This is a genomic window from Pseudomonas sp. D1-36, from assembly GCF_051132205.1.
In the GTDB taxonomy this organism is placed as follows: domain Bacteria; phylum Pseudomonadota; class Gammaproteobacteria; order Pseudomonadales; family Pseudomonadaceae; genus Aquipseudomonas.
Genome location: NZ_CP071674.1, coordinates 4,416,850 through 4,642,328 on the forward strand (window position 1 = coordinate 4,416,850; position 225,479 = coordinate 4,642,328).

Below are 225,479 nucleotides of genomic sequence, written 5' to 3' on the forward strand. Positions count from 1 at the left end.
GATTCCAGTGCAATGGGCGGACTCTGCCCTGCTTCAGGCACGCGACCACGCAAGGCGCCTCGAAGAGCCCTTGGTGGAGCTGATCGAACAATGCCTGGCCCAAGACCCACGTCCGGCGTATCAGGTTCCTACAGCTGAACGGGAATACGGTGCGCGGTTCTGGGATCTGGACGTGCGCTGGCATTACCCGGAGCCGGGGGTGATTCGGGTGTTGGAAGTCGTTCCTACGGCTGGATAAAACCCGGACACGAAAAAGCCCGCGCGGCCTTCATCAGACGGCGCGGGCTTTTTATGGTCTGTCAGTTGGACCAAGTCGCTGCCATCGCGAGCAAGCTCGCTCCCACAACTGATTTGCAGCGACCACCAAAGTTGTGGTCATACATATCCAGTGTGGGAGCGAGCCTGCTCGCGATGGCGGTCGGTCAGCCACCGCAAACGCCGAAGCTTACTTCTCTACAAACGCGCGCTCGATCAGGTAATCACCCGGCTCGCGCATACGCGGCGAAACGGTCAGGCCGAAGCTGTTGAGCACTTCGCTGGTTTCGTCGAGCATGCTTGGGCTGCCGCACAGCATCGCGCGGTCGTCTTGCGGGTTGATCGGCGGCAGGCCGATGTCGCGGAACAACTTGCCGCTGCGCATCAGGTCGGTCAGGCGACCTTCGTTCTCGAACGGCTCGCGGGTCACGGTGGGGTAGTAGATCAGCTTTTCGCGTAGCGCTTCACCGAAGAACTCGTTCTGTGGCAGGTGCTCGGTGATGAATTCGCGATAGGCGACTTCATTGACGTAACGCACGCCGTGGCACAGGATCACTTTTTCGAAACGCTCGTAGGTTTCCGGATCCTGGATGACGCTCATGAAAGGCGCCAGGCCAGTACCGGTGCTGAGCAGGTACAAATGCTTGCCAGGCTTGAGGTCGTCCAGCACCAGCGTGCCGGTGGGCTTCTTGCTGATGATGATCTCGTCGCCTTCCTTCAAGTGCTGCAACTGGGAAGTCAGCGGACCATCAGGGACCTTGATGCTGAAGAATTCCAGATGCTCTTCCCAGTTCGGGCTGGCAATCGAGTAAGCGCGCATAAGCGGGCGGCCGTTGGGCTGCTGCAGGCCGATCATCACGAACTGACCGTTCTCGAAGCGCAGGCCCGGATCGCGGGTGCACTTGAAGCTGAACAGAGTGTCGTTCCAGTGATGAACACTGAGGACACGCTCGTGGTTCATGTTGCTCATGTACGGGGGACTCCTGGAAATGATGCCTGCGCCGGTAATCTGCGCAATTGCATCGCATTCTAATGGCGGCGACAATATCTGTTAAATGGATTATTAAGATAAGGGTTATCGGTTATATCGATATGCGATTTACTCTACGGCAACTTCAAGTCTTCGTCGCTGTCGCCCAGCAGGAAAGCGTGTCCCGTGCCGCGGGCTTGCTCAATCTGTCGCAGTCGGCCGCCAGCACTTCCATCACTGAATTGGAGCGTCAATCCAGCTGCCAACTGTTCGACCGCGCCGGCAAGCGCCTGAGCCTCAACGCCTTGGGTAAGCAATTGCTGCCCCAGGCCGTGGCATTGCTGGACCAGGCCAAAGAGATCGAAGACCTACTCAACGGCAAGTCCGGCTTCGGTTCGCTGGCGGTCGGGGCCACGCTGACCATCGGCAATTACCTGGCGACGCTGCTGATCGGCGGATTCATGCAGCGCCATCCGGAAAGCCAGGTGAAGCTGCACGTGCAAAACACTGCCAATATCGTGCACCAGGTCGCCCATTACGAAATTGATCTGGGTCTAATCGAAGGCGATTGCAGCCATCCGGACATTGAGGTGCAGAGCTGGGTCGAGGATGAATTGGTGGTGTTCTGCGCGCCCCAGCATCCACTGGCCAAGCGTGGTCAGGCGACCATGGAGGAATTGACCCATGAAGCGTGGATTTTGCGGGAGCAGGGTTCAGGTACGCGGCTGACCTTCGATCAGGCCATGCGCCACCACCGCAGCGCGCTGAACATTCGCCTGGAATTGGAACACACCGAAGCGATCAAGCGAGCAGTGGAATCGGGCCTGGGCATTGGCTGCATTTCGCGCCTGGCCTTACGTGATGCTTTCCGTCGCGGCAGCCTCGTGGCCGTGGAAACCCCGGACATGGACCTGGCGCGGCAGTTTTATTTCATCTGGCACAAACAGAAGTACCAGACCTCAGCCATGCGTGAATTCCTCGACCTCTGCCGGGCCTTCACCGCTGGGGTCCAGCGCAGCGACGAGATCGTCCTGCCTGCCATCGCTTGAATCAGAGCAGCACCAGGCCCCAGACCAGGGCAATCATCGTCAGGGCGACAAGTTGGGCCGCGCTGCCCATGTCCTTGGCGTTTTTCGACAAGGGGTGCAGCTCAAGGGAAATACGGTCGATTGCCGCCTCTACCGCCGAGTTGAGCAACTCCACGATCAAGGCCAGCAGGCACACCGCTATCAACAGCGCCTGCTCCACGCGACTCACGTTCAGGAAAAACGACAACGGAATCAGGATGACGTTAAGCAGGACCAGTTGACGGAACGCCGCTTCGCCGACGAAAGCTGCACGCAGCCCGTCCAGGGAATAGCCGGAGGCATTGAGGATGCGTTTCAGGCCGGTTTGGCCTTTGAAAGGAGACATAGAGTGGGCAACTGATCGATAGGAGTGGAGAAGCTACTGTAATTGCAGTCAAAAAAGCGTGAATTCAGGCGCTACGACTGCGGCGAAATTGACTCAAGTTGTTGCAACAACAAGGCAGCCTGGGTCCGGGTGCGCACATTCAATTTACGAAAGATCGCCGTAACATGAGCCTTGATGGTGGCCTCTGACACATTCAGTTCGTAAGCGATCTGCTTGTTCAACAGACCTTCACAAACCATGGTCAGCACTCTGAACTGCTGGGGCGTCAGGCTCGCGAGCCCTTCGCTGGCCGCCTTGGCCTCGTCGGACACGCTCACCGCCTCGAACGCCTGCGGCGGCCAGGATACATCACCGCTGAGGACGGCCTTAACCGCCCGTTGAATCATTTCGAGGGAGCTGGATTTGGGGATGAACCCGCTGGCACCAAATTCGCGGGCCTTGACCATCACCGAAGCTTCTTCCTGGGCTGAGACCATCACCACGGGAATCTGCGGATACTGCCCACGCAACAGGACCAGCCCTGAAAAACCATACGCGCCGGGCATGTTCAGATCCAGCAGCACCAGGTCCCAATCAGCCTTTTCCGCCAATCGGGCTTCCAGCTCCGCGATGCTGGCCACCTCCGTCAACCGGACATCCGAACCAAGGCCCAGGGTCACCGCCTGATGCAACGCGCTGCGAAAGAGCGGGTGGTCATCGGCAATCAGGATTTCGTATGTGGCCATTTTTCAAATGATCCTGTTTTTTTAAGGCAGGCCCGATGCATTCGCGCCTCGCCATGCAACTCAAGATAACGCCATTCAGCGTTATCCACAGGGGCACGTTCAACGCCAATCACAGCGTCTTAAACTCCGGCCGCACCCTGGTCGGCGCCAAGCATGCCCAGCGAAACCGGGGTGGTCAAGCTGCACGGCCACCGCTGCACCCAGTATGGGCCACTATTAGGCCAACGCCGCCTGAGCCGAGCGGACAAAGGGCAGCAGTTCGGCATGGGCCGGAGTCGACACGTTCACTTCCTGCTGACGCTTGGCACCCAGGTAATGCTGGCTGAACACATCGAAATAGGCGTCCAGGGCCGACGCCGCGTCGCTATCGCCCGCCAGCTCAAGGCACAGCGCCGCGACCTCGGCGGTGCACAGGTGCTCACTGCGTGTGGAGCGCCGCAAGCGATAGCGCGACAGCCTGTCGGGCAGCAGGCTCAAGATGGGCAGCCGGTCAAAGTAAGGACTTTTACGGAACATCTTGCGCGCTTCCGTCCAAGTGGCATCCAGCAAGATGAACAAGGGACGCTTGCCCCGAGCCAGATCAACCGTGTGGGTTACCCGGGAGGGTTCGACATACTCACCTGGAAATACCAGGTACGGTTGCCATTGTGGATCGTTCAACAAAGCCAGGAGTTGCTCATCGACATCAGTGCGCGACCAGATGAAGGCATGGTTATCCCGTACCACATCGGCGATCAGCCAGCCCGTGTTGCTCGGCTTGAAGACTTCCTTATTGGTCATGATCAGGCAGACGCCGGAACGGGTCTCGACGCTCGGACGCCAGGCACACAAGCAATGGCTCTCGATCACTCGACAGGCGCCACAACGGGGCGCGCGCCACCCTCGGGCCTGGAGCGGCTTGATGCCTTCATCGGCGCGTTGGTCGCGCAAGCGGGCTACGGCGTTGGAAGCACAGCTCATCGCGGGCAACGCCCGCAGACAGGAAAACTTGACACGAACCACACTCGCAAGGGCAATGAAGACCGGCAGTCTACCAGAGCGCGCAAACCTGTACCGTCTACCCGGGCTTCCCTATAATCGCCGCCACTGAACGCACAGTCACGTGACCGGTCGAACCACCAGTTACTGAACCAGGAGAGTTTCATGCTGCGCCTTATCGTTCCAACCGTTGCCGTTCTGCTGGCGACGTCCATCAGCGCTCAGGCTGCGTCGCTGAAAGAACTCGAACTGAACAAGATGCTGCAGAACGTTGCCAAGCAAAGCAGTGTCGGCACGCCGCGCGCGATCAACGAAGACATTCTTGACCAGGGCTACACCGTCGAAGGCACCGAGCTGATCAACCATCTCAGCGTCCAAAGCAGCCATGCGCAAAAAATGCGCGCGGATCCCAAGGCGGTTTATTTCCAGCTGGGCTCCACGGTGTGCACCAATCCAGGGTTCCGCAAACTGATGGCCAAGGGCGCGACCATGCGCTACGAGTTCACCGAAGTGAAGACCAACCGTCCGGTCGCCAGCGAACGTTTCCAGGAATCGGATTGCCCGAAACCGGCCAAGACCAAGAAATAATCAACCCGCGCGCGCGCGCCGCTGCTCTTCGTCGGCGCGCAGTTCCGCCACCAGCGCCTGCAAATAGCGTGAGCGCCATTCCCGACCTTCCAGCCGACGGCAACATTCCTCTTCCAGGCTTACCCGATTGGCTTGAGCCGCTTCCAACAACATCAAATACAACTGCCCTTCGAGCTCCAGCGTTACCCTGGTCATTTCTCCCGCCTCCCTGCCCATCAATGCAGCATTTCATCGCGCGGACGTCCAGCCCTGGACGTCGAACTACGTTGGCACGCCTTTAATGGAGTAAATCAGAGCGGTACGCACCCAGCCGGTGAGCTGACGAGCGGTACGGGCCGAGGTCATACTGAACCCATCGCGAGCGACCGATGAGCGTAGGACTACGGGGAAATGTTGCAAACGTTCACATTCGAGCGCCATGATCTGGACAGCGAAGTTCACCGCCAGAGGCTAGATTCAACGTATCGTTTTTACTGGGCAGAAAGAGGCTGCCCTCGCCAATAAGCGATGTTCAACCGTTTTTCATCCAAGGGAAACAGCAGGACCCGTTGGATGGCTTGGCCGCCTTGCTACAGATTACGTCGAGCCAGGTTTACGCCCGGGCACGCGCCCGGACTCACAACGGCACAGGAAGTGTCGTGGCCCTGATGAATCTCTCGTCAGGACCGGGGTCCTGTTCAGAAGGAGAAGCTGAATGCCTTACAAACCGAATGACCTGCTCAGCCGTCATTTTGAGAGCCATGGCCACGACCTCACCCGCAAGGTCGAAGAGCAACTCAACCTGGTATCGCCCAACAGCCCCAACCTCCCCATCTACCGCGACATGATCCTGACCGTGCTGCGCATGGCCCAGGAAGATCACAACCGCTGGAATGCCAAGATCACGCTTCAGGCCCTTCGGGAACTGGAACATGCGTTTCGAACGCTGGAACAATTCAAAGGGCGCCGCAAGGTTACGGTCTTCGGCTCGGCCCGAACGCCCATCGAACACCCTTTGTATGGCTTGGCACGGGAGCTGGGAGCGGCGCTGGCTCGGTCAGACATGATGGTGATCACCGGCGCAGGCGGCGGGATCATGGCCGCGGCCCATGAAGGCGCGGGCCGCGAGCACAGCCTGGGATTCAACATCACCCTGCCCTTCGAGCAGCATGCGAACCCGACCGTCGAAGGGACGCAGAACCTGTTGCCGTTCCATTTCTTCTTCACTCGCAAGCTTTTTTTCGTCAAGGAAGCCGATGCCTTGGTGCTGTGCCCCGGCGGTTTCGGCACTCTTGACGAAGCATTGGAGGTCCTGACTCTGGTGCAGACGGGCAAAAGCCCATTGGTACCGGTGGTATTGCTGGACGTGCCCGGAGGCAAGTTCTGGCAGAGCGCCCTGGACTTTATCCGCGAACAATTGGAGGAAAACCGCTACATCCTGCCGACCGACATGAAGTTGATGCGCCTGGTGTACTGCGCCGAGGACGCTGTGGGGGAAATCAACCAGTTCTACCGTAACTTCCATTCCAGCCGCTGGCTCAAGCATCAGTTCGTGATCCGCATGAATCACGAACTCAGTGAACAAGCACTGCAACAAATGCAGGCCGAGTTCGCCGACCTGTGCCTGAATGACTGTTTCCATCAGCACGCTTACAACGGCGAAGAACCCGAGGAAGCGCCCTTCAGTCATCTGACGCGATTGGCATTTACGTTCAACGCCCGTGACCACGGTCGCTTAAGGGAATTGGTGGACTACATCAACCTGCCGGAAAACTGGGCCCAACCCACCGCCAAGGCCCACCCCCTGACTTGGGAGCCGATCAAGGTAACGTGAGCCCATAAAAAAACGGCCCGCTATCGACATAGCGGGCCGTTTTTAGTCGTCCATGCTGCGACCACTGAACAAGCGGTTGATCATTTCCATGGAATAGCCTCGATACGCCAGGAAACGCCCTTGCTTGGCACGCTCCCGAATGTCGATAGGCAAATGTCCCGAAAACTTGCGGCGCCAGGTCTCGGCTAACTGTTGCTGCCAATCGATACCGCTCTCGCGCAAGGCTGATTCGATATCCGCTCGTTGCAACCCGCGTTGGCCAAGCTCTTCACGAATGCGCATTGGACCGTAGCCGGAGCGGGCGCGATAAGAGACGAAGCTCTCGAGGTACCGCGCTTCCGATAACAGCCCCTCTTCCGTCAAACGGTCAAGAGCGGCGTCGATCAACTCATCATGAGCCCCGCGTTGACGCAGTTTACGCGTCAGCTCCACACGACCGTGCTCGCGCCTGGCGAGCAGGTCCATCGCAGCTCGCCGCACCGCGACGAGGGTATCGAGTACGGCGGTCATCGGATCAATCAGATATCAGCGTCGGCCAGGTCGTCGGCAGTCTCGCGGTTGGCCACGGCTTTGACGTCCGCCACCGGGCTCAACAGCTTGTCACGCAGTTGCTTCTCGAGGGCTGCCGCGACTTCCGGGTTGTCCGCCAGGAATTTGGCCGAGTTGGCCTTGCCCTGACCGATCTTGGTGCCGTTGTAGGCATACCAGGCGCCCGACTTCTCGACGAAACCGTGCAGCACACCCAGATCGATCATTTCGCCGTTGAGGTAGATACCCTTGCCGTACAGGATCTGGAACTCAGCCTGACGGAACGGCGATGCCACCTTGTTCTTCACAACCTTGACGCGGGTTTCGCTGCCGACAACCTCATCACCTTCTTTCACCGCGCCAGTACGACGGATGTCCAGGCGAACCGAGGCGTAGAACTTCAACGCGTTACCACCGGTGGTGGTTTCAGGGCTGCCGAACATCACGCCGATCTTCATGCGGATCTGGTTGATGAAGATCACCAGGCAGTTGGCGTTCTTGATGTTACCGGTGATCTTGCGCAAGGCCTGGGACATCAGGCGAGCCTGCAGACCCACGTGCGTGTCGCCCATCTCACCTTCGATTTCCGCTTTCGGTACCAGGGCCGCCACGGAGTCGACGATGATCACGTCAACTGCGTTGGAGCGCACCAGCATGTCGGTGATCTCCAAGGCCTGCTCGCCGGTGTCCGGTTGGGAGACCAGCAGGTCATCGACGTTGACGCCCAGCTTGCCGGCATATTCCGGGTCCAAGGCGTGTTCGGCGTCGACGAAGGCGCAGGTAGCGCCCGCTTTTTGAGCCTGGGCGATCACGGACAGCGTCAGCGTGGTCTTACCGGAAGATTCGGGACCGTAGATTTCAACAATACGACCTTTTGGCAAGCCGCCGATGCCAAGCGCGATGTCCAGGCCCAGGGAGCCGGTGGAGATGGAGGGAATAGCCTGGCGGTCCTGATCGCCCATACGCATTACGGCACCCTTGCCGAATTGACGTTCGATCTGACCCAAGGCCGCAGCCAAGGCTTTCTTCTTGTTGTCGTCCATTAAAGTCCTCACGTAATCAATAAGGCCTGACGGCCAACACCTGTATAAGTAGCCAGTATTATTCCACAGCGATCGGGGATCGCCTACCCCTGATTTGAGATTTCTGCGGCGGCATGTTGTAACAGCCCGTCTAGCGCGGCCTTCACCGTTTGTCGGCGGACCTCGTCGCGGTTGCCAGGTAAGAATTTCTGCTCGCTGTACACCGCCTCGCCAACACCCCAGGCAAGCCACACCGTGCCCACCGGCTTGCTCGGCGAGCCCCCGTCCGGCCCGGCCACGCCGCTGACCGCCACGGCAAACCGCGCCAGGCTTTTCTGCTGGGCGCCGCGCACCATGGCCTCCACCACCTCGCGACTGACCGCGCCGACTTTGTCGAACAGCTCTGCGGGAACACCCAACTGCTGGGTTTTCTGGCGATTGGAATACGTGACAAAACCGGCCTCGAACCAGGCCGAGCTCCCCGGAATCCGAGTGATTGCCTCGGCGATCCCCCCGCCGGTGCAAGACTCGGCCGTGGTGACATGGGCATTTAGCACCTGCAAGCGCCTACCCAATTCAGCGGCCAGTTCAGTGATGTCGTCCACGCTGCTCTCCTGATTCGACGCAATGGGCCCTACCGTACACGAGCAATCGCCGCTTGCAAGACTCGGCGGATTACCGGCCCAGCGCCCTGACATACGCCTGGCAGGCCTGCAAGGCAATCAGTCCACGGTCGCCCGCGTCGGTGATGGCGATAATTCGTTGAGCATGCGCCGGGTCAAGTCGGGCGCGTGAGGCGCCATGATCCACGCCGCCGGTGCCGGTGGTGGCAGGCACTGTACAACCGGCGGCGACATCGTCGGCGTCGAGGAGGACTGACAGCCGGACATTGGCAGTAGCAAGGCGATCGCGCAGGCGATCCTGATCACGTTGGGCATCGCTCAGGGCTCGGTAATGGGTTTGTTCGCTGGTGGAGAGTTGTTGTTCCAGGGCGAGGCGTTTCTGTGTTTCCTTATGCTGGGAAGCCGCAGCTGCCGCGGTCATCTGCTTTAAGGTCTCGGCCTGCGCCCGCGCTTGCTCGGCCAAGACCCTGCCGTAACGCCAATCCTGGACCTTCCATGCCATGCTGGTCGCCAGCAGTAAAAGCCCCAATACTGTGATGGGAAAGAACCTCAACAGCGCCGGATTCATCCCAACACCTGCAACGCCCGCCCATGCAAGGCCCGCCGCTGCGCCGCGCCATTCTGGCCGCCATTGATCCGCTGCGTGATGGCGTCGAATCGACCAGCATCAGCGAGAGAATTAAGCCCATGCGACGCCCAGAACCACGCAGCCGAAAGCGCGGCCCATCGCGGCAGCTCCAGCAATGCAGGCTGCTCCATCAGATCCAGACTCAAGGCTTTACCGCAGGCCTGGTAATTAGCCCGCCCGGTGATCTGGATCAGACCTCGCCCACGGTATTTTTGCCCGTCGCCATCGGCTTCGGGGGAGTTGCCCAGGCACGAAGCCAATCGGCCAGTGTCATACTTTGATAAATAAACATCGTTGCCTAGCTCCCGTACGTGCCGCAGCTGGCCGGACTCGTGCCCCACCTGCGCAATGAATGCGGCGGCACGCTTGGGGCCGATGATCTGGTAAAGCTCCATGGCAGTGCCTAGGAGAGGTGCAAAAACGCCGGCATTGTCGCCGGCGTTTGGGAGGATACGCAGTAGTTGGGCTGGGGTGATGAACATGGCGCTCTCTTTAACGCGAATGAATACAACAACGATCATTGACTAACGGAATGGAATGAATGAGCAGGCGAAGTAGTTTTGAGAAATCGCTCATTACGGAGTCATCGTTTACACCGTTTGAAAACATGAGCTTTAGCGAATGTAGGAATGTAAAAAGTGGACCGGTTTTCATCATCGCCTCGGGCAACTCAGCGAAGGGCTTTCCGCTGGAGGAGTTTTCAGCCGTACCCATGATTACCATGAACGGCGCTATATCCATGTTCAGCCAAGCGCATACAAAACCCTTTTTTTACATCTGCTCCGATACCCACTTCCCGCTCCAGCAGCCCGATCTTTTTGCAACCGCTATGCGGCTCAGTGAGAACGTTGCCTTATGGGAGGACCAGTTCGACATCGTCCAAGCTAAGCCAAGCGGGCGAGCCTTCGGCTTGAAAAAAGCTCCCAGGGCCTCGATCTGCTCTACGTTATTCAACCCGCAGAAGTCTCTCGTCAGGTACAGATCTCTTTTTAGCAAGCGAAGCAAAGACATCGGCTTCAGCAAAAATATGACCCTCGGTTGCTTCGATGCCAGGACGGTGATGTATTTGGCCTTACAGGTCGCCTACCATCTGGGCTTCAATAGGGTTTTCCTTGTAGGTTTCGACTTGGACCAAGCGGCCGGCCGATTCTATGAAACGGTCGAAAGCAAACGCTCGCCCTGCGGGTTGGATCAGCATTACAAGACTCGCATCCTGCCTTCTCTAAAACTGATGTCCAAGCAGATCATTGATGATGATTTTCAGGTGTATAACTTGTCCGCGACCTCAAGGGTGCCGGCAGATATCATCAAAAAAATCAGTCTCGACGACGCACGGCGAATGCTACGTAACTGAATGATGGCCCCTCCAAGCCCCGGTCACGCTCTTGCATCCAGGCAAGTCGCCTCAACGCTGCAGCGGTAGCTTTTCTCCCGGCTACCGCTGGCGGTGACCTTGTCGATCGACCAGCGACCGCGCATGAAATCGGGCCAGGAAGGATCGAGCAGCACGATGCCCTCGGCGGACAGCGCCGGGTTACCCGGGCATTCGATCGTCACCTTGAGGGCCTCGCGCAGCATCCGGCGCACCTCGCCTTCGCCGGCGGCGCGGGCCTCTTCTGCGCTCTGGAAGCGCTGGCGCAGGGTCTTGAACGGCGCGATGCCGCTCTCCTCGACCCGCAGCTTGCCCGCCGCCGCATCCCACCAACAGGTCTTGCAACCCTCGTACTTCGCCCGCGCGGTTTCATCCAGCTTGGCCGAAATGAAAGCGTGGTCGCCCGGGCGATTGTTCGTCGTCACCGACAGCCTTATCTCGGGCAGGACCTTGCCCGACAACGACTTCGCCTGACCGCGCCGGGCCAGCACATACAACTCGTTGACTGGTTTGGCCACAGCGTCATAACGATGGGCCAGGCGGGTCAGCAAGCCCATGTCGGTTTCGTTGGTTTGGTCAATGTGCTCGATTTTAATCAGCGAAAGCTCCGGCGCCACACGGGGCGAGAACCCGTGCCTGGACGTCAGCTCCCGAAACAACGCCCCCAGGGTCGTCGGGCCATGGCTGATGGATCGGCGCTGCTTGAAGCCCGTCTGGTCAGCCGCGCTGAACGGCGCCGCCATGGCCACCAGAACGAGTTGCAGAGGAAACAGCAACGGCGTGCGCCGAGTGATGACAAACTCGCCTTTGTCCACCAGCCCCGATTCAAGATAACCGACCCGCAGGCCGATTTTCCCGCCCAGGCTTGGCAACCCTTCGAGTCCGTCCAGGCTGATGGTGAGCGTCAATTGATCGGACTCGATCCCCGCCGCGTCGACGTGGCTCCAACCGAGCAGGCGTTCGTTGAGCAGCGCGGCGTTCGCACCATAAATTTCCACCGCAGGCGTGAAACCCAATGACATGTCGCCTCCTTAATCCCAGGCCGAAACCGGAGGGATCGCCACGGGCTTGAGATCCACTTCCGGCAGGACAATCCATACGCCCGCCGGCAATACCGGGCCCCATTGCGCCAACCCCGGATTTAGCAGCCAGAGCGCCTCCTCAACGAGGTCGTCACAGCGCTCAAGCTCGCGGTACAGCAACAGATTCACCGAATCACCGGCGATACTTCGAACCCTACGCATTGGCGAACTCCGTCAAATCAATCACCCAACCGACCACCATCGCCGTGCCATCGTCGATGACCTCGGTCTGGGTCTCCGACACCTTGTTGATCTGCCACAGCCCCCAGTTGCGACCGATGCCATCGACCAATGGCAAAGGGATGCGCAAGGCTTGCAGCGCTCGCAATTCATCGAGGCGATCCATGGCGGTCGCGTACATCGATTTGCCGGTGATCGTCAGCCCTTGCAAGCCTTGCCCGACCTGACTGGACCTGGGTTTGCTGGTGAGGATGTCGATGTTTTTCCAGCCACCGTCCGAGGTGCGAACCAGCGAGTGATAAGCGAAGTTGCGGGAGAGGCCGAAAATGAAATTGCCCAACGCCATTTGTTGACGCATCACGTACCTCCGTCCGTCAGGGCCGCGTCACTGCGCATGGCGAGTGGGTTGGGCATGAGTTGGAATTGGCTGCTGATTTGTTGCACCACCAGGTTCGCCAATTGGGCGGCACTGGCCTGATCCTGGCCGTTGATGTAGATGTTTGCGGTCAGGGTGTTTTGCTGGGTGGTTGCCTGGGTGCCGTGCAGGTCTTTGCTGACCTGCTCTGGGGCGGCGAGCCTGTCGGCGGGCGTGGCGAGTTTGTCACCCAGCCAGGACCCCGCCTCCCTGCCCATCGAGCTTCCCGTCAGGCCGCCAACAAGCGCGCCGATCGCTCCACCGAGGACGGTGCCGATGCCCGGACCGAAAAAGGTGCCAATCGCAGCGCCTGCCGACGCGCCCGCCCAGCCGCCGCCAGCGGCCCCCAGGCCCTCTCCGATCATTCCGCCGTCCCCATTGATCGCGCCCTCGACGACCTCAGCGGCGGCACCTAAAACCATCGCTTTGGGCATTAAACGAGTCACCGTACGCAATGAACTGGTCACGCCTTGCAGGGAGCGGCCGCCGCTCACACCACCCTCGGCCTTCGCAGCGCTCGTCGGCTCCAAAATTCGCTTGGCAGCTCGACTGCCCAATTCATCCGTGAGGGCCTTGAGCAACGCCCCCACCAGCGGCTTGATCGCCGCGCCGACCAGCACAATGGCGGCGGCGGCTTTAGGTGAGGTTTCGGCCAACTCGCTCATGTCATCGTTCAACGACCCGAGCCATTGCAGCGAGCTGTCCACAACGGGTGTCACGGCATTGCCAGCGGCCGCCGACAAACGCTCATTGCTGGCATTGAAGACGTTCCACCGACCTTGCTGGGTGTTCGACAACGCCAACGCATCCTGCCGCACCGAGCCCTTGTCACCCAATAGCGACGTGGCGTAGTGGGCCGGGTCTTTCACCTGCCAGAACGCTGCGTTCACATCGTCAAGCTTCTGCGCCATGCGTAGCACCGCTTGGTCGCCCACGCCAAACAGCGAAGCGGCGAGGTTCGGGCGCTGGTCCACCGGCTGCGCATTCAAGGCCGCCAATACCGACATCACCGTACCGGGCGCTGCGTCTTTGTCACGCAGCCCACTCGCCACTTCCTCAGGGTCAAGCCGCAACTGCTTCCAGGCTGCCTGCTCGGTCGCGGAGGCCTGATTGCCCTTGCCCAAAGCCTTCGCGAAGCTATCCAGCGCGGCGCCGGCTTCAGCTTGTTGCGAACCGGTGTTGAGCAACGCCGCCGTCAACGCTGCGGCTTGCGCTGGTTGCAAACCCGCCGAGGTCGCGGCCGCACCGTCACGCTGCAACACGGTACCGATCTCACTGGCTTTCGCACCGCCGGGGAGCTTGCCGAGGTGGTTGGTTGCATCCGCCAGGTCAAACGCTTTTTCAGCGCTGAGTTTCATGGCGGTGCGCCAGCCGAGCAGCATCTCGGCGGCTTCCATGGCCGGCATCTTGAATGTGGATGCCGTCACGCCTGCATCACTGGCAAAGCGCAACAGTGCCAATTGCCGGTCCGAGGCATTGGGCAGATCGCTGCTGATTCCCGCCCTGGCCGCCAGGCTTTCCATCCTCACGACATCAACCGCCGTGGTCCCGCCCGCCGCCACTAATGGCGCGCTGGCGATGCGCTGGGTGGGCTCAGCCATCTCGGCAATCTGGCGAGGGCTGAATTGGGTGGCCAGCTTCAGATCGGCAATGGCTGAATCCATCGCTATCGCGGGTTTCAGCAGTTCTGGTGGCTCAATACCGCCGGCCGGCTGACCCTTCGGTTCCTTGGCTGTCTCGCCCTTGGCGCCGGTTCCCATTGCCTGGGAAAACAATCGCTGCGCCGAAACCTTGACGGTCAGCGACTCGATTGCCGTGGTCAGTCGGCCGAGCTTGAGCCCAAGGTTTTCCATCGCGAGGCTCAGTCCTGGCAGCCGATCCCCAGCGGAGATGATCACACTGCTCGCAGGGTTCGTATTTGAGGCCGCCAACCCACTCTCGTTGAAGGCTGCGTATCTGAGCGAATATCTATCGTCCGCCATCCCGCTCTACTCCTGTTTCACGCCAAGGCGAGTGATCGCGATGTCGTATCGGCGCAAGGCCTTGCCGGCGTCCCACTCCAGGATTTCCGCTTCACTTACCGAGTAAATGAGCGGCACCACATCGAGGATCACTTCGATGTCGCGCTCCGAAAGAAGTCCGCCGGTTTGTTTAAAAAATCGTCGATGCGCACCTGAAGTTGCGTCCAGTCAGGCACAGTCAGCGAGGCCAGATCGGGCAGCATCAGGCCGGTGCAATGGGCCGTGATGAACTCGGCGCGTTCCTTGGCCGTCTTCAGTTTCTTCATCGCCTTGGTGGCCCGCAGAACCGGCATTTCCAGGGTTAATGAGGTCAGGCTGCGGCCCGCGACGTCGAGTGGTTGCAGCAGCGGCACCTGGTCAGGATCGGCCTGTGGGTCATCCAGGAAATACGACGCCGGGCGCGTGGACATTTCGTGCACGTACTGGGCAATGCTCACGTAATCCGGACGCTTGAGCTGATCGAGTTCCTTGCCCGACAGGCCGGTGGCCAATTTGGCCAATTCGAAGAATTGCTCGTCTTCGTCATCGCCGGCACGGGCCAAGGCGTCTTTTTGCGCGGCGTAGTACAGCGGCCTGAGTTGCAGTTGCTCGAGCTGCGAACCGTCGTCATCGGTGATCGGCGATAACAGCTCAAGGGTTGGAGGCATCCAGGACATAAAATCAATTCCTTGAAAAATCGGGGATCCCCTGTGGGAGCGAGCTTGCTCGCGATGGCGACGTTCATTCAATATCAAGGTGTCTGACACTCCGCTATCGCGAGCAAGCTCGCTCCCACAGGGATTGCATCTAGCCGGCTGGCAACTGCTTAAGGCAGCAACACCGCACGACGCGCATCGCCAAGAATGTCGACGCCGTTGAGCACGAACTTCTGGGTGCGCACGTCGATGTCGATCACTGGGATGCCGTTTTCCAGGCGGCTGTAGGTGCGGCAGGACAGCTCCAGGGTGGTGGTGGGCGTCTCGTTCATTTTCAGGGCGGCTTCGTCGAGGGATTTCAACTTGCCGCCCACAGTGTGGTAGGTGAACCAGGTATTGCCGTCCTGATCCTGGCCCGCCTCGCGCACGTTCAGCAGGATGTCGTCTCCGACGCTCACGCCCAGCGCCAGCATGATTTCCGGGCCGACACCTTGCAGCACCAGTTTGGCTGTCAGCGCTTTGCCGCTCTTGGCCATTTCCTCGCCGATGAAGCGTCCGCCGCGCATTTCTTCCATTTCGAATTCAATTTTCGGCGGCGTGAATTCTTCCACGGTCGCCGACAACGGCAGGCCCTGCAGGGTGGCCGCAATGGCCTGTCTTACGCGGTTGGTAAACATTAGAGAACGTCCTCCAGAAACTGCTCGATGATTTCATCGCGGGCATTGAGTTGATAAATCATGTGTTCATTCGGCGCATAGCGGCCGTAGTCGATGACTACGTACCAGGTGCCGTTCTTGTACTTCTCGACGCTGTTCAGTTCCGGGTGCAGGTACACGCTGCCGCCAGGAATGGTTTCGTCGGCCACCAGGGTTTGCAGCCAGTCGTTGATGCGCTTGACCTCCTGGTCCATGAACGACTTGGTCAGGTTCTTGGCCATGGCTTTCTGGCCGGCCTTCACCAGCTTGCGGCTGATGGCGTCTTCCAGGCCGACGTAGCTGATGAACTTGCCGGTGATGGAACGGTTGCCCAGCAAAGAGAAGCCGCCGAGGATGGTGCGGGCGTAATAGCTGACGCCGTAGCGGTTGAGCAGATCGCCTTCGGTGGAGGTGTCGAGGATGTTGTATTCGACGGTGCGGGAAACGTCCTCGGCGAAGGTCACCTGATTGCCCGGACTCTCCCACTGCTTGACCTTGGCAAGTGCGGCGATGGCCAGGCTCGACGGGGCCAAGAAGACGTTTTTCTTCGCCGCCTTGGAGTACACCGCCGGCATGTTGTGCACCACCAGGCAACGGTCGAAACCGAGGTCGGCGCCGCCCAATTCCTGGCTGTAGGTCACTTGATCAGCGACCGAGGCGTCCTTGCCATCCAGCACCACACGGGCCTTGATGCGCTTGCCGAACGAAGCGAACTCGCCGGCCACGGCCTTGGTGCCGGTGAAGCCCGGCGCGCCGATGATCGTCAGGTCTTCGGCCACGCCACTCAACGCGGCCAGGCCCAACTTGCGCCCGGTCTGCGCCTCGATGCCGCCGATTACATTGTTCTGCGTGTCGGCCAGTGTCGCGCCCTCTTCGACGATGACCACGTACACCGGCACCTTGACCACTTTGAGGATCTGGTACACCGCGTGGAACAACGTCCCGGCCTCGGCACCGCTCGGGTCGAGCTGGGCTTGGGTGGTAAAACTGTTGATGCGAAACGGGGTATTTTTTGGAATCAGCGGGTTGGCATTCGGCGCGGTGCCGACCAGCCCGATGACGTTGTCCCCCAGGCCACCCATGGCCTCGGGAGATTCGGTGGCATTGACGGTGATGCCGTTGTGCTCGAAGTTCAAAACCTCAGCCATGGTTATTCAGCCTTTTTGGTGGTGGCCTTTTTGGCCGGGGTGGTTGTGGTGGCTTGCGTGTCAGAAGCCGGCTCCTGCGAATTCAGGACGCTGGTCAGTTCGAGGCGACCGGCACTGCGCAACGCGCTGGCCTGAACATCCAACAAATCCAACGTCTGGCCGACGCTCGACCAGTGCCCACCGCCGGTAGGAAATGGCAGCAGCACGGTGTATTGCTTACGAACGGGCATCTACGGTCTCTCCAGATGCGAAAAACACAAAAGCCCCATGGCGGGGCTTAGTGCAGGCGAAAAAAAACCGCTCTCGCGGTCGTGGATTACTTGATGAAATCTGGCAGCACGGGCCAGAGCAGGCTGGACGGCTCCACATCCGTTTCGGGGATGTCTCGCAAGGCCTGGCGATAAGCCTTGATATCGGCGAGCTGGGTTTCTGTTGCGGGGAAGTCTGGTAATTGGGTGAAATCCGTGTCTCGCAACAGTTGATTACGACGCGTGCGAATGGCAGCCCATTCGATTTCAGGCGACGGTACGGCAAGTGGAATTTCGGGTATGTCATTGTTGGACAGATCAGACATGTTCGTTCCTTAGCTGAAAATAACGGTTTCGGCCAGCGACAATCTGGTGACCAAATCCCCAAGATTGAACAACCGACCATTGCCCACGCGCATGGTGTCAATGCGCACGGTGGTGTAATAAATGTTTGGAATCAGAATTCGCATGACGATATTGCCGTTAGTATCGACATAGATAGAAGGGGTCATGTTTCCAAAAGTCGAAGCGTTTTGCAGAACCCGAGTGGGCTGATAGCAATACCCCACCAACGTTTCGTCGATTATTTTTGCTGTGCCGTAGCTGTAACCCTTGATGTTGAACCAGAACATCTCCGAGTGAACATTGATGTTCAATGGCACTTTGAAATGCATATAGACATTCGCGCTGGCACCCAGGTTCGTCGATACAAAATCACCTTGAGCCGTGGCGCCATAGACACCACCAGTCCCATAGACATGTCCCTGCAGCACATTGCGACGAATCGTACCGAGCGCGCTTGGATCCCCTTCTACATCCTTCTGACTTCGCCACTCGTTGAACTGCGTCAGCGCCGTGGCCATGGTCGTGTTGATACTGCCGATTTTCCCATTGACCACCGAGGTCAAATTATTGGCCGCTGATACCAGCGACGCGATAGTGGTTTCCAGACTCACATTCAGATTCCTTGTGCTATTTGATTATTTGGCTTCGAGCGCCATTACCCGAAGCATCAGGCCAACGTGCCGCGCCATGTTGTCGATATTAGCGGTAGCCAACGTGGCGATTTCTTCACTCAATAGAATGTTCAGGTTGTCGGACCCGACCACCACCGTGACGCTTTGCGCCGGCAATGGTGAAATATCCAGCGTGAACTTTTGCAAGACTCGCGCTGCAGCGGCTTTGTAGGTCAGCAGCTTCCCAGCCACCGAATACACCGCCAACAACGTGCCCGTGGAAAGATAAAAACCGAACTCGCCAATCTCATATTCATCCGCCCCCTCAAACAAAGCGGCCATTCGCAACTGCCCTGTATCCAGGTCTTCGTAATCCACGATTGGCACACGCTGTCGCTCATTGCGAAGCGCCGTTTCCGATCCGTTGGGATCGTAGCGGGCGGTGCCAACTCCAATGTGAGTGATCTCACCTTTCAAGCCTTGGTTCTTTGCCTGCAGCACTTCGGCCAGGCCGGCGGAAGTGAAACGAACCAAGCGCGTAATGTCTTCTGTCATGGCTGCGCCCTGAGGTCGTAATCGTTAATGGTGTAGGGTTGGAAAAAGCTGGTGCTGATAAGTCGTGCATCAAGATCAAGTGCTGGCAGCGCCCCCCACAGAAACAGCTCTGCTTCGCTCAATGCTCCATGGGGAGCTGACGCGAGCGCCAGACTGCCCCTCGTTTGATGTACAAGCGTGATAGTGGCCTGGTCGCGCTCGCTCTTGGCGGCATTGATGCGCCGTATCAAGCGATTGTGGTCGCCGCTGGACCAGCTCTGGCCGATGATCGCTTGCACATCAAAGGTGTAGGGATGTGTAGGAGGTTGCTGCTCATACCAGGCGACAACATGGGGTATAAACCCCATGGACTCGACGGCATGACTCAGGGCTCGACGCGTACCAGCCTGACGCTGGATCTGCCAGGACAACGAAACGGTCAAGCGCTTTTCCAGGTCGTCGGCTCCTGTGTCCCATTCACTGACCCCACGATCCGCCCCCAAATACGGCAGGAACGCCAAAGGCGTGGCCGCCGGGTTCATCAACTCGGGAAACGGCGGATCGATGCGCTCCAGCAATTGGGCAAACCCAAGATCCAGCGCCCGCTCCAGCGGTGAACTGTTGACCGGCAGCAGGCTCGGTCGAGATGTGTCGTCGCTCATAACGTATCCACCTCGACCTCGACGCCCGTGCAGTACGGCGCCTGGAAAGCCGTCGTCACGATCGGCGCAAGCGGTTCGAGAATCTGCAGTTGAACCGCGCCGGCGCTGTGCAGCGTGTAGTCAATCCAGCTCGGGTCCACCCGACCTTCCAGGCGATGGCAGGCCTCGGCGTATTCCTGCAGTTGCCGCTGTGCAGCAACCTGGGTCAGGCCCGAGTCAGGGCCGGGATTGATCTTCGCCACGACGCGGATCTTGTAGTTCTTGATCTGCGCGGGTTGGACGATGACCAGGTCGGTTTCCGGTCGTACATCCGGTCGGGCGAAGTGCTCGCGAACGCCGTCGAGCAACGCTTCGGATGGCGTTCCATCGCCGTCTCGGGACAGCACCGTGACCGTGACTTCGCCGGGCGCGGTGCGGCGTCCGTTGCCGTCCTTGATCTGGGCGGCGTAGCTGTCCGGGTCGAAGGTGTACGTGACCGTCACCACACCCGCCGAAGCGCTTTCAACCTTCACGACGGGGCGTTGCCCCAGGGTGAAAATTTCCCGTCGATATTGCATGCGCGAGCCAGCCGCCGGGGCATGGGGCGCCAGGTAGTAGCGCAGCCGCGCATCGTCATCGCTCTCGTAGACCGGGGGAACGGGCGGGAATGCCGCCGGATCGCCCGGGTCGAGCAACTGGCGTTCAAGACCCATGTCCGCGAGGCGAGCATCGAGGTTGGTGCCGGTGGCCCACCACGCCAGCATCTGCTTGATGCGGGCGTTGTATTTGCGTTCGTGGGTTTGCAGCCGGACACAGAACGCCTCGAGGGCCAGGGTCAGCAGTTCGCTTTCGTTTTCGAGGCTGTCCACCAGTTTTGCGGCGCTTGCGGGAGAGCGTGCCGCGACATACTCCACCACGAAGGTCTTGAATTCTGCGAGCAGATCCTCGAATGCCTCGACGGTGACGATGGCCGGTTCGGCCAGTTGGTTCTGGCCGGGTATCAACATGCTCATGCCACCACCTCGAAAGTCTGTTTGCGGTTTCTCCAGGTGCCGGCGAAACGCAGCAGCAATCCCGCACCGTGCCGGCTGGCAACGATGACCTGCGGCTCGAAATCATCGATACCGTTGTGCGGGTTGTAGAACGCTTGGGCCGCATGGCTCTGGGCGAGGATCAGCAGGTCGTCACCAAGGTTCTGCCCCAGCAACTGCGTGAGTGCGCAGCCATACAACGGACGCTTCTGACGAGTGCCCAACGGCGTGGTCAAGGCACGGGTAGCGCGCTGCACGAACTGCAGCCAGTCGTCGACCGTGGCGCCGGTATTTCGATCGATTCCAATCATGGGGAAATCTCTTATGCGGTACTGATGACGCGTCCCTGGTGATCCACCACCGGGCCGCTCAGGTGCACACCCGACGCGTCGAGGCGAATGCCAACAGCGCCCAGTTGCAACTCGATGGTTTGCGGCGTCATCACCAAACTGGATGGGCCAATGTTCAACCGGAGGGATTCGCGGGAACCGCTGAATGCCGCCGGACCGTTGTTCCAATGCAGGACATGGCTGGCGTGGTCGTAGCCGTTTTCCGCGCCGTCCTGATAGAGGCGACGCGTCAGCGAAGCCTGGGTCGAGACGGGCGGAAACTGACCACCGTTAAGGCCGAACAGCGCCACCGCTTGGCCACCGCCGTCGCCGCCGCCATGGTTGAGCAACAGGCACTGCTCGCCCACGGACGGAATCCGCGACTCGCTCTGGGCACCGGCGCTCGGGTTGAAGAAGCGGATCGCCGGTGTCAGCAGCCCGCCATGGCTGACCTTGCAGGTATTGGTGGCGGCATCGACTTCCTGACACACACCGATGCGACAGAAACTTTCCGCACGCCGATGCAGGTCTTCGAGCTCGGTTTCCATTTGCGCCAGACGCTCGATGATCGGCCCCAGATGCATCCGCAACAGCGCATCAAACATGGTTCAACCCTCGAGTGCTGTGTATTGATCTGGGTCGTCGATGCTCGAGACTTCCCAGGTTCGCGCGAATTTCGGAATGCCCAACGGGTCATCCAGCAGCGTTGGCCCCAGGTACAGGGCCTGGCTGAAAGAAAGGGTCCAGGCGGTGTATTGCCGCGCCGGATGGATGAATGTAGACGGGAGGCCATCGAGCTCCGTCGGCAGGTCGCATTGATCACCGGACAGCCCCCAGCGGTTATCCATGACCAATTGCTTCAGCTCTGCGGCCAAATCGCAGGCGTCCCATCCCGGAACGGCCATGACCACCTGCAAAGACACCGTCAGCACATGGGCAATACGCCCGTCGTTGGCGCGAAGGCCGGACGCATCGCGCTCAATGGCGATCAGCACCCAAGGTTGGTCGTCGGTGCCGTCGAATTCTTGGGGGCTGCCGATCTTCAAGGCGGGATAAGTGGCGCGCAGCGTCTGGGCAATGGCGAAGAACAGCTGCGACGGTTTTTCGAGGACGGCAGGCATCGAGGCCTCCTTTTTTACGGCGGCACGAAGAACGCCAGTGAGGGATCAATGTGGATCGGAACGGGAATCACGCGGCGGCAGTTCACTCACGCCCATCCGTTTGGCGGCCCAGCGTTCGTAAAGCCCTATGGCCACGTCCGCCCCGGCCATTGCGGTAAGGCAACCGAAGGCACCAGCGGCCCAGATCGACAGGCCCATGGCGTACAACAGCATGATCGCCGAGACGCCACAGACCATGCAGGCACCGGAACGCAGCGCCAGGCGCCGCAGCAGCGACCAGCCACGGGCGCCTTCCTTATCGGCACGCCACATCTCGCCAGTCACCCCGCCCACCAGGGCGAGCACGATGACCAGCCAGATCGGCATGTCCAGCAACGCTTGTTGCTCGTTTGTCATGTCTCGTTTCCTGGGGTGATTAAGATTGGGCGGGGAAGTTGTTTGAAGTGGAATGAGATGTGGATCGGTGCAACCCATTAAGTTGCTAGAAACGGGGTTCAAACATTTGTCGGGTTATTTGAAAGCTGACATCACTTTGTAATCAGCATGTCCACACTGGTCGCATCGCAAGAGTTGTTAGCCTTTCTATCGATGGCCAGATAAAGCGAAGACGCCGGCGTGACGGCGACGTTGTTCAACATGAACGTGGTACTGCCTCCGTTTGCCAGGCTCCCGGACTGAAGCACCGTGTCGCCCAGGTTGAGCGACCAGCCGACACCGTCCCCGCAAGCGTTATGCAGGTCATTGACCCGGCCCAGTACGTTGATATTGCCGGTGACGGGACTGGCCCAGCGGAAGATGCTCTGGCTGTTGGTACCGGGATGCGTGGCGACATCGCCCTGCTTGAACACGAAGCTGGTGCCCGAGCCGGTGAAGGTGAAGCTTTCATTTGGAATGGAGATCCAAGCGCCCGTCACATCGTCGCGCCAGCATGTCGTTGGCTTGCCACTACAGACCCCGGCCTGAAATGTCGGAAAGAGCGTGTAGTTGGCCGAGGCATTCACGCCCGATTTGTTTTGCATGAACGACCACGGCGAACCGGCCGGTGCGGCTTCGGTCATCAGGTACATGTCCCGGGCCAGGTTCCACGACAGGGCCGTATCAGCCCAACTGTTCAGGGATACGAAGGACGACAAAAACACAGTTGTTAGTAGGGCTTTTTTGAGCAGTTTCATTTTTCTTACCTCGATGATGTCATTGAGTACGGCGTGCAGGGTCTATTCCGCACACTGTTCCCTCGACGGCGTTCACTCGAAGCTCAACGGCCTTCACATGATTCAACGTCCCGCATCGGGAACACTTGATCTGGAGTTCGGTGTTCTCGCCCATCCGGGCCAGAAGTTTTTTACAGTGACCGCATCTGAAATCCTTCAGCATCGAAAGCCCTCCCATTGGCGGCGGTTTGAAGTGCCTCGCGGCAGAGGCATTCCAAAAAGCCCGGTTACCCAGGCTTTTCAGTAATGCGCTTGATCTTTCGGCGCGACTGGCGCGGTACGGATCCATTCAAATTGTTTTTCCGGCCGCGGTCCCTGCCCGCCGGATAACTGCTTCTGGTGCTTTACGCTGCACACCCGGGCCAGTTGCCAACCCTCTGAACCGTTAAGGCCGGTTCATCGCTGCCTGTGGGTAGAACTAAAGAGCTTTGTTGCCAGCCGCTTTGTCGAGCGGCTTGGACACAGAATATGCATGGATGCATATACAGTCAATGCGTAAATGCATTTATTTATGCATGACAAATGCATCAACGCATGAAGCCCGCAGAAACACTGAGGGTTGCCAGTTTTCAGGAGGCGAAAAAAAACCCGCGCGGCGGCGGGTTTTATCTGACAGCGGAGGGGTTAACGGGCGTACATGCCCCACCAGAAGACGTGACCGAGGATGACGATCTGCTCGTCCTGCATTTCCTGGAACGTGTAGTCCTCATCCGGATGTTCATCGCGGTTGAAGCTGCGCAGACGAATGCCAGTGGGCAAGCGGTATAGCTGTTTCACCCGCAGTTGGCCGTTGTGGTTGATGGCGTAGAGGTCACCGTCGACAATGTCGCCGATCCCGCATTTGCCCGCGTTCACCCCAACCGTGGCGCCGTCACGCAGCACCGGCAACATGCTGTTGCCGCGTACCGTCACACACTTGGCCTGGTCGAACTGCACGCCGTTGTGGCGCAGGCTGCGCTTGCCGAAGCGCAGGCTGGAGCGCTCGCTTTCCTCGATGACGAATCTTCCTGATCCAGCAGCCAATTCAACCTCACGCAGAAAAGGAACGGACACCTCGTCTTCCTCGACGGGTGTGTCATCGTCCCACAGGCTTATGTCCTTGAGTTCGGAATGCGGCTCGTCGCGGCGGGCATTGCCGGCGGGCACAACGTCCGCGCGCCCGCGCAACTGGTCGGTGCTCACGGCAAAATATTCGGCGATCTTCGAGATGTGTTTATCCGAAGGGTCGACGATCTTGCCGCTGAGGATCCGCGAGAGGGTGGACTGAGGCACGCCGGTACGCCGGTGAAGCTCCGTGGGGGAGATCCCGTGCTGATCGAGCAATACTCTTAATACAGTAGAAACGTTGCGTTTTTGCATAACGCGCATAATGCTTGTTCTTTTGGCGGAAGACAAATGCTGATTTGCATAAATATGCAATTCCAGCGTCGCGCATTTCTTGTGGCGAGGGAGCTTGCTCCCGCTTGAGTGCGAAGCGCTCACAAGAAGGGTCTGCTGCGCAGCCCAGCGGGAGCAAGCTCCCTCGCCACGGAATTCGTCCTACAAGCCCTTGGGAAAAGGCTTCAAAGGCGTCCTTCAAATGTGCGACCCAAGGCTACGTTTCCTTGCGCCTCTGCCTACAACTACGCCAGAATCCGCCGGCTTGTGCGCCTTGGGGGCCACCGGTACTTTTGATCCTGTCACTGCCCATCAGTGATCGGGTTTAGTAGCCCGGTATTTCCAAGATGTACATCGCTCCATCCAGTCAGGTATTCCCATTCCTGTATTCGATGGTAGCTGTGCGCAGGGCGCCCTCGGGTGCGCCGGTTTCTTGGATCCCCGGTCTACTAACCTGCGTACAGCTGCCACCCACTTCGTTTAGTAGCGAATCGGTGATGGCTCCCACTTCGAGGATCCAAGCATCATGAGCAAGAACACTCCAAATCCCCCAGACGATCACATCTCCCGCACCCAATCGGCCAACGCCAAGAAACTCGACGACGCGGCCACCCGCGCCCTGAACTACTACCTCAAGCCGAAAACCGACAAAGAAACCTCAGAATCACTCGATACGCTCTATGTCATAGCTCCCAACATCGACGCCGAATGCCTGCTCGCCAACCTCAGCGAAACCCTGGCCTCGGCCAACGCCATGGTCAGCGACCTGGCATTCGACCTGAAGGGCTCGCGGCGGAATATCCTGCTGGGGGTTCAACAGATGATCGAGCTGAGCCAGTTGCTGGCGAACCGGGCGTTGGATGTGGTTGAGGTGAGGTAAACAGGTCCCATTAAGCAGAAACATAAATGGCCGTATGTATAGCCATAGTGTTCACTTAAGAAAACGAAGAGCTTGTTGGGGGAGTTCGCTCCGCTGGGCTTGGGAGCCCTCCTTTTTTGTGTGCACTCCGCACTCAAGCAGAAGCAGGCTCCCTCGCCACCGCTTCACCGATTTCCATCATGGACAGCACTGGACACCAATAGGTTGCTTGAGTCCGGCAAACACAGGAATATTAAAAAGGATTAGATTAATGACGGAGGATGCCAACACTCGCAATCAGGAAGTGGCTTTAGCAGATCGAACCGTTTATGAAGACGCATTGCGCTTCGCTCGATCCAATAAAAAAGCAATCGCAAAACGACTTACAGATAAGGAGCTTTATCCACCAGAAGAAGCGCCGGTATCAGTTTTCATGGCGGGTTCCCCTGGCGCAGGTAAAACCGAGGCCTCAATAGCTTTGGTGAATCTCTTTGCGGATACCGCCATTCTACGGATAGATGCTGATGAGCTGCGAAGTGAGTTTCCAGCTTATACGGGAACAAATTCGTGGCTTTTTCAGGGTGGGGTTTCGATTCTGGTCGACAAAATCCTCGATTTCGCATTGGATCAAAGGCAATCGTTTATCCTTGACGGGACGTTTTCCAACATAGATGTTGCAAGACGGAACGTCGACCGCTCATTGAAAAAAGGCCGATTCATACAAATTTTGTATGTCTATCAATCACCTGTGCTTGCCTGGGGGTTTGTCAACGCTCGTGAGGCGGCCGAGGGTAGGAGGATTCACAAAGAGCATTTCATCCAGCAATACTTCGCAGCACGTGACGTCGTGAACGCGCTTAAGCTAGAGTATCAAGGTGATGTCCATGTAGATCTGTTGCTCAAACATATCGACAATTCGGGACGACTTTACAAGGCTGGTGTCGATAAGATTGACTACCATATCCCTGAGCAACACACGCGGGCGGACCTAGAGGCCATGCTCGGAGCACCATCAGGAGGGCACCTATGATTTCGATCAAGCTTGGCTTGTCCAAAGGAACCAAGAGCACCTTCGCCGATTTTATTCGTAACGCGAAATCGGACCAAAAGAAGCGTGTTTATAGCGAGGTTTTGACGGAGGCTACCAAGCAGCAAAACCTAGTCATGATGCAGGCCGAGGCGAAACGAGCCTGATGTCAAGACTGGAACGAAGCCCGACCATGTGTCGGGCTTTTTGTTGCCTGGTTTCATACCTCAGGCATATTTCCGCGCCGCATCTAGAAGCGATATCGGAAGGAAGAAGCCCAGCTTCACCAACATCGAAGCACTCATCCCTGGGTAGCACCAGACCGCCCATGTTAACCTTGCGCCCATCGCGGAAAAGCCGGGCCGATGCCCCTCCTTTTGCCTACACCTTTCAACGAGCTTTGCCTGACCCCAATGAATACCGCCGTGAACGACCTGTCCTCCCACACGCCGATGATGCAGCAATACTGGCGCCTGAAGAACCAGCACCCCGATCAGCTGATGTTCTATCGCATGGGCGACTTCTACGAGATCTTCTACGAAGATGCGAAGAAAGCCGCCAAGCTGCTGGACATCACCCTGACGGCGCGTGGGCAATCGGCGGGCATGGCGATTCCGATGTGTGGGATTCCTTACCACGCAGCGGAAGGTTATCTGGCGAAGCTGGTCAAACTCGGCGAGTCCGTGGTGATTTGCGAGCAAGTCGGCGACCCGGCCACCAGCAAAGGGCCGGTGGAACGCCAGGTCGTGCGGATCATCACCCCGGGCACGGTCAGTGACGAAGCCTTGCTGGACGAGCGTCGGGACAACCTGATTGCTGCAGTCCTGGGCGACGAGCGCCTGTTCGGTCTGGCGGTGCTGGACATCACCAGCGGCAATTTCTCGGTGCTGGAAATCAAGGGCTGGGAAAATCTGTTGGCGGAGCTGGAACGGGTCAACCCGGTGGAGCTGTTGATTCCCGACGACTGGCCCAAAGACCTGCCGGCGGAAAAACGCCGTGGCGTACGTCGTCGGGCACCGTGGGACTTCGAGCGCGATTCGGCGTTGAAAAGTCTTTGCCAACAGTTCGCCACGCAAGACCTCAAGGGCTTTGGTTGCGAAAACCTGACCCTGGCCATCGGCGCTGCCGGTTGCCTGCTGGCCTACGCCAAGGAAACCCAGCGCACCGCCCTGCCCCACTTGCGCAGCCTGCGTCACGAACGCCTGGATGACACGGTGGTGCTGGACGGCGCGAGTCGACGCAACCTGGAGCTGGACACCAACCTGGCCGGCGGACGCGACAACACCTTGCAGTCGGTGGTCGATCGCTGCCAGACCGCCATGGGCAGCCGCCTGTTGACCCGCTGGTTGAACCGTCCGCTGCGGGACCTGACGGTACTGACAGCGCGCCAGTCTTCCATTACTTGCCTGCTGGACCGTTATCGCTTCGAGCAGTTGCAACCGCAGCTCAAGGAAATCGGCGACATCGAGCGGATCCTCGCCCGTATCGGCCTGCGCAACGCCCGTCCCCGTGACTTGGCGCGCCTGCGCGACGCCCTCGGCGCGCTGCCGGAACTGCAAGTGGCGATGACCGACCTCGAAGCACCGCACCTGCAACAACTGGCGCGCATCACCAGCACCTACCCGGAACTGGCCGCGCTGTTGGAAAAAGCAATTATCGACAATCCGCCGGCGGTGATCCGTGACGGTGGCGTGCTGAAAACCGGCTACGACGCCGAGCTCGACGAACTGCAATCGCTGAGCGAGAACGCCGGCCAGTTCCTGATCGACCTCGAAGCCCGGGAAAAAGCCCGTACGGGCCTCGCCAACCTCAAGGTCGGCTACAACCGCATCCACGGCTACTTCATCGAACTGCCGAGCAAGCAGGCCGAGCAAGCCCCGGCCGATTACATTCGCCGCCAGACCCTCAAGGGCGCCGAGCGTTTCATCACTCCGGAGCTCAAGGCGTTCGAAGACAAGGCGCTGTCGGCCAAGAGCCGCGCCCTCGCCCGGGAAAAAATGCTCTACGAAGCCCTGCTCGAAGACTTGATCAGCCAGCTCCCGCCGCTGCAGGACACCGCCGCCGCCCTGGCTGAACTGGACGTGTTGAGCAACCTGGCCGAACGCGCGTTGAACCTGGACCTGAACTGCCCGCGCTTCGTCAGCGAACCGTGCATGCGCATCAGCCAGGGTCGTCACCCGGTGGTCGAGCAAGTACTGACCACGCCGTTCGTGGCCAACGACCTGAGCCTGGACGACAATACCCGCATGTTGGTGATCACCGGCCCGAACATGGGCGGTAAGTCCACCTACATGCGCCAGACGGCGTTGATCGTGCTGCTGGCCCACATCGGCAGCTTCGTGCCGGCGGCCAGCTGCGAACTTTCCCTGGTGGACCGCATCTTCACCCGGATCGGCTCCAGCGATGACCTGGCGGGTGGGCGTTCGACGTTCATGGTGGAAATGAGCGAAACCGCTAACATCCTGCACAACGCCACCGAACGCAGCCTGGTGCTGATGGACGAAGTCGGCCGGGGCACCAGCACCTTCGACGGCCTGTCCCTGGCCTGGGCTGCCGCTGAACGCCTGGCTCAACTGCGCGCCTACACGCTGTTCGCCACGCACTACTTCGAATTGACCGTACTGCCGGAAAGCCAACCGCTGGTAGCAAACGTCCACCTCAACGCCACCGAGCACAACGAACGCATCGTCTTCCTGCATCACGTGTTGCCCGGCCCAGCCAGCCAGAGCTACGGGTTGGCGGTGGCGCAGCTAGCCGGCGTGCCGAGCGATGTCATCACCCGCGCCCGCGAGCACCTGAGCCGCCTGGAAACCACCAGCCTGCCCCACGAAGTACCCCGCCCGACCAAAGGCAAACCGGCCGCGCCGCAGCAAAGCGACCTGTTCGCCAGCCTGCCCCATCCGGTGCTGGATGAACTGGCCAAGGTTGACCTGGACGACCTGACGCCACGCCGTGCACTCGAATTGCTTTATACATTGAAGACACGGATCTAACGCACAGGCTTTCAAGCTGTTAGAATCTCGCGCGGTTTGGGATGCTGCTGCCTATTAGCCTGGGTTTGCAGACTATCGCTCCCGAACCCCGCGACCCCTACCGTGAAGGGGCTTCGCCGCAGCCGCCTGAGGAGAGAATTAGAAATGACCTTCGTCGTCACCGACAACTGCATCAAGTGCAAGTACACCGACTGCGTAGAAGTGTGTCCGGTGGACTGCTTTTACGAAGGCCCGAATTTCCTGGTCATTCACCCGGACGAGTGCATCGACTGCGCCCTGTGTGAACCGGAATGCCCGGCGAATGCCATTTTCTCGGAAGACGAAGTGCCAGCTGGCATGGAGAACTTCATCGAGCTGAACGCTGAACTGGCGGATGTCTGGCCGAACATCACCGAGAAGAAAGACGCCCTGCCGGACGCTGAAGAGTGGGATAGACTCATTAACAAGACGGTCAAGGATAACAAGCTCGAACACTTGGAACGCTAATTACCCATCGTTCGCTGAAAAGGCCCCTTGTGGGCCTTTTTGCTGCCTGGAGCCAAATTGCAGGCAAAAAAAAGGGGCGGTTTGACCCGCCCACATTTTTTCCCTAATCCCTTTAATCCTATTCATCGTCCTGATGAATCGCATCCTGCGATATCCTTTCTTTCCCATCATCCTTGACAGGTGTGTCTGTCCGTCGACACAGGACTGATATTAGTGTTTTCCCATTTCCGTGCAATGGCCCGCAGGCGCCTTCCTGCCCCCTGTAACAGTCCGTTCACAGAAACTTATATTATTGAAAAACAATAAGTTAACCATTTTTCACCGCCTTCGTTAGTCATCTGTCCCATTGAAGGAAAACCGAACGCTTACGTAACAGTAGGCAAAGGCTTACAAACTGAAACTACAAAATGGGTAGGACTGGAAAATCAGATGGCCCAGAAAACGCAAAAGCCCCGAACCAGTCGGGGCTTTCTCTGCTGCGCTTGGTGAGTGTTATTGAAACAACGATTCGCTCGACAGGCCATTTTTCTCCAGGATCTCCCGGAGGCGCTTGAGGCCTTCGACCTGGATCTGCCTCACCCGCTCCCGAGTCAAACCAATCTCCAGGCCGACATCTTCCAGCGTGCTGCTTTCATGGCCGCGCAAGCCGAAGCGGCGAATCACCACTTCCCGTTGCTTGTCCGTAAGCTCCGAGAGCCACTGGTCGATGCTCTGGGACAAATCGTCATCCTGGAGCAACTCGCATGGATCGGTGGGACGGTCATCGGTCAGGGTATCGAGCAGCGTCTTGTCAGAGTCCGGCCCCAGGGAAACGTCCACCGACGAAACCCGCTCATTGAGCCCAAGCATGCGCTTGACCTCACCCACAGGTTTTTCCAGCAGGTTGGCGATTTCTTCAGGTGAAGGTTCGTGGTCCAGCTTTTGGGTCAGTTCACGGGCAGCCCGCAGATAGACATTCAACTCCTTGACCACATGGATCGGCAGCCGAATGGTCCGGGTCTGGTTCATGATCGCCCGTTCGATGGTCTGGCGGATCCACCAGGTCGCGTAGGTCGAGAAACGGAAGCCGCGCTCGGGGTCGAATTTCTCGACAGCGCGAATCAGCCCCAGGTTTCCCTCTTCGATCAGGTCCAGCAGCGAAAGCCCACGATTGACATAACGTCGGGCGATTTTCACCACCAGGCGCAGGTTGCTTTCAATCATGCGTTTTCGACCGGCCGGGTCGCCACGTTGCGACAGGCGCGCAAAATGAACTTCTTCCTCGGGGGAGAGCAGCGGCGAGAAACCGATTTCGTTGAGGTACAGCTGAGTGGCGTCCAGCGCCCGGGTGTAGTCAATGTACTTATGTTGTTTAAGTGAAGCGGAGTGTTTGGATTTGGCACGAACGGAAGGTGGAGTCGCCCCTTCATCATTCGACATCGAATCCATAGCGATGCCGGTCTCCATAAGGAGAACCTCATCGTCGATGTCAAACTCCGGCACTTCTTTACTGAGAGCCATTGTTATAGTCCTTTGGTGAGTTCGACCTCAAGCTCGAGCGACGCCTTTATCCTTGGCAACGCTGGAGCCTGTTCCCTCTACGTGACGGAACAGGCTGACAACCGAATCAACGACGTGGCAGGAATTGCAGCGGATCTACAGGTTTACCTTGTCGGCGAATCTCAAAATGCAGCTTCACCCGGTCTGTACCCGTTGATCCCATCTCGGCAATTGTCTGTCCGACCTTGACCTGCTGCCCCTCCCGAACCAACAGCCTGCGGTTGTGACCGTAGGCACTGACGTAGGTATCGCTGTGTTTGATGATCACGAGTTCGCCGTAGCCCCTCAAACCACTCCCGGCGTACACAACCGTGCCATCAGACGCGGCTAAAACAGGCTGTCCCAAATCCCCGGCGATATCAATTCCTTTATTCAAACTACCGTTTGAAGAGAATTTTCCAATGAGAACGCCATTAGAAGGCCATCCCCAGCCAGTCGGGGCGGGGCCTGCAGGAGGCATCGGAGCAGGGGCCGGCTTGTTCGCGACGGACGGTACAGCCGCCGGCGCGGGACCCGCCGGACGACGGATAACCGTGGTTTTGCTCGAGGAAGAAGGTGTGGAACCGGACTGGGTGACGACCGCCGTAGGCGTTGAACCGCTGCGCCCGTCAAAGCGAATTGTCTGACCTGGGTGGATCGTATAAGGCGCAGGAATGTTGTTCCGGGCCGCGAGGGCTTTGTAGTCCCAGCCGTAGCGAAAAGCGATGGAAAACAGCGTATCGCCACGCCGGACTACATACTGGCCGGTCGTGACCGTTGGCCGTTGCGGTGTCGCATTGTTGCGATCGACCACTCGGACGTTACCCGAAGGCGTGCTGGAACAACCGACCAGCAAGGTACCCAAGAGAAGGCCAGTCACCAGGCGCTTTAAGCTCGTGATACCCATACGCTGCGCAATGACTGTGAGACTCACCCGCCGCTCCCTTTGTGGTGGCTGAAGAAATTCGAAACTGCCTGTCCAGGCAGACATGTTGCCCTATGGCTCGCCGACATTGCGCGTCTATAAAGGAAGCGCAATGGCCGCCCGCACACGTTTGCTCGACGCTGTTTAACGTTATCTGGCAAACCGAAGCCCGGCGAACGGGTGCTGCCGTAAGACACAGTCCGTGTCCTGGAATTCAGCATCCGATCACAAATGCTCAGGCCAACGGTCCGTTGAGCAACGGTACGAAACGCACCGCCCCAAGGACGTGTCGTGAAAAACCGTGCTCTTCGCGCACAATCAACATCAGCTGCTGGACTTCACCCGCACCGACCGGAATGACCAGGCGCCCGCCCGGAGCAAGCTGATCCAACAAGGCCTGGGGGACGTCTGTGGCCACCGCCGTGACAATGATGCCGTTATAAGGCGCCAACGCTGGCCAGCCTTCCCAACCGTCTCCCCAGCGAAATACCACGTTGCGCAGATTCAATTCCACGAGACGTTCCTTGGCGCGATCTTGCAGCACCTTGATCCGCTCCACGGAAAACACACGTTCCACCAACTGCGACAACACGGCGGTCTGATAGCCCGAACCCGTGCCGATCTCCAGCACCTTGTCCAGCGGCCCAGCCTCCAGCAGCAGCTCGCTCATGCGGGCCACCATATAAGGCTGGGAAATGGTCTGGTTATGGCCGATCGGCAACGCCGTGTCTTCATAGGCGCGATGGGCCAGCGCCTCATCGACGAACAGGTGACGCGGCGTGCGACGAATCACCTCCAGCACCTGGGCATTCGACAGCCCTTCTTCGTAAAGCCGCTGGATCAACCGTTCCCGGGTGCGCTGGGAGGTCATGCCAATTCCCCGGCGCAGCATATCGTCTTGTTCACGTGACATCAGTGCAGCCCCTCCAGCCAGCCTTCGAGATGCCTGAAGGCATCGTTGAAGGTTCGATCCAGCTGCAACGGCGTGATCGAGACGTAGCCCTGCATGACCGCATGGAAGTCCGTGCCAGGCCCGCCATCTTCGGCGTCGCCGGCGGCCGCGATCCAGTAGCCGGCCTTGCCGCGCGGATCGACGACATGCATCGGTTTGGCCGCGCGGGCACGATGGCCCAGGCGAGTGAGCTGGATGCCACGGATATGGTCTAGCGGCAAATTCGGGATGTTCACGTTCAGCACCGTGCGCGGCGGCAGGTCCAGTTCGCCGTGGGCCTCCACCAGCTTGCGGGCGAAGTAGGCGGCGGTAGGCAAGTTGTCGACCTGCCGTGAAACAAACGAAAAGGCAAAAGAGGTGTGGTTCAGGAAACGACCTTCCAGGGCCGCGGCAACCGTACCCGAATACAGCACATCGTCCCCCAGGTTTGCCCCCAGGTTAATACCTGAGACCACCATATCCGGCTCGCGCTCCAACAGGCCGTTCAGGCCCAGGTGCACGCAATCGGTCGGCGTACCGTTGAGGCTGATGAAACCATTGTCCAGGTAGCAAGGGTGCAACGGACGATCGATCGTCAGCGAACTGCTGGCGCCGCTTTTGTCCTGGTCCGGGGCGATCACCACGCACTCGGCAAAATCCGCCAGCGCAGCATAAAGCGCGGCAAGACCGGGTGCTGTCACCCCGTCGTCGTTAGAAATCAGAATACGCATGGGTTGTCCGTCTGCCCTGCAGGCACCAGATCGACGAGTTCGCGCACCAAGACAGTGGCGAAACATCCGGCCGGCAGGACGAATTCCAATTGCAGAATGTCCAGCGAGGGATAATGCCACGACAGCCCGCCAATGGGCAGCCGCAGGATGCGACGTTCGTGACTCATCCCCGCGTTTATCAACCAGTCGCGCAGGTCCGCCTCGCTCTGGGCGACGGCCTGCTCTAATTCAAAGACCACGCCAGCGGCGGGTGAAGGGCCTTCGCCCCATTGGGGACCGGTCGGGTGCAGATCGAGAATCGCCAGGCGCGGATCGCTGCATTCAGCCTCCCCGGCCGGGAAAAAACTGCGGCTGTCGGTGAAAGCCAGCAGATCGCCCACCTGGGCGTGTTGCCAGGTACCGTCGGCCACTCTGGCCGCCAGCACTTTGTTGAAGAGAAAACTGCGGGCCGTCGACAGCAGGCGCGAACGCACGTTGCGCTGTTCCGGCAAGGCTTTGCGCGCCGCCCATGCACGAGCATCGACAACATTGCCACCTTCGTGGCCGAAGCGCTGGGCGCCGAAATAGTTAGGGATGCCCTGGCGAACAATTTGTTGCAGGCGTGCCTCGATCGCCGCTTTGTCGCCTGTGAACTGGGTCAGGCGCAAGGTAAAACCGTTGGCCGAGTGCGCACCGCGCTGCAGCTTGCGCCTGTGGCGGGCGGTCTTGAGGATTTTCAGGGTGTCGTTTTCGGCGGCCGCCAGGTCCGGGTCGGCCTTGCCTGGCAATTGCACGCTGAACCACTGACGAGTCAGTGCCTGGCGATCCTTGAGTCCGGCGTAGCTGACCGTGCGCAGCGGCACGCCGGCGGCCTTGGCGATACGCCGGGCAGCCTCCTCGGTGTTCAATCCGCGTTTTTCCACCCAGATCCACAAGTGCTCGCCATCGCCGGTCAACGGAATGTCGAGCACTTCATCGACCTGGAAATCCTCCGCCGTGGCTTTCAGTACCGCGCTGCCCAACGACTCGCCATAGGCCCGTGGCCCCAGTAGTTCAAGTTCGGTCATGAGCGCAACAACAAGGCAACGGAATGGACGGCTATGCCTTCTTCACGACCGACGAAGCCCAGCTTCTCGGTGGTGGTGGCCTTCACGTTCACCTGGTCCAGGTCTACCTGGAGATCTTCGGCAATCCGCTGGCGCATCGCTTCGATGTGCGGCGCCATCTTTGGCGCCTGGGCAACGATGGTGTTGTCGACGTTGCCCACTTTCCAGCCCTTGGCATGGATCAAGGAAACCACGTGACGTAGCAGCACACGGCTGTCGGCGCCCTTGAATTGCGGGTCGGTGTCAGGGAAATGCTTGCCGATATCGCCCAGGGCGGCAGCGCCGAGCAAGGCATCGCTCAAGGCGTGCAGCAACACGTCACCATCAGAATGCGCAAGCAGCCCGAAGCCGTGTGCGATCCGCACGCCGCCCAGAGTAATGAAGTCGCCTTCAGCAAAACGGTGAACATCGTAGCCGTGGCCAATACGCATAAAAAAACGCCCCGATTTTTGTCAGGGCGTGATTCTACCTGCATTAGCCGTTCAGGGCGCGTGCATGATGTTGCAAGTGTTCATCGATGAAGCTGGCAATGAAGAAGTAGCTGTGGTCATAGCCGGGTTGCAGCCGCAGTTCCAACGGGTGATCGGCCGCCTTGGCCGCCTGTTGCAAGGCTTCGGGCTTGAGCTGGTTGGCGAGGAAATCATCGCGATCACCCTGGTCCACCAACAGCGGCAGCTTTTCTCCCGCTTCGGCGATCAACGCGCAGGCATCCCATTCGCGCCATTTCGAACGGTCTTCCCCAAGGTAGCGGGCGAACGCTTTCTGTCCCCACGGGCAATCCATCGGATTGTTGATCGGAGAAAAGGCCGACACCGAACGGTAACGCCCGGGGTTGCGCAAGGCGCAGACCAGCGCGCCATGACCGCCCATGGAATGACCGCTGATGCCACGCTTATCCGAAGCCGGGAAATGCGCTTCTACCAACGCCGGCAATTCCTGCACGACATAGTCATGCATCCGATAGTGTCGCGCCCAAGGATCCTGCGTGGCGTTCAGATAGAACCCTGCCCCCAGGCCGAAGTCCCACGCACCGTCCGGATCACCGGGCACTTCGGCGCCACGGGGGCTGGTGTCCGGCGCGACGATGATCAAGCCCAACTCGGCGGCCATGCGCTGGGCACCGGCCTTTTGCATGAAATTTTCGTCCGTGCAGGTCAAACCGGACAACCAGTACAACACCGGCAACTTACCGCCCTGCTCCGCTTGCGGCGGCAGATACACGGCGAAGACCATGTCGCAACCCAGCACTTCGGAACGGTGCCGGTAACGCTTGTGCCAGCCGCCGAAGCTCTTCTGGCAGGAAATGTTTTCCAGGCTCATGACCGACCTCAGAAATGAATAACGGTACGGATGCTCTTGCCTTCATGCATCAAGTCGAATGCCTTGTTGATGTCCTCCAGGCCCATGGTGTGAGTGATGAAGGTATCCAGCGGGATCTCGCCCTTTTCAGCCATGTCCACGTAGCTCGGCAGTTCGCTGCGACCGCGCACGCCGCCAAACGCCGAACCGCGCCAGACGCGTCCGGTTACCAGTTGGAACGGACGGGTGGCGATCTCCTGGCCGGCCCCGGCCACGCCGATGATCACCGATTCGCCCCAACCTTTATGGCAGCATTCCAGGGCGGCACGCATCAACTGCACATTGCCGATGCACTCGAAGGAAAAGTCCACGCCGCCGTCTGTCATGTCGACAATGACTTCCTGGATCGGACGGTCGAAATCTTTCGGGTTGACGCAATCGGTGGCGCCCAGCTGCTTGGCGATTTCGAACTTGGCCGGGTTGATGTCGATGGCGATGATGCGCGCGGCCTTGGCCTTCACGGCACCGATCACGGCCGAAAGCCCGATACCGCCCAGGCCGAAGATCGCCACGGTGTCACCCGGCTTGACCTTGGCGGTGTTCAACACGGCGCCGATGCCGGTGGTAACGCCGCAACCCAGCAGGCAGACCTTTTCCAGGGGCGCATCTTTCTGGATCTTCGCTACGGAGATTTCCGGCAGCACGGTGTATTCAGAGAACGTCGACGTACCCATGTAGTGGAAAATCGACTCGCCCTTGTAGGAAAAGCGCGAAGTACCGTCCGGCATCAGGCCTTTGCCCTGGGTGGCGCGGATGGCCTGGCAGAGGTTGGTCTTGCCCGACTTACAGAATTTGCACTGGCCGCACTCCGGGGTGTACAGCGGGATCACATGGTCACCCACCGCCACCGATGTCACACCCTCGCCGATGGCTTCGACAATGGCGCCGCCTTCATGGCCAAGAATCGAGGGGAAGATCCCTTCCGGGTCAGCGCCGGACAGCGTGTAGGCATCGGTGTGACAAACGCCCGAAGCCACCACGCGCAACAGCACTTCGCCCGCCTTGGGCATGGCCACGTCGACTTCAACGATTTCCAGGGGTTTCTTGGCCTCGAAGGCAACGGCAGCGCGTGACTTGATCATCCGGATACTCCAGCAAAATAAAACGAGACAGGGAGTGTAATCCTATGCCGGAAACTGAATAATCCAGCCGAAAGCAAAACATTATTGCCATATAGGGATAATCAGCCATGTCAGACAACCGCTGGGAAGGCATCGATGAGTTCGTGGCTGTGGCCGAATGCAGCCAGTTCACCGCCGCAGCCGAACGTCTCGGTGTGTCGTCTTCCCATATCAGTCGACAAATCGTACGGCTTGAGGAGCGCCTGCAGACACGCTTGCTTTATCGAAGTACCCGTCGGGTAACGCTGACCGAAGCCGGGCAGACCTTCTTGCAGCATTGCCAGCGCTTGCAGGATGGGCGCGAGGAAGCATTGCGGGCCGTCGGTGATCTTGCCAGCGAACCCAAGGGCATGCTGCGCCTGACCTGTGCCGTTGCCTACGGTGAACGGTTCATCGTGCCATTGGTGACGCGGTTCATGGGGATCTATCCACAGTTACGGGTGGACATCGAGCTGAGCAATCGCGCGCTGGACCTGGTGCATGAAGGCCTGGACCTGGCGATTCGCCTCGGCCGCTTGCAGGACTCACGGCTGGTAGCCACGCGCCTGGCACCGCGGCGGATGTACCTTTGCGCTTCGCCGTCCTACCTGGAACGTTATGGTCGGCCCCATAGCTTGTCGGAACTGAGCCGCCACAACTGCCTGATCGGCAGCTCCGACATCTGGCAACTGGAGCAGAACGGCCGGGAATTTTCCCAGCGGGTGCAGGGAAACTGGCGCTGCAACAGCGGGCAAGCGGTGCTGGACGCTGCGTTGCAAGGCGTGGGGTTGTGCCAGTTGCCGGATTATTACGTGCTGGAGCATCTGCACAGCGGTGCGTTGATTTCGTTGCTGGAAGCCCATCAGCCCCCAAACACGGCGGTGTGGGCGCTTTATCCGCAGCAGCGACATCTGTCGCCGAAGGTGCGCAAGTTGGTGGATTACTTGAAGGAAGGGTTGGCTGAGCGGCCGGAGTATCGGGGGTAACGCTGGTTTTATATTGCCTGATCGATTGCTATCGCGAGCAGGCTCGCTCCCACAGTGGATCTTCAGCGGATACAAACTTTGCGTACAGACAACATCCCTTGTGGGAGCGAGCCTGCTCGCGATGGCGATCCTGAAGACGCCTCCATTGCTCGCTTAACGCCGATTCGCCCACCGCTGGCGCAACCACTCAAGGTCTTCCGGCCGGGTGACCTTGATGTTATCCGCCCGCCCCTCAATCAGCCGAGGCGCTTGCCCCGCCCACTCCATGGCGGACGCTTCATCGGTTATCACGGCATCGGCCACCAGGCTGTCGGCCAGGGCCCGGTGCAAGGCGCCAAGACGGAACATCTGCGGTGTATAGGCTTGCCAGATCACGCTGCGATCGACGGTCTCCAGCACGCGGCCATGCTTGTCGGCGCGCTTGAGGGTGTCGCGAGCCGGGACGGCCAGCAGGCCACCGACCGGATCGTTCGCCAGCTCATGGAGCAACGTATCCAGGTCGACCCGGGCAAGATTGGGACGCGCAGCGTCGTGAACCAACACCCAATCGAAATCGTCGGCGCCCTGTTCGTGTAAGTGCAGCAATGCATTGAGGACCGAATCCGAACGCTGCTCGCCGCCGTCCACCCGCTGGATACGGGGATCGCTGGCGCAGGCCAGGGTCGGCCAATAGGGATCGTCGTGAGCAATGCTGACCACCACGCCCTTGACGGTCGGGTGATCGAGGAAACAGCCGAGGCTGTGTTCAAGAATTGTGCGTGCGCCCAGTTGAAGGTATTGCTTGGGTCGGTCCGCGGCCATGCGAGCACCAACGCCCGCGGCAGGAATCACGGCCCAGAAGGCCGGTGGACGAATGCTCATTGGGCCAACTGGTAGAGGGTTTCGCCCTCCTTGACCATGCCCAGTTCATGGCGAGCCCGTTCTTCGACGGTCTCCATGCCTTTCTTCAGTTCCATCACTTCGGCGTCCATCACCCGATTGCGCTCCAGCAATGCCTCGTTTTCGGCGTGCTGGTCGGCAATCTGCTGATTCAGCTCGGCCACTTGCGCCAGGCTGCCATTGCCCACCCACAGGCGGTACTGCAGGCCGGCCAGCAACAGGAGCAAGACGAGAAACAACCAATTGGGACTGCGCATCGAATATCAGGTATCCAGTGAAAAAAGACCGCCATGCCAAACTTTGAAGCGTCTGATAGCACGAAGCCTGGAAGATCCAGGCTTGTGCTTGATAAGGCATCAGATTAGAGGCAAAACCACCGCGTTGGTAATTGTTGCGACGCAATCCGCTGTCTTTTTACCATTTACCGCTTAACCGCGAAACTCGGCGCGACCGTTGTACTTGGCCTTGCCGTTCAACTGCTCTTCGATGCGCAGCAGTTGGTTGTACTTGGAAACGCGGTCAGAGCGGCACAGCGAACCGGTCTTGATCTGGCCCGCCGCGGTGCCCACGGCCAGGTCGGCAATGGTCGAGTCTTCGGTCTCACCGGAGCGGTGGGAGATCACGGCGGTGTAGCCGGCAGCCTTGGCCATCTGGATGGCTTCCAGGGTTTCGGTCAGGGTGCCGATCTGGTTGAACTTGATCAGGATAGAGTTGGCGATCTTCTTGTCGATGCCTTCTTTCAGGATCTTGGTGTTGGTCACGAACAGGTCGTCGCCCACCAGCTGGGTTTTCTCGCCGATCTTGTCGGTGAGGATTTTCCAGCCAGCCCAGTCGGACTCGTCCAGGCCGTCTTCGATGGAAATGATCGGATAGCGCTCGGTCAGGCCCTTGAGGTAGTCGGCGAACCCTTCGGCGGTGAACACCTGGCCTTCGCCGGACAGGTTGTACTTGCCGTCTTCGAAGAACTCACTGGCCGCGCAGTCCAGGGCCAGGGTCACGTCGGTGCCCAGCTTGTAGCCAGCGTTGGCCACGGCTTCGGAGATCACTTTCAGGGCGTCTTCGTTGGACGCCAGGTTCGGTGCGAAACCGCCTTCGTCACCCACGGCGGTGCTCAGGCCACGGGCCTTCAGCACAGCCTTGAGGTGATGGAAAATCTCGGTGCCCATGCGCAGGCCTTCGGAGAAGGACTTGGCGCCAACCGGCTGCACCATGAATTCCTGGATGTCGACGTTGTTATCGGCATGTTCGCCGCCGTTGATGATGTTCATCATTGGCACCGGCATCGAGTACACGCCTGGCGTACCGTTGAGGTTGGCAATGTGGGCGTACAAAGGCAGGTCCTGGTCCTGAGCGGCGGCTTTGGCGGCGGCCAGGGACACTGCGAGGATCGCGTTGGCGCCCAGAGTGGCTTTGTTTTCGGTGCCGTCGAGCTTGATCATGGCCTGGTCGAGGGCCTTCTGGTCGGCAGGGTCCTTGCCCAGCAACAGTTCGCGGATCGGACCGTTGATGTTGGCGACGGCTTTCAGCACGCCCTTGCCCAGGTAACGGCTCTTGTCGCCATCACGCAGCTCCAGCGCTTCGCGCGAGCCAGTGGAAGCACCGGACGGCGCGCAGGCGCTGCCGATGATGCCGTTGTCGAGAAGCACGTCCGCTTCGACAGTGGGGTTGCCACGGGAGTCGAGAACTTCACGACCTTTGATGTCGACGATTTTTGCCATTGTTGTAAACACTCCAAAGTTGACGAAAACGACGCAGCGAGAAGAAAACTTTTACGGTCGGCGGGTGTAGAGCAGCGGGCAGGCTCGCCGACGACAACGCCCGGCCCGCAGGCCAGAGCGTTGATCGAGCAGTACTTTACCGGAGAAAACCGCGTTACGCGGTTTCTATCGTCGGAAAACCCTTGACCAGCTCATCCAGCGACTTGAGCTGAGACAGGAAAGGTTCCAGCTTGTTCAAGCGCAAGGCACAAGGGCCGTCGCACTTGGCATTGTCGGGATCAGGGTGGGCTTCAAGGAACAGGCCAGCCAGAGACTGGCTCATGCCGGCCTTGGCCAGGTCGGTCACCTGGGCGCGACGACCGCCGGCGGAATCGGAGCGACCGCCGGGCATTTGCAGCGCGTGGGTCACGTCGAAGAACACCGGGTACTCGAACTGCTTCATGATGCCGAAGCCGAGCATGTCCACGACAAGGTTGTTGTAGCCGAAGCTCGAACCACGCTCGCAGAGGATCAATTGGTCATTCCCGGCCTCTTCACATTTGCTCAGGATGTGTTTCATTTCCTGGGGCGCGAGAAACTGGGCTTTCTTGATATTGATCACCGCGCCGGTCTTGGCCATCGCGACCACCAGGTCGGTCTGGCGCGACAGAAAGGCCGGCAACTGGATGATGTCGCAGACTTCGGCGACGACCGCGGCCTGGGCCGGCTCGTGGACGTCGGTGATGATCGGCACGCCGAACGCTTGCTTGATGTCCTGGAAGATCCGCATGCCTTCTTCCAGGCCGGGGCCTCGGTAGGAGGTGACCGACGAACGGTTGGCCTTGTCGAAGCTGGCCTTGAAGACGTAAGGGATACCCAGCTTCTGGGTCACCTTCACGTATTCTTCGCAGACCTGCATCGCCATGTCGCGGCTTTCCAGCACGTTCATGCCACCAAACAGCACCATGGGCTTGTCGTTGGCAATCTCGATGTCGCCGACGCGGATGATCTTCTGGGCCATCGTCTTATGCCTTTTTCTGGTGTTGAGCCAAAGCGGCTTTCACGAAACCGCTGAACAGCGGGTGACCGTCGCGCGGTGTCGAAGTGAACTCCGGGTGGAACTGGCAGGCCACGAACCATGGATGGTCGGCAGCTTCGACCACTTCGACCAGCGCGCCGTCACCGGAACGACCGGAGATCTTCAGGCCGGCTTCGATCAGTTGAGGCAGCAGGTTGTTATTCACTTCGTAGCGGTGGCGATGGCGCTCGACGATGACATCCTTGGCGTAGCAGTCGTGCACCTTGGAGCCGGCTTCGAGCAGGCATTCCTGTGCGCCGAGGCGCATGGTGCCGCCCAGGTCGGAGCTTTCGGTACGCACTTCGACGGCACCGGTGGCGTCTTCCCACTCGGTGATCAGGCCCACGACCGGGTGGCCACTGGCGCGATCGAATTCGGTGGAGTTGGCGTCTTTCCAGCCCATCACGTTACGTGCAAACTCGATGACCGCCACTTGCATCCCGAGGCAGATGCCCAGGTACGGCACCTTGTTTTCACGAGCGTATTGCACCGCGGTGATCTTGCCTTCCACGCCGCGCAGGCCAAAGCCGCCCGGCACGAGGATCGCATCGGCGCCTTCGAGCAGGCCGGTGCCCTGGTTCTCGATGTCTTCGGAGTCGATGTAGCGCAGGTTGACCTTGGTGCGGTTGCTGATGCCGGCATGACTCATCGCCTCGATCAGCGACTTGTAGGCGTCCAGCAGCTCCATGTACTTGCCGACCATGGCGATGGTGACTTCGTGTTCCGGGTTGAGCTTGGCATCGACCACGGCCTCCCACTCAGACAGGTCCGCGCTGGCGCATTGCAGGCCGAAGCGCTCGACGACGAAATCATCGAGGCCCTGGGAGTGCAGGATGCCCGGGATCTTGTAGATGGTGTCGGCGTCTTCCAGGCCGATGACCGCGCGTTCTTCCACGTTGGTGAACTGGGCGATCTTGCGACGCGAGGACATATCGATCGGGTGATCGGAGCGGCATACCAGCACGTCCGGCTGCAAGCCGATGGAACGCAGTTCCTTGACCGAGTGCTGGGTTGGCTTGGTCTTGGTTTCGCCGGCCGTGGCGATGTACGGCACCAGCGTCAGGTGCATCAGCATCGCGCGCTTGGCACCGATTTCGAAACGCAACTGGCGGATGGCTTCGAGGAACGGCTGGGACTCGATGTCGCCCACGGTACCGCCGATCTCTACCATCGCCACGTCCGCGTCGCCGGCGCCCTTGATGATGCGGCGCTTGATTTCGTCGGTGATGTGCGGGATGACCTGGATGGTCGCGCCCAGGTAGTCACCACGGCGTTCCTTGCGCAGCACGTGCTCATAGACACGGCCGGTGGTGAAGTTGTTGTTCTGGGTCATGGTCGTGCGGATGAACCGCTCGTAGTGGCCCAGGTCCAGGTCGGTCTCGGCGCCGTCATGGGTAACGAACACTTCACCGTGCTGGAACGGGCTCATGGTGCCCGGGTCGACGTTGATGTACGGGTCCAGCTTGAGCATGGTGACCTTAAGTCCCCGCGCCTCCAGGATGGCCGCCAATGAAGCCGAGGCAATGCCTTTCCCCAATGAAGAAACAACACCGCCCGTGACGAATATGTAGCGCGTCATGAAAAACCCTAGAAGTCTGCGTTAAAGCGGTCCGAGCCGCCGGGGAAAGCGAAGGAAGGCCGAAGCCCCCGATCACCTGCATTAATCACAGTGCACCTTTCAAAAAAACCGCCGCGTCGGGACAGACCGGAGGTGAAATCACCGGTACGTTGCTCGCTACACATTTTTTGGAATCGCCCAGCAAAGACTGCTTGGTAATCGGCAACTCCTGCAATTCAGGCGAATCCACAGAAGTTGTATCAAGAAGGGAGCGTAGTCTACCGGAAAGCCCCTTTCAGCTCAAACCCAGATCTTGCCTTTCATGGCTGCCAAATGAGTTGCCAACGGTCACTGGCGTCTCGATCGAACCCCTTCAGATTGGCCAACCCCAGCAATTGCTCGCCCCGGTACAGGAGCGGCAAACGGCCACGGACGAACGCCGGCACGCTGTTTTCGTTGAGCAAACGCTTGAGGTCCCGGTGCCCACGACCCGGCAATTCCATGACTTCGCCGCCCCGGCGATAGCGAACGCAAAGCGGTCCCGGGGGGGCTTCGCCGCGCAAGCTCACCCGGCCATTGCCCGGCAAGGCCAAAGGCTGATCCACGCAAGGCCATTCAACGGGGCTTGAGACTGGCTGCAGCCAGTGGTCGGATAACCACCAGATGCGTCCGCCGGTCCGGTGTATTTCCCCATCGGCCAGTCGCCAGACAGGATGGCCATCGTCCCTGGCATCACGCAACGAGTCCCAGCCAACCCAATGGTCACTGTCGGGAAGCCGCGTGACGGGCGCCAGCCAATGACTCAACGCATTGCGTTGCCGGGCGGGGGACAGGGCCCGAAAAGATGTCATTTCAAGGGACCGCAGCCCGAGCCAATCGAAGGCATTCGGCGTGAGGGCGCGCGCCAGGTCGATCTGCGCCAGCTCGTCCAGCAAGCCTTGCGCCTCGCTCAGGTGCGCGGCGCTGCGGGCCAGGGTCAGCGACGCCTGGGGCCACTGCTCGGCCAAGACTGGAAAGACCCGCTGCCGCAGAAAATTGCGGGCGTAACGATGATCGTCATTGGAGGGATCTTCGACCCAGCTCAAGCCATGCCGGCTGGCATAGGCTTCCAGTTCCGCCCGGGAGACATCGAGCAATGGTCGCAGCAAAAGCCCCTGCCCCAAGGGCCGCCGCCTCGGCATTGCCGACAAGCCCCGCGCCCCGGCCCCGCGCAGCAAACGAAACAACAGGGTTTCGGCCTGGTCATCCCGGTGTTGGGCCGTGAGCAGCACTTCGTTGTTCTGCGTCGCCGCGATGAAAGCCCTGTAACGCGCATCCCGGGCAGCGCGCTCGACACTGGCGCCGGGCCGGACCTCAACGCTGATCACTTGCAGCGGTACCCCAAGGGCCTCGCAGACCCGGCGACAATGTTCCGGCCACGCCTCGGCCACGGCCTGGAGGCCATGGTGGACATGGATGGCGCCGAGGGGCGGCAGGACCTGGCTTTTTGCCAGGGAAACGAGCAGGTGCAGCAGGACGGTGGAGTCGAGGCCACCGGAGAAGGCGATGCGCCAGGTGGACGCGTTGCGCCAGTCAGATAACTGAGCGAGAAGCCGGGTGGGCAGATCCGTGTTTGAGTTCATAGGAGTCAGCCTAGGGCATAAACAACTGTGGGAGCGAGCTTGCTTGCGATGGCGGTGTCTCAGTCAACTCAGGAGTTGAATGTTAAATCGCTATCGCGAGCAGGCTCGCTCCCACAAGGTATTGCAATCAGATCAGAGACCGTAGCTCATCAAGCGCTCATAGCGACGGGCCAGCAGCGCCTCGTTGTCGAAGGTTTTGAGCATCGACAACTGCGAGCTCAGTTCAGCGCGAATCAGCGCCGCTGCTGCGGCCGGATCGCGATGGGCGCCGCCCACTGGCTCGTTGATCACTTTATCAACGATGCCCAGGCCCTTGAGGCGCTCGGCGGTGATGCCCATGGCTTCGGCGGCATCCGGTGCCTTCTCGGCGGTTTTCCAGAGGATCGAAGCGCAACCTTCCGGCGAAATCACCGCGTAGGTGGAATATTGCAGCATGTTCAATTGGTCGCAGACACCGATGGCCAACGCACCGCCAGAACCGCCTTCGCCGATCACGGTGGCGATGATCGGGGTCTTCAGGCGCGCCATCACGCGCAGGTTCCAGGCGATCGCTTCGCTCTGGTTGCGCTCTTCAGCGTCGATGCCCGGATAGGCGCCTGGGGTGTCGATGAAGGTCAGGATCGGCATCTTGAAGCGCTCGGCCATTTCCATCAGGCGGCAAGCCTTGCGGTAGCCTTCCGGACGCGGCATGCCGAAGTTGCGACGCACCTTCTCGCGCACTTCACGACCCTTCTGGTGACCGATCACCATCACTGGCTGGTCGTCCAGGCGGGCGACACCACCGACAATCGCGGCGTCGTCGGAGAAATGACGGTCGCCGTGAAGCTCATCGAACTCGGTGAAGATGTGTTCAATGTAGTCCAGGGTGTAGGGACGACGCGGATGACGCGCCAGACGCGCGATCTGCCAACTGGTCAGCTTGCCGAAGATGTCTTCGGTCAGCGTGCGGCTCTTGTCCTGCAGCCGAGAGATTTCATCGCCGATATTCAGCGAATTGTCGTTACCGACCAAGCGCAACTCTTCGATCTTGGCTTGCAGGTCGGCGATCGGCTGTTCGAAATCTAGAAAATTCGGGTTCATAGGCGTCCGTCTTGGGTCGACGTCCAAGAGAGCTTGGGCCGGCCGGTTGTCTATTCGCGCCCTACCTTAAGGGAGAGGCGCGTTCAGGTCGAGATTAAAAATTCGAGTCGAGGTCAGGGGCGCTCCGGGTGCGGGAGTGGCCCCTGGCCGTCAACGGTATTGGAGGAAGACGTTGTCTTTGCCGAACTGGTCACGCAAGGCTTGAATCAACGCATCCGCCGGGTCGATCCGCCACCCCTCGCCAAACTGCAGCACGGCCTTGGCGTCGGGGCGCACGTACTCCATGGTAATCGGGCAAGCACCGCGATGACGCTTGAACAATTCACCCAACCAGCGTAGCTGATCGCCCTTCAGATCCTGGGTCTGCAACTTCAGGCGCAGGCTCTCGGCCAGGTTGGTGCGGGCATCCTCCATGCTCATTACGCGTTTGACCCGCAACCGCAGGCCGCCGGAAAAGTCATCATTGCTGACCTCCCCTTCCACCACGACCATCGCATCCGTCTGCAGCAACGACTGCGCCGAATGGAACGCGTCGGCAAACAATGACGCTTCGATACGCCCAGAGCGGTCGTCGAGGGTGATGAAGCCCATCTTGTCGCCCTTTTTGTTTTTCATTACCCGCAGGGCGATGATCATGCCGGCGACCGTTTGCGTGTCGCGTGCCGGCTTCAGGTCGATGATGCGCTGACGGGCGAAGCGGCGGATCTCGCCTTCGTATTCATCGATCGGGTGACCGGTGAGGTACAGACCCAAGGTGTCTTTCTCGCCCTTGAGGCGCTCCTTGAGGGTCAGCTCCTTGGCCTTGCGATGATTGGCATACACATCGGCGTCTTCCTCGACGAACAACCCGCCAAACAGGTCGGCGTGGCCGCTGTCGTGGGTGCGGGCCGTCTGTTCGGCGGCCTTGATCGCTTCTTCCATCGCCGCCAGCAACACCGCGCGGTTGCGGTCGATGTTGGCCTGGTAGGCCTTGGGCTCGTCATGGAAGTACGGGCCCAAACGGTCCAGGGCGCCACTGCGGATCAGCCCGTCGAGGGTACGCTTGTTGATACGTTTGAGGTCGACCCGGGCGCAGAAATCGAACAGGTCCTTGAAGGGCCCGTCCTGGCGCGCTTCGGTGATCGCCTCCACCGGGCCTTCGCCCACGCCCTTGATCGCGCCGAGGCCGTAGATGATGCGGCCTTCGTCGTTCACCGTGAACTTGAACTCCGAAGCGTTCACGTCCGGCGCGTCGAGGCGCAGCTTCATGGTCCGCACTTCTTCGATCAAGGTCACGACCTTGTCGGTGTTGTGCATATCCGCCGAGAGCACCGCCGCCATGAACGGCGCCGGGTAGTGTGCTTTCAACCATGCCGTCTGGTACGACACCAGGCCATAGGCGGCGGAGTGGGATTTGTTGAAGCCATAGCCGGCGAATTTTTCCACCAGGTCGAAGATGTTGCCCGCCAGGTCCGCATCGATGCCGTTGTTTGCACAACCTTCGATGAAACCGCCGCGTTGTTTGGCCATCTCCTCGGGCTTTTTCTTACCCATCGCTCGACGCAGCATATCCGCGCCGCCGAGGGTGTAGCCGGCCATCACCTGGGCAATCTGCATCACCTGTTCCTGATACAGGATGATGCCGTAGGTCGGTGCCAGTACTGGCTTGAGGCCCTCGTACTGGTAGTCGGGGTGCGGATAGGCCAGCTCGGCGCGCCCGTGCTTACGGTTGATGAAGTCGTCCACCATGCCCGATTGCAGCGGGCCCGGACGGAACAGGGCCACCAGTGCGATCAAGTCTTCCAGGCAGTCGGGCTTGAGCTTCTTGATCAGCTCCTTCATGCCTCGGGATTCAAGCTGGAACACCGCCGTGGTTTCAGCTTTCTGCAACAGGCTGTAGGTCGGCTTGTCGTCAAGCGGAATGAAGGCAATGTCCAGCGGCTCTTCGCCGACCTTGGCCCGGTCGCGGTTGATGGTCTTGAGCGCCCAGTCGATGATGGTCAGGGTCCGCAGGCCAAGGAAGTCGAACTTCACCAGGCCCGCCGCCTCGACGTCGTCCTTGTCGAACTGGGTGACCAGGCCGTCGCCCTCTTCATCGCAATAGATCGGCGAGAAGTCGGTCAGCTTGGTCGGCGCGATCACCACGCCACCGGCGTGCTTGCCGACGTTACGCACCACGCCTTCGAGCTTGCGGGCCATCTCCCAGATTTCCGCGGCCTCTTCGTCGACCTTGATGAAGTCCCGCAGGATTTCTTCCTGCTCGTAGGCTTTTTCCAGGGTCATGCCGACTTCGAAGGGGATCATCTTCGACAGGCGATCCGCCAGGCCGTAGGACTTGCCCTGCACCCGCGCCACGTCGCGCACCACAGCCTTGGCGGCCATGGAACCGAAAGTGATGATCTGGCTCACTGCGTTGCGGCCGTATTTTTCGGCCACGTAGTCGATCACCCGGTCGCGACCGTCCATGCAGAAGTCGACGTCGAAGTCGGGCATGGAAACCCGTTCCGGGTTGAGGAAACGTTCGAACAGCAGGTCATATTCCAGCGGGTCGAGGTCGGTGATCTTCTGCACGTAGGCCACCAGCGACCCGGCGCCCGACCCCCGGCCAGGGCCTACCGGCACGCCGTTGCTCTTGGCCCACTGGATGAAGTCCATCACAATCAGGAAGTAACCGGGGAACCCCATCTGGATGATGATATCCAGTTCGAAATTCAACCGATCGACATAGACCTGGCGCTTGGCTTCGTAATCTTCGGTGGTGTCCTTGGGCAAAAGGACGCTCAGCCGTTCTTCGAGGCCGTCGAACGAGACCTTGCGGAAATATTCATCGATGGTCATGCCATCGGGAATCGGGAAGTTGGGCAAAAAGTGCTTGCCCAGCTTCACTTCGATGTTGCAGCGCTTGGCGATCTCGACGGTGTTTTCCAGCGCTTCGGGCAGGTCGCTGAACAACTCGGCCATTTCCTCGGCGCTCTTGAGGTACTGCTGGTCGCTGTAGTTCTTCGGCCGACGCGGGTCGTCGAGGGCGCGGCCCTCGCCGATGCAGACGCGGGTCTCGTGGGCCTCGAAATCTTCTTGCTTGATAAACCGCACGTCGTTGGTCGCCACCAGCGGCGCACCGAGCTTGTCGGCCAGGGCCACGGCGGCGTGCAGGTGCTCTTCGTCATTGGGACGGCTGGTGCGCTGCACTTCGATGTAGAAGCGATCCGGGAACACCGCCATCCAGTCGCGAGCGAGCTGCTCGGCTTCTTCGGTATTGCCGCTGAGCAGGGCCAGGCCGATCTCGCCCTCCTTGGCCGCCGACAGCATGATCAACCCTTCGCTGGCCTCGGCCACCCATTCGCGCTCGATGATGATCGAGCCGTTGCGCTGGCCGTCGATAAAGCCGCGGGAAATCAGCTCGGTGAGGTTGCGGTAGCCCACGGCATTCATCACCAGCAGGCTGATACGGCTCAGCGGCGCATCCGGGTCCTTGCTCGCCAGCCACAGGTCGGCGCCGCAGATCGGCTTGATCCCGGCGCCCATGGCGTTCTTGTAGAACTTGACCAGCGAGCACATGTTGTTCTGGTCGGTAACCGCCACGGCAGGCATGTTCATGCCCACCAGGGTCTTGACCAGGGGCTTGATCCGCACCAGACCGTCGACCAGGGAATATTCAGTGTGCAGGCGTAGATGAACGAATGAAGCCGGCATAGTGATCCTGCGTTAAGTCATGAAAACAACAAGGCCCGGATTGTACCGGGCCTTGGGTAAAACATCAGCCATGTGTATCCCGTCAGGCAAATGCGCACACTACTTTTGTGGCGAGGGGATTTATCCCCGCTGGGCTGCGAAGCGGCCCCAAAAGCCCATCAGGCAACGGGTTGTCAGCTAAAGGACCGCTTCGCGCTCCAGCGGGGATAAATCCCCTCGCCACAAATCCACATTCGCCTTTATGTAATGGGAGCCTGATTACTCACGATCAGCCCAACACGCGCTTCATAAGCCAGCCGAACCGGCGCAAACGAACGCCTGTGGATCGGCGTCGGCCCAAGGCGTGCCAGGGCTTCCAGATGCACCGGGGTCGGATAACCCTTGTGGCTGCCAATCCCGTAGCCGGGGTAGATCAATTCGAACGCGGCCATTTCCCGGTCGCGGCTGACCTTGGCCAGGATCGAGGCGGCTGCGATGGCCGGAACCTTGCCGTCGCCCTGGATGACCGCCTCGGCGCGCATCGACAGTTTCGGACAGCGATTGCCGTCGATCATCGCCAGCTTCGGCGTGACATGCAGCCCGTGCACCGCACGCTGCATGGCGAGCATGGTGGCGTGCAGGATATTGAGTTCATCGATTTCTTCGACTTCGGCCCGGGCGATGCACCAACTCAAGGCTTTCTCACAGATTTCGTCATAAAGCTTTTCGCGACGGGCCTCGGTGAGTTTCTTCGAGTCATCGAGACCCAGAATCGGCCGTGTCGGATCGAGAATCACCGCCGCCGTGACCACCGCGCCGCACAACGGGCCGCGTCCTACTTCATCGACACCGGCGACAAGCTGTTCCACCTCGGCGACCAGGTTGAAATCCAGGCCCATCTGCAGCTTTACGTTGCTCATTGTTTCTTGCCGATCAGGGTCAATACAGCCTCCGCAGCCTGGTTGGACGCATCGCGTCGCAAGGTGCGGTGGATTTCGTCAAAGCCCCGGGTCTGTTCCTCGCCGCCGTCGATCAGGGGCAACAGCGTATTGGCCAGCGACTCGGCGGTTGCGTCGCCCTGAAGCAGCTCCGGTACCAGCAAGCGCTGGGCCAGAAGATTCGGCAAGGAAACGTAAGGGCTCTTGACCATGCGCTTGAGAATCCAGAACGTCAGCGGCGCCAAACGATACGCGACCACCATTGGGCGTTTGTATAACAACGCCTCAAGGGTAGCAGTGCCAGAGGCAATCAACACGGCATCGCAGGCGGCCAGCGCTTGGTGGGACTGACCGTCGAGCAGCATCACCGGCAAATCGCGCCCGGCCAGCAAGGCTTCAAGCTGGCCGCGCCGCTGCGGGCTGGCACAAGGAAGGACAAACCTGACATCGGGACGCATCGTCCGCATCCGTTCGGCGGCGTCGAAGAACAACCCGCCCAGGCGACTGACCTCGCCGCCCCGGCTGCCAGGCATCAACGCCACCAGCGGCCCTTCCGGCAGGCCCAATGCCTGGCGAGCCGCCGCGCGGTCTGCCTCCAGGGGAATGGTATCGGCCAGGGTGTGCCCGACGAACCGCACCGGCACGCCTTTTTCTTCGTAGAAGCGCGCTTCGAATGGCAGCAGCGTGAGCATCAGGTCGCAGCCTTCGCGAATCTTCAGCACCCGCTTCTGCCGCCAGGCCCAGACGGACGGGCTGACGTAATGCACGGTCTTGATGCCAGCCTGGCGCAACTTGAGCTCGATATTGAGGGTGAAGTCCGGCGCGTCGATGCCGATGAAGACGTCCGGTTTCTCCTCGATCAGCGTCTGGATCAGTTTCTTGCGACGGGCCAGTAACTCGCGCAAGCGCCCGAGCACCTCCACCAGGCCCATGACCGACAGCCGCTCCATGGGAAAGTAGGACTCCAGGCCTTCGGCCTGCATCAACGGGCCGCCGACACCGATGAATTCGACCGCGGGATGCTGCGCCTTGAGCGCGCGCATCAAGCCGGCACCCAGGATGTCACCGGAAGCCTCTCCCGCTACCAGCGCAATACGCAGATTGGCCATGATCAGCGGGTGATGCCGCGGGTCGAAGACTGGATGGAGTCGCGGAATGTCGCGACCTCCGGGAACTGCACTGACGCTTCGGCCAGTTCGGCGAGCGCCTGGTCGACCGTCAGGCCCTGGCGGTAGACGACCTTGTAGGCGCGGCGCAAGGCCGTGATCGCCTCTTCGCTGAAACCACGACGACGCATGCCTTCGAAGTTCATGCTGCGGGCTTCGGCCGGGTTACCGAACACCGTGACATAGGCCGGGACATCCTTGCCGATGGCGGTGCCCATGCCGGAGAAACTGTGGGCACCGATATGGCAATACTGGTGGACCAGGGTGAAACCGGACAGGATCGCCCAGTCATCCACATGCACATGGCCGGCCAACGCGGTGTTGTTGACCAGGATGCAATGGTTGCCAATGATGCTGTCGTGACCGATATGGGCATAGGCCATGATCAGGTTGTGATCGCCCAGCGTCGTTTCGGAACGGTCCTGGACGGTGCCACGGTGGATCGTCACGCCTTCGCGAATCACATTGTGATCGCCGATCACCAGGCGGGTTTCTTCACCTTTGTACTTGAGATCGGGCGTGTCCTCGCCTACCGATGAAAACTGGTAGATGCGATTGTGCCGGCCGATCCGGGTCGGCCCCTTGAGAATTACGTGGGGACCGATCACCGTGCCCTCGCCGATTTCCACACCTGCGCCGATGATTGACCAAGGGCCAACCTCGACATCGGCGGCCAGCACGGCCGACGGATCGATGATTGCGCGAGGGTCAATCAAACTCATAGCTTGCGTTCCGCGCAGATGATTTCAGCGGAGCAGACCGGCTTGCCGTCGACCGAAGCCTGGCATTCGAATTTCCAGATCTGGCGCTTGCAACTGATGAACTTGGCCTCGAGGATCAATTGATCGCCCGGGGTCACCGGCTGGCGGAAACGCAGCTTGTCGGAGCCGACGAAGTAATACAGCGTGCCATCGGCAGGCTTCACGTCGAGCATTTTGAAACCAAGGATCCCGGCAGCCTGAGCCATCGCTTCGATGATCAACACGCCCGGCATGATTGGATGCGCTGGGAAGTGGCCATTGAAGAACGGTTCGTTGATGCTGACATTCTTGTAGGCGCGAATGCGCTTGCCTTCAACATCCAGGTCCACGACCCGATCCACCAGCAGGAACGGGTAACGGTGAGGCAGGTATTCGCGAATCTCGTTGATGTCCATCATTTCGGGGGGAAGCCTATGTAAAGATTGGGAGCGCACGATTGACGCGCACCCCGCTAGCAAATCAAGGAGGCCAGGGCCTAGCGGCTGTGCACACCTGATATGGAAATGGTATCAGCCATCTGATGAAGCATTACCGCCAGGGGTCACGTCCCCTACACGCTTTTCCACCTGCTTGAGGCGCCGCGCGATGTCGTCGAGCTGGCGGATACGCGCCGCGCTCTTTCGCCACTCGGCAGCCGGTTGCATGGCTGTGCCGGAAGAATAGGCACCCGGCTCGGTAATCGAGTGGGTCACCATGGTCATCCCGGTCAGGAAAACGTTGTCACAAATATCGATATGGCCCACCAGGCCCACGCCGCCGGCGAGCATGCAGTGCTTGCCGATTTTGGTGCTGCCGGAAATGCCGACACAAGCCGCCATGGCGGTGTGATCACCGACCTGGACGTTGTGGGCGATCTGGATCTGGTTATCGAGCTTGACGCCATTGCCGATGACCGTATCGGCCAGCGCGCCACGGTCTATGGCCGTATTGACGCCTATCTCCACGTCGTCGCCAACGCTCACGCCGCCAATCTGGGCGATCTTTTGCCAGACGCCCTTCTCATTGGCGAAACCGAACCCTTCACCGCCCAGCACCGCGCCGGACTGGATCACCACCCGTTTGCCGATGCGTACATCGTGGTAGAGGGTGACCCGCGGAGCCAGCCAACCGCCCTCGCCGATCTCGCTGCGCGCACCGATGAAGCAATGGGCGCCCAGCGTCACGCCGGCGCCAATCCGGGCCGCGCTTTCGATGACGACGAAGGGACCGATACTGGCCGAGGGATCGACGACGGCATCCGACGCGATCACCGCGCTGGGATGAATGCCTGCCGCCGACTTGGGTTTGGGATCGAACAGATGGGAAATTCGCGCGTACGCCAGGTACGGATCGGCCACGATCAGCGCATCGCCGACAAACCCTTCGGCATCGCCAGCCTTGAGCAATAACGCGGCAGCCCGGCTGTCAGCCAGGTATTTGCGGTACTGGGGATTTGCCAGGAAGCTCAACTGAGCTGGGCCAGCCTCTTGCAAAGTGGCTAGCCCAGTGATGACCTTTTCCGGGTCGCCACGCAGGGTGGCGCCGAGGAACTCAGCCAATTGGCCGAGCTTGATAGTCGCTGTCATGGATTACTTCAGCTGGTTCATGCGCTCGATGACCTGGCGCGTGATGTCGTATTGAGGTTTGACATCGATCACTGCGCCCCGCTCGAACACCAGGTCGAAACCACCTTTCTTGATGACTTCTTCCACGGCGCTGTCGAGTTTCGGCTTGAGCTGCTTGAGCATTTCACGGTCGGCCACGGCTTTCGCTTCGTTCAGTTCCTTGGACTGGAACTGGAAGTCACGAGCCTTCTGCTTGAATTCAAGCTCCAGGCGTTCGCGCTCGCCCTGGGCCATCTTGTCGCCACCGGCCACCAGACGGTCCTGAATGCCTTTGGCGCTGCTTTCCAGGCCTTTGAGCTTGGTCAGTTGCGGGCCAAATTTCTTCTCGGCGTCTACGGCGTATTTCTTCGCCGCGTCGGACTCCAGCAAGGCCATCTGATAGTTCAGCACGGCGATTTTCATGTCGGCAAAAGCCGGGCCTGCGACCAGCACGGTCGCCAGGAGAACCAATTGAGTCAACTTACGCACGATGTACTCCTACAAAATCCGTTGTCGTTATCTTGGGTCAGACGCTTAGAACGTCTGGCCGAGGGAGAATTGGAACACTTGGGTTTCAGCGTCGTCCGGTTTCTTGATCGGCATCGCCAATGCGAAGCTCAACGGGCCCAGCGCGGTGACCCAGGTCACGCCCACACCGACGGAGCTGGCCAGGTTGCTGAGGCTGATGTCGTTGCACTTGGTATTGGAACTCGTACCGTTAGCGTTGGTGGTGTCATCACAACTGGAGTCGAATACGTTACCCACGTCCCAGAATACCGAGGTACGCAGGGAGCGCTGATCCTTGACGAACGGCATCGGGAACAGGATTTCCGCGCCGCCCTGGATGAGCACGTTGCCACCGAACGGCAGCGGATCCTGGTCCGGATCGCGGATGGTCCCCGGGTTGGTGCCACGGCTCGGCGTACTGCGCGGGCCCAAGGTGCTGTCCTTGAAACCACGGACCGAGTTGAAACCACCGGCGTAGTAGTTCTCATAGAACGGCAGGCCATCGGTCGAACCGTAGCCATCGCCATAACCCAGCTCGGTGTGCAGGCGCATGGTGTAGTTGTCGGTCAACGGCTGGAACAACTGGCCACGGTAATCGAGCTTGAAGAACGACAGGTCACTGCCAGGGGTGGTGGTTTCCAGCACCAGGCTCTGGGACCGACCGCGCGTCGCCAGCACGCCCTTGTTCAAGGTCGATTCGGACCAGCCGACAGACGCCTTGAAGTTCAGGTAGTTATCGCCTTCCTTCTCGACGAAATCGAAAATCTCGTCAACGGTGTAGCGACCGGTGTTGATCTTGTCCTGCTGCGCGGTGAGGCCGAAGGTAAGGCGCGAAGTCTCGCTGATTGGGTAACCAACGTTCACACCCGCACCCAGGCTGTCCACGGCGTAGCTGGAGATGTCAGCATCGAGCTCGTCGTAGTCGGTGGTGCGATAGAAGGCGTTGTAGCCCAGGCTCACGCCGTCGGCGGTCCAGTAGGGGTCCACGTAGCCGAAGTTGTAGCGGGTCTGGTACTCGCTTCGGGTCAGGCCGAGGCTGACCTTGTTACCGGTGCCCAGGAAGTTGTTCTGGGTGATCGACCCACCCAGGATCAGGCCCGCGCTCTGGGCGAAACCGACGCTGGCGGTGATCGAGCCGGAAGCTTGTTCTTCAACGCTGTAGTTCACATCCACCTGGTCATCGACGCCCGGTACGGCCGGGGTCTCGACGTTGACTTCCTTGAAGAAGCCCAGGCGTTCCAGACGGGTCTTGGACTGGTCGATCAGGTAGGTCGACGCCCAACCGCCTTCCATCTGGCGCATTTCACGACGCAGCACTTCATCTTCGGATTTGGTGTTGCCACGGAAGTTGATGCGGTTGACGTAGGCACGCTTGCCCGGATCCACGGCGAAGGTGATGTCGACGGTATGGTCTTCATCGTGCGGCTGCGGCACGCCGTTGACGTTGGCGAAGGTATAACCCTCGTTACCCAGGCGACGGGTGATCAGCTCGGACGTGGTGGTCATCAGCTTGCGCGAGAACACCTGGCCCTTCTGCACGAGCAAGAGTGATTTCACCTGGTCTTCAGGGACTTTCAGGTCACCACTGAGCTTGACGTCACGAACGGTGTACTTCTCGCCTTCGTTGACGTTGACGGTGATGTAGACGTGCTTCTTGTCCGGGGTAATGGACACCTGGGTCGAAGCGATATCCATGTTGATGTAGCCACGGTCCAGGTAGTAGGAACGCAGGCGCTCCAGGTCACCGGAAAGTTTTTCACGGGCGTACTTGTCGTCGTTCTTGAAGAACGACAGCCAGTTGGTGGTCTTGAGCTCGAACAGGTCGATCAGGTCTTCATCCGGGAAAACCGTGTTGCCCACCACGTTGATGTGCTGGATGGCCGCCACGGTGCCTTCGTTGATGTTGACCTTCAGGCCGACGCGGTTGCGTGGCTGCGGCACCACTTCGGTGTCGACTGTGGCCGAATAGCGACCCTGGGCGACGTACTGGCGCTGCAGCTCGTTACGCACACCTTCGAGAGTGGCGCGCTGGAAGATCTCGCCTTCGGCCAGGCCGGATTGCTTGAGGCCTTTCATCAGGTCCTCAGTGGAAATCGCCTTGTTGCCCTCGATCTCGATACTGGCGACCGAAGGGCGCTCGACGACCGTGATGACCAGGACATTGCCGTCGCGGCCCAGCTGGATATCTTGAAAGAAGCCGGTCTTGAACAACGCACGAGTGGATTCCACCAGGCGCCGATCATCCGCCTGCTCGCCGACGTTCAGCGGCAAGGCACCAAAGACGCTACCTGCGGAAACCCGCTGGAGGCCGTTGACGCGAATATCAGAGATAGTGAAGGACTCGGCGTGAACTTCGGCGATCATCAATACGGTGAGAACCGCAGTTAGCAGCAGACGTTTCATGAAGTCCTTTCTTATTCCAACTGGCAATAAACAAACTGCCGCAAAATGCGGCAGATTCGCAATTCAGCGAAGCGTTACAGACGACCCAGATCGTTGACCAAGGCAAGCAACATCACCCCGACCACCAAGCTGATACCGATCTGTATCCCCCAACCTTGCACCCGATCCGACAAGGGACGACCACGCGCCCACTCGATCAGATAAAACAGCAGATGCCCCCCATCCAGTACCGGGATGGGCAGCAAATTCAGAACCCCCAGGCTAATGCTCAGATAAGCAAGGAAATTCAGGAAATCAGCGACGCCCGACTGGGCAGAAGCGCCCGCCACTTTAGCAATGGTTATCGGTCCACTCAAGTTTTTTACCGAGAGCTCGCCGAACAACATTTTCTTCAGCGAGTCGAGGGTCAGGACACTCATGGTCCAAGTACGCCGCGCGCCCTCGCCAATTGCCGCGACAGGGCCGAAGCTGACCTCTCGAACCATCTCCGGTGGCCAGTCGACCGCCTTGACCCCGGCCCCCAGGTAACCCGTCGGCGCTTTGGCTTCGCCACGGGCGGCCAACGTCACGGGAACATCAATCGTGGCGCCGTCGCGCTCCACGCTCAGCAATATTTTGGCATCAGGACGGACACGAACCGAGTCGACCACCTGTTGCCAGTCGCTGACCGCCCGCCCGTCGAACGCGAGCAAACGGTCACCGGTCCTCAGGCCCGCGGCATGTGCCGGGCCTTTCGGGTCGAGTTCGGCGAGGACAGGCGCCAGCGCGGGACGCCATGGACGGATCCCGAGGGAGCGGATCGGATCAGGCTCGTCGGCACCTTTGAGCCAATTATCGAGTACCAGCTCCCGGGGCGAGTCCGCGGTGGATCCCTCCTCGCGAACGATCATCTGCAGGGAACCGCTCTCACCCAGGCGACGCACCAATTGCAGATTGACGGCGGCCCAGCCTGATGTTGGCTCGCCATCGATGGCCACGATTTCCTGGCCCGCGCCCAACCCGGCGCGCGCCGCAACGCTCCCCGCCTCGACCGCGCCAATGACAGGGCGCACCTGCTCGCTGCCCAGCATGGCCAGCGCCCAAAAAAACACCAGGGCCAGCAGGAAGTTGGCGATCGGCCCCGCCGCCACGATGGCGATGCGCTGACGAACGGTCTTGCGATTGAAGGATTGGTCGAGCTGGTCGAGAGGAACTTCACCCTCGCGCTCGTCGAGCATCTTCACGTAGCCGCCCAGGGGGATGGCCGCGACAACGAATTCAGTGCCCTGCTTGTCGTGCCAGCGTAGCAGGGGCATGCCGAAGCCGACGGAAAAACGCAGGACCTTGACGCCACAGCGACGCGCGACCCAGAAATGGCCGAATTCGTGAAAAGTGACCAGCACACCCAGCGCAACCAGGGTGCCGACGATCATATAGAGCGCGCTCATCTGTTTTCTCCACAATCCTGCCCAGGACAACCCTGGCTAACGTACCGCAGCCTCAACGCCCGTGGCGGCTCAACCACTGGCCCGCCAACTGGCGAGCCCTGGCATCCACGGTAAATACCGCGTCGAGGTCATCGAGGGAGACCACGGCCTCGAGGTTCAAGACTTCCTCGATGATACTCGCGATCTCGAGGTAACGGACACGCCCATCGAGAAACGCTGCAACCGCCACTTCGTTAGCGGCATTAAGCATGGCCGGCGCGCTGTCGCCCACCTCTGCCGCCTGCCGCGCCAGGCGCAGGCAGGGAAAGCGCTGTTCATCGGGCGCCTGGAAATCCAGGCGCGCGATCGCGAACAGGTCCAGCGGCGCCACTCCCGAATCAATCCGCTCCGGCCAGGCCAACGCGTTGGCGATCGGCGTGCGCATGTCCGGGTTGCCCAACTGGGCCAGCACCGAACCATCGATGTAGTCGACGAGGGAGTGGATCACGCTTTGCGGGTGGATCACCACTTCTACCTGCGACGGCTTGGCGTCGAACAGCCAGCAGGCCTCGATCAACTCCAACCCTTTGTTCATCATGCTGGCTGAATCCACGGATATCTTGCGCCCCATGGACCAGTTCGGATGAGCGCAGGCCTGCTCGGGTGAAACATGCACCAATTCTTCCAGCGGTGTCTGCCGGAACGGACCACCGGACGCCGTCAGAAGAATCCTCCGGACGCCCACTGCCTCCAAGCCACGGGAAAAGTCCTGCGGCATGCATTGGAAAATCGCGTTGTGTTCGCTGTCGATCGGCAACAGTACCGAGCCGCTTTTGCGCACCGCTTGCATGAACAGCGCGCCAGACATCACCAGCGCCTCTTTATTGGCCAGCAGAATTTTCTTGCCAGCCTCCACCGCCGCCAAGGTCGGGCGCAGCCCCGCCGCACCCACGATCGCCGCCATCACGGCGTCGACTTCCGGATCGGAGGCCACCTGGCAAAGACCCTCTTCCCCCACAAGCACCCGGGTTTGTAGCCCCGCGGCCCGCAGGTCGTCTTGCAGCGCGCTCGCCACGCCAGCCTCGGGCACTACGGCAAACCGTGGCGCGTGGCGAATGCACAGCGCCAGCAACTCGCTCAAGCGCGTGAAACCACTGAGGGCGAACACCTGGTAGCGCTCAGGGTGCCGGCCAATGACGTCCAGCGTGCTGAGGCCGATCGAACCCGTAGCGCCCAGCACAGTGATCTGCTGTGCACGACTCACGACGCGGCCATCCAGAGCAGAACGGCGAAGACAGGAATCGCGGCAGTCAGGCTGTCGATACGATCCAGTACGCCGCCGTGACCCGGCAGCAGGTTACTGCTGTCCTTGATCCCGGACTGGCGCTTGAACATGCTTTCGGTCAAGTCGCCGACCACCGAGACAAACACGATGAGGGCCGCGCCGAACAACCCCATCAACAGTTGCGCGACGGTCCAGTCTCGCACGAAGCCGACCACCGCCGTGATGACCAGGCTCAAGGCAAGGCCGCCATAGACGCCTTCCCAGCTCTTGCCAGGACTGACCTTTGGCGCCAGCTTGCGCTTGCCGAAGGCACGGCCAGAAAAATAGGCTCCGACATCGGCGCCCCACACCAGCACCATCACCGCCATGATCTGCCAGTTGCCCAGAGGCCCCTGCTTGATCCAGATCAGCCCTTGCCAGGCCGGCAACAGGATCAGCAGCCCTATCACCAGCTTGGTCGCGGCATTGGACCAATGGTGCGTGGTACGCGGATAGGTCAAGACCAGGAACGTCGCGGTTGCCCACCAGAGCACCGCCGCTCCCAGTACCCAGGGCGCGATACCAGGCACCACATACATGATGAACAACATGGCCGCTACCGCCGCCGCGTAGGTCACGCGCGCCGATTGAGCGGCAAAACCCGCCAGCCGCGCCCATTCCCAAGCGCCCAACGTCACGACCAGGCCGATGAACAGGGCGAAGCCCGCACCTTCCAATAGGAAAAAACCACCCAACGCGATGGGCAACAGGATCAAGGCTGTGATGATTCGTTGTTTTAGCATTAAACCCGGGCTCCAGCTTCGATCTGCTCGCTCGTTTTACCGAAACGACGCTGACGGGAAGCGAAATCGGCCAACGCGGTGCGCATGGCTTCGTGTTTGAAGTCCGGCCAGAACAGGTCGGAGAAGTACAGCTCGGCGTAAGCCAGCTGCCACAGCAGGAAATTGCTGATGCGGTGTTCGCCACCGGTGCGGATGCACAAGTCCGGCAGCGGCAGGTCGCCGGTCGCCAGGCACGTTTGCAACAGGTCGGCAGTGATGTCCTCTGGCCGCAAATGACCGGCCTGAACCTCCCGCGCCAGCCGCTGGGCGGCCTGGGCAATATCCCATTGGCCGCCATAATTGGCGGCGATTTGCAGGACAAACCGATCGGCGCCAGCCGTGGCTGACTCAGCCTCGCGCATTGCCGCCTGCAGCTCAGGATGAAAACGTGAACGATCGCCGATGATCCGCAAGCTGATCTTGTTTTCGTCCAGGCGCTTGGCTTCACGTCGCAAGGCCTTGAGGAACAGGTCCATCAAGGCACTGACCTCATCGGCCGGACGCTGCCAGTTCTCGCTGGAGAAGGCGAACAGGGTGAGCACCTCGACGCCGGCCTCGGCACACACCTCGATGACTGCACGGACCGCATCAACCCCGGCTTTATGCCCGGCGACGCCGGGCATAAAGCGTTTCTTGGCCCAGCGGTTATTGCCGTCCATGATGATCGCCACGTGGCGCGGCACCGCGAACGGCACGGCCTGCTTGGTCTTATCCATTAAAACGAGACCCTTATACGGCCATCAGGTCTTTTTCTTTCTCGTCCGTGGCCTTGGTGATCTGGGCCTCGGATTCTTTGGTCAGCTTATCGATATCAGCGATGGCACGACGCTCTTCGTCTTCACTGATTTCCTTATCCTTGACCAGCTTCTTCAGCTCACCCAACGCGTCACGACGGATGTTGCGCACGGCAACACGCGCGTCTTCCGCAGCGCTACGGGCCTGTTTGGTAAAGCCTTTGCGCGTTTCCTCGGTGAGAGCCGGCATCGGGATCAGCAGCAGCTCACCCAGGTTAGTTGGGTTGAGGTTCAGACCGGCGCTCTGGATCGCCTTGTCTACAGCAGCGAGCATGTTGCGCTCAAAAGCCACGACCTGCAGGGTGCGCGAATCTTTCACGGTGACGTTGGCAACGCTGCTCAGCGGTGTGTCAGTGCCGTAGTAAGGCACCATGACGCTGCCGAGGATGCTCGGGTGAGCCTTGCCGGTACGAATCTGACCGAATGCGTGGCTCAGGGAGTCCAAGGATTTCTTCATGCGCTCTTCAGCGTCTTTCTTGATTTCGTTGATCATTGCTTGCCTTCCTCGATCAGTGTTCCTTCGGCGCCGCCATGGACGATATTCAGCAGGGCACCGGGTTTGTTCATGTTGAAAACGCGCAGCGGCATCTTGTGGTCGCGGCACAGGCAGATAGCTGTCAGATCCATTACACCCAGCTTGCGATCCAGCACTTCATCGTAGGTCAGATGATCGAACTTCTCGGCATGCGGGTCTTTGAACGGGTCAGCGGTGTACACGCCATCTACCTTGGTTGCCTTGAGCACGACATCGGCATCGATTTCGATCGCTCGCAGGCACGCGGCCGAATCCGTGGTGAAGAACGGATTACCGGTACCGGCGGCAAAGATCACCACTTCCTTGGAGTTGAGGTGGCGCATGGCCTTGCGGCGATCGTAGTGATCGGTCACGCCAACCATGGAAATGGCCGACATCACGATGGCCGAGATATTGGCACGCTCCAGCGCGTCGCGCATAGCCAGAGCGTTCATCACAGTGGCCAGCATGCCCATGTGGTCGCCCGTGACCCGATCCATGCCCGCCGCGCTCAGCGCAGCACCACGGAACAGGTTGCCACCGCCGATGACCAGGCCGACCTGTACGCCGATCCCGACCAACTGGCCAACTTCCAGGGCCATGCGGTCCAGCACTTTCGGATCGATCCCGAACTCTTCCGAGCCCATCAGGGCCTCGCCGCTAAGCTTGAGTAGAATGCGTTTATAGCGAGCCTGATAACCACTGCCCTGCTGAGCCATTGCGAATCTCTCCTGCGGCGTATTTTCTCAAAAAATTCTTAACGGGCTGTTTGCAGCCTCGTTCACTCTAGCTTGACGCTGACACAGCGCCATCGGAACACGGCTTTGTAAGCCAGTTCCGACAGGAAACCAATATAAATCGGCATCCTCATCCAAAAAGAGGCTGCGCGCGTGAGCGGGCAGCCTCTTCTGGGCGACAGTCGTTGAACCGTCTTATTGCTTGCTGGCAGCAGCTACCTGGGCAGCAACTTCTTCAGCGAAGTTGTCGACCGGCTTCTCGATGCCTTCGCCTACTTTGAAGTAGGTGAACGAAACGATTTCAGCGCCGGCTTTCTTAGCAAGGTCGCCGACCTTGATTTCCGGGTTCTTGACGAACGCCTGCTCAACCAGGCTGGCTTCGGCCAGGAATTTGGAAATACGGCCGCTGACCATTTTTTCAGCGATTTCAGCAGGCTTGCCTTTCAGCTTCTCTTCGTTCAGCTGCAGGAAAACACCCTTCTCGCGCTCGATCGCTTCAGCCGAAACGTCCGAAGGCAGCAGGAACTCAGGGTTGGTTGCAGCCACGTGCATGGCGATGTCTTTCGCCAGCTCGGTATCGCCGCCCTTCAGGACAACTGCAACACCGATCTTGTTGCCGTGCAGGTAGGTACCAACCACATCACCTTCAACGCGAACCAGGCGACGGATGTTGACGTTTTCGCCGGTCTTGCCAACCAGGACCAGGCGGGCTTCTTCCTGAGCTTCGATCAGCGGAGCTGCGTCGGTCAGTTTGTCAGCGAAAGCTTTTTCGACGCTGGCAGCGACGAATGCCTTGAAGTCATCCTGCAGAGCCAGGAAGTCGGTCTGGGAGTTGACTTCCAGCAGAACGGCGGCTTTACCGTCGTCCTTGATGGCGATGGCGCCTTCAGCGGCAACGTTGCCAGCTTTCTTGGCAGCCTTGATGGCGCCCGAAGCGCGCATGTCATCAATGGCTTTCTCGATGTCGCCGCCAGCCTTGGTCAAGGCTTTCTTGCAATCCATCATGCCTTCGCCGGTACGCTCGCGCAGTTCTTTGACCAACGCTGCAGTAATCTCTGCCATTTCAAAATCCTCTTGGATAGGTTTTCAACCATTCCACCCGACCGAACGGGCGATCAATTCTTCCTGGAAAAACCACTGTTTATAGATCGCTGCAGGTTACAAACAGGTAGCTGCGCTTGCGACAAGTGGTTTTCGAGGTGGCAAAAAGGGGGCCAAGCCCCCTTTTTGCTTACTGAGTCAACGCCAGGGCGTCAATTACTCAGCGGCTGCCGCCGGAGCTTCTTCAGCGAAGACTTCGGTGCCGCCATTAACGTTGTTGCGACCACGGATAACAGCGTCAGCCATCGAACCCATGTACAGCTGGATGGCGCGGATGGCGTCATCGTTGCCTGGGATGATGTAGTCAACGCCTTCCGGGCTGCTGTTGGTATCGACAACGCCGATGACCGGGATACCCAGCTTGTTGGCTTCGGTGATCGCGATGCGCTCGTGGTCAACGTCGATCACGAACAGTGCGTCAGGCAGACCGCCCATGTCCTTGATACCGCCCAGGGAGCGGTCCAGCTTCTCAAGATCGCGAGTGCGCATCAGCGCTTCTTTCTTGGTCAGCTTGGCGAAAGTACCGTCTTCGGACTGGACTTCAAGGTCACGCAGACGCTTGATGGAAGCGCGGATGGTCTTGAAGTTGGTCAGCATGCCGCCCAACCAGCGGTGATCGACGTACGGCGAACCGCAACGTGCTGCTTCTTCAGCAACGATCTTGCCGGCGGAACGCTTGGTGCCGACGAACAGAATCTTGTTTTTGCCCTGGGCCAGGCGCTCTACGAAGGTCAGTGCTTCGTTGAACATCGGCAGGGTTTTTTCAAGGTTGATGATGTGGATCTTGTTGCGCGCGCCGAAAATGTACTTGCCCATTTTCGGGTTCCAGTAACGGGTCTGGTGGCCGAAGTGCACACCGGCCTTCAGCATATCGCGCATGTTGACTTGGGACATGATAGTTCCTTGATAAGTCGGGTTTGGCCTCCACGTATCCCAATGACCAACCAGCGGCGGTGAAAGCCGAAGGCACCCAGGTCATCGTGTCGACACGTGTGTGGATTTAAGCTTACGGGGTCATCCCCGGAAAGCGGCGCATTTTATACCACAGCAAGGGCGAAAACGGAACACGGATTCTGAAATCCCGGTGAAGCCCCCTTCCCACAGCCCTTTCATGGGCCATGGATGCACACCCCTATAGAGAGAAGCGATGCATGTGGACGGGGATTTGCGCTGATCGTCTGTTAGAATCGCCTCTTTCAGGGCCGCATGGATCATCATCCGCCGCCCATTTCGTTTTGAACAGCGCCGTCGGGCGCAGAGAGAGCCTGTATGACCGTTACCCTCAAGACTCCCGAGGACATCGCTAAAATGCGTGTCGCCGGCAAACTCGCCGCCGAAGTGCTGGAAATGATCGCCGACTACGTCAAGCCGGGCGTTACCACTGAAGAGCTGGACCGCATCTGCCACGACTATATCGTCAACGAGCAGAAAGCCATCCCTGCCCCGCTCAACTATAAAGGCTTTCCGAAGTCGATCTGTACCTCGATCAACCATGTGGTCTGCCATGGCATCCCCAATGAGAAACCATTGAAGGACGGCGATACCCTGAACATCGACGTCACTGTCATCAAGGATGGCTACCATGGCGATACCAGCCGGATGTTCCATGTCGGCAACGTACCGGAGTGGGCCGAACGCCTGTCCAAGGTCACCCAGGAATGCATGTACATGGCCATCGAACTGGTGAAACCGGGCTGCCGCCTGGGCGACATCGGCGAAGTGATCCAGAAGCACGCGCAGAAGAACGGTTTCTCGGTGGTGCGCGAGTTCTGCGGCCACGGCATCGGCAAGGTGTTCCATGAAGAACCGCAAATCCTGCATTACGGCCGCGCCGGCACCGGCATGGAACTGCAGGCGGGCATGACCTTCACCATCGAGCCGATGATCAACCAGGGCCGCGCCGACACCAAGGTACTGGGCGACGGCTGGACCGCCATCACCAAGGACCGCAAGTTGTCGGCCCAATGGGAGCACACGCTGCTCGTCACCGAGACCGGCTACGAAATCTTTACCCTGCGCAGCGATGACACCATCGCGCGTGTTTCCGCCTGACCCGTACCCAGCCTATAGATATAGATAGAAAGGAAAGTCATTCGATGCCGCAGGTGGACCCCGAACTCTTCGACCGCGGCCAGTTCCAGGCTGAACTGGCCCTGAAGGCAAGCCCCATTTCGGCGTTCAAGAAGGCGATCCGCCAGGCCCACGAAGTGCTCGACCAGCGCTTTCGCAGTGGCCGCGATATCCGCCGGTTGATCGAAGACCGCGCCTGGTTCGTCGACAACATCCTGCAAAAGGCCTGGGACCAGTTCAACTGGAGCGAGGATGCCGACATCGCGCTGGTGGCGGTGGGCGGCTACGGGCGTGGCGAACTGCACCCCTATTCCGACATTGATCTGCTGATCCTTTTGGATAGCGCGGACCACGAGATTTTCCGCGATTCCATCGAGCGCTTCCTGACGCTGCTGTGGGACATTGGCCTGGAAGTCGGCCAAAGCGTGCGTTCTGTGCAGGAATGCGCCGACGAGGCCCGCGCCGACCTGACGGTGATCACCAACCTGATGGAAAGCCGCACCATCGCCGGCCCCGAGCGCCTGCGCCAGCGCATGCTGGATGTGACCAGCACCGCGCACATGTGGCCCAGCAAAGACTTTTTCCTGGCCAAGCATGCCGAGCAGAAGGCCCGGCACCACAAGTACAACGACACCGAATACAACCTGGAGCCCAACGTCAAGGGCTCGCCCGGCGGGCTGCGTGACATCCAGACGATCCTGTGGGTCGCCCGCCGTCAGTACGGCACGCTGAACCTGCGAGCCCTGGCCGGCGAAGGTTTCCTGGTGGAAAGCGAGAACGCCTTGCTGGCATCGTCCCAGGAATTCTTATGGAAGGTCCGCTACGCCCTGCACATGCTCGCTGGACGCTCCGAGGACCGCTTGCTGTTCGATCATCAGCGCTCCATTGCCGGCCTGCTGGGTTTCGAAGGACAGGATGCCAAGCAATCCATCGAAAACTTCATGCAGCAGTACTACCGTGTCGTGATGAGCATCGCCCAGCTCAGCGAACTGATCATCCAGCACTTCGAAGAGGTCATCCTCGCCCCCGAGGACGAGGAGCCGCCGCAGCCGATCAACTCGCGCTTCCAACTGCACGACGGCTACATCGAAGCGCGCAATGCCAATGTGTTCCGCCGCACCCCGTTCGCCATGCTCGAGGTTTTCGTGCTCATGGCCCAGCAACCGGAAATCAAGGGCGTGCGCGCCGATACCATTCGCCTGCTGCGGGAAAACCGGCATCTGATCGACGATGATTTCCGCCACGATATCCGCAACACCAGCCTGTTCATCGAACTGTTCAAGTGCAAGATCGGCGTGCACCGCAACCTGCGACGCATGAACCGCTACGGGATCCTGGGGCGCTACCTGCCGGAATTCGGCTACATCGTCGGGCAGATGCAACACGACCTGTTCCACATCTACACGGTCGACGCCCACACCCTGAACCTGATCAAGCATCTGCGTAAGCTGCAGTACACCCAGGTGTCGGAGAAATTTCCGCTGGCCAGCAAGCTCATGGCCAAGCTGCCCAAGCCCGAGCTGATCTACATGGCGGGGCTGTATCACGACATCGGCAAGGGCCGCCAGGGCGACCATTCCGAGATTGGCGCGGTGGATGCCGAGGCTTTTTGCCAGCGGCACCAACTGCCAACTTGGGACAGCCGGCTGATCGTCTGGCTGGTGCAGAACCACCTGGTGATGTCCACCACCGCCCAGCGCAAGGACCTGTCCGACCCGCAGGTGATCCATGACTTCGCCCAGGCCGTTGGCGACGAAACCCGCCTGGATTACCTCTACGTGCTGACCGTTGCCGACATCAACGCCACCAACCCGACCCTGTGGAATTCCTGGCGCGCCAGCCTGTTGCGCCAGCTCTACACCGAGACCAAGCGCGCCTTGCGCCGTGGCCTGGAAAACCCCGTGGACCGCGAAGAGCAGATCCGCCGCACCCAAAGCGCGGCCCTGGATATCCTGGTGCGCGGGGGCACTGATCCGGACGACGTCGAGCAGCTCTGGTCGCAATTGGGTGATGATTATTTCCTGCGCCATACCGCCGGCGACGTGGCCTGGCACAGCGACGCGATCCTGCAGCAACCGGCCGATGGCGGGCCGCTGGTGTTGATCAAGGAAACCACCCAGCGCGAGTTCGAGGGCGGCACGCAGATCTTCATCTATGCGCCGGACCAGCACGACTTCTTCGCGGTGACGGTGGCGGCGATGGACCAGCTCAATCTCAACATCCATGACGCTCGGGTCATTACGTCCACCAGCCAGTTCACCCTCGACACCTATATCGTGCTCGACACTGACGGCGACTCTATTGGCGACAACCCGGCGCGGGTCAAGCAGATTCGCGACGGACTCACCGACGCCCTACGCAACCCGGCGGACTACCCGACCATCATCCAGCGACGCGTGCCCCGCCAGCTCAAGCATTTTGCCTTTGCACCACAAGTGACGATCCACAACGACGCCCAGCGTCAGGTCACGGTGTTGGAGCTCAGCGCACCGGATCGCCCGGGCCTGCTGGCGCGAGTCGGCCATATTTTCCTGGAATTCGACCTGTCGCTGCAGAACGCCAAGATCGCCACGCTCGGCGAGCGGGTGGAAGACGTTTTCTTCATCACCGACGCCCACAACCAGCCGTTGTCCGATCCGCAGCTTTGCAGCCGCTTGCAGGAAGCGATCGTCCAGCACTTGAGCGTCAACCAGGAACCCGATGCTCACCTGACTCGCATTAGCATCTGAACGAACACCACTCCCTGTGGGAGCGCGCTTGCTCGCGATGGCCGCGGAACATCCAAGCCGATGTTGCCTGATCCACCGCTGTCGCGAGCAAGCTCGCTCCCACAAAGGATCGCGCCCACATTGAACGAGGCCCCCGATGAACAACGCTTTGAACCAGCTCCAGCCGTACCCGTTCGAAAAACTCCGCGCCCTGCTCGGCAGCGTCACGCCGAACCCGGACAAGCGCCCGATCGCGTTGTCCATCGGCGAGCCCAAGCATCGCTCGCCAAGCTTCGTGGCCGAGGCGCTGGCCAGCAATCTGGAAAAAATGGCGGTGTACCCGACCACACTCGGCATCCCGGAACTGCGTGAAGCCATCACCGGCTGGTGCGAGCGCCGCTTCAACGTGCCGAACGGCTGGCTCGACCCGGCGCGCCACGTGCTGCCGGTCAATGGCACCCGCGAAGCCCTGTTCGCCTTCACCCAGACCGTGGTCAACCGTGGCGACAACGCCTTGGTGGTGAGCCCGAATCCGTTCTACCAGATCTACGAAGGCGCGGCGTTCCTGGCCGGGGCCAAGCCGCATTACCTGCCGTGCCTGGACACGAACGGTTTCAATCCGGATTTCGATGCCGTCTCGCCAGACGTCTGGAAACGTTGCCAGATCCTGTTCCTGTGCTCCCCCGGCAACCCGACTGGCGCGCTGATCCCGGTGGATGTGCTGAAGAAACTCATCGCCCTGGCGGATGAATATGACTTCGTTATCGCCTCGGACGAGTGCTACAGCGAACTCTACTTCGACGAACAAACCCCACCGCCAGGCCTACTCACCGCCTGCGTCGAACTGGGCCGCAAGGACTTCAAGCGTTGCGTGGTGTTCCACAGCCTCTCCAAGCGCTCCAACCTGCCCGGCCTGCGCTCCGGTTTCGTGGGCGGCGACGCCGATATCCTCAAGGGCTTTTTGCTGTACCGCACCTATCATGGCTGCGCGATGCCGGTTCAGACCCAACTGGCGAGCATCGCCGCGTGGAACGACGAAGAGCACGTGCGAGCCAACCGCGCCCTGTACCGGGAAAAATTCGACGCCGTGCTGGAAATCCTCAGTCCGGTGCTGGACGTACAACGCCCCGATGGCAGCTTCTACCTGTGGCCGAACGTAGCGGGCGATGATGCCGCCTTCTGCCGCGACTTGTTCGAACAGGAACACGTAACCGTCGTGCCAGGCTCGTACCTGTCCCGCGATGTGGACGGCGTCAACCCAGGCGCCGGCCGCGTGCGCATGGCCCTGGTTGCGCCATTGGCCGAATGCGTGGAAGCGGCGGAGCGGATCCGAGCGTTTATCCAGCGCCGGGGTTGATGGCTGTATCGCGCTGAAGCGGACCGCTGTTGTGGCGAGGGAGCTTGCTCCCGCTGGGCTGCGTAGCAGCCCAAAGCAGTCAACTCAATCTGCCTGACATACCGCGCTGCCCGGTTTCAGGGCCGCTTCGCGCTGGAGCGCCAGCCCGGCCCAGCGGGAGCAAGCTCCCTCGCCACAGGGGTTTGATGTAGACCTCATATTTGTTGACACCACATACGCTGTGGGAGCGAGCCTGCTCGCGAAGAGGCCGGCACTTATTACATCAAGTCCGAAGCCCTACCCGATCCAGGCACTTGTTCGCCAACAACATCCCCAACTCAATCATCTGCGCCACCCCCAACGCTACATGCCGTCGCGAGCCGTCCAGGTCAAACGTCAGGTTGCTGAGTACTGCATAGGCCGAGGCCAGGAGATGCCCGCAATCGCAGGATTCTGTAGACATTGACAGTAGCAACCGGACTTGTGAAATGCACCTATTTCGGTACACTCCCATTCATGGTTGATATTGCCCCCATACTGAACGTACGTTTCTTCCGCACCGACGCCGGGAATGAGCCTGTTCGCGAATGGCTGACTGATCTGCCTCGCGAGCATAGACGGATGATCGGGACTGACATCAAAACCGTTCAGATTGGTTGGCCTATAGGTATGCCGGTGGTTCGCAAGCTGGACACTGGGCTATGGGAGGTCAGGATTGACCTTGGAGATACCATCGCCCGCGTTCTCTTCACTGTGGTGGGCTCTGACATGGTTCTGCTCCACGCTTTCATAAAGAAAAGTCAAAAAACGCCAACCACCGACATGGCAACCGCCAAGCAACGCAAAGCAAGACTATGAGGCACAGCAAATGAACAAACACATCGGATCTGATTTTGACGACTTCCTCGCCGAGCAAGGTATCGCCGAAGAAGTTTCCGCAGCTGCGCTCAAACGCGTTATTGCCTGGCAGATTGCCGAAGCAATGAAGCTTCAGAAAGTGACCAAAAAGGCCTTGGCACAGCGGATGCACACCAGTCGCACTGCTGTTGATCGTGCGCTGGATCAGAACGATGCGGGGATGACGCTGGCAACACTTGCCAGCGCAGCGCGTGCGTTGGGTCAGAGGGTGGAAGTACGGCTGGTGCCTGAGCAGGAAGAAACCCACGCATAACAGCTGTTGTGGCGAGGGAGCTTGCTCCCGCTGGGCTGCGTAGCAGCCCCAAAGCAGTCAACTCAATCTGCCTGACATACCGCGCTGCCCGGTTTCAGGGCTGCTTCGCGCTGGAGCGCCAGCCCGGCCCAGCGGGAGCAAGCTCCCTCGCCACAGGGGTTTGATGTAGACCTCATATTTGTTGACACCACATACCCTGTGGGAGCGAGCCTGCTCGCGATGAGGCCGGCACTTATTACATCAAGTCCGAAGCTCTACCCGATCTAGGCACTTGTTCGCCAACAACATCCCCAACTCAATCATCTGCGCCACCCCCAACGCTACATGCCGTCGCGAGCCGTCCTGATCGAAGGCAAGATCATTGAGCATCGCATTGGCCGAAGCCAGGGTTTCGCTGAGGTTGGCCAGCAACACTTCGGTGTCGATACCGTCAGCCACCGTGAATAACTGCACTGAGGGCTTGGGCTCTGACTTGCTGTCGTCATCAGGCTTGAGATATTGATCCAGCACACGGTCAGCTGCTTCTTGCAGTTTTTCGGGGGCGTAATCGCCGTAGGGGAAAGTGGAGGCTGGCTTTGGAGGATTAGGCGTATCTTTGATCATGTTATTGCTCCTAGAGAATTGGGAGCCGCCACCGAGTCTTCTCACGGACCGGAGGGTGGCAGCCGTACGCGGGGTGAGAATCCGAGTCCCTAGAAGCCCGGCCATGCCGAAGCATGCCCGCGCACAGCCGCCATAACATAATGCGCAGACGAAAAGCGCCTGCACTTTATATGGTCGACGCCTGCGCGCCTAGAGGAGTTCGGATTCTCACGTCCGGTCGCTGAACTGGCAGCAACACCCAGAGGCTAGAGCCCTCGCTTCCGACGGACAACCTTAAAAACTTGTCGGAAACTTCGGTGCGTCTGACAGACCACAAGCGCTTGCTCAGACAAGAAAAGAAATAAAACGCACCTCATCGAAGCAAGCCCTTGATTTTACGGGTTTAACACCGCAAAAAAACTCATGCAGCCTGTTTCAAGAATCAAGCTCGCTTGAATTCGCTGATATCAGTAGCCATGATCGCCCCCGTCACCGGCGAACGCTGGCAGGAGTCTGGGTCCCTCTCCGGGTTGACCCAGCCACGCAGAAGGGGCAGAGCAAGCTCAACTGCGTGTCGATTGAAGCCGCCTTCGGGCGGCTTTGCTTTTTATGAGGTCTGGCTAGCTGCACATGCCGCCTTGCTTGTCTATGCCGAGCCCGACGAAGTGATCGCCGTGGGCAGAAAGAATTTCGCCACCTCACCGGCATCGATTCGTGCAGCAAGCGTTCCGTCGATATGGACAGCGACATAGCAGTCGCGCCCCAGGAACCCCGTGTCTCAAGTCACGACTACGGTTCCGTATGTCTCTTTCGGCTTTGAGGAGAAAGCAAGGATCAGTCTTTCGGAACCGGCTTCGCTTCGCCTGGAGAAACTGGCGACGTAGAACACCCCGCCAGCAAAGCAATAGCTACCGCGCCTACGAACAATCTCATGGCGTCCCCTGTGGAAGATGGGCCCAAGATATCGGAAACAGAGTGCCCGGCAGAACTGCAAGCTGTTGCTTGTGAATGCTTGCAAAAGTCCCACCACGGGACTACATTCTCACCCATGAGAATTATCGCCATCAGTCACCTGAAAGCCTTCTGGGAGAAATACCCAGATTCCGAACAGCAGCTTAAGGCTTGGCTTGACGATGCCAAAAAAGCCACTTGGACCAACCCTAACGACATCAAGGCGCAATACGGTAACGCAAGCATTCTCAAGAGTCGCCGCGTGGTATTCAACATCAAGGGTAACGACTACCGCCTGGTGGTCGCCATTGCCTACCGCTTCGGCGCTGTGTACATCAAGTTTGTCGGCACTCATCGTCGGTACGATGAGATCGACGTAAACACCGTGGAAATGGAGTAATCACCATGAACATTCGCCCAATCCGCACCGATGACGAATACCGGATAGCTCTCAAAGAGATCTCTCCCCTGTTTGAGAATGAGCCTGAACCTGGCACCCCGGAAGGCGATGCTTTCGAAGTCATGATCACTCTGATCGAGGCCTACGAAACCAAGAACTTCCCGGTTGATCTGCCTGACCCAATTGAAGCCATCAAGTTTCGCATGGAGCAATCCGGACTCACCGCGGCCGATCTGGCTCCCGCTATCGGAAAAACGAACCGCGTATACGAGGTGCTCAACCGTAAACGCTCGTTAACTCTGCCCATGATCTGGAAGCTTCACGATATGTTCGGCATTCCAGCAGAAAGCCTGATAAAGCCAGTAAAAGCTGCCTGATACTAGCCCGGGCAGTCCGGGCTTTTTTATGTCTTCCAGAAACGACAAGCCCACATCTGCGGGCTTTGTCGTTAGGGTAAGGATCAGAAAATGGATGTGATCTCGATGGTCGCAAATTGTTGATCTTCTGGATCCCTCTCGGCGTTGACCCAGCCAGGCAGACGGGTCGGAATAAGCTTAACTGCAATGCCAGCTACACATATCCGGCAACAGCTTGCAGTTGAAGTGCCATATTGACCGCCTAACATCAGCTTGGCCGTTACACCTATGTCGCAGCCCTGCCCTGTGGAATGAGCCTGTGGGAGCAAAGCTTGCTCGCGATGAACGATGACACAGTGTTGCAGTTGAACCGTGTCGCCTGTATCGCGAGCAAGCTTTGCTCCCACAAGCTCGCTCCCACAGGTTTTGGTGTACATCAACCTGGGCCGCCGCGAAACCGTCCGGTCATGGCATAATCCTTCACCTTTTATTTCCGGCACCTGCAAAGGGGGCAGTTCCTTGACCGATTCAAGCAAAACGTTGCACCTTTTCGGCATCAAAGCCTGTGACACGATGAAAAAGGCGCGCACCTGGCTCGATGATCACGCTGTGCATTACGATTTTCATGACTACAAGACCGCCGGCATCGACCGTGAGCACCTGACTCAATGGTGCGACGAGCATGGCTGGCAAGTGGTGTTGAACCGCGCCGGTACGACCTTTCGCAAACTCGACGACGAACGCAAAGCCGATCTCGACCAGACGAAAGCCATCGAACTGATGCTCGCCCAACCCTCGATGATCAAGCGCCCGGTGCTCGACCTCGGTGACCGTACCCTGATTGGCTTCAAGCCAGATATCTACGCGGCAGAAATCAAGTAAGCCTGCCCAGTCCATTTTGTAGAGGTAATTTCATGTCCACTACCCTGTTCAGCCTGGCCTTCGGCGTCGGCACCCAAAATCGTGAAGGCGCCTGGCTGGAAGTGTTCTACGCACAGCCATTACTCAACCCGTCGGCCGAGATCGTGGCAGCCGTCGCGCCGATCCTTGGCTACAGCGAAGGCAACCAGGCCATCACTTTCACCACCGCTCAGGCCTCGCAACTGGCCGAGGCACTTCGCAGCGTCGACGCCGCGCAAGCCAAGCTGTTGACTCGCCTGGCTGAAAGCCACAAGCCGCTGGTCGCCACCCTGTTGGCCGAGGATGCCCAGCTGAGCTCCACCCCTGAGGCTTACCTGAAGCTGCACCTGTTGTCCCATCGTCTGGTCAAGCCTCACGGCCTGAACCTGGCCGGTATCTTCCCGCTGCTGCCAAACGTGGCATGGACCAGCCAGGGCGCGATCGACCTGGCCGAACTGGCCGAGCACCAGCTCGAAGCCCGCTTGCGTGGCGAGTTGCTGGAAGTGTTCTCGGTGGATAAATTCCCGAAAATGACCGACTACGTGGTCCCGGCCGGCGTGCGTATCGCCGACGCCGCGCGCCTGCGCCTGGGCGCCTATGTGGGCGAAGGCACCACGGTCATGCACGAAGGTTTCGTCAATTTCAACGCCGGCACCGAAGGCCCGGGCATGATCGAAGGCCGTGTTTCGGCGGGCGTGTTCGTCGGCAAGGGCTCGGACCTGGGTGGCGGCTGCTCGACCATGGGTACTCTCTCGGGCGGCGGCAACATTGTGATCAAGGTCGGCGAAGGCTGCCTGATCGGCGCCAACGCCGGCATCGGTATCCCGCTGGGCGACCGCAACACCGTGGAGTCGGGCCTGTACGTGACCGCCGGCACCAAAGTCGCCCTGCTGGATGAGAACAACCAGCTGGTCAAAGTGGTCAAGGCCCGCGATCTGGCTGGCCAGCCGGACCTGTTGTTCCGCCGTAACTCCGAGACCGGCGCGGTGGAATGCAAGACCCACAAGTCGGCCATCGAGCTCAACGAAGCATTGCACGCGCACAACTAAGCTTCACACCATCACCTGTGGGAGCAGATTTGCTCCCACAGGGTCCGGCGTAACTCCAGCAGGGCCCGCAAGCATGTTGATTCAATCCCCCTGGCGTGCCGATTTCCCGGCCATCGCCGCCCTGCAACGGCAAGGCCAGACCTACCTGGACAACGCCGCCACCACGCAAAAACCCCAAGCTTTGCTCGACGCTCTGGCGCATTACTACGCCAACGGCGCGGCCAACGTGCACCGGGCGCAACATCTGCCCGGAGCCCTGGCCACCCAGGCATTCGAAGACAGTCGCCTCAAGGTCTCACAATGGCTCAACGCGGGTGACTGCGGGCAAATCGTATTCACCCACGGCGCCACTTCGGCGTTGAACCTGCTCGCCTACGGGCTGGAACACCTGTTCAACCCAGGCGATGAAATTGTCGTCAGCGCCCTGGAGCATCACGCCAACCTGTTGCCCTGGCAGCAACTGGCCGAGCGCCGCGCGTTGACACTGGTGGTACTGCCACTGGACGCCGACGGCGTTATCGACAGCGCTGCGGCCGCCGAGCTTATCGGTCCTCGCACGCGCCTGTTGGCGGTGAGCCAATTGTCCAACGTGCTTGGCACTTGGCAGCCGTTGCCGGCATTGCTGGCGATGGCCAAGGCGCAGGGTGCGCTGACGGTCATCGATGGCGCCCAAGGCGTCGTCCATGGTCGTCATGATGTGGAGACCTTGGGCTGCGACTTCTATGTGTTTTCCAGTCACAAGCTGTACGGCCCGGAAGGCTTGGGCGTGCTGTTTGGCCGCACCGCAGCGCTTGGCCAACTGCGTCACTGGCAGTTTGGCGGCGAAATGGTGCAGCAGGCCGATTACCACAGCGCCACCTTCCGCCCGGCGCCACTGGGTTTCGAAGCCGGGACGCCGCCTATCGCCAGTGTGATCGGCCTGGGAGCGACCCTCGATTACCTGTCCGGCCTCGACGGGCAGGCGGTCATCGATCATGAAACTGCCCTGCATGACTATCTGCTTCACGGCCTGCAGGCGCGCAACGGCGTGCGCCTGGTGGGCGAGCCGCAACTGGCCCTCGTCAGTTTTGTGGTCGACGGCATCCACAATGCCGACCTGGCGCACCTGCTGACCGAGCAAGGCATCGCCGTGCGCGCCGGGCATCACTGCGCAATGCCGCTGTTCAGGCATCTGAAGCTGTCCGGGGCGATTCGGGTGTCGCTGGCGCTGTACAACGACTCCGCCGATCTCGAACGTTTTTTCGAGGCCCTGGACCAGGCCTTGGAGATGCTGCGATGAACCTGCCTGCCGATGCGGTCGCCGCGCTGCAAGTTTTTCAGGACGCCTCCGGTTGGGAACAGCGGGCCCGCCTGCTGATGCAATGGGGCGATCGCCTGGCGCCATTGAGCGATGCAGACAAGTGCGACGCCAACCTTGTCCACGGCTGTGAGAGCCAGGTGTGGTTGGTGGGGCAGTTGCGCGATGGCCACTGGCAGTTCTCCGCCAACAGCGATGCGAGATTGATCCGTGGCTTGGTGGCGTTGTTGCTCGCGCGGGTCAATGGCTTATCCGCTGACGAGTTACAGCAGGTTGATTTGCCGGATTGGTTCAATCAGTTGGGGTTATCGCGGCAGCTATCGCCGTCGCGCAGCAATGGATTGAATGCGGTGTTGAAGCGCATGCGCGAACTGACGCAATAACCTGTGGCGAGGGAGCTTGCTCCCGCTTGAGCGCGAAGCGCTCACATTAATGGGTCTGCTGCGCAGCCCAGCGGGAGCAAGCTCCCTCGCCACAGGTCATCACTCCCTTAGTCAACTGCGCTGCATCACTCCCCGGGTTTGACCCTGTCCGCCGGCCGCCGCACGCCCGCGACAATCTTATCCACAGCCTTGGTCGCCGCGACCATGCCGAACGTCGCCGTGACCATCATCACCGCGCCGAACCCGCCGGCGCAGTCGAGCTTGACGCCGTCTCCGACAAAACTCTTCTGCAAGCAAATGCTGCCATCCGGTTTCGGGTAGCGCAGTTGTTCGGTGGAGAACACGCACGGCACGCTGTAGTGGCGGGTCACGGTGCGGGAGAAGCCGTAGTCGCGGCGCAAGGTCGAGCGCACCTTGGAGGCCAGCGGGTCATTGAAGGTGCGGTTCAAGTCACAGACCTGGATCAGCGTCGGGTCGATCTGCCCGCCCGCGCCGCCGGTGGTGATGATCTGGATCTTGCGGCGCTTGCACCAGGCGATGAGCGCGGCCTTGGCATTGACGCTGTCGATGCAGTCGATCACGCAGTCGATGTTCGGCGTGATGTACTCGGCCATGGTGTCGCGGGTGACGAAGTCCGCGACTGCATGCACGGTGCAATCGGGGTTGATGCCGCGCAGCCGCTCGGCCATCACCTCGACCTTGGGCTTGCCGACGGTGCTATCCAGGGCGTGTAGTTGGCGGTTTGCGTTGCTGACGCAGACGTCGTCCAAGTCGAACAGCGAAATCTCGCCCACGCCACAACGGGCAATGGCTTCCGCCGCCCAGGATCCGACGCCGCCAACACCGACAATTGCCACATGGGCCGCCCGCAGGCGCTCCAGGCCTTCGATGCCATACAAACGGGCGATGCCGGCAAACCGTGGATCTTCTGTACTCATGACCGTTACCCCAAAAACCGGCGCGCATTATAGGGCTTTGCCGTGGCAATTCGAGCTGTTCGCGAATTGAATCCCACCAATTTCCCCTTGCTCGCGATGGCGTCAATCCAGTCAATAGAGTATCGACTGATCCACCGCCATCGCGAGCAGGCTCGCTCCCACAGGATTTGTGTTCCAACCGACCAGCACCAGGGGCCCATGAGAGTCGTTTTGCTATAAGATAACCGCCATTTTGCGCGAGCCAGCCTGCTCCCGCACTAGCCTTGCGTCCACATTATTCCCGGAGCTTCCATGACGGCCCACGCCGACCTTTCGCCAACCCTGCAACTCGCCATCGACCTGATCCGCCGTCCGTCCGTGACGCCGTTGGATGCCGATTGCCAGAAAATCATGATGCAGCGCCTGGGCGACGCCGGTTTTAAGCTGGAGCCGATGCGCATCGAGGATGTGGATAACTTCTGGGCCAGCCATGGCAAGCAGGACGGCCCGGTGCTGTGCTTCGCCGGCCACACCGATGTGGTGCCGACCGGTCCGGTGCAGGCGTGGCAGCTCGACCCGTTCAATGCGGTCATCGACGAACACGGCATGCTCTGCGGCCGCGGCGCGGCGGACATGAAAGGCAGCCTGGCGGCGATGGTTGTGGCGGCCGAGCGGTTTGTCGCCGACTACCCGGACCACAAGGGCTCGCTGACTTTCCTGATCACCAGCGATGAAGAAGGCCCGGCCCACCACGGCACCAAAGCCGTGGTCGAACGCCTCAAGGCCCGCCAGGAGCGCCTGGACTGGTGCATCGTCGGCGAGCCGTCGAGTACCACGCTGGTGGGCGATGTGGTCAAGAACGGCCGTCGCGGCTCCCTCGGCGCGAAACTCACCGTACGCGGCAAACAGGGTCACGTGGCTTATCCACACCTGGCGAAGAACCCGATCCACCTGGCCGCGCCGGCCCTGGCCGAACTCGCCGCCGAGCACTGGGACCATGGCAACGATTTCTTCCCACCGACCAGCTTCCAGATCTCCAACCTGAACTCTGGCACCGGCGCGACCAACGTGATCCCCGGCGATCTGGAAGCGGTGTTCAACTTCCGCTTCTCCACTGAATCCACCGTCGAGGGCCTGCAACAGCGCGTCGCCGATATCCTCGACAAGCATCAGCTGGACTGGCACATCGACTGGGCTTTGTCCGGCCTGCCATTCCTCACCGAGCCGGGTGCCCTGCTGGACGCCGTGTCGTCGAGCATCAAGGACGTGACAGGCCGCGAGACGAAAGCTTCCACCAGCGGCGGCACGTCCGACGGTCGCTTCATCGCCACCATGGGCACGCAAGTGGTGGAGCTGGGGCCGGTCAACGCGACTATCCACCAGGTCAACGAACGCGTGTTGGCGGCCGATCTCGACGTCCTCACCGAGATCTACTACAAGACGCTGATCAAGTTGCTCGCCTGATGCTCGCCTGTCCGATCTGCAGTGAACCGCTGAACGCGGTGGACAACGGCGTGGTGTGCCCCGCCGGGCATCGGTTCGACCGTGCGCGGCAGGGTTACCTGAACCTGTTGCCGGTGCAGCACAAGAACAGCCGCGACCCCGGCGACAACCAGGCGATGGTCGAAGCTCGCCGCGACTTTCTCAATGCCGGGCACTACGCCCCGGTCGCCCGGCGCCTGGCCGAATTGGCCGCTGAACGGGCACCTGGGCGTTGGCTCGACATCGGTTGTGGTGAGGGCTACTACACCGCGCAAATCGCCGATGCCCTGCCCAACGCCGATGGCTATGCCCTCGACATCTCCCGCGAAGCGGTCAAGCGCGCCTGCAAGCGCAACCCGCGGCTTACCTGGTTGATCGCCAGCATGGCCCGGGTGCCGCTGGCGGATGGCTGCTGCCAGTTCCTCGCGAGTGTGTTCAGCCCGTTGGATTGGCAAGAGGCCAAGCGCTTGCTCAGCCCCGGCGGCGGCCTGATGAAAGTCGGCCCTACCGCCGGCCACCTGATGGAATTGCGCGAGCGCCTGTACGACGAAGTGCGCGAGTACACGGACGACAAGCACCTGGCCTTGGTGCCGCCCGGCATGGCGCTGGATCACAGCGAAACCCTGGAATTCAAGCTGACGCTCGACAGCGGCCAGGACCGCGCCAATCTGCTGGCGATGACGCCCCACGGCTGGCGCGCCAGCGCCGAGCGCCGCGCCAACGTGATCGAACAGGCCGAGCCGTTCGAAGTCACGGTGTCGATGCGCTACGATTATTTCATTGTTCAATAATTAACCTTTGGCCCCTGGCAATCGCTTGGGGCCAGCTAAATCCGCGAATGGATTTTTCAAGACCACAGTGAGGACATCCATGCGCCAACCCGATATCGAGATTTACCTGAAGGACGCCGACGTTGACCACAAGGCCATCGCCCACTGGCTAGGCGAGGCCCTGGGCCCATGCAGCGACTGGGTACAGAAAGGCCAGACCTACAAGTGCAAGGCTGGCCACATTCCGGTGACCTGGCTGCCCAAGGCCGTAGGAAAATGGAACAGCCTCTATCTGGAAAGTGACCAGACCCCGTGGGAAGACGACATTGCCTGCGCCCGCGCCGCCTTCGCCGCGCTGAACGTCGAAGTGCGCTGCGCGCCCGGCTCCTGGGTGGAAGAAGAAGGGGAAGAATCGGCGGACCGCTGGATCCGCATCAGCGCCGATGGGGAAGAAGAGATTACCTGGAAAACGGCGTGATTTAGCGCCCAGCGCTGATCTAATGTGGGAGCGAGCCTGCTCGCGAAAGCGGTGTGACAGTTAATGAGTCATTGTCTGATACACAGCTTTCGCGAGCAGGCTCGCTCCCACAGGGTTTTGTGTTGCCGGTGAATGCGGCTTACAACCCCACCACATCCTCAGCCTGCAGGCCCTTCTGGCCTTCCACGACCGCGTACTCGACCTGCTGGCCTTCGGTCAGTGAGCGGTGGCCCTCGCCACGGATCGCGCGGTAATGCACGAACACATCCGCTCCGCCCTCGCGCTGGATAAAGCCGTAGCCCTTGGCGTCGTTGAACCACTTCACACTGCCGGTTTCGCGTGTTGCCATGATGCTCACTCCTGTTTTCTTATTGTTAAGTCGGCTTTTCCCGCCCGATTGAAAAGGCAAAGCCGTACGAACCTAAGCCACCGTCCGAACGTCCATGGGGAAGCCCCGGGCAGTAACCGGCCGAGTATATGACACCCGGAAAAACTCTCAACTGACTTTACTTCGGTGCTTTTTTGCCGATTTTCGACGAATCCGGCACACTGGCGCCCGCTCCATCCCATTCACTCATGCAGAAGCCGTATGACCCGCTCCCCGTTCCGCCGTCTTGTGTTTGGCACCTTGCGCCGACTTTTATATCTCTGGGTTCGCTCCGAGACGATCAATCAGTCGTCCTTTACCCTCAACCTCGACCGCAGTCGCCCCGTGTTCTACGTCCTGCAAGACCCTTCGCTGACCGACCTGGCGGTGCTCGACACCGAATGCACCAAGGCCGGCCTGCCGCGCCCGGTACTGCCGGTCTCGGTGGGCAACCTGCTGGAGCCGGCGGCATTTTTCTACCTGACGCCGGCACCGGACTGGCTCGGGCGCCAGGATAAACGCGGTGCGCCGCCCACCCTGACGCGGCTGGTCGACGTGCTGACCCACAACGCCGCCGAGGACGCGCAGATCATTCCGGTCAGCGTGTTCTGGGGCCAATCGCCCGACAGCGAATCCAGCCCGTGGAAACTGTTGTTCGCCGACAGTTGGGCGGTCACCGGACGCCTGCGCCGATTGCTGAGCATCATGATCCTGGGGCGCAAGACCCGCGTGCAGTTCTCCGCCCCGATCCATCTGCGCGAACTGATCGAGCACGATAAAGGCCACGAACGCACCGTGCGCATGGCCCAGCGGATCCTGCGGGTACACTTTCGCAACTTGAAAGCGGCGGTCATCGGTCCCGACATCTCCCACCGACGCCATCTGGTCAAGGGTCTGTTGAACCAGCCGCTGGTCAAGCAGGCCATCGCCGAAGAAGCCGAGCGGGAGAAGATCTCGCCGGAGAAAGCCAAAGCCCAGGCCCTGCGCTACGGCAACGAGATCGCCTCGGACTACACCTACACGGCCATCCGCTTCCTGGAAGTGGTGCTGAGCTGGTTCTGGAACAAGATCTACGACGGCATCAAGGTCAACCACATCGAAGGCGTGCAAAACGTTGCCCAAGGCCATGAAGTCATTTATGTCCCCTGCCACCGCAGTCATATCGACTACCTGCTGCTGTCGTACCTGCTGTTTCGCAATGGCCTGACGCCACCGCACATCGCCGCCGGCATCAACCTGAACATGCCGGTGATCGGCAGCCTGCTGCGCCGCGGCGGGGCGTTTTTCATGCGCCGCACGTTCAAGGGCAACCCGCTCTATACCGCCGTGTTCAACGAATACCTGCATACGCTGTTCACCAAGGGGTTCCCGGTGGAGTACTTCGTCGAAGGCGGCCGTTCGCGCACCGGGCGCATGCTGCAACCCAAGACCGGCATGCTCGCCATTACCCTACGCAGCTTCTTGCGCTCGTCACGCATGCCCATCGTCTTCGTGCCGGTGTACATCGGTTATGAGCGGGTCCTGGAAGGCCGTACCTACCTGGGCGAACTGCGCGGCGCGAGCAAGAAGAAGGAGTCGATCTTCGACATCTTCAAGGTCATCGGCGCCCTCAAGCAACGCTTCGGCCAAGTGGCGGTGAACTTCGGCGAGCCGATCAAGCTGGCGGAATTCCTCGACGGCGAGCAACCTGGCTGGCGCCAGCAGGAGCTGGGCCCGCAATTCAAGCCGGCCTGGCTCAACGCGACCACCAACCGCCTCGGCGAACGCGTGGCGCGGCACCTGAACGAGGCCGCCGCTATCAACCCGGTCAACCTTGTCGCCCTGGCATTGCTGTCCACCAGCCGACTGGCTCTCGACGACCAGGCCATGGCCCGCGTGCTGGACTTGTACCTCGCGCTGCTGCGCAAAGTGCCCTATTCGCCCCACACCACCTTGCCTGAGGGCGACGGCCGGGCGTTGATCGAGCATGTCAAAGGCATGGACCTGCTGTCGGAACAGAGCGATGCCTTGGGCAAGATTCTGTATCTGGATGAACAGAACGCGGTGTTGATGACCTACTACCGCAACAACGTGCTGCACATCTTCGCCCTTCCGGCGCTGCTGGCGAGCTTCTTCCAGAGCAGCTCGCGCATGAGCCGCGAACAGATCCTGCGTTATACACGGGCCCTGTATCCGTACCTGCAATCGGAGCTGTTCATTCGTTGGTCGCTGGAAGAACTGGACGATGTGGTCGACCAGTGGCTTGAAGCGTTCGTCGAACAGGGCCTGCTGCGCTTCGAGAAAGACCTGTACTTGCGTCCCGTTCCAAGTTCTCGAAACTTTGTGCTGCTGACCTTGCTATCGAAGAGCATCGCCCAGACCTTGCAGCGCTTCTACATGACCGTTTCGCTGCTGCTCAACAGCGGGCAGAACAGCATCAGCGCCGAAGAACTGGAAGACCTCTGCACAGTCATGGCCCAGCGGCTGTCGATCCTGCACGGACTCAACGCGCCGGAGTTCTTCGACAAGAGCCTGTTCCGCCACTTCATCCAGACGATGCTCGACCTCGACGTACTGCGCCGTGATGAAGCGGGCAAGCTAAGCTATCACGAGCTGCTCGGCGAATTGGCCGAAGGCGCGGCCAAGCGTGTGTTGCCGGCGGAGATTCGCTTGTCGATCCGCCAGGTGGCGTTGCATCGCAGTGAAGACGCCATGGCTCCGGACACGCCAGTCACCCAGGATTGATTCTGTCACAGGCCCCAGGATTTCACTGGGGCCCCCAATATGGAAATGTCCCCATGAAAAAGCTTCTTCTCGTCGCTGCTGCCACGTTGCTCAGCGCCTGCTCCAGCACGCCGCTGGCCAGCAAGAACAGCCTCGACGGCGAGGTGTTCTACCTGCAACGCATCGCCTTACCGCCCACTGCTACCTTGACCGTGAGCCTGCAAGACGTCTCCCTCGCCGACGCGCCAGCCGTGACGGTCGATGAGCAGCGGGGCCCCGTCAAAGGCCAAGTCCCATTACCATTCAAGCTCAGTTATGATCCGGCGCAGGTCAAGCCCGGCCACCGTTATGCCGTGAGCGCCCGCATCGAAGTCGACGGCCAGTTGATGTTCATCAGCACTGAACAACACACCGTGCAGCTCGATGGCAAAGATCCGCAGCCGTTGAAGATTCGCGTCAACGCTGCACGCTGATTCCTGTTCCACTCTTCAAGGAAGCTGCCATGCTCCGCTTTACCCTTCGTTTCACCGGCCTGTGCGCCGGCCTGTTGATCTGCGCCAATGCCATGGCCCTGTCCCTCGGCGACCTTTCCCAGAAAGACGCCACGGGTGGTCTCAAGGATGCCCTGACCCAGGGCGCCCAGGTGGCGGTCAAGCAGCTGGGCACCCCAGGCGGGTTCAGCAACAACCCGGACGTCAAGATTGAATTGCCAGGCAAGCTCGGCAAAGTCGCCAGCAAGATGAAAGCCTTCGGCATGGGCGACCAGGTGGATCAGCTGGAAACCAGCATGAACCAGGCGGCCGAAGCCGCGGTGGTGCAGGCCCAGCCGATCCTGGTCGACGCCGTGAAGAACATGAGCGTGAGCGACGCCAAGGGCATATTGAGCGGCGGCAACGATTCGGCCACCCAGTACCTGAACAAGAGCAGCCGCGAGCAGATTCGCGCCAAGTTCCTGCCCATCGTCAAGCAAGCCACCGACAAGGTCGGCCTGGCCCAGCAATACAACGCCTTTGCCGGCCAAGCCGCGACACTGGGAGTGGTCGATGCCAAGAGCGCCAATGTCGAGAACTATGTGACTGAACAGGCGCTGGATGGTTTGTTCGAGATGATCGCAAAACAGGAAGCCACCATTCGCCAGAATCCGGCGGCTGCGGCGACCAGTTTGGCGAAGAAGGTTTTTGGCACTCTCTAAGCCAAGCGCAAAAACACTGTGGGAGCGAGCCTGCTCGCGATATCGGTATCAGCCATAACATCTCTGTTGGCTGTAGCACCGCAATCGCGAGCAGGCTCGCTCCCACATTTGATTTTCAGTGCTATCAGACTCGGTTCAAGTCTTCTTGACCCTGAACCACGCCGCATACAACGCCGGCAGGAACAGCAGCGTCAATGCCGTTGCCACGATCAATCCCCCCATGATCGCCACCGCCATCGGGCCGAAGAACAGGCTGCGTGACAGCGGGATCATTGCCAGCACCGCCGCCAGCGCGGTGAGCACGATCGGGCGGAACCGTCGCACCGTCGCTTCGATGATCGCCTGCCACGGGGCAAGCCCGGCCTTGATATCCTGTTCGATCTGATCCACCAGGATCACCGAGTTGCGCATGATCATGCCGGACAAGGCGATGGTGCCAAGCATTGCAACGAAACCGAACGGCTGGCGGAACACCAACAGGAACAGCGTCACGCCGATCAACCCCAGCGGCGCGGTGAGGAAGACCATGGCAGTGCGAGAGAAGCTGCGCAGTTGCAGCATCAACAAGGTCAGCACCACCACGATGAACAACGGCACACCGGCGTTCACCGATTTCTGGCCTCGGGCCGAGTCCTCTACCGTGCCACCCACCTCAAGCAGATAACCATCCGGAAGTTCCGCCTGGATCGGATCCAGGGTCGGGAAAATCTGCTGCACCAGGGTCGCTGGCTGTTCTTTGCCGTAGATATCGGCCCGAACGGTCACGCTCGGCAGGCGGTTGCGGTGCCAGATCACGCCCTCTTCAAAGCCATACTCCAGCGTGGCGATCTGCGACAGGGCAACGGTCGTGCCGTTGTCGGTCGGCACCGCCAGGCTTGGCAACAGCGACAGCTCCGTGCGCTCATGCACCGTGCCGCGCAGCAGAATCTCGATCAACTCGTTGTCTTCACGGTACTGGCTGACGCTGGATCCGGTGAGGGAGCTTCGCAAGAAGCTCGACAGATTCGCGGTGGTCACCCCCAAGGCTCGCGCACGGTCCTGGTCGATGTTCAGATAGACCACTTTGCTGGGCTCTTCCCAGTCCAGATGCACATTGGCAACGTAGGGGTTTTCCCGGACTTTTGTCGCCACTTTCCTCGCCAGGGCCCGCACCTCCTCGATGTGCTCGCCTGTCACGCGAAACTGCACCGGGTAGCCCACCGGCGGACCGTTCTCCAGGCGCGTCACCCGCGAGCGCAAGGTTGGGAACTGCTCGTTCAGGGTGGTGATCAGCCAACTGCGCAACGGCTCGCGGTCTTCGATGGTCTTGGCCAACACCACGAATTGGGCGAAGCTCGGCGCCGGCAGTTGTTGATCCAGGGGCAGATAGAAACGCGGTGAACCGGTGCCGACATAAGCGACGTAGTTGTCGATACCGGCGTGGTCCTTGAGCAACGCTTCCAGGCGCTTGACCTGCTCGGCGGTGTTGACCAACGAAGCGCCTTCGGCCAATTTCAAATCGACCATCAGCTCCAGGCGCCCCGACGCCGGGAAAAACTGCTGCGGGACAAAACGGAACAACACGACTGAGCCCAGGAACAGCAGCACGGTCAACGCGATGACGGTCTTGCGCCGACGCACGCACCACTCCACCAATCGCCGTACACGCTGGTAGAACGGCGTACCGTAGGGATCGGGCTGGCCGTCCACCGTGCCATGCTTGGCCGCATGAATCTTCGCCAGGTCCGGCAGGAGTTTTTCCCCCAGGTACGGCACGAATACCACGGCAGCCACCCAGGAAGCCAACAGTGCGAGGGTCACCACCTGGAAAATCGAACGGGTGTACTCGCCGGTGCCCGATTGGGCGGTGGCGATCGGCAGGAAGCCCGCCGCGGTGATCAAAGTCCCGGTGAGCATCGGAAACGCCGTACTGGTCCAGGCGTAGCTGGCCGCCCTGATCCGGTCGAAGCCTTGCTCCATCTTGATCGCCATCATCTCCACGGCGATGATCGCGTCGTCCACCAGCAGCCCCAGGGCCAAGACCAGCGCGCCGAGGGAGATTTTGTGCAAGCCGATCCCCAGGTAGTACATCGCGGCGAAGGTCATCGCCAACACCAGCGGAATCGCCAGCGCCACCACCATCCCGGTACGCAGCCCCAGGGAGAAAAAGCTCACCAGCAACACGATGGTCAGCGCTTCCACCAGCACCTGGACGAACTCGCCGACACCGGTCTTCACCGCCGCGGGCTGGTCGGAAACCTTGCGCAATTGCATACCCGCCGGCAGCGTGTTCTGGATGCGGGCAAACTCGACTTCCAGGGCCTTGCCCAACACAAGGATGTCACCGCCCTCCTTCATCGCCACGGCCAGGCCGATGGCATCTTCGCCCATGAACCGCATGCGCGGCGCGGGTGGATCGTTGAAGCCGCGACGCACGTCTGCTACATCGCCGATGCGGAAGGTGCGGTCGGCCACGCGGATCGGAAAGTCACGGATCTCTTCCACGGTCTGGAAATTCCCGGAAACCCGTAGCTGCAATCGCTCGCTGGCGGTCTCGAAGAATCCGGCCGTAGACACCGCGTTCTGCGCTTCCAGGGCTTGCTGGACCGCCGCCAGCGGCAGGCCGAGGGTCGCCAGTTTCACGTTCGACAGTTCGACCCAGATTTTCTCGTCCTGCAGGCCGAGCAATTCGACCTTGCCCACATCCTTGACCCGCTGCAGCTGGATCTGGATGCGGTCGGCATAATCCTTGAGCACGCCATAATCGAAGCCGTCACCGGTGAGTGCGTAGATATTGCCAAACGTGGTGCCGAACTCATCGTTGAAGAACGGCCCCTGGATACCCGGCGGCAAGGTATGCCGGATATCGCTGATTTTCTTGCGGATCTGATACCACAGCTCGGGAATCTGCTTGGAATGCAAGGAGTCGCGAGCCATGAACGTCACCTGGGATTCGCCCGGGCGGGAGAACGAGACGATCTTTTCGTAATCGCCGGTTTCCATCAGCTTCTTTTCGATGCGCTCGGTGACTTGGCGCGACACTTCCTCAGCCGTGGCGCCTGGCCAGATCGTGCGAATGACCATGGCCTTGAAGGTGAACGGCGGGTCTTCGCTCTGGCCAAGCTTGGTGTAGGAAAGCGCCCCGACGATTGCGAGCAACAGCATCAGGAACAGTACGATCTGGCGGTTCCGCAACGCCCATTCGGAAAGATTGAAGCCCATCGGGGGTTACTCCTTGGCCGCCAGGTTGACTACGCGGTTGGAGCGATCCACCGGCCGCACCTGCTGGCCGTCCAGGAGCACATGCACGCCAGCGGCCACCACCCAGTCATTGGCACCCAGGCCTTCAAGCACCGGCACGTTGTTTTCGCCAAAGGCACCGACACGCACCGGGACTTTCTTGAGGGTGTTGTCGGGGTTGACCACCCAGACATAAGTCGCGCCGTTCTCGGCGGTGAGGGCCGACAGCGGCACTGACAGGGGGACCTTTTCGGCATTCTGGATAAACACCCGGGCGCTCTGGCCCAGTTCCGCCGGGACGCTGCCGGCGGTGAAGGCGACACGAGCGGCGAAGGTGCGGGATCTGGGATCGGCGGCCGGCGAGAGTTCGCGGATACGTCCGCTAAAGCGCTGATCAGGTTGGCTCCACAGCTCGACCGAAACCGGCTGGCCAATCTTGAACCGACCGAAACTCTGCTCCGGCAGGCTGATCAGCACCTCGCGTTCACCGTCGGTGGCCAGGGTGAAGACGGTTTGACCGGCCGACACGACCTGACCCACTTCCACCGAACGCCGGGCCACGACGCCATCCTGGGGCGCACGCAAAATCGAATAGCTGGCCTGGTTGCTGGCAACGTCGAATTCAGCCTTGATCTGCTTGACCCGCGCGGCCCCGGAGCGAAAGAGATTTTCGGCGTTGTCGTATTGGGAGCGGCTGACCATCTGCCGCTCCATCAAGGTCTTGTAGCGGTCACGCTCGGCACGCACCAGGCTCAGGTTGGCCTCGGCGGCAGCGACCTGGGCCCGGCTCGCCTCGAGTTGCAGACGCACGTCTTCGGGATCGAGTTCAGCCAAGGGTTGATTGGCCTTGACCCGCTGCCCCTCCTCCACCAGCCGTCGGCTGACTTTGCCACCGATGCGAAAGGCCAGGTCCGGCTCGAATCGCGCCCGCACTTCGCCAGGATAACTGTCCATCGCCTGGGCCGAGGGCTCGGGCTTTACCACCATGGCCGGGCGGACGGTGACGGCCACCGGCTCCTCGTGGCCACACGCAGACAATAAAAAAGCCAGGCTGACTGGCACGGCGAGGGGCAGGACATAGCGGAACATGGTGGATGACCTTTCGCTAATGATGCTTGGAATAATTATACTGGCGGGTATGTTATTAATAGCAAACTCACCAGTCCAGTATTAAAGCGAAGAATGTCGAACAATCCTCCCCCTCCCAGCGGCCCTGGTCGTCCGAAGGATCTGGCCAAACGCCAGGCCATTCTCGATGCGGCCAAAAATCTCTTCCTGAGCCTGGGTTACGCCAGTACCAGCATGGATGCGGTGGCGACCGAGGCCGGCGTATCGAAGCTGACGGTCTACAGCCACTTCAACGATAAGGAAACGCTGTTTTCCGCCGCGGTGATCGCCAAGTGCGAGGAGCAAGTGCCGCCGCTGTTCTTCGAATGGGTCGAAGGCGTCCCGATCGAACACGTGTTGTTGAACATCGCCCGAGGCTTCAATCAACTGATCAACAGCGACGAGTCGGTGAATCTGCATCGGCTGATGGTCGCCCTGGGTAGTCAGGATCCGAAGCTCTCGACGATTTTCTACGAGGCCGGCCCGCAACGCATGCTCTGCGGCATGGAGCGGTTATTGAGCAAGGTCAACCAGAGCGGCGCCTTGAGCATCGACAAACCGCGAAATGCCGCCGAGCATTTTTTCTGCCTGATCAAGGGGGCGGCCAACTTCAGGTTGCTGTACGGCTGCGACGGACCGCAAGACGCCGAGGCGGCCGAGGCTCATGTGCAGGAAGTGGTGGGGTTGTTCATGCGGGCCTATCGGCCCTAGTTCCCAAGCGCCATCACCTGGGGGCTTCATTCGCGAGCAGGCTCGCTCCCACAAGGGATCGTGGTGTTCCGTGTGGGAGCGAGCCCGCTCGCGAACGGGGGCGCCTCGTTTTCAAGCCTTGAGCGCCTTCTTGGGATAGATATCGTACCGACTGGACTTGCCCTCGAGCCCATGGCTCGGCTTCGGCCCTTCGATGCAAGGCGCCTTGCGCGGGCGCTTGACCACCACCCGGTGGGTCGCCAGCGCCAGCGCCGCGGCCAGCAGCGCCGGTGCGTCATTGTCATCGCCCACCAAAGGTCGGAACAGGCGCATTTCCTTTTTCACCAGGGCGGTTTTCTCTCGATGGGGAAACATCGGGTCCAGGTAGATCACCTGGGGCGGCTCGCCTTCCCAATGGCGCATCACCTCGATGGAGTTGCCCTTGAGCAAACGCATGCGCGCCACGATCGGCGCCACGTCGAAATCTTCCGCGCCACGGGCCAGGCCATCTTCCAGCAGTGCACCGATCAGCGGCTGGCGCTCGATCAGGCTCATTTCGCAGCCCAGGCTCGCCAGCACAAACGCGTCCTTGCCCAACCCGGCCGTGGCGTCGAGTACCCGCGGACGCACACCTTGGGCGACACCGACCGCCTTGGCGATCATCTGACCGCTGCCACCGCCGTACAAGCGCCGATGGGCCGCGCCACCCTCGACGAAATCCACCCGCACCGGTCCCGGCGCGTCCGGACCCAATTGCTGCAATTGCAATCCCTGCTCGCCGACCTGCAAGGCAAACTCGCCATCGTCCACTTGCAAAGGCAGGCCAAGCCGCTCTGCCCATTGTTCGGCCTGGGGCTGGAACGCCGGAATCAAGGCCTCGACATGGATGCGGCAGGCCGCGGGTTGCTCAATCATGAAAACACGCTCGAAAAAATTAAGGATCGGCAAAACCAGCCGATAACAACGGTGAACGGCATTTTGCCAGAGCTGAGCGTCGACCGAGAAAAATGTCAGACATTCAATCCACATCGATAGGCGTTATCTCCCCTTACGGCGATTACAGCCTGCGTAACACCCAAGCGCTGAGCGGCGTCAGTCACCTGTGGCAGGATTTTTTTGCCCGGGCCCTGGCCGATCAACTGGGTGAAAACGCACCGGCGCCTGGCAGCTACCAGCCCGTCGCCCTCGATGAAGCGGTTGAACCGACCCTTGGCGCCGAGCTGCTGGAGCACATCGTCAGCCAGCGCACCTGCGACGTGAAGGAAACCCAGGTCAAGCCGCCAGAGCCGTTGTTCCTGCCGATTGCCGAGTTCGAACTGGATTTGCTGGACAAACCGTTCCCACCGTTCCCGCCCGAAGAAATCGTTGCCCAGCAAAAGCAGCAAACCTTCGAGAGCAACTGGGTTCGCCCGATCGTCCTCACAGCCGGCCAGCCACAGTCGGAACCGGGCCCGGCGCCGCACCCGCGTCCATTGCACCTGCCGATCGCCGAGTTCGAACTCGACTTGCTGGATAAACCGTTCCCTCCGTTCCCGGAAGAGGAATTGGTGGCGCAGCAGAAGCAACTCGATTTCGATACCCGTTGGGCACGTCCGATCGTTTTGCAGAACCTTCGTATCGCCGCCTGATTCTTACCGACAGATCCACCACGGCCCTACATCCAGATGGAAGTGGTTGCGGTGCGCCGCGTTGTAGTCCGGACTCAACACCACACTGAACATCTCACAGGCGCCATCTCGCACCTGCCGCAGGAACTGCGCATCGGTGTTGTCTTTCGGCCAGTCCCTGAGCACGCTGATCGCTTTCCCATTGGCCAGGCGAAACCCGGCAATATCGAGCGCGCTGGCGGTGGCGTGCTGGCTGCGCGCCCCGCTCTCACGGCCGTACATGTTGCGACAGGCAAAGCTGCCCAGATGATCGACCCGCGTGACTTTCTGCCCATAGGCCGCCGTTGCCGCCGGCTGCAGCGCATGGCGCTCGAACAACGCGAAAGCCACGGCCAGCGGGCAACTGGCCAGGAAGCTGCTGCTCAGCGCCACCTCGCCGCCCTGCACTCGCAACACATTGGTCAACGGACAGGTGGTGTTGGCGCCGCTGTCCGCCTGGCGAGAGGTCCGAAGCCCTGACGTAGCGAGCGCTTGGTCGCACAGTTGTGGGTCGTTGCGCAGGGCCATCAGCTTGTAGCGGGTCAGCATGTTCGGCGGGGCGCTGACGTCCAGCGGCGCCCAGGGATTCCATTGCGGCGGCACCGACAACCAGCCGCGCCATACGCCAAGCACTGCGGCGCCGACGATCAGCAGCACCACCATCAAACCTTTGAAAAACCGCACGACAACGCCCCGGGCATCAGCCCTTGAATAATTGATTGGCCTGCTTGAATGGCATCGAGCGACGGGTGAAGGTGAACGTGCCTTGCTCCTGGATTTCCTGCGCGGCGCGGAAGAACTCGCCATAGGCCGCCAGCGCCAACGCCGAGCCGACACTGATGCGCTTGACGCCCAGTTCGCTCAACTGCGCCACGGTAAGGTCCAGGGCGCCGGACATCAGCACATTGACCGGTTTGGGCGCCACCGCTTGTACCACCGCGAGGACCTGTTCAGCGCTGCTCAATCCTGGCGCGTACAACACGTCGGCGCCTGCGTCGGCGAACGCCTTGAGGCGTCGGATCGTGTCGTCCAGGTCGGGTTTGCCGTGCAGGAAATTTTCCGCGCGGGCGGTGAGCATGAACGGGAACGGCAGGCTGCGCACCGCCTCGGCCGCGGCCTTGACCCGCGCCACTGCTTGATCGAAACGATAGATCGGGCTGTCTTCGCGCCCGGTGGCGTCCTCGATGGAGCCCCCCACCGCCCCGGCCTCTGCCGCACGCAGCAGGCTGGCCGCGCATGCGTCGGGCGCATCGGCAAAGCCGTTTTCCAGGTCGACCGCAACTGGCAGATCCGTGGCCGCCACAATCGCTCGCACGTTGGCCAGGGTGTCATCCAGGCCCAGCGCACCATCGGGCCGCGCCAGGGAAAAAGCGTGGCCGGCACTGGTGGTCGCCAAGGCTTCGAAGCCAAGGCTGGCGAGCATCTTCGCCGATCCGGCATCCCACGGATTGGGAATTACAAAGGCCCCTTCGCGTTCATGCAGGGCCTTGAACGCCTGGGCTCGCCGGGTTTGTGCATCCATCAGAGTCGCTCCTGAGCAATGGGAGGGTTTGCCTTAGAGCAAACCCAGTTGCTCGGCGGCGGGTTCTCTATATAGCTCAGGCAGGGCCGGCAAGCCAGGCAAACGGTTCATCAAGCGGCTGTGAAAACGCATCGCGAGCTTTGCCGCCAGAAGGTTGTCGGCGGTATGCAGGAACATGTACGGGGTGCGCCCTTCTTCGATCCACTCGGCGATTTTCTCCACCCAGGGCGTCAGGAACGGCTCGTTGGCTTCCACCACTGGATGGCCGACGAAGCGCACCTGCGGGCATTGAGTGAAAGCCGCTGGCCGCGTTGGCACCCGAGGCTTCTTGTATTGCGCATGGATCACTGAGGGATCGGTCGAGGCGCAGCTGAACAAGCCCCGTGGATCGAGACAGATGCGTTCCACGCCGCGATCGAGCAACAGGCGATTGAGCCGGCGCTCGGCATCGCCCTTGGCAAAAAACTCGTCGTGACGGACCTCGACCGCCAACGGGCTCGGGAACGCGTCGATAAACGCCGCCAGCTCCTGCATCCGATTGGGCGTGAAGGCCTTGGACAGCTGCAGCCAAAACGGCGAGACGCGCTCGCCCAGCGGGCTGAGCAGTTGAACGAAGGTTTCAGTGGCGGTCAGGTGTTCACGCAAGTCGCCGCCATGGCTGATGTCGCCCGGGATCTTGGCCGTGAAACGAAAATGCTCGGGCATGATTTCCGCCCAGCGCTGGACAGTGGCCGCAGACGGGCTCGCATAGAAGGTCGTGTTGCCTTCCACGGCATTGAAAACCTGGCTATAGAGGTTCAGGAAGTCGGAGCTTTTTGCGTCTTGGGGATAAAGATAATCGCGCCAGGCGTTTTCGCTCCAGGATGGGCAGCCCAGGTAATAAGGCAACCGCATCAGATGTAGAGGTCGAGCCCTAGCACTTCCATATCCCAGTCGACAAAACCGGCAGTGCTCAAATAACTGGCAAGGGCCGTGGCGACACTGCGGCTCATGGCGCGGTGATACAGCATGTCCTGCTGACGGGCGGGGAGATTGCTCAGGCGCTGCGCAGAGGCTTTGGCGGCACGTGCGGCCAGTTGCTCTTCGGACGGAAATTCCAGGTCGCCATCGATATCATCGAAGTTTTCGGGCTCAGCGGATTTACCCGCACGAGGCCGACGCTTGATCGGGTAGGACTGGGATGAAACGCCGTCTATACGCATGACAGAATGCTCGGTATCAATGATGGCAATTTAGCGGCACATTCGTAGCCGCGCAAACGCGCAAGTGATAACTAGAACACAGAAAGCCAAAAAGGTTTAAAAACGGGCCGGAAAAGTGACGACTGGCAATGTGGCGTGTGACTTTTAGTTAGAGAAATGACTTTTCAAGCGCAAATCTGAAATTGGTCGATGCCCTTGTGGCGAGGGAGCTTGCTCCCGCTCGAGTGCGTAGCACTCGCTCGATAGTTGGCTTTCACACCAAGGTCGGGGCCGCTCCGCCCGAAGCGTCGGACCGTCCCAGCGGGAGCAAGCTCCCTCGCCACGAAGGCCGTTCGCTTGAGGTCAGAGCCGCTCGGATTTTGGCGTTGCTACCTTGTCCCGCAGGTAAACCGGCTGGGCATCATCGGCCACAATGGCCTCGCCGCGTTCCCAGGCGAAGCGTGCCAGCGCAAGCAAGTCTTCGGCATGGGGCAACATCGAGGCGTCCTGGCCAACAAGGCTGACACCGATCCGCTCGGCATAACCCCAGCCCGTACCGGCGCCGAACCAATCACCACTCGCCTCAGCCGGCAGCGCCGCCGCCTCGGGTGGCAATACCGCTTCAGGCCCCGCCAGGCGCATCTCGCCGTTGGCTTCGCGATAGCAGCCCCAATACACCTCGTCCATGCGCGCATCGATCGCTGCGGCGACCTGGCGCGCACCGTGTTCGCGCAGGGCGCGCTGGGCCAGCACCGCCAGGTTCGACACCGGCAGCACCGGGCGCTCCAGGGCAAAGGCCAAGCCCTGCACCACGCCGATGGCGATGCGCACACCGGTGAAAGCCCCGGGCCCGCGACCGAAGGCGATTGCATCCACCGCTTGCAAGTTGGTGCCGGCATCGCTGAGCAACTGCTGGATCATCGGCAGCAATTTCTGCGCATGCAAACGCGGGATCACCTCGTAATGGCTCGTGACCTTGCCGTTGTGCAGCAAAGCAACGGAGCAAGCTTCAGTCGCGGTGTCCAGGGCCAGCAAGGTGCTCATTAATGTGTCCGTAAATCAGGTGGGGAAAAAGTGCGCCAGTATAAACAACTACGGCCCGCAAGCGGGCCGTAGTTGTTGCTGCCGATCAGACTTTTCAGCTCAAGGCCGCAAGCACTTTGGCAGTGATGGCCTCAACCGAACCGACGCCTTCGATATGGCTGTATTTCGGCTTGCCGTTGGCAGCCGACAGCTTCTGGTAGAAATCCACCAGCGGCTTGGTCTGGGAGTGGTAGACCGACAAACGATGACGCACGGTTTCTTCGGTATCGTCCTTGCGCTGCACCAGTTCTTCACCCGTCACATCGTCCTTGCCTTCGGCTTTTGGAGGATTGTAGACGGTGTGATAGACACGGCCGGACGGCTCATGAACACGTCGACCGGCGATGCGCTGGACGATTTCTTCGTCCTCGACGGCGATTTCAACGACTGCATCCAGCTCGACGCCGGCGCTCACCAGGGCTTCAGCCTGTGGAATGGTGCGCGGGAAACCATCGAACAGGAAGCCATTGGCGCAGTCAGGTTGAGCGATACGATCCTTGACCAGGGCGATGATCAGGTCATCCGACACCAGGCCGCCGGCATCCATGATGCTCTTGGCCTTGATGCCCAGCTCGGTGCCGGCCTTGACCGCCGCACGCAGCATGTCGCCGGTGGAGATTTGCGGGATACCGAATTTTTCGGTGATGAACTTTGCCTGAGTACCTTTACCGGCCCCGGGAGCTCCCAGCAGAATGACGCGCATCGATGTGCTCCTCAATTTTTTTATGTAAACGCTCGGATTCGCCTCGTGGGGCCAATCTCGGAAAACAGGATCGTGGCCGCCCAAACGGCCAAAGGCTGATCAAGATACACAGCAGGCCCGACCCACACAAGCCGCCGAAAGTCGGAGGAACCCGCGTCGAACGCGACCTTCGTACGAGGTGGCGAGAGTCGCAACCTGACAACAAACTGTCGCCTGGCCGACCTGTCGTTCTCCATAAACGGCTACGCCCGGACGAGCCGGGCGAGTTGTCGCGGGTAACGACCCGACGTCAGCCGGTGTTGCGCAAACCGGCGGCGATCCCGGCTACAGACACCAGCAATGCCTGTTCCACGGGGCTGCCTTGGGCAACGTCCTGCTGCCGCGACCGTGCCAGCAGTTCGGCTTGCAACAGGTGCAAGGGGTCGAGGTAAGTGTTGCGCAGGCGAATGAATTCCAAGGTATCTGGGCTATGTGCCAGTAGCTGCGACTGGCCGGTCAACCCCAGGACCACCGAACAGGCCTGCGACAATAGGTCGCGTAAATGCTCGCCCAACGGCAGCAATGCCGGTTCCACCAGACGCTCATCGTAAGACTGGGCAATATCGGCGTCGGCCTTGGCCAGCACCATCTCCAGCATGTCGATGCGGGTGCGGAAGAACGGCCATTGTTCGCGCATCTGCCCCAGCAATTCACCCTCGCCGCGCTCCAGCGCCTTGCCCAGGGCGGTTTCCCAACCGAGCCAGGCTGGCAGCATCAGGCGGGTCTGGGTCCAGCCGAAGATCCACGGAATCGCCCGCAAGCTCTCGATCCCCCCGGCGCGACGCTTGGCCGGACGGCTGCCCAAGGGCAGACGACCCAACTCCTGCTCCGGCGTGGACTGGCGAAAATACTCGACGAATTGTGGATTTTCCCGCACCACCGCGCGGTAGGCACTGACACCGTCAGCGGCCAATTCGTCCATCAAATGGCGCCATTCTGGCGTGGGCGGCGGCGGTGGCAGCAGGGTCGCTTCCAGCACCGCAGCGAGATAAAGGTTGAGGTTCTGTTCGGCGATGTCCGGCAGGCCGAATTTGAAACGAATCATTTCGCCTTGCTCAGTGGTGCGGAACCGCCCCGCCACCGAACCTGGCGGCTGCGACAGGATCGCCGCGTGCGCCGGGCCACCGCCACGGCCTACCGTACCCCCGCGACCATGAAACAACAGCAGTTCGACTTGCTGCTCGCGGCAGATGTCCACGAGTCGCTCCTGCGCTCGATACTGTGCCCAGGCCGCCGCCGTGGTCCCGGCGTCCTTGGCTGAATCGGAATAGCCGATCATCACCTCCTGGGGTCCATGCAGGCGCGAGCGATAACCCGGCAACGCCAGCAGGCGCTCCATCACCGGCCCAGCGTTGTCCAGGTCGGCGAGGGTTTCGAACAGCGGCACCACCCGCATCGGCCGCAACACGCCGGCTTCCTTGAGCAGCAATTGCACTGCCAGCACATCGGAAGCGGCACCGGCCATCGAGATCACGTAGGAACCCAGGGACGCCGCCGGCGCCGCCGCGACTTCCCGACAGGTCGCCAGGACCTCACCAGTGTCGGCGGACGGTTTGAAATGCGGCGGCAACAACGGACGTCGGTTATTCAGCTCATCCAGCAGAAAACGGATGCGCTGCTCTTCGTCCCAGTCTTCATAGCGTCCAAGCCCGAGGTAATCGGTGATCTCGGTCATGGCCATCGTGTGGCGCGTCGAATCCTGGCGCACATCGAGGCGCACGAGGAACAGCCCGAAGGTCACCGCGCGGCGCAGGCAATCGAGCAGCGGCCCGTCGGCAATCACCCCCATGCCGCACTCGTGCAGGGACTGATAGCACAACTCCAGCGGATCGAGCAGTTCGCGGTTGTCCTGCAACACTTCGGAAGAGGCCGGCGTAGTGGCTTTCAAGGAGGCCTGGGCCCAGTTGCGGGTGGCCCGCAGGCGTTCACGCAATTGCTTGAGTACCGCGCGATAGGGTTCGGCGCTATCACCGGCCTGGGCGCGCAAGGCCTCGCTGGCCTTTTGCATGGAGAGGTCGGCCGCCAGGTGATCGACATCGCGCAGATAAAGGTCCGCCGCCATCCAACGCGCCAGCAACAGCACTTCGCGTGTGACCGCGGCGGTGACGTTCGGGTTGCCATCCCGGTCGCCGCCCATCCAGGAGGCAAAGCGGATCGGCGCGGCTTCCAGCGGCAAGCGCAGCCCGGTGGCGGCGTGCAGGGCCTGGTCGGCCTTGCGCAGGTAATTGGGGATGGCCTGCCACAGCGAATGCTCGATCACCGCAAAGCCCCACTTGGCCTCGTCCACGGGCGTGGGCCGGGTGCGGCGGATTTCTTCGGTGTGCCAGGCTTCGGCGATCAATCTTTGCAAGCGCTCATGGATCTGCGCGCGCTCGGCACTGGTGAGGTCACGGTGATCCTGGGCCGCCAGTTGCGCGGCGATGGCGTCGTATTTCTGGATCAGCGTACGCCGGGCGACTTCCGTGGGGTGGGCGGTGAGGACCAACTCGATATCGAGCCGGCCCAACTGCCGGGCCAGCGATTCGGCGCTGTGGCCTTCGGCGCGCAAGCGTGCCAGCAACTCGGGCAACACTCGCGCTTCAAACGGCGCAGGCTTGGATTCTTCGCGCCGATGAATCAACTGGTATTGCTCAGCGATGTTTGCCAGGTTCAAGAACTGGTTGAACGCTCGCGCGACCGGCAGCAATTCCTCCTCGCTCAACTGATTGAGGCTGGCGCTCAGTTCGGCGTCCATGGAACCACGTCGGTCCGCCTTGGCGCCTTTGCGGATCTGCTCGATCTTGTCGAGAAAGGTGTCCCCGTACTGGTCGCGAATGGTGTTGCCCAGCAATTCGCCGAGCAGGTGGACATCCTCGCGCAGGCGGGCATCGATATCGGTCATCAGCAGTTCTCCAGCAAAAGGTCCGGACAGCTTTGTAGGAGAGAGTGCCGATGCTGATCGTTTATGACAAGCGACGAAGGGACATTAAACCTTGTCGGACAAAGCTAGTCTCAAGATAAGCCACACAACGGCTTGTCACTGTCGCGCCTGCCATAAGCAGGGCTATTGATGAGGTCATCATGAAAATCCGTGAGCTTGCCCAGCATTGGGAAGAAAATGCCAAGGGTCGCCTGACCCAGACCGGCTACACGATTCATCTCGATGTAGAGGCCGCTGCGCGCCTGGCGGCCATCTGCGACATGTACCCCAAGCGTCAGCCCGAAGAACTGCTCGGGGAGCTGATCGGCGCCGCGTTGGAAGAGCTGGAAGCCAGCTTCCCCTACGTCAAGGGATCGCAAGTCGTATCGACCGATGAGGAAGGTGATCCGCTGTATGAAGACGTGGGCCCGACGCCACGTTTTCTCGCGCTGTCACGCCGTCATCTGCGCGAACTTTCCTCCCACAGCGACAAATCCAAACACTGATTGCCGCCCTTTCCAGCGTGCGAAATTCCAGCGCGGAGCCTGTCCCAGTCGCGCTGGAATACCGCTGCCCGCCTTGAAAGTTCAGCTTTTTGGCGCTTGACCAATCAGTCAGTATTTCTTTTGGCGAATGGCCATCCTTGCCTGAACTTTTGAAAAACGCCTCGGGTCACACCGAATAACCATACTGGAACGGCCGTTTAAAAAAACGCGCCCTGGCGCCAGCGCCAAAACAGACGTCACGGCTTCGGTCCCAGCATGGAATGGTGTTTTTTTCAGGAGTTTTCCAATGGAGTTGAAGCCTATGAATACCTGCACTGCCAAACCCTCATCCACTGGCCTGCGCGGCCTGAAGTTGGCTGCCCTGGCTATCGGTAGCAGCTTCATTCTGGCCGGTTGTGCCGGCAACCCACCTTCGGAGCAATACGCGGTCACGCAATCTGCGGTCAACAGCGCCGTCAGCGCTGGCGGCACCGAGTTTGCCGCCGTGGAAATGAAATCGGCCCAGGACAAGCTCAAGCAGGCCGAGATCGCCATGCACGACGAGAATTACGAAGAGGCCAAGCGTCTGGCCGAACAGGCCGAATGGGATGCCCGCGTCGCCGAGCGCAAGGCCCAGGCCGCCAAGGCCGAACAGGCCCTCAAGGATTCCCAGAAAGGGGTTCAGGAACTGCGTCAGGAAGGCATGAACAAGGTCCAGTGACCCGGTTTGAGCCACGACGCACTTCTCATTGATAAAAGGACGACAGACTATGACGCACAAACATTTCATGATGCCCGCCCTGCTTGCCGCCTGCGTAGCCCTGGCCGCTTGCTCCCACGATCCGAACGCGAACCTGGAACAGGCGCGCACCAACTACAACGGCTTGCAGGCCGACCCGGCGGCCACCAAGGTCGCGGCTCTGGAAACCAAGGACGCTGCCGATTTTCTCGCCAAGGCCGACAAGGCCTACATGGATAACGAGGACGAAGCCAAGGTCGACCAACTGGCCTACCTGACCAACCAGCGTGTCGAAGTGGCCAAGCAGACCATTGCCCTGCGCAACGCCGAAGCCGAGCTGAAAAACGCCGGTGACGAACGCGCCCGCGCACTGCTGGAAGCCCGCAACGCGCAGATCAAGCAGTTGCAGGACAGCCTCAACGCCAAGCAGACCGAGCGCGGTACGCTGGTGACCTTCGGCGACGTGCTGTTTGCCACCAACAAGTCGGACCTGCGTACCAGCGGTATGACTAACGTGAGCAAACTGGCGCAGTTCCTCCAGGAAAACCCGGATCGCAAGGTGATCATCGAAGGCTACACCGACAGCACCGGTTCGGACTCCTACAACCAATCGCTGTCCGAACGCCGCGCCAGCTCCGTGCGCACCGCCCTGGTGAAAATGGGCGTCGACCCGGCCCGCATCGTGACTCAGGGCTACGGCAAGGAATTCCCGGTCGCCGACAACACCAGCGTCTCGGGCCGCGCCATGAACCGTCGCGTGGAGGTCACCATCTCCAACGACAACCAGCCCGTCGCCCCGCGTTCGACCATGAGCGCCAACTGATCGGTTGACTGCAACTCAAAAGCCCCGCCTGACTTCAATCAGGCGGGGCTTTTTTATGATCAAATTTATTTGGCTGCACACGATCATTGTGGGAGCGAGCTTGCTCGCGATAGGGGAGTGTCAGGCACTATCAATGCTGCTGAACCACCGCTATCGCGAGCAAGCTCGCTCCCACAGGGGTCTCGCTTAAGGCTGAAGTTTTTGTGGGGTCTCCTGCCCCATGCACCGCACCGCGCGCTTCTTCTCGTTGATCAGCACACCGGTCAGGCCTTTCTGTTCGGTGTCGAACAACACCAGCACGCCCTCGATGCACTGGGCCACTTGCGGCGCCGGCTCCAGGGAAACCTTGTAGTCCTCCCCCGGAACGGTCTTGAGCATGGTGAACTCGTTGAGCAGCAACGCATCCTCGGGCTTGGCGAAATGCAGGTAGCCGTAGTACCAGAGCGCCGCGACGGTGCCGAGGATGCTGCAGATACCTGTGATTATCAGGGGGATGGCGTTACGTTCTTCGCTCATTGCGGATTCTCAGGTGATTCAACGGGTGATTTCGGGTAATTCGGAATTTCGCCCAGGCGGCGCAGGCCGTCAAAGTGCCGGGGGTCGTCGAGGTAGCGCAGCATCACGGTTCGCCAGGTTGGGTCGGCGAAGGTCTGCACATGCCCGCCACGGGTCAGTTGCAGCACCCGTGGCGGCGGCGCAGCTTGATACAAGCGGATGCCGTTGGAAAGGGGCACGATCGGATCGTCGAGGCTGTGGTAGATCAGTTTCGGTACGCCGTTCAATTGCGCGATCGAGCCGATGGCGCTGTCGCCGTCCGGCACCAGCCACGACAGCGGCACCTGGAGTGGCCAGGTCAGCCATGAGGTGCCAAGAGCGAAACGCCCTACATCACGATAACTGGCGGGCACGCCGTCGAGCACCAAGGCCTTGAGCTGCTGCTGGCGCTGCGGGTGCTCGGCCAGGTAATGCACCGCCAGCGCGCCACCGAGACTCTGGCCGAGCAGCACCAACGGCTTGCCCCGCACTTCCGGCGCCTGGTCGAGCCAATTGAACGCGGCGTCGATGTCCTGGTAGATCGCCGGCAGGCTCGGCTCGCCTTCGGAAACGCCATAGCCACGGTAATCGACCATCAAGACTTGATAACCCTGCTCCGGCAACCACCAGCTCCCGCCGAGGTGCCAGGCTAGGTTGCCGCCGTTGCCGTGAAGATGCAGCACTGTGCCCTTGACCTCTACACCCGGCTTCACCGGCAGCCACCAACCCCGCAGCTTCAGCCCATCGGCGGTGGTCAGGGTGACGTCGCGGTAGTCAAGCTTGGCCCGTTCCGGGGTAAACGGCAGGCCGCGTTCGGGGTAGAACAGCAGGGAGCTGCAACCGCTCAGGGCCAGCAGCAGGCAAATGATGCCGAGGGTTCGCATCCGGTGAAGCCTCGCTAAAACTCAGGTTGAAACACGGTCCCCTGTGGGAGCGAGCCTGCTCGCGAAAGCGGTTGAATATTCAACATCAATGTTGACCACAATACCGCTTTCGCGAGCAGGCTCGCTCCCACAAAGGATGGGGTGTTATTCAAAGGATATTGGAATAATCCGCTTCGATCCGGTCCAGGCTCAGGTGGTTCAAGAAGTTGGAGAAGCACATCCAGGCCGACAGCGCGTTCATGTCGCGAAATTGGTCGGGCAGGTACTTGGGCGGTACGACCAGGCCTTCATCCACTAACTGGCGCAACGTGCGCATGTCCTCCAGGGTGGTCTTGCCGCAGAACAGCAACGGCACCTGCTCCAGCTTGCCTTTGCGCACGGCCAGCTGAATATAGTTGTAAACCATGATGAAGCCCTTGAGGTAGGACAAGTCTTTGGTGAACGGCAGTCCGGTCGGCACCGAACCACGGAAAACCCGGCTGGCGTTGCCGTAGCTTTCGGCCATTTCAAAGCCCTGTTCACGGAAGAACTCGTAGACCTGCAGGAAATCGGCGCCCTCTTCCACCATATGAATGGCGCGGGTACGGTTGGTGAGCTTGCGCAAGCGACTCGGGTAGGACGCGAAGGTGATGATCTCCATCAGGATCGCCAGGCCTTCCTGAGTCACTGTCGACGAGGGCGGGCCCTTGGACAGGAAGGTGCAGATCGGCTGGTTCAGCCCGTTGAGGGTGGTGCCGACGTGCACCAGCCCTTCATGGACCTCCAGGGCGCGCACATCGCGCTCGTTGAACATCGCGTCGGTGCGGATCTTGATGTAGTCGGCGCCCGCCGCCGCGTCGGCCACGATCCCGTCGGACTCGAACACGCGGATGGTTTCCTCGGCTTCGCCGAACACCCGGTTGAGGCGATGCTGCAACAGGCTCACGGCTTCCTTGGCGCTGAGGACCTTGGGCTCGTCCTTCAGGTCGCCACGGCCATCGATGTTGTTCAGGTAATCGGACAGCATCAGCCCCAGGTCGGCCAGGGTCGGGTCACCGGCGTGGAAGGCGTCGGACGCCGCGCCATACAGCTCCTGGGAAATCAGCCCGAAGTCCTCGGTGCCGCGCGCTTCGAGCATGCGCACCACCATGCGGTATTCCTTGCACATGCGGCGCATGATCTGGCCAACCGGGTTGAACTGCCCGAGTTGGCGGGTGATGTCGCGCTCGATGTTCTGAAACTCCAGCTTCACTTTGCTGGAATCGAACGACAGCGGTCGGTTGAGATAATAGTCGCGGTCCACGGCGGGCATTTCCTTGCCCTTGGTCTTGAGAAAACCTTTGCGGATGTTCTCGTCCCACTTCACCGCGTCGAGGATTCGAATCGGCGTCTGCGCCAGCACAATGCGATCGGACAAGGTGCGTATCGTCTGCTGGTAATCGTCCACTCGGAACTCCTGTGAAAAAAACGTCCGCTTGTAGCAGTTATTGGGATTTGGCCAGTCGCTGATAGCGCACGGCTTCCGAGAACACGTCGGAATTGGCTGGGTCGTCGAGGTAGCTGAACACCTTGACCATGTCGCTGTCCACCAGCACGCCATCGCCCTCTTCGCTTGGGTTCGGCTGACCACTGAGGAGCTTCTGGCCGATGGCCTGGTTGATCTGTTCCATGTCCAGGTTGTAGACCACCAGTTCCTGTTTGTCGGTCAGTTCGAAACCGGCAATGACGAAATGTCCGCCATAGCGGGCCGGCACCTTGGCCGACAGGTACCAGCGGCTGCCGTGTCGGGAGACCGTCACGGGAATGGCTTCGCGTTCCCGGGGCTTGGCCCTGAAGTAGCTGATGGCCTGGTAGCGGTGCTTGCCGACTTGCGTCAGCTCCAGGTTCAACGGCTCGCCCCAGGCGTTGGTGCTGGTCCATTGGCCGAGCAGGCCCTTGGGCGCGGCTTCGCTGTCGGGCAACGGCGCCTTGAACGACACCAGGCACCCACTGAGCAGCAGCAACGACACGGCCAGAACAACGGCATGCCAGGCTTTCATTGGAACTCCCTATGGCTTCAGCGCTTTGTTTTTTGTGGCGAGGGAGCTTGCTCCCTCGCCACGGGGGACCTGTTGTACCCCAATAAGGGCTACACCGACGCCAGTACCAGGTGCATGTAGCGGGTCAGGATGCCGAGCATGTCTTCTTCAGCGACAGGCTCGGCGCCATTGAGCAAGCCCTGATATTCCATCCGACCGATAATCGCCGTCAACACTTTGGCATCCTGTTGCGGCTCGCGCGAGCCCAACACCTGGAAAAACTGACAGGTGCCATGGAGCAGGATTCGTTGATGAGAACGAACCAGTTCCGCCAGGCGTGGGTTGAGCAGCGCTTCCTGGCGAAAGGCCTGTTCGGCCATCAAATAGTCGCGACGACTCTGCAACTGATGCTGCACATAATCAGCGGTCATCCGCGCAATGTCGTCGGCCAATTGCGAGCGCGACTCGGCGCTGCCGTCCCCGTAGGCGACCATTTCACGCAGCAGCCCCTCGTTGTTGGTCCACAGCTTGGCCATGAACGCCGCGCTGCGCTCCACGTACTGGGCGAAGGTATCGGTGAGCAGGTCGTCGATGTCCTTGAAGTAGTAAGTGGTGGCCGACAGCGGCACGCCCGCTTCGGCGGCCACCGCGCGGTGTCGCACGGCCCGCACGCCATCGCGCACGACGATGCGCATGGCCGCGTCGAGAATGTCCTGGCGGCGCTGTTCACTGCCCTGTCGGCTGGCCTTGCGACCCTGGTACTGAACACTTTCAGCGACAGCAGTGGCGACGCCCGCTGCACCTTCTGGAGCCATTGCACGATTCACGACAGGTGTTTCCTCGCTATTTCAGAAGTAACCAATTGATACGTTTGTACCAGACAGGCAATAAAAAGCCGCCCATCGAGGCGGCTTTTTGATTCAGACCATTACGCTTGGGGCCGCATGTGCGGGAAGAGGATCACATCCCGGATCGACGGCGAGTTGGTCAGCAACATCACCAGGCGATCGATGCCGATGCCTTCACCTGCGGTCGGCGGCATGCCGTACTCCAAGGCGCGGACGAAGTCGGCGTCGTAGTGCATGGCTTCGTCGTCGCCCGCGTCCTTGTCGGCTACCTGGGCCATGAAGCGCTCGGCCTGGTCTTCCGCGTCATTGAGCTCGGAATAGGCGTTGGCGATTTCCCGGCCACCGATGAACAGCTCGAAGCGGTCGGTCACGCTTGGGTCTTCGTCGTTGCGACGGGCCAGCGGCGACACTTCGAACGGGTACTGGGTGATGAAGTGCGGCTGCTCCAGCTTGTGCTCCACCAGCTCTTCGAAAATCATCACCTGCAGCTTGCCCAGGCCTTCGAAGCCGAGCACCTTGGCGCCGGCCTTCTTGGCGATGGCACGGGCCTTGTCGATGTCCTGCAGATCGGCGGCGGTGATCTCAGGGTTGTACTTGAGGATCGAATCGAACACCGACAGGCGCACGAACGGCTCGCCGAAGTGGAACACTTTGTCGCCGTATGGCACATCGGTGCTGCCCAGGACCAACTGCGCCAGTTCGCGGAACAGTTCTTCGGTCAGGTCCATGTTGTCTTCGTAGTCAGCATAGGCCTGGTAGAACTCGAGCATGGTGAACTCGGGGTTGTGCCGGGTCGAAACGCCTTCGTTACGGAAGTTGCGGTTGATCTCGAACACTTTCTCGAAGCCGCCGACCACCAGGCGCTTGAGGTACAGCTCCGGGGCGATACGCAGGAACATTTCCATGTCCAGGGCGTTATGGTGGGTTTCGAACGGCTTGGCCGCCGCGCCGCCAGGGATGGTCTGGAGCATCGGCGTCTCGACTTCCAGGAAGTCACGCTTCATCAGGAAGCTGCGGATGTGGGCGATGACTTGCGAACGCACGCGGAAGGTCTGGCGCACGTCTTCGTTGACGATCAGGTCGACGTAGCGCTGGCGGTAACGTTGCTCGGTGTCGGTCAGGCCGTGGTGCTTGTCCGGCAGCGGGCGCAAGGACTTGGTCAGCAGGCGCACGCTGGTCATTTCGACGTACAGGTCGCCCTTGCCGGAGCGGGCCAGGGTGCCTTCGGCGGCGATGATGTCGCCCAGGTCCCAGGTCTTGACGGCGGCCAGGGTTTCTTCCGGCAGGGTCTTGCGGTTGACGTAGACCTGAATGCGCCCGGTCATGTCCTGGATCACCATGAACGAACCACGGTTGAGCATGATGCGACCGGCAACCTTGACCGCAATCGCCGCCTCGGCCAGCTCTTCCTTGGTCTTGTCTGCGTACTTCTTCTGCAGGACGTCGCAATACGCGTCGCGGCGGAAGTCGTTGGGGAAGGCCTGGCCCTTGGCGCGCTCGGCAGCAAGCTTTTCCTTGCGCAGGGCGATCAGGGAGTTTTCTTCCTGTTGCAGGGCTTGCGGGTCGAGTTCTAGGTCGCTCATGTCTTTAAGGATTCCATCACAGGTTCGTTGCCCCCGGCCCCGGGCCGGAGTTTGCGGGCAGGCCTCGCTTGCGTGCAAGCGTGCCTGCCCACCGCGTGGGTGTCGCGTTACAGCCCTTGCTTGAGGCTGGCGATCAGGTATTCATCGATGTCGCCATCAAGCACTTTGTCGCAGTCGCTGCGTTCGATGCTGGTACGCAAGTCCTTGATCCGCGAGGCGTCGAGCACGTACGAACGGATCTGGTGACCCCAGCCGATGTCGGACTTGGTGTCTTCCAGTGCCTGGGACGCGGCGTTGCGCTTCTGCACTTCCTGCTCGTACAAGCGGGCCCGCAACATCTTCATCGCGGTGTCTTTGTTGGCGTGCTGGGAACGTTCGTTCTGGCAACTCACCACCGTGTTGGTCGGTACGTGGGTAATCCGCACGGCCGAGTCGGTGGTGTTTACGTGCTGGCCACCGGCACCGGAGGAGCGGTAGGTGTCGATGCGCAGGTCGGCCGGGTTGATCTCGATTTCGATGTTGTCATCGATTTCCGGAGAGACGAATACCGCTGAGAACGAGGTGTGGCGCCGGTTGCCGGAGTCGAACGGGCTCTTGCGTACCAGGCGGTGCACGCCGATCTCGGTCCGCAGCCAACCAAAGGCGTATTCGCCCTTGATGTGCACGGTGGCGCCCTTGATCCCGGCGACTTCGCCGGCGGACAGTTCCATGATCGTGGCGTCGAAACCGCGTTTGTCAGCCCAGCGCAGGTACATGCGCAGCAGGATGTTGGCCCAGTCCTGGGCTTCGGTGCCGCCGGAACCGGCCTGGATGTCCAGGTAGGCGTTGTTCATGTCCATCTCGCCGCTGAACATGCGACGGAATTCCAGCTTGGCGAGGTTCTCGTCCAGGCGAGTCAGTTCGGCGACGACATCGCCGACCGCGCCTTCGTCGTTCTCTTCGACAGCCATGTCCAGCAGGTCGCGACAATCGGCCAGGCCGCTGGACAATTCGTCCAGGGTCTCGACGATCTGCGCCAGCGCAGAACGCTCGCGGCCCAGTTCCTGGGCGTAGGAAGGGTTGTTCCAGACATTCGGATCTTCAAGCTCGCGATTGACTTCGGTCAGGCGCTCATGCTTTTGATCGTAGTCAAAGATACCCCCGAATAGTTTCGGAGCGCTCGGACAGGTCCTTGATAGTGTTCAGGATCGGGTTGATTTCCATGGCGGGCAGCACTCGTTGGCGAACTTTTGAAAGCCGGCGAGTATAACGTAATCAAACGCCAGCGGCAGCCCGCCCGGCGGCTTTAGGGGCAATGAGATTCCGCGTACGGCCCCTGTGGCGAGGGAGCTTGCTCCCGCTGGGGCGCGCAGCGCCCCTGAAACCAGTTGGCTCGGTGTGTCAGGTTGACCGAGGGAGCCATTTTAGGGCTGCTGCGCAACCCAGCGCGATCAAGCTCCCTCGCCACGAAAAGCATCTTTCGCCGCAAACCTATTCCACCCCCACCCGATTGCCGGCCGGAAGGTCGGAGGATCAGCAGCGACGGCTGGGACTGATCCCGCAGCAACCCTCCACAGGTATAGTTTCAACTCTTCCAATTACTCTACGAACAGATCAGGCAGTCGCCTGGCGCACCTGCTTTTCCAGTTCCGCCTTCAACCCCGGCTCCAGCTTCAACTGCCGCGCCAGTTCGTCGAGGTAGGACTTTTCCATGAAATTCTCTTCGTCCACCAACATCACACTGGCGATGTACATCTCTGCGGCGATTTCCGGCGTGCTTGCGGCACGTGCCACGTCGGTGGGGTCCAGCGGTTTGTTGAGCTCGGCATGCAGCCAGTGTTGAAGCTCCTGGTCGTTATCGAGCTTGGTGAATTCGCCTTCGATCAACTGCCGCTCGCGGTCATCCACATGGCCGTCAGCCTTGGCCGCCGCGACCAGGGCCTTGAGGATCGCCTGGCTGTGTTGCTCGACTTGCGCCGCCGGCACGCGGTCCAGGGTCTGCGGCTCGGTTTTCGGCGCGTTGCCCTGTTGGGCCTGCCAATTGCCGTAAGCCTTGTAGGCAATCACGCCCAGGGCAGCCAGGCCACCATAAGCCAGCGCCTTGCCACCAAAATTGCGGGCTTTCTTGTTGCCCAGCAGCATGCCCATGGCGCTCGCCGCCAGCGCCCCGCCCCCCGCGCCGGACAGCATGCCGCCCAGGTTGCCGGAGCCGCCGAGCAACCCGCCCAGGCCGCTGGATGGCTTGCCTTGCGAACCGCCGGCCTTGTTCTGCAACATTTCCTGACCGGACTTGAGTAACTGATCGAGCAATCCACGGGTGTTCATTTGCCGCCTCCACGCATTCGGGTTAACCGGATCATAAGGCCCTCAGCCTAGAACGAAAGTGCCCTACTACCCTTGGTCACATTGCTTCGAGATGTTGCCTGGGCAACCAAAGTCTCGCCGGCAACATTCGATAAAAACGATATACACTTCAAGGTCTCGATAAATCCGATCTCAGGATGTGCGTCATGATGACCCTGCGCCAGATCCGTCATTTCATCGCAGTGGCCGAGACCGGCTCGATCTCCGCCGCCGCGCAGACCGCATTCATCTCCCAATCGACCTTGACCCTGGCAATCCAGCAACTGGAAGAGGAAATCGGCGTCAGCCTGTTCAACCGCCACGCGAAAGGCATGACGCTGACCCATCAGGGACACCAGTTCCTGCGCCAGGCCCATCTGATTCTCGCCACGGTCGATAACGCCAAGCGTAGCCTGCAGCAAAGCACCGACCAGGTGGCCGGCCAGATCACCATCGGCGTGACCAGCCTGGTCGCCGGTTACTACCTGGCGGATCTCCTGACCCGTTTCCAGCGCGCCTACCCCAATGTGGCAATCCGGGTTATGGAGGACGAACGTCCCTACATCGAACATCTGCTGGTCAGCGGTGAGATCGATGTCGGCGTGCTGATCCTCTCCAACCTGGAAGACCGCCACGCCCTGCAGACCGAAGTGCTGACCCACTCACCCCATCGCTTGTGGTTGCCGGCGCAGCATCCGCTGCTTGAAAACGACAGCATCCACCTGGCGGATGTCGCCCGGGAACAGCTGATCCAATTGAACGTCGATGAAATGGACCGCAACGCGCAACGCCTGTGGCGCGGCGCCGGCCTGCAACCGCAAATCACCCTCCGCACAGCCTCGACCGAAGCGGTACGCAGCCTGGTGGCGGCCGGCCTGGGTGTTTCGATCCAGCCGGACATGACCTACCGCCCCTGGTCGCTGGAAGGCGACATCATCGAGGCGCGCCCCATCGCCGACCTCAACCAGACGCTGGATGTCGGGCTGGCCTGGCGCCGGGGAACTGCACGCCCGGCCTCGGTCGACCCGTTCCTGGCGGTCGCTCGGGAACAATCCCATGGCGGACGCAAGCCATCGATTTAATCGAACGCAGCGTTGAGTATTTCGAATTTGTAGGCCTTGCGAGTGCGCACTAGTCTTGCTGAATCCTCAAGACTGCTGACAACTCGAGAAATAAAACATGGCTGGCACGCAAACCCCGTTGTGTACCGCGTTGTTGATCAACGGAGAATTGGCGGCCGGCGAGGGTTTTGTCGAGCCGATTCTCAACCCGGCCACGGGTGAAGTGGTTGCGCAAATCGCCGAGGGCAGTATCGAACAGGTCGAAGCCGCGATCCTCGCGGCTCATCACGCCTTCGGCGGCTGGTCACGTACCACGCCGCAACAACGCTCGAACCTGCTGCTGGAAATCGCCAGCGCCATCGAAAAAAATGCCGATCACCTGGCCCGTCTCGAATCCTTGAACTGCGGCAAGCCCTTGCACCTGGCTCGCCAGGATGACTTGAGCGCCACGGTGGATGTGTTCCGTTTCTTCGCCGGCGCGGTGCGCTGCCAGACCGGCCAGCTCAGCGGTGAATACCTGCCGGGCTACACCAGCATGGTGCGCCGCGACCCGATCGGCGTGGTGGCCTCCATCGCGCCGTGGAATTACCCCATCATGATGGCGGCCTGGAAGATCGCCCCGGCCCTGGCCGCTGGCAATACCTTGGTGTTCAAGCCTTCCGAGCACACGCCGCTGTCGATCCTGGCCCTGGCGCCAATACTGGCCGAGATCCTGCCGCCCGGCGTCATCAACATCATCTGCGGTGGCGGCGAAGGCGTCGGTAGCCATCTGGTCAGCCATCCGAAGGTGCGCATGGTCTCGCTGACCGGCGATATCGTCACCGGCCAGAAGATCCTTCAGGCGGCGGCGAAAACCCTCAAGCGCACGCATCTGGAACTGGGTGGCAAGGCCCCGGTGATTGTCTGTGACGACGCCGATCTCCAAGCGGTGATCGAGGGCGTGCGCACCTATGGTTATTACAACGCCGGACAGGATTGCACCGCCGCCTGCCGGATCTACGCCCAGGCCGGTATCCACGACCGGCTGGTGGCGGAACTCGGCGCGGCGGTCGGCAGCCTGCGCTTTGCCGGCAAGCGCGACGCCGACAATGAAATCGGTCCGCTGATCAGCGTGCGCCAGCGCGACCGTGTCGCCAGTTTTGTCGAGCGAGCCCTTGGCCAGCCGCACATCGAACGCATCACCGGTGCGGCGGTGCATTCCGGGGCCGGTTTCTACTATCAGCCGACGCTGCTGGCCGGCTGCAAGCAAAGCGATGAGATCGTCCAACGGGAAGTGTTCGGCCCGGTGGTCACCGTGACCCGCTTCGACGAGCTCAGCCAAGCGGTGGACTGGGCCAACGATTCGGAATATGGCCTGGCCTCCTCGGTATGGACCCAGAACCTGGACAAGGCGATGCAAGTGGCGGCACGGCTGCAATACGGCTGCACCTGGATCAACAGCCATTTCATGCTGGTCAGCGAGATGCCCCACGGCGGCTTGAAACGCTCGGGCTACGGCAAGGATCTGTCCAGCGATTCGCTCCAGGACTACAGCGTGGTGCGCCATATCATGGCCCGGCATGGCCGGGAGCTTTGAGCTGCGAGCTTTCAAGCCCTTCGCTGCCTTGCAGCTTGCGGCTCAAGGCTTGCAGCTAAGCTAAAACAATAACCAGCGACACGTTCTCAAAAAACTGCCCCGACCATAATTAAAGCAAGAGGGATTTCCATGTACGCGCACAAGACCGTATTGCTCAGTGCAATCACCACGGCGCTGCTGACCAGCGTCAGCGTCCAGGCCGCCGAACCGCTCAAGGCCATTGGTGCCGGCGAAGGCCAATTGGATATCGTCGCCTGGCCGGGCTACATCGAACGCGGTGAAAGCGACAAGGCCTATGACTGGGTCACCGGTTTCGAAAAGGAAACCGGCTGCAAGGTCAACGTGAAAACCGCCGCCACGTCCGATGAAATGGTCAGCCTGATGAGCAAGGGCGGCTATGACCTCGTCACTGCTTCGGGCGATGCCTCGTTGCGGCTGATTGCCGGCAAACGCGTGCAGCCGATCAACACCGCGCTGATCGCCAATTGGAAAAACCTCGACCCGCGCCTCAAAGACGCGCCGTGGTATGTGGTCAATCAACAGACCTACGGCACGCCCTACCAGTGGGGCCCAAACGTGTTGATGTACAACACCCAGGTATTCAAGCAGGCACCGACCAGTTGGAGCGTGCTGTTCGAAGCCCAGAACCTGCCCGACGGAAAGCCGAACAAGGGGCGCGTGCAAGCCTACGACGGCCCGATCTACATCGCCGACGCGGCGCTTTATCTCATGACCGCCAAACCTGAACTGGGTATCAAGGACCCGTACCAGCTCGACGAAACCCAGTACAAGGCTGTGCTCCAATTGCTACGGGCCCAGCAACCGTTGATTCACCGCTACTGGCATGACACCACCGTGCAGATGAGCGACTTCAAGAACGAAGGCGTGGTGGCGTCCGGCGCCTGGCCGTATCAGGTCAACGGTTTGATGAACGAGAAACAGCCAATCGCCTCGACCATTCCCAAAGAAGGCGCCACCGGCTGGGCCGACACCACCATGCTGCACGCCGAGGCCAAGCACCCCAACTGCGCCTACAAGTGGATGGATTGGTCGCTGCAACCGAAAGTCCAGGGTGACGTGGCCGCATGGTTCGGCTCCTTGCCTGCCGTGCCCGAGGCGTGCAAAGGCAGCGAACTGCTGGGCGCCGAAGGTTGCAAAACCAACGGCTTCGATCAGTTCGACAAGATCGCTTTCTGGAAAACGCCCCAGGCCGAGGGTGGCAAGTTCGTACCGTACAGCCGCTGGACCCAGGATTACATAGCGATCATGGGTGGGCGTTAACGCACTATCTCCGTGGCGAGGGAGCTTGCTCCCGCTGGATGGCGCAGCCATCCCAAAACCAGCCGATGCGGTGAAACAGGCAAGACCGCATCGGTCGGTTTTGGGCGTGCTTCGCCCGCCAGCGGGAGCAAGCTCCCTCGCCACGGGATTGCATTTCAATATTCATAGCGCCCCGTTTTGTGGAGCCCCGCACCATGACACTTGCAGTCCAGTTCACCCATGTGTCCCGTCAGTTCGGCGATGTGAAGGCCGTCGATCGGGTCTCCATCGACATCCAGGACGGCGAGTTCTTCTCCATGCTGGGCCCTTCCGGCTCCGGCAAGACCACCTGCCTGCGGCTGATCGCAGGCTTCGAGCAACCCAGCGCCGGTTCGATCCGTATCCACGGTGAAGAAGCCGTGGGTCTTGCGCCCTACCAGCGGGACGTGAATACGGTTTTCCAGGACTACGCCCTGTTCCCCCATATGAATGTGCGCGACAACGTGGCCTATGGCTTGAAAGTCAAAGGCGTCGCCAAGGCCGAGCGCATCAAGCGCGCCGACGAAGCCTTGGAGATGGTAGCCCTGGGCGGCTACGGCGAGCGCAAGCCGGTGCAACTTTCCGGCGGCCAGCGCCAGCGTGTCGCCCTGGCCCGTGCGTTGGTCAATCGCCCACGGGTATTGTTGCTGGACGAGCCGCTGGGCGCCCTCGACTTGAAGCTGCGTGAACAGATGCAAGGCGAACTGAAGAAGCTGCAACGGCAGCTGGGCATCACCTTCATTTTCGTTACTCATGACCAGACCGAAGCGTTGTCGATGTCCGATCGCGTGGCGGTGTTCAACAAGGGCCGCATTGAACAGGTCGATACGCCGCGCAACCTGTACATGAAACCGGCCACTACCTTCGTTGCCGAATTCGTCGGCACCTCCAACGTGATCCGCGGCGAACTGGCGCGACAACTGAGCGGTTATCCACAGCCGTTCTCGATTCGTCCGGAACACGTGCGTTTTGCCGAAGGACCGCTGGCGAGTCATGAAATAGAGGTCAATGGCCTGCTCCATGACATCCAGTACCAAGGCAGCGCGACACGCTACGAATTGAAGCTGGAAAACGGCCAGACCCTGAGCCTCAGCCAGGCCAACACCCAGTGGAGCGACAACGGCACCCGGCATCAGGCCGGCCAGCACCTGGCCGTGCGCTGGGCCCGCGAGGCGATGGTTGCCCTGCACGACACCGTCGGCAGCGAGGTCTGAGATGAGCACCCTGGCCATGGCTCAAACAGCGACGCACGGCTCGGCGTTGCGGCGCTTTTCGAATCTGCTGTACCGACGACCGAATCTGTATCTGTCGATGCTGCTGGTGCCTCCGCTGATCTGGTTCGGCGCGATCTACCTGGGTTCGTTGCTGACCCTGCTCTGGCAGGGCTTCTACACTTTCGACGACTTCACCATGGCGGTCACGCCGGACCTGACCCTGGCGAATTTTTCAGCACTGTTTCAGCCATCGAATTTCGACATCATCGCTCGCACCCTGACCATGGCGATTGCCGTGTCCATCGCGAGCGCCCTGGTTGCGTTCCCGATTGCCTATTACATGGCGCGCCACACCAGCGGCAAGACCAAGGCGTTCTTCTACATCGCGGTGATGCTGCCGATGTGGGCCAGCTATATCGTCAAGGCCTATGCCTGGACGCTGTTGCTGGCCAAAGGCGGCGTGGCGCAATGGTTCGTCCAGCACCTGGGCCTGGGGCCGCTGCTGCAATGGGCGCTGGAGATTCCCGGCGTGGGCGGCAGCACGTTGTCCACATCGCACTTGGGGCGCTTCCTGGTGTTCGTCTACATCTGGCTGCCGTTCATGATCCTGCCGATCCAGGCATCCCTGGAACGCCTGCCGCCGTCGCTGCTGCAGGCCTCGGCGGACCTGGGCGCCCGTCCACACCAGACATTCATGCAGGTGATCCTGCCGCTGTCGGTCCCAGGCATCGCGGCCGGCTCGATCTTCACCTTCTCGCTGACCCTGGGGGATTTCATCGTGCCGCAACTGGTGGGCCCGCCGGGCTACTTCGTCGGCAGCATGGTCTACGCCCAGCAAGGCGCCATCGGCAACATGCCCATGGCCGCGGCATTCACGCTGGTGCCCATCGTGCTGATCGCCATCTATCTTTCCATCGTCAAGCGACTGGGGGCTTTCGATGCACTCTGACTCTCGAGCGTCATGGGGCCTGCGCATCGCGGCATGGGGCGGGCTGGTGTTCCTGCACTTCCCGATCCTGATCATCTTCCTTTATGCCTTCAACACCGAAGACGCCGCGTTCAGCTTCCCGCCCAAGGGCCTGACGTTAAAATGGTTTAGCGTGGCCTTTTCGCGCCCGGACGTGCTGGAAGCGATCAAGTTGTCGTTGCAAGTGGCGGCTGTCGCCACGCTGATCGCCATGGTGCTCGGCACCCTGGCCTCGGCGGCGCTGTATCGCCGGGACTTCTTCGGCAAACAAGGCATTTCCCTGATGTTGATCCTGCCGATTGCCCTACCGGGGATCATCACCGGCATTGCGCTGTTGGCGACCTTCAAGAGCCTGGGCATCGAGCCGGGGATGTTCACCATCATCGTCGGCCACGCAACCTTCTGCGTGGTGATCGTCTACAACAACGTCATCGCCCGCCTGCGCCGCACGTCCCATAGTCTGATCGAAGCCTCGATGGACCTGGGCGCCGACGGCTGGCAGACCTTTCGCTACATCGTCCTGCCCAACCTGGGGTCGGCCCTGCTGGCCGGAGGGATGCTGGCGTTTGCCTTGTCGTTCGATGAAATCATCGTCACCACCTTCACCGCCGGCCACGAGCGCACCTTGCCGCTCTGGCTGCTCAACCAGCTCAGCCGCCCTCGCGACGTCCCAGTAACCAATGTGGTGGCGATGCTGGTGATGTTGGTCACGATGTTGCCGATCCTCGGCGCGTATTACCTGACCCGTGGTGGCGAAAGCGTGGCGGGGAGCGGTGGGAAATAGATTCGCCGCCAAGATGATTATCCCCTGTGGGGGCGAGCCTGCTCGCGATGACTGACCAGCGCTCAACACAGATGTCGGCTGCATGGACGCCTTCGCGAGCAGGCTCGCTCCCACAGAAAAGCACTAACGTTCAAGAGGACATGGACATGCAAACCAAACTGCTTATCAACGGCCACCTCGTCAACGGCGAGGGCCCTGGCCAGGCCGTTTTCAATCCGGCCCTGGGCCGGGTGCTGGTGGAAATCAACGAAGCCAGCGAGGCCCAGGTCGATGCCGCGGTCCGCGCTGCCGACAACGCCTTCGAATCCTGGTCGCAGGTGCCGCCCAAGGACCGTTCCCTGTTGCTGCTCAAGCTGGCGGACGCCATCGAGACCCATGGCGAGGAACTGGCGAAACTGGAATCGGATAACTGCGGCAAACCGTTCAACGCCGCGCTGAACGACGAAATCCCGGCAATCGCCGACGTGTTCCGCTTCTTTGCCGGCGCCAGTCGCTGCATGAACGGCTCGGCGGGCGGCGAATACCTGCCGGGCCACACCTCGATGATCCGTCGCGACCCGGTGGGCGTCATCGCGTCCATCGCACCGTGGAATTACCCGTTGATGATGGTTGCCTGGAAAATCGCCCCCGCCCTGGCCGCCGGCAACACGGTGGTGCTCAAGCCGTCGGAGCAGACGCCGCTGACAGCGTTGCGCATGGCGGAATTGGCATCAGAGATATTTCCGGCGGGCGTGCTCAACGTGATCTTCGGCCGCGGGCAAACCGTGGGCAACCCGCTGGTCACCCACCCGAAAGTGCGCATGGTATCCCTCACAGGCTCCATCGCCACTGGCTCGAACATCATTTCCAGTACCGCCGACAGCGTCAAACGCATGCACATGGAGTTGGGCGGCAAGGCCCCGGTGATCATTTTCGATGATGCCGACATCGACGCTGCGGTGGAAGGTATCCGCACCTTCGGCTTCTATAACGCTGGCCAGGATTGCACCGCCGCTTGCCGCATCTACGCCCAGCAAGGCATCTACGACAAGTTTGTCGAGAAACTCGGCGCCGCCGTCGCCAGCATCAAGTACGGTCTGCAGAACGAGCCCGACACCGAGATGGGGCCGCTGATCACTGCCCAGCATCGTGACCGAGTGGCCGCCTTCGTCGAGCGAGCCATCGCCCAGCCCCACATCCGCCTGGTCACCGGGGGCAAGGCGGTAGAAGGCAACGGTTTCTTTTTCGAACCGACAGTGCTGGCCGATGCCCAGCAGGATGACGAAATCGTCCGCCGCGAAGTCTTCGGCCCGGTGGTGTCCGTCACGCCGTTCCTTGATGAAGCGCAAGTGTTGGCCTGGGCCAACGATTCGGACTACGGACTGGCCTCATCGGTATGGACCACCGACATCGGCCGCGCCCATCGCCTCTCGGCGCGGCTGCAATACGGCTGCACCTGGGTGAATACCCACTTCATGCTGGTCAGCGAAATGCCCCATGGCGGTCAGAAACGTTCTGGCTACGGCAAGGACATGTCCATGTATGGGTTGGAGGATTACACGGTGGTGCGGCATGTGATGTTCAAGCACTGATGTAAAGACAACGTTGGCAACACATGCCCATGCCTGCCCCGCGTTCGTCCTGCTAAGGTTTTCGTCGATCGGTGCACGCCGCCGGTTGACGGAGATTCTGGCAGCGCCTAGGGTGTCTACAATGTATACATCCAGGAGATGAACCATGGCCTCGCCCGTTTTGTCCTTTCGTGTCGAGGAAGGTCTGGCCCAGCAATTGGACTTGCTGGCTGCCGCCACCGACCGCGACCGTCAATATCACCTCAAGCGTGCATTGGTTCGATATGTGGAAGCCGAATCGTGGCATCTGCAAGCGATCAGCGAAGGCATGGCGGATGCCGATGCTGGACATCTGACCGACCTGGACGCCGTGAAGGCTAAGTGGGCAAAGCGTGCCGAGCATCGTACTGACCGACAAAGCACAGAGTGACCTCGACTCGATCCATGAATATTACTCCCACGCTATCGGCCCGGACGATGCTGATGAGGTCGTCCTCACGATCCTTGAAACGTTGCAGCAACTGCAGCGTTTTCCTGGCTCGGGTCGTCCCTCACCTGCTCCCGATATCCGAGAGCTGGTGCTGACGCGCTATCCGTTTTTTGCGCCTTACCGACTCTTGCATGGGCAACTGCAGGTCCTGCGAGTATTGCACCAGCGCACCGAGCGCCCCCAGGACTGGTCAGAGCAGTAACGCCGACTAACACGTCCCGACCCAGCCGCCGATCTCCATCGGTATTCAAAACCGCGAAACACTGCGCATCGCATCCAGCAGGTAGCGCATGGCGATCCGGTCGCTTTCCGACAGCTCCCGGTACCGTTCGACCAATCTCAATTCTTCCCGGCTGAGCCGGCGTTTCTTGCGCGCGTTGATCAGGCCCGGGAAGACTCCCAGCATTTCGGTAAGGCCCTGTATTTTCGTCATGACTTGTCCTTCTGTTACGTCGAGTTGACCTGATAGCGCCCGGTGAACCGGTTACATCGTCCTTCACACTCAAGAATAGGGAGGATTCATCGGGTGAAAAGGGAGTTTTAGAGTAATTAGTCAAAAAAACCCAAAATGTTCATAAAAAAGGAAATAACTGTAAGAAATTTTGACCGGGTCACGCTTTCCTGTCTCTCCAAGCTCGCATTTCCCCTATGATTTTGCGCCTCGGTGAACCGATCCAGCTCTCAGGTATCTGTTCTTACGTTCGTCGCGTTTGGCCAAAGGCATGTCCGAACTCCTTTTTCAATCTCTGTTGCCAGGATCGGCTCGGGATTGCTTTGATTAAGGTTGTATTTATGCACCGCAGGAATTTGCTCAAGGCCTCCATGGCCTTCGCCGCCTACACCGGGCTATCGGCGTCGGGACTCATGGCCGCACGCGCCTGGGCCGCTGACCAGACCGCCGACGGCGAAGCCCGTCCCTTCGATTTCAAAGGGCTGAAGGATCAGGCCCGGCGGCTGGCCGAGAGCCGCTACGTCGACACCAAGCAAGTCCTGCCACCGACCCTGGCCCAGATGTCGCCGCTGCAGTTCAATGCCATCCGGTACGACGCCAACCACTCCCTGTGGAATGAGCTGGACGGGCAACTGGACGCGCAGTTCTTCCATGTCGGCATGGGTTTCAAGCAACCGGTTCGCATGTACAGCGTCGACCCGAAGACGCGTATGGCCCGTGAGGTGCATTTCCGCCCGGAGCTGTTCAACTACGAAAAGACCACGGTCAATACCTCGCAATTGACCGGTGACCTGGGCTTCGCGGGTTTCCGGGTGTTCAAGGCACCGGAGCTGGACCGGCACGACATCGTTTCATTCCTGGGGGCCAGCTATTTCCGCGCCGTCGATGCCAGCGGCCAGTACGGGCTGTCGGCCCGGGGCCTGGCCATCGACACCTATGCGAAGAAGCGCGAGGAGTTTCCGGATTTCACCAAGTTCTGGTTCGAAACCCCGGACAAGAACAGCACCCGTTTCGTGGTCTACGCCCTGCTCGACTCGCCCAGCGCCACCGGCGCCTATCGTTTCGATATCGATTGCCAGCCGACCCGGGTCGTCATGGAAATCGATGCGCACATCCATGCCCGTACCGCCATTGAGCAACTGGGCATCGCACCGATGACCAGCATGTTCAGCTGCGGCACGGTCGAGCGGCGCATGTGCGACACCATTCACCCGCAAATCCACGACTCCGACCGGCTGGCCATGTGGCGCGGCAACGGCGAATGGGTCTGCCGCCCGCTGAACAACCCCGCCACCCTGCAATTCAACGCGTTCGCCGACAAGAATCCGAAAGGCTTCGGGCTGGTGCAGACCGACCATGACTTCGACAGCTACCAGGACACCGTGGATTGGTACAGCAAACGTCCGAGCCTGTGGGTCGAGCCTACGACCGCATGGGGAGAAGGCTCAATCGATCTGTTGGAAATTCCTACAACCGGCGAAACCCTGGATAACATCGTCGCGTTCTGGACCCCGAAAAAACCCGTCGCAGCCGGTGATTCGCTGAATTACGGCTACAAGCTCTACTGGAGTGCCTTGCCACCCGTGAGCACCGACCTGGCGCGTGTCGATGCCACCCGCTCCGGCATGGGCGGCTTCATCGAAGGCTGGGCACCCGGCGAGCATTACCCGACCGTCTGGGCGCGGCGCTTTGCAGTGGACTTCACGGGCGGTGGCCTCGACCAGTTGCCACCGGGCACCGGTATCGAACCGGTCGTGACGTGCTCCCACGGCGAGGTCAAGGACTTCAACGTGTTGGTACTGGACGCTATCAAGGGCTACCGCATTACTTTCGACTGGTACCCGACCGACGATCGCGTGGACCCGGTAGAGATGCGGCTCTTCCTGCGTTCCAAGGACCGCACGTTGAGCGAGACCTGGCTGTACCAGTATTTCCCGCCGGCGCCGGATCGGCGTAAGTATCCCTGAACCGACTCTGGACACCCGATAAACAAAAAACGAAAAGCCCCGGCCAATGACCGGGGCTTTTTGTTTCATCGCCAATTCAGTCCCGAAGATCCGACTCATGGATCGGCTGGTCCCGATGCGTCGCCCGCTGGTACTGCGCCGGCCAAGTGGCCTTGCGCCCACCCAAGTCATCATCGGCATGCAAGGCCCAATACGGATCGCGCAACAATTCCCGGGCGAGGAAGATGATATCGGCCTGGCAGGTGCGCAGGATGTGCTCGGCCTGGGCCGGCTCGGTAATCATGCCCACGGTGCCGGTGGCAATCTCCGACTCCTTGCGTACCCGCTCGGCGAAGCGGGTCTGATAACCCGGGCCGGTGGGAATTTCCGCATTCGCGGCGGTTCCGCCCGACGACACGTCAATCAAGTCCACCCCCAACATCCTGAATCGTCGCGCCAGTTCCACGGTTTCGTCCGGGTTCCAACCGTCTTCGACCCAGTCGGTGGCGGAGACGCGAACGAACACCGGTAGTTCTTCTGGCCACACCGCCCTCACCGCTTCAGTCACTTGCAGCACCAGCCGGATACGGTTTTCGAACGATCCGCCGTATTGATCGCGGCGCTGGTTGCTCAAGGGCGACAGGAACTGATGCAGCAGGTAACCGTGGGCCGCATGGACCTCGACCACCTTGAAGCCTGCGGTCAGGGCACGCTTGGCCGCGTCCACGAATGCCTGGATCACGCCAGCGATCTGCCCCTCGTCCAATTGCATCGGCTGGGTGTGTTGTGGGTCGAAGGCGATTGGCGAAGGACCGACCGGCACCCAGCCGCCGTCCTCCGGCTTGACGCTGCCATGCTTGCCCAACCAGGGCCGCCAGGTACTTGCCTTGCGACCTGCGTGCGCCAGCTGGATGCCGGGGACGGCCCCTTGGGCGGTGATGAAACGGGTGATGCGTTGCAGCGCCGGGATTTGCTCATCGTTCCACAACCCAAGGTCCTGGGCGGTGATACGGCCGTCCGCGGTGACTGCGGTGGCTTCGGTGAACACCAGCCCGGCGCCGCCCACGGCGCGACTGCCAAGGTGTACCAGGTGCCAGTCGTTGGCCAGGCCATCGACGCTCGAGTATTGGCACATCGGCGAAACCGCGATGCGATTGGGAAGGGTCAATTGGCGAAGGGTATAGGGTTCCAGCAGCAGACTCATGGGGCACCTCTCGAATCAGTGGGCAGGCTCCAGGGTTCTGTTTGAAAAGTCGACGAGTGACAAAAAGGTACAACACCCGCCCCCGCGGGCAAAAATCCGACAAGACGTCACAAGGGCTATCAAGCAGTGCTTAGAGACTAGTCGACAACTTCGAAGGAGGGAGGGTTCCGATTTTAAAAAACCGACCCTGGGTGGCCAAGCTGTTTGCCTGGGTCTTGTGGCAAGCGAGCTTGCTCCCTCGCCACAGGTTTCGCTTGGGTTCTGCTATCGCGGCTCGATATGGGCGATCATCAGTTGCACCGTTTCCTGGCCACGAAACTCGTTGAGGTCAAGCTTGTAGGCCAGTTCCACCCAGCGCACAGTCGGGTTCGGCCAGATCTCACGGTCGATGCCAAAGGCGATGCCATCGAGCTTCAGCGAGCCGCACTCACTTTTGAGAACAACCTTCAAGTGACGTTCGCCCACCACTCGCTGCTCGACCAACTGGAAAACACCGTGGAACACTGGCTCCGGGAAATGCTGGCCCCACGGTCCCGCATGGCGCAGTGCCCGGGCCAGTTCCAGATGGAATTCCTCGACCGCCAGGGTGCCGTCCGACAGCATTCGTCCAGTCAGGTCCTCCTCACGCAGTTGCCTACGTACTTCAGCGTCGAATGCCTCGGCGAACAACGGAAAATTCGCCTCGGGCAATGTCAGCCCCGCCGCCATGGCGTGGCCGCCGTATTTGCTGATGAGGGTTGGATGCTGTGCCGCAACGACACTCAGGGCATCGCGGATATGGAAGCCCGGCACCGAACGACCGGAGCCCTTCAGAAGACCGTCGCCGGCATCGGCGAAAGCGATGGTCGGACGGAAATAACGCTCCTTCATGCGCGAGGCGAGGATACCGATCACGCCTTGGTGCCATTGCGGGTCGAACAGACACAAGCCGAACGGCATCGACTCCACCGGCAGGTCCTTGAGCTGAGCCAGGGCTTCGCGCTGCATGCCCTGCTCAATGGATTTGCGATCCTGGTTCATGCCGTCCAGCTGGGCCGCCATCTCACGGGCCAGCGATGGGTCGGCGGTCAGCAGGCATTCGATGCCCAGGCTCATGTCGTCCAGGCGTCCCGCCGCATTCAGTCGTGGACCGACGATGAAACCCAGGTCCGTGGAGGTGATGCGCGACGGATCGCGCTTGGCCACTTCCAGGATGGCCTTGATCCCGGGACGCGCGCGGCCAGCGCGAATACGCTCCAGACCCTGGTGAACCAGGATCCGGTTGTTGGCGTCCAGGGGCACCACGTCGGCCACGCTGCCCAGCGCCACCAGGTCCAGCAATTCACCAATGTTCGGCTGGGGCGTGCTGGCATACCAGCCCAGGCCGCGCAGGCGCGCCCGCAGCGCCATCAGTACATAAAAAATCACCCCGACGCCCGCCAAAGCCTTGCTTGGGAATTCGCAGCCCGGCTGGTTCGGGTTGACGATTGCATCGGCCTGCGGCAACTCCAACCCAGGCAAGTGGTGATCGGTAACCAGCACCTTCAGGCCCGCCGCCTTGGCCGCCGCCACGCCTTCCACGCTGGAAATGCCGTTGTCCACGGTGATCAGTAACTGTGGCTCGCGTGTCAGGGCGACTTCGACGATCTCCGGCGTCAAGCCATAGCCGTATTCGAAGCGATTGGGCACCAGGTAATCGACATGAGCCGCGCCCAGCAGCCGCAGGCCCAACACACCCACGGCACTGGCCGTCGCGCCGTCGGCGTCGAAGTCGCCGACAATCAGGATCCGCTGGCGTTGCTCGAGCGCCGCCACCAACAGATCCACCGCCGCATCGATCCCCTTGAGCTGCTGGTAGGGAATCAGGCGCGCCAGGCTTTTGTCCAGCTCAGCCGCCGATTGCACGCCTCGAGCGGCATAGAGGCGAGTCAACAAGGGCGGCAGGTCACCAAGGAACGGCAGGGTGTCGGGGAGTTGGCGGGGTTCTATGCGCATGGGGGACGGACATTTCTCTACTTTTTGGTCCTGGACCGTGGCGAGGGAGCTTGCTCCCGCTGGGCTGCGTAGCGGCCCCCTTGATTGTGGGCGCTGCGCACCCAAGCGGGAGCAAGCTCCCTCGCCACAATGAGTTCACTCAATACTTGTCAATGGCTCAACCACGCTCACCCAGCAACCATTGCAACTGGACTTCATGCTGGCCACGGTCGTCGGTCACGAAAATGGTCCCTTCGCTGATCATCACGTCCCACTTGATGACGCGGGGCATGTCCTTGGCCAGGGTTTCGAGGACTTCCTGGGGCACGGCGGCGATGTTCACGTTTTTCAGGGTCTTCACGGCTGGAATCACCTTGCCCTCCCAGACACGCAGGCTGCCATAGGCCAGCAGGCTGGTGCGCTCGGTACGACGCGAGCACCACGTCAGGCGTTCGGCATCCGGCTGGCCGACTTCGATCCAATGCAGGACACGGTCATCCAGGCTTTTTTCCCACAGGGCAGGTTCATCGACGTCTGACAGGCCACGACCAAACGCCAGCAGCTCGTTGTACCAGAACGCGTACGCCAACAAGCGCACGGTCATGCGTTCCTCGGTTTCCGAAGGATGGCGGGCGATGGTCTGCTTCACGCTCTCATACACACTGCGGTCGAGGTCGGTGAGGTTCAGTTCGAATTTGTAGGTCGTGGACGGCTGGGCCATGAACGGGCTTCTTGATACGAGGAAAGTCGGCAAGTCTAACCGATGAGGCGGCCAATCCACGAATTGCCGACCATCAACCTGCGGCGACGGGCGTTGGCCTATGATAAAACGCTCCATTCGTTCTGCCTTTGTCCTACAGGATTCGTCATGTCGCTTACTGCCAAACCCCTTGCCGGCGTCAAAGTCATTGAACTCGGCACCTTGATCGCCGGCCCTTTCGCCTCGCGGATCTGCGGTGAATTCGGTGCCGAGGTGATCAAGGTCGAATCCCCCGACGGCGGCGATCCGCTGCGCAAATGGCGCAAGCTGTATGAAGGCACGTCCTTGTGGTGGTTCGTCCAGGCACGCAACAAAAAGTCCCTGACTCTGAACCTCAAGCACCCCGAAGGCCTGTCGATCCTGAAACAGCTGATCGGCGAAGCGGACATCCTGATCGAGAATTTTCGCCCGGGCGTGCTGGAAAAGCTCGGTCTGGGCTGGGACGTATTGCACGCGCTGAACCCTAAACTGGTCATGGTGCGGCTCTCCGGTTTCGGCCAGACCGGGCCGATGAAGGATCAACCGGGGTTTGGCGCCGTCGGCGAATCCATGGGCGGCCTGCGCTACATCACCGGTTTCGAGGATCGTCCGCCAGTGCGTACCGGAATTTCAATCGGCGACTCCATTGCCGCACTCTGGGGCGTGATCGGCGCACTGATGGCCTTGCGTCACCGCGAGGTAAATGGCGGGACCGGACAAGTGGTGGACGTGGCGCTGTACGAGGCGATCTTCGCCATGATGGAAAGCATGGTGCCGGAGTTCGATGTGTTCGGCTTCATCCGCGAGCGCACCGGCAATATCATGCCCGGCATCACCCCGTCATCCATCCACACCAGTGCCGACGGCAAGCACGTGCAGATCGGCGCTAACGGTGACGCAATCTTCAAGCGCTTCATGCAGATCATCGGCCGCGACGACCTGGCCAACGACCCGCAACTGGCCGGCAACGATGGACGCGACAGTCGCCGCGACGAGCTGTATGGCGTGATCGATCGCTGGGTCAACTCACTGCCGCTGGAGGCTGTCATCGACCAACTGAACCAGGCCGGAGTACCGGCCAGCCGGATCTTCAGCGCCGAAGACATGTTCAGCGACCCGCAGTTTCTCGCCCGGGAAATGTTCTTGCAGGCCAAGCTGCCGGACGGCAAGGCGTTCAAGATGCCGGGCATCGTACCGAAACTGTCGGACACGCCGGGCACATCCGAATGGGTCGGGCCGGCGCTGGGTGAGCACACGGCACAGGTACTCGGCGAGCTGGGCTACGATGCGCAGCGGATCGCCAAACTGCGGGCCGATGGTGCTATTTGAGATAAGCAGCTAAAGCACGTTGTCAGATCTGTAACTGTGGGAGCGATGCCCCTTGGCGGGATAGAACGAGCCAAGCCCTGAACGCCAGGCAAAAAGAAACCCCGAGAAGTGGGGAGACAACTCGGGGTTAAACGTGACCATTCAAGGTCCGTGCAACAAGCGACAAGCACCGGAGCACAATGCTCGCTCTTGTTGGTAAAAGGTCTGACTCACAGGGACGTAGGAAGGTTCCCTCAAACCGTCGCTCAATTAGGGACAGCCATGGCCTTGTCCCCTGCCAGATTACGCAAAGCCGCGATCACGCAGGGCTCCAGGCGGCCTTCGGCGATCAGTACATCGCGGTGCAGGCCATCGACCACGTCGGTGAGCTGGCGCTTGTCGGCCAGCTGGGCCTGGTTGAACACCCGCTCGACCATGATGGCCCCCGTGGGGTTTTTCAGCGTTACCAGGCATTCACCCTTGGCACCGGAGGGAGTGAGCGTGACCTGATACGGGCTCAAGGCTTCATTCAGCAACAGGCTGATACTTTCCATTCGATCACCCTTCAATAGTCCGAGAAAACAACTGCACATTAAGTGACCGTGGGCCATGGCCTAAAGTTCTGCCAGCGCAACGAACCGACACTTTTGCAGCGTGTTCAACCGAGCATGCGCGCCCAATATGACAGGTTGGCAACAGGCACGGCCATCATCAAGCCAGGAAGCGGTTGCGGCGCCAACGATGCCCAACATCGATCCACCCTCCCAGCAGACCGCGCAACTGACCATCGGCCCCATAGAACGGCACTGACCAGTGATAGATGTCCCGCAAGCCACCGCTGAACATCAGTTGGCGGTCCACAAAACGCGGCTGGCGGGTTTGCAGCTGCTCCATCAACTCGCCGTGCAACAATTCGGCGGTTGCTGCTGGAAACGTCGCGGAATCGGTCAGGCGCGTGCCCAGCAGCTTCTCGAAGCGAGTCTCGAACTGATCCTCATAACTTTTGTTGCACATGATCAGGCGACCTTCCAGGTCGCGAATGAAGATCGGATCGGGAATCGCGTCCATCAGGGCTCGCTGGAACTTCAGTTGGTCATTGAGTACGGCCTCGACCTTGAGCCGTTGATCAATCTGGACCTGCAGGCGTCGGTTCCATAACAGCGACAGCAGGGACAACAGGCCAAACACCCCGAACACGACCACACACCAGTAGCCCCACTGTTTGATGTACAACCAGGAAGACGGTGACGGATGGGGAGCGATGCCTGTCAGCCATTTCGAGCGCAGCGCTCGCATCTCTTCGGCGGGGAACGCTTCCAGCGCCTTGTTCAGGATGCTTAACAATGGCCGAAGGTCTTGGCGCACAGCCAGATAGTCGGGCTCCCACTTGCCTTCGAGATTGCTTCCTACTTGCAGCTGCCCCGCAGGGTACAGGTGCGCGCCGGTTTCATTTTCAATGGTGGCGTAGGCTTCACCGCTTTCCACCAGCGCCCGAGCTTCACCGTACGTCTTGACCGTGCGCAACTCGATGGCTGGATGATTGCGCCTGATCTCCGACTCCAACGCATGCCGTGCCGGCAACACCAGCACCTTGCCTTCGAGTTGCTCCAGCGAACGAAGTGCGGGCTCTGCGTCACGTCCGACGAAGACCCAACCGGAACCTCCGAAGGCATGGCTGAAACTCAAGAACTCCCTGCGCTCGTCATTCATCGCCAGGGTAGTCGTCATGTCGGCCTCGCCTTTTTCCAACAGGGCCATTAATTGATCGGGAGAGAACGACTCCCGATGAACGAATTCAAGTCCGGTCATGTGCTCGATACGCCGGAGAATATCGTCGTTCAGCCCGTTCCATTGCCCACGTTCATTTTTGAACAGGTACAACGGGAACTGCATCGAGGCGACGACGACGCGAGGGTTTTCGCTGATCCACTTCAGCTCCTGGGCATCGAGCGCGATCCGTCCGCTGGATTCGAACGGTGGCTTGCCAGAGGCCGCCAACTGGGCCGCGCCTCCCCATGGCGCCCCAAACAAAAACACCAGGCCCATCATCCAGCTCATCACTGGTTTGCAACGTATAAAGAACAACATCTGCACTTCCTTCGAGATTACCCGCCCGTCCCTCCAAGGGCGGAAACCCGGCCAGTTTGGCATGCAGAAACAAGAAAGCCCGTCAGGAGACGGGCTTCAAAATGTGACAACTTCCAGCTATCAGAGAGGCTTGCCGCGGTTGCCATGCTGGCTGACAAAGGCCTGCACGGCTTTCAAGTCATTGGGCAACACCGTGCAACGCTCGTTTCGCTCAAACAAATCCGAAAGATGTGCAGGCAGTTCAAGCGCTTTTCCTACGCCAGCTTTCTCCACGGCTTCCGGAAACTTGACCGGGTGTGCGGTGCCCAGGACGACCATCGGGGTATCCAGGCTGCGGCGGCACTCGCGTGCAGCTCTCACGCCAATGGCGGTGTGTGGGTCGAGCAGCTCACCGCTCTGCTCGAACACCTCGGCGATGGTTTCGCAGGTCTGTGCGTCATCCACTGCAAGGGAGTCGAACAGCTTGCGGGCTTCGGTCCAGCGCTCGGCTTCGACGCTGAAACCGCCACCCTGGCGGAAGCTGTCCATCAGGCCGGCAATCGCGGCGCCATTGCGACCGTGCAAGTCGAACAACAGGCGCTCGAAGTTCGACGACACCATGATGTCCATCGAAGGTGACAGCGTGGCGTGCAGGGTTTCCTTGACGTACTGGTTACCGCTCATGAAGCGATGCAGGATGTCGTTGCGGTTGGTGGCGACGATCAATTGGTTGATCGGCAGGCCCATGTTGCGCGCCAGGTAACCGGCGAAAATATCGCCGAAGTTGCCGGTAGGCACCGAGAACGCCACCGAACGGGCCGGGCCGCCCAACTGCAGCGCCGCGTGGAAGTAGTAGACGATCTGGGCCATGATCCGCGCCCAGTTGATCGAGTTCACCGCCACCAGCCGGGTGCCCTTGAGGAAGCTCTGGTCGGCGAAACTGGCCTTGACCATTTCCTGGCAGTCATCGAAGTTGCCTTCGATGGCGATGTTGTGGATGTTGTCGCCGAAGATCGTCGTCATCTGCCGACGCTGCACTTCCGAGACGCGGTTGTGCGGGTGCAGGATGAAAATATCGACGTGCTCGCAATGCTTGCAGCCTTCGATCGCGGCCGAGCCGGTGTCGCCGGACGTTGCGCCGACGATCACCACGCGCTCGCCACGCTTTTGCAACACGTAGTCCAACAGGCGGCCGAGCAGCTGCAGGGCGAAATCCTTGAACGCCAGGGTCGGACCGTGGAACAGCTCCATGACCCATTCGTTACCGTTTAGCTGGCGCAACGGTGCGATGGCATTGTGGGAAAAGACCCCATAGGTCTCTTCCAGAATCTTTTTGAAATCGGCGTCCGGAATGCTGCCGGCAACAAACGGGCGCATGACCCGGAAAGCCAGCTCGTGGTACGGCAGGCCGGCCCAGGAGGCAATCTCCTCCTGTGTGAAACGTGGCAGGTTCTCCGGCACATAAAGACCGCCATCCGTGGCCAGGCCGGCCAGCAGGACATCTTCGAAATTCAGGGCCGGTGCCTGGCCGCGGGTGCTGATATAGCGCATAGGGGCAAACCTTCGGTTTGAGCTTCAAGCCTCAAGCTGCACGCTACAAGTGAAAAGCGGTTCGGCTTTTACTTGCAGCTTGCAGCTTATAGCTTGCCGCTAAATTAGTTCAAATGTTCGACGCGGATACGGACCACTGGGCCAACGACCCCCTGGAGCGCTTCCAATGCCGCAATCGCATCGTTGATGCGCTGCTCGACCACGCGATGGGTCAGCAGAATCATCGGCACCAGGCCATCATGTTCCTCGACTTCCTTCTGCATGATCGACTCGATGTTGATGCCGCGCTCCGAAAGAATGCTCGCCACCTGGGCCAATACGCCCGGATGGTCCTTGGCCTGGATACGCAAGTAGTAGGCACTTTCGCAAGCATCGATCGGAAGAATCGGATGGGCCGACAGCGAATCCGGCTGGAAGGCCAGGTGCGGCACACGGTTCTCTGGATCCGAGGTCATCGCGCGAACCACATCCACCAGGTCGGCGATCACCGACGATGCAGTCGGCTCCATGCCCGCGCCAGCCCCGTAGAACAGCGTCGACCCGGAGGCATCACCATTGACCATCACTGCGTTCATCACACCGTTGACGTTGGCGATCAGGCGGTCGGCCGGGATCAGCGTCGGGTGTACGCGCAATTCGATGCCGCTGGCGGTGCTGCGCGCCACGCCCAGGTGTTTAATGCGGTAGCCCAAGGCTTCGGCATAGTTCACGTCAGCGGTGGTCAGCTTGGTGATGCCTTCGGTGTAGGCCTTGTCGAATTGCAGCGGTATACCAAAGGCGATGGAAGCCAGGATCGTCAGCTTGTGCGCCGCGTCGATGCCCTCCACGTCGAAGGTTGGATCCGCCTCGGCATAACCCAGGGCCTGGGCCTCGGTGAGGACGTCCTCGAAGGTGCGACCTTTCTCGCGCATCTCGGTGAGGATGAAGTTGCCGGTGCCGTTGATGATTCCCGCAAGCCAGTTGATACGGTTGGCCGACAGGCCTTCGCGAATCGCCTTGATCACTGGGATGCCACCCGCCACGGCGGCTTCGAACGCCACGATCACGCCTTTCTCTCGTGCCTTGGCGAAGATTTCATTACCGTGAACGGCGATAAGCGCCTTGTTCGCGGTGACCACATGCTTGCCATTCTCGATGGCCTTGAGTACCAGCTCTCGGGCAACGGTATAGCCGCCCATCAGCTCTATTACGATGTCGATCTCAGGGTTCGTGGCCACTTCGAAGACATCGTTGGTAATCGCAATACCGGTCGTCTGGAACTGAGGCTTTGGCGTGCGCATGGCAATTTGTGCCACTTCGATTCCACGCCCGGCACGACGAGCAATTTCCTCGGCGTTGCGCTGAAGTACGTTGAAGGTGCCGCCACCGACGGTACCTAACCCACAGATGCCTACTTTGACCGGATTCACTCTTGACTCCCCATGAAACGGCCGACGCAAGGTCGGCCGTGAAATACAGCCGCGCAGCAACGCGACTTTGTGTTTAACGGCCCGACGAACGTTTTCGCCGAGCCGTGATCTTCAAAAGCGGATCGACGCAGGTCATTTTGCGTCCAAAGCCAGTTTGGCGACTTGCGGCGCCGGCTGATAGCCCGGAATCACCTGGCCGTCTGCCAAAACGATGGCCGGCGTACCGTTGACGCCGATGGACTGGCCGAGGGCGAACTGCTTGGAAACCGGATTCTCGCACTTGGCGGACTTGATCTCCTTGCCATCGACCATCTTGTCCATGGCCGCTTTTTTGTCCTTGGAACACCAGACCGCTTGCAACTGCTCGTCACCCGGCGAGCCCAGGCCCTGGCGCGGGAACGCTACATAACGCACTTCGATGCCGCGCTTGTTGAGCTCGGGCACTTCAGCGTGCAGCTTGTGGCAATAAGGACAGGTGGTGTCGGTGAACACGGTGATGTGCGACTTGGTTTCGCCGACTGCTGGATAGACCACGGTTTCGGCGACCGGGATGCCGTTGATCAACTTCGAAATGCCCTGGCGTTCGGTGATCTCGGTGAGATTGACCGGCTTGCCGTCCTTGAGCGTGAACAGGTTGCCCTGGACGATGTACTGGCCGTCGGCGCTGGCGTACAGCACGCGGCTGCCCTTGAGCTTGACTTCATAGAGCCCGGACATGGGACTGGCAGAGATGGCTTCGATCGGCACTTCGAGCTCGAGGTTGGCCAGGCTCTTGCGGATAGCCTGGTCAGCCGCGTCGTCGGCGATGGCAAAGGTGCTGGCCAACGCAATGGCGGCGGCGGTGAACATCTGGATCAAACGCATGAGGACTCCTGAGGCGAACAAATGGGACGGGAACCAACGACCCGCAGATTCGGGTTCCAGCCGCCCACCGTGCAAACCGGGAAAGCCTACCACATAAGGCTGGCGTGGCCGAATGCCGGTGATGCAAGGCAATGGCGAGCGCTTATCTGTGGGGTTCTTCTTCAGCCGCGGGGATGATGCTTGGCGTGCAGGTCCTGCAACCGCGCCCGAGCCACGTGGGTGTAGATCTGGGTGGTGGACAGGTCGCTATGCCCCAGCAACATCTGTACTACCCGCAGATCAGCGCCATGATTGAGCAGGTGCGTGGCGAAGGCATGGCGCAAGGTGTGGGGGGACAGCGATTTATTGATTCCCGCCACCTTGGCCTGGTGCTTGATGCGGTGCCAGAAAGTCTGGCGAGTCATCTGCTCGCCGCGCAGGCTCGGAAACAGCACATCGCTGGGACGCCCACCCAGCAGGTCATGACGCGCATCGCGCATGTAGCGCTCGACCCAGACGATCGCTTCCTCGCCCATGGGCACCAGGCGTTCCTTGCTGCCCTTGCCCATCACCCGCAGCACGCCCTGGCGCAGGTTCACTTGCTCAAGTGTCAGGCTGATCAGTTCGGTGACCCGCAAACCACAGGCATACAGCACTTCCAGCATCGCTCGGTCGCGCTGGCCGATGGGGTCACTGAGGTCGGGGGCCGCCAGCAATGCTTCCACGTCCGCTTCCGACAGGGATTTTGGCAGCGGACGGCCCAGTTGCGGCATTTCCACGCGCAAGGTCGGGTCCACCGCAATCACTTTTTCCCTCAGCAAATAGCGATAGAAGCCACGCAACCCGGAAAGAAATCTGGCGGTAGAGCGGGGTTTATAGTTCTGCTCCAAACGCCACGCCAGATGGTCGAGGATCAATTCCCTTCCGGCGTTGATCAATTCCAGGTTCTGTTCCTGCAACCAGCCATTGAACAAGGCCAGGTCGCTGCGATAGGCGCCGCGGGTGTTATCGGAGAGCCCCTTCTCCAGCCACAGGGCGTCGAGGAACTGGTCTATCAGTGGATGGTCGATGGCTGGCATAAAGACTCATGAGCTAGCGAAGGCTGCGTCGAATAAAAAACGACGAGTGAAGAGTGCTCAAAGCACAAATCGCAGGCAACAAAAAAGCAGCCCGCAGGCTGCTTTTTTTTGCATCGGAAGCTGGACTTAAGCCAGTTTTTCCTTGATGCGAGCTGCTTTACCCGACAGGTCACGCAGGTAGTACAGCTTGGCTTTACGCACGTCACCGCGACGCTTCACAGCCATGCTGTCGATTTGCGGGCTGTAGGTCTGGAAAGTACGCTCTACGCCAACACCGTTGGAGATTTTACGAACGGTGAATGCACTGTTTACGCCGCGGTTACGCTTGGCGATAACAACGCCTTCGAACGCTTGCAGACGCGAACGGTCGCCTTCCTTCACTTTCACCTGAACGACAATGGTGTCGCCTGGGGCAAAGGTAGGGATCTCTTTGGTCATCTGCTCTGCTTCGAGTGCAAGGATGATTTTGTTAGTCATGCTGTGCTCCTAAGGCAAGTCAACGGACTTACCATCGATACGTTGTTAACTATCGTCCCGCTCGCGGATGTATTCCTCGAGCAGCTTCTTCTCTTCTCCAGAAAGCGAGCGGCTTTCCAGAAGATCGGCGCGTCGTTCATAGGTCCGACCAAGGGACTGCTGTAAACGCCAACGCCGGATGTGCGCGTGGTTGCCACTTAGCAACACGTCGGGAACACGCTGATCCGCATACACCTCCGGTCGGGTGTAGTGCGGGCAATCCAGCAGACCATCCGTAAAGGAATCTTCCTCGGCGGAATCCGCATGCCCTAAAGCTCCAGGCAGCAGTCGTGTAACCGCATCGATCAGGACCATCGCCGGCAGCTCGCCGCCAGACAGTACATAGTCGCCAATCGACCACTCTTCATCGACATGAGCCTCAATGAAACGCTCGTCAATGCCTTCATAACGGCCGGCAATCAGGATCAATGCATCCGAATTCGCCAGCTCGCGTACCGCCGACTGAGTCAGCTGACGGCCTTGGGGCGACAGGTAGATCACCTTCGCACCCTCCCCGGCTGCCATCCTGGCCTGAACCAGCGCATCTTCCAGGGGCTTGATCTTCATCACCATGCCCGGACCACCGCCAAACGGGCGATCGTCCACAGTGTGATGCCGATCCGTGGTGTAGTCTCGCGGATTCCAACAGGTGAGCTGCAACAGCTCCTGTTTCACCGCGCGGCTGGTTATGCCGTATTCGCTGATGGCGGAAAACATCTCGGGAAACAGCGTGATGACTTCAACGCGCAAATTAGCCACGTTTAGAAATCCGCATCCCATTCCACCTTCATCTCGCCTGCTTCAAGGTCGACTGCCAACACGCATTGCTCCGTATAGGGCAACAGGCGTTCGCGATCATCCAGGCTGCCGACGCAAGGCTTGACCACCATGACATCGTTCGAACCGGTCTCGAGCAGATGATCGATCTTCCCGAGCAATTGCCCGAGGTGGTCGATGACCTTCAGACCCACCAGCTGGTACCAGTAGTACTCGCCGTCGGTCAGTTCAGGGAACAGGTTGCGCGGCACGCAGATCTCATAACCGGCCAGAAGACGCGCTTCTTCACGATCATCGAGACCCTTGAGCTTCGCGACCAGGAACTTGTCGTTCCCGCGTCCGCTGACCAGCTCCACCTGTTTCACGCTACCTTCGCGCTTGAGCGTCCAGGTTTTGTAGTCCAACAGGTTCTTGATCGGATCAGTAAAGGAATACACCTTCACTTCGCCGCGAACGCCATGTACAGAGTAGATCTTGCCGACAACGATCAAATCACCGGCATCTTTTGGCGTCGCGTTCATATTGCTCAGGCCGCGGCCTTAGCCGATTCCTTCAACAACTGAGCAACACGCTCAGAAGGCTGTGCACCAACGCTCAGCCAGTAGGCTACGCGCTCTTGGTTCACGGACAGACGAACTTCCTGACCACGGGCAACAGGGTTGAAGAAACCAACCTGTTCCTTGTGGGAACCGTCACGCGGGTTGCGGCTGTCGGTTACGGTCAGGTGGTAAAACGGGCGCTTTTTGGAGCCGCCAAGGGCAAGACGGATTGTTAGCATGTGAACATCGTTCCTGTAGTCGGTGCTGCAAATCTAAATGCACAGCGGGCATAGGTGCCCGAAAGGCCGCATATTCTAAGGAATATCCGGACTTTTGCAAATGACTTTTTCCGGCGCCTGGCGCGGTGCAATCAAGATTTGCCATAGAGCCGTCATGAAAAACGGCGGGTCAGCTCCCGCGTAGCGCGGGTTTGCTGGAAATCCCCGCTTCCGTGCGGGGCAACGCCGACATGACAGCCGGCGCAGATTCTTTACATTTTCGGCATGCCGCCGCCGGGCAACATACCGCCCATGCCGCGCATCATCTTGGCCATCCCGCCCTTGGCGGAGAATTTCTTCATCATCTTCTGCATCTGCTTGTGCTGCTTGATCAAGCGTCCGATGTCCTGCACCTGGGTGCCGGAACCCATGGCGATACGACGCTTGCGCGAACCGCTGATCAGCTCAGGGTCGCGGCGCTCGGCCGGGGTCATGGAGTTGATGATGGCTTCCATCTGCTTGAACTGCTTTTCAGCCGCGCCCTGGGCATTGCCCATCTGCGCCAGGTTCACGCCGCCGATGTTCGGCAGTTTGTCCATGAGGCCGCCGAGGCCGCCCATGTTCTTCATTTGTTGCAGCTGGTCGCGGAAGTCTTCGAGGTCGAAGCCCTTGCCCTTCTTCAGCTTCTTGGCCAGTTTGTCGGCCTTGTCCTTGTCGAGGGTCTGTTCGGCCTGCTCGATCAGGCTGAGCACATCGCCCATGCCGAGGATGCGCGAAGCGATACGCTCAGGGTGGAACGGCTCGAGCGCTTCGCTCTTCTCGCCCATGCCGATGAACTTGATGGGCTTACCGGTGATGGCGCGTACCGACAGCGCGGCACCGCCACGGGCGTCGCCGTCGACCTTGGTCAGGATCACGCCGGTCAGCGGCAGTGCGTCACCGAACGCCTTGGCGGTGTTGGCCGCGTCCTGGCCGGTCATGGCATCGACCACGAAGAGCGTTTCCACGGGGTTGATCGCGGCGTGCAGCGCCTTGATCTCACCCATCATCTCTTCATCGATGTGCAGGCGACCGGCGGTGTCGACGATGACCACGTCGATGAATTTGAGCTTCGCTTCCTTTATAGCCGCCTGGGCGATGTCCACCGGCTTCTGGCTCAGGTCGGACGGAAAGAACGTCACGCCGATATCGCTGGCCAGGGTTTCCAGCTGCTTGATTGCCGCCGGACGGTAGATGTCCGCCGACACCACCATCACCGACTTCTTCTTGCGCTCCTTAAGGAAGCGCGCCAGCTTGCCGGCGGTGGTGGTCTTGCCCGCGCCTTGCAGACCGGCCATCAGCACCACCGCTGGCGGCACGGCGCTGAGGTTCAGGTCTTCGTTGGCGGCGCCCATCAGGCTTTCGAGCTCGGCCTGGACGATCTTCACGAACGCCTGGCCCGGGGTCAGGCTGCGGGACACTTCGGTGCCGACGGCGCGTTCCTTCACCGAATTGACGAAGTCCTTCACCACCGGCAGGGCAACGTCGGCTTCGAGCAACGCCATGCGCACTTCGCGCAAGGTGTCTTTGATGTTGTCTTCGGTCAGTTTCGCCTTGCCGGTGACATGGCGCAGCGTCTGCGAGAGACGGTCGGTTAGGTTTTCAAACATGCGCGATCCTTTCAGGCCCAGATAAGACCGGGATAATGGCGGCCCAGACCGTGAAATATGTGCTCGGCGAGCCTGCGGCGTGGGCAGGTCGCGGATTATAGCGAAGAAGCGTGCGACGTACACCTCGCCGTCGGTTGCGGCGGTCTTTCGTGCGGTAGGGGTTCTATGCCAAACTCAGCGCCTTTCGGGCCTGCCTAACAGGATTTATGCTCCCCTTGTCACCCAGCTTGCTTGCAACCCTCGCCGCCGCTTGTCTTTATGCCGCTGCGACCTTCTATCAGGGCACCCGTCTGGCCTCCGGCGCCAAGGCGAACAAGCGCCTGCTGGTCACGCTCGGCGTGCTGGCGGTGCTCGGCCATGCGGTCAGCCTGTTCACCCACTTGATGACGCCGATCGGCCTGGGCCTGGACTTCTTCAACGCCGCCAGCCTGATCGCCATGGCCGTGATCGCGCTGACGCTGCTGGCCTGCTCGCGCATCCCCGTGGAAAACCTGCTGGTGCTGCTGTTCCCCCTCGGGCTGGCCACGGTGCTGCTGGCGCAATTCGCGCCCTCGGGCACCGTGCAGATCATCGACGAGGAACCGGGCATCCTGGCGCATATCCTGTTGTCGATCCTCGCCTACGGCCTGTTCACCATCGCGGTGTTCCAGGCACTGCTCCTGCTGTTGCAGGACCACCAGCTCAAGCACAAGCACCCCTCCGGTCTGATCCGCAATTTCCCGCCCCTGCAAACCATGGAAAGCCTGCTGTTCGGCTTCCTCTGGGCCGGCTGGACCCTGCTCTCGCTGTCGTTGATCTCCGGCTGGCTGTTCGTCGAGAACCTGTTCGCCCAGCATCTTGTGCACAAGACTCTGCTGGCGTGCCTGGCGTGGGTCGTTTTCAGCGTGCTGCTGTGGGGTCGCAACCGCCTCGGCTGGCGTGGCCACAAAGCCATTCGTTGGACCCTGGCGGGATTCTGCCTGCTGATGCTGGCCTACTTCGGCAGCAAGCTGGTCCGCGAATACATCCTGCATGTCTGACGGACGACGCTGATGGATAGGCTGCCCTTGGGGCCATTGTTTGCGGTAATGGTCGTGCTGATCCTGTGGTCAGCCCTGTTCACGGCCATCGAAGCCGCCCAACAGTATCTGCTCGCCCGACGCAGGGCCTCGCGCTCCGGCGACAAGCCATTGGCGAAGCTCAGCTTTCCCTTGGCCAGCCTGATCCTGTGCAACACCCTCTGTCGCGCCCTCGCCGTGGTCATCGGCACGTGGCTGGCTATTTTCACCTGGCTGGAAAACGGTCCCTGGCTGGCCTGGCTCGGCACCAGCGTGGCCCTGCTGGTTTTCGCCGACTACCTGCCACGCACGCTCGCCACCCGTCATCCCGATGCGGTGCTGGCCCTGGGCAACGGTTTGCTGGGCGTTCCGTTGAAAATCGTTTATCCGGTGGCCTGGCTGCTCAATGGCCTCAGCCAGTTGCTGCTGCGCCCTTTTGCCCGCAAGGCTGGCGCGGTCCAGCAAAGCGACGACGAGCCCCCCGCGACGCCGCGTGCCGAGGAACAGGAACAGACCAGCGGTCGGGTGCATCCGGTTTCCGGTATCCACGCGCTGGACAACATCACCGTCAACGACATCCTCGTCCCTCGCAGCGAGGTGGACGGGATCAATCTCGACGACCCCATCGGCGACATCATCGAGCAGTTGCGCCTGAATCGGCGAACCCGCCTGCCCGTGTTCCACAGCGATATCAACCAGGTCGAAGCAGTCCTCAATACCCGCCAGGTTCGCCATCTACTGGCGGATGCGAGCCTGACCAAGGAAGCACTGCTGGCAGCCTGCCACGAACCGTATTTCGTTCCCGAGAGCACCCCCCTGCAGCTGCAGTTGCTCAACTTCCACAAGCAGCAACGCCGCTTGGGCATGGTGGTGGACGAATATGGCGAAGTCATGGGCATCGTGACCCTGGAGGACATCCTGGAGGAGATTGTCGGCGAGTTCGAAAGCGAGCACAGCCTCGACAATCCCCACGTTCATCCCCAACCCGACGGCCGCTTGATGATCGATGGCGCCGCGTCGATCCGCGAGCTGAACAAGACCCTCGGTTGGCATTTGCCCTGCGACGGCCCCAAGACGCTCAATGGCTTGGTGACCGAAGCACTGGAAACCATCCCGGAAAGCCCGGTGTGCCTGAAGATCGGCCGCTACCGCCTGGAAATCATCGAGACCGTCGACAACCGCGTCAGCCAGGTGCTGGTGTGGCATAACAGTTCGGTGCCGGTAGTTCTCTAATCACCGCACCGTGGCGAGGGAGCTTGCTCCCTCGCTACAAAAGCTCAGCGCATGTTCCAAATTGTGTGCGGGCTCACTTGTTGATTCGTTAGCCTCCTTCCTATACTCAAACCGCTTACCCAGCCCCGCCCGAACCTCGTGCCTACCCTGCACCCAGACGGTTCCGGGCCGTTCACCGGTTCTATTCGCTTCAGCCCTGCGACTGTTCCTACCCGAAACAGCGACAGCGCCCACCCCACATCCCTGGGTGTTTGACCATAATAATTCGCTCCAACGGAGCATATGACTGTCAGGGACAACCGCATGACAACCACTACCTGCAACGAAGCAGTGCCTGTCGAGCCGACCAACTCCGCCACCCGCGTGGCGACCGCGAGCTTCATCGGCACCGCCATCGAGTTCTATGATTTCTACGTCTATGCCACCGCCGCGGCCCTGGTGATCGGACCGGTATTCTTTCCGCAGACCTCAGGCACGGCACAGATGCTGTCGTCCTTTCTGACCTTCGGTATCGCGTTTCTCGCCCGCCCCCTGGGCTCGGCGTTGTTCGGCCACTTCGGCGACCGCATCGGGCGCAAGTCGACACTCGTGGCCTCGCTGCTGCTGATGGGCGTGTGTACCACGCTCATCGGCGTGCTGCCTGGCTACGCCAGCATTGGCGCCTGGGCCCCGATTCTCTTGTGCCTTTTGCGTTTCGGCCAAGGGTTGGGGCTTGGCGGCGAATGGGGCGGCGCGGCCTTGCTGGCCACCGAGAACGCCCCAAAAGGCAAGCGCGCCTGGTTCGGCATGTTCCCGCAACTGGGCCCCTCTATCGGTTTCCTGGCGGCCAACGGATTGTTCCTTACCCTTGCCATGACCCTGGATGACGAGCAGTTCCGCTCATGGGGCTGGCGGATTCCGTTCTTGCTCAGCGCCGTATTGGTGATCGTCGGCCTCTATGTACGTCTCAAGCTCCACGAGACGCCGGTGTTCGCCAACGCCATGGCCCGCCAGGAACGGGTGAAAATCCCGCTGGTGGAGTTGTTCAGCCAGTACTGGGCGCCGACACTGCTTGGCGCGGCCGCGATGGTGGTGTGTTACGCCCTGTTCTACATCTCCACGGTATTTTCCTTGAGCTATGGCGTCGCGACCCTGGGCTATAGCCGCGAGACCTTCCTCGGCCTGCTGTGCTTTGCAGTGTTGTTCATGGCCGCCGCCACGCCGCTGTCGGCCTGGGCAAGCGACCGGTTTGGCCGCAAGCCGGTGCTCATCACCGGCGGCCTGCTGGCGGTGGCCTCGGGCTTCCTCATGGAGCCCCTACTGACTCAAGGCTCCACGGGAAGCGTGGCGCTGTTCCTGTGCATCGAGCTGTTCCTGATGGGCGTGACCTTCGCGCCCATGGGCGCGTTGCTGCCGGAGCTGTTTCCTACGCATGTGCGCTACACCGGCGCGTCGGCGGCCTACAACCTGGGTGGCATTGTCGGCGCTTCTGCGGCACCGTTCTTCGCGCAGAAGCTGGTGGCGATGGGCGGCCTGAGCTACGTCGGCGGTTACGTATCCGCTGCCGCGGTGCTCAGCGTGATCGCGGTGCTGTGCCTGAAGGAAACACGCCATAACGACCTGAACCGCGTAGGCTGAAACGCGTGGCGAGGGGGGCATCCCCTCGCCACGCCAACCTGTCGCCCACCTGAATACCCATCAATGAAATAACCGCTGACAATTGCCCGCCATTGAAACAACCCCCTGCCCGCCCCATCTAAGGTCCATACCCCATTGCGCAGGTGCCCCATGAGCGACCAGCACTCTACTGAAGCGAATAACGAATACACAGAATCCGAGCACATCGAACACACCGTTTCCGGCACCGGCCTGGCCCTGCCCGGCCAGAGCCTGCCGGACAAGGTCTACATCATTCCTATCCACAACCGCCCGTTCTTCCCGGCCCAGGTGCTGCCGGTCATCGTCAACGAAGAGCCGTGGGCCGAAACCCTGGAACTGGTGGCCAAGTCCGAACATCATTCCCTGGCGCTGTTCTTCATGGACTCACCCCAGGAAGACCCGCGCCATTTCGACACTTCGAAGCTGCCGCTCTACGGCACGCTGGTGAAGGTCCACCACGCCAGCCGTGAAGCCGGCAAATTGCAGTTCGTTGCCCAGGGCCTGACCCGCGTGCGCATCCGCACCTGGCTCAAGCACCACCGCCCACCGTACCTGGTGGAAGTCGAATACCCGCACCAGCCGAGCGAGCCGACCGACGAGGTCAAGGCCTATGGCATGGCGCTGATCAACGCGATCAAGGAGCTGCTGCCGCTCAACCCGCTGTATAGCGAAGAGCTGAAAAACTACCTCAACCGCTTCAGCCCCAACGACCCGTCGCCGCTGACCGATTTCGCCGCCGCGCTCACCTCCGCCACCGGCAGCGAATTGCAGGAAGTACTCGATTGCGTGCCGATGCTCAAGCGCATGGAAAAAGTCCTGCCGATGCTGCGCAAGGAAGTCGAGGTCGCGCGGTTGCAGAAAGAAATTTCCGCCGAGGTCAACAGCAAGATCGGCGAACATCAGCGCCAGTTCTTCCTCAAGGAACAACTCAAGGTCATCCAGCAGGAGCTGGGTCTGACCAAGGACGACCGCAGCGCAGACCTGGAACAGTTCGAACAGCGCCTTGAAGGCAAGGTATTACCGGCCCAGGCCGAGAAGCGCATCGAAGAGGAAATGAACAAACTCTCGATCCTGGAAACCGGCTCACCGGAGTACGCCGTCACACGCAATTACCTGGACTGGGCAACATCGGTGCCTTGGGGCGTGTATGGCCAGGACAAGCTCGATCTCAAGCATGCGCGCAAGATTCTCGACCAGCACCACGCCGGGCTGGGCGACATCAAGGAGCGCATCCTGGAATTCCTCGCCGTGGGCGCCTACAAGGGTGAGATCAGCGGTTCCATTGTGTTGCTGGTGGGCCCGCCCGGCGTGGGCAAGACCAGCGTCGGTAAATCCATTGCCGAATCCCTCGGGCGGCCGTTCTATCGCTTCAGCGTCGGCGGCATGCGCGACGAAGCCGAAATCAAGGGTCACCGGCGCACCTACATCGGGGCCCAGCCGGGCAAGCTGGTGCAGGCGCTCAAGGACGTCGAAGTGATGAACCCGGTGATCATGCTCGACGAAATCGACAAGATGGGCCAGAGCTACCAGGGCGACCCAGCGTCCGCGCTGCTGGAAACTCTCGACCCCGAGCAGAATGTCGAATTCCTCGATCATTACCTGGACATGCGCCTGGACCTGTCGAAAGTGCTCTTTGTGTGCACCGCCAACACCCTCGACTCGATCCCCGGCCCGCTGCTGGACCGCATGGAAGTCATTCGCCTGTCGGGCTACATCACCGAAGAGAAGGTTGCCATCGCCAAGCGTCACTTGTGGCCCAAGCAACTGGCCAAGGCCGGCGTGTCCAAGGGCAGCCTGAGCATCAACGATAGCGCCCTGAAGGCCCTGATCGACGGCTACGCCCGTGAAGCCGGGGTACGCCAGTTGGAGAAACAACTGGGCAAACTGGTGCGCAAGGCCGTGATGAAACTGATCGAAGATCCAAAAGCCGTGATCAAGCTCGGGCCCAAGGATCTCGAAGCCTCCCTGGGCAAACCGGTATTTCGCAACGAGCAGGTGCTGTCTGGCGTCGGGGTCATCACCGGCCTGGCCTGGACCAGCATGGGCGGCGCCACGTTGCCGATCGAGGCAACGCGGATCCACACTCTCAATCGCGGCTTCAAGCTCACCGGGCAACTGGGCGAGGTGATGAAGGAGTCTGCGGAGATAGCCCACAGCTACGTCAGCTCCCACCTGAAGCAATTCGGTGGCGATCCGAAGTTCTTTGACGAGGCCTTCGTGCACCTGCACGTACCGGAAGGCGCCACGCCCAAGGACGGCCCGAGTGCCGGCGTGACCATGGCCAGCGCCTTGCTGTCCCTTGCGCGCAACCAGCCGGCGAAGAAAGGCGTGGCCATGACTGGCGAATTGACACTTACCGGCCACGTCCTGCCGATTGGCGGCGTACGCGAAAAGGTCATCGCGGCGCGCCGGCAGAAAATCAATGAGTTGATCCTGCCGGAAGCCAACCGTGGCAACTTCGAGGAGCTGCCGGACTATCTGAAGGAAGGCGTCACGGTGCACTTCGCCAAGCGGTTTGCGGACGTGGTGAAGGTGTTGTTCTGATCGTTCTGCAGTGACTGCATTGGCCTCATCGCTAGCAGGCCCGCTCCCCCGGGGATTTGTGGTGTTCACGGTATGTGATTCGCAACGAACCCTTGTAGGAGCGAGCCTGCTCGCGAAGGCGTCATTTGCACCAGCACATGTCCAGCTGACACACCCAGTAGCATCTTCGGTTATGCTCGCCGTTCGTCGTGAATGCCGGAGCCCTTATGTCCCTCACCCGCCTGCTTGTCCCCGTCAGCCTCGCCTTGCTGAGCGCCTGCGCCACACAGCCGAAACACAATGTGACGGTGGAAAAACAGAGCCAATGCCCGGTGCAGCTCAAAAACGGGCAGAACCTGATCCTGAGTTTGCCGAGCAATCCCACCACCGGCTATCGCTGGAGCATCCAGGATTCGGCCGGCGGTGTTCTCAAAGGCCTCGGCCCAGAGGTTTACCGTAACCCGGAAGACGCCGGCATCGTCGGCGCCGCCGGTGTCTCGACTTGGCGCTTCCAGGCGTTCGACACCGGCACCGGGCGCTTGCGCCTGACTTATCAACAGCCATGGGCACCCGAAGTGCCACCCGTGGAAACGTTTGACTGCGCTATTTCGGTGAAATGACTGTGGGTTGGCTGATCCTCGCGCTGATGGGTGCGGCCACCTTTCTATATGGCCTGAGCGTGCATGCCACGTTGCTGTGCCTGCTGGTCAAGCCGATGCCGGTGCTGGCCCTGCTGGGCTGGCTGCACGACGCGCCGCCGGGCGAATACCGACGCTGGATAAGCCTGGGCCTGATATTTTCAGTGGTGGGCGACGTATTGCTGGCCTGGCCAGGAGATTTGTTTGTATTGGGGCTCGGCGCTTTTTTGTTGGCGCACCTGGCCTATTTGAAAGCCTACCTCAGTGACTGCCGCCGCCCGGCGCTCATGCCGTTGACGATTGCCTTGTTCATTGGCGCCTTGCTGTTGGGAATATTGGTGTCGAACGGCCTCGGGCCGCTGCTGGTGCCGGTGGTCGTCTATGGCTTGGTCATCAGCGCTATGCTCTGGAGGGCCCTGGCGCGCTTGGGGACCGAGGTGCCGAAACGCTCGGCCCTGCTCGCAGCCGTTGGAGCGCTGGGGTTTGTCTTTTCCGACAGCCTGATCGGGATCAACCGGTTCGTGGCGCCGTTCCATGCCGCGCCCTACCTGATCATCATCAGTTACTGGCTGGGACAGTGGGGCATCACCGCATCGGCGTTCCCCCGAAAGCCGCACTAAAGCAGCATTTTTCTGGTTAAAATGCCGGCCTTTTCAACACCCCAGCCGCTGGAACCGCCGTGAGCAAAGAGCCCGATCGCCTATTCGCCCAACCCTTGGCCCAGGTGCCCGACTTCGCCTTCAATGAAGACGTGGTGCGGGTGTTCCCGGACATGATCAAGCGGTCAGTGCCAGGCTACCCGACCATTGTCGAGAACCTCGGCGTGCTCGCGGCGCAATTTGCCCAGCCCAACAGCGTGCTTTATGACCTGGGCTCCTCCCTCGGAGCCGTGACCCAGGCATTGCGCCGCCACGTGCGCACCGAGGGTTGCCGGGTGATTGCGGTGGATAACTCTTCGGCCATGGTCGAGCGCTGCCGCGAATACCTCAACGGCCAGGACTCGATGTTCCAAGAGCTGCTGCCGGTGGAAGTGATCGAAGGTGACATCCTGGCCCTGACGTTTCAACCGGCCTCGGTGGTGGCGTTGAACTTCACCCTGCAATTCATCGCGCCGGACCAGCGCACCGCGCTATTGGGCCGCATTCGCCAATCGTTGCTACCCGGCGGCGCCCTGATCCTTTCGGAGAAGCTGCGCTTCAACGATGCCGAGGAACACGCGTTGCTCACCGACCTGCATGTGGCGTTCAAGCGCGCCAACGGCTACAGCGAACTGGAAATCGCTCAGAAACGCAGCGCCATCGAAAACGTCATGAAGCCCGACAGCCTCGAAGAGCACCGCGAGCGCCTGCTGGCCGCCGGGTTCTCGAAAGTCGTGCCGTGGTTCCAGTGTCTTAACTTTGCCTCGTTGATTGCCCTGCCATGATCGATCTGTCCCCCCTCGCCCGCCATCTGGCCGGCACGCCCCTGGCCGATTGGGCCGCGACGCTGCAAACGCAGCTCGACGTCAAGATGGAAAAGGGCCACGGCGACCTGGAGCGTTGGCAAAGCGCCCTTGATGCGCTGCCGCTCTTGCAGCCCACCACGGTGGATTTGCTGAATGGGCTGACGCTGGACGCCGATTGCTCCGACGAAACCCGCGCCCAAATGCGTACCGCGTTGATGGGCCTTTCGCCTTGGCGCAAAGGTCCGTTCAATCTGTTTGGCGTGCATGTGGATACCGAATGGCGCTCGGATTGGAAATGGTCGCGCGTCGCCCCGCATTTGGATCTCAAGGGCAAGCGGATCCTCGACGTTGGTTGCGGCAACGGATACTACATGTGGCGCATGCTGGGCGCCGGAGCCGACACGGTGATCGGCGTCGACCCGAACTGGCTGTTCTTCTGCCAATTCCAGGCGGTACAGCGCTACCTGTCCCAGCCCAACGCCTGGCACCTGCCGTTCCCCTTCGAGGCCCTGCCGCCAGAGCTCGAAGGCTTCGATACGGTGTTTTCCATGGGCGTGTTCTACCACCGCCGCTCGCCAATCGAGCATCTACTTGCTTTGAAGGATTGCCTGGTCAAGGGCGGCGAACTGGTGCTGGAAACCCTGGTGATCGAGGGCGACGAGCATCAAGTGCTGGTGCCCGAAGATCGCTACGCGCAGATGCGCAACGTGTGGTTCCTGCCATCGGTTCCGGCCTTGGAGCGCTGGCTGCGTCGCGCCGGGTTCAGCGACGTGCGCTGCGTGGACGTGAGCCTGACGACCGTGGAGGAACAGCGCGGCACCGAATGGATGAAATATCAATCCCTAAGTGACTTCCTCGACCCCGCCGACCACAGCAAAACCGTCGAAGGGCTGCCAGCGCCGATGCGGGCGGTGATTGTGGCGCGCAAATAAATCGCCCGACCCCCCTGTGGGAGAGCAACCTACTCACTTAAGGGCTGCCAATCATTGTGGCGAGGGAGCTTGCTCCCGCTCGGCTGCGCAGCAGTCGTAAAAGCTGCCAACCGTTTTTCCTGATGCACTGTGTTGAACGGTTTGGGGCTGCTGCGCAGCCCAGCGGGAGCAAGCTCCCTCGCCACAAGGGTATGTGTTCAACCTTGCGATTTGGCTCTTCGTGTCTTGAAGAACTCACTCAGCACCGTGCTGCACTCCTCAGCCAGCACCCCGCCCTCGAACAGTACCCGATGGTTCAAGAACCCCTGGCTGAAAAACTGCCCCTGACTCTGCACGATTCCGGCCTTGGGCTCCAATGCGCCGTAGACGACCCGGGCGATGCGTGAATGCACGATCAGCCCGGCGCACATGCTGCACGGCTCCAACGTGACATAAAGGGTGCTACCCGGCAGGCGATAGTTGCTCACCGCCTGGGCGGCGGCACGGATGGCGACCATTTCGGCATGGGCGCTGGGGTCGTGGCCGCTGATCGGGCAGTTGAAACCACGCCCGATGATTTCGCCATCCTGCACCAACACCGCGCCCACCGGCACTTCGCCCAAGGCGGCGCCCTGTGCGGCGAGGGCCAGGGCTTCGCGCATGAAATCCTGGTCACGGCTACGATCAATGATCTTGGCGGGACGAATCTGGCGCATCACGCCACCTCGATGGCGGCCATCAGGCCGGTTTCCATGTGGTCGATCACATGGCAGTGGAACATCCATACGCCCGGATTATCCGCCACCAACGCCACCTGCGCCCGCTCGTTCTTGCCCAGCAGGTAGGTGTCGGTGAAGTACGGGATGACCTTGTGCCGGTTCGACGCGATCACTTTGAAGCTCATGCCGTGCAGATGGATCGGATGTTGGTACTGAGTCATGTTCTTCAATTCAAAAATGTAACTCTGGCCTTTTTTCAGCGTAGCGATCGGCCGGTCGGAACAGGTCTTGTCGGTGATGTCCCAGGCCTTGCCGTTGATCTGCCACAGGCTCGGCGGCTTGCCATTGTCGACATTGACCGACACCGAACCGACCCATTCGAAATTGAAGTTGAGCTTCTCGGCATTGGCCAGGTCCGGCTCAGCCACCGGGTTGGGCGGCAATGCCGGCGGCCATGGGGTCGGCGCCTCATTGTTTGGCACCGAACGCAGGGTCCCCAAGCGCACCGGGCCATTGCGCAGCGACAATTCTTCACCGGCCGGCGGAGCCTTGATCGCCAGGCAAATGCGCATGCCTGGCCCCAGCCAGTATTCCTTGCCCAACGGGCGCGGCTCGATGGGGTTGCCATCCAACGCATAGATCTGCGCCTCTACGCCTGGAATGTTGATGCGATAGGTAAGCGTGTTGTCGAGGTTGAGCAAACGCACCCGGGTAATCTGCCCTGCCGGCAGATCGATTACCGCCTGCGGCACGCCGTTGATGGTCGACAACCGTCCAGCCGTACCACCACGCGCAGCCTCGCGGGGAATGCTGAATTCGACGAACTGGCCCTGCTCGTCCACGTGCCAGCTCTTGAGGCTCAGGGTCTGTTCGTATTTGAAACCGGTGGGCTCGCGCTCTTCGACGATCAGCGGCCCCACCAGCCCGCGCCCGAGTTCTTCACTGCTATTGACGTGGGGGTGGTACCAATAGCTGCCGGCGTCCGGCACGCGGAATTTGTAGTCGAAGTACTCACCCGGCAGCACCGGCAGTTGCGAGACATAAGGTACGCCGTCCATCTCCAGCGGCAAACGGATACCGTGCCAGTGAATGGTCGTCGCGACCGGCAAATGGTTGATAAAGCGAACCCGCAACCACTCGCCCTGACGCACCCGCAACTCCGTCCCCGGCGCCGAGGGGCCAAACGCCCAGGCCTGGGTCTTATGCCCGGCCACCAGCTCCACGTCCAAAGGCGCCGCGATCAGCTCGTAGTCGTGACCGGCCTCGGCATCGGCCATTTTCCCCAGCCAGTACCGCGACGCGCCTCCCGCCCCCACACCAACGACAACAAGACCGGCCAGGCCACCGAGTATTTGGCGACGGGTGAAAGACATGAACGCAACTACCTCTGGATCTGCGACGGACCGGTGGGCCCGCAAAAGGCGAATACGATACACCCGCAGATGAGAAACGGTAAGGAAACCAAGATGAAAAAAACGTGTGGGGGCTATCGACTAAGCTTTTCCGACAAGAGGATGAATCAAGCAGCCCCCGAGCAGTCAGCCTTGCAAGCCAGTGATCAGGTGCACCACGCCGTCGTCCAGCGCCATCACCCCCGTCACACCGGCGTCGCTCAACCCGGCCCGATCCATGCGCGCCACATCCCGCAGCTCCACCCGCAGCCGCGTCAAGGCCACGGGCTGATGAGACTTGAGGTTTTCCGCGCCACCCAATGCAGCGATGATGGCCGGTGCCAGCCCGTCCACCGTTGGCGGCTGCTTGGGTTCTTCCGGGACCAGGTCCGGGGTCAAGGCTTTCCAGAAGGCCTGTTGTAGTTTGTCGAACATGTTCAATGCTCCATGGCCAGGGTGGCCGGATTGGCCGCGGATGAATGAGTACGCAGGAGGTCACGAACCTGCTCCGCGCTGTCCTGGCCCAAGGCCTGTTGAGCGAGCGTGCGGCAGTCCTTCAGGTCCCATTCACGCACGCAGGCCTTAATCGCCGGAATCAGCGGCACACTGACCGATAATTCGTCCACGCCCAACCCCAACAAGAGCGGCACCGCCAGGGATTCCGAGGCCAGCGCGCCACATACGCCGACCCATTTGCCATGGGCGCGAGCGGCCTCGGTCGTACGGGCGATCAGGCGCAACACCGAGGGATGCAGGCTGTCGGCCTGGCTGGCCAGGCGAGGATGGTCACGGTCCATCGCCAGGGTGTATTGGGTCAGGTCGTTGGTGCCGATGGAAAAGAAATCCACTTCAGGGGCAAACAGATCGGCCATCAGCGCAGCAGCCGGCACTTCGATCATGATGCCCAGCTTCGGCGCGTGCTCGAGCCGCAACTGACGGACCTCTTCGTCCAGCATCTGCCGCGCCAGGCGCAGCTCCGCCAGTTGCGTAACCATGGGCAACATGATGTGCAGCCGCGCCAGCCGCGAACAGGCGAGAATGGCCCGGAATTGTTCACGCAACAACTGCGGTCGCTCCAGGCACAGGCGAATACCACGCATGCCCAGGAATGGATTGGCTTCATGAGCCATCGGCACATAAGCCAGCGGCTTGTCCCCACCCACGTCCAGGGTGCGAACCACCAGGTTGCGCTCAGGTCCGAGAACCCGGGCGACGGCGCTGTAGAGGGCGGCTTGCTCGTCGTGACCCGGTGGGTGCGCGCGATCCAGGTAGAGCAGTTCGGAGCGCAACAGTCCCACACCTTCGCCCCCTAGGGTCATGGCCTGCTCCACGTCCCGCAGCGACCCGACATTGGCACTGACCTCGATTCGATGACCGTCAAGGGTACGAGCCGCCAGGGCGGACTGTTCCAGGTCACGTTGATGTCGCTGGCGCTGCCGCTCACCCGCGGCCTGGCGCTGCTCGATCAGGGCCTGATCCGGGTTCACGTGCAACTCACCGCTATCAGCGTCCAGCAACACCCGGGTGCCGTTATCCAAGACCAACACGTCTTGCGCCACGCCACACAACGATGGCAAACCCAGCGCACGGGCCAGGATCGCGACATGGCTGGTGGCGCCGCCGCCCACGGTCACAAAACCGGCGATGCGTGAGGTGTCGAGGCTGGCGGTCTGGGAGGGCGTCAATTGCTCGGCCACCAGAATCGCCTGTTCGGGCAGGTTCCAGGCGTTGTCCTGCACGCCCAGGATCAGCTTGAGCACCCGTTGCCCGACGTCGGCCAGGTCCGTTGCGCGCTCGGCCAGTAAGGCACTGCCCAATTGCTGGAATAGCGCAGCACTCGCCTCGGTGGCGGTTTTCCAGGCGAACGCCGCGCTCTTGCCCGCGGCCATCAAGGCTTGGGCCTGCTCCAGCAAGGTGGGGTCTTCGAGCAACTCTTGATGGGCACGAAAAATCTGTGCCTGGACACTGCCCGCTGCCTCGTCCTGCAATGCTTTCAAGGCTTGCGTCGCCTGCTCCAGTGCTTGAACAAGGGCCGCCTGCTCGGCCTCGATGCCGACGCCCGCAGCCTCGATGTCCAACACCTGGGAGGCGATCTGGACCACTTCACCAAACGCCGAGCCGGGCGATGCGCAAACACCCCGCAGCCGGCCAGGCGTCGATGGTTCGACGGCGATGATCGGTTCCAGCGTTAGCGGCGCTCGTACTGTTTCGCCGCACCCTGACAGCAGCAATTGCTCCAGCGCTTCGATGGCCTGCCCAGCCTGGGCACCGGCGGCGCTGATCTGCACACTGTCGCCCTTGGCCGTCTGCAACGCCATGATCGCCACCAGGGATTTGGCGTTGGCGCTGGCTTGCTGCTTATGGAGCTGAATATGCGCATCGAATCCCTTGGCCGCTTGGGCAAACGCCGCGGCGGGACGGGCATGCAGGCCGCTTTCATTGGGCACGACCAGCGGCCGGGAAAACAGCACCGTCCCCGGCTGCGCCTCATCGATCGCCCCTTGCTCACCCGGGCGCACCTGCAACAACGGCACGCCACTCTCGACGCAAGTAGCCTCGTCCACGAGCAGGCTGAAGGGTTCGCCACTGACCACCAGCATCAGCGTCAACAGACTGCGCGCGTGCAAGGCGATGTAGTCGGCATCGAAATCGATCAGCGGCTGACCGGCCTCGACCCGTTGCCCCATGGTCACCCGCGAGGTGAACCCCTTGCCCGCCAGGTTGACCGTGTCCAGGCCGATATGCATCAGCACCTGGACACCATTGTCAGCGGTGATACTCACCGCATGGGCGCTGTCCTGGAGCGTGCCGATGACACCGGACAGCGGAGCGCAAAGGGTTTGCGAGGTCGGATCGATACAAATGCCATCCCCCACCACACGGCTGGAGAAAACCGGATCCGGCACGTTGTCCAAAGGCATCAAGACCCCGGACAGCGGTGCGAGCAATTGCAAGGATTGCGTTGTGTTCATGACTTCACCTGCTGCTGTCTGTTCTTTTTCGCATCTCGGGCACGCAGATCAGCGACCCGCGCCTGCACGGGTCACTTCCACCAGTATTCGACCTGCAGGCCCACGTTGGAACCATGTCGCGCCCCACCAAACGCACCGGTGTCGGACAGCGCCGAACCGGCCGCCAGCTCATTGGCTGCTCGCTGGGCCGCCGCGTTCCAACTGGCGTAGGTGTAATAGAGCCGTATTTCCGGGCGCGCCCAGAATTCCGGGCCCTTGGGCGACCAGGTGGGAGCAAAGGTGAATTTGCTCAGCTTGCGTGTGCCATCGTTGGCCTGCACCTGGTCATGGCCCAGTTCGGCCACCAGCTTGAACTGATCGGTGATGGCGTACGCCGGGCGAACCCCCAGTGACAGCCAGTCCTGGTCGGTGCCGTCGGGGCGTATGTTCTTCTCGTACACCGCCTGCACCTGCCCGCCGAAACGCGGCGTGACCTGCCAATCGAAAAACTCCACCAGACGATAGCGCTTGTTGCTGTCGTCCAGCCCCGTGTCGCCGGTATAACCCAGCCCAGTTCCGGGCCCCTCGCCGTATTGCAAGGCCAATTTATTCTTGCCGCCCAGGAAGTCCTGCTGCACGTGCTGGGCGGTCAGGGCCCAACCGCGGTGGGCGTCGCGACGGTTCGCCCGATCGATGAAGCTCAGGCCAAATTCCAACTCGCCGCCAGGGTTGGTCCTGAAACCGGCGACGTTGAAGTCGTGCCGGTTGACCGGGTCTTTCTGGTAGAGGTTGTCCTTGCGCGAGAAGGCGTAACTGTATTTCAACCCGCCGATCAACACGTCCTCGATCCCGCCACCGGTGGCGCTCTGGTTCCAGTAGTAAAAATCCGAAATATGGATGTCGTTGCGTTTGTAATACCGCCGCCCGGCCCACAACGATCCGCCGTTCAGGCTGGGCATGTTCGACCATTGGGCATACATCTGCGGCATGCGCGCCGCGCCGTTTTCACCCTGGAAGGTCGGCGCGAGGTCGTAGCGGTTGTACAGCGAAGCCATGCCGTCCACGCTCAACACCGAGCCATCGTCGAGGGTGAACAAGTCCTGGCGCAGCTCCAACTCCCCGTACTGCTCGCACTCGTTGCCCAACCGATATTTAGTCTGCGCCCCAGGCAGTTGGAAACAGGATTGGGAACGGCCATTGGTCGCGCTGCCGACGCCACTGCGCAAATAACCGGAAAACTCCAGCGCCTGGACCGGGAACGGCAGCGCCAGGCAGATACAGGACGCGGCAAGGCCACGGTTTATTATTGTTTTCATACGCCTCTCCATTGTTTCTTATTGTTTTTTGCTCCGTGACTTCCCCCCTTGTTTGCCGTTTGGCCGACGACAAGGGGCTCACGATGCGTCTGGCGCAACGTGTTCGCTTTCAGGCATTGCCTGGGTCAGAGGAAGTTTTTTATTCAGTCGCTCAGGTGCAGCACGAACGACTCGTAGGGCCGCAGGCGCAGCCGTTGGTATCGGTGTTCACCCGCTTCGTAGTTGCCAATCACCCAGCGCTGTGTCGTCTCTTGGGTGAGGATCCCTTCGGGCAGCTCCACCTCGCAGTTGCCCCCATAAAAATGGCTGACCACCAGCAGACGCTCTCCCTGCCCTTCGCGCAGGTACACCCACACGTGCGGATGTTCGGGCAAAAGCAGGCGATAGACGCCGTCCTGGATCAAGGCTTCGCTGCGGCGCAGGGCGATCAGCTCGCGGTAGAAATGCAGCACCGAGGTCGCGTCTTCTCGTTGTTGCTCGACATTGATGAAAGCGGCGTTGGCAGGCACGCCAATCCAGGGTTCGACCCGACTGAAGCCCGCGTGCGGCCCGGCACTCCATTGCATCGGCGTGCGTCCGTTGTCTCGGGACTTCTGCATGATTGGCGCCATGGCCTCGGCTTCGGGAACTCCGGCGTTGCGCTTGAGGCGATAGATGTTCAGGGTTTCCACATCGCGGTATTGCTCGATGTGATCGAAATCCGGATTGGTCATGCCCAGCTCCTCGCCCTGGTACACGAACGGCGTGCCTTGGAGAAAATGCAACGCCGTGGCGAGCATCTTCGCCGAAGGCACGCGGTACTCACCGTCATCACCGAACCGCGACACCACCCGCGGCTGGTCATGGTTACACCAGAACAGCGCATTCCAACCGCCACCGGCCTGCATGCCGCTCTGCCAGTCGGACAGGATGCGTTTGAGCTCGAGAAAATCGAAGTCGGCCCGTACCCACTTTTGCAGGTTCGGATAATCCACCTTCAGGTGATGGAAATTGAAGGTCATCGACAGTTCCCGGGAGGCCGGGCACGAATAACGGACACAGTGCTCGAGGCTGGTGGACGACATCTCGCCAACATTGATCAGGTCGAAACCCTCGAAGACTTCCCGGTGCATTTCCTGCAAGTAGCGGTGAACGTTGGGACCGTCGGTATAGAAACGTCGACCGTCGGTGTGGTCGTCAGGAAAGTCGGCTGGCTTGGAGATCAGGTTGATCACATCGAGACGGAAGCCTCCCACGCCCTTGTCCCGCCAGAAACGCATCATCTTGAACACTTCGGCGCGGACCTGGGGGTTATCCCAGTTCAGGTCGGCCTGGGTATGGTCGAACAGGTGCAGGTAATATTGGCCGGTCTGGGCTTCGTACTCCCAGGCCGACCCACCGAACTTGGACTCCCAGGTGTTCGGCTGGTCCCGCCAGATATAGAAATCGCGGTACGGGTTATCGAGGCTGCTGCGGGCGGCCTGGAACCAGGGGTGCTCGATGGACGTGTGATTGACCACGATGTCGAGCATCAGCTTGATACCGCGCTTGCGCGCCTCGGCGATTAATAACTCGCAGTCGGCCATGGTGCCGTAGCTGGGGTCGATGGCGTAGTAGTCACTGATGTCGTACCCATTGTCCCGTTGCGGCGAACGCAGGAACGGCGTCAGCCACAGGTAGTCCACACCCAGCCAATGCAAATAGTCGAGCTTGTCCACCACCCCCAGCAAATCACCGGTGGCCTGGCCGCCATGGCTGTAGAAACTCTTGGGGTAGATCTGGTAGATCACCGAGCGTTGCCAGTCTTGCATGTGCAAATCCTTCAGTCTGTTTGGTACTGGCCTTGCGGGCCTCATCGTGCAAGCACCCGGTGTCAGGCCACCCGATACCCCGGCCGAACGATCTTCATGCTCAAGGCGCAGGTCAGGGCAAAGGGCACGCTCATGGCGATGACCATGCCGACCACGAACATCGGTATGTAGTCCGGCACGATGGAAATGAACCCCGGCAGGCCTCCCACGCCAATCGCCGAGGCCTTGATCTTGTTCAGCGACAGGAAAATGCAGCCCAGGGCCGAGCCGGCCAGGGCGCAATAGAAGGGAAATTTGTAGCGCAGGTTGACCCCGAACATCGCCGGTTCGGTGATGCCGAAATAAGCGGAAATCGCCGAGGTCGACGCCATGCTCTTGTCCCGCGCATTGCGGGTCATGTAGAACACTGCCAGCGCCGCGCTGCCCTGGGCCAGGTTGGACATGACGATCATCGGCCAGATGAAGGTGCCGCCCTGGGTCGAGATCAATTGCAGGTCCACCGCCAGGAACATGTGGTGCATGCCGGTCACCACCAGCGGCGCATAGAGCAGGCCGAAAATCGCCCCGCCAATCACCGGCGCCAGGTCGAACAGCGCCACCATGCCTTCGGTGATCAGGATGCCCAGGTGCCGGGTGACCGGACCGATGATGGCGAGGGCCAGCACCCCGGTGATCACAATGGTGGTAATGGGGATCACCAGCAATTGGATGGCGTTGGGCACCCTGGCCCGCAACCATCGCTCGATCACGCTCATGACATAGGCCGCCAACAGGATCGGGAGAATCTGGCCCTGGTAGCCGACTTTCTCGATCCGGAACCAGCCGAAGATATCGAAATACGGCAGGCTCTGGCCTTCCAGCCCCGCTACCGCCTTGCCGTAGTTCCAGGCGTTGAGCAGGTCTGGGTGGACAAGCATCAGACCCAGCACGATGCCGAGGATCTCACTGCCGCCGAAACGCTTGGCCGCCGACCAGCCCACCAAGGCCGGGAGAAAGACGAAGGAGGTATTGGCCATCAGGTTGATCAGGCTCCAGACGCCGTCCAGGTTCGGATAGGCATCGAGCAACGTTTGCCCGGCAATGAACATGCCCTTGGCGCCCAGCAGGTTGTTGACACCCATCAGCAGGCCGGCGATCACCAGGGCGGGCAGGATAGGCATGAACACATCGGACAGCACCCGCACCAGGCGCTGCATCCCGTTGCCCTTCTGCGCGCCCTGGCGCTTGACGTCGGCGATGGTCGCGGCGGCCAGGCCCGTCAGCTCGCGCAGGGCGGCGTAGACCTTTTCCACCTCGCCCGGGCCAATGACCACCTGGAACAGGCCACCGGTGAAAAACGAGCCCTTGACCAGGTCGATCTGGTTCAGCGTGGCACTGTCCACCCGCGCCGCGTCATTCAGGGACAGGCGCAGGCGCGTCACGCAATGGGCGGCCTGCTCGATATTGTCGACGCCACCCAAGCTGTGCAGCAGCTCGCTGGCGATTCTGGAGTAATCGTGGCTCATGCTTTTTTCTTCCGCGTCATTCTTGTTATTGAGAGTCGACAGCACGTGGAAGAGAAAGTACTCGTCTGTACGAGTTAAATCAACAACTCGTACAGACGAGTTATGTTTTTGTTTATGATGAGCCCAGAAACGTCCTACGCTCATGTCGTCAAACGGTGACAGCCGGATGGACAAATCCCCCACTTGGCCCGTAAGGTTCCGCCCCGGTGAACAGCGCGGTACAGAGCCCTCTCCATGAGCAAATACAACCAGATCTACAACGATCTGCTGACCAGCATTACCACCGAACGCCTGGAGCGAGGCGCCCGCCTGCCCTCCGAAACCGAACTGATGGACAGCTATCAGGCCAGTCGTGGCACGGTGCGCAAGGCCATCGAACAGCTCCAGGAGCGCGGCTTCGCCCAGAAGATCCATGGCAAGGGCACCTTCGTGCTATCGACCCAGCCGATCGAATTCCAGCTCGGCGGCATCGTCAGTTTCCAGGAGACCTACCCGCGCCTGGGCAACGATGTCAGTACCAAAGTGGTCGAGTTCAGTCAGTTACCCTTGGAAGGAGCGCTGCTCGAGCACATCAAGGCCCCCGTCGGCAGCCAGATCACCCGCATCAAGCGGGTCCGGCGAATCGACGGCAAGCGCGTGATCCTGGACATCAACCACTTCGTCAGCGACGTGATCCCCGGCCTGACCCGCGACATCGCCGTGCAGTCGATCTACGCCTTCATCGAACAGACCCTGCAACTGCAGATCGCCTACGCCCAGCGCACCATCGAAGCGGTCCGCTGCGGCAAGGACGACCAGCAACACCTGGACCTCGAAGGCCAGAGCCATGTCATCGTGGTGAGTAACCAGACCTTTCTCCAGGACGGTCGGCAGTTCGAGTACACCGAATCGCGGCATACGCTGGATAAGTTTTATTTTTCGGATGTGGCGCGGCGGTGAGGTCGGCGATGGCCGTCCGAGCGACAGATAGGGCATCATTCAGTTGTGTCAGGTTGCTCCTGCGCGCTTGGATTGGGGGCGCTTCGCACCCCAGCGGGAGCAAGCTCCCTCGCCACGGTTTGTGTTTGGCGGGCAATGACGCGAGCCTTTCAAGTCTCATCACGTCAGTGACAAAGTGCTGATCCCGCAATAGAGGGATCTGGAAGCCGACCGCGTGCTGGCGCGGACCGACTACAAGGAGGTGCCGAACCCCAAAACGCCAAAAGCCCGCAATTAAGCGGGCTTCAGGGTGTTGCTTGCTAGAGGCTACCGGTCAGCGCCGGCGCCCCATCACTCCCACTCAATCGTCGCCGGCGGCTTGCTCGACACGTCATACGTCACGCGAGAGATGCCTTCGATTTCATTGATGATCCGCCCGGAAACGGTTTCCAGCAGCTCGTACGGCAGGTGTGCCCAGCGAGCGGTCATGAAGTCGATGGTTTCCACGGCGCGCAGGGCCACGACCCAGGCGTAGCGACGGCCATCGCCGACCACGCCGACCGATTTCACCGGTTGGAACACCACGAATGCCTGGCTGACCTTGTGGTACCAGTCGGCCTTGCGCAGTTCTTCGATGAAGATGTGGTCGGCGCGACGCAGCAGGTCGGCGTATTCCTTCTTCACTTCGCCGAGGATCCGCACGCCCAGGCCCGGGCCCGGGAATGGGTGGCGGTAGACCATGTCATACGGCAAGCCCAGTTCCAGGCCGAGGCGACGCACTTCGTCCTTGAACAGTTCGCGCAGTGGTTCGACCAGCTTCAGGTTCATCTCTTCCGGCAAGCCACCAACGTTGTGGTGGGACTTGATCACGTGGGCCTTGCCGCTCTTGGCGCCGGCCGACTCGATCACGTCAGGGTAGATGGTGCCCTGGGCGAGGTACTTGATGTTGTCCAGCTTGCAGGATTCGGCATCGAACACGTCGATGAAGGTACGGCCGATGATCTTGCGTTTCTTCTCCGGGTCGGACTCGCCGGCCAGGTTGTTCAAGAACTGCTCTTCGGCATTGGCGCGAATCACCTTGACGCCCATGTTCTCGGCGAACATGGCCATCACTTGCTCGCCTTCGTGCAGGCGCAGCAGGCCGTTGTCGACGAAGACGCACGTCAGCTGGTCGCCGATGGCCTTGTGCAGCAGTGCGGCAACCACCGAGGAATCAACGCCGCCAGACAAGCCCAGCAATACGTTGTCGGTGCCGACCTGGGCGCGGACCTGGGCGATGGCGTCTTCAGCGATTTTCGACGGAGTCCACAAGGCTTCGCATTCGCAGATGTCGAGGATGAAGCGCGACAGAATGCGGCCGCCCTGCTTGGTGTGGGTCACTTCCGGGTGGAACTGCACGCCGTAGTAGCGACGCTCGTCGCTGAACATGCCAGCGATCGGGCAGCTCGGGGTGCTGGCCAGGATGTGGAAGTCTTCAGGCATCTTGGTGACTTTGTCACCATGGCTCATCCACACGTCGAGGCCGAACAGGCCGTCGGCGTCGATATGATCCTCGATGCCGTCCAGCAGGCGGCTCTTGCCGACCACGTCGACGCGAGCGTAACCGAACTCACGCAGGTCGGAACCCTCGACCTTGCCGCCCAGCTGTTCAGCCATGGTCTGCATGCCGTAGCAGATGCCGAACACCGGTACCCCCAGGTCGAACACCGCTTGCGGGCAACGCGGGCTGTTGGCTTCGTGCACGGACTCGGGGCCGCCGGCGAGGATGACGCCTTTCGGAGCGAATTCGCGAATCGCTTCGTCATCCATGTCGAACGGATGCAGTTCGCAGTACACGCCGATCTCACGCACGCGGCGGGCAATCAGCTGGGTGTACTGGGAACCGAAGTCGAGGATCAGGATGCGGTGAGCGTGAATGTCGAGGGCCATGACTCATTCTCATGTAGTGAATCAGAAACAACTCGGGGCTGAATGAACAGCCCCGGTGATTAACGTTTTGCTGGAAGCCTTAACCTACGCGGTAGTTCGGCGCTTCCTTGGTGATCTGCACGTCGTGTACATGGGACTCGGCCATGCCGGCGCCAGTGATGCGCACGAATTCCGGCTTAGTGCGCATCTCTTCGATGTCAGCGCTGCCGGTGTAGCCCATCGAGGAACGCAGGCCGCCCATCAGTTGATGGATGATGGCGCTCAGGGTGCCCTTATACGGCACGCGACCTTCGATGCCTTCCGGCACCAGCTTCTCGGCACCCGCGGAGGAGTCCTGGAAGTAACGGTCGGACGAACCCTGGGCCTGGGACATGGCGCCCAGCGAACCCATGCCGCGATAAGCCTTGTAGCTACGGCCCTGGAACAGTTCGATCTCGCCCGGCGCTTCTTCGGTACCGGCGAACATCGAACCCATCATCACGCAGTAGGCACCGGCGACGATGGCCTTGGATAGGTCACCGGAGAAACGGATACCGCCGTCGGCGATCAACGGCACGCCGGTGCCTTCAAGGGCAGCGGCGACGTTGGCGATGGCACTGATCTGCGGCACGCCGACACCGGCGACGATACGGGTAGTACAGATCGAGCCTGGGCCGATACCGACCTTGACCGCGTCGGCGCCCGCTTCGGCCAGGGCCTTGGCGGCAGCGCCGGTGGCGATGTTGCCGCCGATCACCTGTACGTCGGGGAAGTTCTGCTTGACCCAGCGCACGCGGTCGATAACGCCTTTGGAGTGACCGTGGGCGGTGTCGACCACCACCACGTCAACGCCAGCGTTGACCAGGGCGGCGACGCGGTCACCAGTGTCCTTGCCGGTGCCGACGGCGGCGCCGACGCGCAGACGACCCTGGTCGTCCTTGCTGGCCAGCGGGTAGGCCTTGGCTTTTTCGATGTCGTTGACGGTCATCATGCCCTTGAGGGCGAATTTGTCATCGACGATCAACACGCGCTCGATGCGGTGCTTGTGCAGCAATTCGCGGACGTCGTCCTTGCTGGTGCCTTCCTTGACCGTGACCAGGCGCTCTTTAGGCGTCATCACCTGGCGAACAGAGGCGTCCAGGCGGCTTTCGAAGCGCACGTCACGGGAAGTAACGATGCCGACGAGGTCGCCATCGTGCAGCACCGGAACGCCGGAGATGTTGTGCATGCGGGTCAGTTCGAACAGATCCCGGACCGTGGCGTCAGCCTCGATGGTGATCGGATCCTTGACCACGCCAGCCTCGAACCGCTTGACCTTGCGCACTTCGGCGGCCTGCTGTTCGATGGTCATGTTCTTGTGGATGATACCGATACCGCCTTCCTGGGCCATGGCAATGGCCAGACGGGCTTCGGTCACGGTGTCCATGGCGGCGGAAACCAGGGGGATATTCAGTTCGATGCCACGGGTGAGACGGGTTTTGAGACTGACTTCGTTAGGCAGCACCTCGGAATAACCGGGCACTAGGAGAATGTCGTCGAAGGTCAGAGCTTCTTGGCTGATACGCAGCATCGCGGGGGCTCCCGAGCGGGAAAATGGAAGCGCGCCATTATACTCATGCACCCCGTCTGGCTCAATGTAAAACTCTGTCTATTATTGGCGGGGTGATTGACGGGCTAAAACCACTGTCCTTGTGGTACACCAAACCCTGTGATGTACCTATCTACAACTCCACCTTCACCCAACTCACCGGCTGATCCAGCCAGTCGGCGAATTCATCAAGAAACCCCTGCTTGAACCCCGCCTCCAGCCAGTTATTGAAGATGAACCCCAGGTTGGAGAACGCGCAGGGTTGTAGGAACAGGAAGCCATTGATGTCATCTTCATGCCCACACTCGGGGCAGGTGAAGTTATCGGTACGCCCTGGCATCCAGTCTTCCAGGCTTTCGAATAGCGCTTCGCCAATCTCCCGGCGACACTCAGCGCAACCGGCTTCTTCAAGAAAGCCCTTGGCCGGCGTATAGATGCAGCGCTTGGTGATGATCTCCAGGCCATTGATCGGCTCGCCGAACGGCAAGGCTTCGGGGTGCATGACCACGTCGCGCGCACCGGGAGCGATGGCGTGGGCCATGCGATTGCCGGTGCGGCCGCAAGTGGTCAATTGCTCTTCGATAATGTTCTTGCGCACCAGCCAGCGCACGATTGCCCGGGCCCGAGGCTCGTGGACCGGCAGTGTGGAGATTTTCGGGACGATAATGCTTTGCGAATTCATGGCGAGGCCTGGCTGTTTCCCTGGCAGGATCTGATAAAAGGCCGGCAGCTTAATCCCTGGCCGTGCCAGGTCAAGCACTCAGGTAACGGCCGATCAACGCCAGCCCGCTGGCGAGCACCAGCCAGGTGACCAACCGCACGAACGCTTCGCGCGACATCTTCAGGGTCAGGCGACGCCCCACCCACAATCCCAGCGCCATGGCCGGCAATAAACACAGCGCCAGTACCAGCAAGGGTAGCTCGGCATACACGCCCGCAATGACAAACAAACTCAAGCGCACCACAGTGCTGCAACTGATCAGCGCACTCTGGGTCGCCCGCGCCGCCTCCTTGGGCAAACGGCTGTTCAGGTAGATGGCATATAAAAAGCCGCCACTGCCAAACAACGCTCCGAACATCCCGCCCACCGTGCCCATCGGCAACGCCCACAATGAAGATAACTGCTTGGGCCTGGTTTTTATCAACAGGCTGTAGATCGCATAGGCGCTAATAAACAGCCCCATCAACAGCAGCAAAAGATCTGACTTGAGGTTGAGCAGGAAAATCACACCCAAGGTGCACCCCACAGCCATGCAGGGCAGCAACCGCAGCAGCTCCGGCCGGGACACGTCCCGCCGCGACGGCAACAAGTTGCCAAAGGCGGCGACAAAATCCAGCAAGACCAATAGCGGGACAATCTTCGACAGCGGCATGAACAACAGCAGGATCGGCGCAGCCACCAGGGCGGTGCCGAACCCGGCGATGCCGAACACGATGTAGGCCAGGACAATGGCCGAGGCGATTACCAGCCATTCCATCGGGGCAAATGCCCACTGGCCCAACCATGGGAGAAGATTCATCCGGCACTTCCTTGATGAGGAGAGCGGGGACTTTAGCCAGATGTGTCGGGGCATATCCAGTATTTGTGCTGACTGGGCTACTGCTATCGCGAGCAAGCTCCCACACTGGATCTTCGGTGCGACATGGATCCCCTGTGGGAGCGAGCTTGCTCGCGATGCAGACAACCCGGTCTAATTGTCTGCACACCATTGGCGAATCCCCTTATCATGCCGCCCATGATTAAAGATCCCTTTGCCCGACTGGGCCTGGACCGCGAGGTCCTGACTGTCAGCCAACTCAACGGCCGTGCACGGGTGTTGCTGGAAGACGTGTTCAGCAACATCTGGGTCGAGGGCGAGATCTCCAACCTCGCCCGCCCGGCTTCCGGCCACGTGTATTTCACCCTCAAGGACAGCGGCGCCCAGGTGCGCTGCGCGCTGTTCCGGCAGAACGCCGCACGGGTGCGCCAGGCCTTGAAGGATGGGTTGGCGGTGAAGGTGCGCGGCAAGGTCTCGCTGTTCGAGGGCCGTGGCGACTATCAACTGATCCTCGACACCGTGGAACCGGCCGGCGATGGTGCCCTGCGCCTGGCCTTCGATGCCCTGAAGGAAAAGCTCAGCGCCGAAGGGCTGTTCAGCGCCGAACGCAAAGTGCCGCTGCCGGCCCATCCGCAACGCATCGGCATCATCAGTTCGCCCACCGGCGCGGTGATCCGCGACATCATCAGCGTCTTCCGCCGCCGCGCGCCGCAGATTTCCCTGACCTTGATTCCCACCGCAGTGCAAGGCCGAGAAGCCACCGGGCAAATTGTTCGCGCCCTGAAACTGGCCGATGCCCGCGGCTTCGACGCGCTGATCCTGGCCCGGGGCGGCGGTTCGCTGGAAGATTTGTGGTGCTTCAACGAAGAAGCCGTGGCCCGGGCGGTGGATGCCTGCGTCACGCCGATCGTCAGCGCCGTCGGCCATGAGACCGACGTATCCATCAGCGATTTCGTCGCCGATGTGCGTGCCCCGACCCCGTCCGCCGCCGCCGAACTGCTGGCACCGGATGCCGGCGACCTGGTCCGCCGGGTTGAAAGTCTGCACCGCCGGTTGGTGATGCGCATGCGTGACCGGCTGATGCGCGACCAACTGCGCCTCGAAGGTCTTACGCGGCGCCTGCGTCATCCCGGCGAACGGCTGCGCCAACAGGCCCAGCGCCTCGACGATCTGGACATGCGCATGCGCCGGGCCTTCGAGCGCAGCCTCAACACCCGCCGCGAAAGGCTGATCCGCCTGGAAACCCGTCTGGCCGGACAGCATCCGGGCCGGCAATTGGCCATGTTGCGTCATCGCCTCGACAGCCTTGCCGAACGCTTGCCCCGGGCGATGCGCGAAGGGCTCAAAACGCGACGCGTGCAGTTGCAAAACCAGATGCAGACGCTGCACATCGTCAGCCCGCTGGCGACCCTTGGTCGTGGCTACAGCATCCTGCTCGACGAGCGCGGCCATGCCATCCGCAACGCCGGGCAAACCCAGATGGGCCAGCGCCTGACCGCCAAGCTCGGCGAAGGCGAACTGCTGGTGCGGGTCGAAGACAACCACCTGACGCCAGTCACCCTTTCTTTATTGGATTGATTCATGCCGCGATTCCTCGCTCCGCTGCTGTTGCTGTGCCTGACCTTCAACGCCCACGCCGACAGCTACATCACCCGCCTGTTGAACAAACCGGTGCCCGGCGGTGTGGCCGTGGTGGACCTGGGCAGCGCGGCCCAGGCGCCAAAAGCCACCTACCAGGGCAAACCGGTGCTGGTGGTCAAGGAGCAACAGAACTGGCTGGCGATTGTCGGCATTCCGTTGACGGTACAACCCGGCACGCAGCAGATCAGCAGCGGCGGCAGCACTCAGCCCTTCGTGGTCGGTTACAAGAAGTATCCCGAGCAGCACATCACGCTGAAGAACAAGCGTCAGGTCAACCCTAACCCGGCGGACCTCAAGCGTATCGACGCCGAGCTGGCGGTGCAGTTGAAGGCCTACCGCAGCTTCAGCCCGAACATCCCCAGCAATCTGTTGCTGGATAAACCGGTCAACGGCCCGCTGTCGAGCAAGTTCGGTGTGCGCCGTTTCTTCAACGGCGAAGAACGCAACCCCCACGCAGGCCTGGACTTCGCCGTGCCCGCCGGCACACCGATCAAGACCCCGGCCGCCGGCAAGGTGATCCTCACCGGCAACTATTTCTTCAATGGCAACACGGTATTCGTCGACCATGGCCAGGGCTTCATCAGCATGTTCTGCCACATGTCGAAAATAGATGTGAAGGTCGGCCAGCAGTTGGCCCGTGGCACAGTGGTCGGCAAGGTCGGCGCCACCGGCCGGGCGACCGGGCCGCATATGCACTGGAACATCAGCCTGAACGATGCTCGTGTGGATCCGGCGATTTTTATCGGGGCGTTTCAGCCCTGAGCATTTCGGTCAGGCTACTGGTCTCTTCGCGAGCAGGCTCGCTCCCACATTGGGATCTGCGTAGACCACAACATTGCAACCACAAAGATCCCTTGTGGGAGCGAGCCTGCTCGCGAAGACGCAGGCCCTGGCACCACCATCCTTGGAATTGCCGAGCCCTAAATATCAGCGCAATCCTTTGAGCCTATTCTGACCGCTTACGCGATTAAATCTCGCAAACCCATCCAAAAACAGAACTTCTCCCAATTTTTTCCGACTGCTTGCAACCCCCCGTCCACGCGGTTAGGGTTGAGGGCATGAAAACCTCTCACACCCTCATTCAGCTTCGTCAGCACCGCAGCCTGTGCCTCGTCAGCGCACGACTGCCGGGCTGAATCGCGGCAACTCGTCCCGGCTGACAAGCCACCCCATTCGAACCACCGGCAGGCCGCCTTTTTCCGGCCACGACAATAAGGATTTCCTCATGAGCATGCTCAAAGACCCGTCTTCGAAATACCGCGCCTTCCCGACCATCAACCTGCCGGATCGCACCTGGCCGTCGAAGACCATCACTGCCGCGCCGATCTGGTGCAGTTCCGACCTGCGTGATGGCAACCAGTCGCTGATCGAGCCCATGGACGCGGCCAAGAAGCTGCGCTTCTGGAAAACCTTGGTGGCGGTGGGCGTGAAAGAAATCGAAGCGTCGTTCCCGGCCGCTTCCCAGACTGACTTCGACTTCGTGCGCACCCTCATCGAAGAAGGCCACATCCCGGACGACACCACCATCCAGGTGCTGACCCAGGCCCGCGAAGACCTCATCGCCCGTACCTTCGAATCCCTGCGTGGCGCGAAGAAAGCCATCGTCCACCTCTACAACGCCACCTGTCCGTCGTTCCGCCGCATCGTGTTCAACCAGGACAAGGAAGGCGTGAAGGAAATTGCAGTGAACGCGGCCAAGCTGTTCGTCAAATACGCCGCTCAGCAGCCGGAAACCCAGTGGCAGTTCGAATATTCCCCAGAAACCTTCAGCGCCACCGAGCTGGAGTTCGCCAAGGAAGTCTGCGACGCCGTGATCGAAGTGTGGAACCCGACCCCGGAGCGCAAGGTGATCCTTAACCTGCCCGCCACCGTGGAAGTCGCCACGCCGAACATCTACGCCGACCAGATCGAGTGGTTCCACCGCAACATCAGCCGTCGTGACAGCGTGCTCATCAGCCTGCACACCCACAACGACCGTGGCACCGGCGTGGCCGCTACCGAGCTGGGCCTGATGGCCGGCGCCGACCGTGTCGAAGGCTGCCTGTTCGGCAACGGCGAGCGCACCGGCAACGTCGACCTGGTGACCGTCGCGCTGAACCTCTACACCCAGGGTATCGACCCTGAGCTGGATTTCTCCGACATCGACGGCGTACGCAAAGTGGTCGAAGAGTGCAACCAGATCGCGGTGCACCCGCGTCATCCTTATGTGGGCGACCTGGTCCACACCGCATTTTCCGGCTCGCACCAGGACGCGATCCGCAAGGGCTTCGCCCAGCAGAAACCCGACACCCTTTGGGAAGTGCCGTACCTGCCGATCGACCCGGCTGACATCGGCCGCAGCTACGAGGCGGTGATCCGCGTGAACAGCCAGTCGGGCAAGGGCGGCATCGCCTACCTGCTGGAGCAGGAATACGGCATCAGCCTGCCGCGTCGCATGCAGATCGAATTCAGCCAAGTGGTGCAGCGCGAAACCGATCGCCTGGGCCTGGAAATGACTGCCCAGCAGATCCATGCCCTGTTGCAGCGTGAATACCTGCAAGCCAACACCCCGTATGCGCTGGTCAGCCATCGCCTGCAGGAAGAAAACGGCAACAGCGCCGTGGAAGTGGAAGTCGCCAGCAAAGGCCAGGGCGAAACCAACCTGCACTGGCGTGGCAAAGGCAACGGCGCGCTGGAAGCGCTGGTGGCCGGCCTGCCGATTCCGGTGGAAATCATGGACTACAACGAACACGCCATCGGCGCCGGCACCAACGCCAAGGCGGCGGCTTACATCGAGCTGCGGGTCAACGGTGAGCGTGCGGTGCATGGCGTGGGCATCGATGAAAACATCACCACCGCCAGCTTCAAGGCGCTGTTCAGTGCACTGAACCGCTCGCTGAGCCAGCCGGAAGCCAAGGCGGCCTGACCAAGGCTGAAATGCAAAAAGGCCCTGGGGTGTGAACCTCAGGGCCTTTTTGTTTGGCTGATGATTTGAATTGGCTGCTCTGGCCTGTTCGCGAGTCAGCCAATAAAAATCTCAGGCATGGGTATCGATCGAAATCGTCATCGCCTGCAACAGCGCAGCCTGCAGGGTCTGCAAGGTTGCCTGGGTCGCCATGATCTGGGTCTGGATCGCCATGGCTTGCTGGGATTTCTGCGCCTGGTCGGCCTGGCTTTTCTGGACGCGGGCCAGTTGGGCTTGCTGGTCGGCCAGCAATTTTTCGGTTCGTTCGATCTGCTTCTTCAACTGTTCGATGACATCGCTGCTGCCGCTGCTGCCGCCGGCACCTGCGATGTTCGCGCCGCTGGTGTCGACTTTCAGTAGCTTGTCTTTGTCTTCGGCGGTTTCGGTCGGTGTCACTGGACTGACCGCCCTGTCTTCCTCAGCCCCGCGGATGGTGACTGTGGGAGCAGACAATGGATAAGGGTTTACGGTCGTTGCGCTGATGCTGGTCATAGGGGATTCCTCCTTGGCTGACCGGTTATCGGCGCGCAACACCGTTCCTTGAGGCTGAATCGTTTCAATAGATGAATTCGAAACGATCGGCATCCAGGTTCGCTGGAAAGCGTTTGCGATACTCAGCCAGGTCCGCGGCGCTCAGGCAAACCGTGAACACACCGTCGGCATCGCCGGCGCCGAGCAGGGTCTCGCCCTGGAAGTCCAGCACCTGGCTGTCGCCGGTGTAGGCGAAGCCCTTGCCGTCGGTGCCGATCCGATTCACCGCCGCCACATAGCACAGGTTTTCGATGGCCCGTGCCGGCAGCAAACGGTTCCAATGCTGACGCCGAGCGCCCGGCCAGTTGGCGGTGTACAGCAACAGATCGGTGTCCTCGGCGTCGCGGCTCCACGCCGGAAAGCGCAGGTCATAGCAGATCAACGGGCGAATCCGCCATCCCTTGAGCTCGAACAGTACCTGCTGATCACCCGGCGTGTAGTGGTTGTGCTCGCCGGCCATGCGGAACAGATGGCGTTTGTCGTAATGCAGCACCTCGCCGTCGGGCCGCGCCCACAGCAAGCGATTACGATGGCTGCCATCGCCGGCCTGGACGATCACGCTGCCGGTGATCACTGCATCCAGTTTCGCCGCCTGGTCCTTGAGCCATTGGCGCGTCGGACCATTCTCGGGCTCCGCCAACGTCTCGGACTCCATGGAAAAGCCCGTGGTGAACATTTCCGGCAGGATGATCAGGTCCGCCCCCCGCGCCTGTTCAAGCAGCGCGTCGAAATGCTCAAGGTTAGCTCGACGGTCATGCCAGGCCAGGGTTGTCTGGATCAAGGCAACGTTCAGGTTGGGCAAGGTGCTCAAATCACGCATAGCTTTTGCGCCGCTTCACGCAGCGTCTCCTCGCGCTTGGCAAAGCACAGGCGCACCAGGCGCTGGCCTTGCGGTGGGTTCTGGTAGAAGACCGAGATCGGAATGGTCGCCACGCCATGTTCGCGGGTCATCCACACCGCCATGTCGACGTCGTTGAGGTCCGGGCGGATCTGCGAGTAATCCACCAGCTGGAAATAGGTGCCGGTGACGCGCTTGAAGCTGAACCGCGACGGTGCCAGCAGGTCGCAGAACAGATCGCGCTTGGCCTGGTAGAAGTCCGGCAGTTCGTCGACGTGCTCCGGATGCGCGGCCATGTAGTCGGCCAAGGCATACTGCAACGGTGTGACGCCGCAAAAACTGACGTACTGATGCACCTTGCGCAACTCCGCCGTCAGGGCCGGTGGCGCGACGACATAACCGGTCTTCCAGCCGGTGACGTGGTAGGTCTTGCCAAACGAACTGACCACGAAGGCACGGCGATACAGTTCTTCATGGGCAAGCACGCTGACATGAGCCACGCCGTCGAACACCAGGTGCTCATACACCTCGTCGCTGATCAGATAGATGTCACGGTCGCGGATCAACGCCGCCAATTGGTCCAGCTCGGCGCGGCTGATCAACGCACCGCTGGGGTTGTGCGGCGTGTTGAGGATGATCATGCGCGTGCGCGGGCTCAGGGCTTCGCCGAGCTTTTCAAAGTCGATGGCGAAATCGCCCAGGCTCAATGGCACATGCACGCAACGCCCGCCGGCCAGTTGCACGGACGGCTCGTAGCTATCGTAGGCGGGGTCGAAGACGATGACTTCATCGCCGCTGTTAACCACCGCCGCGATGGCGCAAAAAATCGCCTGGGTCGCGCCAGGGGTCACGGTGACTTCCTGATCGGCATCGACGGTAGCGCCATAGCTGCGGGCAACTTTGGCCGCAATCTGCTGGCGCAGCGCCGGCAGGCCGGTCATGGGGGAATATTGGTTGTGGCCTTGGGCGATGTGCCGGCCGACCGCATCGCGCAGGGCTTGCGGGCCATCGAAATCGGGAAACCCCTGGGACAGGTTCAGCGCGCCGGTCTGTGCGGCGAGTTGGGACATCTGGGTGAAAATCGTGATGCCGACGTTCGGCAACTTGCTGGTGATCATCGAGGGTTCCCTGGGTCTGCACCCGGCTCTGGTGCGGCGCGGGAGAGGTCGAGGATAGCCCAATCGCCGGGCATGAAAAAGGGTGCCCGTGGGCACCCTCTTCAATTGTCGCCGAACCACCGTGGCGAGGGAGCTTGCTCCCGCTGGGGTGCGAAGCAGCCCCTGTGTTTCATCTGATGCACTGCGGTGGCAGGTACATCTTTGGGGCTGCTGCGCAGCCCAGCGGGAGCAAGCTCCCTCGCCACAGAGCGGTCCTGAGCAAACCTGATTCAGCGCTTGTCGCGGCGCTTCTTGTCGGCCTTCTTGTGGTGCGACATCAAGCGGCGCTTCTTGTTGACCTGGCGGTCGGTGAGCGTGTTCTTGTTGCCTTCGTACGGGTTCTCACCGCCCTTGAACTCGATGCGGATCGGCGTGCCGACCAGCTTCAGGACCCGGCGATAGGTGTTCTCCAAGTAACGAACGTACGACTTGGGCACCTTTTCGATCTGGTTACCGTGGATCACGATAATCGGCGGGTTGGCACCGCCCAAGTGGGCGTAGCGCAGCTTGATCCGACGGTTGTTGACCATCGGTGGCGCGTGCTCGCCGACCGCATCTTCGAGGATCTGGGTCAGGCGGTTGGTCGGCCAGCGGGTAACCGCCGACTTGAACGAGTTCTGCACCGAAGCGTAGAGGTTGCCCACGCCCGTGCCGTGCAGGGCCGAGATGAAGTGGATGTCGGCAAAGTCGACGAAGAACAACCGACGCTGGAGTTCGACTTTCACAAAGTCGCGCTCGCTCGGCGTCATGCCGTCCCACTTGTTGATCGCGATGACCAGCGCACGACCGGCTTCGAGGGCAAAGCCCAGCAGGTTCAAGTCGTGATCCACCACGCCTTCGCGTGCGTCCATCACGAAGATCACCACGTTGGCGTCCTTGATCGCCTGCAGCGTCTTGACCACGGAGAACTTTTCGACTTCTTCGTGGATCTTGCCGCGCTTGCGTACACCGGCGGTGTCGATCAGCGTGTATTTCTCTTCGTTACGCTCGAAGGGAATATAGATGCTGTCGCGGGTGGTGCCGGGCTGGTCGTACACAATGACCCGGTCTTCGCCGAGCATGCGGTTGACCAGGGTCGACTTGCCCACGTTCGGGCGGCCGATGATTGCGATCTTGATCCCGTCTTTTTCGCTCGGGCCCGGAATGCGCTTGGCTTCCTCGCCTTCGGCAACGACTTCTTCCTCGCCTTCTTCCGGCTCGTCTTCATCGTCCTTGGGGAAACTCTCAAGGGCGATTTCCAGCATCTGGGTGATGCCACGGCCGTGAGCGCCGGCGATCGGGATCGCCTGGCCCATGCCCAACGGTGCAAACTCGGCGCGGGCCATGTCCGGGTCGATGTTGTCGACCTTGTTGGCGACCACGTAAGAACGCTTGTTACGCTTGCGCAAATGCTCGGCAATCATCTGGTCGGCGGCGGTAAAACCGGCCTTGGCGTCTACCAGGAACAGCACCACATCCGCTTCTTCGATGGCGAGCAGCGACTGCTCGGCCATTTTTTCATCCATGCCGTGTTCATCACCGGAGATGCCGCCGGTGTCGACCAGAATATAGGTACGCCCTTGCCACTTGGCCTCACCGTATTGGCGATCACGGGTCAGACCGGACAAGTCGCCGACGATGGCGTCGCGAGTCCTGGTCAGGCGGTTGAACAAGGTGGACTTGCCGACGTTCGGTCGGCCCACCAGGGCGATTACGGGAACCATGCGGCTCTCCACTTCGTTATTTCCAGAAAATACAAAAGCCGCTGCGAGGCAGCGGCTGGTGCTCGGGGCAGCCTGTGCAAGCACTGCAAGCCTCGCGAACAAGGCCGCTTGGGGGATAAGCCCCAAGCATAGTCTTACTTGATGGTCAGGGCTTCCAGTTTGCCGCTGTTGCCATACACATAGATCATGCTGCCCACCACCAGCGGACGGGCACGCAGGCCGTCGCTGTCGATGCGCTCACGGCCGACGAAACGACCGTCCACCTGGCTGAGCAGGTGCAGGTAACCTTCCAGGTCACCCACTGCAACGTAGCTGGAGAACACTTCCGGGGCCGACAGTTGACGACGGGCCAGGGAATCGTTGCTCCACAATGCGGTGGTGGAACGCTCGTCGACGCCTTCGACGGTGCCCGAGGACAGGCTTACGTAGACGCTGCCAAAGCCTTGGGCGACACCGGCGTAGCTGGACGCATCGCGCTGCCACAACGGACGACCGGTTTCCAGGTCGAGCGCCGCGACGCGGCCCTGGTAGCTGGCGACGTACAGCGTACCGCCGGACAGCAGCAAGCCGCCATCGATGTCGACCACGCGTTCCAGTTCCGAACGACCTTGAGGGATCGCTACACGCTGCTCCCAGACCGGCACGCCATTGGAAATGTCCAGGGCCACGACTTTACCGGTCGACAGGCCAGCCACCGCGAGGCGGTTGGTGACGATCGGTGCGCTGGTGCCGCGCAGGGTCAGGACCGCCGGGGTACTGTCATACAACCAGCGCTGGCCGCCGGTGGCGGCGTCCAGGCCGATCAGACGGTCGTCCTGGGTCTGGACCACGACCACATCACCGTTGGTGGCAGGCGGCGCGAGGACTTCACTGGTCACGCGGGCGCGCCATTTTTCTTCGCCGCTGCTCGCGTCAAGGGCGACGATCTCGCCCTTGAGCGTGCCGATCATGACCAGCCCGTAACCCACGCCAACGGCGCCGGACACAGGCAGCTCGAGATCTTTTTCCCACTTCACGTCGCCGTTCGTGCGATCCATGGCCATGACGACGCCAGTAACGTCGCCGGCATAGATGGTGTCGCCGTCGATGGCCGGCACCAGCATATTGTAGGTTTCACCCTGGCCGTCACCGATGGAGCGGCTCCATTGCTTCTGCAGCACGACTTCTTCTTTGAAGTCGGTCAGTTCGGCCGGAGGCAGTTCTTTCTTGCTGTTGCTGCTGCAACCCGCGGCCAGAATGGCCAGGGTCAGCAATGCTGCATGTTTCCAACGGATCACGTCACGCATCCCCTTTGGCCAGGTCGTCCAGCTTGATTTGCAGGCCACCGACCGCGGCTTCATCCGACAGCGCAGCCTTGGCTTTTTGGTAGGCCACATGGGCCTCATCGGCACGACCCAGCTGTACCAGCAGGTCGCCCTTGAGTTCTTCGCGAGTCGCCAGGAACGCCTTGTCGGCGTCGCCGTCGAGCAGCTTCAATGCATCTTCAGCCTTGTTCTGTGCCGCCAGCACCTGTGCCAGGCGCTGACGCGCCACTTCGCCCAGGGTCGGGTTGGCCGGCTTGTCGACGATCGCTTTCAGCTCGGTGGCCGCATCGTCCAGCTTGCCGCTGTCCACCGCGACCTTGGCCACGAAGAGGCTGCCGTACTGGGCATAGGCGGTGCCGCCGAACTCTTTGTTGAGCTTGCCGGCCAGGTCCGCCACGCGGGCCGCGTCAGGCTTGCCGTCCGGGGTCAGGGTGGTTTCCAGCAATTGCTGGTAGAGCATCGAGGCGCCTTGCGACTGGTTGCTCTGGTATTTCTGGTAGGCCTGCCAGCCGAACACGATGACCAGCGCCAACAGGCCGCCAGTGACCAGCGGCTTGCCATTGCGCGTCCACCAGTCCTTCAAATCCGCCAGCTGTTCATCTTCGGTACTCGACACCCCAATACTCCTTAATCGCTAAATCGGCTGTTTGACAGCTTCAACCCTGCACGACGCAGGTGGCCAGGTGCGCGGCAAGCGCATCCCAGGCAATGCTTTGTTGTTCGCCCTGGCCACGCAGGGGTTTGAAACCTACCACTTGTTGGGCCAGTTCGTCGTCACCGAGGATCAATGCGTACAGCGCACCGCTCTTGTCGGCCTTCTTGAATTGGCTCTTGAAGCTGCCGGCGCCGGCATTGATCTGCAAGCGCAGGTTGGGTAGCTGGTCACGGATCCGCTCGCTAAACGACAAGGCGGCCAGTTCGGCGGCCTCGCCAAAGGCGCACAGGTATACGTCGACCTGGCGGGAAAGCTCTTCAGGCACTTTATCCAGAGCTTCAAGCATCAGTACCAAACGTTCGATGCCCATGGCAAAGCCCACGCCCGGGGTCGGCTTGCCGCCCATCTGCTCCACCAGCCCGTCGTAGCGACCACCGGCACACACGGTGCCCTGGGCGCCGAGCTTGTCGGTGACCCACTCGAAGACGGTCTTGCTGTAGTAATCCAGGCCCCGGACCAACTTGGGGTTGATCACATAAGGAATGCCAACGGCGTCCAGGCGTGCCTTCAACCCTTCGAAATGCGCCCGGGACTCGTCGTCGAGGTAGTCGGCCATTTTCGGCGCGTCCACCAGGATCGCTTGGGTTTCCGGGTTCTTGGTGTCCAGCACGCGCAGCGGGTTGGTCTTGAGGCGGCGCTGGCTGTCTTCGTCGAGCTTGTCGATGTGCGCGGACAGAAACTCCACCAGCGCTTCGCGATAGCGGCCACGGGACTCGCTGGTGCCCAGGCTGTTGAGCTCAAGCTTGACTGCGTCGCGCAGCCCCAGCTCGCCCCACAGGCGCCAGGTCATGACGATCAATTCGGCGTCGATGTCCGGCCCTTCGAGGTTGAACACCTCGAGACCGATCTGGTGGAACTGGCGGTACCGGCCTTTCTGCGGACGCTCGTGGCGGAACATCGGGCCGACGTACCAGAGTTTCTGCACCTGGCCCCCGCCGGTAATGCCATGCTCGAGCACTGCACGCACGCATGCCGCCGTGCCTTCGGGGCGCAAGGTCAGGGAATCGCCGTTGCGGTCGTCGAAGGTGTACATCTCTTTTTCGACGATGTCGGTCACTTCACCGATGGAGCGCTTGAACAGCTCGGTGAACTCGACGATCGGCATGCGGATCTGCCGATAACCGTAGTTATCCAGCAAACGCGCCACGGTGCCCTCGAAATAGCGCCACAGGGGCGTCTGCTCGGGCAGGATGTCGTTCATGCCACGAATGGCTTGCAGAGACTTGCTCACATGTATTCCTTAATCTTGCGACTTAACCGCGCGCGATGACCGCTGCGTCGGCTTCGACCTTTTCGGCCGCTTTCTGGCGGATCAGCTTTTCCAGCTCATCCACCAGATTGTCATTCGTCAGTTTCTGCGACGGCTTGCCATCGATGTAAATCAGGTTCGGTGTGCCGCCAGTGAGGCCGATATGGGCCTCCTTGGCTTCGCCAGGCCCGTTGACCACGCAGCCGATCACCGCGACATCCAGCGGCACCAGCAAATCTTCAAGGCGCCCTTCCAGCTCGTTCATGGTCTTGACCACATCGAAGTTCTGCCGCGAGCAGCTCGGGCAGGCGATGAAGTTGATGCCGCGCGAACGCAGGTGCAGGGACTTGAGGATGTCGTAGCCGACTTTCACTTCCTCGACCGGGTCAGCCGCCAGCGAGATGCGGATGGTATCGCCAATCCCTTCGGCGAGCAGCATACCGAGGCCGACGGCGGATTTCACCGTACCCGAACGCAACCCACCGGCTTCGGTGATGCCCAGGTGCAGCGGCTGGACGATTTCCTTGGCCAGCAGGCGGTAGGCTTCGACGGCCATGAACACATCGGACGCCTTTACGCTGACCTTGAAGTCCTGGAAATTCAGGCGTTCGAGGTGCTCCACATGGCGCAGGGCCGACTCCACCAGCGCGGCTGGGGTCGGTTCGCCGTATTTTTTCTGCAGGTCTTTTTCCAGGGAGCCAGCGTTGACGCCGATGCGGATCGGAATGCCGCGATCACGGGCGGCATCCACCACGGCCCGCACACGGTCTTCGCGACCGATGTTGCCGGGGTTGATGCGCAGGCAATCGACGCCCAATTCGGCCACGCGCAGGGCGATGCGGTAGTCGAAGTGGATATCGGCCACCAAGGGGACCTTGACCAGTTGCTTGATCTTGCCGAATGCCTCGGCGGCGTCCATATCCGGCACGGACACGCGCACGATGTCGACGCCGGCGGCTTCCAGGCGGTTGATCTGCGCGACCGTGGCGGCCACGTCATTGGTGTCGCTGTTGGTCATGCTCTGCACAGCGATTGGCGCATCGCCGCCCACGGGCACGTTACCGACCCAGATTTTCCGGGACTCGCGACGCTTGATTGGAGATTCGCCGTGCATGACTTATTGACCCAATTTCAGGCGAGCGGTCTCGCCACTGGTGAACGGAGCCACATCGACCGGCTGGCCGTTGTAGCTGACCTGCGCGCCACGGGCATAACCCAGGCGTACGGCAAACGGTGGCTTGCCGTTGACTGAGGTGCTGTCGCCCTTGCGCTTGAGGCCACTGAACAACACCTTGCCGTTGCCGTCGGTGATCTGCGTCCAGCAATCGGCGGTGAACTGAATCTGTACCTGGCCGTCGCCCGGTGCGGGGGCCTGAGCGGTTGGAGCAACCGGCGCCGCCGGCACCGTTGGAGCCGCCACGGTCGGCGCGGGCGTGACAGGGGCCGGAGCTGCCGGGGCTGCTGGTGCCGCCGGAGCGCTGCCAGCCTGGACCGGCGCGGTCGGTGCGGGCGCAGTGGCTGGGGCCGTTGGAGCGGCTGATTCGGTACCCGCGGCGGCACCGGTCTCGCCATTGTCAGGGCCTTGCGGCAGGGCCAGGGCGGTTTCGCCTTCGGCCTGGCCTTCGACGACGGCCTGGTCTTCCGGTTCGTCCAGCGGATGGATCTGGGTCGTGCCGTCGGCGCCTTCGACTTCGACGTGCTCGGGGTTCATGGCAACCGGCTCCTTGCCACGCAAGGAAGCCTGGTCTTGCCACCAGACAAAACCACCACCAATCACCGCAATCAGCAGCAACAGACTGACGATTCGCAAAATGGTGTGGGAAACGCGAACCGGCTCCTCGATACGACCCAGGCTGTGCACGCTGCTGCCCTGGGCATCGGAACCGGTGTATTGATCGAATTGCTGGACCAGCGTGGTCTGGTCCATGCCAAGCAGTTTGGCATAGGCGCGGATATAGCCCCGGGCAAAGGTATGCCCTGGCAATTTGTCGAACGCGCCTGCTTCCAGGTTGCTCAGGGAAGTCACGGTGAGGTTGAGCTTGAGGGCCACTTCGGCCAGCGACCAACCATTGCTTTCGCGGGCTTGACGCAGGGTCTCACCGGGATTTACGCGAGTCGCTGCTACAACTTCGGGATGCGCCGCTTTCATCATTGCTCCGACAGGTATTGCTGATATTCCGGCGTACCGGGATAAAGTCTTTTGAGTTGCAGGCCGTAGCTTGCGGCCTTGTCGCGATCTTCAAACACATGTGCCAGCCGAACGCCGAGCAATAGACTACGTGCATTTTGCTCGCTGAGCAGGCTAAAACGCTCGTAATAGTCGCGCGCGGGCACATAATGCCTGTCTTCGTAGGACAACTCAGCCATTTCCAGCAACGCACGGGGTTGTTGGCGGTTGAGCCGCAGCGCTTTTTCCAACTGCTGGCGGGCCAGGTCGCGCTGGCCGAGTTTCGCGGCGGTCATGCCGAGGTTCTCGAAGACCCGTGAGCGCTCGGGGTAAAGGGTATCGGCGGCGGCTTGCTCGAAACGTTCGTAGGCGTCCTTGTAGCGGGCCTGTTCGTAGAGAAAACTGCCGTAATTGTTCAGGATCCGGGCATCTTGCGGCTGGGCCGACAGCGCCTTGCGAAAATGCTCGTCAGCCAGTTCCGGCTCCAGCTCCGCCTGGAACACCAACGCCAGCGCCGCGTTGGCATCGGCGTCGGAGCTGTCCAGTTCCAGGGCTTTCTTGAGGGGCACCTTGGCCCGCTCGGTCATGCCCTGCTGCAAGTAGCCAATGCCCAACTGCACATAGGCTTCGCGCGCCTCGTCGCGCCCTTTGCTGGTCTTCATCGGGTTGTAGTCACCCGACAGGACACAACCGGAGCAGAGTCCGGCCAACAGCAACAGCAGCGCGAAGCGCAGGGACATAGAGTTCCTCTCTTAGTGACTGTTCGCAGCGTTCTGCGCGACTTCGTCGGCGGCGTTCAATTCGCGCACGGCGATGTAGCGTTCGCTGCGACGGGTGCGATCCAGCACCTGTCCAACCAATTGGCCACACGCGGCGTCGATGTCTTCGCCGCGGGTGGTGCGCACGGTGACGTTGAAGCCAGCGTGGTGGAGCTGATCCTGGAAGCGACGGATCGCGTTGTTGCTCGGACGCTCGTAACCGGAATGCGGGAACGGGTTGAAGGGGATCAGGTTGATCTTGCACGGGATGTTCTTGAGCAGCTCGATCATCTCGACCGCGTGTTCAACCTTGTCGTTCACGTCCTTGAGCAGGGTGTATTCGATGGTCAGCACGCGCTTTTCGCCCAGGGACGACATATAGCGCTGGCACGACTCGAGCAGCATCTTAAGCGGATATTTCTTGTTGATCGGCACCAATTGGTTACGCAATGCGTCATTGGGTGCGTGCAGCGACAACGCCAGGGAGACGTCGATGTGCTTGGCCAGCTCATCGATCATCGGCACCACGCCGGACGTGGATAGGGTCACGCGGCGCTTGGAAATGCCGTAGCCCAGGTCATCCATCATCAGGTGCATGGCGGAAACGACGTTGTCGAAGTTCAGCAGCGGCTCTCCCATGCCCATCATCACCACGTTGGTGATGGCACGGTCGACGGTTGCCGGGACACTGCCAAAGGATTTGTTGGCAATCCACACCTGGCCGATCACTTCGGCGGCGGTGAGGTTGCTGTTGAAGCCTTGCTTGCCGGTGGAGCAGAAACTGCAATCCAGGGCACAGCCTGCCTGGGACGAAACGCACAAGGTGCCGCGCTTGCCCTGGGGAATGTAGACGGTCTCGACGCAGCTGCCGGAAGCCACGCGCACTACCCATTTACGGGTGCCGTCGCTGGAGATGTCCTGGCTGACCACTTCGGGACCGCGAATCTCGGCAACAGCCTTGAGCTTTTCGCGCAGGGCCTTGCCGACATTCGTCATGGCGTCGAAATCGTCGACGCCAAAGTGGTGAATCCATTTCATCACCTGGCCGGCACGGAAACGCTTCTCCCCGATCGAGTCGAAGAATTTCTCCATTTCCGGCTGGGTCAGGCCCAACAGGTTGGTTTTGCCGTTCGATGTAGTCATGGATTCACCTTCACTCAAAAGCCTGGGCTTAGCGAGTGGTTACTTCAGTAGCGGAGAAAAAGTAAGCGATTTCGCGAGCAGCGGCAGCTTCGGAGTCCGAACCGTGGACGGCGTTGGCGTCGATGGATTCAGCGAAGTCAGCACGGATGGTGCCGGCAGCAGCTTCTTTAGGGTTGGTAGCGCCCATCAGCTCACGGTTGCGAGCGATGGCGTTTTCGCCTTCCAGCACCTGAACGACAACCGGACCGGAAGTCATGAAAGCAACCAGCTCACCGAAGAAACCGCGCTCGCTGTGCTCAGCGTAGAAGCCTTCGGCTTCGGCTTTGGACAGTTGCTTCATTTTCGAAGCTACAACGCGCAGGCCAGCGTCTTCGAAGCGGGTAACGATCTTGCCGATCACGTTTTTAGCAACGGCGTCAGGCTTGATGATGGAGAAAGTACGTTGAACAGCCATGGTGTAACTCCAGAAACGGTAATTTACGAAAAATTAAACCCGCGAATTATACGCGGGTTCTTAGGTATTGCCTAACCTGCGAAGCGATCAGTCCAATTCGGCGGCCCAGAGCTCCTGAACCGCTTCCAACACCTTCTCGCCGACTCGGCCAGACGTGGCATCGAAGCCAGGCAGCTCCAGGATCATCTGCTGCAGACGGACGAAACCTACAGAGTACGGATCGAGGCCCTCATGGGCTTCAGCCAATTCTTCTGCGATGCGCTGTACATCATTCCAACCATAGCTCATGACAGTGTCACCATCAGTGCGGCGCTTCGGCCGCATGGTTAAGCGAATATTTCGGGATTTCGACGGTCAGGTCTTCGGTGCCGACGATAACCTGGCAACCCAGGCGCGATTGCGCTTCCAGTCCCCAGGCCCGATCAAGGAAGTCTTCCTCCAGTTCGTCCGCCTCTTCCAGCGAGTCGAAGCCTTCGCGAATGATGCAATGGCAGGTCGTGCAAGCACAGACGCCGCCACAGGCACTTTCCATCTCGATATGGTGCTCATGGGCCAGCTCGAGAATGGAGATTCCGGGCTCAGCCTCTACGACCATGCCCTCCGGACAGAACTTCTCGTGGGGCAGAAAAATCACCTGCGGCATCAGTTATTCCTCGATTTCATTCAGGTTGCGCCCCGCCAGGGCGGCTTTCACCGTCGAGTCCAGGCGGCGGGCAGCAAAGGCATCGGTGACCTGCGACAAACGCTTGGTCTGCTGCTCGATGGCATAACCATCGGTGCCCTTGAGCAATTCGGACAATTCCTGCACTTGCAGCTCGATGACCATGCGTTCCTCGGCGTCGAGCAAACGGTCGCCATCCGCTTCAAGGGCGGCTTGCACGGCTTCGATCAGACGCTGGCCGTCGACTTGCTGTTCACGCAACACACGGGCAACCTTGTCGTCGCTGGCGTGCTGGAACGAGTCCTTGAGCATCTTGGCAATTTCACCGTCGGTCAGGCCATAGGACGGCTTGACCTGGATGCTCGCCTCCACGCCCGAACCCAACTCGCGGGCGGAGACGTTGAGCAGACCGTCGGCGTCGACCTGGAAGGTCACGCGGATCTTCGCTGCACCGGCAACCATCGCCGGGATGCCGCGCAATTCGAAGCGGGCCAGGGAACGGCAGTCGCTGATCAGCTCACGCTCGCCTTGCAGCACGTGGATCATCATGGCCGACTGGCCGTCTTTATAAGTGGTGAAGTCCTGGGCGCGGGCAACCGGGATGGTAGTGTTGCGCGGAATTACCTTCTCCATCAGGCCACCCATGGTTTCCAGCCCCAGGGACAGCGGGATTACGTCGAGCAACAGCAGCTCGCCACCGTCGCGCTTGTTGCCGGCCAGGGTGTCGGCCTGGATCGCGGCGCCGATGGCGACTACCTGGTCCGGGTCGATTTCGGTCAGCGGCTGGCGGCCGAAGGCCTCGGCAACGGCTTCACGAACCCGCGGCACTCGGGTCGAACCACCGACCATGACCACCGCTTTCACATCCTCAAGCTCCACGCCGGAATCACGCACGGCACGGCGGCAGGCCTTGAGGCTGCGGGCAACCATGGGTTCGATCAGTGCGTTGAAGGCTTCGCGGGTAAGGGCGGCGCTCCAGTCGCCATAAGCGACTTCAACGGAGGCAGCGTCGGTCAAGGCTTCCTTGGCCGCGCAGGCGGTTTGCAGCAGATGGCGCTGGGCACCTGGGTCGAGGTCGGCAGAGAGGCCGGCCTGCTCGATGATCCAGCCAGCGATCGCGTGGTCGAAATCGTCGCCGCCCAGGGCGCTGTCGCCACCGGTAGCGAGGACTTCGAAGACACCGCCGGTCAGGCGCAGGATCGAAATATCGAAAGTACCGCCACCCAGGTCGTAAATCGCGACCAGGCCTTCGGCGTGCTGGTCCAGGCCGTAGGCAACGGCAGCGGCGGTCGGCTCATTGAGCAGGCGCAACACGTTGAGGCCGGCGAGCTTGGCAGCGTCCTTGGTGGCTTGGCGCTGAGCGTCGTCGAAATACGCCGGGACGGTAATCACTGCGCCCACCAGCTCACCACCCAACGCCGCTTCGGCGCGCTGACGCAGGACCTTGAGGATGTCGGCGGACACTTCTACCGGGCTTTTCGGCCCCTGCACGGTCTCGATGAACGGCATGTGGGACTCGCCGCCAACGAAGCGGTACGGCAGCTGCTCGCCCAATTGCTTGACGTCGGACAGACCACGACCCATCAAGCGCTTGACCGACACAATGGTGTTCAGGGGATCGCTGGCGGCGGCCAGCCTGGCCGAATCGCCTACTTCGACGCGATCGGCGTGGTAGCGCACGGCGGACGGCAGGATGACCCGCCCCTGCTCGTCGGCCAGCGGTTCGGAAAGACCGCTGCGCAAGGCAGCGACCAGGGAATTGGTGGTACCCAAGTCGATCCCGACAGCCAGGCGACGCTGGTGCGGTTGTGGACTTTGGCCGGGTTCGGCGATCTGCAGTAGGGCCATCGTAATCAGGACTTATCTGTAATCAGGCGTGCGACCGGAGCGGCACTGGGTTAATCGTCGAGGCGCTCTTCTAACTGGCGCACTTCGTGGGTGAGCTTGTCGAGGAACTGCATGCGCCGCATCAGGCGCTCGGCCTGTTCGCGTTGCGCGGCATCGTTCCAGCAGGCTGCGAAGTCTTCGTTCAGTTCTTGCTGGGCGTCTTTCAAGCGACGCTTGAATACCGCGACACCGGCCAGATCCGCGCTGTCCTGCAGGTCTTCGAGCTCTTCGCGCCATTGCATCTGCTGCAAAAGAAACTCGGGATCATGGACCGTGACCTCCAGCGGCAACTCATGGCCGCTGATGGCCAGCAGGTAGCGCGCACGCTTGGCCGGGTTCTTGAGCGTCTGGTAAGCCTCGTTGAGGTTCGCCGACTGCTCGAGCGCCCGCCGCTGCTCCGCCTCGGAGGCATCGGCAAAGCGGTCGGGATGAACACCACGGGCCAGTTCCAGGTAACGCGCGGACAACTGATCGAGGTCCAGCTGGAAAGCAGGCTGCAACTGGAACAACGCAAAATGACAAGGAGTACCCACGAGCAGCCTCAGATGTTGAAGCTTTCGCCGCAGCCACACTCACCGCGCACGTTGGGGTTGTTGAACTTGAAGCCTTCGTTCAACCCTTCCTTGACGAAATCCAGCTCGGTGCCGTCCAGGTACGTCAGGCTCTTCGGGTCAATGATCACTTTCTGACCATGACTCTCGAACACCTGATCGTCTTCGCCCACTTCGTCGACGAATTCCAGTACATAGGCGAGGCCAGAACAGCCCGTGGTGCGAACACCCAGGCGGATACCCTCGCCCTTGCCGCGCCCCGCAAGGGAGCGCTGGATATGGTTAGCTGCCGCTTCTGTCATCTGGATAGCCATGGAAAACTCCTTACCGTAACGCGGATCAGATCAAGCCTTTCTTCTGCTTGTAATCGCGAACGGCGGCCTTGATGGCGTCTTCGGCGAGTACCGAGCAGTGGATCTTCACTGGCGGCAGGGCCAGTTCTTCGGCCAGCTGGGTGTTCTTGATGGTTTCGGCTTCATCGAGGGTCTTGCCCTTCATCCACTCAGTAGCCAGGGAGCTGGACGCGATGGCCGAGCCGCAGCCATAGGTCTTGAACTTGGCATCCTCGATGATGCCTTGCTCGTTGACCTTGATCTGCAGGCGCATCACGTCGCCGCACGCCGGAGCACCGACCATGCCGGTGCCGACGTCAGGATCCTGCGCGTCCATCTTGCCGACGTTGCGCGGGTTCTCGTAGTGGTCGATGACCTTTTCGCTATATGCCATTTGCTTCAATCCTCATCAGTGGAGCCGCTCTGGTGGCGACTTCTCAGTGCGCTGCCCATTCGATTTTCGAAATGTCGACGCCGTCTTTGTACATGTCCCACAGCGGCGACAGTGCGCGCAGCTTGGTCACTGCCTCGCAGACTTTCTGCGCGGCATAATCGATTTCTTCTTCGGTGGTGAAGCGGCCGAAGGTGAAGCGGATGGAGCTGTGGGCCAGTTCGTCGTTGCGGCCCAGGGCGCGCAGTACGTACGAAGGCTCCAGCGACGCCGAGGTGCACGCCGAACCGGACGACACGGCCAGATCCTTGAGCGCCATGATCAGCGACTCACCTTCAACGTAGTTGAAGCTCAGGTTCAGGTTGTGCGGGACGCGGGCGGTCATGCTGCCATTGACGTACAGCTCTTCGAGGTGCTCGACCTGCTTGAAGAAACGATCGCTCAAGGCCTTGATCCGCACGTTTTCGGCAGCCATGTCTTCCTTGGCAACTCGGAACGCTTCGCCCATGCCGACGATCTGGTGGGTCGCCAGGGTACCGGAACGCATGCCGCGCTCGTGACCACCGCCGTGCATGGTCGCTTCGAGGCGAACACGCGGCTTGCGGCTGACGTACAGGGCGCCGATGCCTTTAGGACCGTAGGTCTTGTGGGCCGAGAACGACATCAGGTCGACTTTCAGCTTCGACAGGTCGATGTCGACCTTGCCAGTGGATTGCGCCGCGTCGACGTGGAACAGGACGCCCTTGGAACGGGTCAGCTCGCCGATGGCGGCGATGTCGTTGACGGTGCCGATTTCGTTGTTCACGTGCATGATCGAAACCAGGATGGTGTCGTCGCGCAGGGCGGCTTCGACCATGGCCGGGGTGATCAGGCCGTCTTCACCGGGCTCGATGTAGGTGACTTCGAAGCCTTCACGCTCCAGTTGACGCGTGGTGTCCAGGACAGCCTTGTGCTCGATCTTGGAGGTGATCAAGTGCTTGCCCTTGGTGTGGTAGAAATGCGCGACACCCTTGATTGCCAGGTTGTCGGATTCGGTGGCACCGGAGGTCCAGACGATCTCGCGCGGGTCGGCGTTGACCAGGTCGGCGACCTGGCGACGAGCGTTTTCGACCGATTCTTCGGCTTTCCAGCCAAACACGTGGGAGCGCGAAGCCGGGTTACCGAAGTTTCCGTCGACCAGCAGGCATTCACTCATCTTTTGCGCGACACGCGGATCAACCGGGGTGGTCGCAGAGTAATCAAGGTAAATCGGCAATTTCATGGACTCTCTCCTAAATCAGGCTGGCTGGCGTTCCGCTTGCTCTGCGGCGGTCATTCGACGGCGGACGCTTCGATCTTGTCCAGGTGCGGCGCCTTGCCATTGCAACGGCGCTGGTCCTGACGCTGGGCGACTTCTTGCACCTCACGGCGAGTTACAAGGTCGGCCAAGCTGATACCGCTCAGAAACTCGTGGATCTGCAGGCTCAAGTCACACCACAGATGGTGGGTCAGGCATGTATCGCCGCCATGGCAATCGCCCAGCCCCTGGCATTTGGTCGCATCGACCGATTCGTTCACGGCATCGATCACCTGGGCGACCTGGATGCCTTGCATCTCGCGTGACAGCTGGTAGCCGCCACCGGGACCACGAACGCTGGAAACCAGGTTGCTGCGGCGCAGCTTGGCGAACAGCTGTTCGAGGTAAGACAGGGAGATGCCCTGGCGCTCGGAGATATCGGCCAGGGACACCGGCCCGTGCTGCGCATGCAATGCCAGATCCAGCATTGCGGTCACGGCGTATCGGCCTTTTGTAGTCAGTCGCATGGACAATTACCACGGAGTTCGGAATGGGGGCGAGTATGCAATTCCCGAGTATTTAAGTCAAGTATAAGACCTAGTGCTTTACTCGGGATTACCCGCAAAAGAGCGCGCGCATGATAGCAAAGGTAGGCGGCTAACGACCAGCTATACCGCGTTACCGTTCTCCGCGAACAGGCTCGCTCCCACAGGAGATCACCGCTGTAGGCGTGGGAGCGAGCCTGCTCGCGATGAGGCCAGCAGGGTTTCAGCCAGCCTGGGTCTCATCCTTGTCCTTCACACACGCGAAGTCTTCTTCGCGCAGCTCAGGCAGGTCCTTGGCACAATAATTACTGCCCAGGTCCTTGAGGGCTCCGCACATCCCCTCCAGGCGTCCATCGACGGCCTGCAAATGGTCCAGCAGCTGGTTGATGGCGCGGGCGACCGGGTCGGGCATGTCTTCGCCGACACCGTAGGCGTCGAAGCCGATCTTTTCGGCCATGGCTTTGCGCCGTGCGTCCTGCTCTTCATCCGATTTGACGATGATCCGCCCCGGAATACCCACCACGGTCGCGCCAGGCGGCACGGCCTTGGTAACCACGGCGTTGGAACCGACCTTCGCCCCCGCCCCTACCGTGAACGGCCCGAGCACCTTGGCGCCGGCACCGACGACGACGCCGTCCTCCAGCGTTGGGTGGCGCTTGCCTTTGTTCCAGCTGGTGCCGCCGAGGGTCACACCCTGGTACAGCGTCACGTCGTCGCCGATCTCGGCGGTCTCGCCAATGACGATGCCCATGCCATGATCGATGAAGAACCGGCGACCGACCTTGGCGCCCGGATGGATCTCGATCCCGGTCAGCCAGCGGCCGAAGTTCGAGACCAGCCGCGCCAGCCATTTCCAGCCCATGTTCCACAAGGCGCCGGACAGGCGATGGATCCAGATGGCGTGCATCCCCGGGTAGCAGGTCAATACTTCAAAGGCATTGCGCGCCGCCGGGTCACGATGAAAGACGCTCTGGATATCTTCACGCAAACGTTCGAACATTTTATTCCTTCCGCTTAATCAGCTCGCCACGGGCCGCTTTCTGGGTTTCCGTGAGGATGCCGCGCAATATATTCATTTCCGCCCGGCTCACCGAGCTTCGTCCGTACAACCGACGCAGGCGCGCCATCAAGTGTCGAGGCTTGTCCGGGTCGAGGAATTCGATGTCCACCAGGGCTTGTTCCAGGTGCTCATAGAATCGCTCCAGTTCGTCCATGGTCGCCAGTGTCTCACTGCGCGGCGACGTCGCCTCGAATTTTTCCACCTTGCTGGGCTGGCCTTCGGCTTGCAGCCAGGCCATGCGCACTTCATAGCTCAACACCTGCACCGCCGCCCCAAGGTTCAGCGAGCTGAATCCAGGGTCGGAAGGGATATGCACGTGATAATGACATCGCTGCAGTTCTTCGTTGGTGAGGCCGGAATCTTCTCGGCCGAACACCAAAGCGATCTGCACGCCCTGCCCCGCCTCCTCGACCACTTTGGTGCCGCATTCGCGGGGATCGAGCAGCGGCCACGGGATACGCCGATCGCGGGCGCTGGTGCCGAGCACCAGGTTGCAACCCACCAGGGCGTCTTCCAACGTGGCGACGACCTCGGCATTGGCCAGGATGTCGTTCGCGCCGGATGCCCGGGCATCGGCTTCGTGATGGGGAAACGAACGGGGCTCGACCAGCACCAGCCGCGACAGGCCCATGTTCTTCATGGCCCGCGCAGCTCCGCCGATATTTCCCGGATGGCTGGTATTGACCAGGACGACACGAATGTTCTGCAACAAGGGAGGCGCTCTCGAACACATAAAAGGGAGCAAATCTTACCTAAGCACCTACCGTTAAGCTATGAAAGCGAACACCAACCTTCTCCTGAGAAAACTTTCTGATAGAATGCGCGGCTTTCTTTAACAACCTTAGGTGACACATCCATGCAGCCCATGCTGAATATCGCGCTGCGCGCCGCCCGCAGCGCCAGTGAACTGATCTTCCGCTCCATCGAGCGCCTGGATACCATCAAGGTCGATGAAAAAGACGCCAAGGACTACGTGTCCGAGGTCGATCGCGCCGCCGAACAGAAAATCGTCGACGCCCTGCGCAAGGCTTACCCGAACCACTCTATCCGCGGTGAAGAGACCGGCATGCACGCCGGTACCGGCATCGAAGGCGAAGAGTACCTCTGGATCATCGATCCGCTGGACGGCACCACCAACTTCCTGCGCGGCATCCCCCACTTCGCTGTCAGCATCGCCTGCAAATACCGTGGCCGCCTGGAACACGCCGTCGTGCTGGACCCGGTTCGCCAGGAAGAATTCACCGCCAGCCGTGGCCGTGGCGCCCAATTGAACGGTCGTCGCCTGCGCGTCAGCGGCCGCACCAGCCTGGACGGCGCCCTGCTGGGTACCGGCTTCCCGTTCCGTGACGACCAGATGGACAACCTGGACAACTACCTGGGCATGTTCCGTGCCCTGGTCGGCCAGACCGCCGGCATCCGCCGCGCCGGTGCCGCCAGCCTGGACCTCGCTTATGTCGCGGCCGGTCGTTTCGATGCGTTCTGGGAGTCGGGCCTGTCAGAGTGGGACATGGCAGCAGGCGCTCTGCTGATCCAGGAAGCGGGTGGCTTGGTGAGCGACTTCACTGGCGGTCATGACTTCCTTGAAAAAGGCCACATCGTTGCTGGCAACACCAAATGCTTCAAGGCTGTGCTGACGGCGATCCAGCCACACCTGCCGGCCTCGCTGAAGCGCTAAGCCGCTTGGCTCAAGAGAAGCACCCTTCGGGGTGCTTTTTTTTGCCTGTTCAAACCACTCAGTTCAGATGTGAACACTCCGTGGCGAGGGAGCTTGCTCCCGCTCGGCCGGGCTGGCGCTCCAGTGAGCAGCGATCGCAAGATCTTGGGCCTGCTGCGCAGCCCAGCGGGAGCAAGCTCCCTCGCCACAGGTTTATCTGGAATATGAATGCAGCTTTCGCGAGCAGGCTCGCTCTCACAGAGGATCTGGGATGGGCATAAAATGTGGGCGCAAAAAAAGCACCCCGAAGGGTGCTTTTTCATAGCGGTTGGATCACTGGGCCGGTTCGTTCTGGCCCAGGATCAGTTGGCCTTCCTTGCTAACCGGGATCTGGTTGCCCGGGTCGCGGTCCATGCGGACTTTTCCTTCCTTGCCGTCGAGCATGTAGCGGACGTCGTAGCCGACCACCTTGTCGCTGATGTCATTGACCGTGTTGCAGCGAGTTTGGGTGGTAGTGTACGTGTCGCGTTCTTGCATGCCTTCCTGGATCTTGTTACCGGCATAACCACCGCCGGCCGCACCCGCCACCGTGGCGATTTTCTTGCCGGTGCCGCCGCCGATCTGGTTGCCCAACAGGCCACCGGCCACAGCACCGAGCACGGTGCCAGCGATCTGGTGTTGGTCCTGGACGGGCTTCTGCCGAGTCACGGTGACGTCCTTGCACACTTCACGCGGAGTCTTGATCTGGGTCTTGACCGGTTCCACGGCCAATACTTGCGCATACTCAGGACCACTTTTTACCAAGCTGTAGGTGGCGACCGCACCACCGGCTGTTACACCGACAGCACCCAATACCGCACCAACCAGCATCGATTTGTTCACTTGAACCTCCTGACCATCACAAGCGGAAATAATCCGCGCTTCTCCCAGCCTTGGAGCATAAAAAAAGGCGCGAGTTCAACTCGCGCCTTCTCAGCGGTGACGGACGGAAAACCGAGCCTTACGGGCGGTCGTCCACCTCGGTCTCCGTAGCGGCCGGAGGAATCAGATCCTCGGTGCTCAGGTTCAGCCAGATCAACACCACGTTGGCGATGTAGATCGAGGAGTAGGTACCCGCCATCACACCGATGAACAACGCGATGGAGAAACCGAACAGGTTGTCGCCACCAAAGAACAGCAACGCGGCAATCGCCAACAAGGTGGAGATCGACGTCGCCATGGTCCGCAACAGGGTCTGGGTGGTCGAGATATTGATGTTCTCGACCAGGGACGCCTTGCGCAGCACACGGAAGTTCTCACGCACCCGGTCGAACACCACGATGGTGTCGTTGAGCGAGTAACCGATGATCGCCAGCACCGCCGCCAATACCGTCAGGTCGAAGGTGATCTGGAAGAACGACAGGATGCCCACGGTCACGATCACGTCGTGGATCAGCGAGACAATGGCGCCTACCGCGAACTTCCACTGGAAGCGGAAAGCCAGGTAGAGCATCACGCCGCCCAACGCCAACAGCATGCCGAGGCCGCCCTGGTCGCGCAGTTCTTCACCCACTTGCGGGCCGACGAACTCGACGCGCTTGACCACCGCCGGGTTGTCGCCACCGGCCTTCTGCAAGGCATCGGCTACGCGCTGGCCCAGTTGCGGGTCTTCACCCGGCATGCGCACCAGCAAATCAGTGGTGGCGCCAAAGCTCTGCACCACGGCGTCGCTGTAGCCCGAGGTCGCCAGCTGCTCACGCACCTTGGTGACATCGGCCGGACGTTCGTAGGTCAGCTCGATGAGCGTACCGCCGGTGAAGTCCAAGCCGTAGTTCAGGCCCTTGGTGGCCCAGCTGAACAACGCCAAGGCCGTAAGGAACAATGTGACGCCGAACGCAATGTTGCGGACGCCCATGAAGTTGATTGTACGTAACATGTCAGCCCCTTAAATCCACAACTTCTTGACGTCACGACCACCATAAATCAGGTTGACCATTGCACGGGTCACCAGAATGGCTGTGAACATCGAGGTAAAGATCCCGAGGGACATGGTCACTGCGAAGCCTTTGACCGGGCCGGTGCCCATGGCAAAGAGAATCCCGCCGACCAGCAACGTGGTCAGGTTGGAGTCGATAATCGCAGTGAATGCGCGGCCGAAGCCTTCGTTGATTGCCCGCTGGATCGACATGCCCGCGGCGATCTCTTCACGTATCCGCGAGAAGATCAGCACGTTGGCGTCCACCGCCATGCCCATGGTCAAGACGATACCGGCGATACCCGGCAGGGTCAGCGTGGCGCCCAGCAAGGACATCAAGGCCAGCAGCAGCACCATGTTCACCGCCAGCGCAACCGTGGCGATCAAGCCGAAGAAACGGTAGATGGCGATGATGAACAGCGACACGAACAGCATGCCCCACAGGGATGCATCGACGCCCTTGGTGATGTTGTCGGCACCCAGGCTCGGGCCGATGGTGCGTTCTTCAGCGAAGTACATCGGCGCGGCCAGGCCACCGGCACGCAGCAGCAGGGCCAGTTCCGAGGACTCGCCCTGGCCGTTCAGGCCGGTGATGCGGAATTGGCTGCCCAGCGGCGACTGGATGGTCGCCAGGCTGATGATTTTCTTCTCTTCCTTGAAGGTCTGGACCGGTACGTCTTTTTCGACGCCGTTGACCACTTGCTTGGTGTAGGTGGTGGTCGGCTTCTGCTCGATGAAGATCACCGCCATGCTGCGACCGACGTTGCTGCGCGTGGCGCGGCTCATCAGTTCGCCGCCGTGGCCGTCGAGGCGAATGTTCACCTGCGGACGACCTTGCTCGTCGAAGCCCGCCTGGGCATCGGTCACCTGGTCACCGGTGATGATCAGGCCACGCTCGATCTGCGCCGCCGGACGACCGCCTTCACGGAACTCGAAGCTCTCGGAAGTGGCCTTGGACGCACCCGGCTCTGCGGCCAGGCGGAATTCCAGGTTGGCGGTCTTGCCGAGGATACGCTTGGCTTCGGCCGTGTCCTGCACGCCTGGCAGCTCGACCACGATGCGGTTGGCGCCCTGGCGCTGCACGATCGGCTCGGCCACACCCAGCTCGTTGACGCGGTTACGGACCGTGGTCAAGTTCTGCTTGATGGAGTATTCGCGGATTTCCGCCAGCTTGGCCGGGGTCATCGCCAGACGCAGCACCGGTTGGCCATTGAGGTCGGCCGGCACAATGTCGAAATCGTTGAAATTCTTGCGGACCAGCGCACGGGCCTGTTCGCGGGTATCTTCATCACTGAAGCCCAGCTGAATGGCACCTTCGAACTGCGGCAGGCTGCGATAGCGCACGCGCTCTTTGCGCAACAGGCTCTTGACGTCGCCTTCGTAGACTTTCAGGCGTGCGTCGAGGGCTTTTTCCATGTCCACTTCCAGCAGGAAGTGCACACCACCGGACAAGTCCAGGCCCAGCTTCATTGGGTGGGCGCCGAGATTGCGCAGCCATTGTGGGGTGGTCTGGGCCAGGTTCAGGGCTACAACGTAATCGTCGCCCAACGCCTTGCGCACCACGTCCTTGGCCGGCAACTGGTCTTCAGACTTGACCAGGCGCAACAGGCCGCCCTTGCCGTTTTCGGCGATGGACGCAGCCTTGACGTCGATGTTGGACGCCTTGAGCGCAGCGCTCGCACGGTCCAGATCGGCCTGGGTGACCTGCAGCGCAGTGCTTGCGCCACTGACCTGAATGGCCGGGTCATCCGGGTAAAGATTGGGAGCGGAATAAATCAGACCGACCGCCAGCACCGCCAGGATCAGTAGGTATTTCCACAGAGGGTATTTGTTCAGCATCACGCCGCCCGCTTATGACGCGGGGCGCCTTGCGCGCCCCGTCGATTGAAGAGAAGATGTTACTTAGATCGCTTTCAGCGTGCCTTTTGGCAGCGTGGCCGCGATGGCGCCCTTCTGGAACTTCATCTCAACCGTGTCGGACACTTCCAGTACCACGAAGTCATCGGCCACTTTGGTGATCTTGCCGGCGATGCCGCCGGTGGTGACCACTTCATCACCTTTTTGCAGGCTGCTGAGCAGGTTCTTCTGCTCTTTGGCGCGCTTGGCCTGTGGACGCCAGATCATCAGGTAGAAGATGACCAGGAAGCCGACCAGGAAAATCCACTCGAAACCGCCACCCATTGGCGCAGCTGCAGGTGCAGCGGCATCGGCCATGGCGTTAGAGATAAAAAAGCTCATTTAGCACTCCAGTTGCAAGTATTGAATCTAGGGATCGGAAAACTCAGTCCAAAGGCGGAACAGGCAACCCGCGCTTGGCATAGAAGGCCTCGACAAAGGCGGCCAATGTACCCTGTTGGATAGCCTCGCGCAAACCAGCCATAAGCACCTGATAATGGCGCAAATTGTGGATGGTATTGAGCATGCTGCCGAGCATTTCGCCGCACTTGTCCAAATGATGCAGATAAGCGCGGGAGAAGTTCTGGCAGGTGTAGCAATCGCACGTCGGATCCAGCGGCGAATCATCATGGCGATGGAACGCGTTACGGATCTTCAGCACACCGGTGTCGATGAACAGATGCCCATTGCGGGCATTACGGGTTGGCATCACGCAATCGAACATGTCCACCCCGCGGCGCACACCCTCAACCAGATCTTCCGGTTTGCCAACGCCCATAAGGTAACGAGGTTTGTCAGCGGGCATTTCCCCCGGCAGGTAATCGAGCACCTTGATCATTTCGTGCTTCGGTTCACCCACCGACAGACCGCCAATCGCCAGGCCGTCGAACCCGATCTTGTCCAGGCCTTCCAGCGAGCGCATGCGCAGGTCGCGGTGCATGCCGCCCTGGACGATGCCGAACAGCGCCGCGGTGTTTTCGCCGTGGGCATTCTTCGAACGCTGGGCCCAGCGCAACGACAGCTCCATGGACACCCGCGCCACGTCTTCATCGGCCGGGTACGGCGTGCATTCGTCGAAGATCATCACGATGTCCGAGCCCAGGTCGCGCTGCACCTGCATCGACTCTTCCGGCCCCATGAACACCTTGGAACCGTCCACCGGAGAAGCGAAGGTCACGCCCTCCTCTTTGATCTTGCGCATCGCGCCCAAGCTGAACACCTGGAAACCGCCAGAGTCGGTCAGAATCGGGCCTTTCCATTGCATGAAATCGTGCAGGTCGCCGTGGGCCTTGATCACTTCCATGCCCGGGCGCAGCCACAGGTGGAAGGTGTTGCCGAGAATGATCTCCGCGCCAATTGCCTCGATATCACGCGGCAGCATGCCCTTGACCGTGCCGTAGGTGCCCACCGGCATGAATGCCGGGGTTTCCACGGTACCGCGGGGGAAGGTCAGGCGTCCGCGACGAGCCTTGCCATCGGTGGCAAGCAACTCGAAGGACATGCGACAGGTGCGACTCATACGGTTTCCTCGGGCCCGCGTGGCGCGGGGTTACGGGTGATGAACATCGCATCACCGTAGCTGAAAAAGCGGTACCCATGCTCGACGGCGGTCTTGTAGGCGGCCATGGCTTCGGGGTAACCGGCGAAGGCCGAAACCAGCATCAACAGCGTGGATTCGGGCAAATGAAAGTTGGTGACCAGGGCATCGACCACATGAAACGGCCGGCCCGGGTAGATAAAGATATCGGTGTCGCCACTGAACGGCTTGAGCACGCCATCGCGCGCGGCGCTTTCCAAAGAGCGCACGCTGGTGGTCCCCACCGCCACCACCCGCCCACCGCGCGCGCGACAGGCCGCCACGGCATCGACCACTTCCTGGCTCACTTCGAGCCATTCGTTGTGCATGTGGTGGTCTTCGATGCGCTCCACCCGCACCGGCTGGAACGTGCCGGCGCCGACGTGCAGCGTCACGAACGCCGTCTCCACGCCCTTGGCCGCAATCGCCTCCAGCAACGGCTGATCAAAATGCAGCCCCGCCGTCGGCGCCGCCACCGCCCCCAGGCGCTCGGCGTATACGGTCTGATAGCGCTCGCGGTCCGAACCTTCGTCCGGGCGGTCTATATAAGGAGGCAACGGCATGTGCCCGACACGGTCGAGTAGCGGCAACACCTCTTCGGCAAATTCCAGCTCGAACAACGCATCGTGCCGCGCCACCATCCGCGCCTCACCGCCGCCGTCGATCAAAATCGACGAACCCGGCTTGGGCGACTTGCTCGACCGCACATGGGCCAGCACGCGATGACTGTCCAGCACCCGCTCCACCAGAATCTCCAGCTTGCCACCGGAGGCCTTCTGGCCGAACAACCGCGCCGGAATCACCCGGGTATTGTTGAACACCATCAAATCGCCCGGACGCAAATGCTCGAGCAAATCAGTGAATTGACGGTGAGCCATGGCACCGCTGACCCCGTCCAGGGTCAACAGTCGACTGGCGCGCCGCTCGGCCAGCGGGTGGCGAGCGATCAGCGAATCCGGGAGTTCGAAAGTAAAGTCAGCAACACGCATGATGGGGTTCGTCTAGCAGGGCCGGAAAGTCTAGCGGAAATATTATAAATTCACCATGAAACGCGATTGACCAACGGTAGGCACCTCTCTATACTTCGCCGCCATTGAGCCCTGATGGCGGAATTGGTAGACGCGGCGGATTCAAAATCCGTTTTCGAAAGGAGTGGGAGTTCGAGTCTCCCTCGGGGCACCATCTTAAAGAAAGACCTTGAAATTCAAGGTCTTTTTTTTCGTCTGCAGGAAAGTGGTTTGGCCCATGATCGACGCCACCAGCCCGCTCTTGTGGCGAGGGGATTCATCCCCGCTGGGCTGCAAAGCAGCCCCAAATACCAGCCCAGTGGCGAGAAAGAACCTGCAATAAGGAAGACAGGAAACAGGGAAAAACCCGTGGCGAGGGAGCTTGCTCCCGCTTGAGCGCAAAGCGCTCACAAAATAGTCACTCCCCCACACCGATACTCCGACTAGCACTCGCCAAGCCATGAACCTTCACCCCCACCCCTCCTCACCCAGTCACAAAGGATTTCACCCCATGGAATTGCTGCTGGAAACGGTCGCTCTTTACTCCCTCAAGCTGGCTTATGAGACAGAAGGCCACAGCCCGATCCTGCGGGATGATCCGTTGATGGGCAGTTGCGACCGGGAGATTTTCGAGTTGTTGGTGCGGCGGGGCGATGTGGCCGGGATTCAGGGCGAAATCAGTCGATGCCTGGATTTGGCGTTGGGGGCGATTGGTGGGGTGGATACAGTGCTGGGCCGAGAGCTGCATCGTTTGGCTACGGATTTCAGCTCAGCGCAAAAGATAGACGACCTTCACGCTCCGCTCATCGCGCTTAACGCTTATGTGAAAGATATTCTATAAACCCCAGCGCTCGTTCCCACGCTCCGCGTGGTAACGCATAAGGAACTGAGAGCTGCTGGTCTTGGGCAGGTTTATACCGCTCCAAGACCAGACAATCCACCGCAACATCAAGGCAAGGAAATCTTGTACTCGGCAAGCTTGGCCTTGTGCTCATCCCGAACGTACTTTTCATCGACGATTTGCGAAAACTTCATGAAGTCGATCTTGGCATCGTCCTTGTCCCCCAAATGATCATAGGCGATCCCGCGCGCATAATAGGCCCAGGCATAGTTCGACTGACGCTCAAGGCCGGTGCTGAATGCTTCAGTGGCCTCTCTGTACTGACCCAGGTCTGTCAGCGCGAGGCCCAGATGATAGTAGGTCGGCATGTGGAAGCCCGAACCCTTTCCGGCTTCTCCCAGCCCGTTGTCGAGGTTGTATTGCACAAGTTCCAGCGCTTTTTTCGGATTGCCGGCGTCGCGATACATACCGCTCAAATCCAGATTGGCGCGTGCATCAGGCTTGGCCGCCAACTGGATGGATTTTTCCTTGGCAGCCACAGCTTCGGGAAAATGCTTGAGGTTGCTGTGGGCGTCAGCCTGCACCGCGTAAATCAGACTTTCCAGCGAGGCAGGCAGCGAATTTTTCTGTAAGCACAAATCACCTTCCTGCAGCACTAGTGGATAGTTTTCGGCTTTAGCCGCCTTGAGCTGATTTGTGCAGTGCGCAAGGTTGGCTTTTTGCGGGTTCTGCATCCCGGCACATCCCATCAGGATGAGGGAGCAAGCGATCAGTGCGGGCCAGCGAGCTTTCATGAAGAGCAACCTTGTCAGTCGAAGAGACGAGCGTTGAGGTCAGGGCGATAGGCCTGCAAGAGCGGCGCGGTCACGGTGCCTTGGAGCGAGCAGAACACGGTTGTATGCCCGGCGAGCGGCGGTGTCGTGTCGCCCGTGTCGACCATCAACACACGGTCTACGAAACCAAACGGAGTGGCGACGCCAGGGCCGGTCAATCCTTCGGTGCGCCATTGGCCGATCGGGTCACCGACGCGGCGAATTTCGGCGCGGGCAATGGCTTTGCCCTGACTGACAAAGCGCGCGTTATCGACGATCAACGGCTTTAGTTTCGCGGCCACCTCTTGCGGCGAGCCATCGACTACGAACCCCCAGAACAGAAAATTACCGAGATCCTTGATGGTTTGGGCCTGGTTGTAATAGCCGACCATACGCACACCGTTGACGATCAGGGGCGCTTCGAAATGTTGGTAAGTGCCACCCTCCTGGAGCGGATTCATAATGGTCGGTGCCCTGACCGAACCGTAATCACTCAGGCGCACTGTACCTGCCGGCAGGCGGGCGTCACGCAGGCTCTCGAAGAAACGCGCATCGCAACGAGAAAATTCGGTCAGCAGTTGTTCGGGAGTGGTGACGGTCTGGGCCTGGGCCGTGCAGGCAGCGGCGGCAGCGAGCAAAGCAACGCCGGAAAAAACGGAGCGGAACATTAGAATCATCCATGAGGTGGAAACGAAGGCTGTCGGCTTATGGGTCACGAACTTTAGTAACGCGGGCCTGCGGGAGAAGCCCCGGGCTCCGAAAACCAGGAGATCAGACTCATGATCCGCTGAACGCGCTCAGTGATATCTGAAAATATCCAGTGAACGACGGCGTAATCAAGGGCTGGTATTAGCCGGAAAAGATTAGAGTTAGGATGCAACAAGCCAGCCTCTGAAATCAGTGGCAAACTCTGGAAAGCTATCACAAAAGCGGCCTGAGCTTCACGGGACAGTATCGCTAAGGAATGTCGCATCAATGAGCAAGAAAAACGCCATCGACCGGCTGACAATCAAGGGCTTCAAGTCCATAAAAAATTTGGAGGGCCTGGAGCTTGGCAGCCTGAACGTCCTGCTGGGCGCCAATGGTGCCGGCAAGAGCAGCTTCGTCTCCTACTTTCGCATGCTTGGCGAGATGATGGAACAACGCCTGAAGAAATGGACCGCTCAACAGGGCTCTGCTGATCGCATCCTCAGTTTCGGCGTAAAAGAAACTCAGAAAATCGTGTCCTTCGTCAAATTTGGCCTAAACGGATACCAATTCGAGCTTGAGCCAACAGTGGATGGGGACTTTGTATTTTCGAATGAGAGACTTTTCTTTGATGGCCCTCGGTACGGAGCACAATGGATAGAGCTAGGTTCTGGACATCAAGAAGCGAAGCTGAAAGAAACATTCAATTCCAAGCGTTTTTATGCCGATTACAAAAACGATGTGGTCTCCTACTGCTACGAATCGATTTCCAGTTGGAAAGTATTCCACTTCCATGACAGCAGCGATACAGCAAGCGTCAAGCGTCGCGGCCCCGTCCACATCAACGACTACCTGCGCCCAGACGCATCCAACCTGGCAGCCTATCTATATCGGCTCTTTACAGAAGCGCCGGATGTCTACGAACAGATTCGTAAAACAATTCAATTGGCGATTCCGTTTTTTGATGATTTCGTGCTCATTCCTCTTCGCTTAAAGACGGAAGAGGAGCTGATCAACTTGCTGTGGCGACAGAAAGACAGCGATTACGTCTTCTGGCCCAGCCAGCTCTCAGACGGTTCTATCCGCTTCATTTGCCTGGTCACTGCACTACTACAACCGGAGCCGCCTTCCACAATCATCATTGACGAACCTGAACTGGGTTTGCACCCGTATGCAATTACTTTGTTGGGCTCCCTGCTTCGGTCGGCCTCGACGAGGATGCAAGTGATTGTCTCAACCCAGTCAGTTCCGTTGGTGAATGAGTTTCCCATTAGCGATCTGATCATAGTCGAGCGCGAAGAAGGGGCGACGGTATTCAAACGGCTCGACGAGAACGAGTTTGATATCTGGTTAGAAGATTATTCAGTTGGTGAGCTTTGGGAGAAAAATATCCTTGGCGGGAGGCCGCGTAGATGATTCGAGTACATGTCATCTGCGAGGGTCAGACCGAGGAAATGTTCATTAATCAGGTGCTTGCACCAGCCTTCCATCATTTGAACATTTATCTTGTGCCAGCCTTAATAGGGAAACCGGGGCACAAGGGTGGTAACTTCCGTTTTGAGCGCCTGCTTACTGATGTTGAGAAACGGCTGCTCGGAGACCGTCAGGCCTATTGCACTACCTTCTTCGATTTCTATGGCTTGCCCGAAGCGTTTCCCGGAAAAAATGAAGCCAACAGCAAGGAAACTATGGATGCCAAAGCTGATTGCTTGCTGGAGATCATGACAGAAAAGCTACGAGAAAAGCTCGGTGGCGAGGTAATGCGCCGCTTCATTCCTTACGTCCAAATGTATGAATTCGAGGGATTACTGTTCAGCTGTCCCACGCGACTTGCCCAAGGAATCAATCAACCGGCCCTCGAAGCAAAGCTGCTGCGGATCCGAAACGATTTCGATACTCCGGAAGCCATCAACAATAGTCCGTTGACAGCTCCGAGCAAACGAATCCAGAACCTATACCAGGGCTATGACAAACCATGGCATGGCTCGTTGGCAGCAATTGAGATTGGGCTACCGGTGATTCGGTCGCAATGCAACAGATTTGATGCTTGGATCAAATGCATGGAATCCTTGCTACCCATCACATAGAAGAATATTCGACAGCCTTTGCTGACGCTCAGCTACCTTATGGGTCGCCATCATGGGTCAGGGCAAACATGTCTATAAAGCGCACGGGAATACAAAGCCAATAGCTCGACAGCTTCAGCCCGAGCATGGGTACTCTCAACCCAATAGCTGTCTCAACGTCGTAATAATTGTGCTGAGGTTCGATCCGATCGACGTTTCTTTCTCAAGCTTTTCGAGATTACTGACGGCCTGTGAATCCGCAGCGTATTGCACATTTATCGTATCGACGCGCATGGTTGGTGCAGGCATCTCTTGAGGCGCTTCGACTGCGCTCACGTTTTGGGGCGACGCGCTGTAGCGTAACTTCGATACAAGAAACTCTTCGGTAGGCAAAGCCTCATATGAGTCGTATGCTCCTAGCGAAAACACACGGCGCATCCGGTCGATTTCCGAGTCGATGCGGATGGCTATGGAAGCATAGGTGGTGTGTTCAATTTTTTCCTTTTTGACCTTCACCCGCCAATTGTAAAGATCGACGATATTGTCAAATGGATAAAGGACATCCAGCCCCAGATAACATAGTCGCTTTAGCGCTTTCGGCCCTAACGCGATGGCGCACGAGTGGGCTTCGATCGCAAGCGTAATTAGTTCAGGAGGTCCGAAACCGCCGTTCGGCTCTGCGGTACGAAACGTCGGATAGTGTTCGAGCATAAGATGAAAATACTTATCATGGGCTGCCTCGAATGCATCCAGTACTGCTAGCTTGTCCATGCGCTTTCCATCAGTTATTAGGGTGAGCCCGTCGCTATCCGCCGGGAGTCCGTGGGTCGCTCTGACGACCTTATCGTATGCCTTATCTCGTGCCTACCGCATGCATGCTGGCGAGCCTGTTCCGCACAAGGCTTCAGGTAAAAAACCAACGCTCGCGTGGCGGCGTCATCGATTTTCTTATTTCGGGCAGATGGAGCACGGGAGACGTGTTCGTTTGTATCGGGAAGATTCGGAGTAACTTTCGCCAACATCTTGCTTCCTGTAGTGGGAGCCATCACTGATGAGCATTCACAGGCCCCGAAGTACCGACGCAACCGGAGGCGGACAAGCCGGCGGATTCTGGCGTAGTTGTAGGCAAAGGCGCAGGGCGACGTGGGGCTTACGGGCGCTGTTAGCCAAGACTGTCAGACCTTTCAAAAGAAGCAATTTTCCGGCTCATTCATCCATCCGATCAAACGCCTGGGCCAGATCCGCACACAGATCAGGCGCATGTTCGAGCCCAATGTGCAGGCGAACCAGCCGCCCCTCGTCAGGTAGCGTCTTGATCGAGCGCAGTTCGTGTGGAATGGCGGGCATGACCAGACTTTCATACCCGCCCCAACTGGTGCCTAGGCCAAACAATTTCAACGCATTGATGAAGCGTTCAAACGTGGCTTCATTGCAAGGTTGCAGTTCGAAAGTAAAGGGCCCTGCGCCACCGGAGAACTGTCTTTTCCAAAGTGCGTGCCCGGGATCGGAGGCCAATACTGGAAACATCACGCGTTTGACCTTCGAATGTTCATTCAACCATTCAGCCACTTCGATTGCGCTGGCTTGATGCCGGGGCATGCGCACGGCGAGTGTTCTCAATCCGCGCAGGGTGAGCCAGCACGCGTCCGGGGAGGCATGTGAGCCGTAGCGGTCACACCATTTGCGTGTCGTGTCCAACGTTGAGTAAGCGCAGGTCACCAGGCCGAGAATGACGTCTGAGTGGCCGTTGATGAACTTGGTTGCCGCGTGAATCGAAATATCGATCCCCAGCGCATGGGCGTTGAAGTACATCGGTGAGCCCCACGTTGAGTCGCAGGCAACCGGTATGCCCCGTTCATGGGCCGCCGCGCACACTTGCGTGATGTCCAGCATCTGCATCGTCAACGATGAAGGCACTTCGATGAAGACTAGGCTCGTATTGTCGTCGATCAGTTGGCCGACTTCGGCGCTGTCGTTGAAGAAGCTGATTTTGGTGCCAAGTGCTGTCAGCGATTGCTCGCAAAATACTCGGGTCGGACCATACACGCCGTTGTAGACCAGGATATGTTTTCCCGGTCCCGCATGTGCGCCTAACACTGCGGCGATAGCGCTCAAACCGCTGGAGGTGGCGATGCAGCTTTCGGCATTTTCAAGGCGTGCCATGGCCTCTTGTAACTCAAACGTGGTGACCGTGCCCGAGCGCCCATAACGTAACGATTCGAAAACCCTGCCCTGGTACGAATGCCGATATTCCTCCAGGGTTTCAAACACTACTGTTGAAGCGCGTACCAAGGGTGGGTTGACCGCATGAACCGCTGCGGCGCTGGTTCGGCCCAGGTGAACAAGAGCAGAGTCACGGTGCATGATGGCCTCGATTCGAGTGGTCAGAGTCCTATAGTATGTTTGGCATGTCAGACTCCATCAGCCAAAAAATATCGCTGACGCGCCATCCCGAGCCCGCCGAGTTTCGCCTGTTAGCGAAGCGGCATGAGCGCGGCGCTGTGTTGCCTTCGCACGAGCACCAGACCGGGCAACTGGTGTTTGCGTTGCGCGGCACGATGTTGGTTGAAACACAGCAAAGTCGCTGGACGGTTCCACCGCAACGGGCGTTGTGGATACCGCCGCATCAACCCCATGCCATTCAAATCCTGTCGGATGTTGAGATGCGAACGGTGTATTTCCACCCGGCATTGTTCACCGAAGTCGCCGGCTTCGCGCGTTGCAACGACGTGCACGCGGTCGTGGCATCCAGCCTTATCAGGGAACTGGTACTGGGCTTGTTCGAACAGCCGCGCCAGGGTGAGATGCGCGAATTGATGGTGCAGTTATTACTGCATGCATTGGGTGAAGCGGCCTGCCTACCGACACACTTGCCGATGCCGACTAACGAGCGGCTGCGCGCGGCATTGATGGAGCTGATTTCAGGCAATCAGTGGCATTGGTCGATATCTGAAATTGCGTATCGTGCGGCCATGTCCGAACGCACCTTTACGCGGCGCTTTAGCGCGGAAGTGGGCTTGAACTATCGCACATGGCACCATCGGGCGCGCATCGTTGCCTCGCTGGATCTGCTGGCATCGAATCGGTCCGTCAAATCGGTTGCACATACTTTGCAGTTTGCGAGTGCAGCAGCCTATGTGGCGGCCTTTCGAAAAATAACAGGCAGTACGCCACGGGCCTTTCAGTCCACTCATTTAATGCAAAGCGCGCCTCAGTGATTCCTCGTTACATCATCGCCCAGATCAAAACGACTCTGGTCCTTCCACACACGCTGCAGGTCTTAAGTGTGCTTTGATGCTCCCGTCAGGCGGCAGGAAAGGTCAGCTGCGCAAGACCTTTCCTGCCGAGGCGAACGCCTCGGCTACCTCACCTCAACAATATCCAACGCCCGATTCGCCAACAGCTCACTTACCTCAATCACCTGCAAAATCCCCAACGCAACACGTCGCCGCGATCCATCCAGATCAAACGCCAAGTCACTGATCATCGCGTTCGCCGAAGCCAAATTCTCACTGAGATTCGCAAGCAAACACTCAGAATCCACACTCGGATCAATCCGTAAAATGGAGTCGGTCTTGTCAGATGTTTCGCTCTTAGGCTTGGGCTTCAGGTAGTAATCCAACGCGCGAGTGGTCGCGTCATCGAGCTTTTTGTTGCGGGCAGACTGGGCACGGGATGTGGGTTCGTCTGTTACTGGAGGATTCGGTGTAATTTTGACCATGGTCCTAGCTCTCTTTTGGTTGAGGCTACGACCCGTTCGCGACTAAACGATTGGGAGGCAGCTATGCGCAGGTTAGTCGACCGACGAGCTAAGAAATCGGCGCGCCCGGAGGCGCCCTGCGCACAGCCACCATCGAGTGCAGGGATGGGGATACCTGACTGATGGACGCTTGAGCGACTTAGCAACGACGGGCGACTAAACCCGATCACTGATGAGCAGTGACATGTCCCAAACTACCGACGCAACCCAAGGCGCACAAGCCGGCGGATTCTGGCCTAGTTGTAGGCAAAGGCGCAAGGCGCTGTGGGCTGGCGGGGCTTCGTGGCGGTTTCTGTCGGGCTTTACTGACAGGGCTTCATTTGGCTGGGGTGAGCGGCTGGCCGATGGATGAAGAGGGGCTGCTGCGCAGCCCAGCGGGAGCAAGCTCCCTCGCCACTGGGTTCGGCGTTTAATCAACTGAGCAGCGTAATAAATAGATCTGTCCCCTTTCGGACACTTTAGTCTTTAAGGAGAGGGATAGACCTCGTTAAACGCTGATGCAAAATCTTCCGCCTTTGAAAACAGCAGCATCTCAACATCTCCTATCTCGACTTGGAGTTTTCGGGTGACGCTTATCAGCAACCCAATATAGGTCGAGTAGACATCAGTCGTTGCAATTCGAAGCCAGCCCTGTTGCCGCGCCTGGGTCTTCAAGCGTGGCCAGCAGGCCTTGAGCCGCGGGTTTTGACCCGCCAAGTGCGGAAACCACCAGCGTTGCTCATCACCCTGAAGCATTTGTAGAACGTTCAGGGAAAATGAAACCCGCGCATCGAAGATGGCATGCTCGTTTGGATTCGAGAACGCCGCCACTTTCGACCATGAGGCGATTCCCTTGTGATTTATCGGCACTTGGCCCTGCGACACAATCTGAACGTAGCCTTGCATCGTTGCAGATGCATTTCCTTTGACGCCACCCCAGACGCGCACCGCGTAGTCCGCGAGCGCCATCCGTTGGTCGGGTGACGCCCCCCATTGCTGTGAGGCATACCGCTTCAGCGCGGACGCCTTTTCGTACCAATTCGAGCCGCCAATATCCCATCCAAACGTTTGGTAGACGAGCGCGGTATCAAACTCCCAAGTGTAGATACTGGGAAGTGTCGGCACGTGCTTCCTGGCGTAACAAAGCAGCGTTTTTTCGAGAGACTTCATGAATGGAGGCCATATATTGAGCAAGGCCCCTAGATTAATTGACTCCCTTTCGTGCAGCGAATTTTCAGATGCCTACCTGATTCGCAACCGGAGCCAGAACCGACATCTCTTCTCTATAATGGCACTAAGACATCAATCTCGATATCCTGCCATCACTTCAATCTGAGCGATCAAGGACGAATCACCATGAAAGTTCCCGAGCTGTTTGATCTTGAGGCGCATGGCGCAGGCTGGTACCCCTGGGCAGAAATCAGCAATTGCTTCTGGCCCGGGGTCGGCAAGAAATCCACCGGTGTGGACCCCGTTCTCGCACAGATGGTTGCTGCGAAGGGCGTCTACTGCATTGCCTGGAGAGCGACCGGGAAGGCCTCTCCTGACAATCCAACCGTCCAATACATTGGGCAAACGAGCAGTTTCAAGTTTCGCATGGGCCAATTTGCCTGGTCCGCAGGGCTTTGGGGAGCCCGGGCTCGTGGCCATTCGGCTGGCTGGCGCTGGCATGAACAAAAAGAAGACCAATTGTCCATCGCGTTCTTTCCGCTGCGTAATTCAAACATCCCCAAACACATGTTGAATGGCTATCTGCATTGGTATGAGGCACTGGCCCTTGAAGCCCATCATCAGCGATGCAGCGCGTTGCCGTTCGTGAACGTTCCCCAGAATGGCATTGTTGTACTGGACTAATGAAACGTCGCGCGCAGCGACTCCCCTTAGCTTGACCGCTGCGCGCATCCTTACCTCCAAGAAAATCTTCCCCATCCATCCCCTCCCGCAAAGCCCCCATCCCCTCCAGCAAACACCCCACCGCACCCCCACCTTGATAATCCCCCGCTTCACCCACCCCAAGCGCTACAACCGAGCACCGCGTCCCTCCCATGAACCTACACACCTTCATTCGCAGCTATTGCCTGAACTCCAGGCTCGCCACGAATGCCCTGACCCGCCTGCACAAATCGCTCTCTTCCCTGGTCCGCTACTTGGCCCTGCAAGGCTTCGATTCCAATACATGGCCCGCCACCCGCGACGAAGCCGCCCTGGACCGTCACCTCAACACCCTGTGCCCAGAGCTGGCCACCACCGTGTTCTGCCATGCCCGCGAAGGCATCATCCTCGTTGATCCCTTCGGCCGCGTCATCGCCGTGAACGAGGCCTTTACGCGGCTTACCGGTTACGGTCAGGAAGAGATTCAGGGCCATGAGCTGAACTCCCATCGCATGGTCCGTCGCCTCACCGCGTTTTACGCGCCGATGAAGAATGCGCTGGATTTCCACGGACATTGGTCCGGTGAGATTCAGACCAACCATAAAGATGGCCGGGAGATGACGTCGAGGATCAGCATCAGTGCGGTGCATGACCGTCACGGCAATGTTCAGCACTACGTGGCGCTGTTCAGCGACATGACGCAGATGAAGCAGCGCTTGCAGCTGCTGGAACGGGATGCGCGGTATGACGCGCTCACGCAGTTGCCCAATCGGTTGTTGTTGGCCGAGCGGATGCGGCAGGCGTTGGGCAAGGCGCGGGTTCATCAGCAGAAGGTGGCGATTGCGTTTATCGACCTGGATGGGTTCAAGGCGCTGAACGACAGTTATGGGCATGACTGGGGGGATCGGGTGTTGCAGATTGTCGCGGCGCGGATCAATGCGACGTTGCGCGAGGGCGATACGTTGGCGCGCCTTGGGGGGGATGAGTTTGTGGCCGGGTTGGTGGGGCTGCAGGAAGTGGAGGATTGCGAGCCGATGCTCAAGCGGATGCTGGCGGCGGCCAATGCGCCGATCCTGATTGGCGCGCAGACGGTGGAGATTGCCGCGAGTATCGGGGTGGCGTTTTTTCCGGAGCATGGGCTTGAGGTGGATGGGCTGATCAGCAAGGCGGATCAGGCCATGTACCTGTCGAAAAAGGCCGGTGGTAATCGCCTGGCGTTTTGTCCAACCCGCTGCCTTTCGGTCAATAACGAAACCTGACGGTGGTGCCGACGGTGCGTTCGCTGCCGGTCATGACGCCGTAGTCGCCGGCACCGAGCAGTGAGTAGACGGCGGTGATGTAGTTGCGATCGAACACGTTGCGCACCCAGCCTTCGACTTCCCAGGCGCGATCCTGGCTGCGCATGCCCAGGCGCAGGTTGGTGAGGCCGTAGCTGGGTTGATAGCTGCCTTCGCCGCCTTCGAGGGTGCCGTAGTAACCGGTGCGGAAGCTGTAGTCGACGCCGCTGTAGAGTTCCAGGCCATAGGGCAGCGGGTGGGTGTGGTCGAGGCCGCTGCTCAGGTTCCATTCCGGCGCGTTGTAGAGGCGCTCGCCGCTGAGGTCGCAGGTCCATTGACCCGAGGCCGGTGGGCACGGGGCGTTGGGGAAGCTGCGGTAGCGCGCGTCGCTCCAGGCCACGCCCAGGCGCCCGGTGAGTTGGGAGGTGAGTTGCCACGCGGAATCGAATTCGATGCCGCGCAAGCGGACTTTGCCGACGTTGATCAGGTTGTCCCGCAGCGGCGGCGCGAACAGCGATGTCGGCGGGCTGTAGGTGAGCGCTTGGTAGTCATCGACGTCGGTCTGGTAGACGGCAAGATTGAGCAATGCGCGCTGATCCCAGAACTGCGTCTTCATGCCCACTTCCAGGGACGTGGCGCGTTCCGGCTCGAAGGTGGGCTCGGTGAACGGCCCGATCACGTCGAAGTTGATGCCGCCGGCCTTGTAGCCCCGCGACCAACTGACGTAGCCCATCACGGCATCGCTGAAGCGATAGCTGGCGCTGAGCAGGCCGGAGACGTTGTTTTCTTTTATGGAGTCCTCACGGTAATAAGTACCGCCGAGGGCGATGTCCCGCAGCAATTGCCCGCCCACCTGGAACACCGGGGGTAAGCCGTTCAGCGGGGCAAGGTTGCTGACGTCGCGGGAGATCCAGCCGTCCTTGCGCTCCTGGCTGTAGCGCAGGCCGCCGGTGAGTTCCAACGGGTCGATCGGACGCCAGGAAAGTTGACCGAACACCGCGCGGCTGTCGCCCTTCTGCTCGCCGTCATAACGCTGCCGAGCGCCATCGAGCAGCACCGAAGGCACCTGCCTTGGATCGGTGAAGCTGATGCCGAAGATTTTTTGCAGTGCCTCCAGTTGATCGCCAACGAACCAGGGCGCGGCGTCCGGGCCGAATTCGGCGTCGATCTGCCGGTCGAGTTGCTGGCGCAGGTAATAGAGCCCGGCGACATAATCGACGGACGAGCCGGCCGTGCCGGACAGCCGCCATTCCTGGCTGAACTGCCGATGGCCCAACTCGGTTTCGGATTGGGCCACCGCCAGCGCGGTGCTGTCACCGTCGCGGCCGGCGCGGTAGTCCCAGTCGCGGTAGGCGGTGATGCTGGTGAAGCGCATCGCCTCGTCCAAGTCCCAATTCAATTCCAGTGACACGCCGTTCTGCAGAGTTCGCGGGCGACCCGGCGCGTCGATGCGGTTCTCCCGTTGGTAAGGGTCGGGCTCCGCCAGCGGATAGCCAAGGAATTTGGCGCGCTTGCGGGTTTGCTCGCTGTAGTGATTGACCAACAGGACGTTGCCGGCTTCGTTCTGCTCGGCGTAGTCGGCGATCAGGCGGGCGCTGAAGTCGCTGTTCGGCGTCCACAGCAACTGGCCGCGCAGGCCTTGGCTGTCGGCGTCGCCGAGGCGGCTGCCGTCGTGCAGGTTTTCCACGGCGCCCTCGCTGGAGCCGTCGAAGACATTGAGCCGCCCGGCGAGAACGCCGTCTTGCAGCGGCCCGGAGACGGTGCCGCGATATTCCCGCAGACCGCGCTCGCCGTAACTGGCTTCGAGGTTGGCTTCGGGCTGGAAAGTCGGCTGGCGCGTGACGATGTTCAGCGCGCCCGCGGTGGTGTTCTTGCCGAACAAGGTGCCTTGCGGCCCGCGCAACACTTCGATGCGTTCGATGTCCATCAACTCGCTGAAGGCCATGCCCTGGCGTGCCTGGTAAACACCGTCGACGTAGGTGCCGACGCTGCCTTCCAGGCCATCGTTGTAGGCGGTCGCGCCGAAGCCGCGCAGGCCGAAACCGGCATAACGGGCATCGTGACCGGAGACCACCAGGCCCGGAACCCGTTGCTGGATGTCTTGCAGTCGATGCAGGCCGGCTTCGTCCAGTTGATCGCCGTAGAGGACGTTGATCGGGATCGGCACGTCTTGCGGGTCTTCTTCGCGGCGGCGAGCGGTGACGGTGGTCTGGTCAAGGACGAGGCCGCCGGAGGTGTCTTGCGCTGCCTTGGCCGACAGCCAAGGCAATACCGTAAGGCTGCCGAGCAAGAGCAGCCGATAACCCATACCCGGCATGCTAGAACTCCCGGGCCATTGCTCGATGCACCGTGTCCGGGCAAACCAGGGTCTTGATCCGCGCCAGCAATTGGCGGCTGTCGGTGGGCTTGAGCAACACAGCGTCGAAGGCCAGGTCCTCGGGGTATCCCGGCGGCCGGTGTGGCGGGACCGCTGAATAAAGCATCACGGGCAGATCATGCTCACGGGCGCGAACGTGTCGCAGCAGTTCCCAACCGTCCATCCCAGGCATCATCTGATCGCTGATCAGCAGGTCGATTGGCTGTTCCGCCAGGCAAGCCAAGGCATCTTCGCCGCTCGCCGCCATGCTCACATCGAAACCGTAACCGGCCAGCAGGTCATAGAGCCATTCGCTGTTTTGTTCGATGTCGTCCACCAGCAACACGTGTTTGCCCTGGCCATCGAGCGGCGTGATGTTGTTATCGACGATGCCGTTTTCCAGGTCATCTTCTTGGGCGCATTTGAGTTGCAGGCGAAAACTGAAGTGGCTGCCCTGCCCCGTGGCCTGGGGTTCGAGACGGCTGCCCATGCGTTCCAGCAATTGGGTGACGATGGACAGCCCCAGCCCGCTGCCTTCGTAGCGTTGGGCGTTGCGGCCACGGCGGAACGGTTGCAGCAGTTGTTCGAATTCTTGCGGGTCGATGCCAATGCCGGTGTCGATCACGCTGAAGCGCAGCTCCACGGTGTCAGCGGTTGCTCCCGGACAACAGCCCACTTCGAAACGGATCTGGCCGTTGCGGGTGAATTTCGCCGCGTTCGCCAGAAGGTTCATCAGCACCTGCCGAAGCCGTTTGAAATCAGCCTCCACCAGGGGCGGCAGATCCTGGGCCATTACCGCGTTGAAGCTGTTGCCCTGGCGCGCGGCGAGAAAGCCCGCCTCGTCGGCGATTTCCTGGAGAAAGCCGTACAGATAGCCCGGCGCGAGGGTCAGTTGCATCTGCTCCAGCTCGCCCTGGGAGAACTCGAGCATCTCGTCGATCAGCTCCAGTTGTTGACGGGCGTTGCGCTCGATCGTCGCCGGGTAGTCGCGATTCGGCCCGCCGTGTAGCAGGCGCGCATAGTCGATGATGCGCACCAGTGGCGAGCGCAGGTCGTGGCTGATCCGCGCCATCAATGCGCTGCGAGCCGCGAGGGAGTCGCGCAGCTGCGAGGTGCGCAGGGCCACGGTGCTTTCCAGGCGCTCGTGCTCTGCCTGGCGTTGCTGTTCGAGGGTCGACAGCGCGTGCTTTTCCCGGTTGCGGCTGCGGGCCACTTCCATGATCAAGGTGCACACCAGCAACACCACGCCCGCCAAGGTGGAAGACAGGCTGTACTTGCTTTCCGGCGACTGCCAGGGCAATTGTTCCTGGGGGAAGAAAATCCGCATCAGCAGTTGCCCCACCAAGAGCCCGGGCACCAGCCATGCCATCCAGCTGTAGCTCAGCCGCCTGCGCCACGCCATGAATAACGTAGCGAACAACACGCCGTAGAAACTCATCAGGAAGACCTGAACGATCTGCGCGCCCTGGACCGCATCGATCTTCAACCACCAGAGTCGGCCGAAGACACAACCTAGCAGCGGCACCCAATAGCTCCAGCCGATGATCCTGGGCAGCTGGGACACCTGCAACAGTACGCGGAAGTACGCCAGGAACAGTACGAACGAGAGCGCGCTGGCGCAGGTCAGCAGCTCGCGCATCCAGCCCAGCGCCGACGGCCAGTAGATCAGGTAACCGTTGAGGATGCAGGTCAGCAGGATGTAGCTCAGTACCGCACCCGCGTTCACCATCAGCAGCCGAGAGCGCAGGATCCAGCCGACGATAAAGCCGAACGGCACGACCAGCAGGACAATGCCGAGGGAGAGCCCGTCGCTCAGGTACGTCTGTTGCTGACTGCGCAGCAGCGCCGGTTCGGACCACAGTTCCGGCTCCAGCAGCATCTGGAAGTTGCTCGCCACCCGGACGAACACCGTGGTGCTCTGCCCCGCCGCCAACGACACCGGGAACGCCGGCTGACGCGCCGCCGGCTGAGGCCATTCGGCCAGGGGATAGGCGCCGCCGCCGTGTGCCTCGTACCCCGGTCGGTAGACGCGGATGTCTTCCAGGCGCGGCGCCCCGACCACCAGCAAGCGCGAACACGCCGCATCGCTCGAATTGGTCAGCCGTAATTTCAACCAGAAGGCGGAGCGGCTGTAGCCCTGCGTCGGCCAGCTTGGGGTGGCGGCTTTGAACTGCGTGTCTGGCAGCCGAGCGACTTCTGCCAGGCTCAGGCGTGCCTGGGTGTCTTCGAGAATCCGCACGACGGACATCAGGTTCAGAGAGTCGGCGCGGCAGATATCCACAGGTGCCGCACGCAGCAGGCCTGTGGATAACAATGTAATGGTCAGCAATAGAAACTGAAGAAGCCGCATCAGGTGCGCCCGGCCGACTCGGTTTCAACGATGCCCAGGGTTTGCTGGCGAAACTGGCTGGGCGTCATGCCGATTCGCTGGCGGAAGGCCGTGGTGAAGTTGCAGGCGCTGCGAAAGCCCACCAGTTCGGCGACATCCTGCACGCTCATGGCGCTTTCGCACAGTAGATCCTGGCCGCGCCGCAACCGCGCGTCGCGAATATAGGCGAACACGGTCAGCCCGAGATGCTCGCGAAAAATGGCGGAGAGGCGTTTCTCATGGGTGCCGACTTTTTGCGCGAGCATGCCCAGGGACGGCATGTCGTCCAACTGGTTTTCTATCAGTCGCATGGCCGCGCGCAGCACGATTTCATCACCCTGCGGCTCCGGATCGGCCGGACTTTCCTGGACGGTCGGTGGTGCGCGCCAAGTCAGCTGCAGGTGGATCTTGATGCGCGCCAGCACTTCTTCGGGGGCGCAGGATTTGGGGATGTAGTCCACGGCGCCGACGGTCAGCCCTTCCAATCGTTCCAATGAGGTATTTGCAGAAGACAGGAACAGAATCGGGATATGCCGGGTGGCCGGTGCCTCGCGCAACAGCCTGCACAGGCTGAAGCCGTCCATTTGTGGCATGTGCACATCCAGGACGATCAGGTCCGGGCGCAGCGCAAGTGCCCGTTGATAGCCCTGATAGGCGTCGCTGGCCAGGGAAATTCGCCAGGGCTGGGCCTTCAAGAGGATGAGCGTGGCGCGGATGTCTTCGGGGATATCATCGATCAGCAGGATATGCGGCACGGGCTCGGACACCGCCGTGCCCTCCGCCGTCGCTGCCTGCCTTGCGTATCGTCCGTTGTCCATTCGCCAGGTCTCTTGTTGTGTTTAGCCAGCTCTCTGTCGCGAAACTGCCGGCGGAAGATCACCTATCGGGCCGGCAATAAATGGATATAACGGCAGGGCGGGCGAGAACTGAAGCTATCAAATTTTCAACAGACGATAAACGGTCATGCCGTTCGGGGCGGGATGTAGTTGGGGGGCATAGACATGTGGCGAGGGGATAAATCCCCTCGCCACAAACGAGATATGGTCGACTAACTGTGCCGAACTGCAGGGCCTGCTGCGCAGCCCAGCGGGAGCAAGCTCCCTCGCCACGGGTTTGTTGACTACCTTGAATGAGCGGCGTTTGGTTAGAACTGGTACCCAATCTGGGCCAGCAGTTGTGGGTTTTCCTGACGCGTGTCGCTTTGCGCTTCACCGCCGGAGTGACGCCAGGCGACCGTTGCGTCGAACGAGAGCGGGCCGTACTGAGCGCGCAAACCCACACCGCCGCCGGAGATGCTGCGGGTGTTTTCCTCGTCAGCCCACTCGTCGTGGTTGATGCGCACTTTGCCGGCGTCCCAGAACAGGTAAGGCGTCAGCTTGTCGATGGGGTAGCGAAGCTCGATCTGGGTCAGCATGCCTTCGTCGCCCGAGGCTTCGCTTTGTGGATAAGCCCGCACCCCATCGATGCCACCGAGGCTGAAATCTTCGGAGGAATCGAGGTTGTCCTGGCTCCATTGGCCGAGGAACCGGGCGAACAGCGTGAAGTTGGCGGGCAGCGCTTGCAGGCGGGCAAGGTCGACGTTCACCTTGCTGAATTGACCTTCGGTCTGGGCGGTCTGACGGTCGCCCTCGCGCAGGGCGGAATCAAGTTTCAGGTCACCGTAGGTCAGCGTCGCGCCACCGTAGGTGATGCCGCCGCCGAGCAAGGTGTCCCTCACATCGAACTGCAGGCTGATGGGCAGCGAGTCGCTGCTTTTTTCAAAGCTCAGGCCCAGTACTTCGTACTTATCTTCTAGATCCTTGTGCTGGTACTGCCCGGCCAACATGAGGTTCGCCTGATTGCTGCGTACGAGCGGATAACTCAAGCCGACGCTGCTGACTTCGGCGGTACCGGTCGCACCCAGGTCGGCGAATTCAGCGCCCAGGTCATAGGAGCTCTTGGCGTAGCCCACGTTGCCGCGCAGGCCAGAGGTTCCCAATGGCATCGAGTAGCCGAGGCTGCCGAAATACAGCTCCTCATCGGTGGCCATCACGGCGGCGCTCAGCCGGTCGCCCAGCATCATCGGGCTGTTCCAGTCACCTTGTACCGTCAGGCGATTGCGCCCCGAATACCGGTTGCCGTGGTTGTCCAGCGTGGCCTTGCCTTCGAAGGCCTTGGTTTTGCTCACCTGGGCATCGAGGTCGCCCGTACCGAGCTCGTCACCCGGGCGGATGACCGGACGAACCGCCACGCCCGGCAGGTCGGACAGAACCAGAATGCTGCGCTCCAGGCGGTCACGCTCGATCACGTCGCCCGGCTGCAAGTCGTCCAGGAAGGGCTGCGCCTGCGCGGCCAGTTTTGCATCGTCGTTGACGGCAGTGACTTTGCCATAACGCCCTTCGATCACCGCGATGGTCAGCTCGCCGTTGGCCATGCGCTGAGCCGGCAGGTAGGCGCGTGCAAACGGGTAACCGTGCTCACGGTAGTAAAGCGTGACCTGCCGGGCGATTTCCCGCAGCTCGTCCAGATCAAGGGACTTGCCAATGGCCGGCGCGACGACGCGTTGCAGGTTGGCCTCGTCGATACGGGTATTGTCGGTGAAACGCACGGCATTGAGCTGGACCTTGGCGCCGCCGACTTTTTCCTGCGCCGGTTGCGGCGCCTCGACGTCCAGGCGAATGCTTTGCGGCAGTTCCTGTTGAGGAATCGGCAGTTCTTGCAGGATGCGCCCCGCGTCGGGGATCGGGCGTGCCGGTAGGGTCGCCGCCCAGGCCGGGGAAGTGGACAACAGCGCCAGACCAGCGGCGCAATACATCAATTTGTTATGCATTGAATATGTCTCGAATAAAGCGGGTTGCCTGAGCCCATGACCGCGTCCGGGGACGCGGCCAAGGGGCTCCTTCAAAGGGAAAAGTGAGTGTCAGGGGTCAGGGACGCATGGCCAGGCTCGGCAAGCGCACACCGCCGCGCACGACGAAAACAGTCTGTGGCGGGTAGGCCGCACAGGCGGCCCCACCCGATACACCGCCGTCGGCGCAGACAGTCCCGGCCAGTTCCCGCTCGCTGTCGGCGTCCTGGGCCTGGGCAGCCGAATCGCCGTCGCCTTGGGCCAGGGCGTCGCCCGCAGCGTTGCCGCCATTGGCGTTTGCCGGCGCGCCGCTCTGATCCACCAGCAGCAGGCCGCCGTCCTCGACCCCGACGCCGGACCAATCAGTCGGTTTCGGCTGGACCGGATTGAGCTCCGGCGCATGGGGCGAAGTCACTTGCACGACGATGCGCGTTGCATCGGCGACGCTCTGCTGGATGGCGCTGATATCGATGGACTGCGTCACCGTGAGGTTGCCATTGGCCGGGTCGCTGACGATCAGGTAACCGAGGTCAGCCAGCCCACCGATATTGATCTGGTGGGTGCCGGGGTCTGGGTTTCCTATCGAATACTCCGGCTGGCCGAGCATCTGTTTGGTGTCACCGTTCTGCAGGCCGTTGACGTCGAAACCGGCTGCACCGCCACCGTTGAACGTGGTTTGGCCGTCGAATGGTTTGGTCTGGGTGGTCGTACCGTTCGTGGACACCACCAGCGTCGGTTGCTCGCGGTATACGGCATGAACCCCGGTGTTGCCCAGCGCCCGACCGAAATTGCTCTGCTGCTCGTCGCTGTTGTAGCGGAAGTTGCCGCTGCCACTGCCCACCACATCCACCACGCCGGTGCTGCCGGCGAGGCTGCCGGTGTAGATCACCGCCCGGCCACCCGCGCCGGTGGACACCGTCACGCCCGCGTTGGCTTTCACGTCACCGCCCGAGGCCACGCCCGCCGAAGCGGATTGACCGGCGTTGAGCACGATCACATCAGCGGCATTGCTGGTGGTGCTGACGTTCTCGGTCAGGGTGATATTACCGGTGGTCGTTACAACCTGGACTTTGCCGGTGTTGCCGATGCCAACGATCTGATCCAGCTGGGTGCCGTCCAGCGCCGTCTCGGTCAGCCTGCCGACGGTGACGTCCGTGCGGTTGACGAAGTTGACGTCCTTCGCCCGGCTGGCGATATCGCCGACCCAGTTGCTGGCATTGCGCAGGTCAAAATCGCCGCCCTTGAGCGCCAGGCCATCGGCGGTGATGGTGCCGTTGGCATCTTGGGTGGTCTTGCCATCGACGTTGAGGAACACGTTGCCGTTGGTGGCCAGCGCTTCGTTGATCGCCAGATCGCCGTCGGTGCCGATGCTGACGTCGCCGGTGTTGTTCACCCCGGAGGTGGACTTGACCACGTTGCCGTTGCCGTCGGTTTCAGTCAGCGTGCCGACCTTCAGGTTGCCAGTGTTGTTGAACGCGACCTTGCCCGCCTCGCTGGCGATGTCGCCCACCACGTTGCCGTTGTTGCGCAACTCGAAGTCGCCGCCGTTGAGCGCCAGGCCGTCCGCGGTGATGTTGCCGTTGGCATCTTGGGTGGTCTTGCCATCGACGTTCAGGAACACGTTGCCGCTGGTGACCAGTTCTTCGTTGATCGCCAGATCGCCGTCGGTGCCGATGCTGACGTCGCCGGTGTTGTTCACCCCGGTGGTCGTCTTGACCACGTTGCCGTTGCCGTCGGTTTCAGTCAGCGTGCCGACCTTCAGGTTGCCAGTGTTGTTGAACGCGACCTTGCCCGCCTCGCTGGCGATATCGCCCACCACGTTGCCGTTGTTGCGCAACTCGAAGTCGCCGCCGTTGAGCGCCAGGCCGTCAGCGGTGATGTTGCCGTTGGCATCCTGGGTGGTCTTGCCATCGACGTTGAGGAACACGTTGCCGCTGGTGGCCAGCGCTTCGTTGATCGCCAGATCACCGTCGGTGGCGATGCTGACGTCGCCAGTGTTGTTCACACCGGTGACGGTCGTCTGCGTGCCATCGGCATGGGTCGCGGTAAGCGAGCCCACCTTGAGGTTCCCGTTGTTGTTGAACTGGACCTTGCCCGCATCGCTGGCGATATCGCCGATCACGTTGCCGCTGTTGCCCAGGGCGTAGTTGCCGCCCAGCAGCACCAGGCCGCTGGCATCGAGCTTGGCCCCGGCGTCACCGGCCTGAGTGGTGTTGCCCGCCACTTCCAGGGTGATGATGTCGTCGGCGCGGGTTTGACCCTGGCCGGCGTCATCCCGTGGGCCGTTTTCGATGGTGATGCCTTTAACCAGCGACAGGTCGTGGTCGGTTTTCAGGGTGACCGCTTCGTCGGAGGTAATCCCAACGGTGCCGTCCACGACGCCAACCGTCAGGTTGCCGTTGCCGGCGAATTTCAAGCTGCCGACATCGGCGGCGATGACGCCCACGTCATGCCCCTTGCCCAGGTCGAAATCGCCTTCGCCGCGCAGGGCCAATTCGTCCGCGGTAATGGTCGCGCCCGTTGCCTGGGTCGCCCCTTTGCCGGCGTCGACGGTGAGGGTCAGGCCTTTGCCGGTCGTGCCGTCTTCGTCGTTGCCTTCGGGATCCTCGAGGGTCAGATCGCCCAGCAGGTTCAGGACACCGTTGGCGACCAACGCCAGGTCGTCCATGAGCGTCGCGCCTTCATCGTCGACGGTGATGTTGCGGGTCTTGTCATTGCCGATGACGACCTTGTCGAAACCGTCCTGGATGTTGGCCAGGTCAGCGTCGGACAGCACCAGCGGATCGTTTGGCCCGGTCACCTCTGGGTCATCACTGCCGCCCACGTGGATATCCAGGCCTGGGGTTTTCTGCTGCAAGGTGAGACTGCCGCCACCGGCAACGCTCGCGGCGAGATCGATTTCGTCGGCGGTCAGGCTCGTATTGCCCTGGGTCGCCAATGCCTGGCCGACCGTGAGCGTGTCGGCGATAAGGTTCAGGTCGCCGGTCTGAGTCATGCCGGCCACCGGCACACCTTGCGGGTTCGCCGGGGTCTGGCTGTCAGGAACGGTGACGACGCCGACGGTCAGGTCATCGACATCGGCAAAGCTGACGGTGCCGGTGTCGCTGGCAATCGTGTCGACGTCGTTGGCGGCGTTGTCCAGGTCATGGACGGCGCCGTCACCCAGCAACACCAGGCCATCGGCGACAATGGCGCCGCCAGCGGTCTGGTCGATCTTGCCGCCATTGCTTTGCAATGCCAGGACCGGAGCCGGTTTGTTGTCGTCGTTGCCGGTGCCCGGTGCGTCCGCCACGGTCAACTGGTCATTGATGTGGATATCGCCGGTGCCGGCATCGAGGATAAGGTTGTCGTTGATGCGGGTGGCTTCGATGATGCTGATGTCACCGGTCATGTCCGCGCCACCGATCTTGACGGAAGTGAACCCGTCGCCCAGGGCGCTGATGTCGGTGCCGGTCAGTTCCAACGAACCGGCGGCGTCGCCGGTGCTGCCGCCCACGGCAATGTTTTTGCTCGGGGTGTTGGTTTCAAGGGCAATGGAGCCATTGCCGGTAACGCTGCCGGCGCCGCCGTTGAAGTTGATATCGTCGGCCTTGATGGCCAGGTTGTTGTCGGTGCCGTTGAGGCTGCCGTTGAACGTAATCGAACTGCCTTGCAGGCCCTTGCTGCCAGAGGTGTTGGTCTTGATGTTGTCGACGTACAGCGAGCCGCCAACCTGCTTGCCGGCGGTCTGGTCGAAACTGCCCGAAACGAACACGAATTTGTACGTGCCGGCCTTGTCAGCGGTCGCCGTATGGCTTTTCCAATCCACCGCGCCCGTGCCGTTCCCCGTTTCGTTCAGGATGATCTGGTATTCACCGGTGTTGACGTTCAACAGATAGCCGAAGACATCATAGGTGTCGCCGCCCGCAACCGGTTTGTAATCGAAACTGACCGCTTCCCCCGCCGCCAGGGAGACCGTGCCCTCGCTCACCACCGACGGACCGCGCATGATGCAACCGGCGGGTGCGTTCTGGCAGTTGGAGTTGTTCTCGGTGCCCAGCAGCAGCGCAGCGCCACCGTCCTGGCCCTGGCCAGCCGCGACGACCGGTGTGAGGGGCTTGTAGTTCATGTCGCCCTGGTCGCCAGGCGAAACGCTCGGCGGGTTGCCATTGGTCGGCGATGTGGTTGGCAGCGTCGGGTCATCGGGAGATACCACGCCCTCCACCACGGTCACACCAGTGAAGAACTGGTCGATGGAGGTCTTCCAGCCGACCAGGCCGTTTTCGAAGTCGGCGTTCAGGAACTGCGAGGTGCCCATCTCAACCGCACCGTTGTAGACCTGCTCGCCGCTGGTAAAGACTTTTGCACCGTTGATATACGTCTTGCCGGCGCCACTGGTGGTCGCGTACAGGGCGCCCAGGGCGCTGTTACCGCCGACCATGTCGCTGAAGATGATCGAGCCTGAACCTGCGTCCACGCGCAGCTCGCGCTTGTTGGCCACCGCATCGGAATCCACCACGCCGGCAAACACGATGTTGCCGCCGTTGCTCTTCAGGCTGACGTCGGTGTTGAGCGCCATCTTGCCATTGAAGATCAACGCCAAACTGTTGCCATTGCCCGCGCCGCTGGCGTCGATGTCACCGTTGAGGAAGATATTGCCGAAGACGTAGCGGCCCGTGCCGACGTCGTTGTGCCCGGACTGCAAGGTCAGCGTCCGATCGCCGCTGATGTTCGTCGGGGTGTAGTCGCCGTTCCAGTGGATGCTGTTGTCGGCTTTGATCGCCACATCGGTGCCGCCGGCCAGGGCCGTATCGATCGCGTTGAAACCGACCGTGGCCTCTGTCCCGTTGGCGCCGCCCGTCAACCCGCCGTTGCCCGGTCCCACCGTGACGCTGTCCGGATCGAGCAACCACAAGCCGCCCTTGCCGTTTTTGGCCGAGGCATCGGCGGCTTTGCTCACCGCCAGCTTGGCGCCGCTGGTTTCGATCTTGCCGCCGTCACCGCCCTTGGCGCCGCCGGTGGCTTTCAAGGTGCCGTCCACGCGCGTCACGCTGCCAGGCTTCTTCACATCCGACCAGGCCACCACGGTGCCGCCTTTGCCGTTATCGGTGGCCGATGCATCGAGCACGGCGCCAGCGGCGATAGTGGTCTGGCTGGCCTGCTTGATCGAAGCGTCCTTGCCTTGCCAGCTTCCGCCCACGTAAATCTCGCCGCCGCCCTTGGCGCCGGTGGCGTCGAGCGCAGCGCCGCCGTTGATGGCCACGCGATCCCCGGTCACGACGATCTTGCCGCCCTTGGCGGTGTCGGAAGACACATCGATGCGCCCGGCGACTTGTACGTCGCCCCGGTCGCCCATCAACGTGACCACGCCGTTTTCACCGACATCCAGGGAACGGGCTTCGATCAGGCCGGTGTTGTTGATGACGGTGCTCGCCAGGGTTTCCGCCGCACGGGCGGTCAGCAGGATTTTCCCGGCATCGGCACGAATTGCACCGCCGTTTTCAATCAACGCCTGCAACGCGCCTTCCTGGACTTCCAACTGCACCGGCCCACCCAAGTCGAGCGTCACGACGCTGCCGGCGCCCAGCAGCACGTTGCCCTTGTGCGCGGTGATGTTGCCTTCGTTGACGATTTTCGCAGCGATCAGGGCAACAGTGCCGCCTTGCGCTGCGTTGATGTTGCCCTGGTTGACCACCGACGCGGCGCTGTCGCCACTGAAACGGTAATTGCCGGCAAGGAAATCTTCGGTGGATAGATTAAGCGTGGAGGCCACCAGACCGCCCACATCCACTTGCGCGCCGGGGGTGAACAATACGCCGTTGGGGTTGACAAGGAACACCTGGCCGTTGGCTTTCAGCGCGCCCTGGATCACCGACACATCCGAGCCTAATACCCGGTTCAATGCGACAGAATTCGCGCCAGGCTGGACGAACTGGACGGTGTTGCCCTTGCCGATGGAGAAGCTCTGCCAGTCAATCGCAAGCTTGTCGCTGCCCTGATGAATGACCATGCCCGTGCCGCCCTGGTGGATGCTGCCGTTACCCGCCACGATATTGCCGCCGGACGGCAAAGGCCCCGCCGTGGCAAACGAGGCGAATACACTGCCGCCCACGCCCATGACGAGGCTCAGCCTGAGGTTGAGGGATTGACGGCTTTTGTCCTTGCCCTGGCTTTTGACCAACTCGGATGCCACCTGCCATGCGCCCATCACGGCATTCCAGACGACTCGGTAACTTCTATTCATTGTGTTCACTCATTCCTGATACAGCGGGTCACGCCAAGACGACCCGACGGTTCCTGTCGACAAATCAAACGGAGAAACCGAATCCGGGGCGGATTGCGGCTCGAAAAATCCCACAGTGCTGCGCCCATCATGTCCGCCGCGCTAGGGGCAGTGCCTTTGCTTGAGCGCCCATGGCTTTTGAATGAGGGGATGGAATTCCAATTTTCCGATGGGTGGCTCGCTGGTCACCTCCTCGTCGGCGACCTATGCTCAGTCGGTCCAGTTTCCACAGGCGGGCCCTGATGATCCGATGCAAACGCGCCTATGAAACCGCCACCGCCGAGGATGGCGTACGGGTGCTGGTCGACCGCTTGTGGCCGCGTAACTGCCCCAAGGGTGCCTTGGCGATCACCGAGTGGCTGCCGCAGGTCGGGCCTTCCCATCCATTGCGCAAGGCGTTCAAGGCGGGCGCGGTTTCGTTCGAGCAGTTCCGCGAGGCGTATCGCAAGGAATTGGCGGCGCGGCCGGAGCATTGGTGGAAGCTGGTGGACCTTGCGCGGGATGGAACGCTTACCCTGGTGTATGCGGCCAAATCGACGGATGAAAATAACGCGGTGGTGCTGGCGCAGTGGTTGGAGGATGAGGTGGAGAAACGCACGGAGTCGAGCTCACCGGTGTGTTATCTGGATGAGTTTCCAGAGCTTTGAAAGGGGCTTGCTGTAACACCGTGGCGAGGGACCTTGCGCCCTCGCCACGGGTTGTCGATTTGCCTAAGATCGGCGCAGAGAATTCACCGGGAGGACAGCCGTGACGCCATCGCCCTTTGATCCGTTGGTTCATATCGATTGGAAAACACCCGGCAGCGACTTGCTTGGGCTGCTGCAGCATTACTACCCCGACATCGGGGTGTTTGCCGGCCCGGGGTTCGAGACGTTATTGGATGAGCTGTCCAACGAGATGCCCGAGGTCTGCTTCGAGGCGCTGGCGGCGCTGTTGTCGCACCAGGGTTACGACCTGTGGAACCTGGACGCCGGCGGCGATGATTATCGGCCGGTTATTTTCCCCTCCGACCAACGCGAGGCGTTTGCCCAGCATTGGCAAAGCCCACGTGGCGAACCCAGATTCACGCCGAGATTGATCGAGCCGCCCAAGACCATGGTGACCGAACACAAACCGGCCAAGACCAAGCGCGGCAAGGTGAACTGGCTGCAGGAAGTCCATGACTACCCCGGCCCCACTCACGTGCATGAATACAACTACCGCAATGGCTGGGCTGCCATCACCGAGCAGGACGAAGACCGGTGGTTGTGCTTTTTGATCGACTACAACCAGTGGCCGCCTGTCGAGCTGGACATGCTCGAACAACGCACCGATGAGGTGGATGGCGGGGACCTGCGGCTGATCGACGCCAACGCCCAGCGCAGCCTGTGGCGACGCCAGGTCAAACACGGCGATTACAGCGCGGATGATCGGTTCAAATATGAGATTCGCCGGGGCGATACCATCGAGGACTTCGGACCTGCCGGCCAGGAGTGGCAGGCATTTGAAGAACCCTGCGTTGTTGCAGACGACACGATTTTCGAGCGCCAGCGCATTTACGAGCCCAAGCACCTGACGAGGATCTGGCGGACCACGGCGGACAGCAGCGAGGTGATTTTCGAGGACTCGGATGAGCTGACCATCCTGCCCGTCGGCCCGCGCCGATTGCTGTTCATGCAACACAACGGCAAGCGCTGCTGGGTCTGGAACCAGGACCCGCCGCACCAGGCCGTCGCCGCCAAGCCAATGCCCGCCGAGGCTTATAAGCTGCGCGCATCGACCGCGTACCTGGGCGGTGACGAAATTTTGCTGTTCAGCGAAGGCGCGCGGCCGAACGTCGAGCACTCGGGTTATCAAGAGACGGTGCTGTTGGCGTGGCGCTTCAATTTCATCACCGGCACCAAGGCGAAGGCGACGTTGGACGGCTTCGGCAGCGAACTGCGCCAGGACACCCGCCTGCTGGTCACCCAGCCCAAGCAGGTGATCACGCTGCGCACGTTCCATGGACAGCTTCATGTGTCCCGTGGGCATGATGATTGGTGGGTGTGGCGTTATCGCGCCAACACCTTCGGCACCCAGACCCTGGCATGGTTTTGGAATCAACGCAGCAATGAGGTAGTGAAGCTCTCGACCAAGGATATCCCGCGCGTCAAGCCTGAGATTCGTTACGTGCCGGCGCAGGAACGGTATCTGGCGTTCGAGACGGATTTTGTGGCGCGGTTGCCGGGCTTCGCGCAGATCCTTGAGGCCAAGGGATGTGAGGTTCTGACTTTTCAGTGAGGCGATTTCGCGGCGGCGACCTCCGTGGCGAGGGAGCTTGCTCCCGCTCGACTGCGCAGCAGTCGCAAAACCTGCCAACCGTTTTCCCCTGCCATGCCGCCGGGGGCTGCTGCGCAACCCAGCGCGAGCAAGCTCCCTCGCCATGGGTTTGTCTTAAACCTGCAGCACCCCACGAAACCCACGCGCCGCGTAATACGACTGCACCCCATTGTGGTAAACGAACACCCGGCCATAACGAAAATCGCCAAACAACGCCCCACCCAGCGCCCGGATTTCCGAAGGTGTTGCCAACCAACTGGACGTCTTGGCATCAAACTCACCCAGCGCTTGTAATGCCCGGTATTGCACTTCGGTCAACAGGCTCACGCCCATCGCTTCGGCCAATTCCAAGGCACTGCCTTTGGGTTTGTTCTCCTTGCGCGCATCCAGGGCCGCACGGTCGTAGCAGAGGCTGCGGCGGCCGGTCGGGCTTTCCTTTACGCAATCGCAAAAGGTGATAGAGCCTGTCTTCGCGTCCAGGCCAATCACGTCGGGCTCGCCGCCGGTGGCTTCCATGGCTTGGAGCGTTTCAAGGGCGCTGGGGTTGTTGTCGAGCCGCGTCTGGACGTCGGCCCATGGGATGTTTGGATGGCGGTCGGGTTTCTGTTCAAAACGGGCCCGCAGGGTTTGCAGCAAGGTTTGTTGTTGTTCTTTCATGGCGCGAGGTCCTTGGGTGCCGATGGGTTGTGCATGGAGCGTTTAATAGCGACATGCAGCAAAGTCACAGCTTGGATATTTCTAATTGATATTGGCTCCTGTCGACTCTGACAGTAGTTGCGCAGCGGCGTTGGCTCTTAACCTGCTACAGGTTCGCGAGCAGGAGCCTAGGGTGAATACAACGATAAGCTGCATCAGAGCGCTGCCACTTATCCTGCCTATTACATTGGCCGGCACCTGTTTCCCGGCGCTGGCGACCGAGGACTGCAATATTCAGAAAGTCGGGCTGGCGATGATTCTGGAACCTGGAGGTATAGCTCAAAAAGCCTTGTCCAAAGCCCAGTACAGGGAAAAACTGGATGTGAAGCGCGTGCGGATCACCCACTCGGAACGGGCCAAGCACCCGGATAAATCTCGCCTCACTGTGGTGATCGACAAAAAAAGAAAAGTGAAGCACATCTATTGCGAATGAACACCCGCTGCTGGTGAGCCCGTGACGCGCACAAGGCACAGCGTTGGAATCGCATGCACCCCGGGATGCCAAGACGATCGTCGCATCTGCTCGACTGCCTGGGCCCCTCGGACAGTCCGGTCGTCGCGGTGACGGGTTACGCGCAGCACGTCGCCGAGCAGATCGGCAGCCACATCGGCTCACGGTTCGTGGCCCTCGGCGCCGACTCTATCGGTGCCGCTTGCGCAGCGGTGGATAAACACTGGATCGTGGTGTCGTCGTTGCAGGCCCTGGCTCAGGATGGGCTTATCGACCGAGCGTTGGTCGAGCAGGCGATGAGCCAATACCTGTTGCAATGACCACACATCGCTCATCCCGCTCGCCCACTGGAGCGCGCCGCTTTGGCCGCACGTTCCAATGCTTCGCTGAAGACTCGTTGCTGGTCGTCATCGAACTGCGATAGGAACAATTCGTCCACCGCGCCTTCATAGACCTTCCACATCTTCTTGCGCAGCGCTTTCCCGCTCTCGGTGATGGCCGCGTACGCGCCTCGACCGTCGTCGCTGGCGCGGCTGCGGGTGACCAGGCCCTCAGCCTCCAGGCGGTCGACCAGGCGCGTGAGATTGTAGCGTTCGATGGCCATGACATCGGCCAATTCGCTCATCCGCCGCGCGCCGTCAGGGCCACTTTCCAAGCCCCATAACGCGTCGTACCAAGCATAGGCAGGCAGCCCCTCAGCCGCCAGGCGACGCTCTATTTCGCGGATCAGGCAGCGGTGGGCCCGGACGAATCTGAACCAGGTGTCCGGCTCGTTTGAAGACATGCAGCACCTTTTTGATGAGATCGATTTAGTTGCAATTGTAGCGCGTGGCAGGATAAGTTCTCGCTCGTAGTTGCAAATGCAACTACAAAATTCCAGAAGGTTGGCGTCCACCCACGCCCCTTAGTCAGGCACCAAACGACTCGGTGCTGCAGCACTGTCCAGGAGACGACAACGATGGCACAACAATCCATTTTTCTCGACGAGGATCCACAAGAGACTCGCGAATGGCTCGAATCCATTGAGTCGGTGGCAAGCGTCGAAGGGCGCCCTCGCGCTCACTACCTGATCGACCAGATGCTTGATTTCGACGCCAACCGCCACGGCGATTTCTACGGCCGAGTGACGACCCCCTACGTCAATACGATCCCGGTCGACCGCCAGCAGCCCTATCCTGGCGACCTGGCCGTCGAGCGCCGGATCAACGCCTATATCCGTTGGAATGCACTGGCCATGGTGCTGCGCGCCGGCAAACATTCAAACGTGGGCGGGCACATCGCGTCCTATGCATCGGCGGCCGTTTTGTACGACGTCGGCTTCGAGCATTTTTTCCGTGGCCGCACCGAGCAATTCGCTGGCGACATGGTGTACATCCAAGGCCATTCTTCACCCGGCATCTATGGACGCGCCTATCTGGAAGGTCGCCTGAGCGAAGAGCAGCTGGACAACTTCCGCCGCGAGACTGACCGCGACGGTGTTTCGTCCTATCCGCATCCACGGCTGATGCCAGACTTCTGGCAGTTTCCAACGGTCTCCATGGGGCTCGGACCGATCACCGCCGCGTATCAGGCCCGGTTCATGCGCTACCTTGAAGATCGTGGCCTGAAAGAACACCAAGGCCGCAAAGTCTGGGCGTTTCTCGGTGACGGTGAAATGGATCAGCCGGAATCGCTGGCGGCCATTTCCCTGGCGGGCCGGGAGAAGCTCGACAACATCATTTTTGTCGTCAACTGCAACCTGCAACGCCTGGACGGTCCGGTGCGTGGCAACAGCAAGGTGATCCAGGAGTTCGAAAGCCTGTACCGGGCGGCCGGCTGGAATGTCATCAAGGTGATCTGGGGCAGTGGCTGGGATGCCCTGCTGGAAAAGGACAAGAGCGGCCTGCTGCGCCAACGGATGATGGAATGCGTTGACGGCGACTACCAGAACTATAAATCCCAGAACGGCGCCTATGTCCGTGAACACTTCTTCGGCAAGTATCCCCAGTTGCTGGAGCTGGTCAGCGACCTGAGCGACGACGACATCTGGAAGTTGTCTCGCGGTGGCCACGATCCGGAAAAAGTCTACAACGCCTATGCCGCTGCCATGCGCCACACTGGCGGGCCGACAGTCATTCTGGCCAAGACCGTGAAAGGCTTCGGCATGGGCGAAGCGGGTGAAGGCCAGAACATCAATCATCAACTCAAGAAAATGGGCGACGAGGCGGTCAAGGCGTTCCGTGACCGGTTCGCACTGGCGCTCACCGACGACCAGTTGGGTGACATGCCTTATCTCAAACCCGCCGCGGACAGCGTCGAAGCCCTCTACCTGCAAGCCAGGCGGACCCAGTTAGGCGGCTATATCCCGGCGCGTTTCAACGCCGTGGCGCCATTGCAGGTGCCACCCTTATCAGCGCTGGATACACAGCTCAAAGGCACGGGCGAACGGGCGATTTCCACCACCATGGCGTTCGTGCGCATCCTCGGCACGCTGCTCAAGGACCCGAACATCGGCAAGCTGATCGTGCCCATTGTGCCGGACGAATCTCGCACCTTTGGCATGGAAAGCCTGTTCCGCCAGATCGGCATTCACTCCCATGTCGGCCAGTTGTATACCCCACAAGACGCCGGCCAGTTGAGCTACTACAAAGAAGCCCGGGACGGCCAGATCATGCAGGAGGGGCTGAACGAGTCCGGCGGGATATCTTCGTGGATCGCCGCAAGCACGTCCTACAGCACCCATGGCGTGATGACGGTGCCGTTCTACATCTTTTACTCGATGTTCGGCTTCCAGCGCGTTGGCGACCTGGCCTGGGCGGCGGGCGACGCACGCGCTCGCGGCTTCCTGCTCGGGGCGACTTCCGGCAGGACGACGCTCATGGGTGAAGGCCTGCAACACGACGACGGCCATAGCCACGTGCTGTCCTCGACCATCCCGTGTTGCGTATCCTACGACCCGACCTACGCCTACGAACTGGCGGTGATCATCCAGGACGGTATGCGGCGGATGTACGCTGAAAACGAAGACATCTTCTATTACATCACCGTACTGAACGAAAACTACGCCCACCCACCGATGCCCGAAGGTGTCGAGGAAGGCATTCTCAAGGGCATGTACCGCCTCTCGGCGCCGGAAAAACCTGTCGAAGGCAAGCATGTGCAGCTGATGGGTTGCGGTTCAATCCTTCAGGAAGTCGTTGCGGCGGCCCAATTGCTGGAACAGGATTTTGCTGTCAGCAGCGAAGTCTGGAGCGTGACCAGCCTGACCGAACTGCGCCGTGACGGCCAGGAAGCCGAACGCTGGAACCTGCTGCATCCCGAGCACGCGCCGCGCGTCGGTTATGTGGAAAGTTGCCTGCACGACAAACAGGGCCCGGTGGTGGTCGCGACGGACTACATGAAGATTTTCGCCGACCAGATCCGCCCGTTCGTACCCAAGCGCCGCTTCGTGGCCCTGGGCACGGATGGTTTCGGTCAATCGGACACTCGCGAGTCGCTGCGCAGATTCTTTGAGGTGGACCGTCACTTCATCGCCCTCGCGGCGTTGAAGGCCCTGGCCGACGACGGGCAAATCCCAAGGGGAAAAGTCGCTGAGGCGATCACACTTTATGGGATCGATCCGCAAAAGCAGAACCCTGCGAAAGTTTGACCCCACGATCAACCTGTGGGAGCGAGCTCGCTCCCACAGTGGATGGTGATGCAGGTCATTGCGCCTTCAGTTCGACCACACCCCGGACTCGCTGCAACATATTGATCAAATGCAACCGCATCGAAGCCCGT

At 60.5% G+C, this 225,479-nt stretch carries 220 protein-coding genes and 1 tRNA gene (2 of these 221 only partly in view); 69 read left to right on the plus strand and 152 right to left on the minus strand.

Annotated features, from left to right (window positions below; genetic code table 11):
• Positions 1-238, plus strand: partial view of a tRNA (N6-threonylcarbamoyladenosine(37)-N6)-methyltransferase TrmO gene (gene tsaA, locus J3P76_RS19630; protein ID WP_434562596.1) — the end only. It extends 461 nt beyond the left edge of the window; 238 of the gene's 699 nt are visible here — the last part of the coding sequence; its start codon lies off the left edge, out of view; it ends in the stop codon at positions 236-238.
• 207 nt (positions 239-445) lie between these two features.
• On the opposite strand, the gene fpr is transcribed toward tsaA, so the two are convergent.
• On the minus strand, positions 446-1,225 hold the full coding sequence (gene fpr / locus J3P76_RS19635) for a ferredoxin-NADP reductase (RefSeq protein ID WP_003198368.1): 780 nt from the start codon (positions 1,223-1,225) through the stop codon (positions 446-448).
• A gap of 122 nt (positions 1,226-1,347) precedes the next feature.
• Here fpr and J3P76_RS19640 point away from each other — a divergent pair, with 122 nt between their 5' ends.
• Positions 1,348-2,274: a LysR family transcriptional regulator gene (locus J3P76_RS19640; RefSeq protein ID WP_039594356.1), complete on the plus strand. Its 927-nt coding sequence runs from the start codon at positions 1,348-1,350 to the stop codon at positions 2,272-2,274.
• A 1-nt stretch (position 2,275) separates the two neighbouring features.
• Here the strand turns inward: J3P76_RS19640 and J3P76_RS19645 are convergent, their stop codons facing one another.
• The 3 genes from J3P76_RS19645 to J3P76_RS19655 all read right to left on the minus strand — a co-directional run bounded on the left by J3P76_RS19645 (position 2,276) and on the right by J3P76_RS19655 (position 4,323).
• Positions 2,276-2,638 carry a diacylglycerol kinase gene (locus J3P76_RS19645; protein ID WP_420764289.1) on the minus strand — a complete coding sequence of 121 codons (363 nt, stop codon included), beginning with the start codon at positions 2,636-2,638 and terminating at the stop codon, positions 2,276-2,278.
• Positions 2,639-2,709: 71 nt separating this feature from the next.
• Positions 2,710-3,363 (minus strand): response regulator transcription factor ErdR, encoded by a 654-nt coding sequence (erdR, locus tag J3P76_RS19650; RefSeq protein ID WP_434562592.1) that lies wholly within the window; start codon positions 3,361-3,363, stop codon positions 2,710-2,712.
• A gap of 216 nt (positions 3,364-3,579) precedes the next feature.
• Entirely contained in the window at positions 3,580-4,323 is a 744-nt protein-coding gene (locus tag J3P76_RS19655; RefSeq protein WP_434701158.1) for a tRNA-uridine aminocarboxypropyltransferase, read from the minus strand.
• Between the two features lie 183 nt (positions 4,324-4,506).
• On the opposite strand from J3P76_RS19655, the gene J3P76_RS19660 reads away from it, so the two are divergent.
• A complete protein-coding gene (locus tag J3P76_RS19660) occupies positions 4,507-4,929 on the plus strand; it encodes a quorum-sensing-regulated virulence factor family protein (protein ID WP_420764286.1) in 423 nt (140 codons plus the stop codon).
• Here J3P76_RS19660 and J3P76_RS19665 read toward each other — a convergent pair whose 3' ends face one another.
• Positions 4,930-5,124, minus strand: coding sequence for a hypothetical protein (locus J3P76_RS19665; RefSeq protein WP_420764285.1), 195 nt, complete (start codon positions 5,122-5,124; stop codon positions 4,930-4,932).
• Positions 5,125-5,623: 499 nt separating this feature from the next.
• Between J3P76_RS19665 and J3P76_RS19670 the strand changes: the two genes are divergently transcribed.
• Positions 5,624-6,742 (plus strand): TIGR00730 family Rossman fold protein, encoded by a 1,119-nt coding sequence (locus J3P76_RS19670; RefSeq protein ID WP_434609888.1) that lies wholly within the window; start codon positions 5,624-5,626, stop codon positions 6,740-6,742.
• A gap of 42 nt (positions 6,743-6,784) precedes the next feature.
• Here J3P76_RS19670 and recX read toward each other — a convergent pair whose 3' ends face one another.
• From recX to J3P76_RS19695, 5 genes are all read right to left on the minus strand, one after another.
• Positions 6,785-7,252, minus strand: coding sequence for a recombination regulator RecX (gene recX, locus J3P76_RS19675; protein ID WP_434609886.1), 468 nt, complete (start codon positions 7,250-7,252; stop codon positions 6,785-6,787).
• 8 nt (positions 7,253-7,260) lie between these two features.
• On the minus strand, positions 7,261-8,313 hold the full coding sequence (gene recA, locus J3P76_RS19680) for a recombinase RecA (RefSeq protein ID WP_420764282.1): 1,053 nt from the start codon (positions 8,311-8,313) through the stop codon (positions 7,261-7,263).
• 83 nt (positions 8,314-8,396) lie between these two features.
• Positions 8,397-8,897: a CinA family protein gene (locus J3P76_RS19685; RefSeq protein WP_434562588.1), complete on the minus strand. Its 501-nt coding sequence runs from the start codon at positions 8,895-8,897 to the stop codon at positions 8,397-8,399.
• A gap of 70 nt (positions 8,898-8,967) precedes the next feature.
• Positions 8,968-9,483 (minus strand): lysis system i-spanin subunit Rz, encoded by a 516-nt coding sequence (locus J3P76_RS19690; protein ID WP_434609880.1) that lies wholly within the window; start codon positions 9,481-9,483, stop codon positions 8,968-8,970.
• The gene (locus J3P76_RS19695; protein ID WP_420764279.1) at positions 9,480-10,025 is read right to left on the minus strand and encodes a glycoside hydrolase family 19 protein; all 546 of its coding nucleotides are present in this window, start codon (positions 10,023-10,025) and stop codon (positions 9,480-9,482) included. Before J3P76_RS19695 ends, J3P76_RS19690 begins: the two co-directional genes overlap by 4 nt.
• Positions 10,026-10,084: 59 nt before the next feature.
• Here J3P76_RS19695 and J3P76_RS19700 point away from each other — a divergent pair, with 59 nt between their 5' ends.
• Positions 10,085-10,897 carry a lipopolysaccharide biosynthesis protein gene (locus tag J3P76_RS19700; RefSeq protein WP_420764278.1) on the plus strand — a complete coding sequence of 271 codons (813 nt, stop codon included), beginning with the start codon at positions 10,085-10,087 and terminating at the stop codon, positions 10,895-10,897.
• A gap of 23 nt (positions 10,898-10,920) precedes the next feature.
• On the opposite strand, the gene J3P76_RS19705 is transcribed toward J3P76_RS19700, so the two are convergent.
• The 20 genes from J3P76_RS19705 to J3P76_RS19800 all read right to left on the minus strand — a co-directional run bounded on the left by J3P76_RS19705 (position 10,921) and on the right by J3P76_RS19800 (position 24,521).
• Positions 10,921-11,937 carry a phage late control D family protein gene (locus J3P76_RS19705; RefSeq protein WP_434675291.1) on the minus strand — a complete coding sequence of 339 codons (1,017 nt, stop codon included), beginning with the start codon at positions 11,935-11,937 and terminating at the stop codon, positions 10,921-10,923.
• Between the two features lie 9 nt (positions 11,938-11,946).
• Positions 11,947-12,159: a tail protein X gene (locus tag J3P76_RS19710; protein ID WP_420764276.1), complete on the minus strand. Its 213-nt coding sequence runs from the start codon at positions 12,157-12,159 to the stop codon at positions 11,947-11,949.
• Complete coding sequence (locus J3P76_RS19715; protein WP_420764275.1) at positions 12,152-12,535, minus strand: phage tail protein; 384 nt, start codon at positions 12,533-12,535, stop codon at positions 12,152-12,154. The genes J3P76_RS19710 and J3P76_RS19715 overlap by 8 nt, the downstream gene beginning before the upstream one ends.
• The gene (locus tag J3P76_RS19720) at positions 12,535-14,574 is read right to left on the minus strand and encodes a phage tail tape measure protein (RefSeq protein WP_434701159.1); all 2,040 of its coding nucleotides are present in this window, start codon (positions 14,572-14,574) and stop codon (positions 12,535-12,537) included. The genes J3P76_RS19715 and J3P76_RS19720 overlap by 1 nt, the downstream gene beginning before the upstream one ends.
• A gap of 128 nt (positions 14,575-14,702) precedes the next feature.
• Positions 14,703-15,269 (minus strand): phage tail assembly protein, encoded by a 567-nt coding sequence (locus J3P76_RS19725; protein ID WP_434562578.1) that lies wholly within the window; start codon positions 15,267-15,269, stop codon positions 14,703-14,705.
• Between the two features lie 149 nt (positions 15,270-15,418).
• A complete protein-coding gene (locus tag J3P76_RS19730; RefSeq protein ID WP_420764272.1) occupies positions 15,419-15,925 on the minus strand; it encodes a phage major tail tube protein in 507 nt (168 codons plus the stop codon).
• Positions 15,925-17,091, minus strand: coding sequence for a phage tail protein (locus J3P76_RS19735; RefSeq protein ID WP_420764271.1), 1,167 nt, complete (start codon positions 17,089-17,091; stop codon positions 15,925-15,927). The genes J3P76_RS19730 and J3P76_RS19735 overlap by 1 nt, the downstream gene beginning before the upstream one ends.
• Positions 17,092-17,093: 2 nt before the next feature.
• Positions 17,094-17,321: a hypothetical protein gene (locus tag J3P76_RS19740; protein ID WP_434609869.1), complete on the minus strand. Its 228-nt coding sequence runs from the start codon at positions 17,319-17,321 to the stop codon at positions 17,094-17,096.
• A gap of 86 nt (positions 17,322-17,407) precedes the next feature.
• On the minus strand, positions 17,408-17,665 hold the full coding sequence (locus J3P76_RS19745; protein WP_434609867.1) for a tail fiber assembly protein: 258 nt from the start codon (positions 17,663-17,665) through the stop codon (positions 17,408-17,410).
• A gap of 9 nt (positions 17,666-17,674) precedes the next feature.
• On the minus strand, positions 17,675-18,295 hold the full coding sequence (locus tag J3P76_RS19750) for a hypothetical protein (RefSeq protein WP_434609865.1): 621 nt from the start codon (positions 18,293-18,295) through the stop codon (positions 17,675-17,677).
• A 24-nt stretch (positions 18,296-18,319) separates the two neighbouring features.
• A complete protein-coding gene (locus tag J3P76_RS19755) occupies positions 18,320-18,850 on the minus strand; it encodes a hypothetical protein (protein ID WP_434701161.1) in 531 nt (176 codons plus the stop codon).
• Positions 18,847-19,491, minus strand: a complete 645-nt coding sequence (locus tag J3P76_RS19760) for a phage tail protein I (protein ID WP_434609861.1) — start codon at positions 19,489-19,491, stop codon at positions 18,847-18,849. The genes J3P76_RS19755 and J3P76_RS19760 overlap by 4 nt, the downstream gene beginning before the upstream one ends.
• Positions 19,488-20,483, minus strand: coding sequence for a baseplate J/gp47 family protein (locus J3P76_RS19765; RefSeq protein ID WP_434701163.1), 996 nt, complete (start codon positions 20,481-20,483; stop codon positions 19,488-19,490). The genes J3P76_RS19760 and J3P76_RS19765 overlap by 4 nt, the downstream gene beginning before the upstream one ends.
• Entirely contained in the window at positions 20,480-20,812 is a 333-nt protein-coding gene (locus J3P76_RS19770) for a phage baseplate protein (protein WP_420764265.1), read from the minus strand. The genes J3P76_RS19765 and J3P76_RS19770 overlap by 4 nt, the downstream gene beginning before the upstream one ends.
• An 11-nt stretch (positions 20,813-20,823) precedes the next feature.
• Positions 20,824-21,435, minus strand: coding sequence for a phage baseplate assembly protein V (locus J3P76_RS19775; RefSeq protein ID WP_434609857.1), 612 nt, complete (start codon positions 21,433-21,435; stop codon positions 20,824-20,826).
• A 3-nt stretch (positions 21,436-21,438) separates the two neighbouring features.
• A complete protein-coding gene (locus J3P76_RS19780) occupies positions 21,439-21,951 on the minus strand; it encodes a hypothetical protein (RefSeq protein ID WP_420764263.1) in 513 nt (170 codons plus the stop codon).
• 45 nt (positions 21,952-21,996) lie between these two features.
• Positions 21,997-22,347, minus strand: a complete 351-nt coding sequence (locus tag J3P76_RS19785) for a phage holin family protein (protein WP_420764262.1) — start codon at positions 22,345-22,347, stop codon at positions 21,997-21,999.
• A gap of 131 nt (positions 22,348-22,478) precedes the next feature.
• Positions 22,479-23,123 (minus strand): hypothetical protein, encoded by a 645-nt coding sequence (locus tag J3P76_RS19790; protein ID WP_434609855.1) that lies wholly within the window; start codon positions 23,121-23,123, stop codon positions 22,479-22,481.
• A gap of 19 nt (positions 23,124-23,142) precedes the next feature.
• Positions 23,143-23,325, minus strand: a complete 183-nt coding sequence (locus J3P76_RS19795) for a Com family DNA-binding transcriptional regulator (RefSeq protein WP_434702044.1) — start codon at positions 23,323-23,325, stop codon at positions 23,143-23,145.
• A 461-nt stretch (positions 23,326-23,786) separates the two neighbouring features.
• Complete coding sequence (locus J3P76_RS19800) at positions 23,787-24,521, minus strand: LexA family transcriptional regulator (RefSeq protein ID WP_420764450.1); 735 nt, start codon at positions 24,519-24,521, stop codon at positions 23,787-23,789.
• A gap of 544 nt (positions 24,522-25,065) precedes the next feature.
• Here J3P76_RS19800 and J3P76_RS19805 point away from each other — a divergent pair.
• The 5 genes from J3P76_RS19805 (at position 25,066) to fdxA (ending at position 29,904) form a co-directional block, all read left to right on the plus strand.
• The gene (locus J3P76_RS19805) at positions 25,066-25,419 is read left to right on the plus strand and encodes a DUF6124 family protein (RefSeq protein ID WP_434609853.1); all 354 of its coding nucleotides are present in this window, start codon (positions 25,066-25,068) and stop codon (positions 25,417-25,419) included.
• 250 nt (positions 25,420-25,669) lie between these two features.
• The gene (locus tag J3P76_RS19810; protein WP_434628312.1) at positions 25,670-26,428 is read left to right on the plus strand and encodes a zeta toxin family protein; all 759 of its coding nucleotides are present in this window, start codon (positions 25,670-25,672) and stop codon (positions 26,426-26,428) included.
• Positions 26,425-26,592, plus strand: coding sequence for a hypothetical protein (locus tag J3P76_RS19815; protein WP_186611217.1), 168 nt, complete (start codon positions 26,425-26,427; stop codon positions 26,590-26,592). The genes J3P76_RS19810 and J3P76_RS19815 overlap by 4 nt, the downstream gene beginning before the upstream one ends.
• A gap of 258 nt (positions 26,593-26,850) precedes the next feature.
• The gene (gene mutS, locus J3P76_RS19820; RefSeq protein WP_434609848.1) at positions 26,851-29,418 is read left to right on the plus strand and encodes a DNA mismatch repair protein MutS; all 2,568 of its coding nucleotides are present in this window, start codon (positions 26,851-26,853) and stop codon (positions 29,416-29,418) included.
• A gap of 144 nt (positions 29,419-29,562) precedes the next feature.
• Complete coding sequence (fdxA, locus tag J3P76_RS19825; protein ID WP_434701164.1) at positions 29,563-29,904, plus strand: ferredoxin FdxA; 342 nt, start codon at positions 29,563-29,565, stop codon at positions 29,902-29,904.
• 492 nt (positions 29,905-30,396) lie between these two features.
• Here fdxA and rpoS read toward each other — a convergent pair whose 3' ends face one another.
• The 8 genes from rpoS to J3P76_RS19865 all read right to left on the minus strand — a co-directional run bounded on the left by rpoS (position 30,397) and on the right by J3P76_RS19865 (position 37,535).
• Positions 30,397-31,404, minus strand: a complete 1,008-nt coding sequence (rpoS, locus tag J3P76_RS19830; protein WP_420764258.1) for an RNA polymerase sigma factor RpoS — start codon at positions 31,402-31,404, stop codon at positions 30,397-30,399.
• A gap of 106 nt (positions 31,405-31,510) precedes the next feature.
• The gene (locus J3P76_RS19835; protein ID WP_434562560.1) at positions 31,511-32,356 is read right to left on the minus strand and encodes a peptidoglycan DD-metalloendopeptidase family protein; all 846 of its coding nucleotides are present in this window, start codon (positions 32,354-32,356) and stop codon (positions 31,511-31,513) included.
• Between the two features lie 226 nt (positions 32,357-32,582).
• On the minus strand, positions 32,583-33,218 hold the full coding sequence (locus J3P76_RS19840) for a protein-L-isoaspartate(D-aspartate) O-methyltransferase (RefSeq protein ID WP_161796107.1): 636 nt from the start codon (positions 33,216-33,218) through the stop codon (positions 32,583-32,585).
• Between the two features lie 41 nt (positions 33,219-33,259).
• Positions 33,260-34,009 (minus strand): 5'/3'-nucleotidase SurE, encoded by a 750-nt coding sequence (surE, locus tag J3P76_RS19845; RefSeq protein ID WP_420764256.1) that lies wholly within the window; start codon positions 34,007-34,009, stop codon positions 33,260-33,262.
• Positions 33,997-35,055 carry a tRNA pseudouridine(13) synthase TruD gene (gene truD / locus J3P76_RS19850; protein WP_434609845.1) on the minus strand — a complete coding sequence of 353 codons (1,059 nt, stop codon included), beginning with the start codon at positions 35,053-35,055 and terminating at the stop codon, positions 33,997-33,999. The genes surE and truD overlap by 13 nt, the downstream gene beginning before the upstream one ends.
• A complete protein-coding gene (ispF, locus tag J3P76_RS19855; RefSeq protein WP_434609843.1) occupies positions 35,052-35,525 on the minus strand; it encodes a 2-C-methyl-D-erythritol 2,4-cyclodiphosphate synthase in 474 nt (157 codons plus the stop codon). The genes truD and ispF overlap by 4 nt, the downstream gene beginning before the upstream one ends.
• 43 nt (positions 35,526-35,568) lie before the next feature.
• Positions 35,569-36,414 (minus strand): S-formylglutathione hydrolase, encoded by an 846-nt coding sequence (fghA, locus tag J3P76_RS19860; RefSeq protein ID WP_434562551.1) that lies wholly within the window; start codon positions 36,412-36,414, stop codon positions 35,569-35,571.
• A gap of 8 nt (positions 36,415-36,422) precedes the next feature.
• Positions 36,423-37,535 (minus strand): S-(hydroxymethyl)glutathione dehydrogenase/class III alcohol dehydrogenase, encoded by a 1,113-nt coding sequence (locus J3P76_RS19865; RefSeq protein ID WP_434609841.1) that lies wholly within the window; start codon positions 37,533-37,535, stop codon positions 36,423-36,425.
• Between the two features lie 107 nt (positions 37,536-37,642).
• Here J3P76_RS19865 and J3P76_RS19870 point away from each other — a divergent pair, with 107 nt between their 5' ends.
• A complete protein-coding gene (locus J3P76_RS19870) occupies positions 37,643-38,539 on the plus strand; it encodes a LysR substrate-binding domain-containing protein (protein ID WP_420764251.1) in 897 nt (298 codons plus the stop codon).
• 153 nt (positions 38,540-38,692) lie between these two features.
• Here J3P76_RS19870 and ispD read toward each other — a convergent pair whose 3' ends face one another.
• From ispD to rpsB, 23 genes are all read right to left on the minus strand, one after another.
• The gene (gene ispD / locus J3P76_RS19875) at positions 38,693-39,400 is read right to left on the minus strand and encodes a 2-C-methyl-D-erythritol 4-phosphate cytidylyltransferase (RefSeq protein ID WP_420764250.1); all 708 of its coding nucleotides are present in this window, start codon (positions 39,398-39,400) and stop codon (positions 38,693-38,695) included.
• Positions 39,397-39,675, minus strand: coding sequence for a cell division protein FtsB (ftsB, locus tag J3P76_RS19880; protein WP_420764249.1), 279 nt, complete (start codon positions 39,673-39,675; stop codon positions 39,397-39,399). Before ftsB ends, ispD begins: the two co-directional genes overlap by 4 nt.
• 171 nt (positions 39,676-39,846) lie before the next feature.
• The gene (gene eno, locus J3P76_RS19885; RefSeq protein WP_434650104.1) at positions 39,847-41,136 is read right to left on the minus strand and encodes a phosphopyruvate hydratase; all 1,290 of its coding nucleotides are present in this window, start codon (positions 41,134-41,136) and stop codon (positions 39,847-39,849) included.
• 154 nt (positions 41,137-41,290) lie between these two features.
• On the minus strand, positions 41,291-42,136 hold the full coding sequence (kdsA, locus tag J3P76_RS19890) for a 3-deoxy-8-phosphooctulonate synthase (protein WP_122565457.1): 846 nt from the start codon (positions 42,134-42,136) through the stop codon (positions 41,291-41,293).
• 4 nt (positions 42,137-42,140) lie between these two features.
• On the minus strand, positions 42,141-43,772 hold the full coding sequence (locus J3P76_RS19895; protein ID WP_420764248.1) for a CTP synthase: 1,632 nt from the start codon (positions 43,770-43,772) through the stop codon (positions 42,141-42,143).
• Positions 43,773-44,071: 299 nt separating this feature from the next.
• Positions 44,072-45,373 (minus strand): tRNA lysidine(34) synthetase TilS, encoded by a 1,302-nt coding sequence (gene tilS / locus J3P76_RS19900; RefSeq protein WP_434701165.1) that lies wholly within the window; start codon positions 45,371-45,373, stop codon positions 44,072-44,074.
• Between the two features lie 132 nt (positions 45,374-45,505).
• Positions 45,506-46,453, minus strand: coding sequence for an acetyl-CoA carboxylase carboxyltransferase subunit alpha (locus J3P76_RS19905; RefSeq protein WP_434701166.1), 948 nt, complete (start codon positions 46,451-46,453; stop codon positions 45,506-45,508).
• Positions 46,454-46,603: 150 nt separating this feature from the next.
• Entirely contained in the window at positions 46,604-50,125 is a 3,522-nt protein-coding gene (gene dnaE, locus J3P76_RS19910) for a DNA polymerase III subunit alpha (RefSeq protein ID WP_434562539.1), read from the minus strand.
• A 239-nt stretch (positions 50,126-50,364) separates the two neighbouring features.
• Positions 50,365-51,009 carry a ribonuclease HII gene (rnhB, locus tag J3P76_RS19915; RefSeq protein ID WP_434676594.1) on the minus strand — a complete coding sequence of 215 codons (645 nt, stop codon included), beginning with the start codon at positions 51,007-51,009 and terminating at the stop codon, positions 50,365-50,367.
• Between the two features lie 11 nt (positions 51,010-51,020).
• A complete protein-coding gene (lpxB, locus tag J3P76_RS19920) occupies positions 51,021-52,151 on the minus strand; it encodes a lipid-A-disaccharide synthase (protein ID WP_434701167.1) in 1,131 nt (376 codons plus the stop codon).
• A 2-nt stretch (positions 52,152-52,153) separates the two neighbouring features.
• Positions 52,154-52,930 (minus strand): acyl-ACP--UDP-N-acetylglucosamine O-acyltransferase, encoded by a 777-nt coding sequence (lpxA, locus tag J3P76_RS19925; protein WP_434650101.1) that lies wholly within the window; start codon positions 52,928-52,930, stop codon positions 52,154-52,156.
• Complete coding sequence (gene fabZ / locus J3P76_RS19930) at positions 52,927-53,367, minus strand: 3-hydroxyacyl-ACP dehydratase FabZ (protein WP_003184897.1); 441 nt, start codon at positions 53,365-53,367, stop codon at positions 52,927-52,929. Before fabZ ends, lpxA begins: the two co-directional genes overlap by 4 nt.
• Before the next feature lie 111 nt (positions 53,368-53,478).
• Entirely contained in the window at positions 53,479-54,534 is a 1,056-nt protein-coding gene (gene lpxD / locus J3P76_RS19935; protein WP_434562535.1) for a UDP-3-O-(3-hydroxymyristoyl)glucosamine N-acyltransferase, read from the minus strand.
• Positions 54,535-54,537: 3 nt separating this feature from the next.
• Entirely contained in the window at positions 54,538-55,041 is a 504-nt protein-coding gene (locus J3P76_RS19940; RefSeq protein ID WP_003184901.1) for an OmpH family outer membrane protein, read from the minus strand.
• 45 nt (positions 55,042-55,086) lie between these two features.
• Positions 55,087-57,462 (minus strand): outer membrane protein assembly factor BamA, encoded by a 2,376-nt coding sequence (gene bamA, locus J3P76_RS19945; RefSeq protein WP_420764241.1) that lies wholly within the window; start codon positions 57,460-57,462, stop codon positions 55,087-55,089.
• Positions 57,463-57,536: 74 nt separating this feature from the next.
• Complete coding sequence (gene rseP / locus J3P76_RS19950) at positions 57,537-58,889, minus strand: RIP metalloprotease RseP (RefSeq protein WP_434701168.1); 1,353 nt, start codon at positions 58,887-58,889, stop codon at positions 57,537-57,539.
• Positions 58,890-58,941: 52 nt separating this feature from the next.
• On the minus strand, positions 58,942-60,132 hold the full coding sequence (ispC, locus tag J3P76_RS19955; RefSeq protein ID WP_434701169.1) for a 1-deoxy-D-xylulose-5-phosphate reductoisomerase: 1,191 nt from the start codon (positions 60,130-60,132) through the stop codon (positions 58,942-58,944).
• Entirely contained in the window at positions 60,129-60,935 is an 807-nt protein-coding gene (locus J3P76_RS19960; protein ID WP_434650099.1) for a phosphatidate cytidylyltransferase, read from the minus strand. The genes ispC and J3P76_RS19960 overlap by 4 nt, the downstream gene beginning before the upstream one ends.
• Entirely contained in the window at positions 60,935-61,690 is a 756-nt protein-coding gene (uppS, locus tag J3P76_RS19965) for a polyprenyl diphosphate synthase (protein WP_434562533.1), read from the minus strand. The genes J3P76_RS19960 and uppS overlap by 1 nt, the downstream gene beginning before the upstream one ends.
• Before the next feature lie 13 nt (positions 61,691-61,703).
• The gene (gene frr / locus J3P76_RS19970; RefSeq protein ID WP_420764236.1) at positions 61,704-62,261 is read right to left on the minus strand and encodes a ribosome recycling factor; all 558 of its coding nucleotides are present in this window, start codon (positions 62,259-62,261) and stop codon (positions 61,704-61,706) included.
• Positions 62,258-63,001, minus strand: coding sequence for a UMP kinase (pyrH, locus tag J3P76_RS19975; RefSeq protein WP_039591983.1), 744 nt, complete (start codon positions 62,999-63,001; stop codon positions 62,258-62,260). The genes frr and pyrH overlap by 4 nt, the downstream gene beginning before the upstream one ends.
• Positions 63,002-63,214: 213 nt before the next feature.
• Positions 63,215-64,081, minus strand: a complete 867-nt coding sequence (gene tsf / locus J3P76_RS19980) for a translation elongation factor Ts (RefSeq protein WP_072387961.1) — start codon at positions 64,079-64,081, stop codon at positions 63,215-63,217.
• Positions 64,082-64,276: 195 nt separating this feature from the next.
• Positions 64,277-65,014 (minus strand): 30S ribosomal protein S2, encoded by a 738-nt coding sequence (rpsB, locus tag J3P76_RS19985; protein WP_003198231.1) that lies wholly within the window; start codon positions 65,012-65,014, stop codon positions 64,277-64,279.
• 375 nt (positions 65,015-65,389) lie between these two features.
• On the opposite strand from rpsB, the gene map reads away from it, so the two are divergent.
• The 3 genes from map (at position 65,390) to dapC (ending at position 70,255) form a co-directional block, all read left to right on the plus strand.
• A complete protein-coding gene (map, locus tag J3P76_RS19990; RefSeq protein WP_186705495.1) occupies positions 65,390-66,172 on the plus strand; it encodes a type I methionyl aminopeptidase in 783 nt (260 codons plus the stop codon).
• 44 nt (positions 66,173-66,216) lie between these two features.
• A complete protein-coding gene (locus J3P76_RS19995) occupies positions 66,217-68,919 on the plus strand; it encodes a [protein-PII] uridylyltransferase (RefSeq protein WP_434609823.1) in 2,703 nt (900 codons plus the stop codon).
• Positions 68,920-69,055: 136 nt separating this feature from the next.
• On the plus strand, positions 69,056-70,255 hold the full coding sequence (gene dapC / locus J3P76_RS20000; protein ID WP_434609821.1) for a succinyldiaminopimelate transaminase: 1,200 nt from the start codon (positions 69,056-69,058) through the stop codon (positions 70,253-70,255).
• 262 nt (positions 70,256-70,517) lie between these two features.
• Here the strand turns inward: dapC and J3P76_RS20005 are convergent, their stop codons facing one another.
• Positions 70,518-70,748 carry a DUF6124 family protein gene (locus tag J3P76_RS20005; protein WP_434609819.1) on the minus strand — a complete coding sequence of 77 codons (231 nt, stop codon included), beginning with the start codon at positions 70,746-70,748 and terminating at the stop codon, positions 70,518-70,520.
• Between the two features lie 2 nt (positions 70,749-70,750).
• On the opposite strand from J3P76_RS20005, the gene J3P76_RS20010 reads away from it, so the two are divergent.
• Together J3P76_RS20010 and J3P76_RS20015 are read left to right on the plus strand one after the other, a co-directional pair.
• Positions 70,751-71,092, plus strand: a complete 342-nt coding sequence (locus J3P76_RS20010; protein WP_028237030.1) for a type II toxin-antitoxin system RelE/ParE family toxin — start codon at positions 70,751-70,753, stop codon at positions 71,090-71,092.
• Between the two features lie 10 nt (positions 71,093-71,102).
• Positions 71,103-71,405, plus strand: a complete 303-nt coding sequence (locus tag J3P76_RS20015) for a Fis family transcriptional regulator (protein ID WP_420764233.1) — start codon at positions 71,103-71,105, stop codon at positions 71,403-71,405.
• Positions 71,406-71,645: 240 nt separating this feature from the next.
• Here J3P76_RS20015 and J3P76_RS20020 read toward each other — a convergent pair whose 3' ends face one another.
• Positions 71,646-72,008 (minus strand): DUF6124 family protein, encoded by a 363-nt coding sequence (locus tag J3P76_RS20020; protein ID WP_434609816.1) that lies wholly within the window; start codon positions 72,006-72,008, stop codon positions 71,646-71,648.
• A gap of 1,027 nt (positions 72,009-73,035) precedes the next feature.
• Between J3P76_RS20020 and J3P76_RS20025 the strand changes: the two genes are divergently transcribed.
• Together J3P76_RS20025 and J3P76_RS20030 are read left to right on the plus strand one after the other, a co-directional pair.
• The gene (locus J3P76_RS20025; protein ID WP_434609814.1) at positions 73,036-73,338 is read left to right on the plus strand and encodes a type II toxin-antitoxin system HigB family toxin; all 303 of its coding nucleotides are present in this window, start codon (positions 73,036-73,038) and stop codon (positions 73,336-73,338) included.
• 5 nt (positions 73,339-73,343) lie between these two features.
• The gene (locus J3P76_RS20030) at positions 73,344-73,715 is read left to right on the plus strand and encodes a helix-turn-helix domain-containing protein (protein ID WP_434609812.1); all 372 of its coding nucleotides are present in this window, start codon (positions 73,344-73,346) and stop codon (positions 73,713-73,715) included.
• 83 nt (positions 73,716-73,798) lie between these two features.
• On the opposite strand, the gene J3P76_RS20035 is transcribed toward J3P76_RS20030, so the two are convergent.
• The gene (locus J3P76_RS20035; protein ID WP_434609810.1) at positions 73,799-74,230 is read right to left on the minus strand and encodes a hypothetical protein; all 432 of its coding nucleotides are present in this window, start codon (positions 74,228-74,230) and stop codon (positions 73,799-73,801) included.
• A 37-nt stretch (positions 74,231-74,267) separates the two neighbouring features.
• On the opposite strand from J3P76_RS20035, the gene J3P76_RS20040 reads away from it, so the two are divergent.
• From J3P76_RS20040 to J3P76_RS20055, 4 genes are all read left to right on the plus strand, one after another.
• A complete protein-coding gene (locus J3P76_RS20040; RefSeq protein WP_238349422.1) occupies positions 74,268-74,576 on the plus strand; it encodes an arsenate reductase in 309 nt (102 codons plus the stop codon).
• Positions 74,577-74,608: 32 nt separating this feature from the next.
• A complete protein-coding gene (gene dapD / locus J3P76_RS20045; protein WP_420764230.1) occupies positions 74,609-75,643 on the plus strand; it encodes a 2,3,4,5-tetrahydropyridine-2,6-dicarboxylate N-succinyltransferase in 1,035 nt (344 codons plus the stop codon).
• A 73-nt stretch (positions 75,644-75,716) separates the two neighbouring features.
• Positions 75,717-76,922: an aminotransferase class V-fold PLP-dependent enzyme gene (locus J3P76_RS20050; protein WP_434609807.1), complete on the plus strand. Its 1,206-nt coding sequence runs from the start codon at positions 75,717-75,719 to the stop codon at positions 76,920-76,922.
• Positions 76,919-77,323: a SufE family protein gene (locus J3P76_RS20055; RefSeq protein ID WP_434562523.1), complete on the plus strand. Its 405-nt coding sequence runs from the start codon at positions 76,919-76,921 to the stop codon at positions 77,321-77,323. Before J3P76_RS20050 ends, J3P76_RS20055 begins: the two co-directional genes overlap by 4 nt.
• Before the next feature lie 125 nt (positions 77,324-77,448).
• Here J3P76_RS20055 and tcdA read toward each other — a convergent pair whose 3' ends face one another.
• Positions 77,449-78,261, minus strand: coding sequence for a tRNA cyclic N6-threonylcarbamoyladenosine(37) synthase TcdA (gene tcdA, locus J3P76_RS20060; RefSeq protein WP_053182857.1), 813 nt, complete (start codon positions 78,259-78,261; stop codon positions 77,449-77,451).
• 291 nt (positions 78,262-78,552) lie between these two features.
• Here tcdA and dapE point away from each other — a divergent pair, with 291 nt between their 5' ends.
• From dapE to J3P76_RS20075, 3 genes are all read left to right on the plus strand, one after another.
• Complete coding sequence (gene dapE, locus J3P76_RS20065; protein ID WP_434562521.1) at positions 78,553-79,704, plus strand: succinyl-diaminopimelate desuccinylase; 1,152 nt, start codon at positions 78,553-78,555, stop codon at positions 79,702-79,704.
• The gene (locus J3P76_RS20070) at positions 79,704-80,513 is read left to right on the plus strand and encodes a putative RNA methyltransferase (protein ID WP_434562519.1); all 810 of its coding nucleotides are present in this window, start codon (positions 79,704-79,706) and stop codon (positions 80,511-80,513) included. The genes dapE and J3P76_RS20070 overlap by 1 nt, the downstream gene beginning before the upstream one ends.
• 79 nt (positions 80,514-80,592) lie before the next feature.
• Positions 80,593-80,970 carry a hypothetical protein gene (locus J3P76_RS20075; RefSeq protein ID WP_420764225.1) on the plus strand — a complete coding sequence of 126 codons (378 nt, stop codon included), beginning with the start codon at positions 80,593-80,595 and terminating at the stop codon, positions 80,968-80,970.
• A 139-nt stretch (positions 80,971-81,109) separates the two neighbouring features.
• On the opposite strand, the gene J3P76_RS20080 is transcribed toward J3P76_RS20075, so the two are convergent.
• Positions 81,110-81,319: a cold-shock protein gene (locus tag J3P76_RS20080; RefSeq protein WP_007927922.1), complete on the minus strand. Its 210-nt coding sequence runs from the start codon at positions 81,317-81,319 to the stop codon at positions 81,110-81,112.
• A 240-nt stretch (positions 81,320-81,559) separates the two neighbouring features.
• Between J3P76_RS20080 and plsB the strand changes: the two genes are divergently transcribed.
• The 3 genes from plsB to J3P76_RS20095 are packed head-to-tail and all read left to right on the plus strand — an operon-like array spanning position 81,560 to position 85,232.
• Entirely contained in the window at positions 81,560-84,061 is a 2,502-nt protein-coding gene (gene plsB, locus J3P76_RS20085; protein WP_434701171.1) for a glycerol-3-phosphate 1-O-acyltransferase PlsB, read from the plus strand.
• 53 nt (positions 84,062-84,114) lie between these two features.
• The gene (locus J3P76_RS20090) at positions 84,115-84,513 is read left to right on the plus strand and encodes a YbaY family lipoprotein (RefSeq protein ID WP_420764223.1); all 399 of its coding nucleotides are present in this window, start codon (positions 84,115-84,117) and stop codon (positions 84,511-84,513) included.
• Positions 84,514-84,542: 29 nt separating this feature from the next.
• Positions 84,543-85,232: a DUF4197 domain-containing protein gene (locus tag J3P76_RS20095; RefSeq protein WP_434562515.1), complete on the plus strand. Its 690-nt coding sequence runs from the start codon at positions 84,543-84,545 to the stop codon at positions 85,230-85,232.
• Between the two features lie 135 nt (positions 85,233-85,367).
• On the opposite strand, the gene J3P76_RS20100 is transcribed toward J3P76_RS20095, so the two are convergent.
• Both J3P76_RS20100 and J3P76_RS20105 read right to left on the minus strand, forming a co-directional pair.
• Positions 85,368-88,433, minus strand: coding sequence for an efflux RND transporter permease subunit (locus tag J3P76_RS20100; protein ID WP_434562513.1), 3,066 nt, complete (start codon positions 88,431-88,433; stop codon positions 85,368-85,370).
• Between the two features lie 6 nt (positions 88,434-88,439).
• A complete protein-coding gene (locus tag J3P76_RS20105) occupies positions 88,440-89,540 on the minus strand; it encodes an efflux RND transporter periplasmic adaptor subunit (protein WP_420764221.1) in 1,101 nt (366 codons plus the stop codon).
• Between the two features lie 93 nt (positions 89,541-89,633).
• Here J3P76_RS20105 and J3P76_RS20110 point away from each other — a divergent pair, with 93 nt between their 5' ends.
• Complete coding sequence (locus J3P76_RS20110) at positions 89,634-90,269, plus strand: TetR/AcrR family transcriptional regulator (RefSeq protein ID WP_420764220.1); 636 nt, start codon at positions 89,634-89,636, stop codon at positions 90,267-90,269.
• A gap of 111 nt (positions 90,270-90,380) precedes the next feature.
• Here the strand turns inward: J3P76_RS20110 and J3P76_RS20115 are convergent, their stop codons facing one another.
• Positions 90,381-91,163: a class I SAM-dependent methyltransferase gene (locus J3P76_RS20115; RefSeq protein WP_420764219.1), complete on the minus strand. Its 783-nt coding sequence runs from the start codon at positions 91,161-91,163 to the stop codon at positions 90,381-90,383.
• 92 nt (positions 91,164-91,255) lie between these two features.
• Here J3P76_RS20115 and J3P76_RS20120 point away from each other — a divergent pair, with 92 nt between their 5' ends.
• Positions 91,256-91,876: an energy transducer TonB gene (locus tag J3P76_RS20120; protein ID WP_420764218.1), complete on the plus strand. Its 621-nt coding sequence runs from the start codon at positions 91,256-91,258 to the stop codon at positions 91,874-91,876.
• A 3-nt stretch (positions 91,877-91,879) separates the two neighbouring features.
• On the opposite strand, the gene J3P76_RS20125 is transcribed toward J3P76_RS20120, so the two are convergent.
• The 7 genes from J3P76_RS20125 to ppc all read right to left on the minus strand — a co-directional run bounded on the left by J3P76_RS20125 (position 91,880) and on the right by ppc (position 99,303).
• The gene (locus J3P76_RS20125; RefSeq protein WP_434562511.1) at positions 91,880-92,578 is read right to left on the minus strand and encodes an extensin-like domain-containing protein; all 699 of its coding nucleotides are present in this window, start codon (positions 92,576-92,578) and stop codon (positions 91,880-91,882) included.
• A gap of 16 nt (positions 92,579-92,594) precedes the next feature.
• Positions 92,595-93,416, minus strand: coding sequence for an isocitrate lyase/PEP mutase family protein (locus J3P76_RS20130; protein WP_434650089.1), 822 nt, complete (start codon positions 93,414-93,416; stop codon positions 92,595-92,597).
• Between the two features lie 33 nt (positions 93,417-93,449).
• Entirely contained in the window at positions 93,450-94,310 is an 861-nt protein-coding gene (locus J3P76_RS20135; RefSeq protein ID WP_434650088.1) for a DUF72 domain-containing protein, read from the minus strand.
• Positions 94,310-94,618, minus strand: coding sequence for a hypothetical protein (locus tag J3P76_RS20140; RefSeq protein WP_420764214.1), 309 nt, complete (start codon positions 94,616-94,618; stop codon positions 94,310-94,312). The genes J3P76_RS20135 and J3P76_RS20140 overlap by 1 nt, the downstream gene beginning before the upstream one ends.
• Before the next feature lie 342 nt (positions 94,619-94,960).
• The gene (gene tsaB, locus J3P76_RS20145; protein WP_434562505.1) at positions 94,961-95,641 is read right to left on the minus strand and encodes a tRNA (adenosine(37)-N6)-threonylcarbamoyltransferase complex dimerization subunit type 1 TsaB; all 681 of its coding nucleotides are present in this window, start codon (positions 95,639-95,641) and stop codon (positions 94,961-94,963) included.
• A gap of 94 nt (positions 95,642-95,735) precedes the next feature.
• Positions 95,736-96,383, minus strand: coding sequence for an adenylate kinase (gene adk / locus J3P76_RS20150; protein ID WP_420764212.1), 648 nt, complete (start codon positions 96,381-96,383; stop codon positions 95,736-95,738).
• A 289-nt stretch (positions 96,384-96,672) separates the two neighbouring features.
• The gene (ppc, locus tag J3P76_RS20155) at positions 96,673-99,303 is read right to left on the minus strand and encodes a phosphoenolpyruvate carboxylase (RefSeq protein ID WP_420764211.1); all 2,631 of its coding nucleotides are present in this window, start codon (positions 99,301-99,303) and stop codon (positions 96,673-96,675) included.
• A gap of 179 nt (positions 99,304-99,482) precedes the next feature.
• Between ppc and J3P76_RS20160 the strand changes: the two genes are divergently transcribed.
• The 3 genes from J3P76_RS20160 (at position 99,483) to J3P76_RS20170 (ending at position 101,368) form a co-directional block, all read left to right on the plus strand.
• Entirely contained in the window at positions 99,483-99,827 is a 345-nt protein-coding gene (locus tag J3P76_RS20160) for a pilin assembly protein (protein ID WP_420764210.1), read from the plus strand.
• A gap of 286 nt (positions 99,828-100,113) precedes the next feature.
• A complete protein-coding gene (locus tag J3P76_RS20165; RefSeq protein ID WP_014336761.1) occupies positions 100,114-100,527 on the plus strand; it encodes a DUF4398 domain-containing protein in 414 nt (137 codons plus the stop codon).
• Between the two features lie 49 nt (positions 100,528-100,576).
• The gene (locus tag J3P76_RS20170) at positions 100,577-101,368 is read left to right on the plus strand and encodes an OmpA family protein (RefSeq protein ID WP_420764209.1); all 792 of its coding nucleotides are present in this window, start codon (positions 100,577-100,579) and stop codon (positions 101,366-101,368) included.
• A 186-nt stretch (positions 101,369-101,554) separates the two neighbouring features.
• On the opposite strand, the gene J3P76_RS20175 is transcribed toward J3P76_RS20170, so the two are convergent.
• From J3P76_RS20175 to J3P76_RS20210, 8 genes are all read right to left on the minus strand, one after another.
• The gene (locus J3P76_RS20175; protein WP_434609784.1) at positions 101,555-101,884 is read right to left on the minus strand and encodes a hypothetical protein; all 330 of its coding nucleotides are present in this window, start codon (positions 101,882-101,884) and stop codon (positions 101,555-101,557) included.
• Positions 101,881-102,786 carry an alpha/beta hydrolase gene (locus tag J3P76_RS20180; protein ID WP_434650086.1) on the minus strand — a complete coding sequence of 302 codons (906 nt, stop codon included), beginning with the start codon at positions 102,784-102,786 and terminating at the stop codon, positions 101,881-101,883. The genes J3P76_RS20175 and J3P76_RS20180 overlap by 4 nt, the downstream gene beginning before the upstream one ends.
• Before the next feature lie 148 nt (positions 102,787-102,934).
• Positions 102,935-104,212 (minus strand): flavohemoglobin expression-modulating QEGLA motif protein, encoded by a 1,278-nt coding sequence (locus J3P76_RS20185; protein ID WP_420764206.1) that lies wholly within the window; start codon positions 104,210-104,212, stop codon positions 102,935-102,937.
• A gap of 37 nt (positions 104,213-104,249) precedes the next feature.
• Positions 104,250-104,804 (minus strand): hypothetical protein, encoded by a 555-nt coding sequence (locus tag J3P76_RS20190; protein ID WP_434562495.1) that lies wholly within the window; start codon positions 104,802-104,804, stop codon positions 104,250-104,252.
• Between the two features lie 89 nt (positions 104,805-104,893).
• Positions 104,894-105,610: a TetR/AcrR family transcriptional regulator gene (locus J3P76_RS20195; RefSeq protein WP_420764204.1), complete on the minus strand. Its 717-nt coding sequence runs from the start codon at positions 105,608-105,610 to the stop codon at positions 104,894-104,896.
• 101 nt (positions 105,611-105,711) lie between these two features.
• Positions 105,712-107,214 (minus strand): lysine--tRNA ligase, encoded by a 1,503-nt coding sequence (gene lysS / locus J3P76_RS20200; protein ID WP_434609778.1) that lies wholly within the window; start codon positions 107,212-107,214, stop codon positions 105,712-105,714.
• Positions 107,215-107,321: 107 nt separating this feature from the next.
• Positions 107,322-108,417, minus strand: a protein-coding gene (gene prfB, locus J3P76_RS20205) for a peptide chain release factor 2 (protein WP_095963568.1) whose coding sequence is annotated in 2 segments (ribosomal slippage) — positions 107,322-108,344 and positions 108,346-108,417 — 1,095 coding nt in all. Because the reading frame shifts where the segments join, the coding sequence is not laid out codon by codon here.
• 390 nt (positions 108,418-108,807) lie between these two features.
• Positions 108,808-109,518, minus strand: coding sequence for a tellurite resistance TerB family protein (locus J3P76_RS20210; RefSeq protein WP_434609775.1), 711 nt, complete (start codon positions 109,516-109,518; stop codon positions 108,808-108,810).
• Between the two features lie 185 nt (positions 109,519-109,703).
• Here J3P76_RS20210 and J3P76_RS20215 point away from each other — a divergent pair, with 185 nt between their 5' ends.
• The 9 genes from J3P76_RS20215 to J3P76_RS20255 all read left to right on the plus strand — a co-directional run bounded on the left by J3P76_RS20215 (position 109,704) and on the right by J3P76_RS20255 (position 118,679).
• A complete protein-coding gene (locus tag J3P76_RS20215) occupies positions 109,704-110,618 on the plus strand; it encodes a LysR family transcriptional regulator (protein ID WP_420764201.1) in 915 nt (304 codons plus the stop codon).
• A 97-nt stretch (positions 110,619-110,715) separates the two neighbouring features.
• Positions 110,716-112,173, plus strand: a complete 1,458-nt coding sequence (locus tag J3P76_RS20220; protein ID WP_420764200.1) for a gamma-aminobutyraldehyde dehydrogenase — start codon at positions 110,716-110,718, stop codon at positions 112,171-112,173.
• A 129-nt stretch (positions 112,174-112,302) separates the two neighbouring features.
• Positions 112,303-113,454 carry a putative ABC transporter substrate-binding protein YdcS gene (gene ydcS / locus J3P76_RS20225; protein ID WP_420764199.1) on the plus strand — a complete coding sequence of 384 codons (1,152 nt, stop codon included), beginning with the start codon at positions 112,303-112,305 and terminating at the stop codon, positions 113,452-113,454.
• A gap of 194 nt (positions 113,455-113,648) precedes the next feature.
• Positions 113,649-114,686, plus strand: a complete 1,038-nt coding sequence (locus J3P76_RS20230) for an ABC transporter ATP-binding protein (RefSeq protein ID WP_434609772.1) — start codon at positions 113,649-113,651, stop codon at positions 114,684-114,686.
• Position 114,687: 1 nt separating this feature from the next.
• Entirely contained in the window at positions 114,688-115,635 is a 948-nt protein-coding gene (locus tag J3P76_RS20235) for an ABC transporter permease (protein WP_434609770.1), read from the plus strand.
• Positions 115,625-116,437 carry an ABC transporter permease gene (locus J3P76_RS20240; RefSeq protein ID WP_434609768.1) on the plus strand — a complete coding sequence of 271 codons (813 nt, stop codon included), beginning with the start codon at positions 115,625-115,627 and terminating at the stop codon, positions 116,435-116,437. Before J3P76_RS20235 ends, J3P76_RS20240 begins: the two co-directional genes overlap by 11 nt.
• 146 nt (positions 116,438-116,583) lie before the next feature.
• Positions 116,584-118,008, plus strand: coding sequence for a gamma-aminobutyraldehyde dehydrogenase (locus J3P76_RS20245; protein ID WP_434562487.1), 1,425 nt, complete (start codon positions 116,584-116,586; stop codon positions 118,006-118,008).
• A gap of 145 nt (positions 118,009-118,153) precedes the next feature.
• Complete coding sequence (locus J3P76_RS20250) at positions 118,154-118,417, plus strand: CopG family ribbon-helix-helix protein (RefSeq protein ID WP_420764194.1); 264 nt, start codon at positions 118,154-118,156, stop codon at positions 118,415-118,417.
• Positions 118,380-118,679, plus strand: coding sequence for a type II toxin-antitoxin system RelE/ParE family toxin (locus J3P76_RS20255; RefSeq protein ID WP_434609763.1), 300 nt, complete (start codon positions 118,380-118,382; stop codon positions 118,677-118,679). The genes J3P76_RS20250 and J3P76_RS20255 overlap by 38 nt, the downstream gene beginning before the upstream one ends.
• 45 nt (positions 118,680-118,724) lie before the next feature.
• On the opposite strand, the gene J3P76_RS20260 is transcribed toward J3P76_RS20255, so the two are convergent.
• A complete protein-coding gene (locus J3P76_RS20260) occupies positions 118,725-118,910 on the minus strand; it encodes a hypothetical protein (RefSeq protein ID WP_434562483.1) in 186 nt (61 codons plus the stop codon).
• A gap of 359 nt (positions 118,911-119,269) precedes the next feature.
• Here J3P76_RS20260 and J3P76_RS20265 point away from each other — a divergent pair, with 359 nt between their 5' ends.
• On the plus strand, positions 119,270-120,895 hold the full coding sequence (locus J3P76_RS20265) for a glucan biosynthesis protein D (protein WP_434701173.1): 1,626 nt from the start codon (positions 119,270-119,272) through the stop codon (positions 120,893-120,895).
• 76 nt (positions 120,896-120,971) lie between these two features.
• Here the strand turns inward: J3P76_RS20265 and J3P76_RS20270 are convergent, their stop codons facing one another.
• From J3P76_RS20270 to J3P76_RS20280, 3 genes are all read right to left on the minus strand, one after another.
• A complete protein-coding gene (locus J3P76_RS20270) occupies positions 120,972-122,078 on the minus strand; it encodes an NADH:flavin oxidoreductase/NADH oxidase (RefSeq protein ID WP_420764190.1) in 1,107 nt (368 codons plus the stop codon).
• Between the two features lie 264 nt (positions 122,079-122,342).
• Positions 122,343-124,052: a single-stranded-DNA-specific exonuclease RecJ gene (gene recJ, locus J3P76_RS20275; protein ID WP_434609759.1), complete on the minus strand. Its 1,710-nt coding sequence runs from the start codon at positions 124,050-124,052 to the stop codon at positions 122,343-122,345.
• A gap of 157 nt (positions 124,053-124,209) precedes the next feature.
• The gene (locus J3P76_RS20280; protein ID WP_420764188.1) at positions 124,210-124,752 is read right to left on the minus strand and encodes a YaeQ family protein; all 543 of its coding nucleotides are present in this window, start codon (positions 124,750-124,752) and stop codon (positions 124,210-124,212) included.
• A gap of 147 nt (positions 124,753-124,899) precedes the next feature.
• Here J3P76_RS20280 and J3P76_RS20285 point away from each other — a divergent pair, with 147 nt between their 5' ends.
• Positions 124,900-126,099 (plus strand): CaiB/BaiF CoA transferase family protein, encoded by a 1,200-nt coding sequence (locus J3P76_RS20285; protein WP_434609757.1) that lies wholly within the window; start codon positions 124,900-124,902, stop codon positions 126,097-126,099.
• A gap of 245 nt (positions 126,100-126,344) precedes the next feature.
• Here J3P76_RS20285 and J3P76_RS20290 read toward each other — a convergent pair whose 3' ends face one another.
• From J3P76_RS20290 to ffh, 11 genes are all read right to left on the minus strand, one after another.
• Positions 126,345-126,632 (minus strand): DUF3509 domain-containing protein, encoded by a 288-nt coding sequence (locus tag J3P76_RS20290; RefSeq protein WP_420764186.1) that lies wholly within the window; start codon positions 126,630-126,632, stop codon positions 126,345-126,347.
• 157 nt (positions 126,633-126,789) lie between these two features.
• Entirely contained in the window at positions 126,790-128,166 is a 1,377-nt protein-coding gene (locus J3P76_RS20295) for a transporter substrate-binding domain-containing protein (protein ID WP_434562475.1), read from the minus strand.
• A gap of 120 nt (positions 128,167-128,286) precedes the next feature.
• Complete coding sequence (gene thrC / locus J3P76_RS20300; RefSeq protein ID WP_420764184.1) at positions 128,287-129,696, minus strand: threonine synthase; 1,410 nt, start codon at positions 129,694-129,696, stop codon at positions 128,287-128,289.
• Between the two features lie 104 nt (positions 129,697-129,800).
• Complete coding sequence (locus tag J3P76_RS20305) at positions 129,801-131,105, minus strand: homoserine dehydrogenase (protein WP_420764183.1); 1,305 nt, start codon at positions 131,103-131,105, stop codon at positions 129,801-129,803.
• Positions 131,106-131,237: 132 nt separating this feature from the next.
• Positions 131,238-131,969, minus strand: a complete 732-nt coding sequence (locus tag J3P76_RS20310) for a DsbC family protein (RefSeq protein ID WP_420764182.1) — start codon at positions 131,967-131,969, stop codon at positions 131,238-131,240.
• A 161-nt stretch (positions 131,970-132,130) separates the two neighbouring features.
• On the minus strand, positions 132,131-133,027 hold the full coding sequence (xerD, locus tag J3P76_RS20315) for a site-specific tyrosine recombinase XerD (RefSeq protein WP_420764181.1): 897 nt from the start codon (positions 133,025-133,027) through the stop codon (positions 132,131-132,133).
• 126 nt (positions 133,028-133,153) lie between these two features.
• Positions 133,154-133,504: a 50S ribosomal protein L19 gene (rplS, locus tag J3P76_RS20320; RefSeq protein ID WP_003175895.1), complete on the minus strand. Its 351-nt coding sequence runs from the start codon at positions 133,502-133,504 to the stop codon at positions 133,154-133,156.
• 45 nt (positions 133,505-133,549) lie between these two features.
• Positions 133,550-134,323, minus strand: coding sequence for a tRNA (guanosine(37)-N1)-methyltransferase TrmD (gene trmD, locus J3P76_RS20325; RefSeq protein ID WP_434562473.1), 774 nt, complete (start codon positions 134,321-134,323; stop codon positions 133,550-133,552).
• Positions 134,305-134,841, minus strand: a complete 537-nt coding sequence (gene rimM / locus J3P76_RS20330; protein WP_420764180.1) for a ribosome maturation factor RimM — start codon at positions 134,839-134,841, stop codon at positions 134,305-134,307. The genes trmD and rimM overlap by 19 nt, the downstream gene beginning before the upstream one ends.
• 5 nt (positions 134,842-134,846) lie before the next feature.
• Positions 134,847-135,098, minus strand: coding sequence for a 30S ribosomal protein S16 (gene rpsP, locus J3P76_RS20335; protein WP_003198088.1), 252 nt, complete (start codon positions 135,096-135,098; stop codon positions 134,847-134,849).
• 251 nt (positions 135,099-135,349) lie between these two features.
• On the minus strand, positions 135,350-136,726 hold the full coding sequence (gene ffh, locus J3P76_RS20340; RefSeq protein ID WP_413794151.1) for a signal recognition particle protein: 1,377 nt from the start codon (positions 136,724-136,726) through the stop codon (positions 135,350-135,352).
• A 206-nt stretch (positions 136,727-136,932) separates the two neighbouring features.
• On the opposite strand from ffh, the gene J3P76_RS20345 reads away from it, so the two are divergent.
• The 8 genes from J3P76_RS20345 to cmoB all read left to right on the plus strand — a co-directional run bounded on the left by J3P76_RS20345 (position 136,933) and on the right by cmoB (position 146,171).
• Positions 136,933-137,745: a cytochrome C assembly family protein gene (locus J3P76_RS20345; protein ID WP_434562471.1), complete on the plus strand. Its 813-nt coding sequence runs from the start codon at positions 136,933-136,935 to the stop codon at positions 137,743-137,745.
• Positions 137,746-137,757: 12 nt separating this feature from the next.
• On the plus strand, positions 137,758-138,996 hold the full coding sequence (locus tag J3P76_RS20350; protein WP_434609749.1) for a CNNM domain-containing protein: 1,239 nt from the start codon (positions 137,758-137,760) through the stop codon (positions 138,994-138,996).
• A gap of 303 nt (positions 138,997-139,299) precedes the next feature.
• The gene (locus J3P76_RS20355) at positions 139,300-140,613 is read left to right on the plus strand and encodes an MFS transporter (protein WP_434562467.1); all 1,314 of its coding nucleotides are present in this window, start codon (positions 139,300-139,302) and stop codon (positions 140,611-140,613) included.
• 150 nt (positions 140,614-140,763) lie between these two features.
• Positions 140,764-143,178 carry an endopeptidase La gene (gene lon, locus J3P76_RS20360; RefSeq protein ID WP_420764176.1) on the plus strand — a complete coding sequence of 805 codons (2,415 nt, stop codon included), beginning with the start codon at positions 140,764-140,766 and terminating at the stop codon, positions 143,176-143,178.
• Positions 143,179-143,384: 206 nt separating this feature from the next.
• The gene (locus tag J3P76_RS20365; protein ID WP_434609746.1) at positions 143,385-143,777 is read left to right on the plus strand and encodes a protease inhibitor I42 family protein; all 393 of its coding nucleotides are present in this window, start codon (positions 143,385-143,387) and stop codon (positions 143,775-143,777) included.
• A 2-nt stretch (positions 143,778-143,779) separates the two neighbouring features.
• Positions 143,780-144,415 (plus strand): lysoplasmalogenase, encoded by a 636-nt coding sequence (locus tag J3P76_RS20370; RefSeq protein ID WP_420764174.1) that lies wholly within the window; start codon positions 143,780-143,782, stop codon positions 144,413-144,415.
• 59 nt (positions 144,416-144,474) lie between these two features.
• On the plus strand, positions 144,475-145,218 hold the full coding sequence (cmoA, locus tag J3P76_RS20375) for a carboxy-S-adenosyl-L-methionine synthase CmoA (protein WP_434609744.1): 744 nt from the start codon (positions 144,475-144,477) through the stop codon (positions 145,216-145,218).
• Positions 145,215-146,171, plus strand: coding sequence for a tRNA 5-methoxyuridine(34)/uridine 5-oxyacetic acid(34) synthase CmoB (gene cmoB / locus J3P76_RS20380; protein WP_420764172.1), 957 nt, complete (start codon positions 145,215-145,217; stop codon positions 146,169-146,171). The genes cmoA and cmoB overlap by 4 nt, the downstream gene beginning before the upstream one ends.
• Positions 146,172-146,368: 197 nt before the next feature.
• On the opposite strand, the gene tadA is transcribed toward cmoB, so the two are convergent.
• The 7 genes from tadA to treP form a co-directional block, all read right to left on the minus strand.
• Entirely contained in the window at positions 146,369-146,866 is a 498-nt protein-coding gene (tadA, locus tag J3P76_RS20385) for a tRNA adenosine(34) deaminase TadA (RefSeq protein ID WP_420764171.1), read from the minus strand.
• Entirely contained in the window at positions 146,866-148,242 is a 1,377-nt protein-coding gene (locus tag J3P76_RS20390; protein ID WP_434562457.1) for a multicopper oxidase family protein, read from the minus strand. Before J3P76_RS20390 ends, tadA begins: the two co-directional genes overlap by 1 nt.
• 165 nt (positions 148,243-148,407) lie before the next feature.
• A complete protein-coding gene (locus J3P76_RS20395) occupies positions 148,408-148,695 on the minus strand; it encodes a PTS transporter subunit EIIB (RefSeq protein ID WP_434609741.1) in 288 nt (95 codons plus the stop codon).
• A gap of 2 nt (positions 148,696-148,697) precedes the next feature.
• Complete coding sequence (gene ptsP / locus J3P76_RS20400) at positions 148,698-151,232, minus strand: phosphoenolpyruvate--protein phosphotransferase (RefSeq protein WP_434609739.1); 2,535 nt, start codon at positions 151,230-151,232, stop codon at positions 148,698-148,700.
• Positions 151,233-151,303: 71 nt separating this feature from the next.
• Positions 151,304-152,527, minus strand: coding sequence for a maltoporin (locus tag J3P76_RS20405; protein ID WP_434609737.1), 1,224 nt, complete (start codon positions 152,525-152,527; stop codon positions 151,304-151,306).
• A gap of 143 nt (positions 152,528-152,670) precedes the next feature.
• On the minus strand, positions 152,671-154,317 hold the full coding sequence (gene treC, locus J3P76_RS20410) for an alpha,alpha-phosphotrehalase (protein WP_434609735.1): 1,647 nt from the start codon (positions 154,315-154,317) through the stop codon (positions 152,671-152,673).
• 62 nt (positions 154,318-154,379) lie between these two features.
• The gene (gene treP, locus J3P76_RS20415; RefSeq protein WP_434609733.1) at positions 154,380-155,822 is read right to left on the minus strand and encodes a PTS system trehalose-specific EIIBC component; all 1,443 of its coding nucleotides are present in this window, start codon (positions 155,820-155,822) and stop codon (positions 154,380-154,382) included.
• 234 nt (positions 155,823-156,056) lie between these two features.
• Here treP and treR point away from each other — a divergent pair, with 234 nt between their 5' ends.
• The gene (treR, locus tag J3P76_RS20420; RefSeq protein WP_434609731.1) at positions 156,057-156,761 is read left to right on the plus strand and encodes a trehalose operon repressor; all 705 of its coding nucleotides are present in this window, start codon (positions 156,057-156,059) and stop codon (positions 156,759-156,761) included.
• Between the two features lie 330 nt (positions 156,762-157,091).
• Here the strand turns inward: treR and guaA are convergent, their stop codons facing one another.
• From guaA to J3P76_RS20440, 4 genes are all read right to left on the minus strand, one after another.
• Positions 157,092-158,669: a glutamine-hydrolyzing GMP synthase gene (gene guaA, locus J3P76_RS20425; protein WP_420764167.1), complete on the minus strand. Its 1,578-nt coding sequence runs from the start codon at positions 158,667-158,669 to the stop codon at positions 157,092-157,094.
• A gap of 79 nt (positions 158,670-158,748) precedes the next feature.
• Complete coding sequence (gene guaB / locus J3P76_RS20430; RefSeq protein WP_420764166.1) at positions 158,749-160,218, minus strand: IMP dehydrogenase; 1,470 nt, start codon at positions 160,216-160,218, stop codon at positions 158,749-158,751.
• Positions 160,219-160,369: 151 nt separating this feature from the next.
• Entirely contained in the window at positions 160,370-160,918 is a 549-nt protein-coding gene (locus J3P76_RS20435; RefSeq protein ID WP_434609727.1) for a sugar ABC transporter ATPase, read from the minus strand.
• 70 nt (positions 160,919-160,988) lie between these two features.
• On the minus strand, positions 160,989-161,756 hold the full coding sequence (locus J3P76_RS20440) for a sulfite exporter TauE/SafE family protein (protein ID WP_420764164.1): 768 nt from the start codon (positions 161,754-161,756) through the stop codon (positions 160,989-160,991).
• Positions 161,757-161,972: 216 nt separating this feature from the next.
• On the opposite strand from J3P76_RS20440, the gene xseA reads away from it, so the two are divergent.
• The 3 genes from xseA to leuA all read left to right on the plus strand — a co-directional run bounded on the left by xseA (position 161,973) and on the right by leuA (position 166,320).
• The gene (gene xseA, locus J3P76_RS20445; RefSeq protein ID WP_420764163.1) at positions 161,973-163,352 is read left to right on the plus strand and encodes an exodeoxyribonuclease VII large subunit; all 1,380 of its coding nucleotides are present in this window, start codon (positions 161,973-161,975) and stop codon (positions 163,350-163,352) included.
• Between the two features lie 3 nt (positions 163,353-163,355).
• Entirely contained in the window at positions 163,356-164,177 is an 822-nt protein-coding gene (locus J3P76_RS20450; RefSeq protein WP_039592103.1) for a peptidoglycan DD-metalloendopeptidase family protein, read from the plus strand.
• 463 nt (positions 164,178-164,640) lie between these two features.
• Entirely contained in the window at positions 164,641-166,320 is a 1,680-nt protein-coding gene (gene leuA / locus J3P76_RS20455) for a 2-isopropylmalate synthase (RefSeq protein ID WP_420764161.1), read from the plus strand.
• Between the two features lie 111 nt (positions 166,321-166,431).
• Here the strand turns inward: leuA and J3P76_RS20460 are convergent, their stop codons facing one another.
• The 22 genes from J3P76_RS20460 to trmJ all read right to left on the minus strand — a co-directional run bounded on the left by J3P76_RS20460 (position 166,432) and on the right by trmJ (position 185,793).
• A complete protein-coding gene (locus J3P76_RS20460; RefSeq protein ID WP_434609725.1) occupies positions 166,432-166,851 on the minus strand; it encodes a hypothetical protein in 420 nt (139 codons plus the stop codon).
• A gap of 64 nt (positions 166,852-166,915) precedes the next feature.
• A complete protein-coding gene (locus J3P76_RS20465) occupies positions 166,916-167,710 on the minus strand; it encodes an amidohydrolase (protein WP_434609723.1) in 795 nt (264 codons plus the stop codon).
• Positions 167,698-168,846, minus strand: coding sequence for a pyridoxal phosphate-dependent aminotransferase (locus J3P76_RS20470; RefSeq protein ID WP_434562437.1), 1,149 nt, complete (start codon positions 168,844-168,846; stop codon positions 167,698-167,700). The genes J3P76_RS20465 and J3P76_RS20470 overlap by 13 nt, the downstream gene beginning before the upstream one ends.
• A 269-nt stretch (positions 168,847-169,115) precedes the next feature.
• Positions 169,116-170,588 carry a ribosome biogenesis GTPase Der gene (gene der / locus J3P76_RS20475; RefSeq protein WP_045155133.1) on the minus strand — a complete coding sequence of 491 codons (1,473 nt, stop codon included), beginning with the start codon at positions 170,586-170,588 and terminating at the stop codon, positions 169,116-169,118.
• 134 nt (positions 170,589-170,722) lie between these two features.
• Complete coding sequence (gene bamB, locus J3P76_RS20480) at positions 170,723-171,874, minus strand: outer membrane protein assembly factor BamB (RefSeq protein WP_434609720.1); 1,152 nt, start codon at positions 171,872-171,874, stop codon at positions 170,723-170,725.
• Positions 171,867-172,508 (minus strand): tetratricopeptide repeat protein, encoded by a 642-nt coding sequence (locus J3P76_RS20485; protein ID WP_434609718.1) that lies wholly within the window; start codon positions 172,506-172,508, stop codon positions 171,867-171,869. Before J3P76_RS20485 ends, bamB begins: the two co-directional genes overlap by 8 nt.
• Before the next feature lie 40 nt (positions 172,509-172,548).
• Complete coding sequence (gene hisS, locus J3P76_RS20490) at positions 172,549-173,838, minus strand: histidine--tRNA ligase (protein WP_434609716.1); 1,290 nt, start codon at positions 173,836-173,838, stop codon at positions 172,549-172,551.
• A gap of 22 nt (positions 173,839-173,860) precedes the next feature.
• Positions 173,861-174,970, minus strand: a complete 1,110-nt coding sequence (ispG, locus tag J3P76_RS20495; RefSeq protein ID WP_325717643.1) for a flavodoxin-dependent (E)-4-hydroxy-3-methylbut-2-enyl-diphosphate synthase — start codon at positions 174,968-174,970, stop codon at positions 173,861-173,863.
• Positions 174,971-174,973: 3 nt separating this feature from the next.
• Complete coding sequence (locus tag J3P76_RS20500) at positions 174,974-176,005, minus strand: RodZ domain-containing protein (RefSeq protein ID WP_434609714.1); 1,032 nt, start codon at positions 176,003-176,005, stop codon at positions 174,974-174,976.
• Positions 176,005-176,763, minus strand: a complete 759-nt coding sequence (pilW, locus tag J3P76_RS20505) for a type IV pilus biogenesis/stability protein PilW (protein WP_434609712.1) — start codon at positions 176,761-176,763, stop codon at positions 176,005-176,007. Before pilW ends, J3P76_RS20500 begins: the two co-directional genes overlap by 1 nt.
• Before the next feature lie 12 nt (positions 176,764-176,775).
• Complete coding sequence (gene rlmN, locus J3P76_RS20510; protein ID WP_420764153.1) at positions 176,776-177,924, minus strand: 23S rRNA (adenine(2503)-C(2))-methyltransferase RlmN; 1,149 nt, start codon at positions 177,922-177,924, stop codon at positions 176,776-176,778.
• A 28-nt stretch (positions 177,925-177,952) separates the two neighbouring features.
• Positions 177,953-178,378 (minus strand): nucleoside-diphosphate kinase, encoded by a 426-nt coding sequence (ndk, locus tag J3P76_RS20515; protein WP_042727994.1) that lies wholly within the window; start codon positions 178,376-178,378, stop codon positions 177,953-177,955.
• An 87-nt stretch (positions 178,379-178,465) separates the two neighbouring features.
• Positions 178,466-178,666 (minus strand): Fe-S cluster assembly protein IscX, encoded by a 201-nt coding sequence (gene iscX / locus J3P76_RS20520; RefSeq protein ID WP_305498989.1) that lies wholly within the window; start codon positions 178,664-178,666, stop codon positions 178,466-178,468.
• A gap of 13 nt (positions 178,667-178,679) precedes the next feature.
• Positions 178,680-179,021 carry an ISC system 2Fe-2S type ferredoxin gene (fdx, locus tag J3P76_RS20525; protein ID WP_420764152.1) on the minus strand — a complete coding sequence of 114 codons (342 nt, stop codon included), beginning with the start codon at positions 179,019-179,021 and terminating at the stop codon, positions 178,680-178,682.
• Between the two features lie 3 nt (positions 179,022-179,024).
• Positions 179,025-180,887 carry a Fe-S protein assembly chaperone HscA gene (gene hscA / locus J3P76_RS20530; protein ID WP_434562429.1) on the minus strand — a complete coding sequence of 621 codons (1,863 nt, stop codon included), beginning with the start codon at positions 180,885-180,887 and terminating at the stop codon, positions 179,025-179,027.
• Positions 180,888-180,937: 50 nt separating this feature from the next.
• Complete coding sequence (gene hscB / locus J3P76_RS20535) at positions 180,938-181,459, minus strand: co-chaperone HscB (protein ID WP_420764150.1); 522 nt, start codon at positions 181,457-181,459, stop codon at positions 180,938-180,940.
• A gap of 8 nt (positions 181,460-181,467) precedes the next feature.
• Positions 181,468-181,791, minus strand: a complete 324-nt coding sequence (gene iscA / locus J3P76_RS20540) for an iron-sulfur cluster assembly protein IscA (RefSeq protein WP_003185155.1) — start codon at positions 181,789-181,791, stop codon at positions 181,468-181,470.
• A gap of 25 nt (positions 181,792-181,816) precedes the next feature.
• Positions 181,817-182,203, minus strand: coding sequence for a Fe-S cluster assembly scaffold IscU (iscU, locus tag J3P76_RS20545; RefSeq protein ID WP_003185157.1), 387 nt, complete (start codon positions 182,201-182,203; stop codon positions 181,817-181,819).
• A 43-nt stretch (positions 182,204-182,246) separates the two neighbouring features.
• On the minus strand, positions 182,247-183,461 hold the full coding sequence (locus J3P76_RS20550) for an IscS subfamily cysteine desulfurase (protein ID WP_030139598.1): 1,215 nt from the start codon (positions 183,459-183,461) through the stop codon (positions 182,247-182,249).
• 50 nt (positions 183,462-183,511) lie between these two features.
• On the minus strand, positions 183,512-184,003 hold the full coding sequence (gene iscR / locus J3P76_RS20555) for a Fe-S cluster assembly transcriptional regulator IscR (protein WP_030139599.1): 492 nt from the start codon (positions 184,001-184,003) through the stop codon (positions 183,512-183,514).
• A 241-nt stretch (positions 184,004-184,244) separates the two neighbouring features.
• Entirely contained in the window at positions 184,245-185,021 is a 777-nt protein-coding gene (gene cysE, locus J3P76_RS20560) for a serine O-acetyltransferase (RefSeq protein WP_434562427.1), read from the minus strand.
• A gap of 1 nt (position 185,022) precedes the next feature.
• Entirely contained in the window at positions 185,023-185,793 is a 771-nt protein-coding gene (gene trmJ / locus J3P76_RS20565; RefSeq protein ID WP_434609706.1) for a tRNA (cytosine(32)/uridine(32)-2'-O)-methyltransferase TrmJ, read from the minus strand.
• 144 nt (positions 185,794-185,937) lie between these two features.
• On the opposite strand from trmJ, the gene suhB reads away from it, so the two are divergent.
• On the plus strand, positions 185,938-186,756 hold the full coding sequence (gene suhB, locus J3P76_RS20570) for a type III secretion system regulator SuhB (RefSeq protein WP_039592127.1): 819 nt from the start codon (positions 185,938-185,940) through the stop codon (positions 186,754-186,756).
• 312 nt (positions 186,757-187,068) lie between these two features.
• On the opposite strand, the gene J3P76_RS20575 is transcribed toward suhB, so the two are convergent.
• From J3P76_RS20575 to queA, 6 genes are all read right to left on the minus strand, one after another.
• A complete protein-coding gene (locus J3P76_RS20575) occupies positions 187,069-187,617 on the minus strand; it encodes a glycine zipper 2TM domain-containing protein (protein WP_014336691.1) in 549 nt (182 codons plus the stop codon).
• Between the two features lie 118 nt (positions 187,618-187,735).
• A complete protein-coding gene (gene secF, locus J3P76_RS20580; RefSeq protein ID WP_420764145.1) occupies positions 187,736-188,650 on the minus strand; it encodes a protein translocase subunit SecF in 915 nt (304 codons plus the stop codon).
• 9 nt (positions 188,651-188,659) lie between these two features.
• The gene (gene secD / locus J3P76_RS20585; protein ID WP_434609703.1) at positions 188,660-190,528 is read right to left on the minus strand and encodes a protein translocase subunit SecD; all 1,869 of its coding nucleotides are present in this window, start codon (positions 190,526-190,528) and stop codon (positions 188,660-188,662) included.
• A gap of 63 nt (positions 190,529-190,591) precedes the next feature.
• Positions 190,592-190,927, minus strand: a complete 336-nt coding sequence (gene yajC / locus J3P76_RS20590) for a preprotein translocase subunit YajC (protein WP_007956696.1) — start codon at positions 190,925-190,927, stop codon at positions 190,592-190,594.
• Positions 190,928-190,970: 43 nt separating this feature from the next.
• Positions 190,971-192,086, minus strand: coding sequence for a tRNA guanosine(34) transglycosylase Tgt (gene tgt / locus J3P76_RS20595; protein ID WP_161951757.1), 1,116 nt, complete (start codon positions 192,084-192,086; stop codon positions 190,971-190,973).
• 14 nt (positions 192,087-192,100) lie between these two features.
• A complete protein-coding gene (queA, locus tag J3P76_RS20600; RefSeq protein WP_434609700.1) occupies positions 192,101-193,150 on the minus strand; it encodes a tRNA preQ1(34) S-adenosylmethionine ribosyltransferase-isomerase QueA in 1,050 nt (349 codons plus the stop codon).
• Between the two features lie 108 nt (positions 193,151-193,258).
• Between queA and J3P76_RS20605 the strand changes: the two genes are divergently transcribed.
• A tRNA-Leu gene (locus J3P76_RS20605) sits at positions 193,259-193,343 on the plus strand.
• 336 nt (positions 193,344-193,679) lie between these two features.
• Positions 193,680-194,009, plus strand: a complete 330-nt coding sequence (locus J3P76_RS20610) for a hypothetical protein (RefSeq protein ID WP_434650059.1) — start codon at positions 193,680-193,682, stop codon at positions 194,007-194,009.
• A gap of 107 nt (positions 194,010-194,116) precedes the next feature.
• Here the strand turns inward: J3P76_RS20610 and J3P76_RS20615 are convergent, their stop codons facing one another.
• A complete protein-coding gene (locus tag J3P76_RS20615; RefSeq protein ID WP_434701174.1) occupies positions 194,117-194,803 on the minus strand; it encodes a tetratricopeptide repeat protein in 687 nt (228 codons plus the stop codon).
• A gap of 14 nt (positions 194,804-194,817) precedes the next feature.
• On the minus strand, positions 194,818-195,489 hold the full coding sequence (locus J3P76_RS20620; protein WP_434609694.1) for a hypothetical protein: 672 nt from the start codon (positions 195,487-195,489) through the stop codon (positions 194,818-194,820).
• 307 nt (positions 195,490-195,796) lie between these two features.
• On the opposite strand from J3P76_RS20620, the gene J3P76_RS20625 reads away from it, so the two are divergent.
• A complete protein-coding gene (locus J3P76_RS20625; RefSeq protein ID WP_420764139.1) occupies positions 195,797-196,924 on the plus strand; it encodes an AAA family ATPase in 1,128 nt (375 codons plus the stop codon).
• A complete protein-coding gene (locus tag J3P76_RS20630; RefSeq protein WP_434609692.1) occupies positions 196,921-197,595 on the plus strand; it encodes a DUF4276 family protein in 675 nt (224 codons plus the stop codon). The genes J3P76_RS20625 and J3P76_RS20630 overlap by 4 nt, the downstream gene beginning before the upstream one ends.
• Positions 197,596-197,730: 135 nt before the next feature.
• Here the strand turns inward: J3P76_RS20630 and J3P76_RS20635 are convergent, their stop codons facing one another.
• The gene (locus tag J3P76_RS20635; RefSeq protein WP_434609690.1) at positions 197,731-198,345 is read right to left on the minus strand and encodes a hypothetical protein; all 615 of its coding nucleotides are present in this window, start codon (positions 198,343-198,345) and stop codon (positions 197,731-197,733) included.
• 435 nt (positions 198,346-198,780) lie between these two features.
• Positions 198,781-199,938 (minus strand): cystathionine beta-lyase, encoded by a 1,158-nt coding sequence (gene metC / locus J3P76_RS20640; protein ID WP_434609688.1) that lies wholly within the window; start codon positions 199,936-199,938, stop codon positions 198,781-198,783.
• A 44-nt stretch (positions 199,939-199,982) separates the two neighbouring features.
• On the opposite strand from metC, the gene J3P76_RS20645 reads away from it, so the two are divergent.
• A complete protein-coding gene (locus tag J3P76_RS20645; RefSeq protein ID WP_434609686.1) occupies positions 199,983-200,792 on the plus strand; it encodes a helix-turn-helix domain-containing protein in 810 nt (269 codons plus the stop codon).
• Positions 200,793-200,935: 143 nt separating this feature from the next.
• On the opposite strand, the gene J3P76_RS20650 is transcribed toward J3P76_RS20645, so the two are convergent.
• Entirely contained in the window at positions 200,936-201,295 is a 360-nt protein-coding gene (locus J3P76_RS20650; protein WP_434609683.1) for a DUF6124 family protein, read from the minus strand.
• Between the two features lie 504 nt (positions 201,296-201,799).
• Positions 201,800-202,483 (minus strand): hypothetical protein, encoded by a 684-nt coding sequence (locus J3P76_RS20655; RefSeq protein ID WP_434609681.1) that lies wholly within the window; start codon positions 202,481-202,483, stop codon positions 201,800-201,802.
• Positions 202,484-202,669: 186 nt separating this feature from the next.
• Here J3P76_RS20655 and J3P76_RS20660 point away from each other — a divergent pair, with 186 nt between their 5' ends.
• Positions 202,670-203,167 carry a hypothetical protein gene (locus J3P76_RS20660; protein WP_434562413.1) on the plus strand — a complete coding sequence of 166 codons (498 nt, stop codon included), beginning with the start codon at positions 202,670-202,672 and terminating at the stop codon, positions 203,165-203,167.
• Between the two features lie 191 nt (positions 203,168-203,358).
• A complete protein-coding gene (locus tag J3P76_RS20665) occupies positions 203,359-204,444 on the plus strand; it encodes a diguanylate cyclase domain-containing protein (protein WP_434562411.1) in 1,086 nt (361 codons plus the stop codon).
• On the opposite strand, the gene J3P76_RS20670 is transcribed toward J3P76_RS20665, so the two are convergent.
• The 5 genes from J3P76_RS20670 to J3P76_RS20690 form a co-directional block, all read right to left on the minus strand.
• Positions 204,428-206,779 (minus strand): TonB-dependent receptor, encoded by a 2,352-nt coding sequence (locus J3P76_RS20670; protein WP_434701175.1) that lies wholly within the window; start codon positions 206,777-206,779, stop codon positions 204,428-204,430. The genes J3P76_RS20665 and J3P76_RS20670 overlap by 17 nt on opposite strands.
• A gap of 1 nt (position 206,780) precedes the next feature.
• Positions 206,781-209,168, minus strand: coding sequence for a 7TM-DISM domain-containing protein (locus J3P76_RS20675; RefSeq protein WP_434701176.1), 2,388 nt, complete (start codon positions 209,166-209,168; stop codon positions 206,781-206,783).
• A complete protein-coding gene (locus J3P76_RS20680) occupies positions 209,168-210,004 on the minus strand; it encodes a response regulator transcription factor (protein ID WP_420764124.1) in 837 nt (278 codons plus the stop codon). Before J3P76_RS20680 ends, J3P76_RS20675 begins: the two co-directional genes overlap by 1 nt.
• A 326-nt stretch (positions 210,005-210,330) precedes the next feature.
• Positions 210,331-211,995, minus strand: a complete 1,665-nt coding sequence (locus tag J3P76_RS20685; RefSeq protein WP_434701178.1) for a ShlB/FhaC/HecB family hemolysin secretion/activation protein — start codon at positions 211,993-211,995, stop codon at positions 210,331-210,333.
• Positions 211,996-212,092: 97 nt separating this feature from the next.
• Positions 212,093-218,236 carry a filamentous hemagglutinin N-terminal domain-containing protein gene (locus tag J3P76_RS20690; RefSeq protein WP_434701179.1) on the minus strand — a complete coding sequence of 2,048 codons (6,144 nt, stop codon included), beginning with the start codon at positions 218,234-218,236 and terminating at the stop codon, positions 212,093-212,095.
• Between the two features lie 281 nt (positions 218,237-218,517).
• Here J3P76_RS20690 and J3P76_RS20695 point away from each other — a divergent pair, with 281 nt between their 5' ends.
• On the plus strand, positions 218,518-218,922 hold the full coding sequence (locus tag J3P76_RS20695; RefSeq protein ID WP_434701180.1) for a DUF488 domain-containing protein: 405 nt from the start codon (positions 218,518-218,520) through the stop codon (positions 218,920-218,922).
• 100 nt (positions 218,923-219,022) lie between these two features.
• Positions 219,023-220,534, plus strand: coding sequence for a DUF6630 family protein (locus J3P76_RS20700; protein WP_434701181.1), 1,512 nt, complete (start codon positions 219,023-219,025; stop codon positions 220,532-220,534).
• Between the two features lie 153 nt (positions 220,535-220,687).
• Here the strand turns inward: J3P76_RS20700 and J3P76_RS20705 are convergent, their stop codons facing one another.
• Positions 220,688-221,230: a DUF4256 domain-containing protein gene (locus J3P76_RS20705; protein ID WP_434701182.1), complete on the minus strand. Its 543-nt coding sequence runs from the start codon at positions 221,228-221,230 to the stop codon at positions 220,688-220,690.
• Between the two features lie 172 nt (positions 221,231-221,402).
• Between J3P76_RS20705 and J3P76_RS20710 the strand changes: the two genes are divergently transcribed.
• Both J3P76_RS20710 and J3P76_RS20715 read left to right on the plus strand, forming a co-directional pair.
• On the plus strand, positions 221,403-221,702 hold the full coding sequence (locus J3P76_RS20710; protein ID WP_420764119.1) for a hypothetical protein: 300 nt from the start codon (positions 221,403-221,405) through the stop codon (positions 221,700-221,702).
• Between the two features lie 65 nt (positions 221,703-221,767).
• Positions 221,768-222,040, plus strand: coding sequence for a hypothetical protein (locus tag J3P76_RS20715; protein WP_434701183.1), 273 nt, complete (start codon positions 221,768-221,770; stop codon positions 222,038-222,040).
• Positions 222,041-222,051: 11 nt separating this feature from the next.
• Here J3P76_RS20715 and J3P76_RS20720 read toward each other — a convergent pair whose 3' ends face one another.
• On the minus strand, positions 222,052-222,504 hold the full coding sequence (locus tag J3P76_RS20720) for a MarR family winged helix-turn-helix transcriptional regulator (RefSeq protein ID WP_420764117.1): 453 nt from the start codon (positions 222,502-222,504) through the stop codon (positions 222,052-222,054).
• Positions 222,505-222,678: 174 nt separating this feature from the next.
• Between J3P76_RS20720 and aceE the strand changes: the two genes are divergently transcribed.
• On the plus strand, positions 222,679-225,348 hold the full coding sequence (gene aceE / locus J3P76_RS20725) for a pyruvate dehydrogenase (acetyl-transferring), homodimeric type (RefSeq protein WP_434701184.1): 2,670 nt from the start codon (positions 222,679-222,681) through the stop codon (positions 225,346-225,348).
• 55 nt (positions 225,349-225,403) lie between these two features.
• Here aceE and J3P76_RS20730 read toward each other — a convergent pair whose 3' ends face one another.
• Positions 225,404-225,479, minus strand: the end of a protein-coding gene (locus J3P76_RS20730; RefSeq protein WP_434650037.1) for a FadR/GntR family transcriptional regulator. 638 nt of this gene lie beyond the right edge of the window; the window shows 76 of its 714 coding nt (coding positions 639-714); its start codon lies beyond the right edge, outside the window — the gene reads right to left on this strand; its stop codon occupies positions 225,404-225,406.

Excerpts from the sequence above, each read along its gene's own strand:
- J3P76_RS20280 (WP_420764188.1), bottom strand. The coding sequence starts at position 124,752 with ATGGCCCAGCCGTCCACGACCTACAAATTCGAACTGAACCTCACCGAC.
- ndk (WP_042727994.1), bottom strand. The coding sequence starts at position 178,378 with ATGGCTGTTCAACGTACTTTCTCCATCATCAAGCCTGACGCCGTTGCT.
- ffh (WP_413794151.1), bottom strand. The coding sequence starts at position 136,726 with ATGTTTGAAAACCTAACCGACCGTCTCTCGCAGACGCTGCGCCATGTC.
- frr (WP_420764236.1), bottom strand. The coding sequence starts at position 62,261 with ATGATCAACGAAATCAAGAAAGACGCTGAAGAGCGCATGAAGAAATCC.
- surE (WP_420764256.1), bottom strand. The coding sequence starts at position 34,009 with ATGCGTATTCTGATTTCTAACGACGACGGGGTGACAGCACCCGGTCTT.
- J3P76_RS20070 (WP_434562519.1), top strand. The coding sequence starts at position 79,704 with ATGCTCGCCTGTCCGATCTGCAGTGAACCGCTGAACGCGGTGGACAAC.
- lysS (WP_434609778.1), bottom strand. The coding sequence starts at position 107,214 with ATGAGCGACCTAGAACTCGACCCGCAAGCCCTGCAACAGGAAGAAAAC.
- J3P76_RS19790 (WP_434609855.1), bottom strand. The coding sequence starts at position 23,123 with ATGAAACTGCTCAAAAAAGCCCTACTAACAACTGTGTTTTTGTCGTCC.
- pyrH (WP_039591983.1), bottom strand. The coding sequence starts at position 63,001 with ATGGCTCAGCAGGGCAGTGGTTATCAGGCTCGCTATAAACGCATTCTA.
- guaA (WP_420764167.1), bottom strand. The coding sequence starts at position 158,669 with ATGGCCCTCGACATTCACGCTCACCGCATCCTGATCCTCGACTTCGGT.
- J3P76_RS20220 (WP_420764200.1), top strand. The coding sequence starts at position 110,716 with ATGGCTGGCACGCAAACCCCGTTGTGTACCGCGTTGTTGATCAACGGA.
- ppc (WP_420764211.1), bottom strand. The coding sequence starts at position 99,303 with ATGACCGATATCGATGCCCGCCTGCGCGAGGATGTCCACCTGCTCGGC.
- iscX (WP_305498989.1), bottom strand. The coding sequence starts at position 178,666 with ATGAGCTATGGTTGGAATGATGTACAGCGCATCGCAGAAGAATTGGCT.
- secF (WP_420764145.1), bottom strand. The coding sequence starts at position 188,650 with ATGTTACGTACAATCAACTTCATGGGCGTCCGCAACATTGCGTTCGGC.
- erdR (WP_434562592.1), bottom strand. The coding sequence starts at position 3,363 with ATGGCCACATACGAAATCCTGATTGCCGATGACCACCCGCTCTTTCGC.
- J3P76_RS20190 (WP_434562495.1), bottom strand. The coding sequence starts at position 104,804 with ATGAAAGCCTGGCATGCCGTTGTTCTGGCCGTGTCGTTGCTGCTGCTC.
- ispD (WP_420764250.1), bottom strand. The coding sequence starts at position 39,400 with ATGAGCATTCGTCCACCGGCCTTCTGGGCCGTGATTCCTGCCGCGGGC.
- J3P76_RS19840 (WP_161796107.1), bottom strand. The coding sequence starts at position 33,218 with ATGACCTCCCAGCGCACCCGGGAACGGTTGATCCAGCGGCTTTACGAA.
- J3P76_RS19700 (WP_420764278.1), top strand. The coding sequence starts at position 10,085 with ATGAGCAGGCGAAGTAGTTTTGAGAAATCGCTCATTACGGAGTCATCG.
- J3P76_RS19895 (WP_420764248.1), bottom strand. The coding sequence starts at position 43,772 with ATGACGCGCTACATATTCGTCACGGGCGGTGTTGTTTCTTCATTGGGG.
- J3P76_RS20260 (WP_434562483.1), bottom strand. The coding sequence starts at position 118,910 with ATGACGAAAATACAGGGCCTTACCGAAATGCTGGGAGTCTTCCCGGGC.
- dnaE (WP_434562539.1), bottom strand. The coding sequence starts at position 50,125 with ATGCCGGCTTCATTCGTTCATCTACGCCTGCACACTGAATATTCCCTG.
- treC (WP_434609735.1), bottom strand. The coding sequence starts at position 154,317 with ATGCAAGACTGGCAACGCTCGGTGATCTACCAGATCTACCCCAAGAGT.
- adk (WP_420764212.1), bottom strand. The coding sequence starts at position 96,383 with ATGCGCGTCATTCTGCTGGGAGCTCCCGGGGCCGGTAAAGGTACTCAG.
- J3P76_RS20390 (WP_434562457.1), bottom strand. The coding sequence starts at position 148,242 with ATGTCTTTCACCCGTCGCCAAATACTCGGTGGCCTGGCCGGTCTTGTT.
- aceE (WP_434701184.1), top strand. The coding sequence starts at position 222,679 with ATGGCACAACAATCCATTTTTCTCGACGAGGATCCACAAGAGACTCGC.
- J3P76_RS20450 (WP_039592103.1), top strand. The coding sequence starts at position 163,356 with ATGCCGCGATTCCTCGCTCCGCTGCTGTTGCTGTGCCTGACCTTCAAC.
- J3P76_RS20285 (WP_434609757.1), top strand. The coding sequence starts at position 124,900 with ATGTCGCTTACTGCCAAACCCCTTGCCGGCGTCAAAGTCATTGAACTC.
- J3P76_RS20650 (WP_434609683.1), bottom strand. The coding sequence starts at position 201,295 with ATGGTCAAAATTACACCGAATCCTCCAGTAACAGACGAACCCACATCC.
- J3P76_RS20465 (WP_434609723.1), bottom strand. The coding sequence starts at position 167,710 with ATGCGTGATTTGAGCACCTTGCCCAACCTGAACGTTGCCTTGATCCAG.
- J3P76_RS19640 (WP_039594356.1), top strand. The coding sequence starts at position 1,348 with ATGCGATTTACTCTACGGCAACTTCAAGTCTTCGTCGCTGTCGCCCAG.
- J3P76_RS19780 (WP_420764263.1), bottom strand. The coding sequence starts at position 21,951 with ATGCCTGCCGTCCTCGAAAAACCGTCGCAGCTGTTCTTCGCCATTGCC.
- J3P76_RS20435 (WP_434609727.1), bottom strand. The coding sequence starts at position 160,918 with ATGAATTCGCAAAGCATTATCGTCCCGAAAATCTCCACACTGCCGGTC.
- J3P76_RS20110 (WP_420764220.1), top strand. The coding sequence starts at position 89,634 with ATGTCGAACAATCCTCCCCCTCCCAGCGGCCCTGGTCGTCCGAAGGAT.
- J3P76_RS20250 (WP_420764194.1), top strand. The coding sequence starts at position 118,154 with ATGGCCTCGCCCGTTTTGTCCTTTCGTGTCGAGGAAGGTCTGGCCCAG.
- J3P76_RS20720 (WP_420764117.1), bottom strand. The coding sequence starts at position 222,504 with ATGTCTTCAAACGAGCCGGACACCTGGTTCAGATTCGTCCGGGCCCAC.
- lon (WP_420764176.1), top strand. The coding sequence starts at position 140,764 with ATGAGCGACCAGCACTCTACTGAAGCGAATAACGAATACACAGAATCC.
- truD (WP_434609845.1), bottom strand. The coding sequence starts at position 35,055 with ATGACCGAACTTGAACTACTGGGGCCACGGGCCTATGGCGAGTCGTTG.
- lpxA (WP_434650101.1), bottom strand. The coding sequence starts at position 52,930 with ATGAGTTTGATTGACCCTCGCGCAATCATCGATCCGTCGGCCGTGCTG.
- J3P76_RS19655 (WP_434701158.1), bottom strand. The coding sequence starts at position 4,323 with ATGAGCTGTGCTTCCAACGCCGTAGCCCGCTTGCGCGACCAACGCGCC.
- J3P76_RS20470 (WP_434562437.1), bottom strand. The coding sequence starts at position 168,846 with ATGATCACCAGCAAGTTGCCGAACGTCGGCATCACGATTTTCACCCAG.
- J3P76_RS20680 (WP_420764124.1), bottom strand. The coding sequence starts at position 210,004 with ATGGACAACGGACGATACGCAAGGCAGGCAGCGACGGCGGAGGGCACG.
- hscA (WP_434562429.1), bottom strand. The coding sequence starts at position 180,887 with ATGGCCCTACTGCAGATCGCCGAACCCGGCCAAAGTCCACAACCGCAC.
- xerD (WP_420764181.1), bottom strand. The coding sequence starts at position 133,027 with ATGCCAGCCATCGACCATCCACTGATAGACCAGTTCCTCGACGCCCTG.
- rseP (WP_434701168.1), bottom strand. The coding sequence starts at position 58,889 with ATGAGCGCGCTCTATATGATCGTCGGCACCCTGGTTGCGCTGGGTGTG.
- J3P76_RS20615 (WP_434701174.1), bottom strand. The coding sequence starts at position 194,803 with ATGAAAGCTCGCTGGCCCGCACTGATCGCTTGCTCCCTCATCCTGATG.
- J3P76_RS20005 (WP_434609819.1), bottom strand. The coding sequence starts at position 70,748 with ATGGGAGTGTACCGAAATAGGTGCATTTCACAAGTCCGGTTGCTACTG.
- J3P76_RS19660 (WP_420764286.1), top strand. The coding sequence starts at position 4,507 with ATGCTGCGCCTTATCGTTCCAACCGTTGCCGTTCTGCTGGCGACGTCC.
- J3P76_RS20080 (WP_007927922.1), bottom strand. The coding sequence starts at position 81,319 with ATGGCAACACGCGAAACCGGCAGTGTGAAGTGGTTCAACGACGCCAAG.
- J3P76_RS19995 (WP_434609823.1), top strand. The coding sequence starts at position 66,217 with ATGCCGCAGGTGGACCCCGAACTCTTCGACCGCGGCCAGTTCCAGGCT.
- trmD (WP_434562473.1), bottom strand. The coding sequence starts at position 134,323 with ATGGGATGCGGATTTCTAAACGTGGCTAATTTGCGCGTTGAAGTCATC.
- J3P76_RS19765 (WP_434701163.1), bottom strand. The coding sequence starts at position 20,483 with ATGAGCATGTTGATACCCGGCCAGAACCAACTGGCCGAACCGGCCATC.
- dapE (WP_434562521.1), top strand. The coding sequence starts at position 78,553 with ATGACGGCCCACGCCGACCTTTCGCCAACCCTGCAACTCGCCATCGAC.
- ydcS (WP_420764199.1), top strand. The coding sequence starts at position 112,303 with ATGTACGCGCACAAGACCGTATTGCTCAGTGCAATCACCACGGCGCTG.
- recJ (WP_434609759.1), bottom strand. The coding sequence starts at position 124,052 with ATGCGCATAGAACCCCGCCAACTCCCCGACACCCTGCCGTTCCTTGGT.
- J3P76_RS19870 (WP_420764251.1), top strand. The coding sequence starts at position 37,643 with ATGTCAGACAACCGCTGGGAAGGCATCGATGAGTTCGTGGCTGTGGCC.
- ftsB (WP_420764249.1), bottom strand. The coding sequence starts at position 39,675 with ATGCGCAGTCCCAATTGGTTGTTTCTCGTCTTGCTCCTGTTGCTGGCC.
- J3P76_RS20055 (WP_434562523.1), top strand. The coding sequence starts at position 76,919 with ATGAACCTGCCTGCCGATGCGGTCGCCGCGCTGCAAGTTTTTCAGGAC.
- J3P76_RS20030 (WP_434609812.1), top strand. The coding sequence starts at position 73,344 with ATGAACATTCGCCCAATCCGCACCGATGACGAATACCGGATAGCTCTC.
- lpxD (WP_434562535.1), bottom strand. The coding sequence starts at position 54,534 with ATGACAGCGACTATCAAGCTCGGCCAATTGGCTGAGTTCCTCGGCGCC.
- J3P76_RS20115 (WP_420764219.1), bottom strand. The coding sequence starts at position 91,163 with ATGATTGAGCAACCCGCGGCCTGCCGCATCCATGTCGAGGCCTTGATT.
- uppS (WP_434562533.1), bottom strand. The coding sequence starts at position 61,690 with ATGGATAAGACCAAGCAGGCCGTGCCGTTCGCGGTGCCGCGCCACGTG.
- eno (WP_434650104.1), bottom strand. The coding sequence starts at position 41,136 with ATGGCAAAAATCGTCGACATCAAAGGTCGTGAAGTTCTCGACTCCCGT.
- dapC (WP_434609821.1), top strand. The coding sequence starts at position 69,056 with ATGAACAACGCTTTGAACCAGCTCCAGCCGTACCCGTTCGAAAAACTC.
- J3P76_RS20310 (WP_420764182.1), bottom strand. The coding sequence starts at position 131,969 with ATGCGTTTGATCCAGATGTTCACCGCCGCCGCCATTGCGTTGGCCAGC.
- J3P76_RS20630 (WP_434609692.1), top strand. The coding sequence starts at position 196,921 with ATGATTCGAGTACATGTCATCTGCGAGGGTCAGACCGAGGAAATGTTC.
- tilS (WP_434701165.1), bottom strand. The coding sequence starts at position 45,373 with ATGAACTCAAACACGGATCTGCCCACCCGGCTTCTCGCTCAGTTATCT.
- J3P76_RS20165 (WP_014336761.1), top strand. The coding sequence starts at position 100,114 with ATGGAGTTGAAGCCTATGAATACCTGCACTGCCAAACCCTCATCCACT.
- fdxA (WP_434701164.1), top strand. The coding sequence starts at position 29,563 with ATGACCTTCGTCGTCACCGACAACTGCATCAAGTGCAAGTACACCGAC.
- J3P76_RS20655 (WP_434609681.1), bottom strand. The coding sequence starts at position 202,483 with ATGAAGTCTCTCGAAAAAACGCTGCTTTGTTACGCCAGGAAGCACGTG.
- tsf (WP_072387961.1), bottom strand. The coding sequence starts at position 64,081 with ATGGCAGAGATTACTGCAGCGTTGGTCAAAGAACTGCGCGAGCGTACC.
- fdx (WP_420764152.1), bottom strand. The coding sequence starts at position 179,021 with ATGCCGCAGGTGATTTTTCTGCCCCACGAGAAGTTCTGTCCGGAGGGC.
- ispG (WP_325717643.1), bottom strand. The coding sequence starts at position 174,970 with ATGCACGGCGAATCTCCAATCAAGCGTCGCGAGTCCCGGAAAATCTGG.
- thrC (WP_420764184.1), bottom strand. The coding sequence starts at position 129,696 with ATGCGCTATATCAGCACCCGCGGCCAGGCACCGGCCCTGAATTTCGAA.
- cysE (WP_434562427.1), bottom strand. The coding sequence starts at position 185,021 with ATGTTCGAACGTTTGCGTGAAGATATCCAGAGCGTCTTTCATCGTGAC.
- J3P76_RS20230 (WP_434609772.1), top strand. The coding sequence starts at position 113,649 with ATGACACTTGCAGTCCAGTTCACCCATGTGTCCCGTCAGTTCGGCGAT.
- J3P76_RS19795 (WP_434702044.1), bottom strand. The coding sequence starts at position 23,325 with ATGCTGAAGGATTTCAGATGCGGTCACTGTAAAAAACTTCTGGCCCGG.
- J3P76_RS20265 (WP_434701173.1), top strand. The coding sequence starts at position 119,270 with ATGCACCGCAGGAATTTGCTCAAGGCCTCCATGGCCTTCGCCGCCTAC.
- fghA (WP_434562551.1), bottom strand. The coding sequence starts at position 36,414 with ATGAGCCTGGAAAACATTTCCTGCCAGAAGAGCTTCGGCGGCTGGCAC.
- J3P76_RS20355 (WP_434562467.1), top strand. The coding sequence starts at position 139,300 with ATGACAACCACTACCTGCAACGAAGCAGTGCCTGTCGAGCCGACCAAC.
- J3P76_RS20500 (WP_434609714.1), bottom strand. The coding sequence starts at position 176,005 with ATGAAAGCGGCGCATCCCGAAGTTGTAGCAGCGACTCGCGTAAATCCC.
- J3P76_RS20270 (WP_420764190.1), bottom strand. The coding sequence starts at position 122,078 with ATGAGTCTGCTGCTGGAACCCTATACCCTTCGCCAATTGACCCTTCCC.
- J3P76_RS20135 (WP_434650088.1), bottom strand. The coding sequence starts at position 94,310 with ATGCGGTTGCCTTATTACCTGGGCTGCCCATCCTGGAGCGAAAACGCC.
- J3P76_RS19810 (WP_434628312.1), top strand. The coding sequence starts at position 25,670 with ATGACGGAGGATGCCAACACTCGCAATCAGGAAGTGGCTTTAGCAGAT.
- J3P76_RS19775 (WP_434609857.1), bottom strand. The coding sequence starts at position 21,435 with ATGTTTGATGCGCTGTTGCGGATGCATCTGGGGCCGATCATCGAGCGT.
- J3P76_RS19730 (WP_420764272.1), bottom strand. The coding sequence starts at position 15,925 with ATGTTTACCAACCGCGTAAGACAGGCCATTGCGGCCACCCTGCAGGGC.
- rplS (WP_003175895.1), bottom strand. The coding sequence starts at position 133,504 with ATGACTAACAAAATCATCCTTGCACTCGAAGCAGAGCAGATGACCAAA.
- J3P76_RS19800 (WP_420764450.1), bottom strand. The coding sequence starts at position 24,521 with ATGCAAAAACGCAACGTTTCTACTGTATTAAGAGTATTGCTCGATCAG.
- J3P76_RS20090 (WP_420764223.1), top strand. The coding sequence starts at position 84,115 with ATGAAAAAGCTTCTTCTCGTCGCTGCTGCCACGTTGCTCAGCGCCTGC.
- secD (WP_434609703.1), bottom strand. The coding sequence starts at position 190,528 with ATGCTGAACAAATACCCTCTGTGGAAATACCTACTGATCCTGGCGGTG.
- iscA (WP_003185155.1), bottom strand. The coding sequence starts at position 181,791 with ATGGCTATCCAGATGACAGAAGCGGCAGCTAACCATATCCAGCGCTCC.
- J3P76_RS20645 (WP_434609686.1), top strand. The coding sequence starts at position 199,983 with ATGTCAGACTCCATCAGCCAAAAAATATCGCTGACGCGCCATCCCGAG.
- guaB (WP_420764166.1), bottom strand. The coding sequence starts at position 160,218 with ATGCTGCGTATCAGCCAAGAAGCTCTGACCTTCGACGACATTCTCCTA.
- rpsP (WP_003198088.1), bottom strand. The coding sequence starts at position 135,098 with ATGCTAACAATCCGTCTTGCCCTTGGCGGCTCCAAAAAGCGCCCGTTT.
- recX (WP_434609886.1), bottom strand. The coding sequence starts at position 7,252 with ATGACCGCCGTACTCGATACCCTCGTCGCGGTGCGGCGAGCTGCGATG.
- J3P76_RS19805 (WP_434609853.1), top strand. The coding sequence starts at position 25,066 with ATGAGCAAGAACACTCCAAATCCCCCAGACGATCACATCTCCCGCACC.
- der (WP_045155133.1), bottom strand. The coding sequence starts at position 170,588 with ATGGTTCCCGTAATCGCCCTGGTGGGCCGACCGAACGTCGGCAAGTCC.
- J3P76_RS20215 (WP_420764201.1), top strand. The coding sequence starts at position 109,704 with ATGATGACCCTGCGCCAGATCCGTCATTTCATCGCAGTGGCCGAGACC.
- plsB (WP_434701171.1), top strand. The coding sequence starts at position 81,560 with ATGACCCGCTCCCCGTTCCGCCGTCTTGTGTTTGGCACCTTGCGCCGA.
- map (WP_186705495.1), top strand. The coding sequence starts at position 65,390 with ATGACCGTTACCCTCAAGACTCCCGAGGACATCGCTAAAATGCGTGTC.
- J3P76_RS20015 (WP_420764233.1), top strand. The coding sequence starts at position 71,103 with ATGAACAAACACATCGGATCTGATTTTGACGACTTCCTCGCCGAGCAA.
- J3P76_RS20020 (WP_434609816.1), bottom strand. The coding sequence starts at position 72,008 with ATGATCAAAGATACGCCTAATCCTCCAAAGCCAGCCTCCACTTTCCCC.
- J3P76_RS19720 (WP_434701159.1), bottom strand. The coding sequence starts at position 14,574 with ATGGCGGACGATAGATATTCGCTCAGATACGCAGCCTTCAACGAGAGT.
- J3P76_RS20245 (WP_434562487.1), top strand. The coding sequence starts at position 116,584 with ATGCAAACCAAACTGCTTATCAACGGCCACCTCGTCAACGGCGAGGGC.
- J3P76_RS19865 (WP_434609841.1), bottom strand. The coding sequence starts at position 37,535 with ATGATCAAGTCACGCGCTGCCGTTGCCTTCGAGGCCAAGAAACCCCTG.
- J3P76_RS20040 (WP_238349422.1), top strand. The coding sequence starts at position 74,268 with ATGAAAAAGGCGCGCACCTGGCTCGATGATCACGCTGTGCATTACGAT.
- suhB (WP_039592127.1), top strand. The coding sequence starts at position 185,938 with ATGCAGCCCATGCTGAATATCGCGCTGCGCGCCGCCCGCAGCGCCAGT.
- J3P76_RS20625 (WP_420764139.1), top strand. The coding sequence starts at position 195,797 with ATGAGCAAGAAAAACGCCATCGACCGGCTGACAATCAAGGGCTTCAAG.
- J3P76_RS19645 (WP_420764289.1), bottom strand. The coding sequence starts at position 2,638 with ATGTCTCCTTTCAAAGGCCAAACCGGCCTGAAACGCATCCTCAATGCC.
- J3P76_RS20690 (WP_434701179.1), bottom strand. The coding sequence starts at position 218,236 with ATGAATAGAAGTTACCGAGTCGTCTGGAATGCCGTGATGGGCGCATGG.
- recA (WP_420764282.1), bottom strand. The coding sequence starts at position 8,313 with ATGGACGACAACAAGAAGAAAGCCTTGGCTGCGGCCTTGGGTCAGATC.
- J3P76_RS19745 (WP_434609867.1), bottom strand. The coding sequence starts at position 17,665 with ATGTCTGATCTGTCCAACAATGACATACCCGAAATTCCACTTGCCGTA.
- J3P76_RS20395 (WP_434609741.1), bottom strand. The coding sequence starts at position 148,695 with ATGTTCGACAAACTACAACAGGCCTTCTGGAAAGCCTTGACCCCGGAC.
- J3P76_RS20685 (WP_434701178.1), bottom strand. The coding sequence starts at position 211,995 with ATGCATAACAAATTGATGTATTGCGCCGCTGGTCTGGCGCTGTTGTCC.
- J3P76_RS20025 (WP_434609814.1), top strand. The coding sequence starts at position 73,036 with ATGAGAATTATCGCCATCAGTCACCTGAAAGCCTTCTGGGAGAAATAC.
- J3P76_RS19755 (WP_434701161.1), bottom strand. The coding sequence starts at position 18,850 with ATGACAGAAGACATTACGCGCTTGGTTCGTTTCACTTCCGCCGGCCTG.
- leuA (WP_420764161.1), top strand. The coding sequence starts at position 164,641 with ATGAGCATGCTCAAAGACCCGTCTTCGAAATACCGCGCCTTCCCGACC.
- J3P76_RS20620 (WP_434609694.1), bottom strand. The coding sequence starts at position 195,489 with ATGTTCCGCTCCGTTTTTTCCGGCGTTGCTTTGCTCGCTGCCGCCGCT.
- cmoB (WP_420764172.1), top strand. The coding sequence starts at position 145,215 with ATGATCGATCTGTCCCCCCTCGCCCGCCATCTGGCCGGCACGCCCCTG.
- J3P76_RS20695 (WP_434701180.1), top strand. The coding sequence starts at position 218,518 with ATGATCCGATGCAAACGCGCCTATGAAACCGCCACCGCCGAGGATGGC.
- J3P76_RS19710 (WP_420764276.1), bottom strand. The coding sequence starts at position 12,159 with ATGCGTAGGGTTCGAAGTATCGCCGGTGATTCGGTGAATCTGTTGCTG.
- J3P76_RS19905 (WP_434701166.1), bottom strand. The coding sequence starts at position 46,453 with ATGAACCCGAATTTTCTAGATTTCGAACAGCCGATCGCCGACCTGCAA.
- J3P76_RS19735 (WP_420764271.1), bottom strand. The coding sequence starts at position 17,091 with ATGGCTGAGGTTTTGAACTTCGAGCACAACGGCATCACCGTCAATGCC.
- bamA (WP_420764241.1), bottom strand. The coding sequence starts at position 57,462 with ATGAAACGTCTGCTGCTAACTGCGGTTCTCACCGTATTGATGATCGCC.
- fpr (WP_003198368.1), bottom strand. The coding sequence starts at position 1,225 with ATGAGCAACATGAACCACGAGCGTGTCCTCAGTGTTCATCACTGGAAC.
- ptsP (WP_434609739.1), bottom strand. The coding sequence starts at position 151,232 with ATGAACACAACGCAATCCTTGCAATTGCTCGCACCGCTGTCCGGGGTC.
- rpoS (WP_420764258.1), bottom strand. The coding sequence starts at position 31,404 with ATGGCTCTCAGTAAAGAAGTGCCGGAGTTTGACATCGACGATGAGGTT.
- J3P76_RS19770 (WP_420764265.1), bottom strand. The coding sequence starts at position 20,812 with ATGATTGGAATCGATCGAAATACCGGCGCCACGGTCGACGACTGGCTG.
- J3P76_RS19815 (WP_186611217.1), top strand. The coding sequence starts at position 26,425 with ATGATTTCGATCAAGCTTGGCTTGTCCAAAGGAACCAAGAGCACCTTC.
- J3P76_RS19960 (WP_434650099.1), bottom strand. The coding sequence starts at position 60,935 with ATGCTAAAACAACGAATCATCACAGCCTTGATCCTGTTGCCCATCGCG.
- J3P76_RS19760 (WP_434609861.1), bottom strand. The coding sequence starts at position 19,491 with ATGAGCGACGACACATCTCGACCGAGCCTGCTGCCGGTCAACAGTTCA.
- yajC (WP_007956696.1), bottom strand. The coding sequence starts at position 190,927 with ATGAGCTTTTTTATCTCTAACGCCATGGCCGATGCCGCTGCACCTGCA.
- J3P76_RS19725 (WP_434562578.1), bottom strand. The coding sequence starts at position 15,269 with ATGTCCTGGATGCCTCCAACCCTTGAGCTGTTATCGCCGATCACCGAT.
- treP (WP_434609733.1), bottom strand. The coding sequence starts at position 155,822 with ATGAGCCACGATTACTCCAGAATCGCCAGCGAGCTGCTGCACAGCTTG.
- J3P76_RS20120 (WP_420764218.1), top strand. The coding sequence starts at position 91,256 with ATGTCAGACATTCAATCCACATCGATAGGCGTTATCTCCCCTTACGGC.
- J3P76_RS20180 (WP_434650086.1), bottom strand. The coding sequence starts at position 102,786 with ATGCGAACCCTCGGCATCATTTGCCTGCTGCTGGCCCTGAGCGGTTGC.
- J3P76_RS19705 (WP_434675291.1), bottom strand. The coding sequence starts at position 11,937 with ATGTCATTGGGTTTCACGCCTGCGGTGGAAATTTATGGTGCGAACGCC.
- J3P76_RS20170 (WP_420764209.1), top strand. The coding sequence starts at position 100,577 with ATGACGCACAAACATTTCATGATGCCCGCCCTGCTTGCCGCCTGCGTA.
- J3P76_RS20010 (WP_028237030.1), top strand. The coding sequence starts at position 70,751 with ATGGTTGATATTGCCCCCATACTGAACGTACGTTTCTTCCGCACCGAC.
- J3P76_RS20365 (WP_434609746.1), top strand. The coding sequence starts at position 143,385 with ATGTCCCTCACCCGCCTGCTTGTCCCCGTCAGCCTCGCCTTGCTGAGC.
- J3P76_RS20295 (WP_434562475.1), bottom strand. The coding sequence starts at position 128,166 with ATGTTGTTCTTTATACGTTGCAAACCAGTGATGAGCTGGATGATGGGC.
- J3P76_RS20550 (WP_030139598.1), bottom strand. The coding sequence starts at position 183,461 with ATGAAATTGCCGATTTACCTTGATTACTCTGCGACCACCCCGGTTGAT.
- J3P76_RS19670 (WP_434609888.1), top strand. The coding sequence starts at position 5,624 with ATGCCTTACAAACCGAATGACCTGCTCAGCCGTCATTTTGAGAGCCAT.
- J3P76_RS20210 (WP_434609775.1), bottom strand. The coding sequence starts at position 109,518 with ATGAACACCCGTGGATTGCTCGATCAGTTACTCAAGTCCGGTCAGGAA.
- J3P76_RS20075 (WP_420764225.1), top strand. The coding sequence starts at position 80,593 with ATGCGCCAACCCGATATCGAGATTTACCTGAAGGACGCCGACGTTGAC.
- bamB (WP_434609720.1), bottom strand. The coding sequence starts at position 171,874 with ATGCGTGACGTGATCCGTTGGAAACATGCAGCATTGCTGACCCTGGCC.
- tgt (WP_161951757.1), bottom strand. The coding sequence starts at position 192,086 with ATGTCCTTCGAGTTGCTTGCCACCGATGGCAAGGCTCGTCGCGGACGC.
- J3P76_RS19740 (WP_434609869.1), bottom strand. The coding sequence starts at position 17,321 with ATGCCCGTTCGTAAGCAATACACCGTGCTGCTGCCATTTCCTACCGGC.
- J3P76_RS20460 (WP_434609725.1), bottom strand. The coding sequence starts at position 166,851 with ATGACCAGCATCAGCGCAACGACCGTAAACCCTTATCCATTGTCTGCT.
- rimM (WP_420764180.1), bottom strand. The coding sequence starts at position 134,841 with ATGAACGCGACGCCAAAAGATGCCGGTGATTTGATCGTTGTCGGCAAG.
- J3P76_RS20130 (WP_434650089.1), bottom strand. The coding sequence starts at position 93,416 with ATGGATGCACAAACCCGGCGAGCCCAGGCGTTCAAGGCCCTGCATGAA.
- xseA (WP_420764163.1), top strand. The coding sequence starts at position 161,973 with ATGATTAAAGATCCCTTTGCCCGACTGGGCCTGGACCGCGAGGTCCTG.
- pilW (WP_434609712.1), bottom strand. The coding sequence starts at position 176,763 with ATGTCCCTGCGCTTCGCGCTGCTGTTGCTGTTGGCCGGACTCTGCTCC.
- J3P76_RS20140 (WP_420764214.1), bottom strand. The coding sequence starts at position 94,618 with ATGCGTATAGACGGCGTTTCATCCCAGTCCTACCCGATCAAGCGTCGG.
- J3P76_RS19665 (WP_420764285.1), bottom strand. The coding sequence starts at position 5,124 with ATGACCAGGGTAACGCTGGAGCTCGAAGGGCAGTTGTATTTGATGTTG.
- kdsA (WP_122565457.1), bottom strand. The coding sequence starts at position 42,136 with ATGGCCCAGAAGATCATCCGCGTCGGCGACATCGAGATTGCCAACGAC.
- lpxB (WP_434701167.1), bottom strand. The coding sequence starts at position 52,151 with ATGGCCAATCTGCGTATTGCGCTGGTAGCGGGAGAGGCTTCCGGTGAC.
- metC (WP_434609688.1), bottom strand. The coding sequence starts at position 199,938 with ATGCACCGTGACTCTGCTCTTGTTCACCTGGGCCGAACCAGCGCCGCA.
- J3P76_RS20100 (WP_434562513.1), bottom strand. The coding sequence starts at position 88,433 with ATGGGCTTCAATCTTTCCGAATGGGCGTTGCGGAACCGCCAGATCGTA.
- tadA (WP_420764171.1), bottom strand. The coding sequence starts at position 146,866 with ATGCGCCAGATTCGTCCCGCCAAGATCATTGATCGTAGCCGTGACCAG.
- J3P76_RS20160 (WP_420764210.1), top strand. The coding sequence starts at position 99,483 with ATGAAAATCCGTGAGCTTGCCCAGCATTGGGAAGAAAATGCCAAGGGT.
- ispF (WP_434609843.1), bottom strand. The coding sequence starts at position 35,525 with ATGCGTATTGGCCACGGCTACGATGTTCACCGTTTTGCTGAAGGCGAC.
- dapD (WP_420764230.1), top strand. The coding sequence starts at position 74,609 with ATGTCCACTACCCTGTTCAGCCTGGCCTTCGGCGTCGGCACCCAAAAT.
- tsaB (WP_434562505.1), bottom strand. The coding sequence starts at position 95,641 with ATGAGCACCTTGCTGGCCCTGGACACCGCGACTGAAGCTTGCTCCGTT.
- J3P76_RS20240 (WP_434609768.1), top strand. The coding sequence starts at position 115,625 with ATGCACTCTGACTCTCGAGCGTCATGGGGCCTGCGCATCGCGGCATGG.
- queA (WP_434609700.1), bottom strand. The coding sequence starts at position 193,150 with ATGCGTGTTGCTGACTTTACTTTCGAACTCCCGGATTCGCTGATCGCT.
- iscU (WP_003185157.1), bottom strand. The coding sequence starts at position 182,203 with ATGGCATATAGCGAAAAGGTCATCGACCACTACGAGAACCCGCGCAAC.
- fabZ (WP_003184897.1), bottom strand. The coding sequence starts at position 53,367 with ATGATGGACATCAACGAGATTCGCGAATACCTGCCTCACCGTTACCCG.
- rlmN (WP_420764153.1), bottom strand. The coding sequence starts at position 177,924 with ATGACTACATCGAACGGCAAAACCAACCTGTTGGGCCTGACCCAGCCG.
- J3P76_RS20290 (WP_420764186.1), bottom strand. The coding sequence starts at position 126,632 with ATGGAAAGTATCAGCCTGTTGCTGAATGAAGCCTTGAGCCCGTATCAG.
- J3P76_RS20675 (WP_434701176.1), bottom strand. The coding sequence starts at position 209,168 with ATGCGGCTTCTTCAGTTTCTATTGCTGACCATTACATTGTTATCCACA.
- J3P76_RS20350 (WP_434609749.1), top strand. The coding sequence starts at position 137,758 with ATGGATAGGCTGCCCTTGGGGCCATTGTTTGCGGTAATGGTCGTGCTG.
- J3P76_RS20175 (WP_434609784.1), bottom strand. The coding sequence starts at position 101,884 with ATGAGCGAAGAACGTAACGCCATCCCCCTGATAATCACAGGTATCTGC.
- J3P76_RS20715 (WP_434701183.1), top strand. The coding sequence starts at position 221,768 with ATGCCAAGACGATCGTCGCATCTGCTCGACTGCCTGGGCCCCTCGGAC.
- J3P76_RS19695 (WP_420764279.1), bottom strand. The coding sequence starts at position 10,025 with ATGTTCATCACCCCAGCCCAACTACTGCGTATCCTCCCAAACGCCGGC.
- J3P76_RS20665 (WP_434562411.1), top strand. The coding sequence starts at position 203,359 with ATGAACCTACACACCTTCATTCGCAGCTATTGCCTGAACTCCAGGCTC.
- iscR (WP_030139599.1), bottom strand. The coding sequence starts at position 184,003 with ATGCGACTGACTACAAAAGGCCGATACGCCGTGACCGCAATGCTGGAT.
- J3P76_RS20635 (WP_434609690.1), bottom strand. The coding sequence starts at position 198,345 with ATGGACAAGCTAGCAGTACTGGATGCATTCGAGGCAGCCCATGATAAG.
- rpsB (WP_003198231.1), bottom strand. The coding sequence starts at position 65,014 with ATGTCCCAAGTCAACATGCGCGATATGCTGAAGGCCGGTGTGCACTTC.
- treR (WP_434609731.1), top strand. The coding sequence starts at position 156,057 with ATGAGCAAATACAACCAGATCTACAACGATCTGCTGACCAGCATTACC.
- J3P76_RS20095 (WP_434562515.1), top strand. The coding sequence starts at position 84,543 with ATGCTCCGCTTTACCCTTCGTTTCACCGGCCTGTGCGCCGGCCTGTTG.
- J3P76_RS20405 (WP_434609737.1), bottom strand. The coding sequence starts at position 152,527 with ATGAAAACAATAATAAACCGTGGCCTTGCCGCGTCCTGTATCTGCCTG.
- J3P76_RS19715 (WP_420764275.1), bottom strand. The coding sequence starts at position 12,535 with ATGCGTCAACAAATGGCGTTGGGCAATTTCATTTTCGGCCTCTCCCGC.
- J3P76_RS19785 (WP_420764262.1), bottom strand. The coding sequence starts at position 22,347 with ATGACAAACGAGCAACAAGCGTTGCTGGACATGCCGATCTGGCTGGTC.
- J3P76_RS20050 (WP_434609807.1), top strand. The coding sequence starts at position 75,717 with ATGTTGATTCAATCCCCCTGGCGTGCCGATTTCCCGGCCATCGCCGCC.
- J3P76_RS19690 (WP_434609880.1), bottom strand. The coding sequence starts at position 9,483 with ATGAATCCGGCGCTGTTGAGGTTCTTTCCCATCACAGTATTGGGGCTT.
- J3P76_RS20105 (WP_420764221.1), bottom strand. The coding sequence starts at position 89,540 with ATGTTCCGCTATGTCCTGCCCCTCGCCGTGCCAGTCAGCCTGGCTTTT.
- J3P76_RS20705 (WP_434701182.1), bottom strand. The coding sequence starts at position 221,230 with ATGAAAGAACAACAACAAACCTTGCTGCAAACCCTGCGGGCCCGTTTT.
- J3P76_RS20440 (WP_420764164.1), bottom strand. The coding sequence starts at position 161,756 with ATGAATCTTCTCCCATGGTTGGGCCAGTGGGCATTTGCCCCGATGGAA.
- J3P76_RS20345 (WP_434562471.1), top strand. The coding sequence starts at position 136,933 with ATGCTCCCCTTGTCACCCAGCTTGCTTGCAACCCTCGCCGCCGCTTGT.
- J3P76_RS20610 (WP_434650059.1), top strand. The coding sequence starts at position 193,680 with ATGGAATTGCTGCTGGAAACGGTCGCTCTTTACTCCCTCAAGCTGGCT.
- J3P76_RS20670 (WP_434701175.1), bottom strand. The coding sequence starts at position 206,779 with ATGCCGGGTATGGGTTATCGGCTGCTCTTGCTCGGCAGCCTTACGGTA.
- J3P76_RS20660 (WP_434562413.1), top strand. The coding sequence starts at position 202,670 with ATGAAAGTTCCCGAGCTGTTTGATCTTGAGGCGCATGGCGCAGGCTGG.
- tcdA (WP_053182857.1), bottom strand. The coding sequence starts at position 78,261 with ATGAGTACAGAAGATCCACGGTTTGCCGGCATCGCCCGTTTGTATGGC.
- J3P76_RS20235 (WP_434609770.1), top strand. The coding sequence starts at position 114,688 with ATGAGCACCCTGGCCATGGCTCAAACAGCGACGCACGGCTCGGCGTTG.